The organism is Stutzerimonas stutzeri (assembly GCF_002890895.1).
GTDB classification, from domain to species: domain Bacteria; phylum Pseudomonadota; class Gammaproteobacteria; order Pseudomonadales; family Pseudomonadaceae; genus Stutzerimonas; species Stutzerimonas stutzeri_AB.
The window spans coordinates 169,289-396,845 of sequence record NZ_POUL01000001.1 but is presented as its reverse complement, the minus strand read 5'-3'; the positions used below and the strand labels follow the sequence as shown (position 1 = coordinate 396,845).

Annotated in this window: 203 protein-coding genes, 10 tRNA genes and 2 pseudogenes (2 of these 215 cut by a window edge); 135 read left to right on the top strand and 80 right to left on the bottom strand. The window is 59.4% G+C overall.

Annotated elements, in window-relative coordinates; all coding sequences use genetic code 11:
• Window positions 1-1,265, top strand: the 3' portion of a protein-coding gene (locus CXK96_RS01870) for an amino acid permease (protein WP_102834799.1). 139 nt of this gene lie to the left of the window's left edge; 1,265 of the gene's 1,404 nt are visible here — the last part of the coding sequence; its start codon lies beyond the left edge, outside the window; its stop codon occupies window positions 1,263-1,265.
• Between the two features lie 206 nt (window positions 1,266-1,471).
• On the opposite strand, the gene CXK96_RS01865 is transcribed toward CXK96_RS01870, so the two are convergent.
• Window positions 1,472-2,605: an aminotransferase class V-fold PLP-dependent enzyme gene (locus tag CXK96_RS01865; RefSeq protein WP_102834798.1), complete on the bottom strand. Its 1,134-nt coding sequence runs from the start codon at window positions 2,603-2,605 to the stop codon at window positions 1,472-1,474.
• 73 nt (window positions 2,606-2,678) lie between these two features.
• On the opposite strand from CXK96_RS01865, the gene CXK96_RS01860 reads away from it, so the two are divergent.
• From CXK96_RS01860 to CXK96_RS01845, 4 genes are all read left to right on the top strand, one after another.
• Window positions 2,679-3,299 (top strand): TetR/AcrR family transcriptional regulator, encoded by a 621-nt coding sequence (locus tag CXK96_RS01860; RefSeq protein ID WP_019342493.1) that lies wholly within the window; start codon window positions 2,679-2,681, stop codon window positions 3,297-3,299.
• Window positions 3,300-3,346: 47 nt separating this feature from the next.
• On the top strand, window positions 3,347-4,237 hold the full coding sequence (locus CXK96_RS01855; protein ID WP_102834797.1) for a radical SAM protein: 891 nt from the start codon (window positions 3,347-3,349) through the stop codon (window positions 4,235-4,237).
• 74 nt (window positions 4,238-4,311) lie between these two features.
• Complete coding sequence (locus tag CXK96_RS01850; RefSeq protein ID WP_102834796.1) at window positions 4,312-4,917, top strand: DUF4823 domain-containing protein; 606 nt, start codon at window positions 4,312-4,314, stop codon at window positions 4,915-4,917.
• A gap of 9 nt (window positions 4,918-4,926) precedes the next feature.
• Window positions 4,927-5,493, top strand: coding sequence for a DUF1285 domain-containing protein (locus CXK96_RS01845; protein WP_102834795.1), 567 nt, complete (start codon window positions 4,927-4,929; stop codon window positions 5,491-5,493).
• Between the two features lie 102 nt (window positions 5,494-5,595).
• On the opposite strand, the gene CXK96_RS01840 is transcribed toward CXK96_RS01845, so the two are convergent.
• The 3 genes from CXK96_RS01840 to dapE form a co-directional block, all read right to left on the bottom strand.
• Window positions 5,596-5,967: a hypothetical protein gene (locus CXK96_RS01840; RefSeq protein WP_102834794.1), complete on the bottom strand. Its 372-nt coding sequence runs from the start codon at window positions 5,965-5,967 to the stop codon at window positions 5,596-5,598.
• A 121-nt stretch (window positions 5,968-6,088) separates the two neighbouring features.
• A complete protein-coding gene (locus CXK96_RS01835; protein WP_102834793.1) occupies window positions 6,089-6,892 on the bottom strand; it encodes a putative RNA methyltransferase in 804 nt (267 codons plus the stop codon).
• Window positions 6,886-8,034, bottom strand: coding sequence for a succinyl-diaminopimelate desuccinylase (gene dapE, locus CXK96_RS01830; RefSeq protein ID WP_102834792.1), 1,149 nt, complete (start codon window positions 8,032-8,034; stop codon window positions 6,886-6,888). The genes CXK96_RS01835 and dapE overlap by 7 nt, the downstream gene beginning before the upstream one ends.
• 159 nt (window positions 8,035-8,193) lie before the next feature.
• Here dapE and tcdA point away from each other — a divergent pair, with 159 nt between their 5' ends.
• Window positions 8,194-9,000 carry a tRNA cyclic N6-threonylcarbamoyladenosine(37) synthase TcdA gene (gene tcdA / locus CXK96_RS01825; RefSeq protein ID WP_102834791.1) on the top strand — a complete coding sequence of 269 codons (807 nt, stop codon included), beginning with the start codon at window positions 8,194-8,196 and terminating at the stop codon, window positions 8,998-9,000.
• Between the two features lie 18 nt (window positions 9,001-9,018).
• Here the strand turns inward: tcdA and CXK96_RS01820 are convergent, their stop codons facing one another.
• From CXK96_RS01820 to CXK96_RS01805, 4 genes are all read right to left on the bottom strand, one after another.
• Complete coding sequence (locus tag CXK96_RS01820) at window positions 9,019-9,450, bottom strand: SufE family protein (RefSeq protein ID WP_102834790.1); 432 nt, start codon at window positions 9,448-9,450, stop codon at window positions 9,019-9,021.
• The gene (locus CXK96_RS01815) at window positions 9,447-10,652 is read right to left on the bottom strand and encodes an aminotransferase class V-fold PLP-dependent enzyme (protein WP_102834789.1); all 1,206 of its coding nucleotides are present in this window, start codon (window positions 10,650-10,652) and stop codon (window positions 9,447-9,449) included. Before CXK96_RS01815 ends, CXK96_RS01820 begins: the two co-directional genes overlap by 4 nt.
• Before the next feature lie 89 nt (window positions 10,653-10,741).
• Window positions 10,742-11,776, bottom strand: a complete 1,035-nt coding sequence (gene dapD / locus CXK96_RS01810) for a 2,3,4,5-tetrahydropyridine-2,6-dicarboxylate N-succinyltransferase (protein ID WP_102834788.1) — start codon at window positions 11,774-11,776, stop codon at window positions 10,742-10,744.
• 42 nt (window positions 11,777-11,818) lie between these two features.
• Window positions 11,819-12,190 carry an ArsC family reductase gene (locus CXK96_RS01805; protein WP_102834787.1) on the bottom strand — a complete coding sequence of 124 codons (372 nt, stop codon included), beginning with the start codon at window positions 12,188-12,190 and terminating at the stop codon, window positions 11,819-11,821.
• Window positions 12,191-12,378: 188 nt separating this feature from the next.
• On the opposite strand from CXK96_RS01805, the gene CXK96_RS01800 reads away from it, so the two are divergent.
• Window positions 12,379-12,624, top strand: coding sequence for a hypothetical protein (locus CXK96_RS01800; protein ID WP_102834786.1), 246 nt, complete (start codon window positions 12,379-12,381; stop codon window positions 12,622-12,624).
• Between the two features lie 11 nt (window positions 12,625-12,635).
• Entirely contained in the window at window positions 12,636-12,782 is a 147-nt protein-coding gene (locus CXK96_RS20690; RefSeq protein ID WP_159968678.1) for a hypothetical protein, read from the top strand.
• A 38-nt stretch (window positions 12,783-12,820) separates the two neighbouring features.
• Here the strand turns inward: CXK96_RS20690 and dapC are convergent, their stop codons facing one another.
• Genes dapC through purM form a run of 5 tightly spaced genes read right to left on the bottom strand, consistent with a single transcriptional unit; the run spans window position 12,821 to window position 17,214 of the window.
• The gene (gene dapC / locus CXK96_RS01795) at window positions 12,821-14,017 is read right to left on the bottom strand and encodes a succinyldiaminopimelate transaminase (protein WP_102835030.1); all 1,197 of its coding nucleotides are present in this window, start codon (window positions 14,015-14,017) and stop codon (window positions 12,821-12,823) included.
• A gap of 49 nt (window positions 14,018-14,066) precedes the next feature.
• Window positions 14,067-14,732 carry a COG3650 family protein gene (locus tag CXK96_RS01790; protein ID WP_102834785.1) on the bottom strand — a complete coding sequence of 222 codons (666 nt, stop codon included), beginning with the start codon at window positions 14,730-14,732 and terminating at the stop codon, window positions 14,067-14,069.
• A 57-nt stretch (window positions 14,733-14,789) separates the two neighbouring features.
• Window positions 14,790-15,500 (bottom strand): DUF3108 domain-containing protein, encoded by a 711-nt coding sequence (locus CXK96_RS01785; protein WP_102834784.1) that lies wholly within the window; start codon window positions 15,498-15,500, stop codon window positions 14,790-14,792.
• Between the two features lie 8 nt (window positions 15,501-15,508).
• The gene (purN, locus tag CXK96_RS01780) at window positions 15,509-16,156 is read right to left on the bottom strand and encodes a phosphoribosylglycinamide formyltransferase (protein ID WP_102834783.1); all 648 of its coding nucleotides are present in this window, start codon (window positions 16,154-16,156) and stop codon (window positions 15,509-15,511) included.
• Window positions 16,156-17,214 carry a phosphoribosylformylglycinamidine cyclo-ligase gene (gene purM, locus CXK96_RS01775; RefSeq protein WP_102834782.1) on the bottom strand — a complete coding sequence of 353 codons (1,059 nt, stop codon included), beginning with the start codon at window positions 17,212-17,214 and terminating at the stop codon, window positions 16,156-16,158. Before purM ends, purN begins: the two co-directional genes overlap by 1 nt.
• A 330-nt stretch (window positions 17,215-17,544) precedes the next feature.
• Here purM and CXK96_RS01770 point away from each other — a divergent pair, with 330 nt between their 5' ends.
• The 3 genes from CXK96_RS01770 (at window position 17,545) to hda (ending at window position 20,580) form a co-directional block, all read left to right on the top strand.
• On the top strand, window positions 17,545-18,678 hold the full coding sequence (locus CXK96_RS01770; protein WP_102834781.1) for a DUF2066 domain-containing protein: 1,134 nt from the start codon (window positions 17,545-17,547) through the stop codon (window positions 18,676-18,678).
• A 112-nt stretch (window positions 18,679-18,790) separates the two neighbouring features.
• The gene (locus CXK96_RS01765; RefSeq protein ID WP_102834780.1) at window positions 18,791-19,879 is read left to right on the top strand and encodes an AI-2E family transporter; all 1,089 of its coding nucleotides are present in this window, start codon (window positions 18,791-18,793) and stop codon (window positions 19,877-19,879) included.
• Window positions 19,876-20,580 carry a DnaA regulatory inactivator Hda gene (gene hda / locus CXK96_RS01760; protein ID WP_102834779.1) on the top strand — a complete coding sequence of 235 codons (705 nt, stop codon included), beginning with the start codon at window positions 19,876-19,878 and terminating at the stop codon, window positions 20,578-20,580. Before CXK96_RS01765 ends, hda begins: the two co-directional genes overlap by 4 nt.
• 179 nt (window positions 20,581-20,759) lie before the next feature.
• Here the strand turns inward: hda and CXK96_RS01755 are convergent, their stop codons facing one another.
• From CXK96_RS01755 to arsC, 3 genes are read right to left on the bottom strand one after another with little or no spacing between them, the layout of a single operon-like run.
• Window positions 20,760-21,170 (bottom strand): DUF2069 domain-containing protein, encoded by a 411-nt coding sequence (locus CXK96_RS01755; protein ID WP_102835029.1) that lies wholly within the window; start codon window positions 21,168-21,170, stop codon window positions 20,760-20,762.
• The gene (gene wrbA / locus CXK96_RS01750; RefSeq protein WP_102834778.1) at window positions 21,163-21,768 is read right to left on the bottom strand and encodes an NAD(P)H:quinone oxidoreductase; all 606 of its coding nucleotides are present in this window, start codon (window positions 21,766-21,768) and stop codon (window positions 21,163-21,165) included. Before wrbA ends, CXK96_RS01755 begins: the two co-directional genes overlap by 8 nt.
• Window positions 21,765-22,118, bottom strand: coding sequence for an arsenate reductase (glutaredoxin) (arsC, locus tag CXK96_RS01745; RefSeq protein WP_102834777.1), 354 nt, complete (start codon window positions 22,116-22,118; stop codon window positions 21,765-21,767). Before arsC ends, wrbA begins: the two co-directional genes overlap by 4 nt.
• Window positions 22,119-22,279: 161 nt before the next feature.
• On the opposite strand from arsC, the gene CXK96_RS01740 reads away from it, so the two are divergent.
• Both CXK96_RS01740 and CXK96_RS01735 read left to right on the top strand, forming a co-directional pair.
• Window positions 22,280-23,500: a virulence factor BrkB family protein gene (locus CXK96_RS01740; RefSeq protein WP_102834776.1), complete on the top strand. Its 1,221-nt coding sequence runs from the start codon at window positions 22,280-22,282 to the stop codon at window positions 23,498-23,500.
• A 34-nt stretch (window positions 23,501-23,534) separates the two neighbouring features.
• The gene (locus tag CXK96_RS01735; RefSeq protein WP_102834775.1) at window positions 23,535-23,996 is read left to right on the top strand and encodes a TlpA family protein disulfide reductase; all 462 of its coding nucleotides are present in this window, start codon (window positions 23,535-23,537) and stop codon (window positions 23,994-23,996) included.
• Between the two features lie 26 nt (window positions 23,997-24,022).
• Here CXK96_RS01735 and CXK96_RS01730 read toward each other — a convergent pair whose 3' ends face one another.
• The 4 genes from CXK96_RS01730 to CXK96_RS01715 form a co-directional block, all read right to left on the bottom strand.
• A complete protein-coding gene (locus tag CXK96_RS01730; RefSeq protein WP_102834774.1) occupies window positions 24,023-24,595 on the bottom strand; it encodes a lytic transglycosylase domain-containing protein in 573 nt (190 codons plus the stop codon).
• An 8-nt stretch (window positions 24,596-24,603) separates the two neighbouring features.
• The gene (locus CXK96_RS01725; protein WP_102834773.1) at window positions 24,604-25,551 is read right to left on the bottom strand and encodes a hypothetical protein; all 948 of its coding nucleotides are present in this window, start codon (window positions 25,549-25,551) and stop codon (window positions 24,604-24,606) included.
• A gap of 8 nt (window positions 25,552-25,559) precedes the next feature.
• Complete coding sequence (locus CXK96_RS01720) at window positions 25,560-27,275, bottom strand: proline--tRNA ligase (protein ID WP_102834772.1); 1,716 nt, start codon at window positions 27,273-27,275, stop codon at window positions 25,560-25,562.
• Between the two features lie 165 nt (window positions 27,276-27,440).
• On the bottom strand, window positions 27,441-28,754 hold the full coding sequence (locus CXK96_RS01715; RefSeq protein WP_102834771.1) for an OprD family porin: 1,314 nt from the start codon (window positions 28,752-28,754) through the stop codon (window positions 27,441-27,443).
• A gap of 458 nt (window positions 28,755-29,212) precedes the next feature.
• Here CXK96_RS01715 and CXK96_RS01710 point away from each other — a divergent pair, with 458 nt between their 5' ends.
• Window positions 29,213-29,641, top strand: a complete 429-nt coding sequence (locus CXK96_RS01710) for an HIT family protein (RefSeq protein WP_102834770.1) — start codon at window positions 29,213-29,215, stop codon at window positions 29,639-29,641.
• Complete coding sequence (locus CXK96_RS01705; protein ID WP_102834769.1) at window positions 29,641-29,847, top strand: SlyX family protein; 207 nt, start codon at window positions 29,641-29,643, stop codon at window positions 29,845-29,847. Before CXK96_RS01710 ends, CXK96_RS01705 begins: the two co-directional genes overlap by 1 nt.
• Window positions 29,848-29,898: 51 nt before the next feature.
• On the opposite strand, the gene CXK96_RS21085 is transcribed toward CXK96_RS01705, so the two are convergent.
• Entirely contained in the window at window positions 29,899-30,540 is a 642-nt protein-coding gene (locus tag CXK96_RS21085) for a cold-shock protein (RefSeq protein WP_102834768.1), read from the bottom strand.
• A gap of 294 nt (window positions 30,541-30,834) precedes the next feature.
• A complete protein-coding gene (locus CXK96_RS01695; protein ID WP_045428739.1) occupies window positions 30,835-31,305 on the bottom strand; it encodes a Dps family protein in 471 nt (156 codons plus the stop codon).
• A 371-nt stretch (window positions 31,306-31,676) separates the two neighbouring features.
• On the opposite strand from CXK96_RS01695, the gene aspS reads away from it, so the two are divergent.
• The 17 genes from aspS (at window position 31,677) to nadA (ending at window position 46,787) form a co-directional block, all read left to right on the top strand.
• Window positions 31,677-33,452: an aspartate--tRNA ligase gene (gene aspS / locus CXK96_RS01690; protein WP_102835028.1), complete on the top strand. Its 1,776-nt coding sequence runs from the start codon at window positions 31,677-31,679 to the stop codon at window positions 33,450-33,452.
• A gap of 75 nt (window positions 33,453-33,527) precedes the next feature.
• Window positions 33,528-34,274, top strand: coding sequence for a YebC/PmpR family DNA-binding transcriptional regulator (locus CXK96_RS01685; protein WP_102834767.1), 747 nt, complete (start codon window positions 33,528-33,530; stop codon window positions 34,272-34,274).
• A 149-nt stretch (window positions 34,275-34,423) separates the two neighbouring features.
• A complete protein-coding gene (gene ruvC / locus CXK96_RS01680) occupies window positions 34,424-34,948 on the top strand; it encodes a crossover junction endodeoxyribonuclease RuvC (RefSeq protein WP_102834766.1) in 525 nt (174 codons plus the stop codon).
• 84 nt (window positions 34,949-35,032) lie between these two features.
• The gene (ruvA, locus tag CXK96_RS01675; RefSeq protein ID WP_102834765.1) at window positions 35,033-35,638 is read left to right on the top strand and encodes a Holliday junction branch migration protein RuvA; all 606 of its coding nucleotides are present in this window, start codon (window positions 35,033-35,035) and stop codon (window positions 35,636-35,638) included.
• Window positions 35,639-35,785: 147 nt separating this feature from the next.
• Window positions 35,786-36,838 (top strand): Holliday junction branch migration DNA helicase RuvB, encoded by a 1,053-nt coding sequence (gene ruvB / locus CXK96_RS01670; RefSeq protein WP_102834764.1) that lies wholly within the window; start codon window positions 35,786-35,788, stop codon window positions 36,836-36,838.
• Window positions 36,839-36,889: 51 nt separating this feature from the next.
• Window positions 36,890-37,333, top strand: a complete 444-nt coding sequence (gene ybgC, locus CXK96_RS01665) for a tol-pal system-associated acyl-CoA thioesterase (protein WP_019342533.1) — start codon at window positions 36,890-36,892, stop codon at window positions 37,331-37,333.
• Between the two features lie 2 nt (window positions 37,334-37,335).
• Window positions 37,336-38,028 carry a protein TolQ gene (gene tolQ / locus CXK96_RS01660; RefSeq protein ID WP_073300710.1) on the top strand — a complete coding sequence of 231 codons (693 nt, stop codon included), beginning with the start codon at window positions 37,336-37,338 and terminating at the stop codon, window positions 38,026-38,028.
• An 11-nt stretch (window positions 38,029-38,039) separates the two neighbouring features.
• Window positions 38,040-38,492: a protein TolR gene (gene tolR / locus CXK96_RS01655; protein ID WP_102834763.1), complete on the top strand. Its 453-nt coding sequence runs from the start codon at window positions 38,040-38,042 to the stop codon at window positions 38,490-38,492.
• Window positions 38,492-39,496 (top strand): cell envelope integrity protein TolA, encoded by a 1,005-nt coding sequence (tolA, locus tag CXK96_RS01650; RefSeq protein ID WP_102834762.1) that lies wholly within the window; start codon window positions 38,492-38,494, stop codon window positions 39,494-39,496. The genes tolR (CXK96_RS01655) and tolA overlap by 1 nt, the downstream gene beginning before the upstream one ends.
• Window positions 39,493-40,794: a Tol-Pal system beta propeller repeat protein TolB gene (gene tolB / locus CXK96_RS01645; protein ID WP_102834761.1), complete on the top strand. Its 1,302-nt coding sequence runs from the start codon at window positions 39,493-39,495 to the stop codon at window positions 40,792-40,794. Before tolA ends, tolB begins: the two co-directional genes overlap by 4 nt.
• A 48-nt stretch (window positions 40,795-40,842) precedes the next feature.
• Window positions 40,843-41,346, top strand: a complete 504-nt coding sequence (gene pal / locus CXK96_RS01640; protein ID WP_102834760.1) for a peptidoglycan-associated lipoprotein Pal — start codon at window positions 40,843-40,845, stop codon at window positions 41,344-41,346.
• A 6-nt stretch (window positions 41,347-41,352) separates the two neighbouring features.
• On the top strand, window positions 41,353-42,180 hold the full coding sequence (gene ybgF, locus CXK96_RS01635; RefSeq protein ID WP_102834759.1) for a tol-pal system protein YbgF: 828 nt from the start codon (window positions 41,353-41,355) through the stop codon (window positions 42,178-42,180).
• A gap of 116 nt (window positions 42,181-42,296) precedes the next feature.
• Window positions 42,297-42,944, top strand: coding sequence for a 7-carboxy-7-deazaguanine synthase QueE (queE, locus tag CXK96_RS01630; RefSeq protein ID WP_102835027.1), 648 nt, complete (start codon window positions 42,297-42,299; stop codon window positions 42,942-42,944).
• A gap of 49 nt (window positions 42,945-42,993) precedes the next feature.
• The gene (queC, locus tag CXK96_RS01625) at window positions 42,994-43,668 is read left to right on the top strand and encodes a 7-cyano-7-deazaguanine synthase QueC (protein ID WP_102834758.1); all 675 of its coding nucleotides are present in this window, start codon (window positions 42,994-42,996) and stop codon (window positions 43,666-43,668) included.
• A gap of 52 nt (window positions 43,669-43,720) precedes the next feature.
• A tRNA-Lys gene (locus CXK96_RS01620) sits at window positions 43,721-43,796 on the top strand.
• Window positions 43,797-43,992: 196 nt separating this feature from the next.
• A complete protein-coding gene (locus tag CXK96_RS01615) occupies window positions 43,993-45,489 on the top strand; it encodes an acetyl-CoA hydrolase/transferase family protein (protein WP_102834757.1) in 1,497 nt (498 codons plus the stop codon).
• A 239-nt stretch (window positions 45,490-45,728) separates the two neighbouring features.
• The gene (gene nadA / locus CXK96_RS01610) at window positions 45,729-46,787 is read left to right on the top strand and encodes a quinolinate synthase NadA (RefSeq protein ID WP_102834756.1); all 1,059 of its coding nucleotides are present in this window, start codon (window positions 45,729-45,731) and stop codon (window positions 46,785-46,787) included.
• Window positions 46,788-46,848: 61 nt separating this feature from the next.
• Here nadA and CXK96_RS01605 read toward each other — a convergent pair whose 3' ends face one another.
• Complete coding sequence (locus tag CXK96_RS01605; protein WP_102834755.1) at window positions 46,849-48,279, bottom strand: M48 family metalloprotease; 1,431 nt, start codon at window positions 48,277-48,279, stop codon at window positions 46,849-46,851.
• 106 nt (window positions 48,280-48,385) lie between these two features.
• On the opposite strand from CXK96_RS01605, the gene CXK96_RS01600 reads away from it, so the two are divergent.
• Both CXK96_RS01600 and CXK96_RS01595 read left to right on the top strand, forming a co-directional pair.
• Window positions 48,386-48,637: a sulfurtransferase TusA family protein gene (locus tag CXK96_RS01600; protein WP_102834754.1), complete on the top strand. Its 252-nt coding sequence runs from the start codon at window positions 48,386-48,388 to the stop codon at window positions 48,635-48,637.
• A 19-nt stretch (window positions 48,638-48,656) separates the two neighbouring features.
• The gene (locus CXK96_RS01595; RefSeq protein ID WP_102834753.1) at window positions 48,657-49,736 is read left to right on the top strand and encodes an AI-2E family transporter; all 1,080 of its coding nucleotides are present in this window, start codon (window positions 48,657-48,659) and stop codon (window positions 49,734-49,736) included.
• 75 nt (window positions 49,737-49,811) lie between these two features.
• On the opposite strand, the gene CXK96_RS01590 is transcribed toward CXK96_RS01595, so the two are convergent.
• Both CXK96_RS01590 and CXK96_RS01585 read right to left on the bottom strand, forming a co-directional pair.
• Window positions 49,812-50,297 (bottom strand): peroxiredoxin, encoded by a 486-nt coding sequence (locus CXK96_RS01590; protein WP_102834752.1) that lies wholly within the window; start codon window positions 50,295-50,297, stop codon window positions 49,812-49,814.
• Between the two features lie 14 nt (window positions 50,298-50,311).
• Window positions 50,312-50,875, bottom strand: coding sequence for a glycine cleavage system protein R (locus tag CXK96_RS01585; RefSeq protein ID WP_102834751.1), 564 nt, complete (start codon window positions 50,873-50,875; stop codon window positions 50,312-50,314).
• 217 nt (window positions 50,876-51,092) lie between these two features.
• Here CXK96_RS01585 and dapA point away from each other — a divergent pair, with 217 nt between their 5' ends.
• The 4 genes from dapA to CXK96_RS01565 all read left to right on the top strand — a co-directional run bounded on the left by dapA (window position 51,093) and on the right by CXK96_RS01565 (window position 54,327).
• On the top strand, window positions 51,093-51,971 hold the full coding sequence (dapA, locus tag CXK96_RS01580) for a 4-hydroxy-tetrahydrodipicolinate synthase (protein ID WP_102834750.1): 879 nt from the start codon (window positions 51,093-51,095) through the stop codon (window positions 51,969-51,971).
• Window positions 51,972-52,009: 38 nt separating this feature from the next.
• Window positions 52,010-53,110, top strand: coding sequence for an outer membrane protein assembly factor BamC (bamC, locus tag CXK96_RS01575; RefSeq protein WP_102834749.1), 1,101 nt, complete (start codon window positions 52,010-52,012; stop codon window positions 53,108-53,110).
• A 135-nt stretch (window positions 53,111-53,245) separates the two neighbouring features.
• Complete coding sequence (locus CXK96_RS01570; RefSeq protein WP_102834748.1) at window positions 53,246-54,115, top strand: phosphoribosylaminoimidazolesuccinocarboxamide synthase; 870 nt, start codon at window positions 53,246-53,248, stop codon at window positions 54,113-54,115.
• Between the two features lie 122 nt (window positions 54,116-54,237).
• Window positions 54,238-54,327 (top strand) — tRNA-Ser (locus CXK96_RS01565).
• Window positions 54,328-54,628: 301 nt separating this feature from the next.
• On the opposite strand, the gene CXK96_RS01560 is transcribed toward CXK96_RS01565, so the two are convergent.
• Window positions 54,629-55,915 carry a tetratricopeptide repeat protein gene (locus CXK96_RS01560; RefSeq protein WP_102834747.1) on the bottom strand — a complete coding sequence of 429 codons (1,287 nt, stop codon included), beginning with the start codon at window positions 55,913-55,915 and terminating at the stop codon, window positions 54,629-54,631.
• Between the two features lie 100 nt (window positions 55,916-56,015).
• On the opposite strand from CXK96_RS01560, the gene CXK96_RS01555 reads away from it, so the two are divergent.
• On the top strand, window positions 56,016-56,990 hold the full coding sequence (locus CXK96_RS01555; protein ID WP_102834746.1) for a YadA-like family protein: 975 nt from the start codon (window positions 56,016-56,018) through the stop codon (window positions 56,988-56,990).
• A gap of 94 nt (window positions 56,991-57,084) precedes the next feature.
• Window positions 57,085-63,732: a VCBS domain-containing protein gene (locus CXK96_RS01550; RefSeq protein WP_102834745.1), complete on the top strand. Its 6,648-nt coding sequence runs from the start codon at window positions 57,085-57,087 to the stop codon at window positions 63,730-63,732.
• A 145-nt stretch (window positions 63,733-63,877) separates the two neighbouring features.
• Here CXK96_RS01550 and CXK96_RS01545 read toward each other — a convergent pair.
• A pseudogene (locus CXK96_RS01545) lies at window positions 63,878-64,030 on the bottom strand (Arc family DNA-binding protein); the annotation flags it as partial.
• Window positions 64,031-64,680: 650 nt separating this feature from the next.
• Between CXK96_RS01545 and CXK96_RS01540 the strand changes: the two are divergent.
• The 5 genes from CXK96_RS01540 (at window position 64,681) to CXK96_RS01520 (ending at window position 70,870) form a co-directional block, all read left to right on the top strand.
• On the top strand, window positions 64,681-66,387 hold the full coding sequence (locus CXK96_RS01540; protein ID WP_102834743.1) for a type I secretion system permease/ATPase: 1,707 nt from the start codon (window positions 64,681-64,683) through the stop codon (window positions 66,385-66,387).
• A gap of 10 nt (window positions 66,388-66,397) precedes the next feature.
• Entirely contained in the window at window positions 66,398-67,726 is a 1,329-nt protein-coding gene (locus CXK96_RS01535; RefSeq protein WP_180981480.1) for an HlyD family type I secretion periplasmic adaptor subunit, read from the top strand.
• Between the two features lie 2 nt (window positions 67,727-67,728).
• Window positions 67,729-69,135 (top strand): TolC family outer membrane protein, encoded by a 1,407-nt coding sequence (locus CXK96_RS01530; RefSeq protein WP_102834742.1) that lies wholly within the window; start codon window positions 67,729-67,731, stop codon window positions 69,133-69,135.
• 513 nt (window positions 69,136-69,648) lie between these two features.
• Window positions 69,649-70,080 (top strand): OsmC family protein, encoded by a 432-nt coding sequence (locus tag CXK96_RS01525; RefSeq protein WP_102834741.1) that lies wholly within the window; start codon window positions 69,649-69,651, stop codon window positions 70,078-70,080.
• 244 nt (window positions 70,081-70,324) lie between these two features.
• Window positions 70,325-70,870 carry a Tll0287-like domain-containing protein gene (locus CXK96_RS01520; protein WP_180981470.1) on the top strand — a complete coding sequence of 182 codons (546 nt, stop codon included), beginning with the start codon at window positions 70,325-70,327 and terminating at the stop codon, window positions 70,868-70,870.
• A 183-nt stretch (window positions 70,871-71,053) separates the two neighbouring features.
• Here the strand turns inward: CXK96_RS01520 and CXK96_RS01515 are convergent, their stop codons facing one another.
• Entirely contained in the window at window positions 71,054-71,314 is a 261-nt protein-coding gene (locus tag CXK96_RS01515; RefSeq protein ID WP_102834740.1) for a hypothetical protein, read from the bottom strand.
• 170 nt (window positions 71,315-71,484) lie between these two features.
• Between CXK96_RS01515 and CXK96_RS01510 the strand changes: the two genes are divergently transcribed.
• The 4 genes from CXK96_RS01510 to CXK96_RS01495 all read left to right on the top strand — a co-directional run bounded on the left by CXK96_RS01510 (window position 71,485) and on the right by CXK96_RS01495 (window position 75,332).
• Entirely contained in the window at window positions 71,485-72,132 is a 648-nt protein-coding gene (locus CXK96_RS01510; protein WP_102834739.1) for a hypothetical protein, read from the top strand.
• 197 nt (window positions 72,133-72,329) lie between these two features.
• A complete protein-coding gene (locus CXK96_RS01505; RefSeq protein WP_102834738.1) occupies window positions 72,330-73,781 on the top strand; it encodes a GMC oxidoreductase in 1,452 nt (483 codons plus the stop codon).
• Between the two features lie 9 nt (window positions 73,782-73,790).
• On the top strand, window positions 73,791-74,210 hold the full coding sequence (locus tag CXK96_RS01500) for a hypothetical protein (protein WP_102834737.1): 420 nt from the start codon (window positions 73,791-73,793) through the stop codon (window positions 74,208-74,210).
• Between the two features lie 120 nt (window positions 74,211-74,330).
• Window positions 74,331-75,332 carry a 2-hydroxyacid dehydrogenase gene (locus tag CXK96_RS01495; RefSeq protein ID WP_102834736.1) on the top strand — a complete coding sequence of 334 codons (1,002 nt, stop codon included), beginning with the start codon at window positions 74,331-74,333 and terminating at the stop codon, window positions 75,330-75,332.
• A gap of 53 nt (window positions 75,333-75,385) precedes the next feature.
• Here CXK96_RS01495 and CXK96_RS20680 read toward each other — a convergent pair whose 3' ends face one another.
• Window positions 75,386-75,553, bottom strand: a complete 168-nt coding sequence (locus CXK96_RS20680; protein ID WP_178114586.1) for a hypothetical protein — start codon at window positions 75,551-75,553, stop codon at window positions 75,386-75,388.
• A 207-nt stretch (window positions 75,554-75,760) separates the two neighbouring features.
• Between CXK96_RS20680 and CXK96_RS21135 the strand changes: the two genes are divergently transcribed.
• The gene (locus CXK96_RS21135; RefSeq protein ID WP_146030685.1) at window positions 75,761-75,928 is read left to right on the top strand and encodes a DUF2973 domain-containing protein; all 168 of its coding nucleotides are present in this window, start codon (window positions 75,761-75,763) and stop codon (window positions 75,926-75,928) included.
• A gap of 39 nt (window positions 75,929-75,967) precedes the next feature.
• On the opposite strand, the gene CXK96_RS01490 is transcribed toward CXK96_RS21135, so the two are convergent.
• Together CXK96_RS01490 and CXK96_RS01485 are read right to left on the bottom strand one after the other, a co-directional pair.
• Window positions 75,968-76,993, bottom strand: coding sequence for an AraC family transcriptional regulator (locus CXK96_RS01490; RefSeq protein ID WP_102834735.1), 1,026 nt, complete (start codon window positions 76,991-76,993; stop codon window positions 75,968-75,970).
• A 9-nt stretch (window positions 76,994-77,002) separates the two neighbouring features.
• A complete protein-coding gene (locus CXK96_RS01485; protein ID WP_102834734.1) occupies window positions 77,003-77,917 on the bottom strand; it encodes a GGDEF domain-containing protein in 915 nt (304 codons plus the stop codon).
• 952 nt (window positions 77,918-78,869) lie between these two features.
• On the opposite strand from CXK96_RS01485, the gene CXK96_RS01475 reads away from it, so the two are divergent.
• The 7 genes from CXK96_RS01475 (at window position 78,870) to CXK96_RS01445 (ending at window position 88,600) form a co-directional block, all read left to right on the top strand.
• Window positions 78,870-81,350 (top strand): TonB-dependent receptor, encoded by a 2,481-nt coding sequence (locus tag CXK96_RS01475; RefSeq protein ID WP_102834732.1) that lies wholly within the window; start codon window positions 78,870-78,872, stop codon window positions 81,348-81,350.
• Between the two features lie 95 nt (window positions 81,351-81,445).
• Complete coding sequence (locus CXK96_RS01470) at window positions 81,446-83,377, top strand: phytase (protein ID WP_102834731.1); 1,932 nt, start codon at window positions 81,446-81,448, stop codon at window positions 83,375-83,377.
• A gap of 94 nt (window positions 83,378-83,471) precedes the next feature.
• Entirely contained in the window at window positions 83,472-84,185 is a 714-nt protein-coding gene (tolQ, locus tag CXK96_RS01465) for a protein TolQ (RefSeq protein WP_102835024.1), read from the top strand.
• Between the two features lie 13 nt (window positions 84,186-84,198).
• Window positions 84,199-84,660, top strand: coding sequence for a protein TolR (gene tolR / locus CXK96_RS01460; RefSeq protein WP_102834730.1), 462 nt, complete (start codon window positions 84,199-84,201; stop codon window positions 84,658-84,660).
• Entirely contained in the window at window positions 84,657-85,487 is an 831-nt protein-coding gene (locus tag CXK96_RS01455; protein WP_102834729.1) for a TonB family protein, read from the top strand. The genes tolR (CXK96_RS01460) and CXK96_RS01455 overlap by 4 nt, the downstream gene beginning before the upstream one ends.
• A gap of 35 nt (window positions 85,488-85,522) precedes the next feature.
• Window positions 85,523-87,484 carry a PhoX family protein gene (locus tag CXK96_RS01450; RefSeq protein WP_102834728.1) on the top strand — a complete coding sequence of 654 codons (1,962 nt, stop codon included), beginning with the start codon at window positions 85,523-85,525 and terminating at the stop codon, window positions 87,482-87,484.
• Between the two features lie 132 nt (window positions 87,485-87,616).
• Complete coding sequence (locus CXK96_RS01445; protein WP_102834727.1) at window positions 87,617-88,600, top strand: lipid A deacylase LpxR family protein; 984 nt, start codon at window positions 87,617-87,619, stop codon at window positions 88,598-88,600.
• A gap of 45 nt (window positions 88,601-88,645) precedes the next feature.
• On the opposite strand, the gene CXK96_RS01440 is transcribed toward CXK96_RS01445, so the two are convergent.
• From CXK96_RS01440 to CXK96_RS01430, 3 genes are read right to left on the bottom strand one after another with little or no spacing between them, the layout of a single operon-like run.
• Window positions 88,646-88,990, bottom strand: coding sequence for a YdbL family protein (locus tag CXK96_RS01440; RefSeq protein ID WP_102834726.1), 345 nt, complete (start codon window positions 88,988-88,990; stop codon window positions 88,646-88,648).
• An 8-nt stretch (window positions 88,991-88,998) separates the two neighbouring features.
• On the bottom strand, window positions 88,999-89,190 hold the full coding sequence (locus CXK96_RS01435) for a YnbE family lipoprotein (protein ID WP_073300661.1): 192 nt from the start codon (window positions 89,188-89,190) through the stop codon (window positions 88,999-89,001).
• 37 nt (window positions 89,191-89,227) lie between these two features.
• Window positions 89,228-91,789, bottom strand: a complete 2,562-nt coding sequence (locus CXK96_RS01430) for a YdbH domain-containing protein (RefSeq protein WP_102834725.1) — start codon at window positions 91,787-91,789, stop codon at window positions 89,228-89,230.
• 558 nt (window positions 91,790-92,347) lie between these two features.
• Here CXK96_RS01430 and CXK96_RS01425 point away from each other — a divergent pair.
• Together CXK96_RS01425 and rmuC are read left to right on the top strand one after the other, a co-directional pair.
• Window positions 92,348-92,701 (top strand): tetratricopeptide repeat protein, encoded by a 354-nt coding sequence (locus CXK96_RS01425; protein ID WP_234484500.1) that lies wholly within the window; start codon window positions 92,348-92,350, stop codon window positions 92,699-92,701.
• Between the two features lie 79 nt (window positions 92,702-92,780).
• Entirely contained in the window at window positions 92,781-94,253 is a 1,473-nt protein-coding gene (gene rmuC, locus CXK96_RS01420; RefSeq protein WP_102834723.1) for a DNA recombination protein RmuC, read from the top strand.
• A gap of 12 nt (window positions 94,254-94,265) precedes the next feature.
• Here rmuC and CXK96_RS01415 read toward each other — a convergent pair whose 3' ends face one another.
• Both CXK96_RS01415 and CXK96_RS01410 read right to left on the bottom strand, forming a co-directional pair.
• Window positions 94,266-95,510 (bottom strand): MgtC/SapB family protein, encoded by a 1,245-nt coding sequence (locus CXK96_RS01415; protein ID WP_102834722.1) that lies wholly within the window; start codon window positions 95,508-95,510, stop codon window positions 94,266-94,268.
• 82 nt (window positions 95,511-95,592) lie between these two features.
• A complete protein-coding gene (locus CXK96_RS01410) occupies window positions 95,593-99,063 on the bottom strand; it encodes a hybrid sensor histidine kinase/response regulator (protein WP_102834721.1) in 3,471 nt (1,156 codons plus the stop codon).
• 518 nt (window positions 99,064-99,581) lie between these two features.
• Between CXK96_RS01410 and CXK96_RS01400 the strand changes: the two genes are divergently transcribed.
• From CXK96_RS01400 to CXK96_RS01380, 5 genes are all read left to right on the top strand, one after another.
• Window positions 99,582-100,148, top strand: coding sequence for a GNAT family N-acetyltransferase (locus CXK96_RS01400; protein ID WP_102834719.1), 567 nt, complete (start codon window positions 99,582-99,584; stop codon window positions 100,146-100,148).
• A 224-nt stretch (window positions 100,149-100,372) separates the two neighbouring features.
• Complete coding sequence (locus CXK96_RS01395; RefSeq protein WP_102834718.1) at window positions 100,373-101,086, top strand: AzlC family ABC transporter permease; 714 nt, start codon at window positions 100,373-100,375, stop codon at window positions 101,084-101,086.
• A complete protein-coding gene (locus tag CXK96_RS01390) occupies window positions 101,086-101,412 on the top strand; it encodes an AzlD domain-containing protein (protein WP_102834717.1) in 327 nt (108 codons plus the stop codon). Before CXK96_RS01395 ends, CXK96_RS01390 begins: the two co-directional genes overlap by 1 nt.
• Window positions 101,413-101,509: 97 nt before the next feature.
• The gene (locus CXK96_RS01385; RefSeq protein WP_102834716.1) at window positions 101,510-103,387 is read left to right on the top strand and encodes an MFS transporter; all 1,878 of its coding nucleotides are present in this window, start codon (window positions 101,510-101,512) and stop codon (window positions 103,385-103,387) included.
• Window positions 103,388-103,513: 126 nt separating this feature from the next.
• Window positions 103,514-103,840: a thioredoxin family protein gene (locus tag CXK96_RS01380; protein WP_102834715.1), complete on the top strand. Its 327-nt coding sequence runs from the start codon at window positions 103,514-103,516 to the stop codon at window positions 103,838-103,840.
• Window positions 103,841-103,925: 85 nt separating this feature from the next.
• On the opposite strand, the gene CXK96_RS01375 is transcribed toward CXK96_RS01380, so the two are convergent.
• The 3 genes from CXK96_RS01375 to rdgC form a co-directional block, all read right to left on the bottom strand.
• Window positions 103,926-105,203: a hypothetical protein gene (locus tag CXK96_RS01375; RefSeq protein WP_102834714.1), complete on the bottom strand. Its 1,278-nt coding sequence runs from the start codon at window positions 105,201-105,203 to the stop codon at window positions 103,926-103,928.
• A 426-nt stretch (window positions 105,204-105,629) separates the two neighbouring features.
• A complete protein-coding gene (gene sugE, locus CXK96_RS01370; RefSeq protein WP_102834713.1) occupies window positions 105,630-105,944 on the bottom strand; it encodes a quaternary ammonium compound efflux SMR transporter SugE in 315 nt (104 codons plus the stop codon).
• A 179-nt stretch (window positions 105,945-106,123) separates the two neighbouring features.
• Entirely contained in the window at window positions 106,124-107,044 is a 921-nt protein-coding gene (gene rdgC, locus CXK96_RS01365; RefSeq protein ID WP_102834712.1) for a recombination-associated protein RdgC, read from the bottom strand.
• A gap of 213 nt (window positions 107,045-107,257) precedes the next feature.
• Here rdgC and CXK96_RS01360 point away from each other — a divergent pair.
• The 3 genes from CXK96_RS01360 to CXK96_RS01350 all read left to right on the top strand — a co-directional run bounded on the left by CXK96_RS01360 (window position 107,258) and on the right by CXK96_RS01350 (window position 108,408).
• A tRNA-Val gene (locus CXK96_RS01360) sits at window positions 107,258-107,333 on the top strand.
• Window positions 107,334-107,346: 13 nt separating this feature from the next.
• Window positions 107,347-107,423, top strand: a tRNA-Asp gene (locus CXK96_RS01355).
• Between the two features lie 232 nt (window positions 107,424-107,655).
• Window positions 107,656-108,408, top strand: a complete 753-nt coding sequence (locus tag CXK96_RS01350; RefSeq protein WP_178114585.1) for an FKBP-type peptidyl-prolyl cis-trans isomerase — start codon at window positions 107,656-107,658, stop codon at window positions 108,406-108,408.
• A 685-nt stretch (window positions 108,409-109,093) separates the two neighbouring features.
• Here CXK96_RS01350 and CXK96_RS01345 read toward each other — a convergent pair.
• Together CXK96_RS01345 and CXK96_RS01340 are read right to left on the bottom strand one after the other, a co-directional pair.
• Window positions 109,094-109,169 (bottom strand) — tRNA-Asn (locus tag CXK96_RS01345).
• Between the two features lie 51 nt (window positions 109,170-109,220).
• Window positions 109,221-110,417 (bottom strand): amino acid aminotransferase, encoded by a 1,197-nt coding sequence (locus CXK96_RS01340; protein WP_102834711.1) that lies wholly within the window; start codon window positions 110,415-110,417, stop codon window positions 109,221-109,223.
• Between the two features lie 336 nt (window positions 110,418-110,753).
• Between CXK96_RS01340 and uvrB the strand changes: the two genes are divergently transcribed.
• Window positions 110,754-112,769, top strand: a complete 2,016-nt coding sequence (gene uvrB / locus CXK96_RS01335) for an excinuclease ABC subunit UvrB (RefSeq protein ID WP_102834710.1) — start codon at window positions 110,754-110,756, stop codon at window positions 112,767-112,769.
• 109 nt (window positions 112,770-112,878) lie between these two features.
• Here the strand turns inward: uvrB and CXK96_RS01330 are convergent, their stop codons facing one another.
• Both CXK96_RS01330 and CXK96_RS01325 read right to left on the bottom strand, forming a co-directional pair.
• Entirely contained in the window at window positions 112,879-114,441 is a 1,563-nt protein-coding gene (locus CXK96_RS01330; RefSeq protein WP_102834709.1) for an MDR family MFS transporter, read from the bottom strand.
• Window positions 114,431-115,465: an HlyD family secretion protein gene (locus CXK96_RS01325; protein ID WP_102834708.1), complete on the bottom strand. Its 1,035-nt coding sequence runs from the start codon at window positions 115,463-115,465 to the stop codon at window positions 114,431-114,433. The genes CXK96_RS01330 and CXK96_RS01325 overlap by 11 nt, the downstream gene beginning before the upstream one ends.
• A gap of 104 nt (window positions 115,466-115,569) precedes the next feature.
• On the opposite strand from CXK96_RS01325, the gene CXK96_RS01320 reads away from it, so the two are divergent.
• The 7 genes from CXK96_RS01320 (at window position 115,570) to CXK96_RS01290 (ending at window position 119,326) form a co-directional block, all read left to right on the top strand.
• A complete protein-coding gene (locus tag CXK96_RS01320) occupies window positions 115,570-116,499 on the top strand; it encodes a LysR family transcriptional regulator (protein WP_102834707.1) in 930 nt (309 codons plus the stop codon).
• 63 nt (window positions 116,500-116,562) lie between these two features.
• A complete protein-coding gene (gltX, locus tag CXK96_RS01315; protein WP_102834706.1) occupies window positions 116,563-118,044 on the top strand; it encodes a glutamate--tRNA ligase in 1,482 nt (493 codons plus the stop codon).
• Between the two features lie 168 nt (window positions 118,045-118,212).
• Window positions 118,213-118,288 (top strand) — tRNA-Ala (locus CXK96_RS01310).
• A gap of 49 nt (window positions 118,289-118,337) precedes the next feature.
• Window positions 118,338-118,413: transfer RNA gene (locus tag CXK96_RS01305), tRNA-Glu, on the top strand.
• A gap of 50 nt (window positions 118,414-118,463) precedes the next feature.
• A tRNA-Ala gene (locus tag CXK96_RS01300) sits at window positions 118,464-118,539 on the top strand.
• Window positions 118,540-118,586: 47 nt separating this feature from the next.
• Window positions 118,587-118,662, top strand: a tRNA-Glu gene (locus tag CXK96_RS01295).
• A 214-nt stretch (window positions 118,663-118,876) separates the two neighbouring features.
• Window positions 118,877-119,326, top strand: coding sequence for an acyl-CoA thioesterase (locus tag CXK96_RS01290; protein WP_102834705.1), 450 nt, complete (start codon window positions 118,877-118,879; stop codon window positions 119,324-119,326).
• Window positions 119,327-119,338: 12 nt separating this feature from the next.
• Here the strand turns inward: CXK96_RS01290 and CXK96_RS01285 are convergent, their stop codons facing one another.
• The gene (locus tag CXK96_RS01285) at window positions 119,339-119,614 is read right to left on the bottom strand and encodes a hypothetical protein (RefSeq protein WP_102834704.1); all 276 of its coding nucleotides are present in this window, start codon (window positions 119,612-119,614) and stop codon (window positions 119,339-119,341) included.
• Between the two features lie 398 nt (window positions 119,615-120,012).
• On the opposite strand from CXK96_RS01285, the gene dinB reads away from it, so the two are divergent.
• The 17 genes from dinB (at window position 120,013) to CXK96_RS01200 (ending at window position 139,189) form a co-directional block, all read left to right on the top strand.
• Window positions 120,013-121,053, top strand: a complete 1,041-nt coding sequence (gene dinB, locus CXK96_RS01280; RefSeq protein WP_102834703.1) for a DNA polymerase IV — start codon at window positions 120,013-120,015, stop codon at window positions 121,051-121,053.
• Between the two features lie 350 nt (window positions 121,054-121,403).
• The gene (locus CXK96_RS01275; protein WP_102834702.1) at window positions 121,404-122,324 is read left to right on the top strand and encodes an MSHA biogenesis protein MshI; all 921 of its coding nucleotides are present in this window, start codon (window positions 121,404-121,406) and stop codon (window positions 122,322-122,324) included.
• Window positions 122,324-122,929, top strand: coding sequence for a PilN domain-containing protein (locus tag CXK96_RS01270; protein ID WP_102834701.1), 606 nt, complete (start codon window positions 122,324-122,326; stop codon window positions 122,927-122,929). Before CXK96_RS01275 ends, CXK96_RS01270 begins: the two co-directional genes overlap by 1 nt.
• The gene (gene gspM, locus CXK96_RS01265; protein ID WP_102834700.1) at window positions 122,922-123,587 is read left to right on the top strand and encodes a type II secretion system protein GspM; all 666 of its coding nucleotides are present in this window, start codon (window positions 122,922-122,924) and stop codon (window positions 123,585-123,587) included. The genes CXK96_RS01270 and gspM overlap by 8 nt, the downstream gene beginning before the upstream one ends.
• Entirely contained in the window at window positions 123,580-123,912 is a 333-nt protein-coding gene (locus CXK96_RS01260; RefSeq protein ID WP_256061686.1) for a Type II secretory pathway component, read from the top strand. Before gspM ends, CXK96_RS01260 begins: the two co-directional genes overlap by 8 nt.
• Window positions 123,909-125,507, top strand: a complete 1,599-nt coding sequence (gene mshL, locus CXK96_RS01255) for a pilus (MSHA type) biogenesis protein MshL (RefSeq protein ID WP_102834699.1) — start codon at window positions 123,909-123,911, stop codon at window positions 125,505-125,507. The genes CXK96_RS01260 and mshL overlap by 4 nt, the downstream gene beginning before the upstream one ends.
• Window positions 125,508-125,515: 8 nt before the next feature.
• Entirely contained in the window at window positions 125,516-126,448 is a 933-nt protein-coding gene (locus CXK96_RS01250) for an ExeA family protein (protein WP_102834698.1), read from the top strand.
• On the top strand, window positions 126,445-127,851 hold the full coding sequence (locus CXK96_RS01245; RefSeq protein ID WP_102834697.1) for a tetratricopeptide repeat protein: 1,407 nt from the start codon (window positions 126,445-126,447) through the stop codon (window positions 127,849-127,851). Before CXK96_RS01250 ends, CXK96_RS01245 begins: the two co-directional genes overlap by 4 nt.
• On the top strand, window positions 127,848-129,572 hold the full coding sequence (locus tag CXK96_RS01240; RefSeq protein ID WP_102834696.1) for a GspE/PulE family protein: 1,725 nt from the start codon (window positions 127,848-127,850) through the stop codon (window positions 129,570-129,572). The genes CXK96_RS01245 and CXK96_RS01240 overlap by 4 nt, the downstream gene beginning before the upstream one ends.
• Before the next feature lie 313 nt (window positions 129,573-129,885).
• Entirely contained in the window at window positions 129,886-131,124 is a 1,239-nt protein-coding gene (locus CXK96_RS01235) for a type II secretion system F family protein (RefSeq protein WP_102834695.1), read from the top strand.
• A gap of 273 nt (window positions 131,125-131,397) precedes the next feature.
• Window positions 131,398-131,877 (top strand): type II secretion system protein, encoded by a 480-nt coding sequence (locus CXK96_RS21080; protein ID WP_102834694.1) that lies wholly within the window; start codon window positions 131,398-131,400, stop codon window positions 131,875-131,877.
• Between the two features lie 19 nt (window positions 131,878-131,896).
• Window positions 131,897-132,346, top strand: a complete 450-nt coding sequence (locus CXK96_RS21075) for a type II secretion system protein (RefSeq protein ID WP_102834693.1) — start codon at window positions 131,897-131,899, stop codon at window positions 132,344-132,346.
• A gap of 105 nt (window positions 132,347-132,451) precedes the next feature.
• Complete coding sequence (locus tag CXK96_RS01220) at window positions 132,452-132,895, top strand: pilus assembly FimT family protein (protein ID WP_102834692.1); 444 nt, start codon at window positions 132,452-132,454, stop codon at window positions 132,893-132,895.
• A complete protein-coding gene (locus CXK96_RS01215; RefSeq protein WP_102834691.1) occupies window positions 132,892-133,350 on the top strand; it encodes a prepilin-type N-terminal cleavage/methylation domain-containing protein in 459 nt (152 codons plus the stop codon). The genes CXK96_RS01220 and CXK96_RS01215 overlap by 4 nt, the downstream gene beginning before the upstream one ends.
• Window positions 133,350-134,315: a PulJ/GspJ family protein gene (locus CXK96_RS01210; RefSeq protein WP_256061685.1), complete on the top strand. Its 966-nt coding sequence runs from the start codon at window positions 133,350-133,352 to the stop codon at window positions 134,313-134,315. Before CXK96_RS01215 ends, CXK96_RS01210 begins: the two co-directional genes overlap by 1 nt.
• Window positions 134,316-134,439: 124 nt before the next feature.
• The gene (locus CXK96_RS01205; protein WP_256061684.1) at window positions 134,440-134,811 is read left to right on the top strand and encodes a hypothetical protein; all 372 of its coding nucleotides are present in this window, start codon (window positions 134,440-134,442) and stop codon (window positions 134,809-134,811) included.
• The gene (locus tag CXK96_RS01200; RefSeq protein ID WP_102834690.1) at window positions 134,747-139,189 is read left to right on the top strand and encodes a DUF6701 domain-containing protein; all 4,443 of its coding nucleotides are present in this window, start codon (window positions 134,747-134,749) and stop codon (window positions 139,187-139,189) included. Before CXK96_RS01205 ends, CXK96_RS01200 begins: the two co-directional genes overlap by 65 nt.
• A gap of 356 nt (window positions 139,190-139,545) precedes the next feature.
• Here the strand turns inward: CXK96_RS01200 and CXK96_RS01190 are convergent, their stop codons facing one another.
• The 8 genes from CXK96_RS01190 to CXK96_RS01155 all read right to left on the bottom strand — a co-directional run bounded on the left by CXK96_RS01190 (window position 139,546) and on the right by CXK96_RS01155 (window position 145,926).
• Window positions 139,546-139,947: an META domain-containing protein gene (locus CXK96_RS01190; RefSeq protein ID WP_102834688.1), complete on the bottom strand. Its 402-nt coding sequence runs from the start codon at window positions 139,945-139,947 to the stop codon at window positions 139,546-139,548.
• Window positions 139,944-140,381: a hypothetical protein gene (locus tag CXK96_RS01185; RefSeq protein WP_102834687.1), complete on the bottom strand. Its 438-nt coding sequence runs from the start codon at window positions 140,379-140,381 to the stop codon at window positions 139,944-139,946. The genes CXK96_RS01190 and CXK96_RS01185 overlap by 4 nt, the downstream gene beginning before the upstream one ends.
• Window positions 140,382-140,827: 446 nt before the next feature.
• A complete protein-coding gene (locus CXK96_RS01180; protein ID WP_102835019.1) occupies window positions 140,828-141,625 on the bottom strand; it encodes a dienelactone hydrolase family protein in 798 nt (265 codons plus the stop codon).
• A gap of 193 nt (window positions 141,626-141,818) precedes the next feature.
• Complete coding sequence (locus CXK96_RS01175; RefSeq protein WP_019341552.1) at window positions 141,819-142,415, bottom strand: cytochrome c3 family protein; 597 nt, start codon at window positions 142,413-142,415, stop codon at window positions 141,819-141,821.
• A gap of 10 nt (window positions 142,416-142,425) precedes the next feature.
• A complete protein-coding gene (locus tag CXK96_RS01170) occupies window positions 142,426-142,908 on the bottom strand; it encodes a nitrate reductase cytochrome c-type subunit (RefSeq protein ID WP_102834686.1) in 483 nt (160 codons plus the stop codon).
• A gap of 11 nt (window positions 142,909-142,919) precedes the next feature.
• On the bottom strand, window positions 142,920-145,424 hold the full coding sequence (gene napA / locus CXK96_RS01165; RefSeq protein ID WP_102834685.1) for a nitrate reductase catalytic subunit NapA: 2,505 nt from the start codon (window positions 145,422-145,424) through the stop codon (window positions 142,920-142,922).
• The gene (locus CXK96_RS01160; protein ID WP_102834684.1) at window positions 145,421-145,681 is read right to left on the bottom strand and encodes a chaperone NapD; all 261 of its coding nucleotides are present in this window, start codon (window positions 145,679-145,681) and stop codon (window positions 145,421-145,423) included. Before CXK96_RS01160 ends, napA begins: the two co-directional genes overlap by 4 nt.
• 74 nt (window positions 145,682-145,755) lie before the next feature.
• Complete coding sequence (locus CXK96_RS01155; protein ID WP_081262905.1) at window positions 145,756-145,926, bottom strand: nitrate reductase; 171 nt, start codon at window positions 145,924-145,926, stop codon at window positions 145,756-145,758.
• Window positions 145,927-146,212: 286 nt separating this feature from the next.
• Between CXK96_RS01155 and CXK96_RS01150 the strand changes: the two genes are divergently transcribed.
• Window positions 146,213-147,397 carry an MFS transporter gene (locus CXK96_RS01150; protein ID WP_102834683.1) on the top strand — a complete coding sequence of 395 codons (1,185 nt, stop codon included), beginning with the start codon at window positions 146,213-146,215 and terminating at the stop codon, window positions 147,395-147,397.
• A 12-nt stretch (window positions 147,398-147,409) separates the two neighbouring features.
• Here the strand turns inward: CXK96_RS01150 and CXK96_RS01145 are convergent, their stop codons facing one another.
• The 4 genes from CXK96_RS01145 to CXK96_RS01130 form a co-directional block, all read right to left on the bottom strand.
• Complete coding sequence (locus CXK96_RS01145) at window positions 147,410-147,904, bottom strand: SprT family zinc-dependent metalloprotease (RefSeq protein WP_102834682.1); 495 nt, start codon at window positions 147,902-147,904, stop codon at window positions 147,410-147,412.
• Between the two features lie 54 nt (window positions 147,905-147,958).
• Window positions 147,959-148,624, bottom strand: coding sequence for a Yip1 family protein (locus CXK96_RS01140; protein WP_102834681.1), 666 nt, complete (start codon window positions 148,622-148,624; stop codon window positions 147,959-147,961).
• A gap of 139 nt (window positions 148,625-148,763) precedes the next feature.
• Window positions 148,764-149,363: a Yip1 family protein gene (locus CXK96_RS01135; RefSeq protein WP_102834680.1), complete on the bottom strand. Its 600-nt coding sequence runs from the start codon at window positions 149,361-149,363 to the stop codon at window positions 148,764-148,766.
• A 138-nt stretch (window positions 149,364-149,501) separates the two neighbouring features.
• Window positions 149,502-150,131 (bottom strand): DNA-J related domain-containing protein, encoded by a 630-nt coding sequence (locus CXK96_RS01130; RefSeq protein WP_102834679.1) that lies wholly within the window; start codon window positions 150,129-150,131, stop codon window positions 149,502-149,504.
• A gap of 113 nt (window positions 150,132-150,244) precedes the next feature.
• Between CXK96_RS01130 and ttcA the strand changes: the two genes are divergently transcribed.
• Window positions 150,245-151,069, top strand: a complete 825-nt coding sequence (ttcA, locus tag CXK96_RS01125; protein WP_102834678.1) for a tRNA 2-thiocytidine(32) synthetase TtcA — start codon at window positions 150,245-150,247, stop codon at window positions 151,067-151,069.
• Between the two features lie 217 nt (window positions 151,070-151,286).
• Here ttcA and CXK96_RS01120 read toward each other — a convergent pair whose 3' ends face one another.
• A complete protein-coding gene (locus CXK96_RS01120; RefSeq protein WP_102834677.1) occupies window positions 151,287-152,636 on the bottom strand; it encodes a class II 3-deoxy-7-phosphoheptulonate synthase in 1,350 nt (449 codons plus the stop codon).
• 118 nt (window positions 152,637-152,754) lie between these two features.
• On the opposite strand from CXK96_RS01120, the gene CXK96_RS01115 reads away from it, so the two are divergent.
• The 17 genes and pseudogenes from CXK96_RS01115 (at window position 152,755) to CXK96_RS01035 (ending at window position 174,792) form a co-directional block, all read left to right on the top strand.
• Window positions 152,755-153,504 (top strand): spermidine synthase, encoded by a 750-nt coding sequence (locus CXK96_RS01115; RefSeq protein ID WP_102834676.1) that lies wholly within the window; start codon window positions 152,755-152,757, stop codon window positions 153,502-153,504.
• Window positions 153,505-153,962: 458 nt separating this feature from the next.
• Window positions 153,963-155,624, top strand: coding sequence for a DEAD/DEAH box helicase (locus CXK96_RS01110; RefSeq protein ID WP_102834675.1), 1,662 nt, complete (start codon window positions 153,963-153,965; stop codon window positions 155,622-155,624).
• Between the two features lie 267 nt (window positions 155,625-155,891).
• Window positions 155,892-156,176, top strand: coding sequence for an integration host factor subunit beta (gene ihfB / locus CXK96_RS01105; RefSeq protein WP_019340642.1), 285 nt, complete (start codon window positions 155,892-155,894; stop codon window positions 156,174-156,176).
• A 186-nt stretch (window positions 156,177-156,362) separates the two neighbouring features.
• A pseudogene (locus CXK96_RS01100) lies at window positions 156,363-157,911 on the top strand (MBL fold metallo-hydrolase RNA specificity domain-containing protein).
• A gap of 194 nt (window positions 157,912-158,105) precedes the next feature.
• The gene (locus CXK96_RS01095) at window positions 158,106-159,209 is read left to right on the top strand and encodes a glycosyltransferase family 2 protein (protein ID WP_336442429.1); all 1,104 of its coding nucleotides are present in this window, start codon (window positions 158,106-158,108) and stop codon (window positions 159,207-159,209) included.
• Between the two features lie 113 nt (window positions 159,210-159,322).
• Window positions 159,323-160,330, top strand: coding sequence for a glycosyltransferase (locus CXK96_RS01090; RefSeq protein WP_102834673.1), 1,008 nt, complete (start codon window positions 159,323-159,325; stop codon window positions 160,328-160,330).
• Window positions 160,330-161,469 (top strand): FAD-dependent oxidoreductase, encoded by a 1,140-nt coding sequence (locus tag CXK96_RS01085; RefSeq protein WP_102834672.1) that lies wholly within the window; start codon window positions 160,330-160,332, stop codon window positions 161,467-161,469. The genes CXK96_RS01090 and CXK96_RS01085 overlap by 1 nt, the downstream gene beginning before the upstream one ends.
• Window positions 161,470-161,486: 17 nt before the next feature.
• A complete protein-coding gene (locus tag CXK96_RS01080; RefSeq protein WP_102834671.1) occupies window positions 161,487-162,281 on the top strand; it encodes an NAD(P)-dependent oxidoreductase in 795 nt (264 codons plus the stop codon).
• The gene (locus CXK96_RS01075; RefSeq protein WP_102834670.1) at window positions 162,278-163,114 is read left to right on the top strand and encodes a sugar phosphate isomerase/epimerase family protein; all 837 of its coding nucleotides are present in this window, start codon (window positions 162,278-162,280) and stop codon (window positions 163,112-163,114) included. The genes CXK96_RS01080 and CXK96_RS01075 overlap by 4 nt, the downstream gene beginning before the upstream one ends.
• Complete coding sequence (locus CXK96_RS01070; protein WP_102834669.1) at window positions 163,111-163,467, top strand: DMT family transporter; 357 nt, start codon at window positions 163,111-163,113, stop codon at window positions 163,465-163,467. Before CXK96_RS01075 ends, CXK96_RS01070 begins: the two co-directional genes overlap by 4 nt.
• A gap of 11 nt (window positions 163,468-163,478) precedes the next feature.
• Entirely contained in the window at window positions 163,479-164,297 is an 819-nt protein-coding gene (locus CXK96_RS01065) for a glycosyltransferase family 2 protein (protein ID WP_256061683.1), read from the top strand.
• 86 nt (window positions 164,298-164,383) lie between these two features.
• A complete protein-coding gene (locus tag CXK96_RS01060) occupies window positions 164,384-167,257 on the top strand; it encodes a hypothetical protein (RefSeq protein WP_102834668.1) in 2,874 nt (957 codons plus the stop codon).
• A complete protein-coding gene (locus CXK96_RS01055; protein ID WP_102834667.1) occupies window positions 167,247-168,905 on the top strand; it encodes a hypothetical protein in 1,659 nt (552 codons plus the stop codon). Before CXK96_RS01060 ends, CXK96_RS01055 begins: the two co-directional genes overlap by 11 nt.
• Window positions 168,902-170,326, top strand: coding sequence for a flippase (locus CXK96_RS01050; protein ID WP_102834666.1), 1,425 nt, complete (start codon window positions 168,902-168,904; stop codon window positions 170,324-170,326). Before CXK96_RS01055 ends, CXK96_RS01050 begins: the two co-directional genes overlap by 4 nt.
• Window positions 170,327-170,909: 583 nt before the next feature.
• On the top strand, window positions 170,910-171,869 hold the full coding sequence (locus tag CXK96_RS01045) for a UDP-glucose 4-epimerase family protein (protein WP_102834665.1): 960 nt from the start codon (window positions 170,910-170,912) through the stop codon (window positions 171,867-171,869).
• Window positions 171,870-171,873: 4 nt separating this feature from the next.
• Window positions 171,874-172,422 (top strand): sugar transferase, encoded by a 549-nt coding sequence (locus CXK96_RS01040; protein WP_102834664.1) that lies wholly within the window; start codon window positions 171,874-171,876, stop codon window positions 172,420-172,422.
• Window positions 172,423-172,779: 357 nt separating this feature from the next.
• Window positions 172,780-174,792, top strand: a complete 2,013-nt coding sequence (locus CXK96_RS01035) for a polysaccharide biosynthesis protein (RefSeq protein ID WP_102834663.1) — start codon at window positions 172,780-172,782, stop codon at window positions 174,790-174,792.
• 305 nt (window positions 174,793-175,097) lie between these two features.
• Here CXK96_RS01035 and CXK96_RS01030 read toward each other — a convergent pair whose 3' ends face one another.
• A complete protein-coding gene (locus tag CXK96_RS01030) occupies window positions 175,098-176,300 on the bottom strand; it encodes a CaiB/BaiF CoA transferase family protein (RefSeq protein WP_102834662.1) in 1,203 nt (400 codons plus the stop codon).
• A 337-nt stretch (window positions 176,301-176,637) separates the two neighbouring features.
• On the opposite strand from CXK96_RS01030, the gene acs reads away from it, so the two are divergent.
• On the top strand, window positions 176,638-178,596 hold the full coding sequence (gene acs, locus CXK96_RS01025) for an acetate--CoA ligase (protein ID WP_102834661.1): 1,959 nt from the start codon (window positions 176,638-176,640) through the stop codon (window positions 178,594-178,596).
• A 48-nt stretch (window positions 178,597-178,644) separates the two neighbouring features.
• Here acs and CXK96_RS01020 read toward each other — a convergent pair whose 3' ends face one another.
• The 3 genes from CXK96_RS01020 to CXK96_RS01010 form a co-directional block, all read right to left on the bottom strand.
• Window positions 178,645-179,766: a mechanosensitive ion channel family protein gene (locus CXK96_RS01020; protein ID WP_102835017.1), complete on the bottom strand. Its 1,122-nt coding sequence runs from the start codon at window positions 179,764-179,766 to the stop codon at window positions 178,645-178,647.
• Window positions 179,767-179,899: 133 nt separating this feature from the next.
• Window positions 179,900-180,268: a rhodanese-like domain-containing protein gene (locus CXK96_RS01015; RefSeq protein ID WP_256061678.1), complete on the bottom strand. Its 369-nt coding sequence runs from the start codon at window positions 180,266-180,268 to the stop codon at window positions 179,900-179,902.
• Window positions 180,269-180,969: 701 nt separating this feature from the next.
• A tRNA-Ser gene (locus tag CXK96_RS01010) sits at window positions 180,970-181,059 on the bottom strand.
• A 225-nt stretch (window positions 181,060-181,284) separates the two neighbouring features.
• Here CXK96_RS01010 and CXK96_RS01005 point away from each other — a divergent pair.
• The 5 genes from CXK96_RS01005 (at window position 181,285) to CXK96_RS00985 (ending at window position 186,119) form a co-directional block, all read left to right on the top strand.
• The gene (locus tag CXK96_RS01005) at window positions 181,285-182,589 is read left to right on the top strand and encodes an HD-GYP domain-containing protein (RefSeq protein WP_102834659.1); all 1,305 of its coding nucleotides are present in this window, start codon (window positions 181,285-181,287) and stop codon (window positions 182,587-182,589) included.
• Between the two features lie 130 nt (window positions 182,590-182,719).
• Complete coding sequence (locus tag CXK96_RS01000) at window positions 182,720-183,415, top strand: crotonase/enoyl-CoA hydratase family protein (RefSeq protein WP_102834658.1); 696 nt, start codon at window positions 182,720-182,722, stop codon at window positions 183,413-183,415.
• A 118-nt stretch (window positions 183,416-183,533) separates the two neighbouring features.
• Window positions 183,534-184,754 carry an aspartate aminotransferase family protein gene (locus CXK96_RS00995; RefSeq protein ID WP_102834657.1) on the top strand — a complete coding sequence of 407 codons (1,221 nt, stop codon included), beginning with the start codon at window positions 183,534-183,536 and terminating at the stop codon, window positions 184,752-184,754.
• A 74-nt stretch (window positions 184,755-184,828) separates the two neighbouring features.
• The gene (locus tag CXK96_RS00990; protein WP_102834656.1) at window positions 184,829-185,116 is read left to right on the top strand and encodes a topoisomerase II; all 288 of its coding nucleotides are present in this window, start codon (window positions 184,829-184,831) and stop codon (window positions 185,114-185,116) included.
• Between the two features lie 10 nt (window positions 185,117-185,126).
• A complete protein-coding gene (locus tag CXK96_RS00985; RefSeq protein WP_102834655.1) occupies window positions 185,127-186,119 on the top strand; it encodes a succinylglutamate desuccinylase in 993 nt (330 codons plus the stop codon).
• A gap of 192 nt (window positions 186,120-186,311) precedes the next feature.
• On the opposite strand, the gene CXK96_RS00980 is transcribed toward CXK96_RS00985, so the two are convergent.
• Together CXK96_RS00980 and CXK96_RS00975 are read right to left on the bottom strand one after the other, a co-directional pair.
• Complete coding sequence (locus CXK96_RS00980) at window positions 186,312-186,674, bottom strand: YgaP-like transmembrane domain (RefSeq protein WP_102834654.1); 363 nt, start codon at window positions 186,672-186,674, stop codon at window positions 186,312-186,314.
• Window positions 186,675-186,800: 126 nt separating this feature from the next.
• Window positions 186,801-188,834, bottom strand: coding sequence for a S9 family peptidase (locus tag CXK96_RS00975; protein WP_102834653.1), 2,034 nt, complete (start codon window positions 188,832-188,834; stop codon window positions 186,801-186,803).
• A 455-nt stretch (window positions 188,835-189,289) separates the two neighbouring features.
• Here CXK96_RS00975 and fadB point away from each other — a divergent pair, with 455 nt between their 5' ends.
• The 5 genes from fadB (at window position 189,290) to CXK96_RS00945 (ending at window position 196,453) form a co-directional block, all read left to right on the top strand.
• Window positions 189,290-191,437 carry a fatty acid oxidation complex subunit alpha FadB gene (gene fadB, locus CXK96_RS00965; RefSeq protein WP_102834652.1) on the top strand — a complete coding sequence of 716 codons (2,148 nt, stop codon included), beginning with the start codon at window positions 189,290-189,292 and terminating at the stop codon, window positions 191,435-191,437.
• 17 nt (window positions 191,438-191,454) lie between these two features.
• The gene (gene fadA, locus CXK96_RS00960) at window positions 191,455-192,630 is read left to right on the top strand and encodes an acetyl-CoA C-acyltransferase FadA (RefSeq protein WP_102834651.1); all 1,176 of its coding nucleotides are present in this window, start codon (window positions 191,455-191,457) and stop codon (window positions 192,628-192,630) included.
• A gap of 79 nt (window positions 192,631-192,709) precedes the next feature.
• On the top strand, window positions 192,710-192,937 hold the full coding sequence (locus tag CXK96_RS00955) for a DUF1653 domain-containing protein (RefSeq protein WP_019340656.1): 228 nt from the start codon (window positions 192,710-192,712) through the stop codon (window positions 192,935-192,937).
• 309 nt (window positions 192,938-193,246) lie between these two features.
• Window positions 193,247-195,859, top strand: coding sequence for a type I DNA topoisomerase (gene topA / locus CXK96_RS00950; protein WP_102834650.1), 2,613 nt, complete (start codon window positions 193,247-193,249; stop codon window positions 195,857-195,859).
• Window positions 195,860-195,934: 75 nt separating this feature from the next.
• Window positions 195,935-196,453, top strand: coding sequence for a DUF6586 family protein (locus CXK96_RS00945; protein ID WP_102834649.1), 519 nt, complete (start codon window positions 195,935-195,937; stop codon window positions 196,451-196,453).
• A 37-nt stretch (window positions 196,454-196,490) separates the two neighbouring features.
• Here the strand turns inward: CXK96_RS00945 and CXK96_RS00940 are convergent, their stop codons facing one another.
• Window positions 196,491-197,330 carry a DMT family transporter gene (locus CXK96_RS00940; RefSeq protein ID WP_102835016.1) on the bottom strand — a complete coding sequence of 280 codons (840 nt, stop codon included), beginning with the start codon at window positions 197,328-197,330 and terminating at the stop codon, window positions 196,491-196,493.
• 178 nt (window positions 197,331-197,508) lie between these two features.
• Between CXK96_RS00940 and CXK96_RS00935 the strand changes: the two genes are divergently transcribed.
• Window positions 197,509-197,745, top strand: coding sequence for a hypothetical protein (locus CXK96_RS00935; RefSeq protein ID WP_102835015.1), 237 nt, complete (start codon window positions 197,509-197,511; stop codon window positions 197,743-197,745).
• 74 nt (window positions 197,746-197,819) lie between these two features.
• On the opposite strand, the gene sulA is transcribed toward CXK96_RS00935, so the two are convergent.
• Together sulA and lexA are read right to left on the bottom strand one after the other, a co-directional pair.
• A complete protein-coding gene (gene sulA, locus CXK96_RS00930; RefSeq protein ID WP_102834648.1) occupies window positions 197,820-198,299 on the bottom strand; it encodes an SOS-induced cell division inhibitor SulA in 480 nt (159 codons plus the stop codon).
• A 10-nt stretch (window positions 198,300-198,309) separates the two neighbouring features.
• Window positions 198,310-198,918 (bottom strand): transcriptional repressor LexA, encoded by a 609-nt coding sequence (lexA, locus tag CXK96_RS00925; RefSeq protein WP_102834647.1) that lies wholly within the window; start codon window positions 198,916-198,918, stop codon window positions 198,310-198,312.
• A gap of 196 nt (window positions 198,919-199,114) precedes the next feature.
• On the opposite strand from lexA, the gene CXK96_RS00920 reads away from it, so the two are divergent.
• The 8 genes from CXK96_RS00920 to CXK96_RS00885 all read left to right on the top strand — a co-directional run bounded on the left by CXK96_RS00920 (window position 199,115) and on the right by CXK96_RS00885 (window position 206,106).
• Window positions 199,115-199,822, top strand: coding sequence for a TetR/AcrR family transcriptional regulator (locus CXK96_RS00920; RefSeq protein ID WP_102834646.1), 708 nt, complete (start codon window positions 199,115-199,117; stop codon window positions 199,820-199,822).
• Between the two features lie 39 nt (window positions 199,823-199,861).
• Window positions 199,862-200,386: a L,D-transpeptidase gene (locus CXK96_RS00915; RefSeq protein WP_102834645.1), complete on the top strand. Its 525-nt coding sequence runs from the start codon at window positions 199,862-199,864 to the stop codon at window positions 200,384-200,386.
• A 16-nt stretch (window positions 200,387-200,402) separates the two neighbouring features.
• Window positions 200,403-201,401 (top strand): beta-N-acetylhexosaminidase, encoded by a 999-nt coding sequence (gene nagZ / locus CXK96_RS00910; protein ID WP_102834644.1) that lies wholly within the window; start codon window positions 200,403-200,405, stop codon window positions 201,399-201,401.
• Between the two features lie 13 nt (window positions 201,402-201,414).
• Window positions 201,415-202,152, top strand: coding sequence for an S-methyl-5'-thioinosine phosphorylase (locus tag CXK96_RS00905; protein WP_102834643.1), 738 nt, complete (start codon window positions 201,415-201,417; stop codon window positions 202,150-202,152).
• Window positions 202,153-202,332: 180 nt separating this feature from the next.
• Window positions 202,333-202,830, top strand: coding sequence for an LEA type 2 family protein (locus tag CXK96_RS00900; RefSeq protein WP_423835173.1), 498 nt, complete (start codon window positions 202,333-202,335; stop codon window positions 202,828-202,830).
• Window positions 202,831-202,838: 8 nt separating this feature from the next.
• The gene (locus CXK96_RS00895) at window positions 202,839-203,036 is read left to right on the top strand and encodes an SEC-C metal-binding domain-containing protein (protein ID WP_102834641.1); all 198 of its coding nucleotides are present in this window, start codon (window positions 202,839-202,841) and stop codon (window positions 203,034-203,036) included.
• Window positions 203,037-203,043: 7 nt separating this feature from the next.
• Entirely contained in the window at window positions 203,044-203,508 is a 465-nt protein-coding gene (locus CXK96_RS00890) for a DUF2489 domain-containing protein (RefSeq protein WP_102834640.1), read from the top strand.
• A 60-nt stretch (window positions 203,509-203,568) separates the two neighbouring features.
• Entirely contained in the window at window positions 203,569-206,106 is a 2,538-nt protein-coding gene (locus CXK96_RS00885) for a penicillin acylase family protein (RefSeq protein WP_102834639.1), read from the top strand.
• Between the two features lie 36 nt (window positions 206,107-206,142).
• On the opposite strand, the gene CXK96_RS00880 is transcribed toward CXK96_RS00885, so the two are convergent.
• Both CXK96_RS00880 and tsaA read right to left on the bottom strand, forming a co-directional pair.
• Window positions 206,143-206,742: a DJ-1/PfpI family protein gene (locus tag CXK96_RS00880; protein ID WP_102834638.1), complete on the bottom strand. Its 600-nt coding sequence runs from the start codon at window positions 206,740-206,742 to the stop codon at window positions 206,143-206,145.
• Between the two features lie 93 nt (window positions 206,743-206,835).
• On the bottom strand, window positions 206,836-207,534 hold the full coding sequence (tsaA, locus tag CXK96_RS00875) for a tRNA (N6-threonylcarbamoyladenosine(37)-N6)-methyltransferase TrmO (RefSeq protein ID WP_102834637.1): 699 nt from the start codon (window positions 207,532-207,534) through the stop codon (window positions 206,836-206,838).
• Between the two features lie 408 nt (window positions 207,535-207,942).
• On the opposite strand from tsaA, the gene betT reads away from it, so the two are divergent.
• The 3 genes from betT (at window position 207,943) to betA (ending at window position 213,311) form a co-directional block, all read left to right on the top strand.
• Window positions 207,943-210,009, top strand: a complete 2,067-nt coding sequence (gene betT, locus CXK96_RS00870; RefSeq protein WP_102834636.1) for a choline BCCT transporter BetT — start codon at window positions 207,943-207,945, stop codon at window positions 210,007-210,009.
• A 97-nt stretch (window positions 210,010-210,106) separates the two neighbouring features.
• A complete protein-coding gene (gene betB, locus CXK96_RS00865; protein ID WP_102834635.1) occupies window positions 210,107-211,579 on the top strand; it encodes a betaine-aldehyde dehydrogenase in 1,473 nt (490 codons plus the stop codon).
• 55 nt (window positions 211,580-211,634) lie between these two features.
• On the top strand, window positions 211,635-213,311 hold the full coding sequence (gene betA / locus CXK96_RS00860; protein WP_102834634.1) for a choline dehydrogenase: 1,677 nt from the start codon (window positions 211,635-211,637) through the stop codon (window positions 213,309-213,311).
• Between the two features lie 120 nt (window positions 213,312-213,431).
• Here betA and CXK96_RS00855 read toward each other — a convergent pair whose 3' ends face one another.
• From CXK96_RS00855 to CXK96_RS00845, 3 genes are all read right to left on the bottom strand, one after another.
• Window positions 213,432-214,406 (bottom strand): 2-oxoglutarate and iron-dependent oxygenase domain-containing protein, encoded by a 975-nt coding sequence (locus CXK96_RS00855; RefSeq protein WP_102834633.1) that lies wholly within the window; start codon window positions 214,404-214,406, stop codon window positions 213,432-213,434.
• 152 nt (window positions 214,407-214,558) lie between these two features.
• Window positions 214,559-215,650 carry a BMP family ABC transporter substrate-binding protein gene (locus CXK96_RS00850; protein ID WP_102834632.1) on the bottom strand — a complete coding sequence of 364 codons (1,092 nt, stop codon included), beginning with the start codon at window positions 215,648-215,650 and terminating at the stop codon, window positions 214,559-214,561.
• Window positions 215,651-215,909: 259 nt separating this feature from the next.
• Window positions 215,910-216,590 carry an SDR family oxidoreductase gene (locus CXK96_RS00845; RefSeq protein ID WP_102834631.1) on the bottom strand — a complete coding sequence of 227 codons (681 nt, stop codon included), beginning with the start codon at window positions 216,588-216,590 and terminating at the stop codon, window positions 215,910-215,912.
• 200 nt (window positions 216,591-216,790) lie between these two features.
• Here CXK96_RS00845 and CXK96_RS00840 point away from each other — a divergent pair, with 200 nt between their 5' ends.
• Window positions 216,791-219,505: a cation-transporting P-type ATPase gene (locus tag CXK96_RS00840; protein WP_102834630.1), complete on the top strand. Its 2,715-nt coding sequence runs from the start codon at window positions 216,791-216,793 to the stop codon at window positions 219,503-219,505.
• Between the two features lie 81 nt (window positions 219,506-219,586).
• On the opposite strand, the gene CXK96_RS00835 is transcribed toward CXK96_RS00840, so the two are convergent.
• From CXK96_RS00835 to CXK96_RS00795, 9 genes are all read right to left on the bottom strand, one after another.
• Complete coding sequence (locus CXK96_RS00835) at window positions 219,587-220,513, bottom strand: ABC transporter permease (protein WP_102834629.1); 927 nt, start codon at window positions 220,511-220,513, stop codon at window positions 219,587-219,589.
• A 55-nt stretch (window positions 220,514-220,568) separates the two neighbouring features.
• Entirely contained in the window at window positions 220,569-221,675 is a 1,107-nt protein-coding gene (locus CXK96_RS00830; RefSeq protein WP_102834628.1) for an ABC transporter permease, read from the bottom strand.
• A gap of 10 nt (window positions 221,676-221,685) precedes the next feature.
• Window positions 221,686-223,230: an ABC transporter ATP-binding protein gene (locus CXK96_RS00825; RefSeq protein ID WP_102834627.1), complete on the bottom strand. Its 1,545-nt coding sequence runs from the start codon at window positions 223,228-223,230 to the stop codon at window positions 221,686-221,688.
• 302 nt (window positions 223,231-223,532) lie between these two features.
• The gene (locus CXK96_RS00820) at window positions 223,533-224,270 is read right to left on the bottom strand and encodes an SDR family oxidoreductase (protein ID WP_102834626.1); all 738 of its coding nucleotides are present in this window, start codon (window positions 224,268-224,270) and stop codon (window positions 223,533-223,535) included.
• Between the two features lie 124 nt (window positions 224,271-224,394).
• Window positions 224,395-224,865, bottom strand: coding sequence for a nucleoside deaminase (locus CXK96_RS00815; RefSeq protein WP_102834625.1), 471 nt, complete (start codon window positions 224,863-224,865; stop codon window positions 224,395-224,397).
• 44 nt (window positions 224,866-224,909) lie between these two features.
• On the bottom strand, window positions 224,910-225,683 hold the full coding sequence (locus CXK96_RS00810; protein WP_102834624.1) for an ABC transporter permease: 774 nt from the start codon (window positions 225,681-225,683) through the stop codon (window positions 224,910-224,912).
• A complete protein-coding gene (locus CXK96_RS00805) occupies window positions 225,673-226,473 on the bottom strand; it encodes an ABC transporter ATP-binding protein (protein WP_102834623.1) in 801 nt (266 codons plus the stop codon). The genes CXK96_RS00810 and CXK96_RS00805 overlap by 11 nt, the downstream gene beginning before the upstream one ends.
• 4 nt (window positions 226,474-226,477) lie before the next feature.
• Window positions 226,478-227,458 (bottom strand): ABC transporter substrate-binding protein, encoded by a 981-nt coding sequence (locus CXK96_RS00800; protein ID WP_102834622.1) that lies wholly within the window; start codon window positions 227,456-227,458, stop codon window positions 226,478-226,480.
• Between the two features lie 40 nt (window positions 227,459-227,498).
• Window positions 227,499-227,557, bottom strand: the 3' end of a protein-coding gene (locus tag CXK96_RS00795) for an alpha/beta fold hydrolase (protein ID WP_102834621.1). Its footprint extends 703 nt past the window's final position; only the last 59 of its 762 coding nucleotides appear in the window; the start codon falls outside the window, past its right edge; its stop codon occupies window positions 227,499-227,501.

Sequence of the window (227,557 nt, the reverse complement as noted above, 5' to 3'; positions counted from 1 at the left end):
CGATGATTCTGGGTTATGCCATCGGCGGGATGATCGCGTTCCTTATCATGCGTCAGCTTGGTGAAATGATCGTCGAGGAGCCGGTTGCTGGGTCCTTCAGTCATTTCGCGCACAAATACTGGGCGCCCTATGCGGGCTTTCTGTCCGGTTGGAACTACTGGGTGCTTTATGTGCTTGTGGGAATGGCCGAGTTGACGGCGGTAGGCAAGTACGTTCAGTTCTGGTGGCCGGAGGTGCCGACTTGGGCCACCGCTGCAGTGTTTTTCGTGCTGATCAACCTGATCAATCTGGTCAATGTGAAGACCTTTGGTGAGACTGAGTTCTGGTTTGCCATCGTCAAGGTTGGCGCCATCGTTGGCATGATTGCGCTGGGCCTGTACTTGCTGCTGAGCGGCGCAGGTGGCGAGCAGGCCGGCTTCAGCAACCTCTGGAGCCACGGCGGATTCTTCCCCAACGGCATCAGCGGGATGGTCATGGCGCTGGCCATTATCATGTTTTCCTTCGGCGGCTTGGAGTTGGTGGGGATTACCGCAGCCGAAGCATCGGACCCGAGGACGGTCATTCCGAAAGCCATCAATCAGGTTGTTTACCGGATTCTGATTTTCTACATCGGCGCCCTCAGCGTTCTGCTGGCGCTTTATCCGTGGGACAGCTTGCTGGAAACGCTGGGCTCGGCCGGTGACCCTTACAGCGGCAGCCCTTTCGTGCAGATATTTTCACTGATCGGCAGCGACACTGCGGCGCACATCCTTAACTTCGTGGTGCTGACGGCTGCCCTCTCGGTCTATAACAGCGGCGTGTACTGCAACAGTCGCATGCTGTACGGGTTGGCAGAGCAGGGCGATGCGCCAAAGGTGCTGATGATGGTCAATCGCCGTGGCGTGCCGGTTCTGGCGATCGCACTTTCGGCGCTGGTCACCATGCTCTGCGTGCTGGTCAACTACCTGCTGCCGCAAACAGCACTCGAATTGCTCATGTCGCTGGTGGTTGCGGCGCTGTTGATCAACTGGGCAATGATCAGCCTTGCTCACCTGAAGTTTCGCAAGGCGATGAAAGCGCAGGGTATCGAGCCTTCCTTTAAGGCCTTCTGGTATCCGTTCAGCAACTACCTGTGCCTGGCGTTTGTGGCATTGATTGCCGCCATCATGCTGTCGATGCCAGGTCTGCGAACGTCCATCATAGCCATGCCGTTCTGGGTGCTGTTTATCTGGATGTGCTTCCGGTTGAGGCTTTCGAGCCGGCGCGCAGCGCATAGTGAAGCCTGAGACACAGGCAAAAAAAACCCGGCGTCACGAGGAGCCGGGTCAAGACCATTAGGAGTATGAGGTCACGTTCCTCGCTCCCTCAGCTGGCCGAGCATTGGGGGGATTGCGCGGCCAGTGATTGAAGTATTGGTCCGGATCGTTAACCCTGCTGGGCGAATACGGCCCTTTTTAAACGGATTTGGAATAGTCACGATCAGGCTGATCGCTCACTTCACGAGCAGCCGGTGAATGACTGCCAAAGTTTGTTCGATAACCTCTGCTCGCGTGTAGAAATGCGGTGACAGCCTGATCCCTCCGCCCCGAAGCGCACAGACGACCTGCTCCTGTTTGAGGCATTGAAAAAGCGTCGGGTTGTCCAGCCCCTCAATCCGGAACGTCAGGATGCCTGCCCGTCGGCCTGGATTGGTTGGGCTCAGCAGCGCGACTCCCGGCATGGCCTCCAGCTCGCGCTGAAGATGCTCAATGCGTTTGGCCAGCGCCTGGCCCACTGCGACCATTCCTACTTCTTCGAGCAGAGACAAGCTTGCGTCCAATGCCATGGCGCCAAGCAGATTTGGGCTGCCGCACTCGAAGCGCTGGGCGCTGGATGCTGGCTGCCAGTCGCTGCGGTCATAATCACCGGCGTGCTCGAGCATATGCCAGCCGTATTCGTGAAGCTTGAGCTGACCGCGCAAGTCGCTACGGCAATAGAACACCCCCAGGCCCTCCGGCCCCAATAGCCATTTGTGCCCGTCCGCCATGGCGAACGCGCATCGATACTGCTGAACATCGAATGGCAGCGCGCCCAGCTGTTGTATTGCATCGATGCACAGCAGTACCCCTCGTTGTTCGCAGCCTTGACCGAGTCGTGGTAGATCAAGCCTTAGCCCACTTGCGTACTGCACGGCACTGATCGCCAGCAGGCGCACATTCGGGCCACAGGCTGCTAGCAGATCGCCTTCGGGATCTTTGCCCTTGAGACTGACCTGGATGACCTCAACTCCTTGCGGTTGCAGCGCCTCCCAAACCACACGATTGGAGGGGAACTCCTCGTCGCTTATGACGACTTGGTCACCTGCTTTCCAATCCAGCCCAAAGGCCACGAAAGAAAGTGCTTCCGAGGTGTTCTTGACCAGCGCAATGTCCGCTGGGCTGGGTGCGTTGAGCAGTCTGGCCAGACGATCTCGCAAGCGGGTTTCGACCGCCAGCCATTGAGGATAATCGCGCGCGCCAACCGTGCTGTTCTGCTCGGCAAATTTGATTACCGCATCGCTCGCTCGACGTGGCCAGGGCGCCACAGCCGCGTGATTTAGGTACCGTAAGCCTTCGATTTGGGGAAATTCGTCATTCAATGTACTCATAGGCAATGTTCCGTGCATTTTCTGACTAAACAGGCATAATCATCTGCTTCGATTTTTCACTCCGCAGCCTCTTATGCAAAATGAATCCCGCAAGGTCCGCGAATTTCGCCGTCGCGAACAAGAGATTCTCGACACGGCGCTCCAGCTGTTCCTCGAACAAGGTGAAGACAGCGTCACTGTCGAGATGATCGCCGACAGGGTTGGCATCGGCAAAGGCACCATCTACAAGCACTTCAAATCGAAGGCTGAAATCTACCTTCGGCTGATGCTCGACTACGAGCGGGATCTGAATGAGCTGCTCCATTCGCCGAGTCTCGATCAGGACAAGGAAGCGCTGTCGCGCGCCTACTTCGAGTTTCGCATGGGCGACCCCCAGCGTTATCGCCTGTTTGACCGGCTCGAGGAAAAGGTAGTCAAGGGCAATCAGGTGCCGGACATGGTCGAGGAGCTTCATCGTATCCGTGCCTCCAACTTCGAGCACCTGACCCAGTTGATCAAAGGTCGCATCGCCGAAGGCAAGCTGGAAGATGTGCCGCCTTACTTCCACTATTGCGCAGCCTGGGCTCTGGTGCATGGAGCTGTTGCGCTGTATCACTCGCCATTCTGGAGCAATGTTCTCGAGGATCAGGAAGGTTTCTTCCAGTTCCTAATGGATATCGGCGTGCGTATGGGAAACAAGCGCAAGCGCGACTAGCAACTTGGACCAGCGGCAATGGCTAGCTGGCGAGGCGGGTACATCCGATGAGCACATTTCCCATCAGCTACATCGAGCCGGTGTTCCGGCCGCCAAGCGAAGCGCATTCGCTGATCTTGCCTGTTACCAATGGATGCTCCTGGAATCGCTGCACCTTCTGCGAGATGTATGTTCAGCCGCAGAAGAAATTCCGTGCTCGAGATGAAGAGCAGGTGCTCGAAGAGATCAGGCGATGTGGCGAACGACTGATCGTTCAGCGCGTGTTTTTAGCTGATGGAGATGCGCTGGTACTACCGACTCGCCGACTGCTGACTATTCTCAAGCAAATCCGGAAGCACATGCCCGATGTCGAGCGCGTGTCGAGCTACTGCCTGCCGCGTAACCTTCGCAAGAAGTCGGTCGACGAGCTCAAGGAGCTTGCCGATGCCGGTCTCAAAATGGCTTATATAGGCGCTGAGTCCGGGGACGACGAGGTGTTGGCGCGGGTCAATAAAGGTGAGACCTACGAGTCGACGCTTAGCGCATTGGATAAGTTGCGACAGGCTGGAATCACCCGCTCGGTGATGATCCTCAACGGCCTCGGCGGAAAGGCCCTCAGCGAGCAGCATGCATTGAATTCGGCCCGCTTGATGAACCAGGCGCAACCTGAGTACCTGTCTACGCTTGTCGTCAGCTTCCCCGGTGGCGAGGCGCGCTTTCGCGAAGGATTTGCGGATTTCCAAGCGCTTGACCGTCAGGCACTGTTTGGCGAGATCCAAACCCTGCTGCAGTCGCTGGAACTCGAGGACACCGTATTCCGCAGCGACCATGCTTCGAATTACCTGGTTCTCAAGGGCGTTCTCGGTCAGGACAAGCGCGCCCTGTTGGCTCAGGTCCGCCAGGCCATTGAATCACCGGAGCGTGCGCCGCTGCGCCAAGAGTGGCAGCGGGGGCTCTGAGACACATTCCTGCGAACTGGCGTGTTTGCTGCATTGCTTTGCCGAACGTCGGATTTCCGTCAGGACTGGTGCAAATGATGAAAGTGTTCAGCCTTATCGTGGCCGTGCTCATGCTGAGCGGCTGCATGAAAGTCAGCGATATGGCCGAGGAAACCCGCTTCCAACTGCGAGACGTTGGCATTCTCGACCATAGCGAGACGGTGAGGTCCGCCTCGTGGCGGCTGCAGCCGGATTCCTTCATCTACATTGCGCAGGGGCATTTCGTTCCCCCAGGCGGGGCCTATCCTCGACCGAACGTGGTGGCCGAAGAGGCGTTTGAGAGCTTCGTCCTTTACTTTCCGCTGGTCCGGCGCGCTCCAGAACCTGTAGGGCTGGAGGAAGCATTGAACCAGGCGGCGATCGCTGGTGCCCATTACTTGTTGTATTCGCGATTCGCCGCGGCCGATGACCGTATTGGCAGTTTTGACGAGCTCAACGATCAGCGCGCGCTTGATCGTGTAGGTGTCGATACCAGCGTGGTTCAGTTGATGCTGATCGAGACCGGAAATCGGTATCTGGTCGATACCGCCAGTATTCGCAGTCGCGGCGGTTTGCTAAACATTTATGACGCGACACCGCAGGTCTTGTTGGGGCCGCCCTTGCGTGATTACGCCCGGCGCCTGATAGGCCTGGGACGCTGAGGAGCCGACATGAGCGATACGGGAAAAGCTGCAAACCTGTTAAGTCAGATTCCCAAGGCCGAGAAAAAAGGCCTGCCACCGGTACACCTGTGGAACCCGCCGTTCTGCGGTGATCTGGATATGCGAATCGCGCGCGACGGGAGTTGGATCTACCAAGGTACGCCAATCGGGCGGCCAGCGATGGCGCGGCTGTTTTCCTCGGTTATTCGGCGAGACGGCGATGATTATTTCCTGGTGACCCCGGTCGAGAAGGTCGGCATCAAGGTGGATGACGCGCCTTTTGTGGCTATCGAGTTGGTGGTGGAAGGAAGTGGCGAAGGCCAGGTGCTGCGCTTTATCACCAATGTCGGCGACGAAACCGAAGCGGGAATCGAGCACCCTATACGGGTCGAGCTGGATCCGGATACGCAGGAGCCTGCGCCCTACGTTCATGTACGGGCAAACCTCGAGGCGCTGATTCATCGCAACGTGTTTTACCAGTTGGTGGAGCTGGCTGTTCCGCGAGATATCGATGGTGTCGCTTGGCTAGGTGTGTGGAGCCATGGCCAGTTTTTTCAGATTGGTCGCTCCGAGTAGCGCGTCAGAGCGGCTTGAGCCGCTCACTTTCCGCTCTCTGTAACCCTTTGCTGGCTTCGCGTCTCGTCACAGATGTATCGAGTGCGCTGCGCTGACTGAGGGTCAGTCGGTGCGCCAGACGATTTCAGCTTCACCACGCTCACTGACGCTGATCCAGCGGTCGGCGTCTTCCACCGATTCCTCTTCCTGCCAACCGCCCGGTGCGCAGCGAATCTCCACGCCGAGTGCCTGATAGGCATCGCGGGCGCAGGCTATGTCGTCTTCCCAGGGCGTGGCGTCGCTTTCAAGCAGCAGGCTGTGCCACTTGCCCACGGCCTTGGGCAGCCAGGTCACTGGAATGTCGCCGGCCCTGCACTTGAAGGTTTTACCCTTTGCTTGCCAGGGGGAGCAGGCTCCGACCGCCTGGGTCAGCCAGTCAGTGACGGCGTCCTGGCTGGCGTCCCTGAGGTAGATTTCGATATCCGGTTGACGCATGGAATGGCCTTGTCTGGCTGACGTTGCAGCCGGTTGGATGGAAAGTGTTGAGGCCTCAGAGGCCACATCAGACGCACTGGGTCGACTTTAGGTCGAGGTAGCGTTCGCTTGTTGGTTCTGATCAGTCTCGTTGAATCCAGTCATAGCGTATCGCAACCCGAACGTGCAATGGCGCCTCAATGACCGCTGCGCGGCGTGCGGCACTGGCGCGCCAGCCGTGCGGAGTCATCGCCAGCAGATCGGCGCGCGCCTGCGAGTCATCCAATTGCAGCTCGAAGGTTAGGGTCTCGCTGTGTGCGAGATGCATACCCTCAGGAATAAGCGACAGATGCTTCTGGTCGTCGTAATCACGGACCTCGTCGTACAGCAGCCCTCGCAGTTCCCATAAATGCTCCCGAGTCGGCCCCATGCGCAGCAGGCCGCCGCCGGGCGCTAGCAGGCGGCGTGCTTCGGTCCAATCTAACGGACTGAACACACTGGCCAACAGATTGCAGCTGGCATCGGCCAGCGGCACCCTGGCCATGCTTGCAACCAGCCAGTCGATCTGCGGCGCGCGCTTGCAGGCGCGCTTGACGGCTTCGCGGGAAATGTCCAGCGCATAGCCTTGCGCGCCGGGCAGCGCTTGAGCGATTTGCGCCGTGTAATAGCCTTCGCCACAGCCAATATCGAGCCAGCGACGCGGCGATCGCTCGGCCGCCAGTTGTGCCAGGCGTTTCGCCAGCGGCGCGTAGTGGCCGCCATCGAGAAAGCGCCGCCTCGCCTCGACCATAGCCTGGTTGTCGCCGGGATCGCGGCTGTTCTTGTGTTGCACCGGGAGCAGGTTCAGATAGCCCTGACGGGCCCGATCAAACCGATGATTGGCCGGGCAGGCAACGCCATTTTCCACCGCACCCAGCTCGCCGTGGCAGATAGGACAGATCAGCATGCGAGCAGGTTGACCAAGGTCTGGTAGTAGATCTCGGTGAGCAGATCGAGGTCGCTAGCGAGGATATGCTCGTCCACCTGATGAATCGTCGCGTTTACCGGCCCCAGCTCGACCACTTGGGTGCCCAGTGTGGCGATGAAGCGCCCATCCGAGGTGCCGCCGCTCGTAGAGGGCTTGGTCTCGCGGCCGGTGACGCTGCGGATCGCTGCAGCCACGCCATCAAGCAGATCACCTGGTTCGGTCAGAAAGGGCAGGCCTGAAAGCGCCCAGTCGACGTTCCAGTCCAGGCCGTGCTTGTCGAGAATCGCCGCGGTGCGTTGCTGCAATCCTTCGACCGTGGATTCGGTGGAAAAACGGAAATTGAACACGGCCTCCAGCGTTCCGGGGATGACGTTGGTCGCGCCGGTGCCTGAATTCAGATTGGAGATCTGGAAGCTGGTCGGCGGGAAGAACGGGTTGCCGTCATCCCAGTGTTCGGCGGCCAGCTCGGCCAGGGCCGGCGCAGCCAGATGGATCGGGTTTTTAGCAAGATGCGGGTAAGCCACATGGCCCTGTTGGCCGCGAACGGTAAGCGTGCCGCCGAGCGAGCCGCGGCGGCCGTTCTTGACCACATCACCGACAAGTGTGGTGCTCGATGGCTCGCCGACAATGCACCAATCCAGTCGCTGGCCCCGTTCCCGCAGACGTTCTACGACGGCCTTGGTGCCGTAGTGTGCAGGGCCTTCCTCGTCGCTGGTGATGAGGAAAGCGATCTGGCCATTGTGGTTCGGGTGCTTAGCGGTAAAGCGCTCTACAGCCACAATCATCGACGCCAGGCTGCCTTTCATGTCTGCTGCACCGCGGCCATGGAGCATGCCGTGCTCATCAATTCGCGCGGCGAACGGCGGGTTCTGCCACGCCTGTATCGGGCCGGTAGGGACCACATCGGTGTGGCCGGCGAAGCACAGGACCGGACCTTCGTTGCCGCGAATCGCCCAGAAGTTTTCGACGTCCTCGATGTGCATTGACTCGATGGCAAAGCCGCAGGCGGAGAGCCGCTCGGTCATCAGCTGCTGACAGCCCTCATCCAGCGGGGTGACCGATGGCCGATTGATCAGCTCGCAGGCAAGTTCGAGGGTCGGGGAGAGGGCGGCGGCGGTCATCACGGCTCCGGGGTAAGGCGGGGAAAGGGCGCCATATTAAATTAAAAAGCAGGGCAGCAGCGGGTCAGAACCAGCCTTGTTGAAAACGCCTCGGTATGCCTGGTTGGGACGGCGAGGGCTCGGGCCTATAATCCGCGAATGTCTTGTTTGAGGTATGCCATGTCTATCGACGATCAACGGTTCGGCGGCATCGCCCGTCTGTACGGCTCCGAGGGGCTGCAGCGGCTGGCGGCTGCGCATGTCGCGGTGGTCGGTATCGGCGGGGTCGGTTCCTGGGCGGCCGAGGCGCTGGCGCGCAGCGGCGTTGGTGAAATCAGCCTGTTCGATCTGGATGACGTCTGCATCACCAACACCAACCGGCAGGTGCATGCGCTTGAAGGGGCGGTGGGCAAGCCAAAGGTGGACGAGATGGCGGCCCGGATCAGGGCAATCAATCCGGCGTGCGTGGTTCACCCCGTGGCCGATTTCGTTACCCGCGAAACCATGGCCGACTACATTACCGAGCAGCTCGATTGCGTTGTCGACTGCATCGACAGCGTACCGGCTAAAGCCGCGCTCATCGCATGGTGCAAGCGGCGCAAGATCCAGATCATCGCGACCGGCGGGGCTGGCGGACAGGTCGATCCCACCCAGATCCAGGTCGCCGACCTGAACAAGACGTTCAACGACCCGCTGGCGGCGAAAGTGCGTTCGCTGTTACGGCGCGACTATAACTTCTCCCGCACGCCAGGTCGGACCTACAGCGTGCCCTGTGTGTTCTCTACCGAACAACTGCGCTACCCCAAACCGGACGGCGGCGTTTGCCAGAGCAAGAGTTTTGTCGGCGAGGGGGTAAAGCTCGACTGCGCCGGCGGGTTTGGAGCGTCAATGATGGTGACTGCCAGTTTCGGCTTGGTCGCTGCAGCGAGGGCGGTGGACAAGCTGGTCGCCGGGGCTCGGAGACCGGCGGAGCGTTCGAAGAGCTGAAACCGCCACACTTTGGCCTCAGCCTTTCGAGGCGGGTCCGGCAGCCGTCGCCAGCTCGCGCATTCTGCCGATAACGGCGTTCATCCCATTGGCGCGGGATGGCGAGAGCTGCCGAGAGAGGCCCAGTTGGCCGAACCAGTCCGCTACGTCCAGCCGCAGCAGTGCATCGGCATCCAGGCCATTAACCCGAGCCAGCAACACGGCAAGCAGCCCGCGCAACAGACGGGCCTCGCTGGTGCCGCGAAAGTGCCAGCTATCGCCTGGCTGATCGCCAACCAGCCAGAGTTTGCTGTCACAGCCGGCAACCAGGTTGAGCTCATTGCGCTCGGCGTCGCTCAGGGGCTCAAGCCGATCACCCCATTGCATCAACAACCGCGCACGTTGCTCCCAGCCTGCCGCCAGCTGAAAGGCCTGCAGCGTCTCCTCGGCTGCTTCGGGCAGCTCGGTCATCGCAGCATTTCCAATGCCTGATCCAGCGCATCGAAGAATCGCTGCAGATCGACACCATCATTGTACAGTCCGAGCGATACGCGAATCGCGCCTTCGACCCCCAGAGACTTCATCAGAGGTTGCGCGCAGTGGGTGCCACTGCGTATGGCAATGCCTTGTTCGGTCAGGATGTGGGCCAGATCACCGTGATGGATGTTGTCGACGGCAAAGCTTGCGAGCGCCAACTGAGGGTTGCCCAACAGCCTCACGCCTGGTCGTTGCGCCAAACCTCTTAACAGCTCGTTGTGCAGGGCCAGTTCATGGCGATCGACGGAATCGGCATCCAGCTTCGACAGATAGTCGAGTGTGGCGCCAAGCCCAATTACCCCGCCGATGGGTGGGGTGCCGGCTTCGAATCCAAGCGGTGCCGCATGAAAGTCGGCACTCTGGAAGTCAGCAACGCGGACCATTTCGCCGCCGAACTGCCAATGCCTGAGTTTGAGCAGCGATTCGCCCCGGCCGTAGAGCGCGCCGACGCCTTCCGGACCGTACAGCTTGTGGCTGGACAGTACATAGAAATCGCAGTCCAGCGCCTGCATGTCATGCCGACCATGGACTACGCCCTGAGAACCGTCGACTACGCTGAGCGCGCCCTGCGCTTTGGCCAGTGGCAGCAGTTCTGCAAGCGGCTGCCAAGCCCCGAGTACATTGGATAACTGGCTGACGGCAAGCAGGCGGGTGCGCGGGCCGATCAGGCTGGCTGCGGCTTCAATATCGATGATGCCGTGTGCGTTGAGCGGCAATACGACCAGCTTCGCGTCTTGGCGTCGGGCCAGCTGCTGCCAAGGCAGCAAGTTGGCGTGGTGCTCCAGGGCGCTGACGACGATTTCATCACCGGCTGTGATTAGGTGTTCCAGGCCGTAAGCCAGCAGATTCAGCGCTTCTGTGGCGCCGCGGGTGAAGACGATTTCGGTCGGACAGGCGGCGTTGAGCCAGCGCGCCACCTTGATCCGTGAGTCTTCGAAGGCGCGGGTTGCTCGCTCAGCCGGCTGGTGCTGCGCGCGATGGACGTTGGCGGTGCCACAGGTGTAATAGCCGGTCAGGGCGTCGATCAATGCCTGGGGCTTCTGCGATGTGGCCGCGCTGTCCAGGTAGGTCTGACCCTGGGACTCAAGGATAGCCAGGGCAGGGAAGTCGGCGCGCCAGGGGGATGTCAGCGGCATGGATACTCCTGAAAGCAGGACGGGACGCCTGATGGAGAACTGCGTAGACAGGCGGGCTGCAGCCGGCCCGTCTACGTCTGACGCTGCGCTTAGTTGTGCGCGTGCAACGCCTCGTTCAGCTCGATTGCAGACTTATGGGTCTTGCATTCGACCGCACCGCTCAACGAATTACGGCGGAACAGCAGGTCGGTCTGGCCGGCCAGTTCGCGCGCCTTGACCACCTTGACCAGCTCGCCTTGTTCATCGAGCAGGTTCACTTTGGTGCCGGCTGTGATGTACAGACCGGATTCCACGGTGTTGCGGTCGCCCAGCGGGATACCGATCCCTGCGTTTGCGCCGATCAGGCAGCCTTCGCCGACCGAGATGACGATGTTGCCGCCGCCGGAAAGGGTGCCCATGGTTGAGCAACCGCCACCCAGGTCCGAGCCCTTGCCCACGAACACGCCAGCCGAGACGCGACCTTCGATCATGCCCGGCCCTTCGGTGCCAGCGTTGAAGTTGATGAAGCCTTCGTGCATCACGGTAGTGCCTTCACCCACATAGGCACCGAGACGGATGCGTGCGCTGTCGGCGATACGGACGCCGGCCGGAACTACGTAGTCGGTCATCTTCGGGAATTTGTCGACCGAAACGACTTCCAGCAGGTAGCCCTTCAGACGCGCTTCCAGCTGACGTTCGGCAAGTTCGGCAAGGTCGACCGCGCCCTGGTTAGTCCAGGCGACATTGGGCAGCAGCGGGAAGATGCCAGTGAGGTTCAAGCCGTGCGGCTTGACCAGGCGATGCGAGATCAGATGCAGCTTGAGGTAGGCTTCCGGCGTGGAGGTCAGCGCGGCGTCTTCGGCGAGCAGCGTGACCACCAGCGGGCGCTGGCTTTCGGCGAGGCGGGTAAGCAACGCGTGCTGAATGGGATCAATCGTCTTGATTGCATCGGCCAGTAGTGCGGCCTGTGTGGTGCTGATAGTGATCGCCTGATTGCCGCCCTGGTAATTGAGCAGCGGTACAACCGCGTCGACCAGCTCGCCGGCTGGACGAAGCAGGGGTTGCGCATAGAAAACTTCGAGCCAGTTGCCCTGACGGTTTTGAGTGCCGACGCCAAACGCCAGGCTGAAGAGGGAGTTGCTCATGGTGGAATCCTTTATTAGTCGCGCTCGTCTTGGCGAGCGGTTTCAGTTCTTGGCTGCCAGCTCGGCAGCGTAAATGTCTGGCTTGAAGCCAACGAGTGTCTTGTCGCCCAGATCGAGAACCGGGCGTTTGATCATCGAAGGCTGGGCCAGCATCAATTCGATGGCTTTTGCCTGGTCAAGATCGGCTTTTTGCTCATCGTTCAGCTTGCGGAAAGTGGTGCCAGCACGGTTGAGTAAAGTCTGCCAACCATGTTCGTTGCACCAGGCTTCCAGGTGGGCGCGGTCGATACCGGCGCTCTTGTAATCATGAAACTCATAGCTTAGCCCCTGCTGGTCGAGCCAGGTACGGGCTTTTTTCATGGTGTCGCACGCCTTGATGCCGTATAGACAGCGTCCTTTGCTTTTATCGGGCATAGCAGCTCCGCTTTCTCCGGCCAAACTGGGCCGCGGATTATGCCATGACGAGACGAAGCCTGCCGTCCGCAGCGTGAAGCTGGCTCAACTTCACTGCTGCGTGCACTCGTCCACGCGAGTGAAAGAGGTTCGACCTTTTCGACCCTTCACGTTGTCCATTGATCACAATCGTAACGATGAGGTCCTGTATGGCACGCAAGCATTTCGAGAACCACGAAGCTATTTCGTCCGCCGTTCCTGCTGACGAGGGGTTCGAGGCTGTGATCGCCGTCAAGCGTCGCGGCACTGATGAGAATGCACACGTTTTCAAAGTCGCCAACGGTCGCCGTTACGACCTCGCGTCTGAAGCGGACGTGGCTGCCGAAGCTGCCTTGACCAAGGTCAGGGAGGTCAGCGACGAAGGCGAGCTGATCTGGGAAGAAAATGCGATCTGACGGAGGTTGTCATGAGCGAATCGGAAAAGCCGAGCACTGAAGAGCAGAGCAGGCAAGACGAAAACACCAAGGCTGATATTCCCGAGCATATGAAGCCGGAGAATCTTGAAAAGCTGCGTGACTATGGCAAGGACATGATTCCGCCAGGCGTTGCCTGAAATCGCCTAACCGGACGCCATCGCGTCCGGTTCCGGCATCAAAGCGTCTTGATGAATGCACGAATCCGCTCTGCGGCCTCGACGCAATCTTCCAGCGGTGCCACGAGCGCCATACGGACCCGGCCGGTACCTGGGCTGAATCCTTCGACTTCGCGAGACAGGTAAGAGCCCGGAACGACAGTGACATGCTCACGTGCATATAACTCGCGGGTGAAACGCTGGTCATCCACTGGCGTCTTGGGCCACAGATAGAAACCGCCGTCCGGCCGCTGCACATCCATCACGGGTGAAAGGATGTCCAGCATCGCGTCGAACTTCTCCCGGTACAGCTGCCGATTGGCCTGCACGTGAGCTTCATCGTTCCAGGCAGCAACGCTGGCCAATTGCGTCTGCACCGGCATGGCGCAGCCGTGGTAGGTGCGGTACAGCAGAAACGCCTTGAGAATACCGGCATCGCCTGCGACGAACCCTGAACGCAGCCCTGGCAGGTTCGAGCGTTTGGAGAGGCTGTGAAAGACCACGCAGCGCTTGAAGTCGTCGCGCCCGAGCGCTGTACAAGCGGTCAATAGCCCGGCAGGCGGCTGGTCTTCGTCGAAATACAACTCGCTATAGCACTCGTCTGCGGCGATGACGAAGTCGAACTCGTCCGCCAGGGCAATCAGCTTCTTCAGCGTTTCAAGCGGGACTAGAGCACCGGTCGGGTTGCCTGGCGAGCAGAGAAAGAGGATTTGCGTGCGCTGCCAAACATCTGCCGAAACCGCGTCGAAGTCTGGGTTGAAGCCATTTTCAGCGGTGCAAGGCAAATAATGTGGAGTGGCGCCGGCCAAAAGCGCCGCACCCTCGTAGATCTGATAGAAGGGATTGGGGCTGATAACCAGCGCACCCTGCTCACGATTGACTACGGCCTGGGTAAAAGCGAACAGTGCTTCGCGGGTGCCGTTGACTGGCAATACATGCCGTGTCGGATCGATGGCTCCCTGGGCTACGCCAAAGCGCCGCTCGCACCAGCGGGCAATCGATTCGCGTAACGCCGGGATGCCCTGCGTGGTGGGGTACACCGCAAGCTGGTCAAGGTTGTCGGCCAGCGTCTGAGCGACGAAATCGGGCGAGCGGTGCTTCGGCTCACCGATCGACAGCGCGATTGGGCGCTTGTCTGCTGGAGGCTGCGCACCGGCAAGCAGGCCGCGCAGTTTTTCGAAGGGATAGGGCTGCAGCAGGGTCAGGGCGTCATTCATGGTCGGGTCTTCGAAGCGTCGAGAGGCGCCAGGCTGCGCCTCGAAAAATTCAGTCTTGGCGGGCGCCGCCATAATAGGCGCAGCCGCGTAAGGTCTGGCCGTCCAGGCGTAGCTCGGCAGTCAGATGGTTGACTGCGCCGGTTGCGCTGTCCAGGCAGCGCTGCGGGGCCACCCACAGTTCGAGGCGCTGATCGTTGGCTTCGGTACTGAAGTTGGTCTGCCCGCCCGGCAGTTGCTCTTCCAGGTAGGGTAGCGCCAAGGCCTGTTGGTCGGGACGCTCCAGGAGCAAGCCGCCGTCGGTGATCTTTACGCTCCAGCCTGGCTCATGCCCCGTCGCGCGCAGGAGCAACTGGTTGAATGCCGCGTCGCTGCAGCCGGGTCCCTCTGCTTGCAGGCGATAGACCTGAGTCAGCTGAAGCTGGTCACTGTTGCCATCTTGATTGGTCAGACTGCCACGCAAGTCGGCAAACAAAGGCTGGTTGCTTCCGGCCTTCAGTGCTTGCACGTCATCGGGTAAACCTGTCGCGCCGCTGTCGACCAAGGCGAGGCTGCGTCGCCCCTGGCAGCTGCTGAATTGCAACCCGCCGTGCTCCTGAGTAATGGTACCTTGCAGGCGTTCGGTCGAGCGCAGCGGAGCCTCTTCGCTCCATTGCAGTGACTGGCAACCGGCAAAAACCGGTAGAAGGCTGAGCAGTAAAGCGCGGGGTGCGATCATGAACGGGCTCGAATTCAGGCGGGGCAGTGCTGCGCCAGTGGGGCTGGCGCAGTTGGATTAGCTACCTTTGACGGCTCGGCCGTCGACGGTGCCTTCTTCGAGCATGATCTGATACTCCTTGCCGTCTTTTTCCACCTGATGCAGGCGGACCAGCATGAAGTCCCAATTCTTGGCGAACCAGAGGATAGTTTGTCGCTTGCTCTGCGTCGGATCGCGCACGCGTTCGACCTTGATGGCGTCGACCTGACCGGCCTTCGTGCTGACCTTTTCCTCGCCCAGGACGCGGAAATCGTAGGTCTCGATCTCGTCACCATCTACTACTTGGTAGCTCATGCTCTTTTCGCCCGCTGCAACCGCGTGCTGAAGGGCGATCTGATAGGTTGATTTGTCCAGCAGGCCGCGATTCAGTGGAAGCTTAACCGGATCACCGCGGTCTTCTCCGACCACCTGTTTGGCTTGCCAGTCAAAATCGTGCTTGATGGACTTGCCTTTGCCCAGCCCGCTGCGCTTGAGTCGGTATTTCTGCGGCAGGAAGGTCTCGCCTTCGACCTGGAAAACGCTGCGCTCATTGAAACTGGCAACCAGCATCGAGGCTTCGAAGTCCAGCTCCCAGGTATTGTCATCGCGCTTTTCCAGGCTGCGCTGGGCTGTGCCGCTGACAGGGACCTGTTTCCAATCCGCGGTGTAGCTGGCGGAGAAAGGCTTCAGCTCAAGGGCCTGAACCGGCAGGGCCAGCACGGCGAGAGCGAGCAGCAAGGCGCGACGCATAATGTCTCCTAGATTTCTAATAAATGGCCAGCGGCCGGCAACAGCACGTTATCCAGCATCGCGCCTTGATCGGCAAGGCGCAAGCGGCCGTCGGCGAACCAGCGGACAGCCAGCGGATAGATGATATGCTCGGCCGCATGCACTCGATCGGTCAGTTGGTCGATGCTTTCGTTGGGTTCGATCTTCAGGCGAGCTTGTATGGCCACAGGGCCGCCGTCGAGCTCCTCGGTCACGAAGTGCACGCTGCAACCGTGCTCCTGGTCGCCTGCATCAAGTGCGCGGCGATGGGTATCCAGTCCCTTGTATTTCGGTAGCAGGGACGGATGGATGTTGAGCAGGCGACCCTGGTAATGGCGAACGAAGCCTGCGGAGAGGATGCGCATGAAGCCGGCTAGCACCACCAGTTGCGGCTGATAGGCGTCGATGATTTCAATCAGCGCCGCATCGAAGGCTTCACGATCAGCAAATCCCTTGTGCTGCAGGACATGCGTATCGATGTCCACCGCCTGCGCACGCTGCAGGCCATAGGCCTCTGCACGGTTTGAAACTACAGCGCGGATTCGCACGGGGCTGTCTTCACCGAGGCTGTCGATCAGGGCCTGGAGATTGCTTCCAGACCCTGAGATCAGCACGACGACATCACAGGGTGCGTGCATCAATGGCTTTTCAGGTTGTTCAGTAGTACGCGCTCGGCATCTTCGCCAGCGGAGCCGATTTCGCCGATAACCCAAGGGCTTTCGCCGGATGAGCGCAGATTGGCCAGTACGGTTTCGACCTGATCCTGGGCGACACAGATGACCATGCCGACACCACAGTTCAACACGCGGTGCATTTCGTGCTCATCGACATTGCCTTGCTGCTGCAGCCAATCAAACACAGCAGGGCGCTGCCAGCTGGCGACATCGATGACTGCCTGACTGCCTTCGGGCAGCACGCGCGGGATGTTGTCCAGCAGGCCGCCGCCAGTGATGTGCGCCATCGCCTTCACCGCGCCGGTCTCTTTGATCAACTTGAGCAATGGCTTCACATAAATACGTGTCGGCGCCATCAAGAGCTCAGTGAGCGGCTTGCCGTCGAGTTGGGTGTTTTCGATATCGGCGCCCGCCACTTCGATGATCTTGCGGATCAGCGAATAGCCGTTGGAATGCGGGCCGGAAGAGGGAAGGGCGATCAGTGCATCGCCAGCGGCTACTTTTGAGCCGTCGATGATTTCACTTTTCTCCACCACGCCTACGCAGAAGCCGGCCAGGTCGTAATCTTCGCCTTCGTACATGCCGGGCATCTCGGCGGTTTCGCCGCCCACCAGCGAGCAACCTGCCAGTTCACAGCCGGCGCCGATACCGGTCACTACCGTGGCGGCGATGTCGACGTTGAGCTTGCCAGTGGCGTAATAGTCAAGAAAGAACAGTGGTTCGGCGCCGCAGACAACCAGGTCGTTCACGCACATCGCAACCAGATCCTGGCCGATGCTGTCGTGCTGGTTGAGATTCAGCGCCAGGCGCAGCTTGGTGCCGACGCCATCGGTGCCGGAAACCAGAACGGGCTGCTTGTAGCCAGCCGGAATTTCACAGAGCGCGCCAAAGCCGCCCAGGCCACCCATGACCTCAGGACGAGCGGTGCGCTTGGCCACGCCTTTGATGCGTTCGACCAACGCTTCGCCTGCATCGATGTCGACACCGGCGTCCTTGTAGCTGATGGAGGGTTGCTTGCTCATAAGAATCCGGACCTGTGAAGGGGAGTGCGGGGCGACCGGGTCAGAATCAGGCTTCTGTCGCGACGCGGCGAGGGCGCCGGACCGGTCTGCGGAAAGCGCGCGATTTTATCAGGCTTGCCGCACAGCGACCATCCCGCGAACGGTGATGTCGAACAGGTGTGCCAGGAACAGACATGAGATTGCGCGGCTAGATGCGCAGCCTGTGACTGCTGCGGTTGCCGCGAGTTAGGGGCCTGTTTAAGGTATAACGCTTGATCACCGTAGCCGAACCCGATCGCCGCCACGCGACCGGCAGGATCCCATGACTGGCTAGCCAGCGAGTTTCTATATATGCGCGTATTTCCCCGTCTTCTGGCGCTCTGCTGCGCAGTTGTGTCTGCCCATAGCATGGCGGCTCCCCTTGCCGACCTCTACAAAGTGCGTGAGCCGGTTGCCAGTCAACAGCCAGCGGAGCGCGAAGAGGCGCTGCGCAAGGCTTTCGACACGCTGGTGCTGCGTCTGACAGGCGATTCCAGCACTGATCAGCAGGCCGTTGCGCCATTGCGCAGCGATCCGCAGCAATTGGTGAGCCGGTATGCCTATGAAGGGGACACCGTCGTCGTCAGCTTTGACCCGGTGACTACCGAGCGTGCGCTGCGTTCAGCGGGGCTTCCGCTGTGGGGTGCTGAGCGTCCGAGCATCCTGACCTGGTGGCTGGGAGAGACTGCTGACGGTTCGCAGCTCGTTGGTGATGCGCAGGAAGGTTCTTCCGACTTGCGTGCTGCCGCCCAGCACCGCGGCCTGCCGTTGCGCTTGCCGCTGGCCGATCTGAGCGAGCAGCTCGTCGCTACCTCCGACGCAATCACTGCAAAGGACCCCCAGGCGCTTCGCGATGTTTCGGAGCGGTACGATGCAGACGGGCTGCTCGCTGTCATGGCGAAACAGTCCGGCGAAAGCTGGGAAGCCGACTGGCGCCTCTGGATGGGTGACAAGCAGACGCAAGGCAAGGCGAGTGGCGACACCCGCGTTGCGCTGGCCGATGAGGTGATGCTCGCCGTGAGTACATTCCTGGCGCCGCAATACCGCGTCAAGCCCGGTGACAGATCGGAGATCACGCTTGAGGTGCTTGGGGCCGACGTGGAGCGTTTTGCCGAACTGGATCGCCTGCTCGAACCCTTCGGCGCACAGCTGCAGCAGGTCGCCAGTGATCGGCTGGTGTATCGCCTCAACGCCAGTCCAGAGCAGCTTCGGGCTCAACTGGCTTTGGCGCGGCTGCAGGAAGTCGCTGCCGATGAAATTGACCCGCAATCGATGGAGACCGCAGACGCTAATGGCGAGGTCGAGCCCACCGGCGAAGGCGAAGTGTCGGCTGGCAGTGCTGAAGCACAGTCAGACGATACCCAGACGCTTGAGGAGCCGGGCACGCCGGCAGCCGAGCAATCCCGGCCGGTAGATCAAGGCACCTTGCTGCGCTACCGCTGGTAGAGGCGATGCCGCTCACAAATCGCGCCTGCCATAACATTTATCGATTCATCGTTTCCCTTGCGCCTGCCGAAGCCATGCGGCCTTGGATCACCCCAGACAAGACGTTGAGAACATGACCATCACCCACAACAACCGCTGGCTATGGCTGGCGGCCCTGTTACTGATTGGCTGGCTGATTTATCAGCTGTCACCAATCCTTTCACCTTTTCTGGTCGGCATCCTGCTGGCCTATCTGGGCGACCCGCTGGTTGATCGGCTGGAGCGCTGGAAACTGTCCCGAACCTGGGGTGTGATTCTGGTTTTCTCGTTGTTCACGCTGTTGTGTCTGTTGCTGCTGCTGGTGTTGGTGCCGATGCTTGGCAAACAGCTGATGCACCTCTATCAACTAGCACCGCAGGGGCTGGACTGGCTGCAGCTGACGGCGTTGCCCTGGGTGCAGGCGCAGTTTGGCCTCGATGAGGATTTCTGGCGCGTCGATCAGCTCAAGAGTGCATTTTCAGCCAATCTCGGCAGCACCAAGGATGTGGTGGCGGTCATCCTCAGTCAGGCTACGGCGTCGAGCATCGCTTTGCTGGCATGGTTGGCGAACCTCCTGCTGGTGCCGGTGGTGTGTTTCTACCTGCTGCGGGATTGGGATCTGATCATGGCCAAACTGCGCACGCTGCTGCCACGGCGGCGCGAGGATGCTGTCATGGCGCTGATGCGCGAATGTCATGAAGTGATCGGCGCCTTTCTCCGCGGCCAGCTGCTGGTCATGTTGGCGCTGGCTGTGGTCTATTCGGCTGGGCTCATGTTGATCGGTGTCGAATTGGGGCTGTTGATTGGCGTGCTGGCTGGCCTCGCGAGCATCGTGCCGTACATGGGCTTCGTGGTGGGCATAGCCGCCGCAGTGATTGCCGTGCTGTTTCAGTCTGGTTTGGAGCTCTACCCGCTGCTGGGCGTCGCTGCGGTGTTCACAGTCGGACAGATGCTGGAAGGCATGCTGTTGACCCCGCTGCTAGTGGGAGACCGTATCGGCCTGCACCCGGTTGCGGTGATCTTCGCGGTGCTGGCGGGGGGGCAATTGTTCGGATTTACCGGCGTGCTTCTGGCATTGCCAGTTGCAGCGGTAATCATGGTTCTGCTGCGCCACGTGCATGATCTCTATAAACTCTCGGACCTCTACGCAGAACCGCCGGTCGAACCACCCCGCCAACCATGAAACCCACTCAGCTCCCCTTGGGCATTCGTCTTCGTGACGACGCCACCTTTGCCAACTTCTACCCGGGCGCCAATGCGGCCGCGCTTGGCTATGTAGAGCGCGTCTGTTCACCCGCAGCTGGCTGGTCCGATGAGTTGATCTATCTGTGGGGCGGTACCGGAGTGGGGCGCAGTCACCTGCTTCAGGCCGCCTGCTTGCGCGTCGAGCAGCGCGGTGAGCTGGCGGTATATCTGCCATTGGCGGAGGTGGCGGAGTACGGCCCGGCGCTTCTGGATAATCTGGAGCAGAGCGAGTTGGTCTGTCTGGATGATCTGGATGCGATAGCGGGCGATCCAGTCTGGGAAGAAGCCTTGTTCCATCTGTTCAATCGCCTTCGCGACAGCGGTCGACGGCTGTTGCTCGCCGCTGATGCCTCTCCTCGAGAAATCGCCGTGCAGCTTCCAGACCTCAAATCCCGGCTGAGTCTATCGCTGGTGTTTCAGCTGCGGGAGCTTTCGGATGAGGACAAGCTTCGTGCGCTGCAGCTGCGAGCGTCGCGCCGCGGTCTGAATCTGCCGGACGATGTCGGTCGTTTCATTCTCACGCGTGGAGCCCGCAGCATGAGCGCATTATTCGAGTTGCTCGATCGGCTCGATCAGGCCTCGCTTCAGGCGCAACGTAAGCTGACCATTCCGTTTCTCAAGGAAACGCTCGGCTGGTAGGAATGCCGGCTGCAGTCTGTTGAGCTCGGCCCGGCTTTGCAGGGCAACGCCGGCAGGCCGAGGCGTAACCTCGGCTGGCTCAGGCTAAATCAAGGTGAAACTGCTGGCGTAGGGTGGGCTTCAGCCCACCAACGCCGTTCAACGTTACCTCAGAATCTTGCGCCTCCCCCCGTCTCGTCTCAGTTCTCGCCTGCCGCTTTGCGGCCGTACTGATAAGCCCAGCGGGTATAGAGCAGGGCGCTTATGAAAAGCGTCAGGCTGATGATCGCTTCCAGCCAGCCGTAGACCATTCGCGCCGGGTTGATAGCGGCAAGTACGCCCTGAATAAAGTACAGATTGACGATAAAGCAGGTCCAGGCATGGGCTCGCGGGCTCCCTGAGATCATCCCTGGCGCCACCAGGAGGAGTGGAATCAGCTGAATGCTGACCACCACCCAGGTCCGCGCGCCGTGCAGGTCGGCAAACGCCAGATTCCAGACCACCAATAGCACGGCCAGTCCAATGAAACTGGCCAGGCTGATGGCGCGACTGAGTTTTACCCGTGGGGTCAGCCATTCGAGCGATGGCAGGGGTTTGGGCTTTCTAGCCACGGTCATTCTCCAAACGCTTGGCGGTCTGCGCGAGGCGTTGGCCCAGTGCGCGGCAAAGATCGATTTCATGCTCGTCCAGCAGCCGCTTTCCATCGGCTCCGGCATGGTGGCTGGGGCCATAGGGCGTGCCGCCGCCGCGAGTCTCAAGCAGGGCGTTTTCGCTGTAGGGCAAACCGAGCACCAGCATGCCGTGGTGAAGCAGGGGCAATAGCATCGACAGCAGAGTGGACTCCTGCCCGCCGTGCAGGCTGGAAGTCGAGGTGAACACGCCGGCTGGTTTGCCTACCAGCTCACCGGTCAGCCAGAGCCCGCTGGTGCCATCGAGAAAGTATTTCAGTGGGGCAGCCATGTTGCCGAAGCGGGTGGGGCTGCCCAACGCCAGACCGGAGCAATGTTTCAGGTCATCCAGCGTTGCGTAGATGGCGCCTTGCTGCGGGATAGCAGGCGCAACAGCCTCGCATTCCGCTGACACGGCCGGTACGGTGCGCAATCTTGCCTCAAGCCCTGCCTGTTCGACGCCACGGGCAATTTGCCGGGCCATTTCCGCAGTGGCGCCGTGGCGGCTGTAATACAGCACAAGGACGTAGGGTGCAGTCATGGCAGTATCTCCAGTACCTTCTCCGGGGGCCGACCAATCACCGCAGTATCGCCAACTACCAGGATCGGGCGTTCGATCAGTTTCGGATGCGCAACCATGGCATCGATGATCTGCTCGTCGGTGAGCGTTGGGTCTGTGAGGTTCAGGGTTTTGTATTCTTCCTCGCCGCTGCGCAGCAGCTGGCGCGGGCTGATGCCCAGTCGGGCAAGGATCTGCCTGAGCTCGTCGGCCGACGGCGGTGTTTCGAGATACCGGATCACGGAAGGGGTGAGGCCGCGTTGTTCGAGCAGCTCCAGGGCGTTTCGTGATTTCGAACAGCGTGGGTTGTGGTAAAGGATCAGGTCGGTCATTTAGGTTGCTTCGCGCCAGTTTAGGCGGCCATTCTAACCCTCAAAGCCGTGGGGCTTGAAACGGTGGTCGCGGAGGGCTGTCTGCCAAGGTAGGCTTTTGTTTGCTATCGGCCTGCGGGCAATCGGTTTTCGACGATCGCGACTGGCACCGAGGGGATTGAATGCATCAACGGATCAAGGATTTTCTGGAGTTCGGTCGTTTTCTGGTGCAGCGCTTCCTCGCGGATCGCGGCCCACACAGCGCTGCCGCATTGACCTATACCACTCTGTTCGCAGTGGTGCCGATGATGACCGTGACTTTCGCCATGCTGTCCGCCATTCCAGCGTTCCAGGGAATCGGTGAGCAGATCCAGGTGTACATCTTCAGCAATTTCATCCCCTCCACTGGTGCGACCATTCAGGACTATCTGGTCGCGTTCACTGACCAGGCGAGGCAGCTGACCTGGTTTGGCGTGGGTTTTCTGATGGCGACCGCATTAATGATGCTGCTGACCATCGAAAAGGCGTTCAACGTGATCTGGCGCGTGCGCCAACCGCGCCGTGGAATCTCAAGCTTCCTGCTGTACTGGGCAATCCTTAGCCTTGGGCCGCTGTTGCTGGGGGCGGGGTTCGCCATGAGCACCTATATCACCTCGTTGTCGCTGATATCGGGACCGCATGCTTTGATCGGTGCACGCACCGTTTTGAAAGCAATGCCGCTGCTGCTCAGTGTTGCGGCGTTCACGCTGATCTACGCGGCGGTGCCGAATACACGCGTGCCGCTGCGGCATGCATTGGTAGGTGGGACCTTTACCGCTGTGCTGTTCGAAACGGCTAAGCAATTGTTCGGCTTGTATGTCAGCTATTTCCCCAGCTACCAGTTGATCTACGGGGCTTTTGCCGCGGTGCCGCTGTTTCTGCTGTGGGTTTACCTTTCCTGGATGATCGTATTGTTCGGCGCCGAACTGGTCTGTGGGTTGTCATCATCGCAGCAGTGGCGGCGGCGTTCGGTACCGCGTCTGCTGGTCATGCTCGGCTTGTTGCGGGTGTTCTACGAAAGCCAAAAGGCCGGGCGTGAGGTTCGCTTGCGCGACGCGCACCGGAGCGGCTGGAGGCTACCCGAGGATGAGTGGGACGAGATCCTGGAATTCTTCGAACAGGAGCAGCTCGTCTGCCGAACCGGCTCGTCCGGTTGGGTGCTTTGTCGCAACCTCAATAGCTACAGCTTTGATCAGCTGTTGCGCTCCAACCCTTGGCCGCTCTCCGGTAAGCAGGCGTTACCGGAGCGTCTGGATGAGCCCTGGTATCCAACGCTGCGCCAATCCATGGAGCTGCTGCAGCGCGAGCAGGCCAACCTCTTTGGTGGTAGCGTCGCAGACTGGCTGCAGTCGCAGCGGGTCTGACGGGCCGATAATCAGCAGCATAAGGTGTACGAGGATGAACAGAGGACTCAGCGGAATGCTCGGTGCCTTCGCCTGTTTGATGCTGGTGGGCTGTAGTGAGGATTGGGGGGCGGACCAGCACGGCGCAGCTGTCACTGCGCAGCAGCTCGACGAGCAGTGGTTGCTGATCAATTACTGGGCCGAATGGTGCGGCCCCTGCCGTACCGAAATCCCGGAATTGAACGCATTGGATCAGTCGCGGAATGACATCACCGTGCTGGGGGTCAATTTTGACGGGCTGCAAGGCGACGAGCTGGCCGCAGCAGCCGAGCAGCTGAACATTGATTTCAGGGTGCTTAGCGTCGATCCGGCGGAGCGGTTGGGTCTTCCGCGCAGTGCAGTGCTGCCGGTGACCTATATCGTCGATTCTGCCGGTGAGGTGCGCGAGAGTCTGGTTGGTGAGCAAACGGCGGAAGGATTGCTGGCTCGGCTGGATAAGCTGCGCAGTGAAGGGTAGCGGCAATTCGCGGTACGCCCGGGGATTTACGGTTTTACGTACCAGAAGTCCTGCCAGAAGCCGATCACCTTTGCTGGGTAGTGATGTTTGCCAAGGCTTCCGTTATAGCGCGCCAGCGCTCGGTTGATATCACCGTTTTCCTTCTTCAGGTAGTAACTGAGGATGGTGCAGCCGTAGCGGAGGTTGGTAGCGTTGTCGGTCAGATTGTCTTGCGGTCGTCCCAGTTCGGCTTTCCAGAAGGGCATCACCTGCATCATGCCCTGCGCGCCGACGCTGGAAATGGCGAAACGGTCGAAGTGGCTTTCAGCATGGATCAGTGCCAGAACGATATCTGGTTTGAGCCCCGCCTTGCTGGCCTCCTGATGCACCAACCGGAGCAAAGTCAGACGCTCCTGCGGGTCACGAACGTAGCGCTTCAGGCGCGTTGACATATCGAGCAGCCAGACTTCGGCATCAAAGCGATCCTGGAAGCTCTCGGCTTCAGCGACGGTGCGCTGCATCAGTTCGCGAAGCTCTGGCTCCGGCGCCTGGCGAACAGTCGCAGAAACTGGCCAGGCAGCGAGCAGTATCAGCAGCCACAGGAGCGGGAGCGGCTTCATGGCGCAGCCTAGTCGCCTTCGCCGGTATCGTGAGCCTGACGACCTGCATCTTGCATCAGGGTCTGGAGAAACTCCTGCTGCAAGTCTGGGTCGTTGCGGGTCAGCTCAATCAAACTCTGTTCAAGCTCGCTGGCTTCCTCCTCCAGGCCAAGCTCTGAAAGCCGCTTGACGCGATGCACCCACTGATTGACATCGTCACCTTCGAGGTCATCGAAGATCAGATCGTGCGCTTCGAGCAGCTTGCCACGTAGTGCGCGGCTGACAAGAAGCGTGGCGTCAGCTCGGGTGCCGTCCTGCGAGTCTTCGACCTGCAACTGGAGTTTGCCTACCTGGCTGATGTCCTGGTCGGCAAAGGGGCCATCAAGCAGATTCAAGCGCAGCACACCGTTGCGGTCGGTGCTAAGTTCGTGCGTCTCGTTAGCTGCGACGACCTGCACCGGACGCTCAGCCCACGGCAGGCTGGAATACTCGAGCCGGGCGTCGCGTCGCTGCTCGTCGAGGCTGGCAAGGTTCTGCTGCGATCGTCCGTTGGACTCGGCATTGATGAAAGGATTGAGACCGGCAAAACCATAGCTGATCCAGTCGCGGGTAGCGCTTTCCGGTAGGTTGCCAAGCAACACCACATTGAGCACATTGGCGCCGACGCCTGCGACCACTGCTACAGCGCCCAGCGGGATTTCGTAGAGCTCGCGCCAGGGTTGGTAGGGCGTATAGCGGTCATAGCGCCGCGTCACCTCGAAGTCAGTCACCTCGAAGGTCTTCTGATCGAGTATGCGGATGCGCCGCTGGGGAAGCTCGAGCAATGGCGCGCCCACCTCTATACGCAGGCTGTGATCGAGCAGTTTGCGTTCGGTGCGGGCTTCTTGTTCGCTGCGTTGAGGCAGCTGATTGGCGCAGCCGCTCATAAAAAGCGCCATGCAAAGCATGACGCTGGTTGAAACACTTCGGTTGAGCATGATTTCCGTCAGCGGCTGGCGCGGGAATTGATGAATTCGAGAATGTCGGCAGCCGGGACGGCCTGGCTTTCGGCATCACGGCGATGCTTATATTCCAGTGTGCCATCGGCTAGACCGCGGTCGCCTACCACTATGCGATGCGGTATCCCTACCAACTCCATATCGGCGAATTTGACGCCTGGACTTGTCTTTTTGTCACGGTCGTCGAGGAGGACATCGTAGCCAGCTGCAGTGAGTTCTGCGTAGAGCTTATCGGTTGCTTCGCGGACGGCCTGGTTTTCATACTTCATCGGGACCAGCGCGATCTGGAACGGGGCGAGCGCCTCCGGCCAGAGGATGCCGCGGTCATCGTAGTTCTGTTCGATTGCGGCCGCGACGACACGAGACACGCCAATGCCGTAACAGCCCATGGTCAGGGTGACGGGCTTGCCGTTCTCGCCCATCACGGTGCAGTTCATCGCTTCGCTGTACTTGGTCCCCAGCTGGAAGATGTGGCCGACTTCGATGCCGCGCTTGATGATCAGCGTGCCGACGCCATCGGGGCTTGGGTCGCCTGCAACCACGTTGCGTAGATCCGCCACCTCAGGTAGCGGGAGGTCACGCTCCCAATTGACGCCGAAGTAGTGCTTGTCCTCCTGATTGGCTCCCGCCACGAAATCGCTCATCAGTGCCACAGAACGATCAATGACGCAGCTGATCGGCAAGTTCAGCGGGCCCAGCGAGCCAGGACCGGCACCCATGACGGCGCGGATTTCTGCTTCGGTCGCGAATACCAGCGGTTGTGCGACCTGAGGCAGATTCGCAGCCTTGATCTCGTTCAGTTCATGGTCACCACGAACGATCAGTGCAACCAGTTGGTCCTTGTCGACGCTCCGCACAAGCAGGGTTTTGATCGTTTTTTCAATAGGCAGTTGAAACTGCTCGACCAGTGCAGCAATCGTCTTACAGTTGGGGGTATCCACCAGACGGAGCTCTTCGGTCGCAGAGCCGCGCTCAGTCTCGCGGGGGATTGCCTCGGCCTTCTCGATGTTGGCTGCGTAATCGGAGCTGTCGCTGAATGCGATATCGTCTTCACCTGACTCGGCCAGTACATGAAACTCATGCGAGCCCGTGCCGCCAATAGAGCCGGTATCTGCCTGAACGGGACGGAAGTTCAATCCCAGACGCGTGAAAATCTTGCAGTACGCCTCATGCATCCGGTCATACGTTTCTTGCAGTGACTGTTGGTCAGCATGGAATGAATAAGCGTCCTTCATGATGAATTCGCGTCCGCGCATCAGGCCGAAGCGAGGACGGATTTCATCGCGAAACTTGGTCTGTATTTGGTAGAAGTTGATCGGCAGTTGCTTGTAGCTGTTCAGCTCATTGCGCGCCAGGTCGGTGATGATCTCTTCGTGAGTCGGGCCAACACAGAATTCGCGGTCATGACGGTCTTTCAGACGCAGCAGCTCAGGGCCGTACTGCTCCCAACGGCCGGTTTCCTGCCAGAGTTCGGCAGGCTGTATCCCAGGCATCAATACTTCCAGCGCGCCGGTCTTGTTCATTTCTTCGCGAACGATGGCCTCGGCCTTGCGTAGCGCGCGCAGCCCCATCGGCATCCAAGTATAGAGGCCGGACGCCAGCTTGCGGATCATCCCGGCACGCAGCATCAGCTGATGGCTGATGACAACAGCGTCGGATGGCGTTTCTTTTAGGGTCGAGAGCAGGAACTGACTGGTGCGCATGTGGGCCGTTGTGTCCTTGCAGAGCGGAGAATTTGGCTCGGCATTGTACGGTGGCGATACGGAGACGTACAGAATCGTTCCGATAGCATGCGCATGCATAAACGAAGAAGCCCGGCGCGGGGCCGGGCTTCTTTTTCAGCTCAAGCTACAGCTGATAGGCCTGTATTACAGGATGCTCAGCGGGTACTCGACGATCAGGCGGGTGTCGCTCAGATCGGTATTGCCGAGGGCGTCGTTAGACTGATAGAACGCCTGACGCACGCGTAGCGAAAGATCTTTCGCAGGGCCGCTCTGGAATACGTACTTACCTTCGATGTCCCATTCGCTTTCTTCGCCGTCCGAGCCAACAGGCATGTCAATATTGCTGCCAGAAACATAGCGGGTCATGAAGCTCAAACCATCAACACCGTATGTCGCCATGTCCAGATCGTAGCGAACCTGCCACGACTGCTCGTCCTTGTTGTTGTAATCGGAGTACTGTACCGAGTTGGCAAGCCAAACGGTGCCGCCACCGTCTACGCCGTAAGCGTAGCCAGTTTGGTAAAGGTCGCCATCGTCATTGACGCTGAAGTAACCACCATGGGACTTCTGGTAGGCCGCGGTGAACTTGTGCCCCGCCATGCCGTAAGTTGCGGCCAAGCTCCAGATCGTGTTGTCTTCATCGCTACCGTTGCCGGTGAATTCAGACTCGTACTCGGTCTGGTAGATGTTGAAGTCAAAGGCCAGTGACTGATCACCGCCCAATGCCATTGAGTAGTTCACGTTGCCGTAATACTTTTCAAACGCGTCTTCAACATCTGAATAATAGAGCGAGCTGCTAAGGCTGTCGCTGAGGGCGTACGTGCCGCCGACGAAATTGATTTCGTCTAAGCCTACGCTGTCGTGATACGTCTGATCTTGAGCGTTGAGTTGAGTGAACCGACCAGCGTTCAGCTCCAGTCCGCTAATCTCGCTGCTAGTAATGATTGCGCCTTGAGCTGTCTCTGGCAGCAGGCGGCTATCGTCAGTAGAGAACACAGGCAGTGCGACAAACTGAGTGCCGTATTTCAGCACTGTGTCTGAAGCGCGAAATTTAACTGCAGCGCCCGCTTCTGAATAGTCATCCTGAGCGCGGCTGTCTGAACCTGTAGGGAACAGGCCATTGCCGCGGCGACCACGACCAGTGTCCAGTTTCACGCCAAGTAGGCCAATAGCGTCAACGCCCACACCGATTGTGCCTTGGGTAAAGCCAGATTCGAAGGTGCCAATGAAGCCGTGGCCCCACTCCTCACGATAGCTTTGACGGTTGCCGTCTATGCCGTCGTCGCGGCTGAACCCATCGTCGCGAGCGTCACGGTTCATATACAGGTTACGGTTTAGGACGGTCAGGCTGCTGCCTTCCACAAAGCCTTCCGATTCGGACTGGCTGGATGCAAAAGCCATCTGCGACGTGCCGGCCGCAACGGCCATTGCAATAACGCTCCACTTCATCACTTGCATTGTGATTGCTCCTTTGGTTTCAAATTGGTGCTTGCTTTCCTGCGTGCGCCGGAAAGAGGCATCTTTATTTTCGGTATACAAGCTCAATTGAGTCCTTCGTTTGCCTAGCTGGTCGTGACCTGCAGCAAGCCTGGAATGTATTTCCGAGAATTACTGTGTAGCTGGGTAAACTGGCGCGAGCAAGCTTAACTCAGCTATCCGCGATTTTCTTCCCCCGTTCATGCAGCTTTTTTGTTCAAAGCAATAACCGTGCACAAAATTCATTCACTGATTTTTCGCGCCGATTCGAGCCGAGGCATGTTGCCGCTTGCGCTAAAGCAGGGCTGGTTCCTGACCTGATTGCACCTCGCCGGAGCACGTTGCCTTGCTGATCGCTTTCGGGTGCTGGAGTATCCTGCCGCAAACGACCAGACAAAGCTTAGCTGGCGCCGACATCAAATTAGGCAAAGGAGACGGTTATGTTCGTTCTCGATGAACGTTTGCAGCAGGACACGGTGACGCTGGGTGATTTTCCGTTATGCCGGTTGCTGTTAATGAATGATGCCAGTTATCCATGGTTCATCCTGGTGCCCCGTCGAGAGGCGGTCAGTGAGCTCTTTCAGCTGGATCCCGCCGATCAGCAACTGTTGTGGCGAGAGGCGACGGCCCTGGCGGAAATGCTCAAAGACACCTTTGGCGCGGACAAGATGAATGTGGCAACACTGGGCAATGTCGTGAGCCAATTGCATGTGCATGTGATTGCCCGGCGTCGGGACGACGCCGCTTGGCCGGCCCCGGTGTGGGGCTTCCAGTCGACCAAACCTTATAGTGAAGCGCAGCTGACGGGCATCAGGCAAAAGCTGAAGCTCGTCCTCGCTAATGGCTTTCAGTTCGAGGAGGACAGGTAATGGAATTGGAACAACGCATTGCCGACCTGGAAGCGCGCCTGGCTTTTCAGGACGACACTATCCAGACACTAAGCGATGTGCTGGTCGCACAGCAGCGTACGGTCGACCGGCTGCAGGCGCAATTGGGCTTGCTCGCAAGGCGGCAGGAAGACCTGCAAAGCAGGGTGGAGGGGGAGGGAGACGAAGCGCCCCCGCCCCATTATTGACAGGGCGGCGGCGTTATAACAGTAGAGAGCGCTGGCGCCCTGCCTGAGCAGTCAGTGGCTCGGCTGATCGGCGACTACGTCTTCAGCCTGAAGGCCTTTGTCGCGCATCATGATTGTGAATTCGACGCGTTGGCCTTCGACCAGTACCCGGTGGCCTTCGCCTCGAATTGCCCGGAAGTGGACAAAGACGTCGTCGCCACTGTCACGGGAAATGAAACCGAAACCCTTTGAAGTATTGAACCACTTGACGGTGCCAGTCTCGCGTCCTGCTGTCGGAGCAGTGGCGTGGCTGGGCTGGGCTTTGCGGATTTTGCCAGAGCCGCGGTTGGAGCTGCTCGCGCTTGGGGCCTTGGTTTGGCTTGTTGCCAATTGCAGCAGTACGGCGATAAAAGCGAGCATGAGACTGGCCAAGGTTGCCGGCTGGCCTGCGACGCTGGCGACTGGAATCAATACGATGGCAGTCTGGATGGCGACTGAAGCGATTAGCAGTGCGGATGCGCCGAATAAAAGCGGACGGGCATGACCGTTGGTGTTCAGTTGAGTTGAGGCGGCGAACTGCACGTTCAGCAGGCCCAGAAGCAGCAGGCACAACGCTGCAGGCTGAACCAGCAGAGGCATGGCGCCGGTCAAGCTGGGTACGAACGATAACAAAAGGGCGGCTACGCCCGTTAATACGTGAAGGATCTTAAGCATTCTTATGACTCGCAGTTAAATAGCACGACAGAAAACGGCAGGCTTTCGGGCAAGTGGAGACGCTGAGCGTAAGTGCGGCGATCGCTCATATTTGATGGTGCCCGGCCTACGGCGCGCGCGAATTTAACAGTAAAGAGTGGCGTCGCTCAATTCGATAAGGTTGAGGTTGGCGATTGAGCGAGGGTGAGATGGGTCGTGTTGAGCTTTCCAGCGTTCGGTTTGCTTTGGAGGGGTTTCGGCGGGATAACCGCTCATGCGGCTATCCCAGTTGCACGCGGGTACGCTTGCTAGCGGTCAGGCAGCCAGCAGGCTGCGCAGCATCCAAGCGGTTTTTTCGTGAATCTGCATGCGCTGAGTCAGTAGGTCAGCAGTAGGCTCGTCGCTTACCTTTTCCAGTAGCGGGAAAATGCCGCGTGCCGTGCGGACTACGGCCTCCTGGCCTTCAACCAGGAGTTTGATCATCTCTTCAGCTGCAGGGATGCCCTCTTGCTCCTTGATTGATGAAAGCTTCGAATAGGCCGCGTAAGTGCCCGGAGCAGGAAAGCCCAGCGCGCGGATCCGCTCAGCAATGTCATCCACAGCCAGTGCCAGTTCGGTGTACTGCGTCTCGAACATAGTGTGCAGGGTGTTGAACATCGGCCCTGTCACGTTCCAGTGGAAGTTGTGAGTCTTCAGGTACAGGGTGTAGGTGTCGGCCAGCAGGCGGGACAAGCCCTCCGCAATAGCGGCGCGATCCTGTTCGGCAATACCGATGTCGATTTCCATGGTTCTCTCCTGTTTGGTGAATTCGCGGACATTTATGCCAGAAAACGAGAGTCTTTGGTGAGGCGCTGTGCTGGCAGCGGCGATCTAGAGGTTGGAAGGGTGGTGACGGCTTCCGTTCAATACCGGTGGTTATGGGCTCGATTGCTTGACCCTATCGGCAGTCGGCTGCGTTGAAATGATTATGCAGATATAATCCCGCGCTTGTGTCGGGCGGCTGGTTTTGCCGTGCGAGGAAGTACTGAGGTGCTGGTGCTTGATCCCTCCATTGCCGACGATTGACATCTCAGGCAGCGCGCCGGTTGGCAGCCGTCTGCACAGTCGCGATTCGAGCGACCCAACGAATTTTCAAGATGCGAGAAGCGAACCTCACCATGATGCGCAGCCACTATTGCGGCCAGTTGAACGAAAGCCTGGACGGCCAGGAAATCACTCTTTGCGGCTGGGTTCACCGTCGCCGCGATCACGGCGGGGTCATTTTCCTCGATGTGCGTGACCGTGAGGGCCTGGCTCAGGTCGTGTTCGATCCCGACCGAGCCGAAACCTTCGCCGCCGCAGACAAGGTGCGCAGCGAGTACGTAATCAAGATTACCGGCAAGGTGCGCTTGCGCCCGGCCGGTGCGGTTAATCCGAACATGACCTCTGGCGCTATCGAAGTGCTGGGTTACGAGCTCGAAGTCCTCAACGAGGCGGAAACCCCACCGTTCCCCCTCAATGAGTACAGCGATGTGGGTGAGGAAACTCGTCTGCGTTATCGCTTCATTGATCTGCGCCGGCCGGAGATGGCCGAGAAGCTCAAGCTGCGCTCGAGAATCACTGCCAGCATTCGCCGCTACCTCGACGAGAATGGCTTTCTCGACGTGGAAACGCCCATTCTCGGGCGCCCGACTCCTGAGGGTGCGCGTGATTATCTGGTGCCTAGCCGGACTCATGCCGGTAACTTCTTCGCGTTGCCGCAGTCACCACAGCTGTTCAAGCAGCTGCTGATGGTTGCGGGTTTCGACCGCTACTACCAAATCGCCAAGTGCTTCCGCGATGAAGACCTGCGTGCAGACCGCCAGCCGGAATTCACCCAGATCGACATTGAAACCAGCTTCCTCGAAGAGTCCGACATCATCGGAATCACCGAAGGCATGGTGCGCAAGCTGTTCAAGGAAGTACTGGGCGTCGAGTTCGGCGAGTTTCCGCATATGCCGTTCGAAGAAGCCATGCGTCGCTATGGCTCTGACAAGCCGGATCTGCGTATTCCGCTGGAATTGGTTGATGTTGCCGATCAGCTGCAGCACGTTGAATTCAAGGTGTTCAGCGGTCCGGCAAATGATCCCAAGTGCCGCGTCGCCGCGCTGCGTGTCCCGGGCGGTGCGAGCATGCCGCGCAAACAGATCGACGACTACACCAAGTTCGTCGGCATTTACGGTGCTAAGGGGCTGGCGTACATCAAGGTCAACGAGCGGGTTAAAGGCGTCGAGGGACTGCAGTCTCCGATCGTGAAGAATATCCCGGAAGACAAGCTCAACGTGATACTCGACCGGGTTGGTGCTGTCGACGGCGACATCGTCTTCTTTGGTGCGGATAAGGCCAGGATCGTATCCGAGGCGCTCGGTGCGCTGCGCATCAAGCTTGGCCATGACCTGAAGCTGCTGACCTGCGAGTGGGCGCCGATGTGGGTGGTCGACTTCCCGATGTTCGAGGAGAACGATGACGGCTCGCTCAGTGCGCTGCATCACCCGTTCACAGCGCCGAAATGCACGCCAAAAGAACTCGAGGCCAACCCTGCAGGTGCGCTGTCGCGTGCTTATGACATGGTGCTCAATGGCACTGAGTTGGGTGGCGGTTCGATCCGTATTCACCGCAAAGAAATGCAGCAGACGGTATTCCGCATACTGGGCATCGATGAAGCAGAGCAGGACGAAAAGTTTGGCTTCCTGCTCGACGCGCTCAAGTTCGGTGCACCGCCGCATGGTGGGTTGGCGTTCGGCCTCGACCGTCTGGTGATGCTGATGACCGGCGCGCAATCGATTCGTGAAGTCATCGCCTTCCCGAAAACCCAGAGTGCCGCGGACGTCATGACACAGGCGCCAGGTGCGGTGGATGGCAAGGCGCTGCGTGAATTGCATATTCGCCTGCGTGAGCAGCCGAAAGCCGAATGACGGCACAAGAGCCCAGGGAAACCTGGGCTCTTGGTTTCAGCAAGATGAAAAGTTGATCGGAAAGGGGGGCAGTTAATGGCTGGTCATTCCAAATGGGCCAACATCAAGCACCGCAAAGGGCGTCAGGACGCCAAGCGCGGCAAGATCTTTACCAAGCTCATTCGCGAGCTGACGGTCGCCGCCAAGAGCGGGGCTATTCCAGCGGACAATCCCCGCCTGCGTTTGGCGGTCGATAAAGCGTTGGTTGCAAATATGTCGCGCGACGTGATTGACCGTGCCATTGCGCGCGGCGCGGGCAATAACGACGCCGATAACGTGGTCGAGCTGACCTACGAAGGCTACGCGCCTAGCGGTGTCGCCATCATTGTCGAGGCTATGACCGACAACCGTAACCGTACGGCCGCAGAAGTGCGTCATGCCTTCAGCAAGCACGGCGGCAATCTCGGTACGGATGGGTCGGTGGCCTACATGTTTGATCGCAAGGGGCAGATCAGCTTTGCGACGGGCGTAGAAGAGGACGCATTGATGGAGGCGGCGCTGGAAGCCGGCGCCGACGATGTGGAAATGGGCGAAGACGGCTCGGCTCTGGTGTCTACCAGCTTTACAGATTTTCACGCCGTCAATGAAGCGTTGGATGCGGCCGGGTTCAAGGGTGACGAGGCGGACATCGCCATGATCCCGTCGATCGCTGCGCCGGTCACTGATCTGGAAACTGCGCAGAAAGTGCTTCGCCTGATTGATGCGCTGGAAGATCTGGATGACGTACAGAACGTCTACCATAACGCCGAGATTCCGGATGAGGTTATGGAGCAGCTGGACTGACCCGTTGCGATAGACAAAGAACCGGAAGTCACCAAAGGTGCTTCCGGTTTTTTTTTTCGAGGAGTGTCTGCTGCCTCGTTATGTCTCTGGCCGTCGAGAAGGGGCGTCCTTATACTGGCGGCTGGATAAATAGACAGTATGGCGGTGTCATGACGCTAATTCTCGGGATAGACCCGGGCTCACGAATCACCGGCTACGGCGTGGTGCGGGATAACGGTCGCACCTGCGAGTATGTGGCGTCGGGCTGCATACGCACGGGCAGTGGTGAGCTTTCGTCACGCTTGCAGGCAGTATTCTGCGGTGTCAGCGAAGTCATTCGTCTGCATGGTCCGGTGACGATGGGCATCGAGCAGGTGTTCATGGCGCGTAACGCCGATTCGGCTTTAAAGCTGGGGCAGGCGAGGGGGGCTGCAATAGTCGCCGCTGCCGAGCAGGGCCTCGAGATCTCCGAATACACCGCCACGCAGGTGAAACAGGCGATTGCAGGAACCGGCGGGGCGGACAAGCAGCAGGTCCAAATGATGGTAATGCACCTGCTGAAATTGACCCAGAAACCGCAAATTGATGCCTCTGACGCTCTGGCAATTGCCTTGTGCCATGCACATCATCGTCAAAGTCTGATTCCGCATGGCCTTGCTGGTGCTAAGCGAAGAGCCGGACGCCTGCGCCTGTAGTCGACCGCTCCGGCGTTGATGCCCGAGGGCAGGTTATGAACAATCCGGATCGGTTGCGAATCGATCGAACGAGGACGTATCACAGTGATTGGACGCTTGCGCGGGACCCTGGCGGAGAAACAGCCGCCTCATCTGATTCTTGACGTCAATGGCATCGGTTATGAGCTTGAGGTGCCAATGACCACTCTTTATCGCCTGCCGACGGTGGGTGAGCAGGTCACGCTGCATACCCATCTGGTGGTGCGTGAAGACGCGCATCTGCTGTATGGCTTTGCTGAAAAGCGCGACCGAGAGCTATTCAGGGAGCTGATTCGGCTCAACGGTGTCGGGCCGAAGCTCGCCCTGGCGTTGATGTCTGGCCTTGAAGTGGATGAGCTGGTGCGCTGTGTTCAGGCGCAGGATACTTCGGTGCTGGTCAAGATCCCTGGGGTCGGCAAGAAGACCGCCGAGCGCCTGCTGGTCGAGCTGAAGGATCGTTTCAAGGCCTGGGAGACCATGCCGTCCATCGCCACGCTTGTAGTGGAACCTCGAGGTGCTGTGGCAGTCTCAAGCGCCGAGAGCGACGCAGTCAGCGCATTGATTTCCCTTGGCTTCAAACCGCAAGAGGCGAGCCGAGCCGTATCCGCCGTACAGGAAGAAGATTTGAGCAGTGAAGACCTGATCCGCCGTGCACTGAAGGGAATGGTCTAACGTGCGATATCAAATGTTCACCACGGCGTTGGTCACGAGGCGGATTTGTGTGTCTCTACTTTCCTCTGTTGCCGCGTCCGCGTTGCGCCAGGCATCGCTATTCGTGACAGATCTGCCTGAAGCGGAATTGGCGGAAGGTGGGTGCTCATGATCGAAGCTGATCGGCTCATCACGGCCACTGGCCGGGAACGCGAAGAACAGTTCGATCGTGCGATCCGGCCGCTGAGCCTGGCCGAATACATCGGTCAGCCGGTAGTACGCGAGCAGATGGACCTCTTCATCCGTGCAGCGCGTGGGCGCAAAGAATCGTTGGATCACACGCTGATCTTTGGTCCGCCGGGCCTGGGCAAGACCACGCTCGCCAACATCATCGCGCAGGAAATGGGCGTCTCGATCAAAAGCACCTCGGGGCCTGTGCTCGAGCGGCCGGGCGATCTGGCGGCGCTGCTGACGAACCTGGAAGAAGGTGATGTGCTGTTCGTCGACGAGATCCATCGGCTGTCGCCAATCGTGGAAGAAGTGCTTTATCCCGCAATGGAGGATTTTCAGCTCGATATCATGATTGGTGAAGGGCCCGCCGCACGTTCGATCAAGCTCGACCTGCCGCCGTTCACCCTGGTTGGCGCGACGACGCGGGCAGGCATGCTCACCAATCCGCTGCGCGACCGTTTCGGCATCGTCCAGCGTCTCGAGTTCTACTCGACGGCTGACCTAGCAACAATTGTCACTCGGTCAGCCGGAATTCTCGGTCTCCCCATCGAGGCGGAAGGGGCTGTCGAAATCGCCCGGCGCGCCCGCGGTACCCCGCGTATTGCCAATCGCCTGCTCCGTCGGGTGCGCGACTTCGCCGAAGTGCGCGGCAATGGCGAGATCAGCCGTAATACGGCAGACCTCGCGCTGAACATGCTCGATGTCGACGAGCGCGGCCTGGATCATCAGGATCGCCGGTTGCTGCTGACGCTGATCGAGAAGTTCGATGGCGGTCCGGTTGGTATCGACAGCCTGGCGGCTGCCATCAGCGAAGAGCGTCATACCATCGAGGATGTGCTTGAACCCTATCTGATCCAGCAGGGTTACATCATGCGTACCCCGAGGGGGCGCGTCGTCACGCGGCACGCCTATTTGCACTTTGGATTGAACCTGCCGAAACGTCTGGGAGATACACCGACTCCCGATCTTTTCAGTGGCGACACAGAGTGACGAAAATTTCTTTGTTTTACCCAATTGGCAATTGCAGGGCCTGGCACTAGTATGCGCGCGGAATCACAAGCTCAATTGTTCTCCCATCGTTGTCGCGTTTACTACGAAGATACCGATGCGGGCGGCATCGTTTATTACGTCAATTACCTCAAGTTCATGGAGCGGGCCCGTACCGAACGGTTGCGCAGCCTGGGTTTTGCCCAGTCGCAGCTGGTCGGTGAAGACCTGCTTTTTGTCGTGCATTCCAGTGAGGCGCGTTATCACGCGCCGGCGCGTCTGGACGACGAATTGCTGGTGACAGCCGAAGTGGTCGAAGTGAAGCGTGCAAGCCTGCGTTTCAAACAGCAGGTGCGGCGAGCTGATGATGATGTACTGCTCTGCGAGGGGCAGTTCGTGGTGGCGTGTGTGCGCACCGAGAGTTTGAAACCCCGTCCTATCCCAGAGCTGCTGCGTGCCGCTTTCGTCAGGTCGGGTCTACCCCCAGCAGGAGAGTAAGCGTGGAATCCAACGTCGATCATATGTCCATGTGGAGCCTGATCAGCAACGCCAGCTTTGTGGTTCAGCTGGTGATGCTGATTCTTGTAGGCGCCTCGGTGACCTCATGGATCTTGATATTTCAGCGCGGCAATATGATCCGCGCCGCCAAGCGTTCTCTGGATGCTTTCGAGGAGCGTTTCTGGTCGGGCATCGACCTGTCCAAACTTTATCGGCAGGCTGGAAGCAATCCGGACCCGGACTCGGGTGTCGAGCAGATCTTTCGTGCTGGTTTCAAGGAGTTTTCCCGCCTGCGTCAACAGCAGGGCGTCGACCCAGACGCGGTGATGGACGGCGTAAACCGTGCAATGCGAGTGGCCATCTCTCGCGAAGAAGAAAAGCTAGAGCAGGGCCTGCCGTTCCTGGCAACTGTGGGTTCCACCAGTCCCTATATCGGCCTGTTTGGTACTGTGTGGGGCATCATGAACTCTTTCCGCGGACTGGCTCAGGTTCAGCAAGCCACGCTGGCCACGGTTGCGCCAGGTATTGCTGAAGCGCTGATTGCCACAGCAATCGGTCTTTTTGCGGCAATTCCAGCGGTCATTGCTTACAACCGTTTCGCGGCGCGTGGCGAGATGCTCATCGGTCGTTACTACACCTTTGCCGACGAGTTCCAGGCGATCCTCCATCGCAAAGTTCACACCTCCGAAGATTGAGGCCGTAGGCCATGGCAAGAATTCGCAACAGACGCAAACCCGTCGCCGAGATGAACGTAGTGCCGTACATCGACGTGATGCTGGTCCTGCTGGTGATCTTCATGGTGACCGCTCCGATGCTCAACCAAGGCGTGAAAGTCGACTTGCCGAAAGTGAGCAGCGAGGTGCTGCCGCAGGATAATGATGCGCAGGTCCTGACAATCTCGATCAAGGCCGACAAGACTTACTACTGGAATATCGGTAGTGAGGTTGATACGGATACCGTCCAGGATAAGGCGCTGACACTCGACGAAATGACCAAGGCGGTCACCGCGATCATGAACCAGAACCGTAGTCAGGGTAAGCAGATCCAGGTCTTCGTGCGAGGCGATAAAGCCGTGGATTATGGTTCGGTAATGGCGGCTATGGGTGGGTTGCAGGAGGCGGGCGTAGGTAACGTCGGCCTGATTACCGAGGCGCCTTGATGCAGCAGCCGGATCGTTCGCGCTCTGAGAGCCTCTATTGGCCCACCATTCTGGCGGTGGGCCTGCATGTAATCATTTTTGCGACGCTGTTCGTCAGCTTTGCCATGACGCCAGAACTACCGCCGTCCAAGCCTATCGTCCAGGCCACCCTGTATCAGCTCAAGTCCCAGAGTCAGGCGAAGGTACAGACGAATCAGAAAATCGCCGGCGAAGCGCAGAAGACCGCAGCAAAGCAATATGAAGCCGAGCAGTTGGAGCAGCGCAAGGTAGAGCAACAAAAGCAGGCGGCCGCAAAAGCTGCGGAACAAAAAAAGGCTGACGAGGCTCGAAAGGCCGAGGCAGCGAAGGCTGATGCGGCAAAGAAAGCCTCCGAAGCCAAGAAAGCTGACGAGGCAAAGAAAGCCGAGCAACAGAAGCAGGCGGAGATCGCCAAGAAAAAAGCGGCCGAAGAAGCACAGAAGAAGAAAGCCGCTGAGGAAGCAAAGAAGAAGGCAGCAGCCGAAGCGGCGAAAAAGAAAGCTGCAGAAGATGCGAAGAAAAAAGCGGCCGCTGAGGCAGCAAAGAAGAAAGCCGCCGAGGAGGCAAAAAAGAAAGCTGCAACCGAGGCCGCCCGCAAAGCTGCTGAAGACAAGAAGGCACAGGCATTGGCCGAGCTGCTTTCCGATGATACGGAGCGACAGCAGGCGCTGGCTGATACCCAGGGCGATCAGACCTCCGGGAATTTCGACGATCTGATTCGCATGCGTGCCGCTGAAAACTGGACCCGGCCACCGTCGGCTCGAAACAACATGTCGGTTACGCTACGAGTCAACATGCTGCCGGACGGCACCATTACCGCTGCGACAGTTTCACGTTCAAGTGGTGATGCTCCGTTCGACAGTTCCGCGGTAGCGGCAGTAAAGAATATTGGTCGGCTGACCGAAATGCAGGGGCTCTCTGCTCAGGACTTTCAGCCGTATCGCTCGTTCACGATGACATTTACGCCTGAGGATCTAGCGTTGTGATCAATTACCTTCGAGGTTTCATCGTTCTTCTCCTGTTCGTATTGGGCAGTGCCGTCGCTCAGGAGAAAAACATCGTCGTTACCAGCGGTGCCGATCGCGCCATTCCTATCGCGGTGGTTCCGTTTGGCTGGCAGGGCGGTACCGTGCTGCCTGAAGACATGGCCGAGATAATCGGCAATGACATGCGCAATACTGGAATCTTTCAACCTATTCCCAAGCAGAACATGATCAGTCTGCCCACCCGCGGCTCAGAGATCATTTTTCGTGACTGGAAGGCTCTCGGCGCGCAATACGTCATGGTCGGAAACATCACGCCAGGCGCCGGCAAGCTGCAGATTCGCTATGAAGTGTTCAACGTAACTACCGAGCAGCAAGTTTTGACCGGCACCGTCGGTGGTGCTCAGGACCAACTGCGAGACATGGCGCATTACGCGTCCGATCAGGCTTTTGAAAAGCTCACAGGTATAAAAGGCGCGTTCTCGACTCGCCTTCTGTATGTCACCGTTGAGCGTCTTGGCGGTGCGAATACGCGCTATACCCTGCAGCGTTCCGATTATGACGGTGCTCGTGCAGTAACCTTGCTTCAGTCCCGCGAGCCGATTCTCTCTCCACGCTACTCGCCTGATGGACGCCGCATCGCCTACGTCTCGTTCGAGCAAAAACGCCCGCGGATTTTCATCCAGCATGTCGATACCGGCCGTCGCGAACAGATCACTAATTTTGAAGGGCTAAACGGGGCGCCAGCGTTTTCGCCGGATGGCAATCGCCTTGCATTCGTGTTGTCGAAGGACGGCAATCCCGAGATCTATGTGATGGACCTCGGCTCGCGTCAACTCCAGCGGCTTACCGATCATTATGCAATCGACACTGAGCCTTTCTGGGGCGCTGATGGCCAGACCATCTATTTCACCTCAGACCGTGCCGGCAAACCGCAGATCTACAAGCAGCGTCTGGGAACCAATAACGCCGAGCGCGTTACCTTTGTTGGCAACTACAACGCCAACCCGAAGCTGTCTGCAGATGAAAAGACGCTGGTCATGATTCACCGTCAGGAGGGCTACACGAACTTCAAGGTGGCGGCGCAAGACTTGCAGCGTGGGAATCTGCGCATTCTTTCCGAGACAAGTTTAGATGAGTCGCCCACTGTTGCGCCTAATGGCACCATGCTAATCTACGCGACCCGCCAGCAGGGCCGGGGAGTCTTGATGCTCGTATCAATCAATGGTCGAGTTAGGCTCCCGCTTCCTACTGCTCAAGGCGAAGTCCGTGAGCCATCGTGGTCCCCTTACCTGAACTGATGCGGTATCAACGCTTTACTAACCAAAACACACCTGGGGTTGTTACACATGGAAATGCTGAAATTCGGTAAGTTCGCTGCGCTGGCTCTGGCTATGGCCGTAGCTGTTGGTTGTTCGTCCAAGGGCGGCGACGACTCTGGCGAAGGCTCCACTGCCATTGATCCGAACGCTGGTTACGGTGCTGATAGCGGTGCCGTTGACGGCAGCATGAGCGAAGAAGCTGCTCTGCGCGCTATCACTACTTTCTACTTCGAATACGACAGCTCGGACCTGAAGCCGGAGGCCATGCGCGCTCTGGACGTTCATGCCAAGGATCTGAAGTCCGCTGGCAACCGCGTTGTTCTGGAAGGCCACACTGACGAGCGTGGTACTCGCGAGTACAACATGGCTCTGGGTGAGCGTCGTTCCAAAGCTGTTCAGCGTTACCTGGTTCTGCAGGGCGTATCGCCTGCACAGCTGGAGCTGGTTTCCTACGGTGAAGAGCGACCAGTTGCCATGGGCAACGACGAGCAGTCCTGGGCTCAGAACCGTCGCGTTGAACTGCGTAAGTAATAAGCCATGCTCAAGCACCGTTATGCTCTGACGCTTTTTGTACTTGGTCTGCCACTCTCTGTGGCAGCTCAGGTTCCGGTTGTTGACTATGACTCGCAAGCCCAAGGTGGTGCGGTCGGGTCGGGTTATTCAGCTGGGTCGGATACTGGCGGTGCCTATGTCGGAGGCGGGGCGTCAGCTCCGTCTTCGGCGCAGGGCATGCTCTTCGTGCAGTTGCAGCAAATGCAGGAAGAGATCGCGCAATTGCGCGGGATGTTGGAAGTGCAACAGAATGAAATTCAGCGCCTGAAACAAGAAGGGCTGGAACGCTACCAAGATCTAGATCGTCGCTTGTCGAACGCCTCCACGGGCGGATCGGCCAGTCAGAATTCTTCAGCTGCTGGTGTCATCGATGCCAGTGGTCCGGTACAGGCCCCAAACGGTGGCTCTGCGCCGCAAACGGCGGGCAGTCAATCGGCCGATCCTGAAAAGGAAAAGCTCTATTACGACGCCGCATTTGACCTTATCAAGGCAAAAGACTTCGATAAGGCCAGTCAGGCCTTTGCTGCTTTTCTCCGCAAGTATCCGAGCAGTCCTTATGCGGGTAACGCCCAGTATTGGTTGGGAGAAGTGAATCTCGCCAAGGGAGATTTGCAGGGTGCTGGACAGGCGTTCGCTAAGGTTAGTCAGGCGTACCCTCAGCACAACAAAGTTCCTGATTCGCTGTACAAACTCGCTGATGTTGAATTGCGTTTGGGTAACCGTGATAAGGCTAATGGAATTCTTCGTCAGGTCATTGCCGAATACCCGAATAGCTCGGCTGCGCAATTGGCTCAGCGTCAGTTGAATCGATAGAGCTAAACTTTGCTCCGCTTCAAACCCGCCTATTCGGCGGGTTTTTTCGTTAGAATCGCGCCCCCTTCCCGCAACGGAGGCGGATGGCCTGTTTAGCTGTCACGCCCGTGGCCGATATGCATCCAACTTTAAGAATCTCCGAAATTTTCTACTCGCTGCAGGGGGAGACGCGTACCAGTGGCTTGCCCACTGTATTCGTCCGCTTAACCGGCTGCCCCCTGCGCTGTCAGTACTGCGATACCGCTTACGCCTTCAATGGCGGTGAAGTCATGTCGCTCGACTCAATTGTGTCCCGCATCGCCGAGTATCGACCGCGTTATGTGTGCGTTACCGGTGGTGAGCCGCTGGCTCAGCCGAACTGCATCCCGCTGCTGGAACGTCTATGCGATGGCGGTTATGAAGTATCGCTGGAGACCAGTGGTGCGCTGGACATATCGATGACTGATGTGCGGGTGAGTCGGGTAGTGGACTTGAAAACCCCAGGTTCGGCAGAGGTGGCGCGTAATCACTACGAGAACATTGGTCATCTGACGTCGAATGACCAGATCAAGTTTGTGATCTGTTCTCGCGAAGATTACGACTGGGCAGTATCAAAGCTGATTGAGTACAGGCTGGATGCGCGGGTGGATGAGGTGCTGTTTTCGCCTAGTCACGGGCAGGTGGATGCGCGCGCGCTGGCCGACTGGATCGTCCGCGATAACCTTCCGGTGCGTCTGCAGCTGCAGCTGCACAAAATTCTCTGGAACGATGCCCCAGGGCACTGACCGCCGGTGCGTCCCTGCGGCTCGCAGCGGTATTCGACAGGTATTAATGATGACTGGCAAAAAAGCGGTGGTGCTTCTATCCGGCGGGCTCGATTCAGCGACCGTGGTGGCGATGGCTAAGGCTGATGGTTATGTCTGCTACAGCATGAGTTTCGATTATGGCCAGCGTCATCGCGCAGAGCTGCAGGCTGCGGAGCGGGTGGCGCAACATTTGGGCGTAGTTGAGCACAAGGTTATTGGTATGAATCTCAACGGGATCGGCGGATCGGCTTTGACCGATAGCCGTATCGCTGTGCCTGAAGAGCTAGGAGAAGGAATACCAGTCACCTACGTACCGGCACGCAACACCCTGTTTCTTTCGCTGGCCTTGGGTTGGGCCGAAGTGCTGGGTGCCCAAGATATTTTCATTGGTGTGAATGCAGTCGACTATTCAGGCTATCCGGATTGTCGTCCGGAGTTTGTCGAGGCCTTTGAGCGGCTCGCAAATCTGGCCACCAAGGCGGGCGTAGAAGGGCGCGGGTTTTCCATTCATGCCCCGCTGCAGGACCTGAGCAAAGGCGAGATTATCCAAGCTGGTGAGCGTTTAGGCGTCGACTACAGCATGACCGTTTCCTGCTATCAGGCTGACGAAGATGGGCGCGCATGCGGCAAGTGCGACAGCTGCCGATTGCGTGTAGCCGGCTTCGACGAAGCTGGTGTCGCTGACCCTACGCGCTACAAGTGATTCAAAAAAAACTTGATTTACTCAATCAAATCAGTATCATGCGCTCCGCATCGGGTCGTTAGCTCAGTTGGTAGAGCAGTTGGCTTTTAACCAATTGGTCGTAGGTTCGAATCCCACACGACCCACCAAATTCCCTTAGGGAACCAAAAAGCCGGAGGCCGAAAGGTCATCCGGCTTTTTTATATCCGCAGTTTATAAATTTATAAGAACGAGCGTGCGACACGGTTATTAAGGCCAATTCCTCTACGACCTTGGTATGTGACCCGGCCGTCTTTAAACGTACTAGACTGCGACCTTCCGATTTCACAGTGGTTCGAGGCTCAAATGTATTCTGATCGCATCCGCTTGTCCTCCCTGCATAGCAAGGTCATGAGCGCCGACGAGGCCGCTACCCATGTTCTCGACGGCATGACTGTCGGCATGAGCGGTTTTACCCGTGCCGGTGAGGCTAAGGCCGTTCCCATGGCGCTGATCAAGCGCGCCAAGGAAAACCCACTGAAAATCAGCCTGATCACAGGCGCCAGCCTTGGCAACGATCTCGACGGGCTGATGGCTGAGGCTGGCCTGCTGGCCCGCCGTATGCCGTTCCAGGCAGACGCAGCGCTGCGCAAGGCGATAAACGCGGGCGAGGTCATGTTCATCGACCAGCACCTGTCGCATACCGTCGAACAGATGCGTAACCATCAGATCAAGAAACCTGATCTCGCCATCATCGAGGCTGTTGCGATCACAGAAGATGGTCACATCGTGCCGACCACGTCGGTGGGTAACTCCGCCAACCTGGCTCTGTTTGCCGACAAGGTGATCATTGAGCTGAACATGGCGCACAACCCCAATCTGGAAGGTCTGCACGACATCTACATCCCGGGTGAGCGGCCGAATCGCCAGCCGATTCCACTGCTGAAAGTCGATGATCGCATCGGCACAGGCGCCATCCCGATCGATCCAGCCAAGATCGCTGCTATCGTCGTTACGGACCAGCCTGACTCCTATTCCACTGTCACGCCGCCGGACGACGAGACTCAGGCTATCGCCAACCATCTGATCCACTTCTTCAAGAAGGAAGTCGATGCAGGTCGTCTGAGCAACAGTCTCGGCCCGCTGCAGGCTGGTATCGGCAACATTGCCAACGCGGTGATGTGCGGTCTGATCGATTCGCCATTTGAAAATCTGGTGATGTACTCCGAGGTGCTGCAGGACTCCACCTTCGATCTGATCGATGCGGGCAAGATGGTTTTTGCTTCCGGCTGCTCCATTACCTTGTCCGAGCGCTGCAACAACCGCGTGTTCGGCAACCTGGAAAAGTACAAGGACAAGCTGGTACTGCGTCCGCAGGAAATTTCCAACCATCCAGAGCTGGTGCGCCGTATCGGCATCATTGGCATCAACACCGCACTCGAATTCGATATCTACGGCAACGTCAACTCGACCCACGTTGGCGGCACCAAGATGATGAATGGTATCGGCGGTTCGGGTGACTTTGCTCGTAACGCGCATATGGCCATTTTCGTCACCAAGTCGATCGCCAAGGGTGGCAACATCTCCAGCGTCGTCCCGATGGTCGCTCATGTCGACCACACCGAGCACGACGTCAGCATCCTGGTGACCGAGCAGGGGCTGGCTGACCTTCGTGGCCTGGCGCCGCGTGAACGTGCTCGAGCGATCATCGATAATTGCGTGCACCCGTCCTACCGTGATGCGTTGAACGCCTACTTCGACGCGGCTTGTAAGAAGGGTGGGCAGACGCCACACCTGCTGCACGAGGCAATGGATTGGCACACCAATCTCGAAGAGCGCGGACACATGCTCAAGGGTAAGTGATGCAGAGCCCGCCGATGTAAGTCGGCGGGCTTTTCAGTTCAGGCCAGTATTTTGTTGTTTCCCCATCCGCTTTCACTTTTCTGAAAGCTTCGGCTAGTATTCCGCCCCCTTGGTAACGGCAGGGGTGAAATGCTCGGTCTTTCCTCGCTTCACCTTTCCTTTCGCTACGTCCGTATTCTCGGCCTCGATGGCTATAATCGGCGGCTCGTACACCGCCGTGCTTGCAGGAACCAGCGAACATGACGCAAATACCCGAACGTATTCTTGTGCAGGCTCATCTGGCGGCCAAGCAGCCCAAGCCGCTGACGTCCGAGCAGGAGGCGCAGTTGCGCAGCGATATCGCCGCCGAGTTGAAGCGGCAGAATGCGGTGCTGGTTGCCCACTATTACACCGACCCGGTGATCCAGGCGTTAGCCGAAGAAACCGGCGGCTGCGTTTCGGATTCGCTGGAGATGGCAAGATTCGGCAATGAACATAGCGCGCAGACCGTGGTTGTTGCCGGCGTCAAGTTCATGGGCGAAACTGCAAAAATTCTGAATCCCGAGAAGCGCGTCCTGATGCCGACGCTGGAGGCCACCTGTTCTTTGGATCTGGGTTGCCCGGTCGAGGAGTTCTCGGCATTTTGCGACCAGCATCCAGAGCGTACCGTAGTTGTTTACGCCAACACGTCGGCCGCGGTGAAGGCGCGTGCCGATTGGGTCGTCACCTCCAGTTGCGCCCTTGAAATCGTCGAGAGCCTGATGGATAACGGTGAAAAGATCATTTGGGCCCCCGACAAGCACCTCGGAAACTATGTGCAGCGTGAAACTGGCGCCGACATGCTGTTATGGGACGGTGCCTGCATTGTCCACGAGGAGTTCAAGTCGAAGCAGCTGGAGGACATGAAAGCGCTGTACCCCGATGCGGCTGTACTGGTTCATCCCGAGTCGCCCGAATCGGTGATTGCTCTTGCTGACGCTGTAGGCTCGACGAGTCAGCTGATTAAGGCTGCTCAGACCCTGTCCAATCCGATGTTCATCGTCGCTACGGACCGGGGGATCTTTTACAAGATGCAGCAGCTTTGCCCTGACAAGCAATTCATTGAGGCGCCGACGGCTGGCAGTGGGGCGACCTGCCGGAGTTGCGCTCATTGCCCGTGGATGGCAATGAATACCCTTGAGCGCACGCTGGATTGCCTGCGCACTGGCCGTGACGAGATAACGGTTGATCCGGCATTGATTCCGCGAGCGATCAAGCCGCTCAAACGCATGCTGGAATTCACTCAGGCTGCGCGCATCCGGCAGGCTGGCAACGCCTGACGCAGCTCGCGGGGCCGGCTGTCGGTCTGAGTCGTGCCGCAGCGTTCAGCCGCTGCACGACTCAGCGCAACATGTCCTCCACCATTCGCTTTTCTTCGATCAGCTGCTTTTGCCGGGCATCGATTCGTGCCGCGCTCTGGAAGTTGTCCGAACGACGTTTGGCGAAGTCCAACTGTTCAATCGCCTGATCGTAGTCTCCGACGAGCGCAAAGTATTCCGCGCGAGCTTGATGCAGGCCGATTATGTTGCCGGTGAGCCCGCGGATTTCTGCAACCTGATACCAGATATCCGGGTCCTGCGGCCGGGCGTCCACAAGTGCGTTGAGTTGTTGCTCAGCATCCTGCAGTTTGGTTTCCTTGATCAGCAGATCGATGTTCGCCTGTCGTACCGGGTAATTTCCCGGGTAAAGGCCAAGCAAGGTCTGCATGCGCGCACGCGCAGCGGCGAGTCGGTTAGCGGTGATGTCCAGCTCGATCTGAGCCAGGTTGTAAGTGGCGTCGTCTGGCTCCTTTGCCAGCAGTGGCTCGAGATTCGTCGCGGCTTCCTGCAGCTGGCCACTTTTCATTTGCGCCAGCGCCAAGCCATAGCGCGCCGCGTCGAGGGTCGGGTCGTCGGCCAGCATCGCCCGGAAGCGCTTGGCGCTGACTCCTGGTGTGCTTTCGAACTTCAGCTCCACGCGCGCGCGCAGAAGCTGATAGCGCAGGCTGTCTTCAACTCCGGTGTCGGGGTATTGCTCAGCCCGGTTTTTGGTGTCGGCAATACGTGATTCGGTGACCGGGTGAGTAAGCAGGAACTCAGGCGGCTTCTGGTCGTAACGATACTGGCGCATCAGACGACCAAACATCTCAGGCATGGCGCGGGGGTCGTAACCAGCTCTTTCGAGGTTGATGATGCCTATCCGGTCGGCTTCCTGCTCGTTCTGTCTGGAGAAACGACGCTGAGACTGAATTGCTGCCGCTTGGGTCGAGATGATGGCGGCGATGCCAGCATCGCCCGCGCCAGCTGCAGCAGCAACGACACCAGCAAGCATGGCGGCCATTAGCGGCAGCTGCATACGTTTCTGCGCTTCCAATCCGCGAGCGAAGTGGCGTTGGGACAGGTGGGCCAGTTCGTGCGCGAGTACCGAGGCGTATTCGGCTTCAGTCTGGGCGTGGAGGAACAGTCCGCCATTGACGCCTATGATCCCACCCGGTGCGGCAAAGGCGTTTAGTTGCGGGCTGTCGAGTAGCACGAATTCCAGGCGACGGTCCTGTAGCTGACTGGTCTCGGCCAGGCGGTAGACGCTGCGTTCCAGATAATCCTTGAGCAGTGGATCGGAAAGCTGTGGAACCTGCCCGCGTAACAGGCTGAGCCAGGCTCTGCCCAGCTGGTGCTCCTGCTCTGGCGAGACAATGCCGGAGCTGGAGTCACCGAGCGAGGGTAGGTCATTTGCTATCACCGGCTGGCCGATCAGGCAGGCGAGTGTGAGCAGGGTGGGGCGCAGCAATTTCATCCAGACTGGCTCTTCAAGGCGGGAGCGCTACTGTAGCCTTGTGCTCGGGTCGCTGGCCAGAGCCGGGCGCAGCTCGGTATCCTGCAGCCCTTTCGAGGAGATGAACATGACTCAACAGGGTGCCCCTGGCATGGCCTGCGATGCCGAGCTGGATGCGGTCGGGCTGGACTGCCCGATGCCGTTGCTCAAGGCGAAACTGGAGCTCAATCGGTTGTCCAGCGGGCAAGTATTGAAAGTCACGGCAACAGACCCTGGGTCGCAACGCGATTTTCGTAGTTTCGCCAAGTTGGCTGGTCACACGCTGCTTCACGAAGAGGCGCAAGAAGGGCTCTATCGCTACTGGCTGCGCAAGGCCTGACGGTCGCTAAGGAAGGTATATGCTAAACGTGTTGCGGGGCTGGATTCATCGCTATTTCTCGGACGAGGAAGCGGTGGTCCTTGGGGTGTTGCTGGTGGTCGCCTTTGCGACAGTGCTGACCCTCGGTCACATGCTGGCCCCGGTGATCGCTGGGCTGGTGCTGGCGTACCTGATGCAAGGACTGGTCGGCGCGCTGGAGCGAATCAAGCTGCCGCATCTGGTAGCGGTATGGCTGGTTTTTCTTATGTTCATCGGCCTGCTGACCGTCTGCATTCTATTCCTGGCGCCGTTGATGTGGCAGCAGGTGTTGACGCTGTTCAACGAGTTGCCGCGGATGCTGGTCGAGTGGCAATCGCTGCTGCTTCTTCTGCCTGAGCGCTACCCTCAATTGCTCACCGAAGTGCAGGTATTGCGCGGTATCGATTTCATTCGAGGCGAGGTCGGTCGCTACGGCCAGATCATGCTCACCTCTTCGTTGTCGAGCCTGCCTCTGCTATTGAGCCTGATGATCTACCTGATCCTGGTGCCCATTCTGGTGTTCTTTTTTCTCAAGGATCGCCAGCAGATCAACGACTGGCTCAGTGGTTACCTGCCACACGAGCGTGGGTTGATCACCCAGGTGGCGCAGGAAATGAACGTACAGATTGCCAACTACATCCGCGGCAAGGCGATCGAGATCCTGATTTGCGGGGTGGTGTCGTATGCGGTTTTTGCCGCTCTGGAACTTAATTACGCGGCGTTACTGGCGATGCTCGTCGGGATCTCGGTCGTCGTGCCTTATATCGGTGCGACGGTCGTGACCATTCCCATCGCCTTGATCGGCTTGTTCCAGTGGGGGCTGGGCGACCAGTTCATCTATTTGATGGTGGCCTACGCCATCATCCAGGCACTGGATGGCAACGTTCTGGTACCGCTGTTGTTTTCCGAGGCGGTGAACCTACACCCTGTAGCGATCATTTGCGCTGTGTTGCTGTTCGGCGGCCTGTGGGGCTTCTGGGGCGTGTTTTTCGCGATCCCGCTAGCAACCCTGTTCAAGGCAGTGCTGTACGCGTGGCCGCGTCGGTCGGCTACGGTGCCCGTGGTGGATCACGTCGGGTAGCTGCTGGGCCGTCCGCGCCGGCGGCAATAAGCTGGCAAGTGAAGGCGGGCTCGCGTGTTGTAGCGTTGCTGCCTGCTACGCAGTTTTTTGGCGCTGCTGCAATGCCTGTGCGGCCTGCAGCACAGCTTCGACATGCCCTGGCACCTTCACCCCGCGCCATTCCTGCCGCAGCACGCTGTCAGCGTCGATGAGGAAGGTGCTCCGGTCTATGCCCAGATACTCCTTGCCGTAAAGCTTTTTCAGTTTTATCACGTCGAATAGCTGACAAAGCTGCTCGTCTTTGTCGCAGATCAGCTCGAAGGGAAAGCCCTGTTTGGCCTTGAAGTTTTCGTGGGTTTTGAGACTGTCTCGCGATACGCCGAACACGACCGTGTTGGCGGCGACGAAGGCATCGTGCTGGTCGCGAAAGCCCTGGCCTTGAGTGGTGCAACCCGGAGTGTTGTCCTTCGGGTAGAAATACAGGACCACCTGTTTGCCCTTCAACGCCTCGAGGCTGACCTGTGTATCGCTGGTGGCCTGTGCCTGGAAGGTTGGCACGGGTTGGTCAATGGCAACAGACATAGTGGTTTTCCTACTCAAGGGTTCTGAGGGCGCCAGGGCTCTATCAATGCATCCAGGTTCAAGGCATCGGCGAAATCGAGAAATTGGTCCCGCAGCCAGCTGATCTGCGTGCCAGCCGGCAGCGTCACGGTCATTGTCGCGTTGAGCATGGTGCCGCCCGTTTGCGGTGCCTCATAGGTGTCGCATGTGAGGGCTTCGAGCTCGACACGGTGATCAATAAAAAACTGGCACAACTCGTTGAGGATGTCGGGTCTATAGGCCGAGCTGACATACGCCACATAAGGCAGTGCTTGCGGTCGGGTTTCCAGCGCTTCGCTGCGCACTACATTAGTGGTGAACTCGTGCTTTTTGGCCAAGCCGGGTAGCGCTGTCTCCATTCGAGCAAGCGCGTCCCAGGTTCCGGTGATTTCCAGGACCAAGGCACAGCATTCGCCGTGTCGGGTCAGGCGCGTGCTTACCACGGCGCAGCGATTCTCGTTGCTGGCTCGGCAAAGCACGTTGGTGAGCGCCATCGGGCTACGGCCCATGGCGCTGATGACGAGAAATTGTTCTCGGGGTACTGGTGGGGGGGTGGACATGCAGATTCCTGGCGGTGATGAATCGGTCGGCCAGCCAAGCCGAAAACAGCTAAGGGTAGCGAAAAGCGTCGTCAGTGGGAATGCGTGAACTGGGGGCGACAATCGCCTGCCACTTCGACGCTCAGTCGTTCCGGCGGGTGATGCCTCCAGCGTGCTCGCAAAGCGCTCGGGAGCCTTGTACCATTACGCCTCTCTTTTTCCGGCAGGAGTGGGTTGCATGATTGCGGGCAGTATGGTGGCGTTGGTCACTCCCATGGACGCGCAAGGTGGCCTCGATTGGGATAGCCTGAGCAAGCTTGTCGACTTCCATCTTCAGGAAGGCACCAATGCAATCGTTGCAGTCGGTACCACTGGTGAGGCGTCTACGCTCGAAGTATCCGAGCACATTGAAGTCATCCGTCGCGTTGTTGATCAGGTCAACGGCCGCATTCCGGTAATCGCAGGCACAGGGGCCAACTCCACCCGCGAGGCGGTCGAACTGACTGAAAATGCCAAGCAGGCCGGCGCCGACGCCTGCCTTCTGGTGACGCCGTATTACAACAAGCCGACGCAGGAAGGGATGTATCTTCACTTCCGTCACATTGCCGAAGCTGTAGCGATTCCGCAGATCCTCTACAACGTCCCAGGACGTACCGCCTGTGACATGCTCCCTGAAACCATCGAGCGCTTGGCGAAAGTGCCAAACATCGTAGGCGTCAAGGAAGCAACCGGTGACCTCAAACGCGGTCAGGAGGTGCTTGATCGTGTGGCTAATGACTTCCTTGTCTACTCCGGCGACGACGCTACTGCCGTTGAGCTGATGTTGATGGGCGGCAAGGGCAACATCTCCGTTACCGCGAACGTTGCTCCGCGTGCGATGAGCGAGCTGTGTGCCGCTGCCATTGCTGGCGATGCAGAAAAGGCGCGCGCCATTAATGCGCTGTTGATGCCGCTGCACCAGACGCTGTTCCTCGAGGCCAATCCGATTCCGGTGAAGTGGGCACTGCATGAGATGGGCCTGATACCGGAGGGCATTCGCCTGCCGCTTACCTGGCTGAGCCAGCGTTGCCACGAGCCGCTTCGCGCTGCGATGCGTCAGTCAGGTGTGCTGGCCTGATAATTCAGGTGTACTGGTTTATTAATGAAGGAACATGCATGAAGCGATTGGCCGGCCTCTCGACCTTAGCCTTGATTATCTCTGGAACCAGCGGTTGTGGCTGGTTATGGGGTGAAGACGGATATTTCCGCGACCGTGGCAGCGACTACCTGCAGGCACAACAGGTGCCGCCAATGCAGGTGCCTGGCGATGTCGAGCTGCGCCCGATCGAGCCGCTGCTGCCGATCCCCCAGCAGGTAGCCGACAGCCGCGCGACAGGCGAGTACGAGGTGCCCCGTCCGCAACGTCTGGTCGCCGCCGAAGAGGTGAGCGAGTACAGCCTGCAGACTTCCGAAGATGCGCGTTGGCTTGTTGCAATGCGAGCGCCTTCGCAGGTATGGGCGTCAGCCCGTCAGTTCTTTACCGACAATGGCTTCCAGATTGCCGAAGAGCGACCGCAGACTGGTGAGTTTGTCACAGCCTGGCAGACCCGTGATCAGCTCGTGCCGGCGCTGGTTCGCAATCTTGGACTGGGTGAAGGCGAGACCCGCGTCCGGGTTCGCGTCGAGCCAGGTGTTCAGCGTGATACCAGTGAAATCTTCTTGGTCAGCGTTCAACGTCCCGCCGGCAGCAGTGCCGATGTTGCCTGGCCGGACGCGCCGGTGAATGCTGAGCGCGATCGAGTACTGCTCGATGAGCTGCAGGCAGGGCTGAACAGCAGCACTGTCGAAGGTGGCTCAGCCTCGCTGCTGGCTGAGCGCGAGTATGACGCGCCAAGCCGTGTGACGCTGAGTGAGGCCGGTAGCGGCGAGCCGGTGCTGCAGCTCGATACGGACTTCAACCGTGGTTGGTCGAGTATCGGTCGCGCGCTGGCGGCGAGCGATATTCTCGTCGAGGACCTTGATCGAAGCCTCGGCGTCTACTACATCAACCTGTCGGAAGGTGCGGCGAACCCGGATGAGAAACCTGGTTTCTTCTCCGGGCTCTTCGGCGGAGCGCCTGACCGCGAAGAGATCGAGGCCCGCGCCGAGCGCTATCAGGTACGCGTAACTGATGTGGGCGGCAAGGTTCAGGTCACCCTCGACAAGGACCTCGATACCGTTGCTCCGGCTGATGTGTCCCGACGCGTGCTGAGCATGCTCAAGGACAGCCTGGACTGATTCTACGAGACAGTCCGCCCCAATCCATTCAGGCGAAACCTCTCGGTTTCGCCTGTTTCGTTTGATGATTGATCCAGTCGTTGTGTCTGCGCTGTTGCGCAAGCCAGCACAGGTTCGGCAACCGCGAGAAAAGCCATGACCGCTCCCAGCTCCCTGAGCCTGAAAAAAATCTATTCTGGCAAGGTGCGTGATCTGTACGAAATCGACGACAAGCGCATGCTTATGGTCGCTACCGACCGGCTCTCCGCGTTTGACGTGATCCTTGCCGAGCCGATCCCCGAGAAGGGCAAGATTCTTACCGCAATTTCCAATTTCTGGTTCGACAAGCTCGCGCAGCTCGTCCCTAACCATTTCACTGGTGACAAGGTAGAGGACGTTGTGCCAGCCGAGGAGCTGCCCCTGGTTGAGGGGCGGGCGGTGGTGGCCAAGCGACTGAAGCCGGTTGCAGTGGAGGCCATCGTGCGTGGCTATATCGTTGGCTCAGGCTGGAAGGAGTATCAGCGGAGTGGAACCGTGTGCGGGATCCAGCTGCCAGCTGGCCTGAAAGAAGCGGCCAAGCTGCCGCAACCGATCTTCACGCCGTCTACCAAAGCGGCCGTGGGTGATCACGACGAGAACATCTCCTTCGAGCAGTGCGAAGCCATCATCGGTAAAGAGCTGGCGGCGAAGGTGCGCGACACCTCGATCGCGCTGTACAGCGCAGCTGTGGCATACGCTGCGACGCGAGGCATCATCATCGCTGATACCAAGTTCGAGTTCGGCCTCGATGAAAATGGGGTGCTGACGCTGATGGATGAAGTGCTTACGCCTGACTCCAGCCGCTTCTGGCCCGCAGACAGTTACGCTGAAGGCAGCAACCCGCCAAGCTTCGACAAGCAATTTGTCCGCGACTGGCTCGAGTCCACCGGCTGGAACAAGGAGCCGCCAGCCCCGCCAGTGCCGGCTGATGTTGCACAGAAGACTGCCGATAAATACCGTGAAGCACTGACGCGCTTGACCAGCTGATTGGCTGGCGACCAGCGGGGAGTTTGATGCGCTCAGCATCGCTGTCCTGCTACGGCATCGCTAAAAAATCTGCGCAGTTGGGGTTAGACAAAACACACTGAACTGCTATGATGCGCGCCGCTGGAGAGATGCCGGAGTGGCCGAACGGGACGGATTCGAAATCCGTTGAACTGGCAACAGTTCCTAGGGTTCAAATCCCTATCTCTCCGCCACTACATATAGCCTAAGCCCCCGAAACCTCTAAATTTTCGGGGGCTTTTGCGTTTCTGGGGTTTAGTTTTTCCGTCCCTGCCTTCACTGCTGCATCGACGGCCGGGCAATCGCTTACGCGGTAGGCGCCCCGCACTGCCAAAGTATAAATGGGCAGTTGTCGGGCGGTGAAAGCGTTGCGTGTTGGGCAATAGCTAGTGTTCTTATGTTTATAGGAATGCAGCTTCATTCTGTGATACAGACTGGTGGTCATCTGGAGGCCGCATTCAAGGTTCTGGCCTGTTGCGGCATAGCCTATTCAGCTTAAGGGTTAACCGCTGAGGCTTGAATGATGCGGCCATACAGTTGCTCGAGATTTTGCCAGGCAGTGGCTGTCTGAGCGCTTTGTGGACCCGTAAGGCTGTGTGTGACAGCCGCCGAGTGGCGCAGCAAGGCCAGCGCTTCGTTCAAGCGGCCTCTTTGCATTAGAAAAATGCCTAGGTTGGTGCAGCTCTCCGCGACGAGCAGATGGTTTGTCCCAAGCGCATTTTCACGCATGGTCAGCGCCTTGCGTAGCTCGCTCTCTGCAAACTCTAGATCGCCGGTTCGGCTGTAGAGCACGCCAAGACGGTTATGTATATCGGCAGCGCTGGCTGACTGCGGCCCTTGCAGCTGTTGCCTGATTTCCAGCAGCCGGAGTAGTTGGGTCTTTGCAGCCGCGTATTGCTGCTTCTCGGTGAGAACGGTGGCCAAATTGAGCAGCGGACCGGTCAATCTTACCTGGTCGTTAGGTGCGGTGCGCTCAAGCATCGATATGGCGCTTCGGTAGTAACTTGCTGCCTGATCGGGTTGGCCGTTGCGCTGACGCAGAATGCCCAGATTGTTGTAAGCGATGGCCGTTGCTGCTGAGCCCGCCGGATAGAGCCGCTCAAGTATGGTGATCTCCTCGCGGAACGAGCTTTCAGCTTTCGCAGCGTCTATCTGCGTATAGAGCATACCCAAAGCGTGGTGGACCTGCGCCGTAGCTTCGGCATGGGCCCCCAGGCTTTTTTGCCTTAGCTTCAGCGCCCGCAGCAGCAGCGGCTCCGCTTCAGCAAGCTTGTTCTGAAGTTTCAACGCATCAGCAAGCTGAAGCAGCGAAATGGCTTGCAGATGATGATCGCGCCCAAATGCCTTTTCACGCACCGTCAGGCTTGCTCTGTACTGCGCCTCGGCCTCTGCGTACTGCCGCCGCAGCATGTACAAGCTGCCCAGATTGTCATGCGCGCGTGCCAATGCTTCCAACTCCGTCCTTTGGCCGCCCTTGGCCGCCTTCTGCTGGCTACTCAACGCAGCGCTACAGACTGACTGAGCCTTGGCGAGATCCCGCTTACGTAAGAGCGATTGGCACTCAGTGCTCGTCGCGAAAGCGGAGCTGCAGCCCAGGCCCGCGACCGCTGCGAGTAAGACGGCCGCCAGACTACGGCGTGAGGGGAACCAGCTTACCTTTTTTTCCTTGGTCGACGGCTTGGCGGTCGCGCAGGCGCTGGCCGCGTTAACAGTTTGTTTTGGTAGAGAAAATCGCTGCATAAAGCTCTGCCTGGCAGTTTGATGGCGCAATGACATATTCATGGCGTCGTAATGATGTCTGTTAGATATTGAAATGCTGGCATTACGATGCCATATTGGCGACCGAAGCCATCATCTTTTTCTGTAGTCAAGGGACCAGTTCATGCAAAGGCAAGTTTGTAAAGGCAATTCGGAATGCACCCAACCTGTTGCGTATCGCCGCAAATCACTGCTGGCGTGCGCGCTGCTGGCGGTGTTGGCTGGGAATCAGGCGATGGCTGAGGTAATAGTCGGTGACGAAGCTGCTGTCGGTGGCAATGCGATTGAGGTCAGTGACGCCAGTGGTAATACTACCTTCATCGAATCAAGTTCAATTTTGATATTTGACTCTGTTGGTAATAACGTGGTGATTCGCCCAGGTGAAGGCATCTCAGTGTCTGGTGTGGAAGGCACTTCTGTTATTAAGTCCGATGGTACTGACAGCAATATCGCAGGCAATTTGACTGTCCAAGGTGACGTTGGCACGGTCGGTTCTCCGGTTGGTTCTGTTAACAGTACGAATATAAATAACTCGGGCGCTATAAATACTGGCTCGGTGAGCGCATCGGCTGTGAACGGTACTGCCGTGAATAGCGTAACGATCGTCAATAGTGGGGTCATTACTACGAGTACGCTTCAGGCTGACTCCGTCAATGCTACGACTATTAATGGTGGAGCCATCACTGGCTCGCTGAATGCTGCTGGAGAAAAGATTACAAATGTTGCAGCCGGTACTGATGGAACAGACGCAGTGAATTATGACCAGTTGCGTGCCGTACAGAACGGCTACGACAGCCAATACAACGAATTGGCTAACCAAACAAATGCGCGCTTCGACTACATGGAAAACCGTATAGACCGAGTCGAAGAGGTTGCGAACGCGGGTGTCGCGTCCGTCGCTGCCCTTGCTGCAATCCCAGCGCCGGCCCACGGCAAACGCTTCAGTGTAGGTGCCGGTCTTGGTAGCTACAGCAGTGAAAGCGCCGTAGCCGTTGGTTTCCGTGCCGCCATTACAGAGTCGACCTCTGTAACTGCTGGCCTCAGCCGCAATACCGCCTCGAAAACCGCTGCCAACCTAGGCGTCGGTTACAGCTGGTAAAAACCTGATATTAAGGGTGGCGTGTTCTGCGCCGCCCTCTACCTACTTTTAAAGAATAACGCTGGCTCCACTTGTTGGGGCGCTGGAGAACGACATGGCTGTTACGCTCACTACGATGAAACCGCTGGTAGGCGGAATTGAAGATCAGTATTACGCAATCACCTATGCCCGACTGTTGATGAATGGCAATGAGTCGAGCACCGCTGATGGTTTTCTTATTGAGGCCGGCACCTCAGGCTCCCTTTCATATATAGATATGTCTGGGGTTCGCCAGGTTATTGATTTCACAATCGAGCCTGAGCCTGAGGTAGTACTGCGCCTAAATGGTCTTTACATCAACAACGTCAAGGTAAGCGGCAGCGATTCAAAACTCTACTGGCTTAATAATGAAGGCTTTCAGGGCGGAGATGTTACCGCTCTGAACCTGCAAGCAGTCAACACGTTGACCCGTACTTGGGGCAATGGCGAGTTAGGCGGTATCGAAACAAGTGGTACATCCGTTCCAGCTTCGCTTGCCGTGGCAGCTGTCAATGACGCACCGACCACATCCAGTGTAGTACTCGCCCATATTGCAGAAGACAGCGGTGCTCGTCTGATCACTTCGCTTGAACTGCTGGCTGAGGCTGAAGATGCAGATGGGGATCTGCTGACGGTTAGCAACCTGCAAATCAGCTCCGGTGCTGGCCAGCTTGTTGATAACCACGACGGCACATGGATCTACACCCCAGCTCCGGATGACGATACGGCCGTCACCTTCAGCTATTCCGTCTCCGATGGCACCACTAGCGTCGCCGGCACGGCCACGCTTGACATTATTCCGGTCGACGATACTGCGCCTAATCAGCCACCAGTGGTGGCTGCGCCGTTATCCCTTGATGTAGTTGAAGATGGCGAACTTCTGGTCCTGGACCTGCTGCAAGGTGCTACAGACCCCAATGGTGACGCACTGGTAATTACCGCCGGCACCATTACCGTGAACGGGCAGCAAACCGAGACGCTACCACTAGGCTTTGCGCCGGTATCGGAAACGGTTTTAGGCTTCGACCCTTCTGCCTATGACTTCCTGGCGGAAGGTGAAGTATTCACCATCACGCTGAACTACACGATTGCTGACGGAAACGGCGGTTCGGTTAGTCAGGTTGCGACTATCACCGTGACCGGCACCAACGACGTCCCGGTGGCCCTGGCGGCTGTGAATGCCGTTGCCGAAGATGCAACCATTGAAGGCAGCGTTGCTGGCACCGACGCCGATGCAGGCGAAACCGCCACGCTGACCTACGCACTGGTCGGTGAAGCCCCGGCTGGTCTGACCTTCAACGCCGACGGTACCTACACCTTCGATGCGTCGAGCTACGACTCGCTGACTGCTGGCGAGCCGCTGGTGCTGACCATTCCGTTCACCGCGACTGACGCTCAAGAAGCGACCTCTGCGGCGGCGAACCTAGTCATCACCGTGACCGGCACCAACGACGTTCCGGTTGCCCAGGCTGCCGTGAATGCCGTTGCCGAAGATGCAACCATTGAAGGCAGCGTTGCTGGCACCGACGCCGATGCAGGCGAAACCGCCACGCTGACCTACGCACTGGTCGGTGAAGCCCCGGCTGGTCTGACCTTCAACGCCGACGGCACCTACACCTTCGATGCGTCGAGCTACGACTCGCTGACTGCTGGCGAGCCGCTGGTGCTGACCATTCCGTTCACCGCAACTGATATTCAAGAAGCGACCTCTGAAGCGGCGAACCTGGTCATCACCGTGACCGGAACCAACGACGTTCCGGTGGCCCTGGCGGCTGTGAATGCCGTTGCCGAAGATGCAACCATTGAAGGCAGCGTTGCCGGCACCGACGCCGATGCAGGCGAGACGACCACGCTGACCTACGCACTGGTCGGCGAAGCCCCGGCTGGTCTGACTTTCAATGCCGACGGTACCTACACCTTCGACGCCTCGAGCTACGACTCGCTGGCGGCTGGCGAGCCGTTGGTTCTGACCATTCCGTTCACCGCAACTGATATTCAAGAAGCGACCTCTGAAGCGGCGAACCTGGTCATCACCGTGACCGGAACCAATGACGTCCCGGTGGTTGAAAGTGCAATCAGCGAAGCTATATTCGACAATGCAGCCTCGGCACAGATTGACTTGCTGGCTGGCGTTACTGATGTCGACTCGCAATTCCTAGTTGCCAGAGACTTCACCTATAACGTGGATAGCCTTGGCGCAAGCGCTACCCAGCCAGCAGGCTTCTCCATCATTGGCAACACCCTAACCGTAAACCCCAACAGTTACCTGGATCTGGCGAGAGGTGAGTCGACTACGGTGGTCGTCAGCTACACCATAGACGATGCCGATGGAGCAACCGTCGCGCAGACAGCTACTATCACGATCACCGGGGCTAACGAAGCGCCGACGGTTACCGCCGCAATTACCAGCGAAGATGTTGAAGGTGAAACGGTTTACCTGCTGGATCTGCTCGACAACGCAACGGATGCCGAGGGCGATGCGCTGGCCGCCAGCAATATCACCTATACGGTAGATGGGGTTGCGACCGGCAACGAGGGTACTGATGCTCCAGCTGGCATCGTGAAGATTGGCAATGAGTTGCAGGTCGATCCAAGCAGCTCCGTATTCGACTATCTGCAAGCCGGTCAGAAACTGGTCATCGTTGCTTCCTACTCCGTCACTGACGGCTATGAAGGCCCATATGGCGCCGCAGGGTCTGTCCCGCAGACGGCGACAATCACCATCACTGGTACCAATGATGCACCGACTGTGTCGGGCGCAATCAGCAGCGCGGTTAACGAAGGCGCTGAAGCCTACGAGATCGACTTACTACAGGGCCTCATCGATCCGGATGCGGCTGATACGCACATTGTCCAGTCCTTGACCTTTAACGGTAGTGGGGTCGTCCCTGATGGACTGGTGCTCGCAGGAAGCACCCTGATCGTAGACCCGAACTCTTCCGCCTTTGATTACCTTGCCGCGGGTGACCCCCTCAACATCGTGGTGAATTACGTCATCAACGATGGTAACGGAGGTACTGTTGCCCAGACCGCCACCATCACCATCACCGGCACCAACGATGCTGCCGTGATTGACGGTGACGTGAGCCAGTCGGTAGCAGAAACCGATGCCCCGCTGACCCTCACTGGCACCCTGACCAGCACCGATGCCGACAACGTTGACAACAGCTTCACTGCTACCACCATCGTTCGCGGCAACGGCACCTTCAGCATCGATGCTGCTGGCGCCTGGTCGTTCGAGGCCAGCAGTGCGTTTGACGAGCTGAATGACGGTCAACAGGTGCAAGAAGCCTTCACCGTCACCAGCATCGACGGCACCGAGCAGGTTGTTACTGTCACCATCACCGGCACCAACGATGCTGCCGTGATTGACGGTGACGTGAGCCAGTCGGTAGCAGAAACCGATGCCCCGCTGACCCTCACTGGCACCCTGACCAGCACCGATGCCGACAACGTTGACAACAGCTTCACTGCTAACACCATCGTTCGCGGCAACGGCACCTTCAGCATCGATGCTGCTGGCGCCTGGTCGTTCGAGGCCAGCAGTGCGTTTGACGAGCTGAATGACGGTCAACAGGTGCAAGAAGCCTTCACCGTCACCAGCATCGACGGCACCGAGCAGGTTGTTACTGTCACCATCACCGGCACCAACGATGCTGCCGTGATTGACGGTGACACAACCGGCAGCGTAACCGAAGACACAACCACTCCGACCTTGACAGCTACCGGCACCCTGACCAGTACTGACGTCGATGGCACCCCTAATGCCTTCCAAACCGGCGCTGGCGTTGCAGTGGGCTCCACCCTCGGCAGCCTCAGTATTGACGCCAATGGCGCTTGGACCTACAGCGTGGCCAATAGCGCCGTGCAATACCTAGGTGCAAACGCGACCAAAATCGAGCAGTTCACGGTCAAGGCTGCTGACGGCACTGAGAAACTGATCGAGGTGACCATCAACGGCACCAACGATGTGCCTTCGGTTGGTGCGGCGCTGATTACCTCCGACTTTGAAGGCAATGGCGTTTACACCCTCAACCTGCTGCTTGGGACAAGCGATGTCGACACCAACGACACCCTCAGCGTCAGCAACGCCACCTATACAGTCGGCGGGGCTGCAACGGGTAATGGTGGTACTGACATTCCAACCGGTTTGAGCCTGGCGCCGAGCGGCGTGTTGAGCATCAACCCGAGCTCACCTGCCTTCGATTCCTTGGGTCAAGGCGAGAGCTTGGTAATAGTCGTTAACTACAAGGTCACCGATGGCATTGCCAGCCCAGCCAAAACCGCGACCATCACAATCAAAGGCACCAACGACCAGCCGACAGTGAGTGGCGCGATCACCAGCAGCAAAGTCGAAGGCGATGCGGCGTACACCATCAACTTGCTGAGCGGCGCGCACGATGTGGATGCCAATGACGTCCTGAGCATTGGGGGTGTGACTTACAAACTGGGCGATGGCGTAGCCAGCAGTTCTGTGCCGACGGGCTTCAGCCTTGCTGGTTCAACACTGACGGTGGACCCTGCCAATGTTGCCTTCGACGCCTTGGCCCACGGCGAGACGCTCAGCGTATTGGTTGCCTATACCGTGCTCGATGGCAAGGGAGGTAGCGTGGCGCAAACCGCGACCATCACGCTGACCGGCACCAACGATGCGCCGGAAATTACCGTGATCGGTAATCCGAACATCAGTGCAGCCAGTGCTAATGTCGTGTTCAACGGCACGCTGCTGGTGTCCGATGCGGATGCCAATGAGCAGCTGACGCTCAGCCTGACGGCTGTTGGCGGCACGCTTGACTTGAGCAACGACTCAGGCGTGACGGTCATCGAAGGCAGCGACAGTGCCGGTGAGTTGACCGTGTTGATTACCGGTACCGCGGCGCAGATAAATGCAGCGCTAAACGGCTTGACGTTCTCTGCAGACGACTCAGGAATAGACGCAGGCCTTTACGTCGAAGTAGTCGACGGCGGAGAAGATGGTGTGACCGGCGCTGCCCAGTACATTGAAATTCCGGTTGCCGGCCCTGACGTGGTGCCTGAGGCAGTCGACTTTGACGGCGGCGAACAGGTAACGGTAGTCAATTATGACCCGGCCACGGTGATTACCATCGCCGGAGTCTCGGCGGCATCAACCAGCGTATCCGTCAGCGGTGCCGGAACAACCATTACTGGTGGCAACGGCGGCGTTCTGTTGCTTGGCGGCTACAGCGGCAATCTGGACGGAAGTTCTATCCAGTTTGCTGATGGTAGCCTGCTCAAAACTGCAACAGCCAACGCATCGTCCGGCTCCACCCTGGTGGGCAGCTCGATTGCTGGCGGCGACTTGCTGATCGGCAGTGACTTCGCTGATGTGCTGCGCGGGCTGGCCGGTAACGACACGCTGCACGGCGGTGCGGGCAACGACACCATCTATGGTGGTAGCGGTGCCGATATCATCAAAGGCGGCGCGGGCAACGATGTGCTTTACGGCGGCGACAACTCTGCCGACGATGGCGCTCAAGATATGTTCGTCTACGACGCAGCGGGAAGCCAGGGCACTGACATCATCGTGGGCTTCAAGGATGGCCAGGACAAGATCGCATTCCAGGGTGCAATGCCTAGCAACATCGAGGTGTCCAGCATCGGCTCTACCGCTGTGGTGACATTGACCGACAACAACAACGCAAAAACGACGGTCAAGCTGTTGGGCATGGCCGGGCTGGTTGACGACAGTGACTTTGTGCTTCTTGGTACTTCCGGCAGCGATCTCCTTAATGGTAACTCGGGCAACAACACCATTATCGGTCTTGCCGGAAACGACACTATCGACGGTGGCGCGGGTGCCGACACCATCTACGGTGGCGCGGGTAACGACATGATTACCGGTCGCGCTGGCGATTCCCTGTACGGAGATGCCGGCAACGATCGGTTCAGCTTCGATGAAGGCGCCAATGTCACGGTGGCCTCGGCAGCCGTGGTGGATGGTGGCGAGGGCAGCGATACCGTATACGCTTGGAACGGCATCGGTGGCGGTAACGTCAGTTTGTCCGACAGTGCTTTCGCCAATGTAACAAACGTAGAAATGCTGACTATGGATGCGGGCGGTACTGCTTCCGTCACGCTCGGAACCAATGCAAACACTGCGTTTGCAGGCGGTATATCGGTGACGAATGGAGTAGCAACTGGGGCGCTGGTGGTGGATGGTTCCGCAGCGACCATCGCCATCAGTGCGATGGGGGGGAATAACAACGACACCCTAACGGGCGGCGCAGGAGATGACGTGCTGGTTGGTGGCGCAGGTAGTGATGAGCTCGTCGGCAATTCAGGAGACGATTTCATCACCGGCGGCCAAGGGGCAGATCAGCTAAATGGCGGTGCCGGCTCAGATACATTTGTGTATCGAGTAACTGGTGACTCTACCGAGAGCCAAATGGACAGCATCGTGGACTTCGAAGTAGGTTCTGACGTCATTGACCTGCAAGGTTTGGTCGTGGGCCATTCCTATTCGGTGTTCAATGGGGGAAGTTCTTTCGGAGGTTTCGCTGACGTTAAGGCTGCGGCTCAGGCGCAACTACAAAATGACAGCTGGCCATTCGTTGGCGGCGATGGAACAGACACCTGGGTGTTCTTCGATGACGGCCATAACAATAGTTTTGATGCTGGCGACACCGTGATCAAACTAGTTGGTATCTCCGATGCTAGCTCTATCAGTGCCGACAACTTCGACTGGGGGCAAACCCTGGTCTAATTTGGCATCTGCACGCCTCCCTCGCAGCATGTAAGGGAGGTTGCTTCAACTAAACCCTGCCCTACGGTGCAGGGTTTTTTATGCCCATTAATCGCGGCTGGAGGAAGGTCGCTTATTGAGAGTCTTCTTGCGAATCTTCTGGAGGCTCTGCCAAGGCATGCTCGAGAACGGAGATGATTTGGGAATTCATACTGCGATGGTTGGCTATCGCCACTTCGGCGAGGCGCTCTCTCATCGAGGCGGGCAGCCGTATTACCAGCTTGACCGCCGGTTCGCTGGACGCATTCGTATGTCTCATGTTCTACCTCTTCAAATCTCAAGGGCGATATTGCGTCAGCCCGTTCCCTTGGCACTGCAAATCTCCGTGTCCTTACGCAAAATCCATTAACTTGGCGTCGGAATAATGGCGGATTCTACTGATTGTTGACAGAAAGTATAGTCCTTCGCTGCGATGGGGGTCGCTTCGGCGGACGAAAGGAGGTGACGTTGCAGCTTTCTCCACGCTGCAAATACGAGGATCTGCCGGCTCGGCAATGACCGCAGGGGGGGCGGTAGCGGCTCGTGGAACGTCGCGATTACACGCTGCTCTATATAAGTTTCATGGAACAATATTGTGCCGAAAAGCCAGCATAATGCCGGTAAATACTATTATTCGGATAAGTTCAGTGATTATTTTCTCCTATTTGGCTCTCCGAAGTGCCTAGTTATTACGCCAAGCAACTCGGAGCTTTCTTGCGCCGTTGTGTCTATCTTGGCTACGTAACATGAGGCGGAATTGCACCGTTACGGTTTGTTTGTTTTTGCAATACTCGATGTAGGTAGTTGCCCACAATCATCGATCGAGAAGGCGCAGTGTTGCGCGCCGTGTGTCGGGATATTGGCATCATAATGATGCTGTTGTGATATCATCGTGGGCTGTTTTTGCTATCAAGCCTTCGAGGCCCGCGCATGAAGCCCCCCGCTCTTTCTGATCTGAAAGCCGCCCTGCTGGTATGTAGAGGTGGCTTCTTTTCCGTTGGTTTTTTCAGTCTGTTCATCAATTTTCTGATGCTGGTGCCCTCGTTCTACATGCTGCAGGTGTACGACCGGGTGGTTGCCACCGGTAGTCATTCGACGCTACTGATGCTGACGCTGATTCTGATCTTGCTGTTGTTTACGATGGGAGTGCTGGAGTGGGTGCGTTCACGCATCATGGTGCGCCTGAGTACGCGGCTGGATCTGATCCTGGGTCCGCGTCTCTACGATGCCAGCTTCAAGCAGGCCCTCGGCTCGGGTGGTACGCAGGCCTCGGCGCAGCCGCTGAGCGATCTGACCGGGTTGCGCCAGTTCATTACCGGTAACGGTCTGTTTGCCTTCTTCGATGCACCTTGGCTGCCGATCTATCTGGCCGTTATGTTTTTGTTCCACCCCTGGTTTGGCTGGTTTGCCTTGGGGTGTGCGCTGATATTGGTCGCCCTGGCCTACCTCAATGAGCGGCTGACCAACACTGCGTTACTTGAGGCCAACAAGCAGAACTTGGCGGCTACTGCCTTCACCCAGAAGAATCTGCGCAATGCCGAGGTAGTAGAGGCAATGGGTATGCTGGGCATGCTTCGTGAGCGCTGGCAGGCAATGAACCATCAGGTGCTGGTATTGCAGGGTGTGGCCAGTGATCGCGGTGGCAGTATCGCGGCATTCTCCAAGACATTTCGTCTGTTGGTTCAATCGCTCATTCTTGGCTTGGGCGCCTATCTGGCGATTGAGCAGGAAATCACTCCGGGATTGATGATTGCCGGTTCCATCCTCCTCGGTCGTGCGCTCGCGCCGATTGACCAGATGATTGGGGCCTGGAAAGGCTTTTCTGCTGCGCGCGGTCAATATGCGCGGCTCGATGAACTGCTGAAGCAGGTCGCAGCCGAGCCCGAGCGCATGTCGTTGCCAGCTCCGCGTGGTGAGATAACAGCGGAAAACCTGGCGGTGGTGCCACCCGGTGTGCAGAAGCCTGTCCTAGCAGGGCTGAGCTTTCATGTGACTGCCGGCGATGCGGTTGGCATCATCGGTCCGAGCGCTTCGGGGAAATCGACTCTGGCCCGCGCACTGTTGGGCATCTGGCCGGCAGCGCACGGCAAGGTGCGCCTTGATGGGGCCGATGTATTTGCCTGGAAGCGGGATGAGCTGGGTCAGCATGTTGGTTACCTGCCGCAGGATGTCGAGCTGTTCGAGGGATCGATCAGCGAGAACATTGCACGCTTCGGTCAGGTGGACCCGGCGGCGGTAGTCGAGGCCGCACGCTTGGCCGGCGTGCATGAACTGATTCTCAAGCTACCCCAGGGGTATGACACGGTGATCGGGGCGTCGGGGGGCGGGTTGTCCGGCGGGCAGCGTCAGCGTATCGGACTGGCACGCGCGGTGTATCGGCGCCCGCAGCTGGTCATCTTGGATGAGCCCAATTCTAATTTGGACGATGTGGGCGAGCGCGCTTTGTCCGACGCCATCATCAAACTCAAGCAGGCCGGTTGCACGCTGTTCGTGATTACTCACCGGACCAGTGTGCTCAACGCGCTGGACAAGCTGATGGTGCTGCGTGACGGCGCCCTGATGCTGTTCGGCCCGCGCGCGCAGGTTTTAGCGGAATTGACCAAGGCTCAGAAGCCCGTAGCGCTCGCCCAAGCGTAACCCCTTGAGGATGGAAAACGACGTGAGTAATGCTTCCACCGCAGGCCTTTTGCCTTCGCTACCTGTAAAGATCAATGATGTGCCAGCGAGGCGCATCGGCTACGCCGCCTTGTTCGTCACGTTCGGCCTGTTCGGCTCCTGGGCGACCTTCGCGCCGCTTGACAGTGCGGCTCTTGCGCCGGGTGTGGTTACGGTCAAGAGCTATCGCAAGACCGTGCAGCATCTTGAGGGCGGCATCGTCAGTGCTCTGCATGTTCACGACGGCGACCAGGTCCAGACCGGCGATGTCCTGGTAGAGCTGGATGGCACCCAGGTGTTCGCCGAGCTGGAAATGGTGCGTAGTCAATTGATCGCCGCTCAAGCGCTAGAGGCGCGGCTTGTGGCTGAGCGGGGCGGGGATGACGAAGTGAACTTCGGTGTGCCGGGAACCGACCCACGAGTTGGCGAGGCGCGCGCGAGTGAGCTGCAGATTTTCAATGCCAGGCGGGCGGCACGGCTTGGTGAGATCAGTGTGCTGCAAAAACGAGTGGTGCAGTTGAACGAGCAAATTCGCGGCTTTCACTCCGTCATTGACGGGAAAACGCAGGAGGCGGCGTTCTATGACGAAGAAGTGACCGATCTCACCGCGCTCCTGCAGGAAGGTTTCGTCGACAAGCAGCGCCTGCGAGAACAGCAGCGCAATGTTGTCCGGCTGCGCTCGGAAATAGCTGATCTCAAATCGTCGATCGCTCGCGCTCGTTTGCAGGCAGGGGAGACGGAGCTGCAGATCATGCAGCTGAACAAGGACTTCATTTCCGAAGTGGTGACTCAGCTTGCCGAGGTGCAGACAGCCATTTTCGATTTGACCGAGCGGATGGCCGCAGCGACCGATCGGGCGCAGCGTATCCAGATCCGCGCTCCGGAGTCGGGCATGGTCCTGGGTATGCAGGTTCATACCGTTGGCGGTGTGATCAGTCCCGGCACGCCTTTGCTGGATCTAGTCCCCGCAAGCGAGGATCTGGTCATTGATGTTGAGATCTCGCCGATGGATATCGACCGGGTAGGGCCGGGCAAGCTTGCCGACATCCGGTTCAGCGCATTCAAGAGCGCTACGACGCCTGTTATTGAAGGAGTTTTGACGCGGATATCGGCTGATCGGCTGGTCAATGAGCAGACCGGCATTCCTTATTACCTTGGTCGGGTAGAGCTGACGGACGCCGGGCGCAAGCAGCTGGAAAATCTGGTCCTCGTTCCTGGCATGCCTGCGGAAGTATTGATCAATACAGGTGAGCGCACGTTGCTCGAGTACCTGGTCCAGCCGGCATCCAATGCTTTTGCCCGCTCGCTGATCGAGGATTGAGAATGCGCTACTGGCTGGTTACGTTGTTATTGCTTGGATCATTGGCCGCGGGGTTGGCTTCTGCACAAAATCACCACTTGGAAAGTCTGTCACGGGCCGAGCCAGACGGTGACGTGAATACTGAAGCGCTAGTAGATCTGTGGCAGTTGTTTCAAGAGGCGGAGGCGAAGGATCCTCGTATCCTGATCGCCAAAGCACAGCGGGAGGGTGGCAAATGGCGAGAGCGAGAGGCGTTAGGACAACTTTTGCCCCAACTCAGCGCCAGCAGCGCCTTCAATCGGAGCCTGCAGGACAACGAGGTCACTCGCGATTTCTATAACGGCGAACGATACGCGCTGACATTCAGCCAGACGCTATACGATCCAGAGACGTGGCATAACTATCGGCGATATTCCGGTCTGGCTCAGCAACGGAAGGCCGAATATAAGGTCGCTCAGGAGGAGGCCACCATAGATCTGATTGAGCGCTACTTTTCATCGTTGGCGGCCGAGGACGAACTGGAGCTGGTTTCTGCCGAATTGCGGGCCACCGAGCGCAATCTAGATCGGGTGCAGTCGCTATACGCCCGGCAGCTGGCGCTGATCACGGACGTGCTGGAAATCTCCTCACGTGTCGACGTGCTTCGTGCTGCCGAGATCAGGGCGCGCAGTGATATCGACGTAAGCCGAGAGGCTCTCTCGGAACTGGTAGGGCGAACCATTAATGAGAGATTCAAGCGCATAGGGGACCAAACCCCCTTTGTCCTGCTAGATCAAGGGCGCGAATACTGGGTTGAGCACGCAATGGGTTCAAGTCCCGTATTACAGGCTCGCCGAAGTGCCGTAGATGCCGCGCAATCAGCTCTGAAAATGGCGCGCGGCGGCCATGCGCCGAAGGCATCGCTGAGTCTGAGCGGCCAGAGGAGCGACATCGGCTATGAAAATAGCAATCTTGCTAATAGTACCGACACATATGTAGCGAGCCTGGGGGTCCAGATGCCAATTTTTAGCGGCGGATCGGTCAGTGCCCGGGTGGAAGCCGGTCATGCGGAATTGATGGCCGCCGAGTACGAACTCGAGCAGGCGCGTCGGCAAGTAGTACGAGAGGTACGTTCGGCTTACTACGCTGCCGAGGCGGGTGTCAGCAAAATCGCAGCCTCACGCAAGGCACTGCTGTCTTCGCAAAAGGCTAGAGAGGCTGCTGAGCGTGCCTTTGGCTATGGTGTAATGAATGGGATTGATGTACTCAACGCCACCAAGGAAGAGTACGTGGCTCGTCGCGATCTCTTGAAAGCGCAGTACGATTTCGTCATGAGCACCATGGTATTGCGTCGATGGAGCGGGACGTTGATTAGAAACGATGTCCAAGAGGTCAATAAGTGGTTGGTGGCGCCAACCGTAGAGGGCGCCATCTCGCAGGCCGGTCTTTAATCGGGCCGGAGAGCGGTTATGGTCCTGATCCGCCTTTCGTCATTCGTTAGTGACATCTCGCTTAATGCTGATGATGCCCGACCTGATCTCAGGTACCGAAACCGGCAAGAGTGTTGATCGACTCAGCCCTAACACAGAGCCACCTGAGATAGCGTTTATCCGCGCGGCTCTCGGGTGCGGCTCCCGGTGCTTGAAAGGTTGCGGCCCTATTATCCCCCGCGCGACGATTCAACTCAGTCGGTAGAGTCACCGCGCTAACAGTCATCGCGGTGTCAGTTGCTGGCGCGAAGCTTGCGGAAGCTGTTCGGCTGGCGCTCGTTCTCACATCCCGACTGCCAATCAGGCCTTGCGGCTGAAGCCAAAAACATCCTTGAAACAATACATATAAAAATATAATGTAAGTCAGTAATGTGAAGGGCGATGCACTGTATCTGGCGATTCGGTTCAGCGTCAGGTCGCTAAGCGTCATCGGTGCACTGTGCATCGAAGGTTTTTAAAGGGACAAGACCGCACATGAAGACCATCAGTGTTCAAGGCAGTATGGGTGACGGCTTCGCAATCGAAGTGGATTGCGGCAATCACCGGGTGCTGATCGACCAGCCGCGTGCCGCGTTCGGTACTGATACCGGACCGAGTCCGCTGGAGTTGGTCTTGGCGGCGCTTGCGGGTTGCTTCGGAACGATCGGTCGTTTCCTCGCCCACCAGCGCAAGGTGGTGCTGCGTGGCATGCGCTTCGAAGTCGAGGCGGACTACGATCCGGCCGGGTTGCTAGGACGTGACATCAGCGTGCGGCCCGGCTTCGAGGAAGTGCGCCTGCGGGTCGAGATCGATGCTGACATGACGCTTGAGCAGAAACAGGAATTCCTCGCTGAGGTGGAACGCCGTTGCCCGCTGGCAGACAACCTGTTGCATGGCGCGCGGCTGCACAGTGCGTTGGCAGGTTGAGAGCTGAGGCCGAACACCCGCTAAAGCAAAAGGCCGCTGGGCGCTGAAGCGCTTCGGCGTAAGGGGTTGAACGGGTAAGTACATCTGCTTTTCGGCGCTGGCGTGCGCATCCCGGGCGGCGGCCCCTAGGAAGTCCGTCGCAGCGCCGAAGCTGCCTGGTCGCAGGACAGTTCGATGAACGCCGGCCCTGTTGAATTTGGATTCCATTCATCGCATTCGGCCGCGAGGCCAGCAAGGAGTTTTTATGCGCTATCTGTTGCCCTTGAGCTGTTTGGCGTTGAGCTTGTCCGCCGAGGCTGAGCCCCTGGATCCGTTGATCAAGGAGGGGATGTCGCTCATTCCTCCGTTTCAGCAGCAGCTGATGGCTACGGTGAAGTCGGCGGTGGAAAGTGGCGGGCCGCAACAGGCGGTGCAAGCCTGTCAGCAATTGGCGCCGCAGATCACTGCCGAGCATAGCGAGGCGCCGTGGCGGGTGGGTCGCACTGCATTGAAACTGCGCAACCAGAGCAATGCGCCCGATCCATGGGAGCGCGCCGTGCTCGAACAGTTTCAACAGCGCGCTGCGCAAGGTGAGCCGCTGCAGAGCATGTCGCATGCCGAGGTGGTGGACGGCGAGTTTCGACTGATGAAAGCCGTTCCCACTGGCGAGGCCTGCCTTGCCTGTCATGGAGAAGCGATCAAGCCCGAACTCGCGGCGTTGATTGACGAGTACTACCCGGAGGACGAGGCTCGTGGCTTCAAGGCCGGGGAGCTGCGGGGCGCTTTCACGCTCAGGCGCGCCGTCGATTAGCCGTGTGCTTTACTGACCTGCCGCAGCCGCCCGGCTGCGGCTCAAGCCTAATGTATTTCTGCACTCCGGCGGCGCGCTGCAGCATCCTGCTGCTTGGCTCGTACGCCGAGACGGCCCGCGCAGAGGGCCGTGATAGCAAGCTGATGGTGATCAACGACTGCCAATGGCGGCGCGTATCGCCGATCAGCGCTCCTGAGGGTCCTCTCCGCTGCTCATGTCCTCGTCGTCTCCATGAGCATTTTCGATCGTGTCTTCGGTCAGACGCGGTTGCGGGTCTTCGCCGGTAGGGTTCTGGTAGCCGTGCGCGCTTGCCTCGTTATCGAGGTCTTGCTGGGCCTGGCTGTTGCTGTCGGCCGGCTCATGCTCGGTCGGTTCCTGATTGCCCGACGCGGTCGTTGCTAGCAGGGCCAGTAACACTGACGAAGCGATGTTCAAGCTCTTCATTTGATTTCCCTCGACTGTTGGCGGGCTCCATGTTTCGGACCAGCAGCAGCTGGCGTTCGTTCGTGCCTGCTGCTGGACGGGCCCCGCATTGAGCGGCGCTCACCGAATGGGGTGGGGCACCCAGTCGGGTTTGGACTGTCTCAGCTGGGAATCACTTACCGAGGCCCTACATGATCGATTGGTTAATGAAGAACCAGCAGCTCGTTTCCTTGCTGATCTCCTTGAGCACGCTTCTAGTCTGGATGTTTTACGCGCATTTGCTCTTGCGAAACTTCAGACGGCAGCGTCAGCCGAGCCTGCTGATCAATCGAGGCGCTGGCAAGGGTCTCGGCTCGCTTTGCATCATTTCCAACATGAGTGCCGAGCCGATGTTCATCAATCAGCTCGTGGTCTCTGTGGTGACGTCACGTGGGCCGTTGGAAGTGGATATCACCGACATTCGCCAGAGCATGGAAGACGACGTGCCGCCGGATCTCGCCATCCACCAGACCACCCATCAGGGGCCGTTAAGCAGTGGTGATTTCATTCACGTAGGCACTTTTCAAGGCATGTTGCGGCGAGTCGCCGAGCTCAACGGCATCGAGCTTCAGGGCCATCAGCCAGTGGGTGACTGGCAGTTCCACTGCATGGAAATTCGCGCAGGGGCGTTTTACGGTCCAGAGCGCCACCCGCTGGGTGTGTTGCGCCGCTTCAAGCTGGGCGACCTCAGCAATCCGGAATGCCGTCTGGTGCCGGAGAGCCCGTTCACCCATCAGCTGACCTCCTGGCGTGACCGGCGTCGGGTACGAAAATGGCTATCGGAAGGGCTGAATGACTAGCCCATCGCGCGCAAGGACTTAAGCAGGCTGGAACTCCGCTTCGTTTCAAAGGTCACGTAGAACTGGCTTCCCAGAGCGTGTCTTAGCGATACGCCGGGTTTAAGCAGGTGACATGCGCTGCGCGGCGGGACATTGCTGACGTGTAAATGATTGGACAGCCTGTTTTCGATGAGGCTGCAGCAGTAAGGGAATCGGTCGTGGAGATCAACCGGGTAAGCGCAAAGGACATCAACAAAGAACACTATGAGCTCGTTGTAATCGGGTCTGGTTTTGGTTCGAGCTTCTTCCTCACCGAAGCCTTGAAGCACCTCACCGGGCGCGCATTGATTATTGAGTGGGGCGATTTCCACCCTTGGGATTGGCAGATTCAGACCCAGAGCAGTTCGGCTATCAAGCCCGAGTCCACCTACGACAATCGCGGCGAGAAGCCCTGGAACACCACCATCGCTCTCGGCGGCGGAATGAACTGCTGGTACTCGCAAACCCCCCGTCTGCACCCCAGCGATTTTGCCATCCGAACTCGATACGGCGTCGGTAACGATTGGCCGCTGAGCTATGCCGAGCTTGAGCCTTACTACTGCCAGGCCGAGCAGATCATGTCGATCGCCGGCGACCCCGACATGACTCGCGTGCTCCCTCGCAGTCAGCCATTCCCTCAACCGCCGCACAAAGGCTCCTCAATCGACATGCTGATGAAGGAGGCCATGCCCGACCATCATTTCATCATGCCGACCGGGCGCGCTCGGGTCGCGACCGGCACCCGTGGTGTCTGCTGTGCCAACGCCACCTGTAACCTCTGCCCGATGAATGCCAAGTTCACCGCGCAGAATGGTCTGGCAGAGCTGTATCGCCACCCCAAGGTGGATGTGTGTCTGAAGACCGAAGTACGTACGCTCGAATACCAGGGCAACACCATCAAGGGCGTGACGATCCGCTCTGAAGGGCAGGAATTCAAAGTCTTTGGTGACCTCTTCGTACTGGGCGCTAATGCCATTCAAAGCCCGGCGATTCTATTGCGTTCGGATATCAACTTCGGCGAAACCGGCATGGGCCTGCACGAGCAGGTTGGCGCCAACGTCGAGGTCTATCTCGATGGTCTGGGCAATTTTGACGGAAGCACTATCACCACCGGCCTTAATTACTCGCTGTACGACGGAGACTTCCGCAAGGACCACTCGGCGTGTCTGGTCTACTTCGAAAATCGCTGGCCGTATGGGCTGCGTCCGGAGATCGGCCGCTGGAATCAGACACTGCCGTTGATGCTCGTCAGCGAAGACCTGCCCAACGTGGAGAACCGGGTCGTCATCGACCCGCAGACCGGGCAGGCAATCATCGATTACCGCGGCGAGTCGGATTACGGCATGAAGGGGGTTCAGTACGGCCTGGACAGCCTGGAAAGACTGCTCGCGCCGCTGCCGGTGGAGTCGATCAACTTCAGGGAGTGGCGTCTTACCGAGTCGCATGTACAGGGCACGCTGCGCATGGGGCAGGCCGATGACGGTTCGGTAGTAGACGGGCATATGCTGCACCACAAGATGCGCAACCTTGTTGTCGTCGGTACCGCGACCTACCCGAGCTGCTCGCCGGCGAATCCCAGCCTGACGGCCGCCGCTTTGTCCATCCGTGCTGCCGACCTGCTTTACAGCTAAGGAATGCCCATGAAACGTCGTACGTTGTTGGTTTCATCCGCCGCCGCGCTCGGTCTGGTGGCGGTCGGGTCGGGTGCCTGGGTCTACGAGGACCGCCAGGTCTTTATCCCGCAGCTGCTGCAGCGCTTGGTGGGAACCTTTCAAATGGATCCGGAGGACCAGCGCAAGTTTGTCGATGCAATGGCTAACCACTACGGCTCGGAGAAGCTGACTGCATTGATGGGGTTGTACAAAATTCGTCAGGAAACCGGTGTAGGGACCGCCTACACTGATCTGCGAGTCGATAATTTCGAACGCCGGTTGCTAACGGACTTTATGGTTTCGACTGATTATCTGCGGCAGCAGAACAAGACCAATCCCAAGGTCAACTTTCTTGGCTACCGGTTGCCCTGCAGCAATCCTTATGCCCGGTTCGACGGGCTGGCGTGAGGTCATACAGGCCTTGCCTGTCTCGTTGAAACGGTAGGACGGTTGCCTTTTAGCTTCGTTCGGTAGATCAAGTGACGGGTACCGTCGCCCGCTTATCCCGTTTCGCGAGGAGGCCAGTCCATGCGCATCGCCGTCTTCAGTACCAAACTCTACGACCGCACTTTTCTCGATCAGGCCAACCAGGTGCACCAGCACCAACTGGTCTACCTGGACGCTCGGTTGACTGTTGAAACGGCAGCGTTGGCTTCAGGGTTCAGCGGTGTCTGTGTGTTCGTCAATGACAAGCTCGACCGCGAAGTACTGCAGCTCCTGCACGCCAACGGCACCAGGCTGATCGCCCTGCGCTCGGCCGGCTTCAACAACGTGGACCTTCCAGAGGCAGAGCGGCTAGAGATGACCGTGGTGCGCGTGCCGGCGTACTCGCCGCATGCGGTGGCCGAGCATGCGGTGGCGCTCATCCTGAGCCTCAACCGAATGACCTTTCGGGCCTATAACCGCGTCCGTGAGGGAAACTTTTCTCTCGATGGCCTGCTGGGCTTCGACCTGTACGGCAAGACAGTCGGAGTCATCGGCACCGGCAAGATCGGTCTTATCTTCGCTGACATCATGCGTGGTTTCGGCTGCAGGGTACTGGCCCATGATCCTTTCCCCAGCGCTGATGCAAAGGCGTTCGTCACTTACGTGCCGCTGGAGCAGCTGTTTGAGGAGGCGGACATCATTTCGCTGCACTGCCCACTGACACCCGAAACCCACCATCTGATCGATGACGCTGCAATCGCTCAGATGAAGCAGGGTGTGATGCTGGTCAACACTGGCAGGGGTCGCGTGGTCGATACGCGCGCGGTAATCGATGGCCTGAAGAGCGGAAAGATCGGTCGCCTGGGTCTGGATGTTTACGAAGAAGAGGAAAATCTGTTCTTTCAGGACCTGTCACAGCGGGTCATCAGTGACGACCAGTTCATGCGCCTGACGACCTTTCCCAACGTGTTGATCACGGGACATCAGGCGTTCTTCACGGCTGAAGCGCTGACCAATATTGCCGAGACAACACTGGCTAATATCAGCGCCTTCGAGCAGGGAAGCGGAACCCTGCACCGGGTGACCGTCGACAAGGTTGTGTGACCCACGGTTCTCTTTGGTAGCTGGGGTCGATGGCGATTACGGGTGTGGTTGTATCAGCGAGCGCTCTGCTCGCTGATCAGCATGCCGCAAGCGACTTGATAAACCTGATTCCCTCGTCTGATCGTCAGCGGCGCTCGTTCAGCAATCACTGCGCCGTTGTCGAGCATCCGTTCGATGTGGGTACGCAGTTGATGGTATTGCCTGGTGTATTCCCGATGCATCTGGATCGGCTCCCTCAGGTACGAGTTATTAAGCGTAACGATGCAGATACGACTCGCCAGATACCGGTTGGGTCCTACCGTTTGTCCGAGAATGCACCTGTGCCTTGATCATCAAGGGCCGCTGCGGCAATGGCATTCGCGCAAAATCGCCGGTAGTATCAAAACGCTATCGCGACCGCGACCCTTTACCAAGGATGAGCCAGACGCATGAATCAACAAGCCATACCGGTGCTAATCACTTTTCTCGCAGTTGCCGGCATCGCAGCGCTGTTGCTGCGTCGAGCGCTGACCACCTTGAGTCATCGGCGCGATGCGAATGAAGCACAGGCAACTCAAGCAAAGGTCGCACATCCCGAACTTCGAGCCGACCGATAGCGAGGCAACAGGCGAGGCGCGGCGACACGCCTGGCCGGCTCAGCTCTGGAAAAGCTGGCGCAGGCTGCTAGGCGCCAGACCGGTCCAGCGTTTGAATGAGCGGCGAAAATTGGTGGTGTCGTTGAAGCGCAGGTAACTGGCAACCTCATCGTTGCTGTAGCCCTTCATCTGGTACAGGTACAGCGCTACATGTTTGCGCACCTGATCCAGCTGCTCCTGAAAGCCCGTGCCGTGCTTGTGCAGCTTGCGCTTTAGCGAGGCGGGGCTCATCTCGAAAGCATGGGCGACGCGCTCCAGATTCAACGGCTCGCGAATGTTCCCATACAGATAGTCATACAGCTGATCGATAAAGCTGCCAGGCCAGCCAAGACTTTCCAGCTGCGCGCAACTCGCCTGATACGCGACCTGTCCGGCGGTGGCTGAGGCGCCAGGCCACGGCTTGTACAGATATTCCAGCGGCAGGCTCATCATGGTCATCTGACTGGCGAACGTCAGCTGCTCGCCCAGGTGCACCCAGTACTGCTCGACATGCCGCGGTTGCGGGTAGGCGAGGTGGAAGCGCCACGGCAGGCGCTCGCCGGATAGGCGTCTGCTCATTGCAACCACGGCTGTCAGGCTGGCCTCGGTGAGAAATCGCTGCTGATCACCGGAACCACAGCTGTCGGTCCAGTACAGGTATGCCTGCTGCTCGTCGAACACCACTCGGGGCGTCAGCAGCGGACTGAGCAGCGCGCGGAATCGCTGCAGTTGTTCCAGCGCCTGTTGCAACGTGCAGGCATGGGTCAGTGCGTGGCTCACCTCGCCGTAGTGGCCGGGCAGCAAACGCTGGCCCAACAGAAAGCTGCTGTCGTCCACCCCAAGCAAGCGCTGCGCGTTTCCAATCAGGGCCAGAAACTGCAGAGGACTGATCCGCGCCTGGCCGCCCACGACGTCTTCATAGAACAGCCCACTGCCGCGCAGTAATTGGTGGCTGTCGATGCCTCGTGACAACGCCAGATCAATCAGTACGGCTGGCTGGTGATGTGCCGCGATAAAGCGTGTATCGCAATCGTAACCGGGAGTCATGGCCCTTCCTCAGGCGCAGCGCGAAAGCTGCTGCTTGGTTTTGGCCAGGTTCAGGTTGAGGCGCTTGAGCAGCTGTTCGGCATCCTCGTTGAAGGCCATCACCGTGCCGGTGCTGGCATGCAGGTGTACCCGTTCGCCGTGCTGCGCGGTTTTGTGCGCCAGGCTGGCCACGGCCTGCTGCAGTTCATCCGCGATCACTCGGGCCTGGGTCTCGCCCGTGTTCGGCAACACCGCGACGAAGCGATCTCCGGCCAGGCGGCAGAGCAGGTCCTGGCGACGCAGGTTGAGTAACAGCAGCTGCGCCATGGCCTGCAGTACCGCATCGCCCTCGGCCTGGCCGTAGCGCTGGTTGATGGCGTTGAAATCGTCCAGGTCCACGACCACCAGCGACAGCGGCTGCTGTTCCGCCTGGGCGTGACCGAGCGCCTGCTGTACCTGCTGGCGCAGATATTCCGCAGCGCCTAATGGGGTGAGCTTGTCGAACAGGCGGTGCTCGCGGAAGCCTTTCTCGCGCTTGCTCATCTGCTGATTTATGGCGCGTTGTTCCTGATTGAGGTGGTAGATGCCTAGGGTCAGCAGCAGCAGGCCGACGGGCATCGGCGCGGTCTCCAGCCAGTTGTCCCAGATCGCCAGTTCCGGCAGCTGGATGAATTCGTCCAGAGTGTCCATCCACCAGGAGAAGAACACGCACGCCAGGCCCAGCGCCAGCAATCGGGTCACACGGCCGGCCGGGCGACTGTGCAGCAGCATGATCAGCCAGGCCAGCGCGAGCACGGCCGAGCCGCCTTCGCCGGCGACGTCCATCCAGTTGATGTCGGCCCAGGGCTTGATCTGGCCGGTCGCTAGGTAGACCTGCAGACCGAAATTGGCGGCGAAGGCGAGGCCGAGCAGGGTGAGGGTGTGGAGTTTGAGCAGGGATTTCATCGGGTCTCCGTGGCGAGGCGCGCGCCAGTGCGTGAGGGCACGGAAACAGATGAATGTGACGGTTGGATGAATGGGGTGGGGGTTGAATTGGCTCAGGGTTTTTAAGGATAGATTCAAAGGCGGCGCAGCTCAGGTTCAGCGTTAGGCTTATTGGTGAGTGGGCTGAGAGCTTGGTTTCGCCCTGCTGGGCGAGTCCCTTTTGGCAGTCGCCGGATGGCCGGCCCCGCCCAAACGAACCAAAAGGTCTTGCCCCTGCATCCGGGTCTCGCTTCGCTCGACTTCCCTCATTTCATCCGCGCTCCGGGGGGCCGGCGTAAAGGGCCATCCATGGCCCTTTACGCCTCTCGCGGCATCCATGCCGCTCGCTCCCCTCCGCGCGGATTCCATTCGGCCTCCTGAAAGGGGCGTTCGGCGGCGTCTGATGGCTCGCTTTGTCAGTAAAGAAGCAAAGCGTGGTTCTTTGGCTGTTTAAAAACTTTCAGACAACTCGGATCCGATTCCCCTTCAGGAGGCCGAGCGTAGGTGCTGCGCAGGGGGACGCGAGGCATGGATGCCGAGCGAGGAGTGATGGGACATGGATGTCCCTTCGCGACGACCCCCGGAGCAGCGCCGGAGGGAGGGAAGTTTTGCGTAGCAAAACCCGGATGTAGGGGTGGCCTTCTTTTTGGTTACTTTTTCTTGGCCACACAAGAAAAAGTGACTCGCCCAGCAGGGCGAAGTCAGCGTCCAGAACCGCGCGACAACGAGCAGCGGCACGAACCTCTACCTCACACACGCCTCACCCGACCCACCAAACCAGGTCATATCAGCTCAACTCCTCCCCAAAACCACCCCAATAAGCCCCCGCTGGCGCCCCAGCCCCACCCCCTGTCACAGAACTGCCATATCCTGACCCTACCGTCCGCTGCAGTTCCGGGATGGACCCGGTAATCAGCGTTCGGGGGATTTGTTCATGAGCACATACCGCAGCGGCATCCGCCATGCAGGGTTCCGCATCAGCCTGCTGGCCCTGGCCATCAGCGCCGGTTCGGCCTGGGCCGAGGAGCCGCTTGTCATGGAGCACGTCGAGGTGATCGGCCAAGCCGTCAGCCTCGACGAAGCATTGAAGGAACAACGCAACTCCGACAGCGTGAAGAGCGTGGTCCATGCCGACGGTATCGGCCAGTTGCCAGACGACAACGCCGCCGAAGCCTTGCAGCGCATCCCTGGGCTTTCGGTCGAGCGCGACCAGGGCGAAGGCCGCTTTGTCAGCGTACGCGGCATCGCGCCGGACCTGAACAGCGTCACTATCAACGGCACCCTGGTGCCCTCGCCAGAAAGCGGCCGTCGCGCCGTGGCGCTGGACGTGCTGCCCTCCGAACTCGTGCAGTCGCTCTCGGTGGTCAAGACGCTGACCCCGGACATGGACGCCAACTCCCTCGGCGGCACCATCGAGGTGGAAAGCCTGTCAGCGTTCGACCACGACGGATTGTTCTACAGCCTCAGCACCGAAGGCAGCTACGACGAGAACGTCGGCAAGACCAGTCCCAAGTTCTCCGGTGCGTTCAGCAACCGCTTCAGCCTCGGGGATGGCGTGGACAACTTCGGTGTCGCCGCCGCCCTGAGCTGGCAGGAGCGTGACTTCGGCTCCGACAACGTCGAAACCGGCGGTAAGTGGGATTTCGAGGACGGCGCCCGGTTGGAGGAGTTCGAGCAGCGCGACTACGAGATCACCCGCGAACGCGCCGGGGTCGGCCTGAACTTCGACTACCAGCCCGACGATTTCAGCAGCTACTACCTGCGCACCCTCTATAGCCGCTTCAAGGACACCGAAACCCGCAATGCCGCCGGGGTCGAGTTCGACGACGCGCAACTGGCCGGCGAGCTGGGCGATGCCGAGGGCTGGCGCGAGATCAAGTCCCGCGAGGAAACCCAGACCATCCAATCCTACGTGTTCGGCGGCGAACGGATGATGGGCCTGTGGACCCTTAGCGGACAGGCCGGCTACAGCGAGGCACGTGAGCGCAACCCGGGCGGCATTTCCAGCGCGACCTTCGAAGGCGACTTCGCTGACGTAGGTTTTTCCAGTACCACTAAGCCGCGTCTGACTGTCGATCCGACCTTCTACGATCCTGCCAGCTTCGAGCTCGACGAGGTGGAGTGGGAGGAGAGCGACGCTCGCGACAAGGAGAAGAACATCCGCCTGGATCTCGCCCGCGAGTACGACATCCAGGGCTACGCGTCGCAGTTCAAATTCGGCGGCAAGCTGAGCCGTCGTGACAAGACCAACGACGTCGATGTCTGGGCCTACGATGACTTCGATGACCTGACTCTGGCTGACTACCAGCACGGGACCGTCGACTACAGCCTCGATCGCTTCGGCCAGGGCATCAGCGCCGGTGCCCTTGAAGGTCTCATTGGTGGTCTGGACGCGAGCGCTTTCCGGGACGAAGAAGAGTCGCGCATCGGCGACTTCGACATGAACGAAGACATCAACGCCGCCTACTTCATGAACACTCTGGACCTGGACAAGTGGCGCATCATCGCCGGCTTGCGTTACGAGGGCACCGAGTTCAGCGCCAAGGGCACCGGCATACGCGAGGGCGAGTTCGAATCCATTTCCAGCGATAACCGCTACGACCATTGGCTACCCGGCCTGCACGCGCGCTATCAACTGACGGACGACACCCTTCTGCGCGCCGCCTGGACCAACACCGTGGTGCGTCCCACCTTCGAGCAGCTTGCGCCCGGTTTCATCATCGATGGCGACGAAGCGGAGTTCGGCAATCCCGACCTCAAGCCGCTGGAGTCGATGAACTACGACCTCGGCATCGAGCACTACATGGGCCGAGCGGGCGCTGTGTCGGCGTATCTGTTCTACAAGGACATCGATAATTTCATCTACAACACCGACGTGGCTGGCACGGGGCAGTGGGCCGGCTTTGACGAGGCGCTGAGCTACGAGAATGGCAGCAGCGCCAAGCTCTACGGTGTCGAGTTGTCCTACTCGCAGAAGCTCGATTGGCTGCCGGCGCCCTGGAACGGCGTGTTGCTCGGTGCCAACGCCACCCTCAGCAAGTCCGACGCGGATATCGAAGGGCAGGACAGCAGTCGCAGCATCGACCTGCCGAACCACTCCGATACGGTCGGCAACCTGATGGTTGGCTGGGAAAACGACGTCTTCAACATGCGGCTGGCAGCCAACTACAAGTCCGAATACCTGGCCGAGGTGTCCGGCATCGATGACGAGGCGCATGACCTCTACGCCGACGAGCAGCTGTTTCTCGACTTCAAAGCCGGCTACTTCATCACGCCGAACCTGCAGGTGACGTTCGAGGCGCTGAACCTCACCGACGAGTCCTACTTCGTCTACACCGGGCGCAGCAACTACAACGCCCAGTACGAAGAGTACGGCCCGACCTACAAGCTCGGCCTGACCCTGACGCATTTCTGATCGCGACCCTTACCGACTTCACTTTTACGCCGCCCCGGCACCGCTCCGTTCCCCTTCGGACCCGTGCCGGTCAGCGGCTGCTAAATGGAAAAACCATGGACGTAACTTCGTTTAAACCCTTGTGGCTGAGCCTTTGCGTTGCGCTGGCCGCCTGTCAGTCCGGAGCCGGTCAGCCAGCTGCCAACCAGGCCGCACTGCACCTGAGCACAGCGAGCGCCGCACCCTTGGATGCTGAAAGTGCCCAGCTGATCGGCACCGATAAGTTCTGGCCGGGCGCTTCGCAGCTGCTGGTTCGGCCGGATTCGCGCGGCGTGGAGCTGCTGGACGCCCAGGGAGCGCCACTTAGTGCGTTGAAAGGCCGCTTCGAGGGGCTGGATCATCGTGCTAGCGAGGAGGGCTTGCTGGTCGCCACGCTCGACCGCAAGCGTCAGCAGGCCGTGCTGCTCGGGCTCGATCGCCAGCATCGGTGGAGCCAGCCGCTGTACGTGCCGAAGACAGACTTCGCCATCGAGGGGTTGTGCCTGTATCGCGACGCCGGGCGCAATGGCTACCTGTTTCTGATCGGTGAGGATGGCATCGGCGAGCAATGGCTGGTGGCGGCAGGGCAGAAGTTGCTGGCGGCGCCGCAGCGCGTACGGGGCCTGAGCCTGCCACCGGAAAGCAGCTACTGCCAGGTCGATGACCAGACCGGCGAGTTGGTGGTGAACGAGGAAAACGTCGGCTTCTGGCGTTATGCCGCCGACGTCGAAGCGCCGTTGCTGCGCCAGCCCGTGGACATCGTGCAGCCGTTCGGCGGCATCGCCGAAGCCGCTGCCGGCATGGCGCTGGTGCCGGGCGGCATGCTGGCGCTGGATCCGGAGGTGGGTGCATTGCACCTGTATCGGCGCGATGGCGATGCCTGGCGCAGCCATCAGGTGATTGCGCTGGACGGGTTCGACGAACCGGAGCAGGTCAGTGCCCGCGTCACGCCGGCCGGCCTCGATCTTTTGTTGACTGATGAGCGTGGCGTGCATCGCTCGCAGCTGGATTGGCAACCCCAAGCGCCGGCCGCAACGCCGGTGATCCCGATGCTGCCTGCGATGGTGCAGACCGATCCGGTGCCGCATCTCGGCGATGCGGCGGATGATCCGGCGATCTGGGTCAATCCGACCGATTCGGCACGCAGCCGTGTGCTTGGCACCGACAAGAAAGGCGGGCTGGCTGTTTACGACCTGACCGGCAAGCAGCTGCAGTACTTGCCGGTAGGGCGGTTGAACAATGTCGATGTACGCTCCGGCTTCGCCCTCGGCGGCAATCGGGTCGATCTGGCGGTTGCGAGCAATCGTGATCACAACAGCCTGCACCTGTTCGCCATCGATCCGCGCAGTGGCGAGGTCAGCGGCATCGGTGAGACCGACACGCCGTTCAGTGAAATCTACGGCCTGTGCCTGTTCAAGGACCCTCAGGGCGTGATTCATGCCATCGCCAACGACAAGGACGGCACCTTCCGGCAGTACCGCCTCGACGGTTCCAGCGGCTCGCCGCGAGGGGTGCTGGTGCGGGAGTTCAAGGTCGCCAGCCAGCCCGAGGGTTGCGTGGCCAATGACCGCACTCAACGGCTTTTCGTGGGCGAGGAAGACGAGGCGGTCTGGACGCTGGATCTGCGCAGCGATGCGTCGGCGAAGCTGGAGAAGGTCATCGGTGTAGGCGGCCCGCTGCATGACGATGTTGAGGGGCTGGCGCTCTACCAGGGCGAGAAGGCCGATTACCTGGTGATCTCGAGCCAGGGCAACGACAGCTACCTGGTGCTCGATGCACAAGCACCCTATGGCGTGCGCGGCGCCTTCCGCGTCGGCCTGAATGCCGAGCGCGGCATCGACGGTGCCTCGGAGACCGATGGCCTGGAGGTTACTTCGGCCAATCTCGGCGGAGCCTGGAGTCGCGGCATGCTGGTGGTGCAAGACGGCCGCAAGCGAATGCCCGAGGGCGCCCAGAACTACAAGTACGTGCCGTGGACGGCGATCGCCGAAGCGCTGGGGCTGGACTGACCCTGGCGTGAACCTGTCGGGTTACGCCGCGATGTCATCGAAACGTAACCCCAATGCAATCCAATGAGCGCCGTTGCATGGGACGGCCGGAGGAATACAGATGCAAAGCGAACACATGTCGGTCTTGGGCCTGATCAGCGAAGCCAGCCTGGTGGTGCAGTTGGTGATGGCGACCCTAGTATTGGCGTCCGTCGCCAGCTGGTACCTGATCATCCAACGCGGCGCCGCGCTGCGCCGCACCGAACGGCTGCTGAAAAGCTTTCTGCAGCGCTTTCGCAGTGGCGGCGAACTCAGCCAGCTCTATCGCGAGGGCAATGAGCAGTCGCTCCCCCGCGAAGCGGCGTTGCAGCGCATTTTTCTCGCAGGCTACCAGGAGTTCAGCCAGTTGCAGCGCCAGCCGGGTATCGCCCCCGAAGCCGTGATCGAAGGCGTCGAGCGCAGTCTGTACGTGGCCATCGCCGAGCAGGAAGAGCGGCTGGAAAGCGGCCTGCAGTTCCTCGCCACGGTCGGCTCGGTCAGCCCTTACATCGGCCTGTTCGGCACCGTCTGGGGGATCATGAATTCCTTCCTCGGGCTGTCCATGGTGCAGCAGGCGACGCTGTCCACCGTCGCGCCGGGCATCGCCGAAGCATTGATCGCCACGGCCATCGGTTTGTTTGCCGCGATTCCGGCGGTGATGGCCTACAACCGCTTCTCCGCCCGTGGCCAGACGCTCAGTGCTCGTTACTACAGCTTCGCCAACGAACTGCAGGCGCGGCTGCATCGCCGGCTGCATGCCGGGTCGCCGAGCATCGCCGCAGCCGCCTGAAAGGAGCCTCGCTATGCTGGTTAAACCGCAGCGCAAAAACGGCCCGAAGGCCGAAATGAACGTGGTGCCCTACATCGATGTGATGCTGGTATTGCTGGTGATCTTCATGGTCACCGCGCCGATGCTGGTGCAGGGCGTGAAGATCGAGCTGCCCAAGGTCGCCGCCGAGGCGATGCCTACCGAGAACGAGCGGCAGATCCTCACGCTGTCGGTAAAGGCCGACGGCGGCTTCTACTGGAACCTGGGCAGCGAGTTGAACGCCGAGGACCAGACCGACAGCGCCATCGACCTTGAGGAAATGCGCGAGAAGGTCGCAGCGATCATCGCCGAGCGCGGCGACACCCAGGTCTACGTGCGCGCCGATGATGCCGCGGACTATGGCCGCGTGGTGGCTGGCATCGCCGAGCTGCAGCGCGGCGGGGTGGTCAATCTCGGCCTGATCACCGAGGCGCCACCCGGGCAGCCCGCACCATGAGCAGCTTGAGCATGCCGCTGCCAAGCAGCTTTCCGGTGGCTCGACCGCAATGGCGCAGCCATGCCAGCGCGGCGACGGTGACGATCGCGTTGCATGCCGCGGTGCTCGGTCTGTTGCTGCACGGCTGGACGCCCGAACTGACGCCGCCCGGCTCCACACAGGTGCTCAAGACCCAGCTGGTCAGCCTGCCCAAGCCGCAGCCGAAACTCGAGGCGCCAGTCGAACCTGGACCTGCGCCCGAGCCGGTCGAGGCAGCCATCGAGCCGGTGCTCGAGGAACCGCAGGTGGATCCACGAATCGAACAGCATCGGCTCGAACAGGCCGAGCTGGCATTCAAGCGGGCCGAGCAGAAAAAGCATGAAGAGGCGGCGCGCCTGGAGCAGCAACGTCTACGCGACGAGCAGCTCGAGCAAAAACGCCAGCGTGAGCGGCAGGAACGGCTCGAAGCTGAGCGCCGCGAGCAGCTGGTGCGCGAGGCGCAACAGCGCGAACAGGCTGCGCAGCAGGCCCAAGCGGCAGCGGAACGGGCGCGACAGGCTGAGGCCGCTGCGGCTGCAAGCCGCCAGTACCTGCCCATCGCCAAGGACGCACCCGACTACCCCTCGCGTGCGTTGGACAAGGGGATTGAAGGCACTTGCACCGTGAGCTATGCGGTTAACCCGCAGGGGCGGATCGAAAACCCGAGGGCCCTCGAGGATTGCCACCCGCTGTTTATCCGGCCATCGCTGACGGCGGCGAAAAGCTTTCGCTATCAGCCGCGTATTGTTGAGGGTCGTGCTGTGACCGTTCCCGAAGTAAAGAACACCTTTCATTACCGCATCCAGTGATGCGAAGCAGACCCATTTGCCAGACGAGCCAGTGAATGAAACAGGACTTTCAGAATTTCCACGCCAACCTTTCCGCCCTGGACGATCAGGCCATCAACCCCAGCGCGAATCCCTCGCTAGGGCAGCTGGTCGATCAGGGGCGGCGTAACCTGCTCAAGGGCGGCATGGGCCTCGCCGCGCTGGGTTTTCTCGGCGGCGCGCTGAGTGCCTGTCGTAGCGCCGGACAGTCGCATTCGCTGATCGGTTTCGCCGGGATTCCTACCCAGCTCGACCCAACATTCGACAGTGTGCAGGTCGCGCCGGGCTACAGCGCGCGCACCTTCTTTTCCTGGGGCGACGCCGTGCTGGCCGACGCGCCAGCGTGGAATCCGGATGCCAGCGATGACTGGCAGGCCCAGCTCAAACAGGCCGGCGACAACCATGACGGCATGCATTTCTTTCCGTTCCCCGATGCGCCTGACAGCCATGGCCTGCTGGTGATCAACCACGAATACGTCAACCCGCCGTTGCACCCCTACGGCATGACCTTCACCGACGGCAAGCGCCCGCTGGACGAGGTACGCAAGGAGCAGGCGGCCCACGGCCTGAGCATCATCGAGGTGAAGAAGGATGCCGAGGGCGAGTGGCAGCGGGTCATGCCGTCGCGCTACAACCGCCGGCTCTCGGCGATGACGCCCATGGCTGTTGGCGGTCCGTTGGCCGGCCACGAGGCGCTGAAGACCTTTGCCGACCCGAGCGGACGCGAGATCATCGGCACGGTCAACAATTGCTCCAGCGGCTTTACGCCCTGGGGCACCTACCTGATCTGCGAAGAGAACTGGCACAACTACTTCGTCAACCATGACGCGGCCGACCTGGCCAAGCGCAGGTCGCACAAGCGCTACGGCATCGCCGGCGAAGGCTTGAGCAAGCTCTACGGCTGGGAAACCGCCGACGAGCGCTTCAACGCCACCCCGGACCCGACGCAACCCCACGGCGGCTATGTGAATGAACCGAACCGCTTTGGTTGGGTGGTCGAGGTCGACCCGTTCGACCCGCAGAGCAAACCGGTCAAGCGCACCGCTTTTGGCCGCTACTGCCGCGAATGCTCGGTGCTCTCACTGGGTGAAGACGGCCGCATGGCGTTCTACTCAGGCGACGACACCAAGGGCGAGTACGTCTACAAGTTCGTCCCCGCCGGCCGCTACGTGCCGGGCGCCGATCAGGCCAACCGCCAGTTGCTCGACAGCGGCACGCTGTACGTGGCGCGCTTCAATGCCGATGGCAGCGGTGAATGGCTGGCGCTGGTCCACGGCCAGAACGGGCTCACCGTCGAGAATGGATTCACCGATCAGGCCGAGGTGCTGCTCAATGCGCGTGCCGCTGCTGACCAGGCGGGCGCGACGCCCATGGACCGACCCGAGTGGGTTGCAGTGCACCCGCGCAGCCGCGAGGTCTACGTGACGCTCACCAACAACGACAACCGTGGAGTCAAGTGGCCAACCGACAAGGCCAACCCAAGGCCAGTCAACCTGCACGGGCAGATTCTGCGTTGGAACGAGAAAGACGCCGACCCGACCGCCACCGCCTTTACCTGGGAAATCTTTCTACTGGCCGGCGAACAACCAGGCGCCAAGGATGCCAGCGGCCAGCCGGTGCCACCCAACCTCACCGGTACGATCAACGGCGACATCTTCTCCTCGCCGGATGGCCTGGCATTCGACGAAGCAGGGCGGCTGTGGATCGAAACCGACTACGGCGACGAAGAGGCCGCGATGCAGGCCATGGGCACCAACCAGCTGCTCTGTGCCGACCCGCATACGCGTGAAGTCAGACGCTTTCTGGTCGGCCCACGCGGTTGTGAAATCACGGGTATTACCTGGAGTCCGGATTACCGCGCCATGTGGATCAATATCCAACACCCCGAGCTGAGCTTCCCAGCCAGCGATGGCAAGACGCGCCCTCGTTCTTCCACGGTGCTCATCACCAAAAATGACGGGGGCGTCATCGGAACCTGATGCGCTCCTTTACAGGCGGCCATCCATGCCGTTGCGCATCTCGTGCACCGCGCTCACGCTGAACGTTTAACCTGCGGCCCGGCTCTAACAGGCTGATACATACCTGTTTGCATGTAACCAAGGAGCCGGGTCATGGCTATTTCGCAGCTGCGCACACGCGTGTCCCTCGCCGTCATTGTTTCTTGTACGCCGCTGGTGAGCCAGGCGGGCCTGTACTCGCTGAAAATCGAAAACGACATTTTTGCTTCTGACGATGGCCACTACACCAACGGCTTCGAACTGATGCGCTCGTTCAAGCCCGACGCCGATCACTGGTCGCGACGGTTCGCAGAGGCGATGCCAGGTTGGGAGGCAGAGGAGGTCGACAACATCGCCTATCGGCTTGGTCATCAACTCTATACGCCGGACAACATCAGGCGTGCGGAGCTGATCGAGGATGACCGTCCCTATGCTGCGCTGCTGTTTGCCGGCATGTCGATCTTCTCGGATGACCAACACGAGGGTTGGCGCGGCGCCAGTGGGTTGCATCTGGACATCGGTATCGTCGGCCCGGCGGCCGGTGGCGAGAAAATTCAGCGCCGGGTCCATGAAATCACCAATAGCGACGACCCGCGCGGCTGGGACAACCAGCTGCGCAACGAACCCTTCGTCAACCTCGCTTACCAGTACCGCTGGTGGCAGCAGCAACGCCTTGCCGGGCTGGAATTCGAATACGGCCCGAGTGCCGGTTTCGCGCTGGGCAATCTCTACACCTATGGTTCTGCCGGGTTCGGTTTGCGCATCGGGCAGCGGCTGGAGCGCAGCTTCAGCATTCCGGCCGTGGCGCCCGCCCAGAGTGGCAGTATGTTTTTTGATCAGGGCGGCGGCTTCGCCTGGAGCCTGTTCGCGGACGTCGAGGGGCGCTACATGGCGCAGAACATGTTGCTCGAAGGCAATACGTTCAAGGACAGCCACTCGGTAGACCCAAACGAGTGGGTCGGCGATGCCAAAGCAGGCGTCGCGCTGACCTGGAACAGTTGGCAATTGGCTTTCGCCAGGGTCTGGCGCACCCGTGAATTCAACGGGCAAGACGAGCACGATCAGTTCGGATCGCTGACGGTTTCGACCTGGTTCTAAAGTCGAAAAGAAACGGGGTGCGGATGCACCCCGCGGAGGCTTCGCTTACTTTTTGATCCAGTTGCCGTTCAGCTGAATGATCTGTCCAGCTGGGGTTTTCTCGATAGCCTTTTTGCCCGCAATGGCCTCGACGTCAGCGACACCGATGCCATTCTTCTGCGCCAGGCGATAGTACTCGGCGCGCCGCGCCTGGTTGATCTGGCTGGCGATTTCTTCAGCCTGGCCGCCACTCTGCACCACGCCCAGATAGCCGTCGGGCTTTTCGCCGAGCTGGCCGCTGGCCTTGGCTTGGCCGAGCGCGGACATGGCTTCGTTGAGTGTCATGGCCGCGGCCGGCAGGGCGAGGCACAGCGCCAGCAGCAGGGTTCCGAATTTCAGATAGGTCTTCATAACGCTCCTCAGAACAGGCCGCTGTCTTCATTGATGATCGAGTCGAGCTGCTTGTCGACCTTGATGTAGATCTCGTGCTCGATTTTCACGTTGAGGTTGATGTTGATTGGCTCGTTGGGCACGGCGAGCTCTACGCGTGGCGTACAGGCGCTGGCGAGGAGGGCGAGCAGTAAAATGCTGATCGGGTGGGGCAACCGCATGACGGCATCTCCAGGTCGAGGACGGCGTTACAGTGCCTTATCTGAGGCGTTCCTGCACGCGCCGTTGAATGGTTTCGCTGACCCGGTCGGATAACTGAAGGCTGGTCAGCAGCGCTGGAATGTCTTCCTCCAGATTGATCGAGAAGTTGATCGGGCGGCCGCCTTCCAGTGCTGGGTTTCTTCCATGCAGTTTCAGTCCCAGGTCCAGCTTTCCGTCAGCGGCGTAGTGTACGTCGCTGGCCAGAAGATCGTAGTGGAAGTCATCCAGTGCCTCGGTCACCAGGCGCATCGCCGGGTTGGCCTGCCCCAGGGCCTGGATCTTCGGCGAGCGGAATTGCAGCGCGCCTCCAGGTTCGCGCGCCTGCAGCGAGCCTTGCTCGATACTGATACCGGCTTCGCTGCGCTGCAGCTGCAGTTCTCCATCGATCACGCCAGTGCCGGTAAGTCCTTCGGCAGGATAGGCTTCGAGCAACAAAGGCAATTGCAGGCCGCGCAGATGGGCATGCAATTGTTGGGTACCTGCCGCGAGGTCGGCCGCGCCTGGTTCCAGCCATAGGCGGCCTCCGAGCAGCCGCACCTCGGCAGTACTCCAGGCCAGGCGCCCCTGAGCGAGCGTGTCGAGCGGGGCCGCGTATTCGCCGGCAAAGCGCAGGGGGCCAAAGGTAAAGCCAGGATTGGCTTCGCGCAGCGTCAGTTCTGACACGTCCAGCCGCAGCTGATTGCGCCGCAGGACGGCTGACAGCTCAGCATCGAGCCCACTGAGTTCGGTGCGGTCGTAAATACCCCCCAGCCCCTTTGCGCTGAGCTTGGCCGTTGCCGCAAGTGCGCCGCTGCCGGGCAGGTTGAGTTGCGCCTGACCTTGCATGCGGCCGTTGTTGAGTTCCAGCAGTGGCGGCCAGTCGGCGAGGGTCGCGGCCAGCGGGTTGCCAGCACGCAGGAACAGCTCCGGCAGGGTGACATTGAGTCGAGTCGCGCTGTCCACCCGGTTATGGGTCAGCTTCAACGGCAGGCTGATTCCGGCGTCGTTGCTCAGCGGGCCGTCGAGCGAGATCTCGGACGGGTCCGCATTGAGCGTGCCGCTCCAGCGCCAGCCCTGAGGACGCAAGGCGGGCTGCTTCACTTCACCGGCGGTTACGGCTGTTTTTCCAGTGACCGCCAAACTCTGAATCTGACCATCGCTGAAGCTTGCCTCAGCGCCGAGGCCCGCCAGCTCGATCATCAGCGTGCTGGCTGCTAGGTCTGAGGCGGCTGTCAGGCTGTTCAGCCGTAGCCTCGAACCTTTTGACAGGCGAACGGTGGCGTCTTGTTGTGAAACCCGTCCGCGTAGTCGCAGATCCGCTTCGAGGCCTTTCAAGCTGAAGTCCGCCCCTGTGATCGCCGGGCTGCGCAGCTTGACCTGGGTGCGGTCAAAGGCCGCTGTATAGGGCGCAGCGGTTTGCAGTACCAGATGCGTATCGAGCGTCATAGGCGAGGGACCGCTGGCAGCCAGCTGAACACTCAAGGGCAGCGTCTGGGGTGCCTGGTCATTCTGTGCCGGAACGATCTTGAGACTGACGGCCCGTGGGCGCAGTTGGTCCGGCAATCCGGCGAACAGATCGGCGACCGGCTGCAGGGTGAGATCGCCGTTCAGTTCGGTTGGTATCCAGAGGCCGTCATCGGCACGAACGCTGAGGTCCAACTGACCCTGTAACTGGCCCAGTCCGACCACGGGCCATGGCGCCGGCAAATTGGCCGACAACCGCAGTTCGCCGTTCAGCGCTTTCCAATCCTGCGGCAGAGCCTGCGTGTCGATCTGCAATGCCCAGCCTGCGCCGATCCGCATCTGCTCCGGCAGTGCCGGCAGCGCTGGCGGCGAATAAGCCACCCATTCACTCAGCCAATCCAGCAGCCAGGGCGCTTCCGGCAATTCGTTCATGGCCAATGTGCCGCGCCAGAGTGTCGAGTCGCTGTTTGCCGAAAGCTGGTTTTGCATGCTCAAGCGCTGCTGACCGTCGAGCTGGAGATCGAGATCCAGATGGGTGTCGCTGTCTTGCTCGTAGGCTTGCAGCTCCAGCGCCAGGCGGTGCGTCTGATGGTCCAGCTGCAGATCGAGCGTGGCGGGCAGGGGGGCGTGCTCGCCAAGCCTCCACAACAGTTGCCCTTGAGCCTGGCAGGTTCCGCTTGCGCAGGGCACGGTCAGGTCCAGCGAGTCGATCTGTGCTTGTCGCGGCAACCAGGCTGACCAGTCGACCAGTTGATTAAAGTCGGGCAAAGAGAAGGGCGCGTTGTCATCGTTGCTCGACAGGGGCTGCCACTGGGCGTCGAGGCGCTTGATGCGCAGTGACTGCAGCGGCAGCAATTGCCAACCGTCTGCAAAGTCGAGCCGTAGGTCATCGAGAAATACTGCGAGCCGTTCGTCGGCTGATGGCTGTCTGACAAGGACAATCTGTCGCACGGCAAGGTGGCTGAGTGTCAGGCGCGGTCCGCTCACTTCAAGCGTGACGATCCCCAGGTCACGCTTCAGCTGCTGCCAGCGAAAGCCTGCGTAAAACCCGAACCCAATGATGAGTAGAGTCAGGCCGGCAACCGCCCAGACGAGGATTGTCCGCCGCTTTGTCATGACCCGTTCCGCTGAAAATCGATGCTCTAGCATAGGCCGGTCATGGCGCGCTTGCGACCGGCGCCGATGCGTGTCGCGCGAGACTGATCTTCACTTGGAAAGTTCCCTGGAAACCAGCGGCAAGGCCAGGAACAGCGCTCTGGCGGGCGTTTGGAGAGGGCTGCGCCAAACTTGTGCACATCTGCCAGCATGCCTTGTCAAGCGCTTATGACAATCTGTCGCAAACCAAGCGGAAGCTTATATCTTCAATAACTAATTGAAATATAAGGATATTTTGCGTTGGCGAAAAAAACGCCAGTTTAACTCGAGCCCACTAACCATAGGCTCTAGGGGATTTTGTAACCTGTTTGCCCACAGACTTATCCACAGCTTCTGTGGATTAAAAAATTGTGTGAACCAGATCGTGTATTTCCGATTCTTTCAAGACTTTAACTCTGTGAAAAAAGGAGTAGAGTGCGCGCCCTTGTTCCCCCGAACCATTCGGTGACCATGAGAACGCGTACACTCGCCTCGAGCCCGCTCGAGAGCACATCATCTTCTCCACGCCTGCCGATGCGCATGGCGTTGTGGCTGCTGGACAGCCAGCGTCTAGGACAGACCAAGAGTGTTAAACGTATCGCGGGTCGGATGCTCAAGCAGCCGGCACTCGAAGGTGTAGTTGAAGCACAGAGCCGACTGGGACGCTTGCTCTGTCATGACTGCGACAGCCAGCGTGATCGCCGCATCGGTTTCGAACTGCTGCGCCAGGCAGCAAGAGCTGGCGACCGTCAGGCCCAGCTCGAGCTCGGTCAGCTTTACTGTCAGGGGCAGCACCGCGAGCTGTCCAAAGCGCGCCACTGGCTGGAACAGGCAGCGGCCCAAGGCTCGGCCGAAGCCTCGCGCATCCTTTTGCGGCTGCCGGCCAAGCGCTAGATTCGGCGTCGCAGACGGGCCGGCCTGACCTGTACGGGCTGGCTGGCTATACTGCCGGGCAGTTCAGCCGGAGCCGTACATGCCTCTCGATCCCCTCTATCTAGCAGCCGGTCTCGGTGCCCTCTGTTTATTACTCGCCGTCGTCACGTTGTCACTGCAACGGCGCCTGTCCCTGCAGCGGGCTGAGCTTTCGTTGCTGGACGAGCGGCTGAGTCAGGCGGTCATGGCGCAGGAAGGCCTCGGCGCGCAGCTGGAAACCAGTCGTCAGGAGCAGGCCGACCTGCATGAGGCCCGGGCGGCGCTGCAGGCGGAAGCCGCCGTGCTGCGGCGGGAAACCGAATGGCTGCAGGCTCAGCGCCTAGAAACCCGCGAAACCCTTGATGACCTGCAGGCCGAGCGCGATGCTCAGCAAGCCGAGCTACGCGCGCTTAGCGCCGCTCACGCCGGGGTTACAGCCGAATTGAGCGAACAGCAGAAAACCCATGAGCAGCGCCTGGAAGATCTTCAGGGTGCGCGCGATGAGTTGCGGGCGCAGTTTGCCGAGCTGGCGGGCAAGATCTTCGAGGCGCGCGAGCAGCGTTTTGCCGAGACCAGCCATGAGCGACTTGGGCAGCTGCTCGATCCGCTTAGAGAACGAATTCAGTCATTCGAGAAGCGCGTCGAGGAGAGCTACCAGAACGAGGCGCGTGAGCGCTTTTCCCTGGCCAAGGAGCTGGAGCGGTTGCAGCAGCTCAATCAGCGCCTCGGTGATGAAGCGACCAACCTGACTCGCGCGCTGCAGGGGCAGAAGACTCAGGGCAACTGGGGCGAGTTGATCCTTGAGCGGGTGCTCGAGCATGCCGGCCTCGAAAAAGGCCGCGAATACCATACTCAGGTCAGTCTCAAGAGCGCCGATGGCGAACGCTTTCAGCCCGACGTCCTGATTCAGCTGCCCGGCGACAAGCAGGTCGTGGTGGACGCCAAGGTCAGCCTGACCGCCTACCAGGCGATGATCAGTGCCGAGGATGAAGGCAGCCGTGTGCTGGCACTCAAGCAGCACGTGCTGTCCTTGCGCAACCATCTGAAGGGCTTGTCGCTCAAGGACTATCAGCGACTCGAGGGGCTGCAGAGTCTGAATTTCGTTCTGCTTTTCGTGCCGATCGAAGCTGCGTTCGCGGCGGCGTTGCAAGGCGACCCGGAGCTGTTTCAGGAGGCCTACAGCAAGCACATTGTGATCGTCAGCCCGACGACGTTGTTGGCGACGCTACGGGTTATCGACAGCCTCTGGCGCCAGGAGCGACAGAGCCAGAACGCCCGCGAAATCGCCGAGCGTGCCGGGGCGCTGTACGACAAGTTCGCGGCGTTCATTCAGGATCTGGACGAAATCGGCAGCCGCCTGCAGCAACTGGACAAGGCTTATCTCGGTGCGCGCAACAAGCTCACCGATGGGCGCGGCAATCTGGTGAGTCGCGCCGAACAGCTTAAGTTGCTGGGTGCACGGGCGAGCAAGCGCCTGCCGACCGACTGGCTCGAGCGCGCCGGGGCCGAGGCGCCGCTTGAGGCCGAGGAATAGCGCGCGTCTCTGTCACAGCAGCCACAATACCCCCAGGCCGGCCAGCAGACCGCTGAGCATGAACGGCAAGGTCAGCAGCGCTAGGGTACGCCCGCCGATAAAGACGATCAGGCCGCCCTTGACCAGGCTGTTGCTCAGCGCGGCGAGAAAGATTCCCTGCACCGCGACCTGCTCCGCCAAGTCGGTCCGGGCGCTGTTGGCCAGTGACAGGGTGATGGCATCCACATCAGTCAGCCCCGACAACAGGGAAACCAGATAGACCCCCGCATCGCCAAGCCCTCGTTGCGCGGCTTCGACGAGGAACAGGATGAGTACTAACAGGCCGGCAAAACGCAGCGCGGGCCCCAGTTCGAAAGGGTTCTTCAAGGGCGGCTCGGCGGTGTTGTCGTGCTGCTGACCGGCGCGCAAGTAGTAAAACAATGCACCGGCGGCGTAGATCAGACCGGCCGTCAGCATCGGCGCAAGCAATGCCGGTAGCAACGCCCGATTGACCACCCCGACTTCCAGCAGCACCCGCGGGAACATCAGCGCCGAGGTTGCCAGAAGACCGGCGGCCAGGGCATGGCGCATTTTCCCTGAGACCAGCCGGGCGAGGGTGATGGTCATCGCCGTGGATGAAACAATGCCGCCCAGCAGCGCCGTGACCATCAATCCGTGTCGGGTGCCCAGCAGACGGATGGCGACATAGGCGGCAAAGCCAATGCCGGCGATCAGCACCACCATCCACCAGGTGGTGTAGGGGTTGAAAGCCTGCCAGGGTCCATAACCCTGATTGGGTAGCGCTGGCAGCAGCACCACGGAAATGAACAGCAGTTTCAGCACGCCGCTCAGTTCGGCCTCGTTGAGCTTGTGCAGCGCGCCGTGTAGCCGCGCTTTCAGGCTCAACAGCAGCGCTACGACGATCGCCACGGAGGCGGCCAGCAAGCGACTCTCCGCTACCGCGAGGCTGCCCAGCAGGAAGGTCAGCAGCAGCGCCATCTCGGTGGTCATGCCGTGGTCGCTGTTGGTGCGGGATTCGATTACATAGCCGGCAATCGTCAACAGGGCCAGCACGACGAACATTGCAATCCACGCGGGCATACCGAAGTGACTGGCGCTCAGTGCAGCCAGGCCGCCGAACAGTCCCGCGAGGCCGAAAGTGCGAATGCCGGCCATCTCCTGGCCTTCCTGGTCACCGCCGCTCCAGCTTCGTTCCGTGCCGATCAGCAGGCCCACGCCGAGAGCGGTCGCCAGGTTCAACAGTAGTTCGAGGGTCATGGGCAAAGGCCGTCAGCAACTTCTGATGACATCAGTCTAGCCGTCTCGCTGCCGCGGCGGCTTGCGCTGGCGCAACGCGGCATCAATGCAGCGGAACGTGACGGCTCATCAGTGCGCGCAGCGCGGCAGGCTTGACCGGCTTGGGGAGAAAATCCAGTCCCGCCGCGTGGATCGCGGCGATCAGCTCCGGGCGCCCGTCTGCGCTGATCACCACTCCGGGCACCGGCTCGCCGAGGCGGGTACGCAGCCAGGCCATCAGCTCCGAACCTGTCTCACCGTGGTCCAGGTGGTAGTCGACCAGCACCAGTTGCGGACGCACATCCTCGCGCAGTAAGGCCTCGCATTCGGCCCGGTTACTGGCCGTCCAGACCTGGCAGCCCCAGCGTGACAGCAGGCTGTTCATCCCCACCAGAATGCTGTCTTCGTTGTCGATGCAGAGCACCTGAATGCCGGTCAGGGCGGTTTGCTGCGCTTCGCCTTTGCCGTTGCTGGTGGCCTGTCGCAGCACCTGGCTGGCGATTGGCACGGTCACGCTGAACACGCTGCCTTTGCCGGGCCAGGAGCGAACCGCCAGTGGATGATTGAGCACCTGGCAGAAGCCATCTGCGATGGCCAGACCTAGCCCAAGACCCTTCTCGGCGCGCGTCTGATGGCTGTCCAGCCGTTTGAATTCCTCGAAAATCACGCGCAGTTTGTCCTCGGCGATGCCCGGGCCGTGGTCCCACACCTCAAGACGTAACGAGGAGCCCTGGCGACGCACTCCCAGCACTACGCGGCCCTTGGCGTAACGGAAGGCGTTGGTGAGGAAGTTCTGCAGCACTCGGCGCAGCAGGCGGATGTCGCTGTCGACCCGCAAACGACTGCCATGCACCCTGAAGTCGACGCCCTGTTCGGCGGCAAGCATGGTGAACTCCGTGGACAGGGTGTCGAACAGGGTCGCCAGCGGGAAGGGGTTGCGGTCGGGTGTGATGCGACCGTTTTCCAGCCGCGAGATATCGAGCAGATCGGAGATCAGGTCCTCGGCGGAGCGTAGGGAGCTGTCCAGATGACGCACCAGGTCCCGCGCTTCTACCGGCAGGGCGTCGTGCTGGTGCGACAGCGCGGCGGAAAACAGCCGCGCCGCGTTCAGGGGCTGCATCAGGTCATGACTGACTGCGGCAAGGAAGCGTGTCTTCGACTGGCTGGCTGCCTCGGCCGCACTCTTGGCGGCCGTCAGCGCCTTGTTCAGTTTGGACAGTTCCTGCGTGCGTTCGCTGACGCGCTGTTCGAGGCCTTCATTGGCTTCTTTCAGGGCACGTTCGGCGTCACGGTAGGCGGTGATGTCGCTGAAGCTCATGACGAAGCCGCCACCGGGCATGGGGTTGCCGATCAGCTCGACCACCCGGCCGTTGGGGAAGGTGCGCTCCGAGGTGTGCGCACGGCCCTGACGCATCCAGTAAAGCCGCTTGGCTACGTGCGTATCGGCATCACCGGGACCGCAAAGGCCGCGTTCGGCGTTGTAGCGGATGATGTCGGCGATCGGGCGGCCGATGTAGACCAGCCCGTCCGGGTACTCGAACATTTCCAGATAGCGGTGGTTCCAGGCCACCAGCCGCAGCGACTGGTCGACCACGCTGATGCCCTGGGTAATGTTCTCGATTGCCCCTTGCAGCAGCGCACGGTTGAACTGCAGCACTTCGGAGGCTTCGCCAACGATGCGCACCACGTCATCGACCTGCATGTCCCGGCCTTCCAGCGCAGCCTTGACCACGGCGCGGGTGGACGAGGCGCCCAGTACCCCGGCCAGCAGTCGTTCGGTATGGGCGATCCATTGGCCGTCGGCCTGCTGCCGGGGCGAATAGTCGTGACCGTGACGCCGGGCGAAGCGCTGGAAGCTGAGTTCGGCGCGCTCGGCACCAACGAAGCGCGAGGCCAGCAAGAGCAGGTCCTCCACCTGCACGGCAAGCAGCCGGCGGGTGCTCGCGGTGGAGTGGATTTCCTGACCGATGAAACGGCTGGCCTGCCAGTGTTCGGCGACACGCGTCTGCGACAGGATGGACACCCAGAAGAACAGCGTCGCGTTGCCCACCAGCGACAGGGTGACGCCGAGCGTCAACGCGCTGGTGTTGAATGGCAGATCGGCTGTGTATATCCACTGCAGGCCGGGAAACATCTCCAGCGGCCAGCCGAGCAGCGGCAGGATCAGGGTGTAAATCCAGATCAATCCGCCCGCGGTAAGTCCGGCAAACACACCGCGGCGGTTTGCCTGCTTCCAGTACAAGGCGCCGACCATGGCAGGTGCCAACTGAGTGAGCGCGGCAAAGGCGATCTGGCCGATGGTCGCCAGACTCGCGTTGGAGCCCAGCAGGCGATAGCTGACATAGGCCAGCAGCAGGATCGCGACGATGCTGATCCTGCGCACCGAGAGCATCCAGTGGCGGAACACTTCAAAAGGCTGTTCGGCTTCCTTGCGACGCAGCAACCAGGGCAGCAGCATGTCGTTGGAGACCATGGTCGACAGCGCCACGCTGGCCACGATGACCATGCCGGTCGCCGCTGATGCCCCGCCAATGAAGGCGAGCAGGGCCAGGGCTGGATGCGACTCTGCCAGCGGCAGGCTGATTACGAAGGAGTCCGGGCTGACGCCGCTGGGCAACAGTAGCTGGCCAGCAAGGGCGATCGGGATGACGAACACGGCGGCCAGCACCAGATACAGCGGGAACACCCAGCGGGCCAGGCGGAAGTCACGCGGTTCGATGTTTTCCACCACTGTCACGTGAAACTGGCGAGGAAGGCAAACGATGGCCATCAGCGCGACGGTGGTTTGCACCATCATGGCTGGCCAGTTCACCGTCTCCTGCCAGAAGGCCGAGAGTTCGGGGGCGTCGTGGGCACGGTTGAACAAGTCGCCGAAACCATCGAACAGGCCAAAGGTGACGAAGGCGCCGATCGCGAGAAAGGCAAACAGCTTGACCAACGCCTCGAAAGCGATGGCGAGGACCATGCCGCGGTGGTGCTCGGTCACGTCCAGGTTGCGGGTGCCGAACAGAATGGTGAACAGCGCCAGCACCATCGACACGATCAGCGCGGTGTCCTGCGCACCGGAGCCGGCTGCGGCCTCGCCTTCATTGCCCACCAGCAGGTTCACGCCGAGGACGATGCCCTTGAGCTGCAGTGCGATGTAGGGCAGCACGCCGACCAGGCAGATAAGCGTCACCACCACCGCCAGCGGCTGCGACTTGCCGTAGCGCGCCGCAATAAAGTCGGCAATCGAAGTGATGTTTTCCTGCTTGCTGATCATGATCATCTTCTGGATGACCTGAGGCGCCAGCAGCATCAGCAGAATCGGGCCAAGGTAGATCGGCAAGAAGGCCCAGAGTTGTTCAGCCGCCTGGCCGACCGCGCCAAAAAACGTCCAGCTGGTGCAATAGACCGCCAGCGACAGGCTATAAACCCAGGCACGAACCCGCGGCGACAGCTGGCTGCGGTTGCGATCGCCGTAAAAGGCAATGGCAAACAGCACGGCCATATAAGTGAGGGCGACCAGCGCAATCAGCCCACCGGACAACGACATGCGAACTCCAGATACACATAAATCAAGCGGGCTTCAGCCTGGCCATTTCCGCAGGTTGGCCGAGCTATGCTGGGTCGGGCAGCGTTCACGTTTGCCGGTAGGCGGCCTGATCACTCGAGTTGCGCATCAGGCGTAGCCGATATAAGCGAGGTTACCGGGATAGTGCTTGGGTGCTGCTCAAGCTCAGCAGGTTTCGGATGGCCGGAGTTACCGCTCATTGATAGTTGAATGGGTAAAGTTTCGCAGTAAAACGGGGCGGCGTGTCGCGGCTGCGACCATGGTCGCATGGGCGCGGCAGGTATGGCTGGATCCAACGCAAAGCCTTGCGATAGACCTCCTGCTTGCTGATCGTGGCAATTTGCATAGTCAGCGCTGCGCGATTGCCGTTGAGCAGGAGCGAGCCACCGAGGTGCACGTCCGCTTGGTCGCGCCGCGCTGGTCATTCATGCCCGGCACACTTACCGTCGCCGCTGTGATAACAGCAGCGCCTCATTCCATCCATGTCAGGAGAAACCGCGATGTTCATGCCAGGGCCAGTCACCTTGCAGCGGGGAGCGCTGCGGTTGGAGCCGCTGGTGGACGCCGATATCCCGGCCCTGGTCGAACTGGCCAACCACAACCGCGACGAACTGATCTACCTGAGTGGGCCTTTGCGCCCCGACTGGTATCGCCTGGCGCTGGCCGATCAGGATCAGGGTCGTGCCGTGGTCTTCACCCTGCGCATGGCCGGACGCATTGTTGGCACCACCCGCTTTGCTGATTTCAATCCTTCGCTGCCAGCCGCAGAACTGGGTTGGACCTGGCTGGACAAGGCCGAGCATGGCAGCGGCCTCAATACTGCGATCAAATACCTGTTGCTCAAGCATGCCTTCGAGGACTGGCAGCTGGTGCGTCTGCAGCTGAAAACCGCGGTGAGCAATCTGCGCTCCCAGCGCGCCATCGAAAAACTCGGAGCCCAGCGGGAAGGCCTCTTGCGCAATCACCGACGCCTCGCCGATGGCCGCCTGGATGACACCGCCCTGTACAGCATCACCGACCGCGAGTGGCCGGCCGTCAAGCGTTTGCTGGAGACCGGCATGCGCTGAACCGTAGGTGGCCGACCGAGTTCGGTTCGACTTTTTGGATTTCGGCCGGTATCAACACCTCATGTGCCGGCCATCGCCCTCGGGCCTCGACTTGGGGTAATGTTGGGCCCCTCCAGAAGCGCTGCTTCAGCGTTCATCCGCCTGTCTTCAACCTTCCCTATGCTCCGGCCACGACGGCGGTGCGTAGCTCATCATCGTTTGCGGTGCATACCTAAGGAGCCCCGATGTCCCGCTCGCAAGAGTTCTTGCACGGTTGCCGCGATATTCTGCCGCTTATCGTCGGCGCGATTCCCTTCGGCATCATTTTCGGAACCCTGGCCATAGGTGCTGGGCTGTCCGGCTGGCAGGCCATGGGCATGTCTGCCCTGGTCTTCGCCGGCTCGGCGCAGTTCATTGCTATCACCTTGATCACCGGTGGCGTTGGGGCAGCGGTGGTGCTGCTCACGACCTTCGTCGTCAATCTGCGCCACGCGCTCTACAGCGCCTCGATGCAGCCCTTCGTTCGGCACCTTCCAGGCCGCTGGCGTGTGCCGCTGGCGTTCTGGCTGACCGATGAAGCGTTCGCCGTGATCCAGCATCGATATGCGCGCGATGACGCTTCGCCGCACAAGCACTGGTTCTTCTTCGGTGCTGCGCTGACCATGTACCTGAGCTGGCAGCTGGCGACACTGGCTGGTATCGCCTTTGGTCAAGCTGTGCCAAACGTTGCCAGTTGGGGCTTGGACTTCGCCATGATTGCCACCTTTATCGGCATCGCCGTACCCATGATGCGCACCCGCCCGCAGGTGGCATCAGCGCTGGTGGCAGCGGTCGTCGCGCTGTTGACCTGGGAACTGCCCTACAAGCTCGGTCTGATCGCCGCCGCGCTGGCCGGCATTGTCGTGGGTGTCTGGTTGGAGCGCCGGGCCGAGAGGCAGCTTCAAACGGAGGTGTGCTGATGCAGATCTGGCTACTTATTCTCGGAATGTTGGCGATCACCTTTCTGACTCGATTCAGCTTCTTCGCCTGGCCCAACCTGCGCTTTCCACGCCTGGTGGAGCAGGGGCTGCATTACGTGCCGGTCGCGGTGCTGACCGCCATCGTGGTGCCAGGAATGCTGATGCCAGCAGGCGAATGGTGGCTGGACTGGCGTAACGCCTATCTGCTGGCGGGCGTGCTGTCGATCCTGATCGCGGCCTTCAGCCGAAACCTGCTGGCAACTATCGCGGGCGGGTTGCTGGCCTTCTTTCTGTTGCGCTGGGCGTTCGGGCAGTTGCCGCTGTGACGTATCGCCCAGTCCGCGACACGCGCGTGGCAGTGCTGTGCTTTTGCCGGACCCTGGAGGCTCAAAGAACCAACATGTTTTCCATGGAAGCGGATCGATGACCAAGCCTCATTCCCAGTTCACTCTGTTCGGTAAGCGGCGCTTCTTGCCGTTCTTCCTGACGCAACTGTCAGGGGCCTTCAACGACAATCTGTTCAAGCAGGCGCTGATCCTGGCGATCCTCTACAAGATCGGCACGAATGCCGACAGCAGCCTGCTGATCAACCTGTGCGCGCTGTTGTTCATCCTGCCGTTCTTCCTGTTCTCGGCGCTGGGTGGCCAGCTTGGCGAGAAGTACGCCAAGGAGCGACTGATCCGGGCAATCAAAGCCGGTGAGATTTTCATCATGCTCGCTGGCGGCGCGGGCATGCTGCTCGGCAACCTGCCGTTGCTGCTGGCCGTACTGTTCTGCATGGGCACACAGTCCGCGCTGTTCGGGCCGGTCAAGTATTCCGTACTGCCCAAGCTGCTCGAGGATCACGAGCTGGTCGGTGGCAACGCGCTGGTAGAGATGGGCACTTTTCTGGCTATTCTTGCTGGCACCATCACGGCTGGGGTCATGATGGCCACCGACGGGTATGCGCAGCTGATAGCAGGCAGCGTGGTACTGGTAGCGGTTGCCGGCTATTTCGCCAGCCGAGCCGTGCCTGCGACCGGTGCGTCCTTACCGACACTCGAGATGGACTGGAATCTGTTTCGTCAGACCGGCGCGATCCTACGCATGGGCCTGGGGCAGCGCCTCTCGGTGTCGCGCTCGCTGATTGGTAACTCCTGGTTCTGGTTTCTCGGTGCGACCTATCTGACGCAGATCCCGGTGTATTCGAAGGATCTGCTGCACGGCGATGAAACCGTCGTCACGCTGATCCTGACGGTTTTCTCAGTGGGCATCGCCCTCGGTTCGCTGCTCTGCGAACGGCTCTCCGGCCACAAGGTTGAAATCGGTCTGGTGCCGTTCGGCTCCTTTGGCCTGACGCTGTTCGGTCTGCTGCTGTGGTGGTGTTCGGGCGACTTTCCGCAGGCCGCAGCGCCTCACGACTGGCTAGCGCTGCTGAGTTTCGGGCAGGCCTGGTGGATTCTCGCCTCGGTGCTGGGGATCGGTGTATTCGGCGGGTTTTATATTGTGCCGCTGTATGCGCTCATTCAGTCGCGCACCGCTGAGCACGAGCGGGCGCGGGTGGTGGCGGCAAACAATATTCTCAATGCGCTGCTGATGGTCATTTCTGCGATTGTGGCGATCTTGCTGCTGAGTGTCGTGGGACTGTCGATTCCGCAGCTGTTTCTCGTGGTGTCGCTGATGAACGTGGCCGTGAGCGCCTATATCTTCAGCATCGTGCCGGAATTCAGCATGCGCTTCCTGGTCTGGTTGCTCGGCCACTCCATGTATAGGGTGCGCCAGCAAGGACTTGATGCGATCCCGGATGAGGGGCCGGCGGTACTGGTCTGCAACCACGTGTCCTTCGTTGATGCGCTGTTGATTGCCGGAGCGGTGCGCCGACCCGTTCGCTTCGTCATGTACTACAAGATCTTCCGCATCCCGGTGTTGAACTTCATCTTTCGCACGGCAGGCGCAGTGCCCATCGCTGCGCGACACGAAGACGAGGCGATCTACACCCAGGCGTTCGAGCGCGTCAGCCGCTACCTCAGCGATGGCGAAGTGGTGTGCATCTTCCCCGAAGGCAAGCTCACCACCGACGGCGACATCAACGAGTTCAAGGCGGGAGTCGAGCGCATCCTCGAGGCCAATCCTGTGCCCGTGGTGCCGATGGCCCTGCGAGGGCTGTGGGGCAGCTTTTTCAGTCGCGATCCGGATAAAGGCTTCTTCCGGCGGATCTGGTCGCAGGTAGATCTAGTCGCCAGTTCGCCTGTCGTCGCCAGCGAAGCCAGTCGTGAGCAGCTACAGGCGCAAGTCAGTCTGTTACGTGGCGACCGGCGCTAGGCAGCAAGTGTCTGCATTCAGGGCACCAAGGGTTAAGGCGTCATGCATCTCAGCGTGCTCAAGCAAGGGCATGGATCGCTCGCGTCGAGTCGGGGTCGATTAAGAGAACAGGACCGGAGATGAAGCATGGCCGACTTATACAAGACAGAAACCATCACACGTTCCGAGGTCGATTCGCTGGACGGGATAACAGTGCTCGACTTTGGCACCAATTGGTGCGGCCATTGCCGTTCCGCGGAGCCGCATGTCGAGCGGGCTTTGGCTGATTTTCCGCAGATCAACCACATCAAGATCGAAGATGGCCAGGGGCGGCCGCTCGGGCGCAGCTACCGGGTCAAATTGTGGCCAACGCTGGTATTCGTCCGCCTTGGGCAGGAATTGTCGCGGGTGGTGCGACCGACCAGTGCCGATGCGGTAAGGGAAGCCGCAGCCAAGGCTGCCGATCAGAGTTGATCTGAACCGGCATGTTAGGCATGGCAGCGGTTGATGGCGTATTGAAGATGTATGGCAGCCGACCGGAGGCCGGCTGCCATACGCATTACTGCTGAGTCACGGTGGCCATGTTGCCCGAACCCATCTGCGACACGATTGCCGAGTCGCCCATGCCGCTCTGGGTCAGCATCGCGTGGTTGCCGGCACCGCCTTGCATGACTTGCGCGAGATTGGCTTCGCCAGTCTGTGTCAGGCTGACCTCGTTGTCTGAGCCGTAGATCTGCTGAATGTCGGCCACGTTGAGGTCGCCGCCCTGCAGTACATCCACACGGTTGTTGTCGCCGTAGCTGGAGCCGGTCAGCTCGTTGCCATTTCCGGTTTGGGTCACCGTGAGCAGGTTGTCGGTGCCGTCCTGGGCGAAATCGATCAGATGATCGGTGCCTTCCTGAGTGACATAGGCCTCGTTGTATTCACCTGCCTGTCGCAGCGAAGCGGTTTGCATGCTGCCGTCTTGATCGACGATGGCATAGTTGTTGTTCCCGGTTTGCTCGGTGCTGGCGGTGTTGCCATCGCCTACCTGGAAGATGTCGGCGCTGTTGGCGGTGCCGTCCTGGTAGATCGATGCGGTCTGCAGCGAGCCGCTCTGGTCGATGTAGGCTTCGTTCTGCAGTCCGTTGGACTCGATATCTGCGCTGTGATCGGTGCCTCCCTGCGTAACGGACGCGACCTGCAGATCACCTTGCTGGTCGATATCGGCGATGGAGTCCAAGACGTTCATCTGGTAGACGGTCGCTTCGTTGCCGTTGCCTTCCTGATTGACCACGCCATCATTGCGCGCGCCGCCTTCCTGCCAGACCAGCGAGACGTTGTCATTGCCGACCTGGCGCTGCTCCGAAACGCTCAGCTCTGTGCTGCTCTGAATGGACTCGGCAAAGTTGTCGCTGCCGTCCTGGTCGATCACGGCGGTGCTCAGGTCAGCGGCGGTCTGTTCGGTGTATGCCGTGTTGAAGCTGCCCTGCTGGTACTGGCGGGCGGTGGCGCCGAAGGAGTCGCTCTGAACGATGCTCGCGTCATGGTTCTCGCCGTCCTGCAGCTGGATCGCTTCGGTTTGCTCGGTCGTGGTCTGGACGATGTCAGCGAAGTTCTGGTTGCCAGTCTGGGTTTGCACGGCATCGGACATCGTGGCCCCGGTCTGGGTCACCATGCCATCGTTGCCTGCCCCTGTCTGGGCCTGATAAGAAAGGTTGTCCTGACCGCCAGTCTGGGTGACTTCCACAATGTTGTCCGCACCGGACTGATTCTGTTCTGCGCTGTTGTCTGCGGCGTGTGCCTGGGTGGCCAGAATCGCGATGATGGCGGCTGCGAGGGGCTTGCACTTGAACATTTAATCTCTCCATGGATTTTGTATGCGTGTCGCTCCTGACTGGGCGGCTGCGCAGGTCTGCTAGGCGGCAGCTACTGCGAATCAGTCCTGGAACTTCATCAATCCTAGAAGTTGGTCGTGACAGATAAATGTCGATTCGCTTGTTTATCGACGCTTTTATGACGAGCGGTATGGTTGGGAGCTCGTGCAGAGGCTTGTTCCTAAGCTCTCTGTGGTGGACGGCCTCTATGCTTGGGCATCTGCCTCGGTATTACGCGGCGGGGAGTGGGTTGCGATTCGCTAGCGGCAGCGTCATGTCGCAACGCTTCAGCCGCGGCATTGGGTGGCTGGGAAGCGGCCGTATTGACTGGCCCTGCCCGCGGGGGGCATATCCCGCCAGTGCTGTTTGTATCCGACCGGTCTCTGTCGCCAGTCGTCCTGGTGCATTCAATGACTGAGCTTCAGGCCAAGCAGGCCAATGCAGATCAGCAGCACGCTACCCAGGCGAAGCAGGCTCATCGATTCGCCGAACAGGATGATGCCGGCGATCACCGTTCCAACTGCGCCCACCCCGGTCCACACGGCATAGGCGGTGCCCAGTGGCAACGTTTTCATGGCGAGCCCGAGCAGGCCCAGACTAGCGGCCATTGCCGCAATGGTCAGCAGCGTGGGAAGGGGACGGGTGAAACCATCGGTGTATTTCAGCCCGACAGCCCAGCCGATTTCGAACAGGCCGGCAAGAAACAGAATGATCCAGGACATATGCACCTCGGCAGGACGGTGATTGGGTGGGGCCGTCCCCGGTGAGTGGTGCAGCCTGAGGTCGTCCTCAGCTGGCGCTATTGTCCACGATGCGAAGGTCCGGGCAATGGGCCCGGCCCGGTTCGGCATATCAACGTGCGTCTAAGCCGCCAGTCTCAACCGGCGGCGCACAAGGCCGATCAGATGCCCTGCGGAATCTCCTCACCACCCAGCGCTTCGAACAGCGCCGGGAGGAACTCCTTGAAGGTCAGCATCATCAGCAGGAAGCTGGCGTCCTGCTGGCCGAGGTCGTCGTCGCCACCGTCCTGTTCGGCCTGGTCCTGCAACAGCTCTTCGAAGCGCAGACGCTTGATCACCATCTTGTCATCCAGCACGAAGGACAACTTGTCCTGCCAGCCCAGCGACAGCTGCGTGACCTGCTTGCCGACTTCCAAGTGCTGTTGGATTTCATCGCTGGTCAGATCCTGACGCTTGCAGCGCACCACGCCGCCATCTTCATGGGTGTCGCGCAGCTCACACTCGTCGAGGACAAAAAAGTCGTCCGCGGCTTTCTGCGTCTTCACCCAATCGGTCATGGTGGCCGATGGGGCAATTTTCACGGTCAGCGGGCGAACCGGTAGCGAACCAATGGCTTCACGCAGCGTGGAAAGCAGATCTTCGGCGCGCTTCGGGCTGGAAGCATCCACCAGGATCAGACCTTGCTCCGGCGCGATGGCTGCGAAGGTACCGGACTTGCGAATGAATGCACGAGGCAGGAAGGCCTGGATGATGTCGTCCTTGAGCTGCTCGCGCTCTTTCTTGTAGACCTTGCGCATCTGCTCGTTTTCGATCTCGTCGACCTTTTCCTTCAGCGCGTCCTTGACCACGCTGCCGGGCAGGATGCGCTCTTCCTTGCGGGTGGAGATCAGCAGAAAGCCCTGGCTGGCATGCACCAGCGGTGCATCCTCACCTTTGCCGAAGGGCGCGACGAAACCGTAGGTACTGAGTTCCTGGCTGGCGCAGGGGCGGGCGGGCTTGGCGGCCAATGCGGTTTCAAGTGTCTCGACATCGAAAGGGATGTTTTGAGTGAGACGGTAGACGAGCAGGTTGCGAAACCACATGCGATGGAAACTCCGGTAAAAGCAAAGCGCGCATTATTCCCCTCTGGCGGACGCAGGCCAACCCTGCGCGGGAGCAATGCCGATGGAAACCACAAAAATGGCTCTTAAACAGAGTGTTTCCTAAGTCTTTGTAAGTTCTTCAATTTTTTTTTCAAAAGGGGGTTGCCAAGGTCAAGATCCATCTCTAGAATGCGCCCCACTTCGAGAGCAAACGGGTGATTAGCTCAGCTGGGAGAGCATCTGCCTTACAAGCAGAGGGTCGGCGGTTCGATCCCGTCATCACCCACCACTCGAGGTTTAGCGCAGCGGTAGTTCAGTCGGTTAGAATACCGGCCTGTCACGCCGGGGGTCGCGGGTTCGAGTCCCGTCCGCTGCGCCAAATTTGCCATCAAGGACCACTGAACGCCTTGATAGCTCGAAAAAAGCGACCTTAGGGTCGCTTTTTTTTGTCCTCGATTTTTCCCTTCATCTGTTTCGTCGTTTCGTGCGGCACTTCTGTGCTTTTCACTGTCTTTACCTATTAGCGCGGTGTGCTCGGTAGCCACTGCCCGAGCTCGCTGCTAAGCTCCGGCAATGTTTTTGCACCACTTCTTGGGTAATAAGGAAACAGAATGAGACCTCAACGTTTGGCGTCGGCGATAGCCCTGGTTGGCCTGGTCCTGGCGGGTTGTGATTCGGAAACCAGCGCTAAGCTGGAAACGCCGGCGCAGAAAGCCTCCTACGGCATCGGCCTGAATATGGGCAAGAGCCTGGCGCAGGAAGGCCTGGCTGATCTGGATTCGACAGCCGTCGCGCAAGGCATCGACGATGCCCTCGGCAAGAAAGACCAGCAGCTGACCGATGAAGAACTGATGGAAGCCTTCGCTTACCTGCAGACTCGTGCCGAAGAGCGCATGGTCGAGATGAACAAGGAGGCGGTTAGCGCCGGCAAGAAGTTCCTCGAAGAAAATGCCAAGCGTGAAGGCGTGAAGACCACTGAGTCTGGCCTGCAGTATGAAGTGATCAAAGAATCGGACGGCGCCCAGCCGGGTCCGGACGATGTCGTCACTGTTCACTACGAAGGCACCCTGACTGACGGTACGGTCTTCGACAGCTCCATCAAGCGTGGCACGCCGATCGATCTGCCTGTTGGTGGCGTGATTCCAGGTTGGGTCGAAGGACTGCAACTGATGCATGTGGGCGAGAAGTACAAGCTGTATATCCCGAGCGAACTTGCCTATGGCGAGCAGAGCCCGAGCCCGCTGATCCCGGCCAATTCCGTTCTGGTCTTCGATCTGGAGCTGCTGGGTATCAAAGACGAGAAGGCTGAGGCAACGCCTCCGCCGGAAGCGGTCGAAGAAGCTATCGAGGCGACCAAGGAGTAACTGCTCCGCGCCAACCAAACGCCCCGCAGATGCGGGGCGTTTTTGTTTTCAGAGTTGTCATGGTGTTCGAAATGGTTTGCGGGGCATGCCCTTTGTAGGGGCGAGCTTGCCCGCGATCAGTGTCTATGCGGTCGCGAAGCAAGCGTTGAGCTCGGTTTGCGAGTAAGTTGGCTCCTGTAGGCTGTTCTCGTACCGCATTACTTTCCTCTGAGGGCAAAATTCCCTGATGCTTTGAGGTCGACTCCGCGGCGTATATGGCCTGCCAGGAGAGCGCGCTTCGGCGCGGCTCCGTGAATGTGAGCGAAGCGAATAACCTGGGACAGCGTCCCTGGTGAGGGTGCAGCGGATACAAAAAAGCCCCAGACAATCGTCTGAGGCTTCGAAGTTGGCTCCGCGACCTGGACTCGACTGCGCAGCAGAACGCGCTTCGGCGCGGCTCCGTGAGGCTGAGCGAGCCGAATAGCCTGGGACAGCGTCCCTGGCGAGAGTCCGGGTGATACAAAAAAGCCCCAGACAATCGTCTGAGGCTTTGAAGTTGGCTCCGCGACCTGGACTCGACTGCGCAGCAGAACGCGCTTCAGCGCGGCCCCATAGGGGTGAGCGAAGCGAATAACCTGGGACAGCGTCCCTGGTGAGAGTCCGGCTAATACAAAAAAGCCCCAGACAATCGTCTGAGGCTTTGATTTGGCTCCGCGACCTGGACTCGAACCAGGGACCCAATGATTAACAGTCATTTGCTCTACCGACTGAGCTATCGCGGAACAGCGGTGCGTATCCTAATGATAACTAAGGGGAAGTCAACCCCTCGGCAGTTACAGGACCTGCACGATGGCGTCGGTTACATGGTCCAGATTGCCATGGTTCAGTGCTGCGGCGCAGATGCGGCCGGTGCCGATCGCGTATACGCCGAATTCGACGCGCAGGCGCTCGACCTGAGCGGCCGTGAGTCCTGAGTAAGAGAACATTCCGCGTTGTTTGGCGACAAAGCTGAAATCCTGCTTGGCGCCTTTTTCAGCCAGCTGGCGCACCATGGTCAGGCGCATGTCCTGGATTCGGGTGCGCATCTCGCCGAGTTCGGTCTCCCACATGGCCCGCAATTCCGGGCTGTTGAGCACGGCGGACACCACCGTGGCGCCATGGGTCGGCGGGTTGGAGTAGTTGGTGCGGATCACACGCTTGATCTGCGAGAGCACGCGGGCTGATTCGTCGCGGCTCTGAGTCACCATCGACAGCGCGCCGACGCGTTCTCCATACAGCGAGAACGACTTGGAGAAGGAGCTGGAGACGAAGAAGCTCATGCCTGATTCGGCGAACAGGCGCACTGCAGCAGCGTCCTCTTCGATATTGTCACCGAAGCCCTGATAGGCGATGTCGATAAAGGGTACATGGTCGTTGGCGCGGAGTACTTCGAGGATCTGCTTCCAGTCTTCCGGCTGCAGATCGACACCGGTCGGGTTGTGGCAGCAGGCATGCAGAACGACGATGGAGCGGGGCGGCAGGTTGTTCAGATCTTCGAGCATGCCGGCCCGGTCGATGCCATGGCTCGCCGCGTCGTAATAGCTGTAATTCTGCACAGGAAAGCCGGCGGCCTCGAACAGTGCGCGATGGTTTTCCCAGCTTGGGTTTGTGATGGCCACGACCGCATCGGGCAGCATGCGCTTGAGGAAGTCCGCGCCGATCTTGAGCGCGCCGGTGCCGCCCAGTGCCTGGGTGGTGACCACGCGGCCATCGGCAACCAACGCCGAGTCGGCACCGAACAACAGGCCTTGCACGGCCATGTCGTAGCTGGCGATACCTTCTATCGGCAGGTAGCCGCGTGGCGCGTTCAGCTCCAGCCGCGCCATCTCGGCGGCAGCGACAGCGCGCAGCAGGGGAATCCGACCTTCTTCGTTGTAGTAGACGCCCACCCCCAGGTTGACCTTGTTCTGCCGCGTGTCGGCATTGAAGGCTTCATTGAGGCCGAGGATCGGATCGCGCGGCGCCATTTCGACAGCGGAGAACAAACTCATGATGGGGAGGCTCGAAGAGAGGAGGTGACTGATGCAGCACCCTCGCTTCGCGCTGAGGGCGGTGCGCAAACGGGGCAAGAGTATAACGGGACTAGGCTTGCGTCGCGATATGCTAGGGCGGTTTTTCTGTCGGTTTAAGCCCGGCGGAGGCCGCGATTTTTCATGGCCTTGCCTGCTCGTCGCCCTAGCACTTGATATCGCTGGGCGAGCCCGCATTGAAAGGGGTTGTGGTTGCTGTGCGCCGCGTCGCCAGCAGCACGTTGCACGTCTGGAAACACCGTCCTAGCGGCTCGAATATTCATGTTTAGAGTCGTCTCGCTATCTGAAGAGGTCGATATGTCGCAGTTCGAATTGGTCACGCGCTTCAAGCCAGCCGGAGACCAGCCTGAAGCCATTCGGCAGATGATCGAAGGCATCGAGGCCGGCTTGTCGCACCAGACGTTGCTGGGTGTAACGGGGTCCGGCAAGACCTTCAGCATCGCCAACGTGATCGCCCACGTGCAGCGGCCAACACTGGTGCTTGCGCCAAACAAGACGTTGGCAGCCCAGCTCTATGGGGAGTTCAAGGCATTCTTCCCGAACAATGCGGTGGAGTATTTCGTCTCTTACTACGATTACTACCAGCCGGAAGCCTATGTACCGTCGTCCGATACCTTCATCGAGAAGGATGCGTCGATCAACGACCATATTGAGCAGATGCGTTTATCAGCGACCAAGGCGCTGCTGGAGCGGTCGGACGCGATCATTGTGACCACAGTGTCCTGCATCTACGGTCTGGGTAGCCCCGAAACCTACCTGAAAATGGTGCTCCACATCGATCGAGGCGATCGTCTGGATCAGCGTGAGCTGCTGCGCAGACTCACCGGTCTGCAGTACACCCGCAATGAAATGGATTTCGCCCGTGCGACCTTTCGCGTGCGCGGCGATGTGATTGATGTCTATCCGGCCGAATCGGATCTGGAAGCAGTGCGTATCGAGCTGTTCGACGATGAGGTGGAGAGCCTGTCTGCATTCGATCCGCTGACTGGCGAAGTCATCCGCAAGCTGCCGCGCTTCACCTTTTACCCCAAGAGCCACTACGTCACGCCGCGGGAAACGCTGCTAGACGCCATCGAGAACATCAAGGCGGAGCTGAAAGATCGCCTCGACTACCTGCGTAGCAACAACAAGCTGGTAGAGGCGCAGCGGCTGGAGCAGCGCACCCGTTTCGATCTGGAAATGATCATGGAACTGGGCTACTGCAACGGCATCGAGAACTACTCTCGCTATCTGTCGGGGCGAGCCTCTGGCGAAGCGCCACCGACCCTCTACGATTACCTGCCGGCCGATGCGTTGCTGGTGATCGACGAGTCCCACGTCAGCGTGCCGCAGGTCGGCGCCATGTACAAAGGCGACCGTTCGCGCAAGGAAACGCTGGTCGAGTACGGGTTTCGGTTGCCGTCGGCTCTTGATAATCGGCCGATGCGTTTCGATGAGTGGGAGGCAATAAGCCCGCAGACGATTTTCGTCTCCGCCACTCCGGGGCCCTATGAGGCGGAACACGCCGGTCGGGTGATCGAGCAGGTGGTGCGTCCTACGGGCCTGGTGGACCCGCAGATCGAGGTGCGGCCGGCCCTGACTCAGGTCGACGATCTGCTCTCGGAAATCAACAAGTGTGTGGTCAAGGAAGAGCGGGTGCTGGTCACGACGCTGACCAAGCGCATGGCTGAAGACCTCACTGACTACCTCGGCGACCACGGCGTGCGGGTGCGTTATCTGCACTCGGACATCGACACGGTGGAGCGGGTTGAGATCATCCGCGACCTGCGCCTGGGAGTGTTCGATGTGTTGGTGGGCATCAACCTGCTGCGCGAAGGTTTGGACATGCCCGAGGTGTCGCTGGTGGCGATCCTCGACGCCGACAAGGAAGGCTTCCTGCGGTCCGAGCGCTCGTTAATCCAGACCATCGGCCGAGCGGCCCGTAACCTCAACGGGCGCGCCATTCTTTATGCCGACAATATGACCGGCTCCATGGAGCGAGCCATTGGCGAAACCGAGCGCCGTCGCAACAAGCAGATCGCCTTCAACGAGGCCCACGGTATCGTGCCTCAGGGTGTGTTCAAGGATGTGAAGGACATCCTCGAAGGCGCCACTGTGCCAGGCTCGCGCAGTAAAAAACGCCGTGGCGAGGCGAAGGCAGCAGAGGAAGCGGCGCGCTACGAAAACGAGCTACGCTCGCCGAGCGAAATCACCAAGCGGATTCGCCAGCTGGAAGAAAAGATGCTCGCCTATGCGCGCGACCTGGAATTCGAGGCCGCCGCGCAGACCCGCGACGAAATCCACAAGCTGCGTGAGCGCTTGCTGCAGGTTTGATGGCTGGCGCTCAGCCATGTTCTGATGTGCCTAAGCCTGCGCCGCGGTGCGGGCTTGCAGTCCTGCTGCGCCAAGTCTATCTGCTCCTTTTCATGGCGCCCCCCCAAGGTCAGTGCGCGGCGCCACCCTTCATATTCTCGGGCAGATGACGCGTCAGCAGTACCGCGACCATGCTGACCGCCAAGGCAATACCGACGAAGTGGAAGGCATCGTTGTACGCCATGATCATGGCTTGCTGATGCACGATCTCGCTGATTCGTCCCAACGCCGCCTGCTCGCTCCCCAGCTGTTGGGTCAGTGCAGTCAGGCGTTCGGCTACCGCCGGGTTGTTGGGTACGATGGATTCTCGCAGGTAGTCGAAGTAAACCTTGCCGCGGCTGTCCAGCAGGGTGGCGAGCAGGGTGGCGAGCAGGGCGATGCCGATGGCGCCGCCGAGGTTGCGCAGGATGTTGAACAGACTGGAGGCGGAGCCGGCATCCTGCGGCTGGATGTAGGCGGTGGCGATCAGCGAGATGGTCACCATGATCATTGGCTGGCCGAGCGCGCGGACGATCTGGATCGGGTGGAACTGTTCGCCACCGAAGTCGGGGTTGAGCGCGCCGGAGGCAAAGCTGGAAATTCCGAAGAGGGCAAACCCCGCTGCGCAGAGCAGCTTCGGCGGGATGATCTTCATCAGCTTGGGCACCAGCGGAATCAGGAACAGCTGCGGAATGCCCATCCACATGATCACCTGGCCGATCTGCAGCGCGTTGTAGTTCTGAATCTGCGCCAGGTACAGCGGCAGCAGATAGATTGATCCGTAAAGCCCGAGTCCCATGCCCAGGCTGGCGATGCTGGTCAGGCCGAAGTTGCGCTCGCGCAGAATGCCGAGGTTGATCAGCGGGTTGGGGCGCGATAGCTGCAGGATCACAAAAAGGATCAGGCTGACCACGGCCACCGAGCCCAGTTGGACGATCAGGGTCGACTCCAGCCAGTCCTTGCGATGCCCTTCCTCGAGAAATACCTGCAGACAACCCAGCCCCATGGCCAGGGTGACGATGCCTGCGTAGTCCGTGCTCTTGAGCAACTCCCAGTGCGGTGGCTTCTTTTCCAGGCCGTACAGCAGGCCCGCGATCATCAGCAGGCCGGGCGGCACGTTGATGTAGAAGATGTATTCCCAGCCCCAGCTCTCGGTGAGCCAGCCTCCTAAAGTCGGGCCGATCGAGGGTGCAAATGTCGCCGTGATGGCGAACAGTGCCATGCCCTTGGCGCGGTGGTGGTCGGGCAGTTTGATCAGCGTCAGGGTAAAGGCCAGCGGAATCAGTGCGCCGCCGGTAAAGCCCTGCATCGCTCGAAACACGATCATGCTCTCAAGGTTCCAGGCGAAGGAGCAGAGCAGGGAGGAAATCAGAAAGCCAATCGACACCCATACTGCCAGCCGGCGTGCCGAGAGCAACTGCACCAGCCAGGCCGTCAGCGGAATCATGATGATTTCCGCGACCAGATAGGACGTCGAAATCCAGGAGCCTTCCTCCAGCGTGGCGGACAACGCGCCTTGAATGTCCTTCAGCGAAGAGTTGGTGATCTGGATATCCAGTACCGCCATGAACGCACCCAGCATGGCGCTCATCACGGCAATCCAGTCACGCCGGCTGGGCTCGCCAACCGGCCGGATCAGCGCATCAGCGGCCACGGATATCGATCTTCACATCCACCGACATGCCGGGGCGGATGCGGCCCTTGAGCGGGTTGTCGCTGGCGAAGGTCACTTTGACGGGGATGCGTTGAACCACTTTGGTGAAGTTACCGGTGGCGTTGTCAGGCGGCAGCAAGCTGAACTGAGCGCCGGATGCGGGAGACAAGCTTTCGACACGGCCTTCGATAGGCGTATTGGGATAGCTGTCGAAGGTCAGCTCTGCGCGCTGGCCTTCCTGCATGGGGCCAATCTGGGTTTCCTTGAAGTTGGCCTGCACCCAGATCTCCTCGTCGGGAACGATGGACATTAGGTACGCGCCGACAGGCACATACTGGCCGCTGCGCGCCGACCGCTGGCCGACGATGCCGCTGATGGGCGAGCGGATTTCCGTGCGGCTCAGGTTGAGCTCGGCTTGCTCGATTTCAGCTTGAGCGCTGGCGATCTGTGCTTGCAGACGCTTGACGTCGGCTTCCAAAGCTTCCACCTGCTGGCGCTGGGCGGCCAGATCCGCTTCAGCCTTTTGCCGCTGGGAGCGGGCGACCTTTGCATCGGCAGAGAGCGTAGTGACACGTTCCTCCGAGATGAAGCCGGGCTTACGTAGCGCTTCGACCCGCGACAGGTCCATCTGGCTCCGTTCGAGATTGGCCTGAGCCGCGCCGACCGCCGCCTGGCTGGAAGCAATCGTGCTGCTCTGCTGTGCCAGTCGGCTTCGCGCCTGGGCGAGTTCTGCCTCACGGATGGCGAGGTTGGCTCGGGCTTGCTCGAGTGCCAGGTGGAAATCGCCCGGTTCCAGCGTCACCAGCAGGTCTCCGGGTTTCACATGCTGATTGTCCTGAACGTGAACCTGTTCGATACGGGCAGGAAGCTGGCTGGAAACACGCGTGATCTCACCTTGCACATAGGCATTGTCGGTGTGCTCGTAGTAGCGGCCAACAAAGTACCAGTGAGCGAAAAAGGCAGCCGCCACCAGCAGGACCAGGGCGATGAAAATGAACAGTCGGCGTTTCAGCTTGGCGGGCATGTCGTCGCTCTTGGCCGGTAAGTGAGCCGGGCAATCTATCAGTGTTCCGGTTCTGTAATAAGCCGTTACAATCGCTAAACTTTGTTGCGTATAAGGAACAATGGATGGGCCTGGACGACGCATTGATTTTCACCCGGGTGGTGGAGTGCCACAGTTTCACTCAAGCGGCCACAAGCCTAGGAATGCAGAAGTCCACGGTGAGCCGGCGCATCGTCCAGCTCGAAGAGCGACTCGGTGTTCGGCTTATCCACCGCACCACAAGGCGTCTGCGCCTGACCGAAGTCGGCCAGGCCTGCTACGAACGCTGCCGGCAGATCATGCTCGACTTTGCCGAGGCCGAGCAGACGGTGATGCAGCTTCAGCAGGCACCGGCAGGTTTGCTGCGGATCACCGCGCCGATCGAGGTTGGGCAGTGGATTCTGGGACGGGTGCTGGGGGAATTCATGCGCCTGTATCCGGATATCAACGCCGAGGTCGAGTTGGCCTCAAGGCCGGTGGATCCGGTGGAAGAGGGCGTCGATATCGCCATATCGGTCGGACAACCGCAGGATTCAACGCTGATCGCCCGCAAGCTGTTCGAGACCCGGCGGCGATTTTGCGCAAGCCCGGCGTATCTGGCGCAACACGGTGTGCCGATGCAGGTAGAGGATCTGGTTCATCATCGTGCGATCACGCTGTCGCGAGACCCGGTTCGCTATTGGCCGATCACCGAGCAAAACATCAGCTGTCGACGCGTGTTGACCTGCAACAACATCACCTTTGCCCGTGAAGCGGCCTTGGCTGGCGCTGGTATCGCGGCATTGCCAACCATGATCACTGATCAGGAGGTGCGTGAGGGGCATCTGGTGGAGCTCTTGCCCAACGTCGTATTACCGACCGGAGAGGTCTATGCGGTGTACCCAGCGCGTCGATTCCAGGCGATGAAGGTCAAGGCCTTTCTCGACGTCCTGATGCAATCGCTGCCGGTTGTCGAGGGGCGTCTGGTGGAGCCGGTAGAGGCACGCCTGCTAACATCGCGCCTTTACACGCGCTGACTCAGCCGACCGAGCCGGTTATCGCAGCTGCCGTGTTTTCCTGCGCCTTGATTCGAGAACATCATGACCACCGTTCGCACCCGCATCGCACCATCTCCCACCGGCGATCCACACGTCGGCACCGCTTATATCGCTTTGTTCAATCTCTGCTTCGCACGCCAGCACGGCGGCCAGTTCATCCTGCGCATCGAAGACACCGACCAGTTGCGCTCCACGCGTGAGTCGGAACAACAGATCTATGACGCGCTGCGCTGGTTGGGTATTGAATGGGACGAGGGCCCGGACGTGGGCGGCCCGCACGGCCCCTATCGGCAGAGCGAGCGCGGCGAGATCTACAAGAAGTATTCGGACGAGCTGGTCGCCAAAGGACATGCGTTCCCGTGCTTCTGCAGTGCCGAGCGTTTGGATCAGGTTCGTGCCGAGCAGATGGCCAACAAGGAAACGCCGCGCTACGACGGCCACTGCATGAATATTTCGGCCGAGACCTCGCAACAGCGTATCGCGGCGGGCGAGTCGCACGTGATCCGCATGAAGGTCCCGAGCGAGGGCGTGTGCCAGGTCAATGACATGCTGCGCGGGACGGTCGAGATCGGCTGGGATCGCATGGACATGCAGGTGTTGATGAAGGCCGATGGCCTGCCGACCTACTTCCTGGCCAATGTCGTCGACGACCACCTGATGGGCATCACCCATGTGCTACGCGGCGAGGAGTGGCTGCCTTCGGCGCCGAAACTGATCAAGCTGTACGAGTATTTCGGTTGGGAACAGCCGCAGCTCTGCTATATGCCGCTGCTGCGCAACCCGGACAAGAGCAAGCTTTCCAAGCGCAAGAACCCGACTTCGGTGACCTTCTACGAGCGCATGGGCTTCATGCCCGAAGCGATGCTCAACTACCTGGGCCGCATGGGTTGGTCGATCCCGGACGAACGCGAAAAATTCACCCTGGCGGAAATGATCGAGCACTTCGACATCAACCGCGTCTCTCTGGGTGGGCCGATCTTCGACGTCGAGAAGCTGTCCTGGCTCAATGGTCAGTGGCTGCGCGAGCTGCCGGTCGAGCAGTTCGCAGCCGAGGTGCAGAAGTGGGCATTCAACCCTGAATACATGATGAAGATTGCGCCCCATGTGCAGCAGCGTGTCGAGACCTTCAGTCAGATCGCGCCACTGGCTGGGTTCTTTTTCTCCGGAGCACTGAATCTCGATCCGGCCTTGTTCGAGCACAAAAAGCTCGACGGCACCCAGGTCCGTCAGGTGCTGCAGCTGACGCTGTGGAAGCTGGAAGCGCTGCGTCAGTGGGACAAAGAGCGCATTACCGAGTGCATCCAGGCGGTTGGGGGGCATCTCGAATTGAAGCTGCGCGATGTCATGCCTTTGATGTTCGCCTCGATCACTGGCCAGGCCAGCTCCGTGTCGGTACTCGACGCCATGGAAATCATCGGGCCAGACCTGACCCGCTTCCGCCTGCGTCAGGCGCTGGAGCTGTTGGGAGGCGCCTCGAAGAAGGAAGTGAAGGAGTGGGAGAAGCTCTTCGCTGCGATGGGCTGACCCGCGATTGCTTCATGGGCGGCGGTTGGCGCTGCGCCGCAGTTGTCCGCCGCTTGCCACTCGTCGCCGGTAAGTATTTGTTCTGATGCCAAAAAATCTTCGGGGTCAGGCAAAAATATCGTTGACACTCCGAGAGGCCGCACCTAATATGCGCCCCGTCCTCGAGATGGGGCTATAGCTCAGCTGGGAGAGCGCTTGCATGGCATGCAAGAGGTCGACGGTTCGATCCCGTCTAGCTCCACCAATCTCGATTGCCACACCGGTTCACGCCGGTTGCCTTTGAAGGGCTTTGCGTCCCCTTCGTCTAGTGGCCTAGGACACCGCCCTTTCACGGCGGTAACAGGGGTTCGAGTCCCCTAGGGGACGCCATTATTAAAATCGCAATGCGAAAGCGAGGCGAGTCGAGAGACGTTAAATCCGGGGCTATAGCTCAGCTGGGAGAGCGCTTGCATGGCATGCAAGAGGTCGACGGTTCGATCCCGTCTAGCTCCACCAATCCACGACAGAACGTAGCGACTTACGGTCTGTTCATCGAAGGTTTCGTCCCCTTCGTCTAGTGGCCTAGGACACCGCCCTTTCACGGCGGTAACAGGGGTTCGAGTCCCCTAGGGGACGCCATTTTTTTGCCCGGTTTGGGCACCGAAGGGTCATTTCTTACGAAATGACCCTTTTTGTTTTGCCTGTAATTCAGCGCGGCATCATCAATCTGAAGTGAACCGTCATGCTGAATGGCTCGTCATAGATGTCCGCAGTACGCGTGACAATTATCCGTGCGTAGCTTCCAATAGGCGATACGGCCGCATAGGCGGCGCACGGCACAGCGAGGGTATGCATGATCTTGGACCAGGCGGACGCATTCGTCATCGACATTGAAGTGCAATCCGAGCACATCGACGAGCTCGGCCACGCTAACAATGCGGTGTATGTGACCTGGCTGGAAACATGCGCCTGGCGGCATTCACAGAACCTAGGGCTGGGGTTGGAAGATTATCGCCGTCTGGATCGCGCGATGGCCGTGCTGCGGCACGAGATCGACTATCTGGCTGCTGCGTATAAGGGCGATCAATTGCAGCTCGGCACCTGGATCGTGGACTCTGATCAGCGCCTGAAGATGAAGCGTAATTTCCAGTTGATCAGGACAGCAGACCAGGTGACGCTGCTGCGTGCGCAAACCACGTTCGTCTGCATCCAGCTGTCCACCGGCAAGCCCAAACGCATGCCGGGCGAATTCGTCGAGGGGTACGGCAAGGCGTTGGTTCAGCCTTATCCCCTCGAACTCTGATGCCTGTACCGATCAGCGCTGTTCTGGCTTGCTGACGTCTGCCTCACGACGTTCCTCGGCATCGCCGCGCCAGTCGTCCTGCACCTCGTTTTCCATTTTTTGCTCGAGGGTCTTGGGATCATTCTTGATGTTCGCCGTATCGGCGCGCTGATGGTTTTCGTTCATCGCGCTGCCCTGGGCTGTGCTGGATAAGCCAAGGTCGTCATCCTGCATGGCTTCCTGATTGGCCATGGCGCCGGTCGCAAGCAGGCTGGTGATAACGGCAGTGGCAATACTCAAGGTCTTCATCGGTCATCCTCCGGGTAGCTTGGAAGTGTTTGCTGCTCTACCTCTTAAAATCCGACTCGGTAGCCCGGAAATTGTTCGTGGATAGCCCTAGCCGCCGGGCGTGCAAGCGTTGGCGTAGCCTCTAGCGCAGCGCTTTCGTGCGTCTTACCTCTGGTCGGTTTGCCGTGTGAGTGGCTTGCTCAATTGGGTAAATACTCTGTTTGAAGGGCAAGCAGCTAATTTTTTCTGAACGCTTCTCAGGTTGACGCCTCGCTTATCCGCTCATCCCCGCCATATCCTCGTGGCCACCCGGATCGGCCATAATGTCGTGCGGCCCGCTTCGCTCTTGATGGTCTTGTGCAAGAGGCGCGGCGTTTCAGTCCACTCACGAGTTTCCTACCGTTAGCCCGTCCAGAAAAATCATCCATGTCGATTGCGATTGCTTCTATGCCGCAATCGAGATGCGCGACGATCCCAGCCTCGCCAATCGGCCCATTGCGGTTGGTGGCTTGGCTGATCGGCGCGGCGTGATTGCGACTTGCAACTACGAAGCTCGGGCATACGGCGTGCGCTCGGCGATGGCCTCCGGTCATGCGCTGAAGCTCTGTCCGGATCTGCTGATCGTGCGGCCGCGGATGGATGCCTATAAGGAAGCGTCACGCGAAATCCACGGGATCTTTCGAACCTACACCGATCTCATCGAACCCCTGTCGCTCGACGAGGCCTTTCTCGATGTGAGTGGCTGCGAGCATTTTGCCGGCAGTGCCACGCGTATCGCTCAGGACATCCGCCGGCGAGTCTGGCAGCAGCTGCGCATCACGGTGTCGGCAGGCGTCGCGCCCAACAAGTTTCTGGCGAAGATCGCCAGCGATTGGAACAAGCCGGACGGACTGTTCGTGATTACCCCGGATCAGGTGGACGACTTCGTACTCGCACTGCCGGTCACCAAACTCCATGGTGTCGGCCGAGTGACGGCGGAGAAGCTGAAGCGCATGGGTATTCACACCTGCGCTGACCTGCGCAGTTGGAGGCGCCTTGATCTGGTTCGGGATTTCGGCTCGTTCGGTGAGCGGCTCTGGGGGCTGGCGCATGGCGTCGACGAGCGCCTGGTTCAGGTCGAGAGCCGGCGCCAATCGGTCAGCGTCGAGAACACGTACGAGCGCGACTTGCCGGACCTCGCCGCCTGCCTTGAGTGCCTCCCAGAGCTGCTCGAGCAGCTCGCCGGCAGAATGGCCCGACTCGATAGTGGCTACCGGCCCGGGAAGCCTTTCGTGAAGCTGAAGTTCCATGACTTCACCCAGACGACCCTCGAACAGTCCGGTGCCGGACTGGAGCTTGAAGACTATTCCGATCTTCTGGCAGGCGCTTTCGCCCGTGGAAAGCGACCGGTGCGGCTGATTGGTGTCGGGGTTCGCCTGATTGACCTGCGTAGCGGCTTCGAGCAGTTGCGGTTGTTCTGAATCACCGCCCGTCGGTCGATCGTTTCTGTCAAAAATCATCCTGCTTTCTGGTACGCCTGTTGCTGCAGGCGTTGCGGCGTTGCCGAAAAGGTCACTTTTCCGGCGCGGCTTCATCCGAAGCGTGCACAGGTGAAGGTAGTTGTACTAGAGCGTAGCGGTTGCTGATAAGTCGCAAGTTTCATGACGCGCCTCCGCCGTGAGGAGGCGCCGGTGACGGTGATTGGACTGGGCAACGCATTTTGTTAGGCTTCCCGCGGCAAGGGTGGCAATCTGATATCAGACTGGGTGAGTGTGTTCCGTCTCGTGTTTACAGTTGTGCAAGTCGCGAAGCGGCAGGAGTGCCTTCCCTGATGGGGCTATTTTTCAAGCGTCGCAAAGCCGCTGCAGCCGGGCTGCTGGGCCTCGAATTCGCGCCGCAAGGCGTCGCGCTTGCGCAGGTCCAGCGCGCTGACGGCGAGGCACCACAGTTGCTGCGTTGCGACTACCTCGAAGGTCAGCCGGAGGCGCAAGCCGAGTTGCTCAGGCAGGTCGTTGCCGACCATGGCCTGAGCGGTATGCCGGTCAATCTCCTGCTGCACCCTTCGGCTTATCAGATGTTCCTGCTGGAAGCGCCAGAGGTTCCGGCCGAAGAGCTGCGTGACGCCATGCGCTGGCGCGTCAAGGATTTGCTCAGCGAACCGCTTGAAGACGTTGTCATCGATTGCTTCAGCCTTCCTGAGGATGCCTACCGTGGCCGCACGCGCATGGTCTATTGCGTGGTGCTGAAAAAGTCCCGGATGAACGAGTTTCGCTCGCTCGTTCAGCAGGCCGGCCTGACCCTGGCAAGCATCGATATCACCGAGATGGCCTTTCGCAACCTAGGGCTGCTGGCCGGCGCCGATGCCATCAATCTGGCGCTGTTGCGCCTGCGCACCAGCGAAGGCTTGATCAGTGTGCAGAATGGCGCCGATCTTTATATGGCGCGTCGCATTGAGCATGGCCTGGCGCGTGCCGAGCAGGACCTGTCCAGCATGACCCTGGAAATCCAGCGCTCGCTTGATTATTACGAAAGCCAACTGGGCAAAGGCTATATCAGCCGCCTGCTGCTGCTGCCGATGAAACAGGACGGTGAGCGGACCCACCAGGCGCTGGCGGCCGGGTTGGCAGTCAATCTGCAACGGATGGATCTGCGCGAGCTGTTCCCGGATCAACCGGCGGCCGAACTCTCCGAATCGAGCCAGGCCTTCTGTATCGGCGCGGTCGGCGCCGCCCTGCGTCAGGATGAAGTCTGATGCAGAACATCAACCTCTATCAACGCGAGCGCCGTAGCGGCGGCGGACCACGGCCCAGGCATATGCTGCTTGGCGCCATAACGGTTATCGCAGTGCTGGCGATCCATGGCGCATGGCAGGGTTGGCAGCTGCATGCCGCCGGCCAAGCGGCCGTAGCTGCCGAACAACAGGCCGCGCAGGCTGAGGCCCGGCTAGACGTGGTCAAAGCGGATTTCCGCGAGCCGACACTCGATCCGCGGCTTCCGCTGCAGCTGGCCGCGCGCGAAGCCGAGAACCGCGAACTGCAACGACTGGCCGACCACCTCAAAACGCTCGATGCGCAGCGCAGCAGCGGCTTCTCGGCGTTGCTGCAGGGTTTGGCTGATCGCCACCCGCCGCAGGGGCTGTGGCTGACAAAGATTCGCCTGCAGGCGGGCGGCGATGAGATGGCGCTGCTGGGGCTGACGCAGGATCAGGAACTTCTTCCGCTCTATTTGCAGAGTCTGGGCCAGAGCAGCGCGTTCAGCGGGCGGGCGTTTGCCCGGTTCGAGATTCAGCGCGACGACAGCGATCTGCTGCAATTCCGCTTGTCCTCGCAAGCCGTGACGGAGCAGGACGATGAATAAGCTCATCCAGCATTGGCAGGCCCTGGCGCCGCGTGAGCAATGGCTGACCTATGGCGTCGGGTTGGCACTGCTGATCATGCTCTACGTCCTGCTGATCGCCGAGCCGCTGGGCTTGCGCATCGCGGCCGAAGGCAATCGGCAGCAGGACGCGCATACCCGTCTCCTCGCGGCTGAAAACAGCCTGCTGGAAATCCAGGCCAAGCTCGCGGCCGATCCGAACCTGAGCTACCGCCAGGCCCTGGCGGCCGCTCAGACCAGCCACGACAACCTGTTGCAGCGCATCGATCTAGAAACCAGCACGCTGATATCGCCGGCACGGATGAAGGCGCTGCTGCAGGATCTCTTGCGCAACCAGGCCAAGTTGAAACTGGTCGCCCTGCAGAGTTCGAGCGGGCCCCTCGCTGTGCCTGCAGCGGTAACGGCTGATAACAAAGAACAGAAGACGCCGCCGGTGGTGTTCTACCGCCACGGCCTGCGCCTGACGCTGGAAGGTGGCTATTTCGATCTGCTGGCGTATCTCAACGCGATCCAGTCAAGTGGCTGGCGCTTGCATTGGGACAGCCTGAATTACGAAGTGGGCGAGGAGGGCGCCAGCCGGGCTCGCGTCATCCTCGACTTGCATACCTTGAGTCGCGATGCGGGGTGGGTTGGTGTTTAAGTCTGCAGTCAACTCGATCTGCCTGGCCGCGCTGTGTTTCACGGCGCCGGTCTTGGCTCTGGATCCTACCCAACCGCCGACCGGGCGGCTCGCTGCTGATGCGCCGGCAGAGGCTGCGGCCAGCTTGCATCTGCAGGCGATCCTGCGAGGTCCCGGGCGTGCCAGTGCCGTGATCAACGGAAACATCCTGCGGGTTGGAGATCGAGTGGGGGATGCCCGCATCCTCGCAGTCCACCGGCACGCCGTCGTCATCGATCGCGAGGGTCAGCAGCAAGAGCTGCACCTGAGCACCCCCATCATTCAAACGAGCCGTACCCAGCCATGATGCCGACCCAGATGTCTCGCTTCGGCGTGTTGAGCCTGTTCTGCCTGCTGTCTGCCTGCCAGACCTTTGAAGACGGCGACAAACGCCTGTACGAGCAGAGCAATCGTCTGTTCGAGGAAAGCCTGGAACAGAATCAGCTGAAGGTTGTTCCGCCGGCTTCGGTACAGGCCGGTTTGATACCGCCGCTGGCAGCCGACAACCTGGTCGTGTCGGGGCCTCGTTTCGATGTGGCCGTCAGCGACATGCCGGCCCGCGAATTTTTCCTGAGCCTGATGGAAAGCGCTGGGGAGAATCTGCTGGTGCATCCCGGGGTGACCGGTAACGTGACCTTCAGCCTGCGCAACGTCACCCTCGAAGAAACCCTGGCGGCGGTCCGAGATAGCTACGGCTACGATTACCGCCGCACTGCCTACGGCTATCAGATCCAGCCCAATGAGGCGATCACCCGCACCTACGATCTGGACTACCTGAACGTCCAGCGCCAGGGCATGACCGATACCCGAGTGAGTTCCGGTCAGGTCACCAGCAGCGACAGCACCGGCGTTAGCGCGGCCGGCACTACGACCAGCAGCACCTCCTCGACAGTGAACGCCAGCCAATTGCTGACCACCAGCAACGTGGATTTCTGGAGTGAAGTACGCGCGGTGATCGAAATGATGATTGGCGGCGAAGAGGGCAATCAGGTCGTGGTCAATCCGCAAAGCGGCTTGCTCGTGGTGCGCGCCTCCAGCGCAGACCAGCAGGCGGTGGAACGTTTTCTCGCGCTGGCGCAGCGCAACCTGCAGCGTCAGGTCATCCTCGAAACCAAGATTCTCGAAGTGAACCTGTCCGATGGCTTCCAGTCCGGGATCAACTGGGCGCAGCTCGGCAGCATGGGCAATGCCGATTTCAGCCTCGGCGTGCAAGGCGACACCCTGAGCGGACCGAACAGTGTTGGCGGTGTGTTCAGTGCCGCTGTGCAGGTCGGCGATTTCAGCGGTGTGCTGCAGCTATTGGAGACCCAGGGCGAAGTGCGGGTGCTGTCCAGTCCTCGGATTTCGACCCTGAACAACCAGAAGGCGGTGATCAAGGTCGGGACCGACGAGTTCTTCGTGACCGATGTCTCGACCACCACCACTTCCCTGGTGGGCGGCACCACCGCGCCGGATCTGGACATCACCCTGACTCCGTTCTTCTCCGGCATCTCGCTGGACGTTACCCCGCAGATCGATGAAAGCGGCCAGGTCACGCTGCATGTGCGGCCTACTGTCAGCCGCGTGCAGGACCAGAACAAGAGCATCCAGTTGGGCGGCTCGGACAACGTCTTCAATCTGCCGCTGGCACTCTCGACCACGCGTCAGTCCGACTCCATCGTGCGCGCTCGCAGCGGTCAGGTTGTGGTGATCGGCGGCCTCTTGGAAAACCGCAACACCAACACTGACGCGAACATTCCCTGGGCGTCGAAGCTGCCGATAGTCGGCACGCTGTTTCAGCAGCAGCGCAAAGCCTTGCTGCAGACCGAGCTGGTGATCCTCATGCGGCCGCAAGTAGTGGACGATCAGGTCTGGCTGGATGATCTGCGCAAATCCGCCGAATCCTTCCGGTCGACCAGGTAACGGCTGGTATGTACGAAGCATTTTTCGGCCTGCGCGAGAAGCCCTTCGCGCTGACGCCGAACACCGGCTTCATGGTCCAGCTGGCGCCCTACCAGGCCTGCCTCAATCTGCTGCGGGTGGCATTGGGCGAGGGCGAGGGCTTCATCAAGGTCACCGGTGAGGTGGGCACGGGCAAGACGCTACTGTGCCGCGCCCTGCTTAACGAACTCGACGCTGCCCAGTACCAGGTCGCCTGGCTGCCGAATCCGACGTTGACGCCGATGGCTTTGCGCCAGGCGCTGGCGCAAGAGCTACATATAGCCGGGGCGGCGGAGCTGGATAATCACGGCCTGCTCACCGCGCTCCATGCGCGCCTGATCCAGCTGGCCGGGCAGGGCAAGAGCACTGTGCTGCTGATCGACGAAGCCCAGGCGCTGCCGACAGCGACGCTGGAAGCCTTGCGCCTGCTGACCAACCTCGAGACCGAACAGCGCAAGCTGCTGCAAGTGGTGCTGTTCGGCCAGCCGGAACTGGACGCGACGCTGGCCCGTGAAGACTTCCGCCAGCTGCGTCAGCGCATCACCTTTTCCTACAGCCTGCGGCCGCTGGATGTCAGCGATGCTACTCGCTACCTGCAGGAGCGGCTGGCCGTGGCCGGCTACCGTGGCGAGCCGTTGTTCAAGGCTGCGGCGGTACGTTTGCTGGTGCGCGGCAGTGGCGGCATTCCACGCTTGCTCAACATTCTGGCGAACAAGTGCCTGATGGTGGCGTTCGGCGAAGGGTCTCGTCAGGTCCTGGCCCGCCATGTCCGCCGTGCGTTGCACGATACCGAAGGGGCAAAGCCGTTCTGGCGAAGCGCCTCAAGACTGCTGGGTTGGAAGATCGCTGCTGGCGGCTTGTCACTGGCGCTGATCCTCGGTGCGTGGCCCTGGCTAGCGCACCTCGCCGAGGTGCTGCCGTGAGCTTGGTCAACGACATGTTGCGGGATCTAGAGGCACGCCGCGCCGCGCCGGCCGAACGTGAGCAACTGGGCAGCCTCTACGCCGTGGACGAGGCCGCCGCGGCAAGGCGTGAGCGTCATGGGCGCATGCGTCGTGGCTTGCTAGTCGCCGCGGCCCTCGTGGTAGCGGCCGTTGGGCTGTTCCTGCTTTCAGAACGCCTGCAGCCGGTTGCCAAGCCACCTGTCGTCCCAGCCCCTGTTGTCCCGGCACTGATCGAAGAGCTTGCACCGCCGCCAGAGGTTGTCGCCACGACGCGACTGCTGGATGTGTTGCCACAGAACGACGGCCGACGTTTCGTCCTGCAACTGCTGCTTGATCGATCCGTCAGCTACCAGCGAGTCGATACGACCGGGTCGGTCAGCTTCCGGCTCAACGATGTGCAGTTCACAGGCGAGGCGCTGACCGGCCGCATCGAAAAACCGGGGCAGACCCTGTCGTGGCGCGTCGAGCCGCAGGGCGGTGATGTCAATGTGCTTATCATCGGTTTCGGCGACCAGCTGAACGTCGCTGATCGCCTCGAATCGATTGGCAATCGCTCGCAGCTCTGGCTCGATGTATCGCTTGGCAGCATCGCTGAAGCCGACCCGCAGACCCTATCGTTGCCAGTTGCCGAATCGCCGGATATGGACGAGGCGCAATTGCCGGACTGGGTGACCCGTGAAGTCGAGCCGGCTGAGACGCTCAACGAGCCGGCCCGCGCCAAGCCGTCACCTGAGCCCAAGGCCGTGCCCCGCGCTGCAGTTGCCGCAGAACCCGTCGCTCCCTCAGCGGAAGCAAATCTCACCATCGGTGCGCATCAGCCCGATCCCCTCGCGCAAGCCCGCAGCGCTCTGGATCGAGGTGATCATCTAGCGGCTATTCAGCAATTGCAGGCACTGCATCAGGCACAACCGGACAACCCGGAGATCAGCCGCTGGCTGGCTCGTGCTTACCTCAGTGCCGGCGACACCGCTGCATTGCTCAAGTGGCTGCCCGCTCAGCTGCAGGCGCGTCCGTTCGATGCCGAGCTGCGCGAGCTGCTCGCGCGCGGACAGCTACAGCTCGGGGATCAAGACGCAGCCATCGCGACGCTGCAGCAGAGCGCGCCGCCACTGCAGCGTCACACGGCGTATCACGCGCTGCTGGCTGCGCTCTACCAGCAGGTCAACGACTGGTCCGCAAGCGCTGCGACCTACCGCCGGCTGATCGCCGTTCAACCCGGACAGGGCGCTTGGCAGCTCGGCCTGGCTATCGCGCTGGAACAACTCGATCAGCCAGCGCAGGCCGGCCGGCACTACCGGCTCGCTCTTCAAGGGCAGGGGCTGGATGAAAGCGCGCGTCGGTTCGCCACCGAACGCGCCGGTTCACTTGGAGGCACGCAATGACTCAGGATATCCGCCAGCGCAAGATTCGCCTCGGCGATCTCCTGGTCCAGGCCGGGCTGATCAGTGACGCTCAGTTGCAGCTCGCGCTGCAGGACCAGAAGCGGACCGGCTCCAAGCTGGGGCGCACGGTGCTGGACCTTGGCTTTATCGATGAAGGGCGCCTGCTCAGGGCGCTGTCCGAGCAGTTGCAGATTCCCTTCGTCGAGCTCAAACACTACAAGTTCGATAATCAGCTGACGCAGAGCCTGCCGGAGGCGGTGGCGCGACGTTTCCGCGTGATCGTGCTGTCGCGCCAGGCAGAGGGCGTGCTGGTCGGCATGACCGATCCACTCGACCTGTTCGCTCAGGATGAGATGGAGCGCATGCTGGGCAAGCGGGTATTCCCGGCCGTAGTGCGTGAAAGCGAACTGCTCGGTGCGCTCGACCAGCTCTACCGTCGCACCAGTGAAATCGCCTCGTTGGCCGGTGAACTGGAAGGCGAACTGCAGGAAAGCGATTTCGACCTCTCGCGCCTTGGTGCCGAAAGCAACAGTGACGCACCCGTGGTGCGGCTGCTGCAGACGCTGTTCGAAGATGCGGTACAGATGAAGGCCTCGGATATCCATATCGAGCCCGACGAAGGCGTGGTGCGGATCCGTCAGCGTATCGACGGCGTGCTCAATGAGCAGGTGATGAAGGAGCACCGCGTCGCCTCGGCGCTGGTCATGCGCTTGAAGATCATGTCCGGTCTGGATATTTCCGAAAAGCGCCTGCCGCAGGACGGCCGCTTCAATATCCGGGTCAAGAACCGCAACCTCGATGTGCGGGTTTCGACCATGCCCGTGCAGTTCGGCGAGTCGGTGGTGATGCGCCTGCTCGACCAGAGCGGGGCAATGTTCCAGCTCGACGGCACCGGCATGCCGGCAGTGATGCTCGAACGCTTCCGTCGCCTGCTGCAGCGTCCCCACGGCATGGTGCTGGTCACCGGCCCGACCGGCTCGGGCAAGACCACCACGCTCTATGCAGGACTTTCGGAGCTGAATAGCCCGGAAAAGAAGATCATCACCGTGGAAGATCCGGTGGAATACCGCCTGCCACGAATCAACCAGGTGCAGGTCAACGCCAAGATCGAACTGACGTTTGCCCGCGTGTTGCGTGCCGCCCTGCGTCAGGACCCGGACATCGTCCTGGTCGGCGAGATCCGTGATCAGGAAACCGCCGAGATCGGCCTGCGCGCCGCGCTGACTGGCCACCTCGTGCTGTCGACGCTGCACACCAACGACGCCTTGACCTCTGCCATGCGCCTGATCGACATGGGCGTGGAGCCCTTCCTCGTCGCCACGGCGCTCAACGCGGTGCTGGCCCAGCGTTTGATACGCCGCGTCTGCGAGAACTGCCAGGAAGAACACCAGCCGGATCCGCGCCAGCTGGTTTGGCTGGAGACGCTGCATGGCGGCTCGCTGGCCGGCAAGCGTTTCCGTCGCGGCAGCGGCTGCCACCAGTGTCACAACAGTGGGTACAGCGGCCGGATTGGCGTCTACGAGCTGCTCGAACTCGACGAGCCAATGATCGCTGCGCTGCGCCGGGGTGATCCGCAAGGTTTTGCCGAAGCGGCACGCCAGCAACCGCACTACCGGCCGCTGGCCGAATGCGCGTTGGATTACGCCATCGCCGGCATCACCAGCGTCGATGAAGTGCTCAAGGTTTGCGCGACCCTAGCGGATGACGAGGTGATGGTGTGAACGCCCAGCATCGGTCTGATCACGCTGCTCTTGTAGGAGCCAGCTTGCTGGCGAACCAAGCGTGCAGGGCCAGCCTCCGGATAGCTTTCGTAGGAGTCAGCTTGCTGAAGAATGCGCAATGCACGCTGAACTGCATTCGCGAGCAAGCTCGCTCCCACAGACGCGTGGCTTCCTCGGAATACTTCAGGAAGCTTGATCATCACGTCCGCACCAACGCTCCCTCGCCCCTGCGGGGAGAGGGCTCGAGTGAGGGGACGTTTTTTGGTCGTGCACAGAGCCGACCCGGCCTGCGAACAGCTGGAGCACCCATCTAGTGCCTACGTTCCGCTACACCGGCCGCAACGCCCAAGGCGCCAAGATCAGCGGCGCACTCGAGGGCGCCAGCGCCGATTCCGTGGCGGGCGAACTGCTGTCACGGCAAATCACCCCGCTGACCATCGAGGCCAGCGAGAGCCAGACGGGCAGCGGCGATGCGTTGGCGATGCTGCGCGAAAAGCTGCGCCGCAAGCGCGTCGATCTGGATGAGCTGATCATCTTCAGTCGTCAGATGTACAGCCTGAGCAAGGCGGGCGTGCCGATCATCCGCGCTATCGGCGGTCTGGCAGAGTCGAACCGAAACCTGTTTTTCCGCCACATCCTGCAGGACGTGCGCGCCAGTCTGGAGAGTGGCCAGTCGATGGCGGTGGCCCTGAACGCTCACCCCAAGGTGTTCAACAACCTGTTCGTCAGCATGGTCAGCGTCGGTGAGAACACCGGCCAGCTCGATCAGGCCTTCAAGCAACTGGCGGCCTACCTCGAGCTGGAGCGCGAAACCCGCAAGCGCATCAAGCAAGCGACCCGCTACCCGATCTTCGTCATGGTCGCCATGGGCGTCGCGCTGGCGGTGATCAACCTCCTGGTGATCCCCGCGTTCGCCAAGGTGTTCGCCCAGTTTCACGCCCAGCTGCCCTGGGCCACCCGCGTGCTGATCGGTACCTCCAACTTCATGCGCGACTACTGGTGGCTGTTACTGCTGGGCATCGTTGGCGGACTTTACGCCTTCTTCAAATGGATCGAGACCGACCCAGGTCAACTCAAGTGGGACCGGATCAAGTTACGGTTGCCCATCGTCGGCGGCATCTTCGAACGCATCGCCCTGGCGCGCTTCACCCGTACCTTCGCAATGATGTACCGCGCCGGCGTGCCGTTGCTGCAGACGCTCTCGATCAACAGCGCCAGTGTCGGCAACCAGCATATCGGCCAGGCGATTCTCGGCATCCGCGAAAGCGTTGAGCGCGGCGAAGCGCTGACTCGCTCTGCCCATAACTCCGGCCTGTTCACCCCGTTGGTCCTGCAGATGATGGCCGTGGGTGAAGAAACCGGCGCACTGGACGACCTCTTTATCGAAGTCGCCGACTTCTACGAGCAGGAAGTCGACTATGACCTCAAGCAGTTGGCGGACGCGATTGAGCCGATTCTCATCGTGTGCATGGGCGTGATGGTGCTGGTGTTAGCGCTGGGCGTGTTTCTGCCGATGTGGGATCTCGCCTCGGCTGCAAAGGGTGGAGCGTGATTAGCGATACCAGTCAGTCGCGACGACTGCCGTTCCGTTTGGCCGGCTGTTTGCAACGCTGTGCTTTCAGTTAGGTAGTGCCAATTCCTTGGCACAGCTTGTCGGTCAGCGAGGCGGCCGCTGCTGAGGTGCATTGACGCACCAGCACCGCCGGCGGCCGATCAGGCTATACCAGGTTCATGAAGCGGGACGGATTCATGAACCTGAAACTTAAACCCGTCCCGGCCGAAGTACGGCCACGTGGATAGACGCAACCGAGGAGCGAGCAAGCCAATGAAAAAGCAGAACGGATTCACCCTGATCGAGCTGGTGGTAGTGATCGCCATCCTCGGCATCCTGGCGGCGGTTGCGCTGCCGCGGTTTATGAATGCAACGAAGGAAGCTCACAAAGCTGCGGTAGCTGGCACGGCTGGCGCGCTGGGTTCAGCCGTGGCGCTCGTTCGCGCACAGTGGGAGGTCAATCGCGCAAAGAGCGGCACAAGCCCCAACATCAATGTCACTGGATTTGGTAACAACACCGTCGACGTAAATACAGCCGGATGGCCGGTGAATATAGAGGGTACCGATCTGCATTGCTCCAACCTCTGGAGCAACGTGCTGCAGGGTTCAATCCCGACCATATCCGGAAGCGATCCGGACTACGTCCCGACCAAGACCACCACAATCTGCACCTTCACCTACCAACGTGACGGTGGCGATGACGCCATTACCTACGACAGCACGAACGGCCAAGTGGCCTACACCTTCGACTAACGCGTTCCGGAGAATGCACATGAAAGAGCAGCAAAGTGGTTTCACCATGATCGAGCTGATCATGGTTATTGTGATTTTGGGGATTTTGGCGGCGTTTGCTTTGCCTAGGTTTGCGGACTTCGGGAGAGACGCGCGTATCGCGGCGATCGAAGGTGTAGCCGGTTCAATGAAATCCGCTTCAGCAATTGTCCATTCGGCCTATCTTGCGGGTAAGAAACAAGCTGGTACAACAGATGGCACTACTGTAGTTACGCTTGAAGGGGAAGAAATCACTGTTAACGACGCTGGGTACGCTACAGCTGATGCAACTGGCATCATCGCGGCGGCTCAAGTTGACGGTGGGAACTTCAAAATTGACGCTGGCAAAGTTACTGACGAGACGGCAAAGACTAAGGCCACATGCTACGTGGAATATAAGTTGTCGACCACTGGGTTCCCGAGTTTCGAAATAAAAACGGAAGGATGTTAATAGCCGCCATTAGAGAGAACGCTCCGGCACAATAGTTTACTGCCTCGGTCGAAGGGATACTTAAAAAATAGCGGCCGATGCCCTTTTTTATCTGCTGAGACTGCCATGACACGTTGCCGCGGATTCACCCTCGTCGAGTTGATCATGACGCTCGTCATCATCGGCATCCTCGCCGCCGTGGTGGGGCCGCGCTTCTTTGATCGAGAGGTGTTCGACGAACGCCTTTTCTTTGAAGAGACGGTCTCGGCTGTGCGCTATGCACAGAAGCTGGCCTTGGCCGGCGGCTGTCTGACCGAGGTCAGCTTGGGGACTGGTGGCTACCATCTGCGCCGCGCCGCGAACTGTACCTCGGGCGCTTTTAGCGCCGAGGTGCAGGGGCCGGACGGCCAGACTCCCTTCGCCAATACCGAGGTGCCCACGGGCGTGTCGGTGTCGGCGACCAATTTTCCCGTGGTGTTCGACTCGCTGGGGCGTCCCTCCAGCGCCGCGAGTGCCACCATCGGTGCGTTCACCTTCAGCGTGACCGCCGAAACCGGGCTGGTGCAATGAAACGCCAGTGCGGCATGACGCTGGTCGAACTGGTGATCACCATCGTGATCATTGGTATCGCGGCCGCGGCGCTGTTCACTGCCATGGCCTCGATAACGGCACGCTCTGCCGATCCGTTGCTGCGTCAGCAGAGCCTGAGCCTTGCCGAAGCCTACCTTGAGGAAATTTTGCTGCAGGCATTTCTAGATCCGGCCACCGGTACAGCTTGTCCACCGCCACCGTCACAACGGGGCAACTTCGACAACGTTTGCGACTACGCCGGGCTTTCCGATGCTGGTGCGCGCAATGCGCGGGGGGAAGCCATCGCAGGTCTCGGCTCCTACACCGTTGCGGTAGACGTAGCGCCGCGGGCTTGGGGAGGGCTGCCAGCAAGTGATGTGTTCTATATCGAAGTGACCGTAACCGACCCGGCCGGCCAGGCGCTGGTGCTCGGCGGCTATCGGACGAGGTACTGATGGTGCGTCTTTCCGTCGACGGCGCAATCGGGCCGCAGGCTCCGTGGCCTCGGCATGGCTCAAGCGTCGGTGGTTTCACGCTGGTCGAGCTGGTTATGGTTATCGCACTGGCCGGGCTGGTAGCGGTCATGATCAGCGCTGTCCTTATGCGTCCGATGCAGGGGTTCGTTGACCAGAGTCGGCGTGCGGAGCTGGTCGATCTGGCAGCGACCGCCTTGAACAGAATGGCCCGGGATGTCCGGTTGGCCGTGCCGAACTCAGTGCGGGTATCGGTCGATGGCAATACTGTGGAGATGCTCTTGATCCAGACGAGCAAGACCAATCCGGACTTTTCTGGCGCGGCACGCTATCGGCCGAACCGTACGAGCAGCGAGACCCTGAAATTCGCCGACAGTGGGGCCGGCAGTTGCGACAGCACCGTCACTGGTGGTGCCTGCAACGTCGTTGAGTTGCTGGCTCCTGGTTTCGATCCATCGGGTGCGCAATGGATGGTGGTCTATAACATTGGCAGCCTGAGTGGCTCCAACCCTGTTGCCGGGGCCAATGTCTGGGCATCTGCCAACCCCGGCGTGATCACACCGACTGGTACGACCTTCAGCGCCACTGGTGGCGCCAGCGGCGTAACGCAAATTGCGCTCGATCTGCCAGGTGCGGCTGGTGAGTTTGACTTTGCCTTCGAATCACCGCAGCGGCGCGTCTATTTCGCCGAGTCGGTGGTCGGCTATCGCTGCGAGGGCGATCATCTGGTGCGTTACAGCTATGGCGATCTGCTCGCTGTCGTGCCCTCAAGTCCGCCGGCTGGTTCCAATCCGCGTGTGCTCGCCAACAGCGTTCGCGGCTGTACATTTCTCTATCAGCCAGGAACCACGGTGCGGGCAGGTTTGCTCAGCATGGTCCTTGAGCTCAATCAAGATGGGGAAGCCCTCCGCCTTTTGCAGCAGGTGCACGTCGACAATGCCCCCTGAGAAGAACCTTGCAGCGTTCAATGTCTGCCCTGCCGGGACGATCCGTACGGCTGCTCGGTACCGTCGCTCCAGCGCTCGTCAGACAGCGCGACCAGCTAGACGTGAGCAGGCAGGATTCGGCTTGGTGGCCGCCTTGTTTCTTATCGTGATCGTCATGCTCGTTGTCATGGCCATGGCACGGATGTCTCTGGTTCAGCATGGGATCAATAGTCTTTCAATCCAGCAGGCCCGCGCCTACCAGGCGGCGAGAGCGGGAATCGAGTGGGGCCTAAGTCGCGCAGTCAACGCTGACAGCTGTGCGTCTGGTTCGCTTGCCTTTGCCGGTAGCAACCTGGCCGAGTTCAGCGTCGTGGTGAGCTGTAGCCCTGACGGATACACAGATGTCGATGGCCAGCCGGTGACGCTCTACCGGTTCGAGTCCATTGCGCAAAATGGAGCGGCTGGATCGCGGCCCGACTATGCGTACCGCAGACTATCTGCGGTGGTGGAGCGCTGAAATGGAAAGGTGGCTAGCTAGGATTTTATTGTTGCTGATTGCGGTATGCGCTGAGCCTCTGTATGCGGCGGTTGGCAGCTGCAAGGCAAATTTCGAGAATGGTATTCAGAGTCACTTCACCGGCAATGCTGCCAATAAAGGTGTCATCGACTTTGGCACCGATGCCCAGTTGCTCAATGGATCGAGCCGTGTCTTGCAAGCCAATGCGGTTCGCAAAAATGGTGGTTCGAAGCTTGCCACCTGTGGTGATGCCGATTGCCGGGCCAGCTCTGCCCCGACCGCCGCACCTATGCAAGATCCAGGGCCCTTTCCTGCGACTTGGGAATATGCCAGTACTTTGACATTAGGGTCTTCGGAGCAACAAACGCTGACAGCGGATGATAGTCATGAATACGCCTCGGTCAGACTGGGTCACAAGGCCACGTTGACAGTCAACGGCGGCGGCATCGACTACCACATCGAATCCCTAACGATGGACTCAGAATCCGTTTTGCGGTTGGCTGCGGGCGATTATTGGGTCGGAGCACTGACGACCAACCATCTAGCTCGTATAGAGGTAATCGGGAGCGGTCAGGTGCGGCTATTCGTACGCGACACGCTCAACGTTGGTTCATCAGTACGCTTCAACTCTCCTAGTGTCGATACTGCAGGCGATGCCGATAAGTTATTCGTTTACGCCTACGAAGAAATCTCGTTGAACGACAGGGCGACTATATCGGGCTATCTGTATAGCGCTGTCAGCCGAGGCGCCAACGCCAGTGTGAACTTGGGAAGTGCAAGTTATGTTTTCGGGGCGATCACCGCAGAGAACGTCTTTCTGGGGACTAACTCGCGGGTGACGTATCAAGCGCCGTCCGGCAATTGCGGAGCGGCCGCTCGATTGGTGCTTAGCTGGTCGCTGGATGAGCGCAGTTGGTCGGGAACAGCTGGTGAGGTGCGTGACGGCTCTGGCAATGGATTGCACGGTCAGGCGGTGAATGGCGCCATTACCAATGGAGAGTCTCCGAAATGGCCTACCGTCGATGGCGAAGGCACCTGTCGTTATGGGCGGTTCGACCGTGCCTCTAGCCATTACCTCCAGGCCGCTCACAACGATTTGCTGACCCAGGAAGGGGACTTCACCGTCGGCTTGTGGATCAGGCCCCGCAGCTATCCATCCAGCGGATTGATGTCGATTCTGTCGAAGGACGAAAACTACGAGTTCCACTTGAAGCCGGATGGCACCATCAACTGGTGGTGGCAGACCACCTCAGGTGCAACGCAGGAGTTTGATAGCACGTCAAAGGTTGAACTCGGCCAATGGAGCCACGTGCTGATTCGCTATATGGCTACTGAACAGCACATCTACATCAACGGCAACCTCGCTGGAACGGCAAGCCTGGGTACACCGAGGGCCAACGCCGATCCACTACAGCTGGGCTGGGATCAGATCGCGGGACGGCACTTCGACGGCGATCTGGACGAACTTCGAATTTACAAGGGGGCGCTCGGGCAGGAGCAGATCACGGCCCTGGTGAACGAACGCCACCCCTGCGAAACCAATCTGCAATGCTTCAGCAACTTTCTCGAGCCCAGTACATTCGCTTCGAACTGGGCAGTGTCCAGCAGAGGATTGACCCACTTCGTTCCGAAGCTGGTGGACGGTCGCATGCGCCTGACCAGCAATGCTGGCAATGTGGCGACCGCCGCAGCCCTGCAACGCCTCTTTCCCGCCGAAGGGCAGTTCATTCAGGTTTCCTTCCGCCACTACGCCTACGACGGCAACGGCGCCGATGGCATTGCGCTGATCCTCTCCGATGCGTCGGTCACACCACAACCCGGCGGCTACGGTGGTTCGCTTGGTTATGCACAGCTCAACGGCCAGAGCGGGTTCGCAGGTGGCTGGTTAGGGGTCGCCATTGATGAATACGGCAACTTTTCCAACCCTACCGAAGGCCGGATTGGCGGGCCAGGGCTACGACGTGACACGGTGTCGGCGCGGGGTTCAGGCAGCGGCACCAGTGGTTATCGCTACATTGCCGGAACCGAGACAGCGCTTGAGCCAGAGATAGACAATCCCAGTAGTACACCGCCGGCGCCCGGCCATCTCTATCGAATCACCATAGATGGCCGTACTGCCGGCCAGGCGAGCATCACGGTGGAGCGCGACAGTGGCTCCGGCTTTCAAGTGTTGCGCAACCTGGACGGAATTGATGTTCTGAGTGCGAGCGGGCAGGCGACTCTACCGGAGAACCTCTACCTGTCTTTTACCGGGTCCACAGGCGGGCAGAACAATATTCACGAGATCGAAGAGCTGGAGGTGTGTGCGGCCGACATCCGCCCTTTGACAGCGCGCATCCATCATTTCGAGCTTAATTACGCGCCCACTGCGCTGACCTGTGTCCCGCATGCCGTGACGATTCGTGCATGCATGGACGAGGCTTGTTCGGCGACCTATCAGGAACCGGTGAGCGCGACACTGCAACCTGTGGGCGGCTGGACCGCAGGTAATCCAGTGAGATTTTCCGGTGGCAGCACTATCGTCCATCTCCGCTCGAGTAAACCAGGTACCGTGCAGCTCGGTGTGCTGGAGTCCACACCGCAAACTCAGTCGTTCAGCCAAACCGCCTGCTCGACTGCCAATTGCGAGGTGGTCTTCGCTGATAGCGGATTCGTCTTCGATGTGCCCAACCTGATCGCGGCACGCCCAGAGAGCGGAATCGCGTTGCAGGCGGTCATGAAGGACGACCGCACGCAGGCCTGCGTTCCAGGCTTCGACGATGGGGGCAAGCGCACACTGCAGTTCAGTTCGTCTTACGTGCATCCCGATACCGGGACGCGGCTAGTAGTGGTCAACGGCACACCGGTTGGCGCCAGCCCTACAGATATCGAACTGACGTTCGATAGCGAGGCGCGTGCTTCGTTGGAGGTCAGCTACGCCGATGCTGGCGTGATCGACCTGTTCGCTCGCTATGCGCCGGCCGCTGGTGAGGAAAAGGGCCTGGTAATGACCGGGACCGACCAATTCTCCGGCCGGCCTTATGGCCTATGTCTGCTAACCGAGGCTGATCAGGCGGATGGCGGCGCAGCTTGCGAATCGGACGATCTCGACTGTCCGGTGTTCCAGGCCGGCGGCGTACCGGTCCGGGCGGGTGATCCGTTCCGTCTGTTGGTGCGCCCGGTTGGTTGGGAGGCAAATGAGGAGCCGCTGACGGCCGAACAGTTATGCGACGGTAATCTCGACACGCCAAATTTCGAGATGGCCGGTATCGAATTGACCCGTGAGCTCTTCGCGCCGGAAAAGGGGGATCGCGGTGAGCTAGCGGTGACCCGTTTCGATCATCCCCGCGGGGGCGAGGCGGCCGTGCATGGGCAGGCTTATACCGAGGTTGGCATCATCCGGATCTCAGCCACGCCGAAAGGCAGCTATTTCGGAGAAACCGTTAGTGGAGGTGAGAGCAATCGTGTCGGCCGTTTCACGCCTGCTTACCTGGGAGCGTCGGGTGCGGCCAGCCTGCGGCCTTCCTGCGGTACGTTCAGCTATCAGGGGCAGCCGATGGAGTTCGCCGCTACTGGCGAGCCGACCTTGACGGTGTCCGGTTACAGCCGCGCTGGAGCGATCACTCGTAACTACGATCTTTCGCCGTTCTGGCGCTTACCGGAGCCGTCCGCTCCCGACTACCTTTCACAGACGGGGCGGGCAGGTATCGACGCGCGCCTGGAGGTGGTTGGCACGGCAAAGCCGGCGGTCTCGGGTGCTGACGACGGTGACGGCATACGAGGTTATCGCTGGACCGGTCAGCAGCTTCGCTATGCGCCCGCCTTAACTGCTTTGGTGGAGGACTTGCCATTTCCGGCAGAGGTCGACATGAGCTTCAGTGCAGCCAGCCTGACCGATGACGATGATGTCTGCATCGCTGGCGAAGCCGGCTGTCAGGGATATAAAAAGCGATTCGACAAGGCGCCGGGCAGCGAGGTCCGCCTGGGTCGTCTGCGTATCGAAAATGCCCACGGTTCGGAACTGCAGTCACTCCCGCTTCCGTTGCTTGTCGAGACCTGGCGTGACCTATCCGGCGCTCGCTTCGCCCCGGAGACCGAAGATGCTTGCACCACGCCTGTAGAGCTGGGCAGCGTTAACTTCATCAGCTACAGCGATGCGCTCAGCCCTGGCGATACCGCAGCGACAGTCGCTAGCTTCAGAGCTGGCGGCGGCCAACTGACGTTGAGTCCACCAGGCGCAGGCAACCACGGTTCAGCACGGCTCGATTTTCCCGCGCTAGCCGACTGGCTGAAGTATGGCTGGGAGGGGGCGGTACGCCGTTCGGCAGTAGGTGTGGGGACATTCGGAATCTACCAAGGCTCGAAGCCGCTGATATTCCGCCGCGAACTTTATCGCTAGACAAGCAAAAGGGCCGCAATTGGCGGCCCTTTTGGCGGGTGTAAAAGAGGGGAATCCCTGGCCTGCCTGTACCAGGGTCCCCAAAACTGGTTACCTAGGTTATTGCAGGGCGCGTGCCAATTCCGGCAGCCATGGCTGCGGTCGTGTCTGGTAGCTGTCAAAACGCAGCCCCAAGCTATCGGTGCGTGGCCTGGGCAGCAGTGGCTATGCGGGTTTCAGCGGCTTTTAATGGTGCTGATTACAGACGACCCGAGCGGTATGGCTGGTTGCTGGAGGCTTTGAATGCTCAGCGCCTCATCGGATTTACGCTTGCTCGAAGGGCACGCCACTGTCGGCATGCCCATCTTTGGCGCAGTTCAGTTCTGCTCTGGCCATACCCGCAGCGGAGCGCCTTCTGCGGGCCAGAAGCGCAGTTGATCGATCCTGGAAACGTCCCAGCGCTCTATCTGCGAGAGCAGTTCGAGGAAGTGCTGTTCCTGCTTCATGATGTGTTCAGGACACATCTTGCGCGTGCTTCCGATTTCGCTGAAGCGCAGCCTCTGACCGTCCAGCTGATAGCTGGCGAACCAGTGGTTGCAACCGGCGTTGCCGTAGGCGCGGTCTTCGCTAAAAGTCAGCGAGACAGGGTTACGGCCTACCACTGGATCGTCACCGATCCATTCGGCGATATAGGTGACTTCGTTCTGCAGGGTCAGGGGTTCAACCGAGCAGCCCGCTAGGGACAAGAAGGCCAAGCTGGCAAACAAGGCTTTGCTCACGGTTTCGCCCTCTGGCAGGCAGGGCACAGGTGACGGCCTGCGTCGTTTTTCCAGCCCAGTTCGGCGATCCGCGCTTCGGCCGCTGGGGCGCGAGCGGCTTCGCCTTTGGCGGCGTCCACGGCGAACTCGAAATCCAGCTGTTTGCCGCAGCCGTCACAGTCGACCTGCCAGTTGATGATCGCCAGTTCCTTGAAGACAGGCCCGTTCGCCACGGCCATCCACTGGCCTGGCGGATTGATCAGGTGGCGAACCTTGTCCACGGTCAGGCGCTGGTAGAGGTCACGGCTGCCCTTGAGGGTGACGATCAGGACGTCACCGGCGCGCACGTTGCCGCCGTTGCCTGTGACCTGGTAACGGCCCGGCGCCAGGGCGCGGCATTCGGTGAGGGTGTGTCCGGGATTGAGCAGGGTGTAGCGGAAATCGTGTTCGGCCATGACTCGCGATCAGTTCGAAAGGGGGAGGGGCGATGAGGTCGCAATGCTAGCACGGCATCGGCTCGGTGGGCTGTCGAGACAAGGTTTGGCGGCTCTAGTGGCGAGGTATATGTCGCGGATTCTTGGTGACCAGGTGGGTGCTGGGCGGCAGATCAGTACCGCGAATTGCAAGCAATGTAGTCGCAACCGAGACAGGTTGCGGGTGGGGCCATAGGCAACCGGTATTCGGCGACGCTAGCCCCGCACCCCAGCCCTCTCCCGAAGGGGAGAGGGGGCAGGCCGTGCAGTAGTTTCGGATGTATTGGAACTGCATCCACTAAGCCATCCTTGGCATTGGCTATCAGGAGTGGTCAATGCCTTCAGTACAACCAGAACGCTGAAGCAGAACGTTCAGCTATCCATCATCCAAGCCATTCGCAACGAGTGCCGGTGCAATCCCCGGTAAGTCATGGTCGGCTGCTATCGAATGTTTCGTCGAGAAACCGCTGCATGTCGTTCCACGAGCGTTCGGCTGCAGCTTTGTTATAGGCCACGTCGACGCCTTTTTCCTGAAACTTGTCAGCGCCTGGATTGGTGAAGCCGTGCTTGGCGCCGGGTAGGTTGACGAATTGGTAGTCGGCGCCGGCCTTGACCATTTCCGCGCTCAGGGCAGCGACGTCTTCGGCGCTGACCATGCTGTCAGCGCTGCCGTGCTCGACCAGTACACGCGCCTTGACGCTGCCCGGCGCTGCGCGGGTTTCGGTAGCCAGCGCGCCATGGAAACTGACTACACCCTCTAGCGGGACGCCCTGGCGGGCCATGTCCAGCACGACCTTGCCGCCGAAGCAGTAGCCAACGGCGGCGAGTTTGGCGCTGTCGGTCTGTTGTTGCTGTTTGAGCAGATCCAGGCCGGCGTTGAAGCGGGCTTTGGCGGCATCGGCATCGGCCAGCGCGGCTTTCATGAAGCTCATCGCGTCCTTTGGATGCTCGGTGTTCTTGCCCTCGCCGTACATGTCGATCGCCAGAGCGCTGTAACCAAGCCCGGCGAGGTCACGGGCACGGCTTTTGGCATAGTCGTTGAGGCCCCACCATTCATGGACGACCACGACCCCCGGGCGCTGGCCTTCGATTGCGTCGTCATAGGCGTAATAGCCGACCATCTTGGTGCCGTCGGCGGCGGTGTAGGGGATTTCCTGAGTTTGAATTTCAGCGTGAGCGAAGGCGCTGACAGCCATCAGGGCTGCACCGAACAGGTGATATCGCATGGTGGACTCCTTGTTGTCGTTGATGTCGAGACGATCCGATAGATAGCTGGAGTTCGACATAGCTGCAACAGGGTTGTTCAGTGCTTGAGAGAGGGCGGAACTAACTGGTTGGAAGGCCCGAGCCCGTCCCTGGGCTCAGGTTCATCGATGGCGATCCGGCGCTGTCGATGTAGATCAGCGCCGACTCTGTGGGTTACCAGCCAGGCACGCCATGCATATCCGGCAGGCGGTGGGCGATGCCCTTGTGGCAGTCGATACAGGTCGCTTCGCCTTTGCCTAGCGCTGTGGAGTGGAACTCGGCGGCGCGTTTGCTCTGGCGGGTGAAATCCATGAACTCGTAGTTGTGGCAGTTGCGGCACTCCAGCGAGTCATTGGCCTTCAGGCGACGCCATTCACGCTCGGCCATTTCCCGGCGCATGCCGAGGAATTTTTCGCGTGTGTTGATGGTGCCGAAGATCTTGCCCCAGACCTCCTTGGAGGCCTGCATCTTGCGCGCGATCTTGTCCGTCCATTCGTGCGGCACATGGCAATCCGGGCAGGTCGCACGCACGCCGGAACGGTTGGTGTAGTGGATGGTGTCCTTGATCTCCATGTACACGTTGTCTTCCATCTCGTGACAGGAAATGCAGAAGGCCTCGGTGTTGGTCGCCTCCAGTGCGGTATTGAAACCGCCCCAGAAGATGATGCCAGCTAGAAAACCCCCGAGCGTCAGGACGCCCAGGCTGTAGTGCACGCTTGGTCGGCGCAGGACGGTCCAGTAACGTTTGAGAAACGACAGTATCGACTTCATCCAGGCGTCCTCACTGTTCGTTCTGTTTGTTTTCGTGATAGAGCAGCTCGTCGATGTTCTCGAAGTTGTTCTGCACCAACGGTTTCACATCGTGCTGCACCACGTGGCACTGGGTGCAAAAGTAGCGACGAGGGGCGACGGCGCCCAGCGTCTGGCTATCGCGATCAGTAAAGTGCGTGATGCTGATCATCGGCGCCTGGGTACGCGCGCTGTTGGCGCGGCTGTGGCAGGACAGGCACTTGTTGCTGTTTTTGTCGACCTGATAGCCGCGAATGGTATGCGGAATGGTCGGTGGCTGCTCCGGATAGTTGCGCTCGCGCTTGAGGTCCTTGTTTTCCTCATCCTTGAGCGGCGGCGGGGTGAACTCCTGGGTGATGGTGCCGCCCGGCCGGCGGCCGTCCGGGGCAGGCGCATCCAGTGGGTAATCGGGCCCGGCTGCGACGGCCAGGCCAAACACCGCGAGGAGCATCAAAGGCAGTAATCGGTATTTCATGGTGACTCTCCTCAGGCGATGCTGACCACTTCGATCTTCACGGCACACTTCTTGAAGTCGGTTTGCTTGGAGATCGGGTCGGTAGCGTCGAGGGTGACCTTGTTGATCAGTTTGTTGGCATCGAAGAAAGGCACGAAGATCAGCCCCTTCGGTGGCTTGTTGCGACCACGGGTTTCGATGCGGGCCTGCATTTCACCGCGACGACTGATGACCTTGACCACACTGCCGCGACGGGCCTCGAGGTCACGCGCATCGTCGGGGTGCATGTACACCAGGGCATCGGGTACAGCCTGGTGTAGCTCATCGACACGCTGGGTCATGCTGCCGGTGTGCCAGTGCTCCAGGACGCGGCCGGTGCTGAGCCAGAACGGGTACTCTTCGTCCGGCATCTCTGCAGGTGCTTCATAAGGCAGTGCGAAGATGATCGCTTTCTTGTCCGGGTAGCCGTAGAACTGGACGCCTGAGCCTTTCTCGACGTAGGGGTCATGGCCTTCACGGTAGCGCCAGAGGGTTTCCTTGCCGTCTACGACGGGCCAGCGCAAGCCGCGCTCCTGGTGATAGCGGTCGAAGTCGGCGAGGTCATGACCGTGGCCACGGCCGAACTGGGCATATTCCTCGAACAGGCCTTTCTGCACGTAGAAACCGTAGTCCTCCGACTCTTGATTTCGATAGCCTTCCTGGATGTCCGACACCGGGAAATTGTCGACCTGACCGTTCTTGAACAGCACCTCGAACAGCGTTTTGCCCTTGAGGTCCGGTGTCTTGGCCAACAGCTCCGCCGGCCACACTTCCTCAGTGGTGAAGCGCTTGGAAAACTCCATCAATTGCCAAAGGTCGGAGCGCGCTTTGCCAGGCGGAGTGACTAGTTGATGCCACAGGTGCGTGCGACGCTCGGCGTTGCCGTAGGCGCCTTCCTTTTCCACCCACATCGCGGCGGGCAGGATCAGGTCTGCTGCCTGGGCAGATACGGTGGGGTAAACATCGGAAACGATCACGAAGGTTTCCGGGTTTCGCCAGCCCGGCAGCACCTCCTGCATGATGTTCGGCCCGGCCTGCATGTTGTTGGTGGCCTGGGTCCAGTAGACCTTGAGGTTGCCATCCTTCAGCTCGCGGCTTTGCTGCACGGCATGGAAACCGGGCTTTTCTGGGATGGTGCCTTCGGGCAGTTTCCAGATCTTTTCGGTAACGGCCCGATGCTTGGGATTGGTAACAACCATGTCCGCAGGCAAACGGTGCGAAAAGGTGCCGACTTCACGTGCCGTACCGCAGGCTGACGGCTGTCCGGTCAGCGAGAAGGGGCTGTTGCCGGGCTCGCTGATTTTCCCTGTCAGCAGATGAATGTTGTAGATCATGTTGTTCGCCCAGACCCCGCGGGTGTGCTGGTTGAAACCCATGGTCCAGAACGACATCACTTTCGTTTTCGGATCGGCATAGAGTTCGGCGAGCATCTTCAGCCGTTCTGCCGGAACACCCGATTCGCGAGCCGCACGCTCCAGCGTGTAGGGCTTGAGGAACTCGGCGTAATCTTCAAAGCTGATGTCGGTCCAACCGCCTGCGGCGGCAGCGTTCTCGGCCTTCATTTCCCGCGCATCGGTTGCGCGCAGGCCATAACCGATGTTGGTATTGCCTTTGGCGAATTTGGTGTGGTTCTTGATGAAGTCCTGATTGACTGCGCCACTCTCGATGATGTGGTTGGCGATGTAGTTGAGGATCACCAGGTCGGTCTGCGGCGTGAACACCATCGGAATATCCGCAAGATCGAAGCTGCGGTGCTCGAAGGTCGACATCACGGCGACTTTTACATGTGGCGCGCTCAGGCGTCGGTCGGTCACCCGGGTCCAGAGCACCGGGTGCATCTCGGCCATGTTCGAGCCCCAGAGCACGAACGCGTCGGCAGCTTCGATATCGTCATAGCAGCCCATGGGCTCGTCCATGCCGAAGGTACGCATGAAGCCCACGGCGGCGGAAGCCATGCAGTGACGTGCGTTCGGGTCGAGGTTGTTGGAACGGAAACCGGCCTTCATCAGCTTGCTGGCCGCATAGCCTTCCCAAACGGTCCACTGACCGGAGCCGAACATGCCGACGGCGGTGGGGCCGTGGTCCCGCAGCGCAGCCTTGTACTTCTCTTCCATGATGTCGAACGCGCGTTCCCAGCTCACTGGCTGGAATTCGCCTTGCTTGTCGTACTTGCCGTCCTTCATCCGCAACAACGGCTCAGTGAGGCGGTCGGCGCCGTACATGATCTTCGACAGGAAATAGCCTTTGACGCAGTTGATGCCGCGGTTGACCTCGGCCTTCACATCGCCATGCGTGGCGACGACGCGGTCGCCGCTGGTGGCGACCATCACGCCGCAGCCGGTGCCGCAGAACCGGCACGGCGCCTTGTGCCACTTGAGTGCCGTCGCTTGCGGATCAGTAACGAGATTGCTGGCGCTGGTAGCGATAGGCATGCCTGCCACGCTGGCGGCGATGGCCGCGGCGTTGGCTTTGGCGAATTGACGTCGTGTGAGGCTCATTCAGGCTCTCCTTCGGGGCTGAGGAGTTCGTGGTAAATCAGGGCAGCGTTGAGGACGCCGGGTAATTGTTGGATGTGGCTGATGGTGTCGAGAATGCGGCTTTCATGCTCCGCCTCGAGGACCACCACCACTTTTCCGGCGGCGCTTTCCTGATGCAGCTCTGTGCCAGGCAATAGCATCAGGTTCTGTTTCACTGCATCCATCAGCTCGGGGCGGCAGTGCACGAGCAGGCTCGCGATATGCAAGGCGTTGGTCATTTTTTGTTATGAAGCTCCGCCTGCCCGTAAACGAGCAAGCAAACATTGGAGGGAGGAGTTCAGGGCTGAGGCAATCAGCTCGGCGGGCCGGGCGGGCCAAAAAACAGCTGGCTTATCCAGACGATGAAGCCATAGCCGGATACGGTCAGGACGCTTAAAAGCGGAAATAGAAAGACCAGCAGAAAGACAAATAGCCGTGTTTCTTCCGGCTTTCCCACAGGTGCGGGATCGGTATGGTGCGGCACTACGTTCACCTTTAATCCGAGTGGCGTAGTGGGAGTCTAGTAAGCGTTCCCTGCTTAATCAAAGTCAGCTGTCTATTTGACTAAGGGCTATGGGGGCTAAAACCACTTATATTGATTTGGCGCAATGAACTGGCTCGTGCCGGAGGTGTTTCGTCCGTCGCGCTCGATCGCGATTTGCTGGATACGAGGCTCTGGGACGGTATGTAGGCAACTTGCTGATAGTAAGGTTGTGCTAGCTTGTTAGGCTTTTTTGGGCCCGTGTTGCCCGGGCGTAGAGATTGTTTTCATGTCCTGTGACTCGCTTAATTCCCACCTGAAACGCGGCACCGCAGCTTACCGTCGAGCGACCCTGGCGTTGTTCTGCGCCGGGTTCGCAACCTTTGCCATGCTCTATTGCGTGCAGCCACTGCTGCCGCTGCTGGCCTTGCATTTTTCAGTATCGGCCGCCACCAGCAGCCTGGCTCTGTCATTGACCACGCTGTCACTGGCGCTCTGCCTGTTGATTTCAGGCGGCTTGGCGGAAAGCTGGGGGCGCAAGCATGTCATGGGCGTGGCGCTCCTGTTGGCGGGCTTGCTTGGGCTTGCTTGCGCCCTGGTGGAGTCCTGGGCGCTGCTGCTTGTGTTGCGGACGTTACTGGGGCTCGCACTCAGCGGGCTACCGGCATTGGCGATGGCTTACGTGGGGGAGGAGTTCGATCCCGAATCGTTGCCAGCGGCAATGGGGCTGTATATCGGCGGAACTGCACTGGGTGGCCTCTTGGGCAGGCTCCTGTCGGGCCTGTTAAGCGATCTCGGCGGTTGGCAGCTGGCGCTTGGCGGAATTGCCGGCTTGGGTCTGGTGGCGCTGGGCGCCTTTGTCTGGCTGCTTCCCCCGTCTCGTCATTTCAAGGCTCAACCGCTGTCGCTGCGCGGGTTGCTGAGCAATTTTGCCGAGCACCTGAGCAATCCGACCCTGCGTAATCTCTTCCTTCAGGCTTTTCTGCTGATGGGCGGCTTCGTCGCCTTGTTCAACTACATTGGTTTCCGTCTGGCCGGGGCACCGTTCGGGCTTTCGTCGGCCGTTATCGGTCTGCTGTTCACCGTTTACCTGGCCGGAATATTCAGTGCCGGTTGGGCCGGGCGGCTGGTGCCACGCCTGGGTGCGAGAACGGTGCTGCAAGGCGGTGTTGGGCTGATGCTGCTGGGCGTGGGGTTGTGTTCGACACCCTGGCTGTTCGCGATTGTGGTCGGGCTGGCGCTGTTCACGCTCGGCTTCTTTGCCGCGCACGCCGTGGCCAGCGGACAGGTTGGCGTACATGCCAAGGGCGCCAAGGCGCAGGCCTCGGCGCTCTACCTGTGTGCCTATTATCTGGGCTCGAGTGTGGTGGGTTATGCGGCGGGCTATGTCTGGGAACATGCGGGATGGCTGCCGCTGATGGCGGTGCTGGCTACGCTGTTTCTGATTGCCGCCTGGCGCGCCAGGCGCCTGTAGCGCGCCGGTCGCTCAGTCGGTTCGCAGTTCGCCGCTGAAAGCCAGGGTGGCGCGGCAGCTGCGGCAGAAGTAGCGGCGCCCTTTGCGTACCAGGGCATGGCGCTGCGCTGTAAATGGAAAGTCCCGCTCGGGACAGGCGCAGCGGTAGATATAAGCGCTGGTCTGCCGACGGGTGATTGCGTAGCTATGGCAGCGATCAGGCGTGAGTTCGTACACGCCGCGCATGATCAATTGCCACTCTTCGCCATGTGGACGAATCCGGCCGCCGAACATTTGATGAGCGATCAGGTGGGCCACTTCGTGAGCCACGGTCTGCTTGAGGAAGTGCTCGCTATTTTCCTGATACAGCTGGGGATTGAATCGCAGCAAGTTGGTGTTCAGGTGCGCAACGCCGGCTTTCTGTCCACGCAGTTTGAAACTGACTTGTGGCCGCTCGAAGCGCTTGTTGAAAAAAGCTTCGGCCTGTTGGTAACAGGCTTCGACTCGCGCGTGTAGCTGATCGGGCATAGGGCCTCCGAGGAAGCCCTGAATTATGCCGCATTCCGCTTGGCTGACAACCACTCACAGCTTAGGGGGAACACGCTCTGGGAGATCATCCTGAGTTCCGTAGGCCTGGTCTTGCTGCACAGTTCGTTCATATGTGGGCGCTAGGGAGAGATTCCAGTACAGGATCGTGGTAACCATCACCGTTACTAGTGTCAGCAACGCTACCCCCCAGATTGAAGCGGCATAGAGGAAGCTCTGTGAGCTGCGTTGACGCATGAATGCAGGCAGTCCGGTAAACAGCAGGTAGGTCGAATAGATGCCGGCGATAAGCAGCACGATGGCGGCAAACCAGCGATTCGGATACAACCCGGTCAAACCGGCGAGCAAGAACGGCGTGATGACATAGGCAATGAAGCCGATGCACTGGTTGAGGTTAGGACGAACATCAAACGCACGTGCCATCCAGCGTACGAAGAAGCCCATGATCACGGTTCCGATAACGATAGCGAGATACAGCAACAGGCAGAGCTGTAAGGCGCTTGCGGTATCGAGCCGAACGCGCTCCTCATCTACCAGACTCCAGCCAACGATGGTGACGCCGATGAAAAGGCACACGGCCGGAACCAGGGCCAGCAGGAGCAGGTGCATCAGGTAGTGCAGCGAGTGAGCATCCTCCTTCTGGCGGATGGTTTCCCAGGCGCGGTCGGGCCGGGTGAACAAGCTGATGAATTCTGGGGTCATGAGGCCTCCGATGCTGACGCTTGAGCGGGTCTTGCTGGTTTAGACGCTCGAGCGCGGCAGGGATTCAACGCCATTCTGTCGCAGGCAAAAAAAACGGGCCGACGCGGAGGCCATCGCGTCGGCCCGTTTCCTGGTGACGTTAGCGTACGTAGATCGGGCCAACCCCCATGCCCCACATGATCACCGAGAGCGCCAGAATCGCGACCAGGACGACCAGTCCGACAGCCAACACTGAGCTGGAGAACAGGAAGCCCTCATCGGCGTGGATGTTCATGAAGGTCGGCAAGCCGACATAGAGCAGGTAGGTCGTATAGCAGATCGCAGCCGTACCCACGATCATGCCCAGCCAGATATGCGGGTAGAGCGCGGCCAGGCCACCGACGAACAGCGGCGTGGCGGTGTATGCGGCGAACACGATGCATTGAACGAGCGTCGGGCTGGCGTCGTAGGTGCGCGACATCCAATGGATGAAGCCGCCCATGACCGCGACCCCCGCCAGCATCGCCAGGTAAGAGAGGATGGTCAGTTGCAGTGCACTGCTTTCAGTGAGTTTGACTGCTTCGCCTCCGCCGATGCTCCAGCCAACCTGCGTTGTGCCGATGAACGCCGAGATGGCTGGAATCGCTGCCAGTACCGCCACTTCTCCAAGGTGCAGTCGGCCAACGGCGCGTTCTTCTCCGGTAATTTCCTGCCATTCCTGGCCAGGGTGAGCAAACAGTCCCCAAACGTGATTGATCATGCCAGCGTCTCCTCGGTTTTGGAGGGTCGCTTCGCCTGGCGTGCCGTCAGTTGGACGGGCGTGCGACCTTAAGTCGCAGTATAGGAAGAGGACGGTACGGCGCGCCGGGCCGGATTAGAGCATTTGGGAGCTATGAGCCTATCGGTAATAGCGTTGCAGTATTTCCATCGCCAAATTGATTGACTGCAGGCGTGTCGTACTGCCGCCCCGGTCCGGATGATGGATGCTGACCAGCTGGCGATAGCGCCGCTTGATGGTGTGCAAGCTCAATGGCGCAGCCTCCTGGTCCAGTTCGAACAGCTCCAGAGCAGCGCGCTTCTGATCTGGGTCCCAGCTTTCGTTGCACTCACCCAGATGATCGCCGCGCATGCGCGACCAGAAGCTCGCCAGCAAGCGCTCCACTTCAGCTTCATCGGTATCGCGAAGGTTGGTCATGTCGAGGTAGTAATCGCGCAGCGGATCGTTTTCGACAATGCCGCTGACCCCGGGTACGTAAGGTTGAAGCTGGACGCACAGCGGTGAGATCTGCACGGTATGGCTCGTCTCGCCCCAGAGCTGATTGCGCAAGCGATATAGCGCGTTGAACACCAGGAAATGGGTACGGAACAGCACGAGCTTGTCGAGCAGCGGAAGGTTGGGGATATGCGTGCTATGGCGGGCCTTGAGCTGTTGGATCAACTCATATTCGCTGCAGCCTTCCGGCTGTTCGCGCAGCAGCACGAGTATCTGCTCGGCCAAGTCCATTTCGGGATCGAGATCATCGTTCATGACGCAAAGCCTAGCACAAGGCCAGCGTTGCAAACGGCTGGATGGATGGGGTGGGGTACCGGTGCTTTTTGCGCGTAAAATGCGCGCCTTTCGCATCTCACCGGACTCCTGAAATGGGCAACCTCTCGGTCAACCAGAACAAACTGCAGAAGCGTCTGCGTCGCCTTGCCGGCGAGGCGGTCACTGATTTCAACATGATCGAGGAAGGCGACAAGGTGATGGTCTGCCTGTCCGGCGGCAAGGACAGCTACACCATGCTCGACGTGCTGCTGTACCTGCAAAAGGTCGCGCCGATCAAGTTCGAGATCGTGGCCGTCAACATGGACCAGAAGCAACCCGGCTTCCCCGAGCACGTGCTGCCCGAATACCTGAAGTCCATCGGCGTTGAGTACCACATCGTCGAGAAAGACACCTATTCGGTGGTCAAGGAGAAGATCCCGGAAGGCAAGACCACCTGCTCGCTGTGTTCGCGCCTGCGTCGCGGCACGCTCTACACCTTTGCTGACGAGATCGGTGCGACCAAGATGGCGCTCGGTCACCACCGTGACGACATCCTCGAGACGTTCTTCCTCAACATGTTCTATGGCGGCACGCTAAAAGCCATGCCACCCAAGCTACTTTCCGATGATGGCCGCAACGTGGTCATTCGCCCGTTGGCCTATTGCAGCGAGGCGGATATCGAAGCCTATTCCCAGATGAAAGAGTTCCCGATCATCCCGTGCAACCTATGCGGCTCGCAGGAAAACCTGCAGCGCCAGGTGGTCAAGGAGATGCTGCAGGAGTGGGAGCGCAAGTCGCCGGGCCGCGTCGAGATCATGTTCCGCGCCTTGCAGAACGTGGTGCCCTCGCAACTGGCCGATCGTAATCTGTTCGATTTCACCAGCCTGCGCATCGACAACGACGCCACGCCACGCTTCCTCGATGTGATGAGCTTGTAACGGCAGCCGCGGGCTTCAAGCCATAAGTCCCAAGCGAACGCTTGTAGGGTGGGCGGTGCACCGCTTCAGCCGACCACGGCAGTGGGGGCTTGGGAACGGTCGGATAGCGCTCCGCTGCAGTCTCGTACACCTGACTCCAGCGACTCGCGCGGTCCTTTGACGTGAGGACTGCGCCCAGCTCGCCAAACGAGCCGGGCGCACACCATCGCAGGTGATATCAGCTAGGCCGGACCTGCTTCAGCGTCTCAGCGATCATGAACGCCATTTCCAGCGACTGATCGGCGTTCAGCCTGGGGTCGCAATGGGTGTGGTAGCGGTCGGAGAGCCCGTCCTCGGTAATCGGGCGTGAGCCGCCGATGCACTCCGTGACGTTCTGCCCAGTCATTTCAATATGAATCCCGCCGGGGTAGCTGCCTTCGGCGCGGTGCACGTCGAAGAACTGCCTCACCTCGGCCAGCACTCGTGCAAAGTCCCGGGTCTTGTAGCCGCTGGAGGCCTTCATGGTGTTGCCATGCATCGGGTCGGAGCTCCACAGCACCTGACGACCTTCTTGCTGCACAGTCTGAATCAGGCGAGGCAAGCCTTCCTGAACCTTGTCTGCACCCATCCGCACGATAAGGTTCAGGCGGCCGGGATCATTCTCCGGATTGAGGATATCGATCAGGCGGATCAGTTCTTCGCTGGCCATGCTTGGCCCCACCTTCACCCCGATGGGGTTGCCCACGCCGCGGAGGAACTCCACATGGGCGCCGTCCAGCTGCCGCGTGCGGTCGCCAATCCAGAGCATGTGCGCAGAGCAGTCGTACCAACCACCGCTGAGGCTGTCCTGGCGCACGAACGCCTGCTCGTAGTTCAGCAGTAATGCCTCATGAGCAGTGAAGAAGCTGGTTTCGCGCAACTGGGGCGCATTGTCCATTCCACAGGCGCGCATGAACCTCAGCGCCTGATCAATCCGTGCGCCCAGGCGGTGATACTTCTCGGCCATCTGGGAGTTGGCGATGAAATCGAGATTCCACTGATGCACTTGGTGCAGGTCGGCGAAACCGCCTTGGGCGAAGGCGCGCAGCAGGTTCAGGCTGGACGTGGATTGGTGGTATGCCTGTAGCAGGCGCTCCGGGTCCGGCACGCGGCTTTTCTCATCGAAGCCGATACCGTTGACGATGTCGCCGCGGTACGCCGGGAGGGTCACGCCGTCGATAGTTTCGTCGCCGGAGGAACGCGGTTTGGCGAACTGGCCGGCCATGCGCCCGACCTTTACTACAGGACATCCAGCGGCGAAGGTCATCACGATTGCCATCTGCAGCAGCACTTTGAAGGTGTCGCGGATTTTTGGTGCGGAGAATTCGGCGAAGCTTTCCGCGCAATCACCACCCTGCAGCAGAAACGCGCGGCCTTGGGTGACCTCAGCGAATTGCCGGCGCAGCTCCCGTGCCTCGCCAGCGAACACCAGTGGCGGCAAACTCGCCAGCGTCCTCTCGACGCGCTGCAGATGCGCGGCGTCCGGGTATTCGGGCTGCTGCTGGATAGGTTTGGTTCTCCAGCTGGTGGGGCTCCAGGCGTGGCTCATGGAAATTGATTCCGTCCGCAAAAAGTGCCCAAATTTTACCTGATGCGACAGCTCAGCGCTGATAGCCCTTGCTAATCGGGCTGGTAAGATGCGCCGACCGGTTTGGGAGTGAGCGCAGGTGGACAAGCAGGAAGTGTTGCTGGCTGAAGTGCATGACGCGTTCGGCCTGATCCGTGTGCTGGAAGTGGGCGAGTACCGATTTCTAGAGTTCGGCGCGGCGGTCGAGCAGAGCTGCGTGTTTATCCAAGATCCGAGCTGGTTGGAGTACGACTATACGCGCGCCATGTTGATGGGCGGCTTGCTGCACGCTGCTCCGGAAACCGCGCTTTTTCTCGGGCTAGGCGCTGGCACCCTGACCCAGGCATGCCTCGAATTCCTGCCGCTGGAAGACGTCGAGGCCATCGAACTGCGGCCGGACGTGCCTGAGCTGGCGATGCGTTATATGGGCCTGCAGAACGATTCGCGGCTTTATATCCGCATTGGCGATGCAGTGGAGTTGCTGGATTCGGCCGAAGCCGCGGACCTGATATTTGTCGACCTTTATACAGACGTAGGCCCGGCGGCCGCGCACCTGGCGTGGCGTTTTCTCCAGAGCTGCCAGCAAAAGCTGAGCCCAGATGGCTGGCTGATCATCAACCAGTGGGGTACCGACGAGGACAAGCCGCTGGGTGCGGCGTTGCTTCGTGGCTTGTTTCATCGCCACTATTGGGAATGCCCGGTGAAGGAGGGCAACGTCATCCTGTTCGTGCCCGCCGATCTGGAACAGACGCTCGACGAGGCTGGCCTGCGTGAGCGCGCCGCAGCGCTGGCGCCGCGGCTGGGCTACACGCTGGATTCACTGATCGGCGCACTTAGGCCGGCGAGCTGAGCGCGCGATGAGTTACCAACCGATGCCATGCCCATGTATGGCTCACGTAAACAACAGTTCAGCACGGTGCTCTGGTAGGAGCGAGCTTGCTCGCGAAGACTAGCTCGAGCCCGTTCACTAGCCGCGCGCTCTAATAAGAGGACTTTAAGCGCATACGCTAGCGTGTTACGCGCGCGAAATCCGCTCACCGGAACCTAACTCCAAAGACAAATTACACGCACAGCTTCACAGAATTCCGGTATAGTACGCGCCGGCTGAAACCCAGCCTGCGTTCAGGTACTGCAACACACGAAGCGCTGCTTCGGCTGCTTTCCGCTTCTCGCGGCTGTCCTAGACGATTCATCATTCATTACGTTTTCGCAAACCCCGCCGACCAGGCTGCCAGGGTGACCTTCGGGTTTTGCATGGCATGCGCAGCTTCGGAACATGGGTCTTTGCGGAGCATCAGGAAAAGACCCATGACCCAGGAAATCGGCGGCTTTGCCGCACTCGGTATTCATCCCTCCGTACTCGCTGCTGTCATTGCAGTAGGTTACGAAGAGCCTTCGGCCATTCAGAGCCAGGCTATCCCGGTAATTCTCGGCGGCCACGACATGATCGGCCAGGCCCAGACCGGTACCGGTAAAACCGCAGCCTTCGCGCTGCCTATCCTCTCCAAGATCGATCCGGCCAAGCGTGAGCCACAAGCGCTGATTCTCGCACCAACTCGTGAACTGGCCCTGCAGGTTGCCACTGCGTTCGAAACGTACTCCAAGCAGATGCCAGGCGTTGGCGTCGTCGCCGTTTACGGTGGCGCTCCGATGGGGCCGCAGCTCAAGGCCATCCGCCAGGGCGCGCAGATCATCGTCGCCACCCCGGGTCGTCTGGTCGACCACCTGAGCCGTAACGGCACGCTGCTGTCGACCATCCAGTACCTCGTTCTCGACGAAGCTGACGAAATGCTCAAGCTTGGCTTCATGGACGACCTCGAAGTCATCTTCGAAGCCATGCCGGAAAGCCGTCAGACTGTGCTGTTCTCCGCGACCCTGCCGCATTCGATTCGCGCAATCGCCGAGAAGCACCTGCGCGAGCCGCAGCACATCAAGGTGGCTACCAAGACTCAGACCGTGACCGCCATCGAGCAGGCGCACCTGATGGTCCATGCTGATCAGAAGATTGCTGCCGTGCTGCGCCTGCTCGAAGTTGAAGACTTCGACGCACTGATCGCCTTCGTGCGCACCAAGCAGGCCACGCTGGATCTGGCCGCCGCGCTGGAAGCCAAGGGCTACAAAGCCGCCGCGCTGAACGGTGACATCGCCCAGAACCAGCGCGAGCGCGTGATCGAGTCGCTCAAGGATGGCCGTCTGGACATCGTTGTGGCGACAGACGTCGCTGCCCGTGGCCTCGACGTCTCGCGTATCACCCACGTATTCAACGTCGACATGCCTTACGACCCGGAATCCTACGTACACCGTATCGGCCGTACTGGTCGTGCCGGTCGTGAAGGCCGTGCCTTGCTGCTGGTCACTCCGCGTGAGCGTCGCATGCTGCAGGTCATCGAGCGCGTCACCAACCAGAAGGTGGCTGAAGCCCGTCTGCCGAATGCTCAGCAAGTGCTGGACGCGCGCATCAAGAAACTGACCAACAGTCTCGCGCCACTGGTAGCCGATGCAGAAGCCAGCCACGGCGAACTGCTCGACAAGCTGGTTGCCGATATCGGTTGCAGCCCGCGCGCCCTGGCCGCAGCTCTGTTGCGCAAGGCAACCAATGGCCAGGCGCTTACCCTGGCTGAAGTCGAGAAAGAGCAGCCGCTCGTTCCGACCAGCAGCCCGCGTGAGCGTTCGGATCGTCCTGAGCGTAGCGGTGACCGTGAGCGTCGTGCGCCGATCCCGTTGGCCGAAGGCCGTGCTCGTTGCCGCACCGCGCTGGGTGCCCGTGACGGCATCGCTGCCCGCAACCTGCTCGGCGCCATCCTCAACGAAGGCGGCCTGGCCCGTGAAGACATCGGTCGCATCCAGGTACGTGATAGCTTCAGCCTGGTCGAACTGCCGGAAGAAGGTCTCGAGCGCCTGCTGGGCAAGCTCAAGGACACCCGCGTCGGTGGCAAGCAACTCAAGCTGCGTCGCTATCGCGAAGATTGATGCCTGGATGTAGCGGCACGCGATGAGGCTGGTCCTCATCAGAAATAGAAAAGGGTGGACTTCGGTCCACCTTTTTTTTGCCCTCAAAGTCGTCGAAGCGGAGGCGGTTATCGCACCGGAACGCTTCTCCCACTCAGCACGCTTTAGTGTAGGAGTGCAACACAAGCGTGAATCGGTTCCCTTGGTCGGGCTGTTCAAACTCTAAACAACATGCTACAAACGAGCGCAACCCAAATGATCTAGCCGCTTGAAAACGAAGGGAAAACCATGACCAAGTCGGAGTTGATCGAGCGTATCGTCACCCAGCAAGGGCTGCTTTCGTCCAAGGATGTGGAGCTGGCAATCAAAACCATGCTCGAGCAGATGGCTCAGGCATTGGCCACCGGTGACCGCATCGAAATCCGCGGCTTCGGCAGTTTTTCCCTCCATTACCGCGCGCCCCGCGTCGGTCGTAACCCCAAAACCGGCCAATCCGTCCCGCTCGATGGCAAATTCGTCCCGCATTTCAAGCCAGGGAAAGAGTTGCGTGATCGAGTGAACGAAGACGAGTGAGCACATCGCCGCTGCCGGCAGGTGGCAGCGAGTTTCGCTAACTAGAGCCTAGTGCAGGCCTAAATTCGAAAAGTTCCCAAGCGCCGTAACATTTTTCTAGCCCGCACTTGGTGTGAGGTTAAGCGCATGGCAAAATGCGCCGCTTTTGCGAAGCCGCTCACATCGCTAGGTTAAGGGAACTAACCGATGTCGTATCCACAGATCGTCCATCATGGCGCCGTCAACGGCGTGACCGGCTCATGCCATGAATTGTATGCAGATCCCGCACACAGCTACTTGATCGACTGCGGCTTATTCCAAGGGGCCGATATTTCCAAAGATGGAAAATCGGGGCAGGGCAGCCTTGATATCGAATTCCCGCTGGATAGTGTCCGGGCACTAATCGCAACGCATGTGCACAATGACCACGTCGGCCGCATACCTTACTTGCTTGCCGCTGGTTTCGACGGTCCGATCCTTTGCAGCGAACCCTCAGCCAAGCTACTGCCCATCGTTCTTGAAGATGCTTTCAAACTTGGGGTCAGCCGCGACCAGAAACAGGTCGAGCGCTATATAGCGCTAGTTGAGCAACGCATCATCGCGCTGCCTTACAACACTTGGTTCACCTTGCGCGACGCGGACGATCTCGTATGCCGTATTCGCTTGCAGCGAGCAGGGCATATCCTCGGCTCTGCCTATGTCGAATTCGACCTCGCTTATCCAAAGACTGGCGAAAAGAAGCGGGTTGTGTTCTCCGGTGACCTCGGTGCACCACACGCTCCGTTATTACCAGCACCCAAGTCTCCGTACGGTGCGGACATTCGTGTCATCGAAACTACGTACGGTGATCGCCAGCACGAAGATCGCCGCACTCGCCGGCAGCGCCTCGAAGCTGTAATAGAAAAAGCGTTGAAGGACCAAGGTACGGTTCTAATCCCAGCCTTCAGCATCGGCCGCACCCAGGAATTGCTCTACGAGCTTGAAGCGATCATTCACCAGCAAGACCAAACAGCGTTCTGTTGTAGGAGCGAGCTTGCTCGCGAATAGCCCTGGTGATGCGACAAATACAGTGAACTGGCCCGAACTCCCCATCATCCTCGACTCGCCATTGGCCAGCCGCTTTACTGCAGCTTATCGAGAACTCCAGCCCTTCTGGAATCAGGAGGCGCTCAAGCGTGTACAATCCGGCCGCGGTCCACTGTGCTTCGAGCAACTAATAACTGTCGATAGCCACTGCGCCCATATGCGCATGGTCCAGCATCTTGCGCGTACCGCTCGTCCGGCCATTGTGATTGCCGGTAATGGCATGTGCTCCAGTGGCCGTATCGTCAAATACCTGAAAGCCATGCTGAGCAATGCAAGGCACAACGTGTTGTTGGTCGGTTACCAGGCAGCAGGCACGCCAGGGCGCGCAATTCAGGCTTATGGGCCTGCGGGCGGCTACGTCGATATCGACGGTGAGAGGCTAGACATAGAGGCCGGCATTGAGAGCATCGGAGGTTGTTCCGCCCATGCGGAACAGGATGGGTTGGTGCGATTTGTAACCGGGATGCGAAATAGGCCATCCCACATTCGCATCGTTCACGGTGAGGCGAAGGCTAAACAGGCTTTAGCAAAAAACTCATGCTCATTATCGAGCAGGCAGGTGAAACAGCCGAGATCGCTATTCCATGATGTCACGTGGCGGAAGACGCAGACAAAAAATAACGGAAAGTTCCAGCCACCACCGGCTCTGTCCTCCGAGGTCATGCTGTAACCCGCCTACGCAGCTTGCATTATGCAGAGGATTAGAAGAAATGAAATTCAACCTAGTAATATCAGTCGATAACCATGGCGGAGACCATACTCCGATGATCCAGCGTCTCGCGTGTAATGCTCGCCCGGGATTCGTGATTGCTGGTAATGCCAGCCAGGTTGCAGGTGCTGCTACTATGAACAGAGGGTTAATTCGTGATCTTTTTACGCGAAAATGCGCAGCCCGTTGCGCCGGACGGTAACTATTATTCGTCTGAATTACATTATTGTATTGATGCGTCTGCCCAGCTTGGGGGGAAAGTCTCCGTGCCCGTATATACTCCTGTTTTCTCTTCTACTGCCGCTCAAGATCAAAAGTATCCGCACTCAACTCGCAGTAGCCCGCATGTTGCAATACTGATGTGTAGCTACAATGGCGAACGTTTCTTGGCCGAGCAAATCGACTCGTTTGAGCGGCAAACGCATCGTAACTGGAGTCTGGTTGTTTCTGATGACGGGTCTCAAGATAGCACATTGAATATTTTGCAGGCTTACATCGATAGCTGGGGCCAAGAGCGAGTTAAAATTGTTCAAGGACCACAGAGAGGCTTCGTTAAAAATTTCCTTTCTCTGACATGCCGCACAGATATAAACGCAGAGTTCTTTGCTTGGGCAGATCAGGACGATATATGGTCCGAAAATAAACTACACGCAGCACTAGCCTGGTTACAGGCAGTCCCCAGGCATATTCCTGCACTTTATTGCAGTCGCACCAAGCTGATAGATGAGTCAGGCGCGCCGATTGGATACTCTCCAAGGTTTCGTTTGCCACCGAGCTTCTCCAATGCTTTAGTTCAAAATATCGGTGGCGGCAATACGATGGTTTTTAATAAGGCTGCATGTCATCTTATACAGGAGGCCGGCAATAACCTTGATATTCCCTCTCACGATTGGTGGGCATATCAGCTGATTTCGGGTGCAAGTGGGATAATCTACTACGACCCAGTTCCCAGAGTTCTTTACCGTCAGCACGATGGGAATCTGGTTGGCAGTAATTCCAGCTGGCGCGCGCGATGCCAGCGTTTAAGCATGGCCGTAAAAGGACGTTTCTACGAATGGAATTCCCAGAATATACATGCCCTTGAAACTATGTATCACCGTCTTGCAGGAGAGAGTCAGATGACGTTGAAACACTTTAAGACTGCTCGGAACAAAAGACTGTATCAAAGAATTTCAGGGGTTGTGCGTGCTCGTGTATATCGGCAGAGCTTCTTTGGGAATGTGGGGCTTATGCTGGCAACTTTAATAAAAAAAATATAGGTTCGTGAATGTAGCAGTTAGACAATTCCTATTGTATACGATGAGCTAGTGGCATCTAAGTGCGGGCGATTAAGCTTGGCAGCTACCGTATTTCAACTGTTAAGAAGGGCTTTATGGTGCCATTTTTATCTGTAGTTTTTGTTGTTAGAAACCAATCTAATATTATCGAGAATGTGCTGTCTGATGCGGCGGCTATAATTACCAGTCTCGTGAGCGACTACGAGCTGATTATAGTTGACAATGCGTCAGAAGACGACAGTATCTCCGTGATGAAATGTCTAACAGGCGAAGATGGTTTTGCTAATTTACAAGTCTATGCGCTCACCAAGGAAGTCGATACCGATACCGCTTCGTGGGTTGGGCTGGAAAATGCTTTAGGCGATTTTGTCGTGGTCATTGATCCTTTGGTGGACGACCTCAATTTCCTGCCAGAAATGCTCGATAAAGCTGTTAGAGGCTCCGACGTAGTATTTGCCAACAACGACCAGAAACCACCGCAAAGCCTGGCATACCGAAGCGCTTATGCGTTATTCCATGGGTTGTATAGCTGGTTCAACGGCGTCCACCTAGCCAAGGAAGCACCGCAGTACCGGATGCTGAGTAAGAGAGTGATCAACTTCATTCTTCAGCACCCGCAACCGGCGATCACCTATCGCCACTTGCCGGCAACCGGTGGTTTTGCCCGCTCTTACCTCACGTACAGCGCAACACCAAAAGCCACACGTCCTAAGCGCCTGGGAGAAAGCATTGATCGCGGCATGCGCCTGCTCGTTTCCACCACGCGTGCACCGATGCGTCTGGTCACAACGCTCTCGATGTTTGGGGCCATCGCCAATCTGATCTATTCCATCTACGTTGTCGCCATCGGTGTTCTTAAAGCCGACGTTGCACCCGGCTGGATCAGTTTTTCGCTGCAACAGTCAGGTATGTTCTTCCTGATATCGCTCGTGCTTCTCGTGCTGGGTGAATACATCCTGAACATGGCCAGTCTGTCCAATGAAGGACCGCTCTATCATGTTGGTCAGGAGTTTACGAGTGCTCGCATGACTCGCCGCGAAAAACTCAACATTGAACATGTTGCAGACGCTCCCATAACCGTTTCCACCCACAGGGCCTCCTAATGTCGGATCTTGAATCCAGCCAGGATGCGGTAGTCATTGGTGGTGGTTTCTATGGGGCGGCGATTGCCATTTATTTGGCCAAACAACGCGGCTTCAAACGGATAGTGCTAGTCGAGCGCGAAGCGGCCTTAATGCAGCGCGCGTCTTATAACAATCAGGCTCGCGTCCATAACGGTTATCACTATCCGCGCAGCTTTACCACGGCCTACCGAAGCAGGATCAACTTACCCAAGTTCCTCCAAGACTGGCCACAAGTTGTTCGCCAGGACTTTACCAAGCTCTACGCGATTGCACGTAGCAACTCGAAGGTAACCGCCAAACAGTTTGAACGATTCTGTCGGGAAATCGGTGCACAAACTCAGCCAGCTCCCTCTGCCTTGCGAGCGCTATTTGAGCCTCGACTGATCGAAGACGTCTTCTTAGTCCAAGAATACGCCTTTGATTCGACCAGGCTGGCGGGGTACATCGAGCATGAGCTCAAACAGCACTATGTAGAAATCCACCTCAACAAGCGAGTGATGAAAATCTCGCGAGGCGCACAGCATCCACTGCAGGTCGTGACTAAGTCCGAGAACGGGAAGGAAGAACTGATCTTGTGCCGTTATGTCTTCAACTGTACATATAGTGGACTCAATCAGTTCGATGGCGATTTCTCCGGCGTATGCTCCGGTCTCAAACAGGAAATTACTGAGATGGCATTGATGCACATGCCCGACTCCCTTAGAGAGCTGGGCGTCACTGTCATGGACGGGCCGTTCTTTTCGATAATGCCGTTTCCGGCTCGCGGCTTGCATACGTTGTCACATGTTCGCTACACACCGCATTTGAATTGGAAGGATGTGCGGGGGATCGATCCGTATGAAAGGCTCAAACAGTACCAGCACCAGAGTCGGGTCGATCGCATGGTCCGTGATGTCGGGCGATACATGCCGGCAGTACTTGAGGCCAAGCATGTCGATTCGCTGTTCGAAGTAAAAACCGTGCTGGTGAAAAATGAAGGTGACGACGGGCGCCCTATCCTGTTGGAACGACATAGCAATTTGCCAGGCTGTTACTCGGTGCTTGGCGGGAAAATAGACAATATTTACGATGTGCTTGAAACGCTCGATGCAGAACCCCTGTCTCCTGCTCCCTTCTAGAACACCCCGGAGATATAATGAACAACGCGCTTATCGGATTCACTGGCTTCGTTGGGGGGACACTCCTAAAACAAACTCAGTTCGAGTCGCTCTACCGCTCGACCAATATTTGCGACATTGACGGCCAGTCTTTTAGCACGGTTGTTTGCGCCGGCGCCCCTGCGCAAAAGTGGATTGCCAATCGTGATCCCGAAGCCGATCAAAGGAAAATCGATGAACTGATCGCGCACTTGGCAACCATCAAATGCCAGACGTTCGTTCTGATCAGCACTGTGGATGTATTCAAAACCGCGCTGGATGTGGACGAAGACACGCCCGTCGACGAGACTGACCTGCACGCGTATGGCCTCAATCGCCGCCGCCTGGAAAAGTTTGTCGAAGGTCATTTCTCCGAATATCTGATCGTTCGCCTGCCCGGCCTGGTCGGCCCAGGATTGCGCAAGAACGTGATTTTCGACTTCCTGAACAATAACAACCTGCACGCTATCGACAGCCGAGGGGTGTTCCAGTTCTATCCGATGGTCAACCTTTGGTTCGACATCGAAACAGCCCTGAAAGCCAACCTCAAGCTGATTCACTTGACCGCTGAACCCATCAGCGTGGCCGATATTTCCGCGCTGGGCTTCGGCAAAGCGTTTGATAACAGTCTTGCCAATACCGCGGCAACCTATGACATGCGAACCAAGCATGCCGCGCTGTTCGGTGCATCGAGCGCTTATCAATACAGTGCCCGTGAAACCGTTCTGGCGGTCAGAAGCTACGCGCAGTCAGACACCCCAACCGTGAAAGCTGCCGCAGGTGCCAAAGCATGAGGCTAGCTATCTCCAATATCGCCTGGGACACGGCAGAGGATGAGATCGTCTTTCGACTCTTGAAGCGTTTCGGTGTCGATGCGATAGATATCGCCCCCGGCAAATACTTCCCCGACCCTGCCAGTGCTTCGGTTCAGGAAATCACCTACGTGAAAGACTGGTGGGCAGAGCGCGGCATTGCCATCACTGGTATGCAGGCGCTGCTGTTTGGCACCTCGGGATTGAATCTTTTCGGTTCGCAAGATTCCCGAGCCGCCATGCTCAAACACCTGAGCGCCGTATGCCGCATTGGTGGAGGCCTGGGCGCAACTCGCCTGGTGTTTGGTTCTCCTAAGAATCGTGACAGAACCGGGCTGGACGACCAGCAGGCGCTGGACATGGCGGTGCCCTTTTTCAGAGAACTGGGAGGTATTGCGCAGTCATATGGAGTGATCATTTGCCTAGAACCTAACCCGACCTGCTACGGCGCCAACTTCATGACCAACAGCGCGCAAACCGCTGAGGTCGTGAGACAGGTTGCGCACCCGGCGATCAAAATGCAATTCGACACGGGCGCCTTGCAGATCAATGGCGAGGACCCTATGACTGTGCTGAAGAATTGCGTAGCATTGATCGGTCACGTTCACGCCAGCGAACCAGACTTGGTGACACTGGGTGATGGCGGGACTGATCATGGGCGCATGGTTACCGCGATCAAGCGCTTTTTAGTAGACCCGGTGGTATCGATCGAGATGCTGGGGACCAAAAACGAACTGCACCATGTCTCGATTGAACGGGCTCTGAGAGTGGCGACGCACCATTACCGTTTTCAACGCGCTGGAGCAGAACAATGAAATGGTTCATTTTAATTATTGGTATTCTTTCCAATGCCTCGGCTAGCGTTTTGATCAAGATGGCCATGATGGCTCCGCGTGAGTTTCCATCCCTTAGCGATCCGATGGCGGCCTTGAGCAACTGGCCGTTCTGGCTGGGGCTAGGTCTATATGGCGCGGCATTCCTGTTTTACGCCGCAGCCCTGGCGCGGCTTCCCCTGTATGTCGCTCACCCTGTTTTGACTGCAGGGGCGGTTGCAGCTGTAGCCATGTCCTCGATTTTGATTTTTCGTGAACCCTTCCACTGGACAACAGGGGCTGGGATCTTATTGGTAATTGCTGGCGTTGTACTGATTACAGCTCGCGTAGCTTGAAGGTATACACAATGATGTCCCCTGATATTGCACCCGCTTTGCGTGAATCCTGGCAAGTCCCGTCCTTCGAAACATCAATGTGGCTGGGTCGGCAACACCCTTGGTGCGTGGTGATTCCAGTTATCAACGAAGGTAACAGAATCAAAAATCTTCTGGCGAGAATGGCGGCGGTCCATGTCTCTGACATTGCTGACATCATTATTGCGGACGGTGGCAGTACGGACGGTTCGCTGGAGTTCGACGAACTGCAGCGTATAGGTGTTCGCGGCCTGGTGCTCAAGACCGCATCGGGGAAGCTCAGCGCTCAACTACGATGTGCATATGCCTTTGTACTCGATCAGGGCTATGAAGGTGTCGTTACCATCGACGGCAACGACAAGGATGACCCGGATGCGATCCTGGCGTTCATCGAAGCACTCAAGCGAGGCGCGGACTTTGTTCAGGCTTCTCGATTCGTAGCTGGGGGAATGGCTGAAAATACGCCGAAATCCAGGGATTTCGCTATCCGTTACATCCATGCTCCGATTCTGAGCATAGCTTCCGGCTTCGCTTGGACCGATACCACCCAAGGATTCCGTGCCTACAGCCGCAAGATGTTGATCGATCCTAAGGTCTCAATTTTCCGTGACGTCTTTTCGAACTATGAATTGCTGGCCTATCTTTCCTATCGTGCACCGCGCCTGGGCTTCAAATGCATCGAACTACCAACTGTTCGGCGCTACCCGAGGGGTGAGGTCCCAACAAAAATTAGTGCTTTTCGTGGAAACATCGAAGTTTTCATGACGCTGATCAAGGCGTGTATTGGCTCCTATAATCCTGAAAAATATTAGGGTAGAAGCGTACGCTTGAAATTCCTTGTTAATTCAAATGTGCAGTGGCTTATACAAATTCATCAGGATCTTTATTTGTACGCTTTATGAAATCTGATAGTCATCAATTAAAAAATCTACACACAATAGAGAAGGCTCTATGTTTTTCCATTTTTCTCTTGCTTTTGATCTTGTTGGTCATTTACACGCTGAAAAAGTCGACCTTCTTCACAAGCATCCCTATTGATGGCGCGTTCCAGCACATCAATCCCCTGCGTCGTATCGCAGCAGGCGAGCTTCCGGGAAGAGACTTTCAGGTTTTTCACGGGCTGGTGATTTCCTATTTTCACTATCCAATATATGCATTGTTTGGAAAGACGCTATTTGCTTCTGAAATTTCACGCTATCTCATTAACGGTCTATGCGCTTTCGCTGCTGTACTGGCCATTTTTGGTGGCTTGAGACGCCCCGTTGTGGCGCTGGGGCTTTCTGCCTTTTTTATTATCGCCACAAAGCTGGCAGGTATATTCTGGCTCACCGACCCTTTCGGCGACGCCTATTCTTCTCTTGCTGTCAGAACATTTGTACCTGCACTTTGTCTAGGTTACCTCTTTTACATTAACCGAAAGAAGAAACTATCCAGCGATCGGACTTTTTCGCAAATTGTTCTTCCTCTGATCGCTTTCTGCTCCGTGGCAATGATTATTGCGACGGAGCAGGGGATGGCGCTCTCTCTGGCGACCGCGAGTGCCCTGATACTGGTTCACCCAGGGCAACCCAAGTGGTATATCCGTGTACGTGACACAGTGCTGTTTTGCGTGATCACCCCGCCAGTGTATGTGGCAATCATCTATGTCATTACCTTTGGCCAACCAGGCCAGGCTATCAGTTTCTATTTGACTGACTTGCCGGCCGACCAGTTCTGGTACTTCGGTGCGTACCCAAATATCTTTCCAAAGGATTTTGCGTCTCTGTTTTTTGTGCCGGGAACCCGTCGTCCATTCTTAAACTACATTCTTATATTCATTGCTATTGTTCTAGTACTCTTTTCATTTTTTAGATCAGAAGACAAGATCAAAAAAAATGAATGCAGAATCTGGATGCTCGGACTGGCCTATGGCTGTGTGGCGCTCATTTCCAATTTAGGCATGATTTCCAGTCATTATTCGGAAGCAGTCACTCGCGTCGCTTGTGCGATCATTATTGTGTTTTCGTGGACCTTAATCGAACGTCGGCTGTCTTCGGAGAACGTCTCTCGCTTTAGAATCCTGTCGCTCTGCGGTATGCTGTTTTTTGTAATATTTTCACCGTATAGCCTGAAAGGCTTTGTCCCTTCCGCCTTCAGTTTCAATCAGGACTACAGTAGCGTAGCTATGGAGAAACGCTACTCAGGCGTTATCCCTGTGGGCGGAGAGTACAGAAACCTGTTCTCCATTGCGTCCACCGTTATTCCTCCGAAAACCTTACTGGGCGCTCAGGTCGGACAGACTGAAGCGCTTCTGCATAAACGTCAGACCTACCTAATCTTCCATAACCCTCCAGCGGTGCTGGTCGACTTGATCAGCGATGGAACAAAGATTGAGGTGAACGGAAAGCCGGAGAAAGTCGAGCAGGTTTCGCCTTCGCACTTGCTGTCCACGTATTCGGGGAAAGATAAGAGCTTTCACTATCGGTATGAAAATCCTAAATTGACCGCCCGGAGGGAATCTTCGACCCCGTTCTACTCAAAAAGGACAGGTATCTGGGTGAACGGTATTGCCAGCCTGCAGGTTGATAAGAGCAGCTGCTTGATGGTTGGCGAAGCCAAGCAATTGGCTAACGTCAGCAAATACCGCGTTGTTCAGTTTCCGAATGAAGCTTTCGAACGCCACGTCACCTCCATCTACAGCAACATCGCATGTGTTGATGGGCCTCCACTGGAACCTTACGTACACGGTTTCCCTCAGCAATTCATAGTTAAGTCGGCCATCGAGTTTTCGTCAGATGAGTTCATGCTGAAAAAAAGCACGGCCATCAAAAAAGTACCGAAACTGGCGGCTGAATGGCTGTACTTCAATGAACTAGGGTCGAAGTATCCAGGTATACATGAGCAAGATGAAGTTACCTCTGATTCCAATAGAAAGAACAGCAGGCCTTTCCCGCCAAAATCAGAGTACGGCCAGAAAGCTGGCGCAGGTAGGTATTTTGAAACCTGGTCTCCAGAGTCATGCCGTTACGATGAGCGCCCAACTCTCTGGTCTACCTACACCGGCTTTTTTGAATTGGAGTCGAATTCGGTTAACCAGGGGGGCGTTGATTACATCATTCATGCACTTGGACAAAAGAGAAGGGCTGATTACCTGAGTGCTTTTAAAATTTCCAAGCCGACCTTTGTTCATACATTGCGTCCGTCTTACACGGCGTATGAGCGCTGGATCCAGACGTCGACCTGGAAATTTTACGAAGAAATTCTTGCCAACTATGAGGTTGTCCGAAAGACCGATTACAGTTTGATCTGGCGCCGAAAAAGCGATCTCTCGAAAACCAGCAATTGGGTTGACAGTCCAGACCAGCTCTGCCAGTCGAAATTCGGCCCATGGATAGCACCCAAAACGTCTTGGGACGGTGAACTGGCTTTAGTGAAAGACTCCCACTCAATGGACTTGGAGCCGCTGGCAGTCAATCAGTTCGATCAGGATCAGGTGTACGTAGTTGAAGTGACATATTCGATTGAAAATCGCCTCGCGAAAGTTCCCATGTTCGGCAAGGTGGCGCGCTACTTTATCAAACCGATCGGGACAAACACGCCAATGCCCGTTTCTTTGCCACCCTATGAGAACAAGGTCGTTTTCCCTCTTGTCGTGTCGCCAGGTAAAACACCGACACTGCAGTTCGAAACAATATCCTTGTTCGGTCAGGCTGGTTTTTCTGTGAAGTCGATCAAGTACCGCAAAATCGTGAAGAATGGTGAGGCTTACAAGGAAGTAATACTTGACCACTGAGAATAGATACTGGGGCGTGGGGGATAATCTTTGCTTGACCACGGTCATCTGGATCGTAACGTATCTACTTGGTGTCGCCTTCATCTGTTTCCTTCCCCCTTGGGAGGGTTACGATGAGGTGGCACACTACTCTTACGCCCAGCAGCTAGCTGATACAGGAGAGGCGCCCTCTTTACAACAAGGCAGATTGGCAAAGGGGGTTGAATCCTACAAACGCTTGGCGCCAATGCCTTACAGCACAACGCTACCATTTGATGAAAATGGTGGCGTTACCTACCGTTCATGGTTTTCCCAGGGCGACGCTTCAAAAGCTCTTGCGCATGGGCAAAACGCCCACAAACGGTTTTTTTCTCCGGGCACGGCCAGTAACTGGCAGGCTCAGCATCCTGCACTTTATTACCGGTTGCTCGCGCCTTTGGTATCGATGACCGCCGATCTCTCGTGGGCTGCCCAGTTATTCATTCTGCGCCTGATGTCTTGGTCGCTGGCCTTTACCGGCTTGGTGATTTCGCTATGGTCCACGGCCAGAGCCATCAACGTCATACGCCCGGAACTTAATGGTGTGTATGCCAGGATTGCGCTGGCATGGCCTCTTTTATTTCCAGGCTTTTTTCCGGAGTTTGCACGTTTGGGTAATGATTCCCTGGTGCTGCTATTGCTTTCTATGGTGTGGGCGCTGTTGGTCCAATTTCTTATCACCCCGCTACGCCTTTACTGGTATCTCGGGCTGGGCGTGCTGCTCGGGCTGGGCGGACTGACCAAAGTGACATTCCTACCAATATCGGCTGCGATTTTCGGATGGCTGTTGTGGATGGGAGCTCTGGCGCCTGGCTGGAAACAACGCATACGAAGCTGGTCAGGTGCTCTGTTAGTCATTGCGATCTACTTCGTGTTTACCGGAGAAGGTTATTTGACCAATCTTGAACAACGTCGCTCTTTGAGCGGACTTGTTGAGTTATCTGGAAGCCAAGCGCCAAGTGCCTCTTTTTGGTTCGGAGCCTTCCAGCACCCTATTGAGGTGATCAAGGGTGTGCTTGGCATCGGTATGACATTTGTATGGGGCGGCACTGCCTCAAGTGCTTACCCGCCGGTCCTGTTCGTTCTACCTGCGGTGCTTTGGTTTGTCGCTCTGGTCGGATGTTCCGTGGACGTGCTCAAGGGCAGAAGCCGTGACTTGGCCATACTGGCTCTGTTGATCGTCGCCACCGTAACCGGCGGGCTTATCTACTATCTGTTAGTGCGTATCGCGGTGACTGGGGTCGGGGCGGGCGCCCCAGGCTGGTATCTGCACACACTGATAGCGCCAATGAGTCTTTTGTTGGCTGGCGGCTGGCACTTCATCCAAGCGCGCATTTCGTTCTCTCGGGCTATCTGGCGAATTTGGCTCATTTATATGGTGTGTTTCGGGCTTGGCATAGGGTGGCTGCAACTGACCTTGTTCACCGGTTGTTCATTCAAAACCGCCGACAGTCGAACCTATTCATTCAGCGACCCGGTCTGCCTGGTCGATGCTCCAAGACTGTACCAGCGCCTTGACATGCTGACATACCCGGCGCCAGGGTTTCTTCTATTAGGACTGGCACTCAGTCTCATCAGTTGGGTTGTCTGGTATTCGCGCAATGCCTCAGCGAACAAAGACACACGATGATCTTTCGCAACAGCTTTCTAAGCCTCGCCTCGCTGGCAATCCCTCTTTTAGTAGGCTTGCTAACCGTTCCATATATTATCAATGATTTGGGTCTTCAACGCTTTGGCGTGCTGACTCTGATATGGGCAGTCATTGGCTATGCCAGCCTCTTCGATCTTGGAATTTCTAGAGCGCTCACCAAACGTGTTGCAGCCTTGCAGGGACGAATGCCGAGGCTCCGCTCCGTGGTTCGTTCAGGCTTGTGCCTGATGGCGCTTTTCGGCGTAGTCATGGGGCTACTCACTCTAGTAGTGACACGCCAGTTCGATTACCAGCGCTTTGGTCTAGGTAAAGACGAGTTCGACCTAAGCGTGCTGCTACTGGCCGCGAGCATTCCGCTCGTGATCATTAGTGGCGGTCTTCGCGGGATACTGGAAGGGCTTCATCGATTTTCGGTGGTATCTACGGTGCGTCTCGGCTTTGGGCTCGTCACCTTTATCGCACCAGTTTTTGTTCTAGGGTCGGCGCCTAGAATTGACTACATTATAGCAATCATGCTTTGTGCGCGATTCGTTGGAATGCTAGTCATGGCATGGAGCTGCCGAACTTATCTTCCAAAAGGAAACGTGAGCCAATCAAGACGCAGGGTAGAGTTGCGCAATATGCTGACCTTTGGTGGCTGGATAACGGTGTCAAACCTGGCAAGTGCCTTGATGTTGTACATGGACAGATTTTTTCTAGCGTCGAGTTCCTTTGCGTCCTCTCTCGCACTTTATACCACTCCTTATGAGTTCGTCACCAAGCTATTCATTCTCCCTTCAGCCTTGAGCAGTGTGCTGTTTCCGTACATGGCTCGATGTACCAAGTTTGTTGGCATAAGTAACCAACTGTTAATCTTAGGTAGTGCCATCGTACTAGCGTCTGTCACTCCGGTTGTTGCTCTGATCATTCTGTTTGCACCAGAACTTCTAGGTTGGTGGGTTTCACCCGAGTTCAGCCGTGGGGCAGCACCGACGCTAAGAATTCTGGCGATCGGGGTGATGTTCAACTGCCTAGCCCAAATTTTCCAGACGTACCTTTTGGGGCGTGGTCATGCAGCCTGGATGGCAAAGATGCATCTCGTGGAACTCGTTTTGTTTTTGCCGCTGCTGTATGTCAGCATCCAGAGCTTCGGTATTGAAGGGGCCGCCTGGGCCTGGACGCTTCGGATCCTCGTCGACTCAATAGGCCTGGCCTCTATGTTGGAGAAACTGCGACTTCCGACAAGCCAGCATTGGTGGGCACTGGCGGCAAGCATCATGGCTTCGTGCCTGATCTTTGCCTGCTCAGCTATGGACGCTTACAGCAAAATGGTGCTGCTGGCGGTTTTGAGCATTCTGTGTTCTGCGGGTGGGCTCTGGGTCACTCGGCGTTTGCTTGCGATTGCCAGAACGACAATCTAAATCGCCCCGGTTTTGCGATTGTCTGGAACATCGGGTAATTAGGGCGCTCCGCGAATTAAGGCACAGCGCGCTTTTGTGCCAGCCATCAAGCGGCTGGCTCGCCAGGTCGGGAAATCTAAGCCAGGCTCCGACTGGCGGTTTGGTGGCGTTTACAGTTACGGTTGATGTAGAGCAGGTATCGCATGCACTGGCGTTTATTCGACAAAGCTGCATTGCCCCGGTGATAGAAAAGTCCGAACAGGCTTTGGCGAGAGCGTTTAGATACGCATCTGAGCAGCATAGCAAACACTGGATATTGCTATTCCAAGATATGGCGTAGCAGACAATCAGCGAAATGATGAGCGATAAGGCGAGCAGTTGTAGTGGTCGCTGAGTCTTGTGATACCAGCTCTAGACTTGTATCAAATTAAGGATTTTAACGAGTGAAGTTAATCTCTGTCATCTTATCGGGGGGACGCAGCAGCCTCTGGCCTGCCCTTCGTGAAACTCATCGCCAATCCCTTCACCATTCTGCCGGTTGGGCAGAACATAGTTCAAAAGGTCCTATATCGACCTTATCGCGAACTCGTGTAATGGGGGTGTCATGCGCGTACTGGTGACCGGTGCGTCAGGCTTTTTGGGTTCGGCATTGGTACCGGTGCTGAAGCAACAAGGACACGAAGTGGTCGCTACGACGAGACGTGCGGTATCTGCACCGGTCCAGGCGGTCGAATACCGTGTTGTCGGAGACCTGAACGGCGCCTCTGAATGGGATTCGCCATTACAGAACATCGACGTTGTGGTCCATACAGCCGCACGTGTTCATGTGATGGATGAGTATAGCCGTGACCCGTTAAGTGCCTTTCGCCAAGTCAACGTTTTCGCGACGCTAGGCTTAGCGCGCCAAGCCGCCCAAGCTGGTGTGCGGCGCTTCGTGTTTATCAGCTCTATCAAGGTATCGGGTGAACAGACCCGTCCGGGTACTCCGTTTCGCGCCGACGATATTCCTGGCCCCATTGATCCCTACGGAATATCAAAGTTGGAGGCGGAAGTCGGTCTATTGGCGCTAGCAGCTAGAACCGGTATGGAAGTGGTGATCGTCCGCCCGCCATTAATTTATGGCCCCGGAGTGAAGGGGAATTTTGCGAGCATGATCAAGTTGGTGGAGAAGGGGCTTCCGCTCCCGCTCGGTGCCATCCACAACAAGCGCTCCCTAGTGGGAATCGGTAATCTTGTCGATCTGATCACCCGCTGCCTCAACCATCCAGCCGCGGCCAATCAGATGTTTCTCGTAAGCGATGGCCAAGATCTTTCCACTACCGAGTTACTAAAGGGCGTGGCTGAGGCCATGGGTAAGCCAGCACGGTTGGTTCCGGTGCCGGCAGGCATGCTTCAGCTCGGCGCAACGTTGCTAGGCAAAAAGGCGATGGCCCAAAGGCTGCTCGGCTCGTTGCAGGTGGATATCAGCAAGACGCGCGAAATGCTGGACTGGACGCCTCCTTACCCAGTGGATGAAGGGCTCAAGTACTGCTTCGAGTCTTCCAATAGCTTAGCAACCAGGTGAACGTTTGATTCGTACTTTTGATTTGATCCTTTCGCTGCTGGGTTTGGTGGTGGGTTTTCCGGTGTTGCTGGCGTTGACGATAATTGGCCTGTTCGACACCGGCTCTCCTATTTTCCGGCAGGTGCGTGTCGGTCGTTATCAGCAACCCTTTACGCTGGTTAAGTTCAGGACCATGAGGGTCGATACCGCCTCGGTTGCTACGCATCTGGCGAGCCGCACGTCTATTACCCGTTTCGGCCATTTTCTTCGCAGGACCAAGCTGGATGAGTTGCCCCAGCTGTGGAACGTGATGAAAGGCGAGATGAGCCTGGTCGGGCCGCGGCCAGGGTTGTTCAATCAGCTTGAATTGACCGGCGAACGTGCCAAACGTGGAGTTTTCGAAGTTCGCCCGGGGATCACCGGGCTGGCGCAGGTGAGCGACATAGATATGTCCACACCGGCGTTGCTGGCTGAGACTGACCAGCGGATGATCCGCAGCCTTACGCTGTTGGCATATTTCAAGTACATCTTTATGACCGTGGCAGGCAACGGCGCGGGTGATCGAGTTCGGTAAGGTAGTAAACCGAAAGTCGTTAGCGGCGAGTCTGCAGCCCTTCCGGCGCATTCGTCGTGGACTATGCTTTCGGCTCGATTTTTCAAAATCCAGGGCGCACGATTTGCGATCGTAGCGAGGGCTTTCCGCCCATAGGACTTCTATAGATTGACAAGCTTTTGTAGATGGCCGCCCTTAGCACCTAAGATCTGTTCGCCAACTGGTAGTAGCTTCGGCTAAGTCGGGACAATTGCTCTATTTTCAGCGTTGCAGCCGGATATCACTCGCCAGTCTGTTGTCTGGATTCTGTCAATGAATCTTTATTGGTTTTCGTTGCTTGGTACCGGGCGGCTTCAGGCCGCTATCTGAGGCATAAATATGTTGAGGTTGGCTGAAAAGCTGCGTGCACATTTGGTGCGTTTGCCTAGGCGGCAGAAGCGTTTGGTTCAGGTTGCCACAGATGTGCTGTTGGTCTGGCTATCGCTATGGCTGGCGTTTTTCGTCCGGCTCGGTGAACCCGATTTCGTCGAGCCGCTAGGGCGGCACGCATGGTTGTTTGGCATTGCGCCATTGTTGTCATTGCCGTTTTTTATCCGTTTGGGGATGTACCGCGCGGTGATGCGCTATTTTGGCAATGACGCATTAGTGGCCATAGCCAAGGCCGTCACGCTATCGGCTTTGCTTCTGGCGCTGGCGATCTATTGGCGAACCGACGCGCCCAAGCTGATTCCCCGCTCGATGGTGTTTAACTATTGGTGGCTGAGTTTGGTTTTGATTGGGGGGTTGCGGCTCCTGATGCGCCAGTACTTCTTGGGCGACTGGTTCGCCGCCGGGCAAACGCTGGGTTTGAATCGTCGTGATACAGGGCTGACCAGAATTGCCATCTATGGTGCCGGGACAGCTGGCAATCAGTTGGCAGCGGCGTTGCGCCTCGGTCGGGTAATGAGGCCCGTCGCGTTCATTGATGACGATCCCAACCTGGCCAATCGAGTCATCGCAGGTATTAGGGTGTATTCGCCAAAGCACATTCAACAGATGATCGACGAGACTGGCAGTGACGAGATTTTGCTGGCCATTCCGTCAGCATCCCGTGCGCGGCGCCGGGAGATATTGGAGACGCTTGAGCACTATCCGCTTCACGTTCGCAGTGTCCCTAATTTCATGGATTTGGCAAGTGGACGGGTGAAGGTCGAGGACATCCAGGAGGTGGATATCGCCGACCTGCTGGGTCGCGATGCCGTGCCGCCGCAGCAAGCGTTGTTCGAAAAGTGCATTCTCGGCAAGGTTGTTATGGTGACTGGCGCGGGCGGCTCGATAGGTTCGGAGCTATGCCGGCAGATTCTTTCCAACAAGCCGAAGATGTTGCTGTTGTTCGAGCATAGTGAGTTCAATCTCTACAGCATTCATATCGAACTGGAACGAACGATTGAGCGCGCTTCGCTGCCGATCAGGCTGGTTCCGATTTTGGGTTCAATTCGAAATCCAGAGCGCCTGCTGGACGTGATGCGCACCTGGCAAGTGGAGACGATTTATCACGCGGCGGCCTATAAGCATGTGCCGATGGTGGAGCACAACGTCGCCGAAGGCGTTTTGAACAACGTGCTGGGCACCTTGAACACGGCCCAGGCCGCCGTGCAGACGGGTGTGGCCAACTTCGTGCTGATCTCCACTGACAAGGCGGTGCGACCTACCAACGTAATGGGCAGTACCAAGCGGGTAGCTGAGATGATCCTACAGGCGCTGAGCCGCGAGACGGCGCCGGTACTGTTCAATGCGGACGGCGCGGTGCATCACGTCAATAAGACACGGTTCACCATGGTTCGCTTCGGCAATGTGCTGGGTTCTTCAGGGTCAGTGATCCCTCGGTTCTATCAACAAATTCGCGGCGGCGGGCCGGTGACGGTGACCCACCCCAAGATCACCCGTTACTTCATGACCATTCCTGAGGCGGCGCAGCTTGTTATTCAAGCGGGCTCCATGGGGCAGGGTGGCGATGTGTTCGTGCTGGACATGGGGCAGCCAGTGATGATCGCTGAATTGGCTGAAAAATTGATTCATCTGTCCGGCCTTAGTGTACGTTCGGAAAAATGCGCGCACGGGGACATCGCGATCGAGTTCACCGGTTTGCGTCCAGGCGAGAAGCTGTATGAAGAACTGCTTATCGGCGATAACGTGAGCCCGACCGAGCACCCGATGATCATGCGGGCCGATGAGGAGTATTTCACCTGGGATGTGCTGCGCGGTGTGCTGGCCAAGCTGCTCAAGGCCGTAGAGCAGGATGATTATCCGCAGGTTCGGGTACTGCTGCGCGAGGTGGTGAGCGGCTATGTGCCTGAGGGTGAAATTGTTGACTTGATTTATCAGCAGCGCAGGGTAGGTCCGACTGAGTAGGCATATTGGCCTGGCTGTAAGCTGCCACCACCGCGGGCCTAGCTTCCCATAGGTTGTAAGAGCGTTGCCTTCCTCTGGTGTCATAGAGAGATGCCGCTTCGGCGTGAAGCTATTTCGGTTTGCTGGCGGCTTATCACGCGTACAGCTGATCCCGCGCATTGCATGTAGCGGGTTTTGGCCATGACGAAGTCATGTCACGCAGCGGATAGCTGCCGCCTCGTTGAGTGGGTGACGCTTCTCCATCAAACATTTAACGCTGTCACAGTGGATGAAAAAACGTCATCCACCCTACGAAGGTCCGCGTGTTAGGTGATGCCTCGTTCGCGCAGCCCTCGAACCTGTTCATCACTTAGCCCAAGCCCAGCTAATACGTCTTCGGTATGTTCACCTAGCTGCGGGCCACCTGTGCCGATGCGTCCGGGGGTGCGGCTGAGTTTGGGGAGTACGCCAGGGACCTTGAGCGGGCCGACTGAGGTTTGGACTTGCTCGATCATTCTGCGCGCGAGGTAATGCGGGTCCTGGACAATGTCTGCGGCGGTGTACGGGTAGCCGGCCGGAACGCGTGCCGCTTTCAACGCCTCGATCACTTCGTTACGTTTGTGTTTTATCGTCCATTCGCCGATGGCCGCGTCGATGAGTTCGGCCTGCTGAGCGCGGCCGTCGTTATGGGCGAAGCGCGGATCGTCGGCCAGATCCTGACGGCCAATTAGGTTCATCAAACGCTTGTAGATGCTGTCGCCGTTACCGGCGATCAGCACATAGGCGCCGTCGTTGCACGGGTAGGAGTTCGAGGGCGTGATGCCGGGCAGGGCGCTGCCGGCGGGCTCGCGAATGTAGCCAAAGGCATCGTATTCCGGCACCAGGCTTTCCATCATGCCGAATACCGACTCGTAGAGCGCCACGTCTATTTCCTGGCCTTTGCCGCTGCGGTTGCGCTCCTGCAGTGCGAGCAACACGCCGATCACGCCATATAGCGATGACAATGAGTCACCAATGCTCACCCCCACGCGCACGGGCGGTTGGCCTGGATAGCCGGACAGGTGGCGCAGGCCGCCCATAGCCTCACCAATCACGCCAAAGCCGGGCAGGTCGCGGTAGGGGCCGGTCTGGCCGTAGCCGGAGATGCGCAGCATGATCAGGCGTGGGTTGAGCCTGGATAGTTCATCCCACCCCAGACCCCATTCTTCGAGCGTACCGGGCCGAAAGTTCTCCACCACTACATCGGCTTCGGCGACTAGCTGACGGACGATGTCCTGGCCTTCGGCGGCTTTCAGATCCAGAGTCAAGGACTGTTTGTTGCGCGACTGTACGTGCCACCAGAGCGAGGTGCCGTCCTTGAGCTTGCGCCATTTACGCAGCGGATCACCAACGCCCGGTGGCTCGATCTTGATCACCTCGGCGCCGAACTCGCCAAGCATCTTGCTGGCGAAGGGGCCTGCAATCAGCTGGCCCATCTCGATGACCTTGAGGCCATGCAGGGGCAAGCTGTTCTCACTCTGTTCGTGCATATCAACACCTATGCCAGGCCGATTAATCTTCGAAGGATGACCGCGCATCATCCTGCAGGCAATGAGCGAATCGCTGGGGCTGGATGGTTGTGACGTTACGTTGGCTGGGTTTGTGCGTAGAGACATCCAGCCGAGAGGAGCGGCTGCGTGCGCTTCGACTGAAGCGTCTATGCTCTATCACAGCAGTGCGTTTCTGCAGGTTCAAGGCTTGCAGGGGCGCGGTAGCCCCACATGGATAAATGTGACGTCTGCCAGGCGCTTGGTGTGATTCGTAGGGTTCGCCTGTGAGACAGGGTTATTCGAGACGATAACAAGACCGACGAATGAGGTATTCGCCATGAGTGCTGCGTCCCTGTATCCGGTAAGTCCAGAGGCGGCGGCTCAGTCGCTGACCGACGAAGCCACTTACAAAGCCATGTATCAACAGTCAGTAGTCAACCCTGACGGCTTCTGGCGCGAGCAGGCCGAGCGCCTCGATTGGATCAAGCCGTTCACCCGAGTTAAACAGACCTCCTTCGATGACCATCATGTCGACATCAAGTGGTTTGCCGATGGCACGCTGAACGTATCAGCCAACTGCCTGGACCGGCATCTCGACACCCGGGGTGATGACATTGCGATCATCTGGGAGGGTGACGACCCGGCAGATCATCGTGAAATCACCTACCGCGAGCTGCATCACGAAGTCAGCAAGTTTGCCAACGCGCTACGTGGGCAGGATGTGCATCGGGGCGACGTGGTCACGATCTACATGCCGATGGTTCCAGAGGTGGCGGTTGCAATGCTGGCATGCGCGCGCATCGGCGCTATCCATTCGGTGGTCTTCGGTGGTTTCTCGCCGGAAGCCTTGGCCGGACGGATCATCGATGGCAAGTCCAAGGTGGTGATCACGGCTGATGAAGGGCTGCGCGGCGGCAAACACGTGCCGCTGAAGGCCAATGTGGACGAGGCCTTGACCAACCCGCAAACGCGCTGCGTGCAGAAAATCATCGTGGTGCGGCGCACCGGTGGCGACATCCGCTGGCACCCGCATCGCGACATCTGGTACGAGGATCTGATGCGCGTGGCTGGGGATGTATGTGCGCCAAAGGAGATGGGGGCGGAAGAACCGCTGTTCATCCTTTATACGTCCGGCTCTACCGGCAAGCCGAAGGGCGTGCTGCATACCTCCGGCGGTTATCTGCTATATGCGGCACTGACCCACGAGCGGGTGTTTGACTACCGGCCCGGCGAGGTCTACTGGTGTACCGCCGACGTCGGTTGGATCACCGGGCACAGCTATATTATTTATGGCCCACTGGCCAATGGCGCTACCACCCTGATCTATGAGGGCGTGCCCAACTATCCGGATGTCACGCGGATCGCCAGGATCATCGACAAGCATCAGGTGAATATCCTCTACACCGCGCCGACTGCGATTCGTTCGATGATGGCCGAAGGGCCCGCGGCGATGGAGGGCGCCGATGGTTCGAGTCTGCGTTTGCTCGGCACCGTGGGCGAACCGATCAATCCGGAGGCCTGGCATTGGTATTACAAGACGGTCGGCAAATCGCGTTGCCCGATCGTCGATACCTGGTGGCAAACCGAGACGGGCGGCATCCTGATCAGCCCCTTGCCTGGCGCGACTGCACTGAAGCCCGGGTCGGCGACGCGGCCTTTCTTCGGCGTGGTGCCCGGGTTGGTAGACAATCTCGGCAACCTTCTCGAAGGGGCTACCGAAGGCAATCTAGTTATCCTCGATTCCTGGCCTGGGCAGATGCGCAGCATTTATCGAGATCACGATCGCTTCGTCGACACCTATTTCAAGACCTTCCGCGGCATGTATTTCACGGGTGACGGTGCTCGGCGTGATGAGGACGGTTACTACTGGATCACCGGGCGAGTCGATGATGTGCTGAACGTGTCCGGGCATCGCATGGGCACCGCGGAAATCGAAAGTGCGATGGTCGCGCACCGCAAAGTGGCCGAAGCGGCGGTGGTTGGCGTACCGCATCCGCTCAAGGGGCAGGGGATTTACGTGTACGTGACGTTGGTGGCGGGCGAGGAGCCCTCCGATCAATTGCGCCAGGAGTTGCAGCAGTGGGTACGCAAGGAAATCGGGCCAATTGCTGTGCCGGATGTAATCCAATGGGCGCCGGGCTTACCCAAGACGCGTTCAGGCAAGATCATGCGTCGCATCCTGCGCAAGATCGCCACTGACGAACACGATGCGTTGGGTGATATCTCGACCCTTGCTGATCCAGGCGTGGTACCGCAGTTGATTGAAACGCACAACCAGATGCGCGCTATGAGTTGATAGGCAGTGACTCCCGGCCATCGGGCCGGGGGTCACCCGAACCTAAGCTCACCCGTTGGTCATCGCGTTTTGCGTCTCATGGTTGGCTGCTGGTTTGTCTTTCGGCACACCTGCTACGGTCAGCTCGGGAAATTTTCCGCCGACGAACTCGACACTGCGGGTCGGGAAGGCGAACTGCAAGCCCATCTCGCGTATGCCATCGAGCAGCTGCAGGTTGATCTCTTGCTGGGCGTCCATGTAGGCGTTGTAGTCCGAGACCTGCATGATGTACACGACTTCAAAGGTCAGCTGGCTATCATCGAAGGCCAGGAAATGCGCTCGGTCGAAGTTGGCGTTTTCCACGCCATCAACGATCCGCTTCACCAGCGCCGAGACTTCGCGCACCTTGTCGGACGGTGTGTTGTAGGTGATCCCAAACTTGAACACGATGCGGCGTGTGTTCATACGCTTGTAGTTGTGCAGGATCTGCTTGAGTAGATCTGCGTTGGCGCACACTACCTGCTCGCCGCTCAGGCTGCGAATGCGGGTGGTCTTCAGGCCGATATGTTCGATATTGCCCGCCACCTCACCAAACACGACGAAATCGCCGATCTCGAAAGGCTTGTCGATCCCGATCGAAAGCGAAGCGAAGATATCGCTGAGCAGAGTCTGCACTGCCAGGGCGATGGCAATACCGCCAACCCCCAGGCTGGCCACCATGGCTGTGATATCTACACCGAGATTGGCGAGGATCGACAGCAGCATCATCGTCCAGACAACGATGCGTACCATGATCCCGATGATTGTTGTGGTGACCGGATTACGCGTCTTGCCGTCGTGAGTCAGGCTCTCCATCCAGAGGCGGACGGCGGTGTCCATCCACAGTGCTATCTGGAACGCCAGCGCGATAAACCAGCCGTGCGACATCGCCGCTTCCCATCGCTCCGGCAGTTGAACGGCCTTCAGCGCGATCAGCAGTGACAGGGCGATCAGCAACAGGTGGCTGGTGCGGCTCAGCATCTCCGCGGCGATGCCAACGAAGCCGCTCCTGGAGCCCTTCGCCAGCTTGCGAAGACGGTTGGTGATGATCCGCAGGACGGTCTGCAGGATGAGATAGCTGGCAATCGTGATGCCAGCAATTATGGCGATGTTGATCCAAAGCTCTTCGTCCAACATCACATCCCAATTTATCAAGTCATTTCCTCCCGACATGCGCGACCAAGCGCTTAAGCAGTGGCTCCTGTTTCAGTAGCCACTGCAGCGCATTAGTTCCCACTAGAGAGGCCGGTGAAGCGAGGAAGGCCGGTGGTGAGGGCGTGTGCGATCAGCGAAGCGGTGCGAGTTCTTTCAGCTCCTGGTAACCGCCAGCATTGAAAACCTGGGTATAACCCAGCTCCTGTAGCAGATCCTGCGCGGCTGAGGCCCGGCGGCCGCTGCGGCAGTAGAGCACCACGGGAGCATCCTTGTCAGGGGCTACAGCGGCGATGCGCTCCGCAAGATCTTCCGTCTCGATACGCGTAGCGTCAGGCAACGCGCCTTCTGCGAACTCTTGTTCGGTGCGCACGTCGATCAAGACGCTGCTAGGGCGCTGCAACGCGTCCAGCGCGGCTGACTGATCGACTTGAGCGGCACTGGCGGCAGCGGTCGCAACCGTTGCAATGATTAAAGTAAGCAGGTGGGACAGGACTTTCATCGGAGGCCTCATTCTGGCGGTGTCAACTAATCAGCCGAGTGAGGTTCGGCAAGATCAGAATCACGGCGGTGGCGAACAGGATCATCGTAGCCTGTCTGACCTTTTTGTGTTTGAACATGATGGCGGCCTTTTAATTATTCTGGTTGTTCTGGCGGATCAGCAGCGCTGTTCCAGACCGATCTCGAGCTTGGAGGTTTTTACTCAAGCTTCGGCGTAAGGAAAGCAATATGTGGGCCACGCAAATGTAAGGGGCGATGCACCGAGGCCTGCTCTACCAAATGTCGCTCCGCTTGTAGGCGTGCTGGCGATCTGATTTTATCGCCGGGTAAGCCTTCCGCTAGAGCGCTTTGGTTTCGAACCGGGGTGCGGCTGGTCTTATCTTCAGTGAAGGCCCCAAGAAATGTGTTTGCTAGGGATGGAGCCTTTGCTTCATGGCTTGTCACTAGCCGCTTGGCATTTCTGAGTGCCGCATTGCCGGATCCAATGGCCTGATGGATCGTTTGGAAACGTCTAAATTTTCGCTGGCGGCAATTCGGGTGGAATCGAAACAACAAGGTAGCGGGGCGATGCAGCGCTGCCCTAATGCCTGAATCCTTGGCGGTGCATCGCCTTAGCGTACGAGCGCAACGAGCAACACCCTTTTGGAATTGCATGCTGCAGAAACGACAAAGCCCCGATAGACGGGGCTTTGTCGTTTGATCTGGCGGTGAGGGTGGGATTCGAACCCACGATACGATTTCTCGTATACACACTTTCCAGGCGTGCTCCTTCAACCGCTCGGACACCTCACCGGGTCTCAAAAGACGCGTTGTCCTTCGAGGCGCGCTAATGTAGCCGAAGAGCCTGCGGATGGCAAAAAGTTTTTTAGTTTTTTCATGCGCTTAAGGGGTTGTTGGGAATCCGGATAGGCGAGCGTGGCAATGAACCTATCGTTGCTCTAGGGTTCGAAGCTCAAAGAATTGCTGTGCCCGTGCGCAATCAAGCGTAATGAATATTGAGAGCCAGGAAAGGCTTTGATGAAGTTATTCAAAACAAAGCGTAAACGGCCCGAGGTGGTAGAAATTGCCACCAAGCGTCGTCTGCACGTCAGCCACTTGGAACTCGGGATGTATATCTGCGAGTTGGATCGACCGTGGCGGCAGACAGACTTTCTCTTTCAAGGCTTCCCCCTGCTTAAGCTTGAGCATATTCAAGCGGTGCGCGAGCGCTGCGATTATGTGTTCGTAGACGACACTCGCCGTGTGCCGGTCGATCAGGGGCAAATGATCGTACCTTCGGCGACGCCCCTGCGCGTGACGCGCAAGATGACGCGCATCCCGCTCTCCCTTGAGGTGCAGGAGGCACGAGAAGCCTATCTGAGCAGCACCCTGGTTCTGGATCAGGTACTACTGGATGTTCAGCAGGGGCGGGCGATCGATACCAAGGCCTGTCAAGCCTTGGTGAAGCGAAACCTCGAAAGCATGCTTCGTAATGAAAGCGCCATGCTGTGGTTGACGCGCCTGAAATCTCAGGATCTTTATACGAGCCTGCACTGCCTTTCTGTCTCCATCCTGGCAATGGGATTTGGAACGCACCTTGGGTTAGCCGACGATAAGATCGAGCTATTGGGTATTGCCGGTCTGTTGCATGACGTGGGCAAGATGAAGATCGATCCGGCGATCCTGAATAAGCCTGGCAAGCTGACCGAGGAGGAGTTCAAGCACATCAAGCTGCACCCAACGTTTGGTTTTCAGGCCCTGTGCACTCAGGAAGACATTCCTGCCGCTGCGATTCAGGCGGCGCACGGCCATCATGAGCGGCTGGATGGAAAGGGGTATCCGCAAGGGCTCGATCATTACCAGATCCCGTTCACGACCCGAGTAATCACCATCGTTGACGCCTTCGATGCGATTACTAGTCATCGTGCTTATGACAATGCGCGCCCGATCCAGGCGGCCTATGACGTGTTGCGCAGCAGTGCCGGCCAGCAGTTCGACGAAGCATTGGTACATGAATTCATTCGCTGGCTCGGCGTGTTCCCAGTCGGTACGTTGGTGGAACTGCACACTGGCGAGGTGGGGTTGGTGCTGGAGAAGCACGCCCACTTGCACCTCAGACCCAAGGTGATCGTGTTACGCGGCGCTAACAAGATGCCTTGTGAGCCGCGTTATCTGGACTTGTCCCAGCTGACAGTCGATGCCGATGGAACGCCCTACAGGATCAGTAGCGGAATTCCGGATGGGTCCTATGGCCTGTTCATTGCCGATCCGCAATTGCAGACCATTCTGCATCCCGAACTGCTTGCAGTCCTTGAGCTCGAGCCGGAGACGGTCGACGGCTAGGGCTCTTCTCTTTCCTTCCGTCGCCAGCCGAGCGCCGGTCGCAAACCATGACTTGTCGGTCAGTCACGATGCTTTACCTCTCGGGTTCTGCTGGGTAACGTCTGTGGACTTTTAACAAGGAATATTCGTCATGAGTGATCTGGTTTCCTACGAAATCGAAGACGGCATCGCCACGCTGACGCTGAATAACGGCAAGGTCAATGCACTGTCTCCGGCGATGTTCGACGCGCTCAACGCGGCTTTCGACCGCGCCGAGCAGGACCGCGCCGTGGTGATCCTTACTGGGCAGCCGGGCATTCTCTCCGGTGGCTATGATCTCAAGGTCATGACCTCGGGGCCGGAAAACGCCATTTCGCTGGTGACCACGGGCTCTAAGTTCACGCTGCGAATGCTCGCTCATCCTTTCCCGATCGTTGCGGCCTGTCCGGGCCATGCGATTGCCAAAGGCGCCTTCCTGCTGCTGTCGTCCGATTACCGCATCGGTGTCGACGGCGCGTTCAATATCGGTCTCAATGAAGTGCAGATCGGTATGACCATGCACCATTCGGGTATCGAGCTGGCTCGGGACCGTTTGACCAAGCCTGCTTTTCAGCGATCGGTAATCAATGGTGAGATCTTCAATCCACAAGCTGCAGTCGAGGCGGGATTCCTCGACAAGATAGTCCCGGCCAGTGAGCTGATGGATGCGGCCAAAGCGGCGGCGGCCCAGTTGAAGAAGATCAACATGACTGCGCACAAGAACACCAAGCTCAAGGCACGCAAAGCCTTGCTCGAAACCTTGGAGCGGGCCATTGAGCTCGACCAGCAGCATTCGATCGTGTCCTGAAGAGAATTTTCGCCGGTCCGCCCATTGCTGGCGGGCCTGCGTTTAAACTGCGCATGCAACGCCCCGCCATGGCGGGGCGTTTTATTTCCTATTCGTGTCGCCTCCCAGGAGATTCCTGATGTCCGCCCCGCACACCCCGGTAGAACGCGCTGATTTCGACCAGGTCATTGTTCCTACTTTCGCACCCGCCGCTTTCATTCCCGTGCGCGGGAAGGGTTCACGAGTCTGGGATCAGAGCGGGCGAGAGCTGATCGACTTTACTGGCGGCATTGCTGTCAACGTGCTCGGCCACGCCCACCCGGCGCTGGTGGCGGCGCTGACCGAGCAGGCTGGCAAGCTCTGGCACATTTCCAACATCTTTACCAATGAGCCGGCGTTGCGTCTGGCTAAAAAGCTCACCGCAGCAACCTTTGCCGACCGGGCGTTTTTCGCAAACTCCGGCGCCGAGGCCAACGAGGCGGCCTTCAAGCTGGCGCGCCGCTACGCGCATGACAACCACGGGCCGGAGAAATGCGAGATCATCTCCGCCGTTAACAGCTTCCACGGCCGGACGCTGTTTACCGTGACGGTAGGCGGCCAGCCGAAATATTCCGATGGATTCGGCCCAAAGATTCAGGGCATCAGCCACGTCCCGTATAACGATCTCGATGCGCTCGCCGCAACGATTTCGGACAAGACCTGTGCCGTGGTGCTAGAGCCGATCCAGGGTGAAAGTGGCGTTCTGCCCGCTGATCAGGCGTATCTGGAAGGGGCTCGCAAGCTGTGTGACCAGCACAACGCGCTGTTGATCTTCGATGAAGTCCAGACCGGTATGGGCCGTACCGGCGAGTTGTACGCCTACATGAACTATGGCGTCACACCGGACATCCTTACCAATGCCAAGAGCCTTGGCGGCGGCTTTCCAATTGGTTTGATGCTGACCACCGATGAGATCGCTGCGCATTTCAGCGTGGGTACTCATGGCACCACCTACGGCGGCAACCCGCTGGCGTGCGCTGTGGCCGAGGCGGTGGTCGATATCGTCAATACGCCTGAGGTGCTGAATGGCGTGAAGGAACGGCACGAGCGCTTCAAGCGGGGCCTGCTGGAGATCGGGCAGCGTCATGGCCTGTTCAGCCAGGTCCGGGGGATGGGCATGTTGATCGGCTGTGTACTTGAGGACGCCTGGAAAGGTCGCGCGCGCGAGATCTTCGACGCGGCTGAGCACGAAGCGCTGATGATTCTGCAGGCCGGCCCCGATGTAATCCGCCTGGCTCCGAGCTTGATCATCGAAGAGGCCGATATCGCCGAAGGGCTTGCCCGTCTTGAGCGTGCTGCAGCAAAACTGAGCCAGGCCTGAGGCGAGGCATGGCGTCTTTAAAACTAGCAGGGCAGTCATCTGCCCTGCCTCTTTCCCCTACCGAGATTCTGACGATGAGCGATAGCCTGCAATTGATCCTTGAAGACGTAGACGGCACCCAGTTGGAGACGTCTTGCACCCGTTTTGCTGTGATGTGGCAGGGGCGGGAGGTCTGGATTCAGCAAGTCGGCAACAACCAGCTGATGATCGGTGTCGATGTAGAAGACGGCGACACTGAATACGCCAACCTGCTGCTACGTCCATTGGCTACCAATCTGGTTAGCCTTGAACTTGAGATGGAGCCGGTTGAAGCCAGCGAGGATGATCACGTTCATGGTCCGGACTGTAACCACGACCACTGACTGCTCCGAAATGCCGACGCTGGGTCGGATGTTGGAGCTGACGATTGCCGGTAAGGTGCCGCCTAAAAGCGAGCAGTTCACCGCCGACGGTGCTCGGCTGCGATGGTTGGGCGAGGGAGCCTTGGAGGTCACCCCCGCGAGCGACCTGGATTCGGGGCTCGATCTGGTGCTGTCGGCGGGCGTGCATGGCTGTGAAGTCATTCCGATTGAACTGCTGGACCGCTTGATCAAGGCGGTCGCCTGTAACGAGATTCGCCCGCGTGCGCGGCTGTTGCTGTTGTTCTGCAATCCGCCCGCCATGAGGCAGGGCGTGCGTCGTTTGGGGCAGGATCTGAACCGGCTGTTCTGTGGCAAGCACGCGGCAAGCGAGCCAAGCGACGAGACGCGCCGCGCTGCGCAGCTGGAGGCGTGGGTTGCCGCGTATTTCCAAGAACCTGGCCGGCAGCGCTGGCATTACGACCTGCACTCGGCGATGCGTGAATCCGTGCTGCCGCAGTTTGCTGTCTGTCCTTGGGTAGAAGGACGCGAAGTCGCTCCGCAAAGCCTGACACGTCTTCAGCACGCTGCGGTTGATGCGGTGCTGTTGCAGGAGAAGCCTTCCGGAACCTTCAGTGCTCACACGGCGACTCGGCATGGAGCCGAGGCCTTTACGCTGGAAATGGCCGAAGCCCCGGGAAGCGTATGGCCACAATGTCTCCACCAATTCTTGCAGGCTGCGCGTAGCTGGATCGAAGCGGTAGATCCCGAAGTTCATGAGCCTCAGCGGCCGCCTTTACTGAAATTTCGGCTGGCGCGCGAAATCATCAAACAAAGCGATCAGTTCGCTCTTCGCCTCCCCGAGGATATACAGAACTTCACTCCGCTTGTGCCTGGCACCTTGCTGGCGGAGGACGAGAACGGCACGCGCTGGGTGGTAGAAGAGCAGCATGCGCGGATCTTGTTCCCGATTGCGGACGTCGCGATCGGCGGGCGTGCCGGGCTGATCGTCGTTCCCCGTGACTGAGCAGTAAGCAGTTTCGAACCGCTGATAGGCCATCGCCAAAAACAGGCGTTGCCGTAGGCAAGCTAGAGTCTTTTCGCGATAGTACGTTGCGTCTACACCGTGCCGCGGGGCCGATTCTTCTTTTGTGTTGCGGGCAAACCTTTCCACGCGAGCGGATTTGGAGCGGTTACCGCTCGCGCAGCTGTAGCCTGGTCAGACGCCCGCGCGCGGGTTCTCGAGCGAGTCGTTGCCGGTCACTGTCGCGGTGCCGGTGGCCGCCTGGGCATTGGTTCTCAGGCGCACGTCATCGGCCTCACTGCGTTCGAGCGGCATGCTTCGCGAGTTTCCCTCGGCCATTCTGGCCTGTTCGTTCACGTCGTCGAGCATGCGCTTGGCTTCGCACTGGCCGGAGATGCCTCGCGCCAGGGCCATTCCGCCGACCGCCACCTGTAGAACTCCGCCTACGCCGCCACGCCCAAGGCCTTTACCGAGGAAGTACAGGCCGCCGATGATCGATGCTGCGCGCTCCCAGCCGTGCACGTTCTGTGAGGCATGGTTTGAGGATGTACTGAACATGGGTAATCACTCCGAATTGATGGTGTGATAAGTGACCCCGTCGCTCTGGCACTGTTCCCACCGTGGGTCGGCAAACCTGGGCCCCACAGGCAAGGGGGCCGGCGGCACGCTTGGGGCCTCGATTTTCTAGCGAGGCGCCATGTTGAATACCTTAAGGACGAAGGCGTATTCCAGCGCGACGTCCTTCAGCGCCTGATAGCGCCCGCTCATGCCTCCATGCCCAGCGCCAAACTCTGTTTTCAGCAGCAGCAGGTTGTCGTCGGTCTTGTGCGCGCGCAGCTTGGCGACCCACTTGGCCGCTTCCCAGTATTGCACGCGGCTGTCGTTATACCCGGCTACCGCGAGAATGGCCGGGTAGGGCTGGCTGCGCACGTTCTCGTAGGGCGCGTAGGCCTTGATGCGTGCATGCACCTCAGGCTGATTCGGGTCTCCCCACTCGTCGTACTCGGTCACCGTCAGCGGCAGGTCGGCGTTAAGCATGGTGTTCAACACGTCGACGAAGGGCACCTCGGCGATGGCCGCACCGAAAAGGTCCGGCCGCAGATTGACTACGGCGCCAATCAGCAGGCCCCCGGCGCTGCCGCCGCTGACGGCGAGTCGAGCCGGTTCGGTATAACCATCTGCAACGAGTTTTTCAGCGCAGGCAACGAAATCGCTGAATGTGTTTGGCTTATGTTCCAGTTTGCCTCCGCGGTACCAGGCCTCGCCAAGATCGCCGCCGCCGCGTACATGCGCAATGGCGAAGACGAATCCGCGATCGAGCAGCGATAGCCGGGCATGGGAAAACCAGGGGTCCAGGCTGTGACCGTAAGCACCGTAGCCATAGAGATACAGAGGGGCTGGCTTACCGAAATGCTCACGGCGTCCAACCAGGCTGATAGGCACCTGAGTGCCATCGGCCGCAGTGGCCCAGATGCGTCGGCTCTCGTAGGCATCGGCATCGAACGGACCCTCGACCGGCGTCTCCTTGAGCACCTGCTGCTGGCCGTCGGCCAGGCTCAGTTGACGGATCTGAGCCGGGCGGTTCAGCGCTTCGTAGCGCAGCCGGATAACCGGGCTGTCGAATTCGAGCGTGTTGTGTATGTGTAGGCTGTAGGCGGCATCCGGCAGTTGCACACGGTAGGGCGCGGCAGCCGACGGTCGAACTTCGATGATGGGAAGTCCCGCCTCGCGCAAGCTCAGCGTGACCGCATTGGCGTTCAGGCTGACGTCTTCCAGCATCACCGAGTCGCTGTGGCCGATCAACTCATGCCAGTGCTCGCGTTGCGGGGTGCGCTCCGGTGCCTGATACAGGGCGAAATTGATACCGGCCTGGTTGCTGCGGATCAGCCAGCTCCATTGCCCGTCCAGCAGGCCGTGGTCAGGGTAGTACTCGTGATCATCCTGGCGTGGTGCCAGGCAAACCCAGTTTCCTTCGGGTTCATCCGCTGAGAGCGCCCAGGCTTCGCTGGTGGTCTTGCTGTTGGAAAGGATGACCAGCTGGCGCTCTGAGCTGGCTCGGTAGCAATGCACGAAATAACGCCCGTCCGGGTCGTGATACACCTCGGTGCGCTCGCTGTCGCCCAGCCTATGACGGTAGATCTTGTGGGGGCGGTGGGTGTCGTCGAGTTCGCCGAAGAACAGGGTTTGATTATCGTTGGCCCAGGTCATGCTGCCGTCGCAATCTTCGAAGGGGAGCGCGGTCACCTCGCCTGTTTGCAGGTCCTTGACGAACAGCTGGTAGATCTCGTCGCCTTGCGTGTCGAGGCTGTAAGCCAGCTTGCTGTGGTCCTGGCTGACACTGAACGCGCCCAGCGACAGGAAGCCTCCCGCTGCCAGCTCGTTGGGGTCGAGCAAGAGTTGCTCGCTAGCTTCATCCACGGCGAATGAGCCGTCCGCCGGGCGCGCGCAGCGGTAGTGGCGCGGATATTCATCGCCAGCCGTGGTGCGCTGGTAATAGAGCCAGGGTCCCCAGGGGGAGGGCAGCGAAAGGTCGGTCTCCCGGATACGGCCTTTGATCTCGAGAAACAACGATTCACGCAGTTGGTCTTGGTCAGCCAGCTGTTCTTCCAGATAGGCATTTTCCGCTTTCAGGTAATCGAGCACCTCGGGTGCGTCGCGGTTCTCCAGCCACTTGTATGGATCCTGGCCTATATCGACGCGGGCAATGGGTGCAGACATGCATGACTCCTGAAGCGTGGCTGTGCACTGGCGCAGCTGAACGAGATTTTGGGTGCAGGCGGTGAGTGTACAAGCAAGCCAGGCTGGTTGTGACGCTGGGCGTAAGAAGTGGTCCATCACTGATGGCGGGTGGGATCAGCTGCATGAATGCCCGCCCATGCGAGGAAAGATGTGCCTGCTCGTCGCGGGTTTGGCTGGCCTTGGCTAGGCTTGATGGTCTTGAAGCGGATGAAGTGCTCTTGCGGTTTGGCCAGTCGATTGACATTCGGATGCTTTTCAAAGAAGGTGTGCTCACCCAAATCAAACGGGCGTATGAATCGAGCGTTTGCCACGCAAATGCCGTCAGCCCGGTTTATCGTGTCGGTGGGTGTCGTTTCACTGTGTAGCAGTGACGGTCTTCGGGCCGATGACGTGCGACACGTAACGTTCAGCTTCCATACCGTGGAGATCAGTTGATGATTTACGAAGGTAAAGCCATCACGGTTAAGGCTCTTGAGAGCGGCATCGTCGAATTGAATTTCGACCTCAAGGGTGAGTCCGTCAACAAGTTCAATCGCCTCACCCTCAACGACCTGCGCCAGGCAGTCGACGCCATCAAGGCGGACGCTTCGGTCAAGGGCGTCATCGTTACCAGCGGCAAGGATGTTTTCATTGTCGGTGCGGACATCACCGAGTTCGTCGACAACTTCAAGATGTCCGATGAGGAGCTGGTCGCCGGTAACCTCGAAGCGAACAAGATCTTCAGCGATTTCGAAGACCTCGGTGTCCCGACCGTCGCGGCCATCAATGGCATCGCGTTGGGCGGTGGTTTCGAGATGTGCATGGCCGCTGACTACCGCGTCATGTCCACTGTTGCCAAGGTCGGCCTGCCAGAAGTGAAGCTGGGCATCTACCCAGGTTTCGGCGGTACCGTTCGACTGCCGCGTCTGATTGGCGTGGACAACGCTGTCGAGTGGATTGCGTCCGGCAAGGAAAACCGTGCTGAAGATGCGCTCAAGGTGCGTGCCGTCGATGCCGTGGTTGCTCCCCAGCAGCTTCAGGCCGCCGCGCTGGATCTGATCAAGCGCGCCATTTCTGGTGAGCTGGACTACAAAGCCAAGCGTCAACCAAAGCTGGACAAGCTCAAGCTCAACGCTATTGAGCAAATGATGGCGTTCGAAACCTCCAAGGGTTTTGTGGCTGGTCAGGCTGGCCCGAACTATCCGGCGCCGGTCGAAGCGATCAAGACCATTCAGAAAGCCGCCAATTTCGGCCGCGACAAAGCGATCGAAGTTGAGGCCGCTGGCTTCGTCAAACTGGCCAAGACTTCTGTTGCACAGAGCCTGGTTGGCCTGTTCCTGAGCGATCAGGAGCTGAAGAAGAAGGCCAAGGCGTATGACAAACAGGCCCGTGACGTGAAACTGGCTGCCGTTCTCGGCGCCGGCATCATGGGTGGCGGTATCGCCTATCAGTCGGCTGTCAAAGGCACGCCGATCCTGATGAAGGATATCCGCGAAGAAGGCATCCAGATGGGCTTGAACGAGGCTTCCAAGCTACTCGGCAAGCGTGTCGAGAAAGGTCGCCTGACGCCAGCCAAGATGGCTGAAGCCCTCAATGCTATTCGTCCAACCATGTCCTATGGCGACTTCGGTCACGTCGACATCGTGGTTGAGGCCGTTGTCGAAAACCCGAAGATCAAGCAGTCGGTGCTGGCCGAAGTGGAAGGCCTGGTGCGTGACGATGCCATCATCGCCTCGAACACCTCGACCATTTCCATCAGCCTGCTGGCCCAGGCGCTCAAGCGTCCGGAAAACTTCTGCGGCATGCACTTCTTCAATCCGGTGCACATGATGCCGCTGGTGGAAGTCATCCGTGGTGAGAAGACCAGCGAAACCGCAATTGCCACCACCGTTGCCTACGCCAAGAAAATGGGCAAGAGCCCGGTCGTGGTCAACGATTGCCCGGGCTTCCTGGTCAACCGCGTGCTGTTCCCGTACTTCGGCGGCTTTGCCCGCGCCATCGCCCATGGTGTGGACTTTGTCCGCGCTGACAAGGTGATGGAAAAGTTCGGCTGGCCGATGGGCCCGGCGTATCTGATGGACGTCGTCGGCATGGACACCGGCCACCACGGCCGTGACGTGATGGCTGAAGGCTTCCCGGATCGCATGAAGGACGACACCCGTACGGCCGTCGACGTCATGTATGACGCCAACCGTCTTGGCCAGAAGAATGGTAAGGGCTTCTATGCGTACGAGATGGACAAGAAGGGCAAGCCGAAGAAAGTGGTCGACCCGCAGTCCTACGAGCTCCTCAAGCCGGTGGTCAGCGAGACGCGCGAGCTCTCCGACGAAGACATCATCAACTACATGATGATTCCGCTGTGCCTGGAGACCGTTCGCTGCCTGGAAGACAACATCGTCGAAACCGCTGCCGAGGCCGATATGGGCTTGATCTACGGCATCGGCTTCCCACCTTTCCGTGGTGGTGCACTGCGCTACATCGACTCGATCGGTGTTGCCGAGTTCGTGGCACTGGCCGACAAGTACGCCGACCTGGGTCCGCTGTATCACCCGACTGCGAAGCTGCGTGAGATGGCCGCTAACGGCCAGAGCTTCTACGGTTAATCGAGGAATAGAGAGATATGAGCCTTAATCCGAGAGACGTCGTCATTGTCGACTTCGGCCGTACCCCGATGGGTCGTTCCAAGGGCGGCATGCACCGCAATACCCGCGCCGAGACCATGTCCGCGCAGCTGATCGATGGCTTGTTGGCACGCAACTCCAAAGTCGACCCGGCAGAAGTCGAGGACGTGATCTGGGGCTGCGTCAACCAGACCCTGGAGCAGGGCTGGAACATCGCCCGTATGGCTTCGTTGCTGACCCGTATCCCGCATACCAGCGCCGCGCAGACTGTCAGCCGCTTGTGCGGTTCGTCCATGAGCGCTTTGCACACCGCCGCTCAGGCGATCATGACCGGTAACGGTGATGTCTTCGTCGTGGGTGGTGTCGAGCACATGGGCCACGTCGGCATGATGCATGGCGTCGACCCGAACCCGCAGCTGTCGCTGCACGCTGCCAAGGCGTCCGGCATGATGGGTCTGACAGCCGAAATGCTGGGCAAGATGCATGGCATCACCCGCGAGCAGCAGGACGCCTTTGGTGAGCGTTCGCATCGTCTGGCGCACAAAGCGACCGTCGAAGGCCTGTTCAAGCATGAAATCATCCCGATGGAAGGCTACGACGAGAACGGTTTCCTCAAGGTCTTCGACTACGATGAAACCATTCGTCCGGAAACCACCCTGGAAAGCCTGGCGGCGCTGAAGCCTGCTTTCAACCCGAAGGGCGGCACCGTGACTGCAGGTACCTCATCGCAGATCACTGACGGTGCTTCCTGCATGATCGTCATGTCGGCACAGCGTGCTCAGGATCTTGGTATCCAGCCGATGGCAGTGATTCGCTCGATGGCGCTGGCCGGCGTCGATCCGGCAATCATGGGTTACGGTCCGGTGCCGGCGACTCAGAAAGCGCTCAAGCGTGCTGGTCTGACGATGGACGACATCGACTTCGTCGAGCTCAACGAAGCCTTTGCCGCTCAGGCATTGCCAGTTCTGAAGGACCTCAAGCTACTCGACAAGATGGAGCAGAAGGTCAACCTTCACGGTGGAGCCATTGCCTTGGGTCACCCGTTCGGTTGCTCAGGTGCGCGTATTTCCGGCACTCTGTTGAACGTGATGAAGCAGAACAGCGGTACGCTGGGCGTGTCCACAATGTGCATCGGCCTCGGTCAGGGCATCACCACGGTGTTCGAACGCGTCTAAGCTATTTGGCGGCACGGAAACCGGGGCCTTGTGCCCCGGTTTTCATTTTTGATGAGTGTTTTTTTCAGAGGCAGTCGAGATGCAAGTCACGCCAGGCCGTTACCGCCATTACAAAGGCCCCGAGTATCGCGTATACGCAGTTGCTCGGCATTCCGAAACGGAAGAGTCAGTGGTCTTCTATCAGGCGCTATACGGCGATTTCGGGCTGTGGGTTCGTCCGCTCTCGATGTTTACCGAGACGGTAGAGGTCGACGGCGAAACGCTTCCCCGTTTTGCCCTGATCGAAGCCGAGCCCACTCGTTTTTAGGCACTGTATGCACGAGCTGGCTTAACCCCTGCGCTTGACCTCAGCTCTATCGCCACTATATATAGCGGTGCTTTCAGACCGGGTGAAGATCATTCTCCCTCGGTTTAGGACGATAAGACCCAGCCGGGCAGCCAGGCTGCCAATGGATTTAGGCCATGGGTGCGGACGTTTTCCGGAGCAAATGATTGCTCTCGCAGGCTGGTTACGCTGCTTCGCTTCTAGGCTGGCAAGCCGGGTGACGTTTCGACGTCGGGCTGCCGCCGGTTCAACAATCTCAGTTCACCTCTCGATTCAGGAACTCTCCTCTCCATGGGTAAATCGCTGGTCATCGTGGAATCACCGGCCAAGGCCAAGACAATCAACAAGTATTTGGGCAACCAATACGTGGTGAAGTCGAGTATCGGCCACATCCGCGACCTTCCCACCAGCGGCTCTGCCAACAAGGAGCCGGTCAAGCGCGGCAAGGCTGCAGCGGCCGAAGCTCCAGCGCTTTCGCCGAAGGAGAAGGCCAAGCGTCAGCTGTTTACCCGCATGGGCATCGATCCCGAGCACGGCTGGAAGGCGAAGTACGAAATCCTGCCCGGCAAAGAGAAGGTCATCGATGAGCTTCGTCGCCTGGCCAAGGAAGCCGATACCATCTATCTCGCGACCGACTTGGACAGAGAGGGGGAGGCCATCGCCTGGCATCTGCGCGAATCCATAGGTGGCGATGATGGCCGCTACAAGCGCGTGGTGTTCAACGAGATCACCAAGAAGGCGATTCAAGAGGCGTTCTCCAAGCCGGGCGACCTCGACATCAATCGTGTCAATGCACAGCAAGCGCGACGGTTCCTCGACCGAGTCGTGGGCTACATGGTTTCACCGCTGCTCTGGTCCAAGATCGCCCGAGGGCTTTCCGCTGGCCGTGTTCAATCAGTTGCTGTGAAGCTGGTAGTGGAGCGTGAGCGCGAGATCCGGGCATTCGTGCCGGAAGAATATTGGGAAGTACACGCCGACCTTGGTACGAGCGGCAATGCCAAGGTTCGCTTCGAGGTCTCTCGCGAGAACGGCGAAGCCTTCAAACCCCTTAACGAAGCGCATGCCATGGCGGCGCTCGAGCAGCTCAAGGATTCCAGCTACAGCGTCACCAAGCGTGAGGACAAGCCGACCAGCAGCAAGCCGTCTGCGCCGTTCATCACCTCGACGTTGCAGCAGGCGGCGAGCAACCGTTTAGGGTTCGGCGTGAAGAAAACCATGATGATGGCGCAGCGTCTCTACGAGGCTGGCTACATCACCTACATGCGTACCGACTCGACCAATCTGTCGGCAGATGCGCTGACGATGGTTCGGGGGTTCATCGAAGACGAGTTTGGCGGCAAGTATCTGCCTGAAAAGCCCAACTTCTACTCCAGCAAGGAGGGTGCCCAGGAGGCTCACGAGGCGATTCGTCCGTCGGACGTCAATCTGCGCCCGGCGCAGCTGACGGGAATGGAACGAGACGCCGAGCGCCTCTATGACCTTATCTGGCGTCAATTCGTGGCGTGCCAGATGCCGCCTGCACAGTATCTGTCGACGAGCGTGACGGTCACTGCCGGCAATTTCGAGCTGCGCGCCAAGGGCCGCATTCTCAAATTTGACGGTTACACCAAGGTCATGCCGCAGCAAAGCAAAAGTGGCGAAGACGACGTATTGCCGGACATGAACAAGGGCGACGGGATGAAGCTGATCAAGCTCGACCCGAGCCAGCACTTCACCAAGCCGCCGGCGCGCTATTCGGAAGCGAGTCTGGTCAAGGAGATGGAAAAGCGTGGCATCGGCCGTCCATCGACCTATGCGGCGATCATCTCGACGATCCAGGATCGTGGCTACGTCTCGCTGCACAACCGCCGGTTCTATTCCGAGAAGATGGGCGACATCGTTACCGAGCGCCTGTCAGAAAGCTTCAATAACCTGATGGATTACGGTTTTACCGCTGGCATGGAGGAAAACCTCGACGACGTTGCCCAGGGCGAGCGCGAGTGGAAGCACGTTCTCGACGAGTTCTACGGCGATTTCAAGAAAAAGCTCGAGGTGGCCGAGGCCAGCGAGAACGGCATGCGTGCCAATCAGCCGACGCTGACTGACATTCCGTGCAAGGTTTGCGGTCGGCCGATGATGATCCGCACCGCGTCCACCGGTGTCTTCCTTGGTTGCTCCGGCTACAGCCTGCCGCCGAAAGAGCGCTGCAAGTCCACGGTCAACCTCATCCCTGGCGATGAGATTGCCGCTGATGACGAAGGTGAGTCCGAATCCCGAGTGCTGTTGGGCAAACATCGTTGCCCGATCTGCAGCACGGCGATGGATGCCTATCTGCTCGACGAAACCCATAAGCTGCATATCTGTGGCAACAACCCCGATTGCACCGGTTACGAAATCGAAGAGGGTCAGTACCGCATCAAGGGCTATGAGGGACCGAGCCTGGAATGCGACAAGTGCGGCAGTGAAATGCAGCTCAAGACAGGCCGCTTCGGTAAATTCTTCGGCTGCACCAATGCCGACTGCAAGAACACGCGTAAATTGCTCAGAAGCGGTGAGGCGGCTCCACCGAAGATGGATGCCGTGAAGATGCCTGAGCTTAAATGTGAAAAGGTCGACGACACCTATGTGTTGCGTGACGGCGCCTCCGGTTTGTTCCTGGCCGCCAGCCAGTTCCCCAAGAACCGTGAGACCCGTGCACCCCTGGTGCTGGAGCTGATCCCCCACAAGGATGAGATCGACCCTAAGTATCACTTTCTGCTGAGTGCGCCTCAGAAGGATTCGGAAGGGCGCGCGGCGGTGATCCGCTTTAGCCGCAAGACCAAGGAGCAATACGTTCAAACCGAGGTCAATGGAAAGCCGACCGGCTGGAAGGCATTCTTTGATGGCGGCAAGTGGAAGGTAGAGGACAAGAGCACCGGCAAGTAACTGACAGCCGCGAGTCGAAGCCGGCTTCCTGCAGGCTTCGACTCATTGCGTTTCAACTCTCGGGAGACCGTCGCCATGGCTCATGAGCTGTACACCCGCACCAATCAGAAAATCTACTTCGCCGGACTGGCCCTCGAAAACTGGCGGCGGGCCGAAGAGAAAGGCGCGATGAATGCGCCAGGTCTGATTCAGGCCGAGCGCGAGGCTAGCCTTTTTCATCTGTACGGCGCGTTGTTGGGCCTGTGTCATGAGATCGCCGGCTACTATCGCCTGCCCGAAGCCAGTGCGCCGCGTCCGGAGCTGTTGCTGGTGCCCTCAGTGCAAGGCGCTTCATCAAGCCCGGAGCTCGCTGAGCTGATAGAGCTGGCCGAGCATTCCGAAACCTGGTTAGCACAGCTGCTTAAAGCTTACTCGGTACTCTTCGAGCCGCCTCGTACGCCAACCAAAGCCAAGACCGATCCCACCATGCCGTTGATCGAGGCAGTTAGTGTCGATGAACAGGTGCCGGCGCTGGCACGGGAAGAGCTGGAGGTTTGGCGGCGCAGTTTGAAAGAGCTGGCCTTACGCTTTCGCGAGTCACTGACCGAGTGGTAAGCGAATAAGCGTGCAACGGCAGGGGGCTGCCGTTGCATCAGGTGCGCTGCTTGAACCTTAGGACTAGAGCAATGCCGCCTAGAATCGCAAAGCCGGCGACCAGCAATTTTCCGGTCAAGGGCTCCCCTAGCAACAGGCTTCCCGCCAGGGCTGTAAGAAGTGGCACGCTCAGCTGTACGGTGGCCGCCTGGATGGCCGCCAGGCCTGGGAGCGCTGCGTACCAGATAGCGTAGCCGATGCCGGAGGTCAAACCGCCAGACAGCAGCGCATAGATCACTCCTGTGCTGTCCCATTTCAGGCTATTCAGCGCCAGTAGGCATAACAGGATGGCAATTGGCAGGGTCCGAACGAAGTTACCCGCAGTAACAGCCAGTGCATCAGGCGTACCTTTGCCTAATATCGAATAGGCGCCCCACGCAGCGCCCGCCAGCACCATCAGCAGAGACGCCGATAGCGGCGGTGTGCTCGTGCCGGGCAGCAGAAGCGCTACTACGCCGCCGCCTGCCATAAGCATTCCGACACTCTGCCCCCAATGCAATCGCTCACCGTGAAGCATCCCCCAGGCGATCATGCTCAACTGCACAGCCCCGAACAGCAGCAGCGCGCCGGCGCCCGCGTCAAGGTTGAGGTAGGCATAGGAAAAGGAGGCTGCGTAGGCGAAGAGTGCAAAGGCGCCTCGCCAGCTACCGGAGGTCGACGAAGATCGTCTTCTCAGGCACAGCAAAAGCCACAACACCACTGCTCCGGCAAATAAACGCAGTGCAGTAAAACTGGCCGGATCGATCTGGCTGTCGCGAAGTGCCGCGCGACAAAGCAGTGAGTTGCCAGCGAATGCAAGCATGGCCAGGGCCGTCAATAGCAAGGTTTTGATGGTCATCCAGCGGTCCGGTCCACGGTAGACCGCCATCCTAATGGCTGGCCGCGTTGCTGCACATCTGCTTTCTGCCTGGGCGAGAGTGTCTGCAAATTCAGCAATGTGTCTCGGCAGCGAAACCCAAAAGCTGCCTGCAGGCTGGGTGGCTGTTACAATGCGCCGTTTGAACGGGAGCATGATCATGCCAACGTCTTTTCTGGAAATCGTCGAGCTACCCGACGGCAGCATTGTGCTGCGTCGCGCCGAGGACGAAGGCGTACTGGTCACGCTGGATTTTTCTGACGATGCCAAGGCGTTCCTGCAGGGTCAGCACGTCGAAATCGCCAAGGCAATGTTCAACATTGGCGTGCAAATGGCGGGGCGGGTGTCAGAAGGTGATTTCGAGCGGGAGGAAGAGGGCTCGCGGGTATTGCATTGAGAGGTGGAATGCTTGGACAGCTTTATGGCTGCGGGGGCTTTCGGCACATCCTTATGCCGAATGGCTGGGACGTATCAGCTACCCAGACGTATGTTCAAACTTTGCGCATTACCCTGAGCGGCCGCCACCCGAAGTTTCAGCCGGGACGCCTTGTCGAGGCGTGGGAACCAGGTAATCACCGTGTGGCTGCAGCCTGACACCAATGCCTTGCACGCCAGCTCAAGCGCAGTCTGACTTTCACGCGCCTGCAGCAACAGGATACGGTCACGATTCAGGCCGTTTTCTCGCAGCCAATTCTGTGAAAGTGATACCGGTGGAGCAATCAGTGTGAGCCAGCGCGTATCAGCCGCCTCACTGAGCTCGCGCAGCATTGGAGCCAGCAACTGGCGGCAGTGATCCCCGCTACCGGTAAGGGTCATTTCGCTAAGGCAGTCATCCGCGGGCTGCGGGGCGCGCGCTACCTCGCCGAAGGGCGTCAGGCGATGCGCGATCAGCCCTTCGAACAAGGAAAGCTGCGGTGGTTTGCCTGCGGTGGGTTGGGGATGGTACTGCATGAACCTCTCCTTAGCGGCGTATTACGCCGACGCTCAAACCTTCGATAACAAGCTCTTGCTGCTCGAGATCAACTTCAATAGGCGCAAACTCGGGGTTTTCAGCGAGCAGCCAGACCTTGCTGCCTTCGCGCTTGAAACGCTTAACGGTTACTTCGTCCTCGATTCTGGCCACGACAATCTGTCCGTTACGCGCTTCACGCGTGGTATGGACCGCCAACAGATCACCATCGAAGATGCCGACATCCTTCATGCTCATACCGTGTACACGCAGCAGGTAATCAGCCTTCGGCTGGAAAAATGAAGGATTGATCTGGCAAGATTCTTCGACATGCTGCTGTGCGAGAATTGGCGCCCCAGCGGCCACCCGGCCGATTACGGGCAGTCCGTTTTCCTCGGTAACCGGTTCGAACCCTGGAATACGTATCCCGCGGGAGGCGCCGGGCGTCATCTCAATGGCTCCTTTGCGAGCCAAGGCCTTAAGGTGCTCCTCTGCGGCATTGGGCGACTTGAAACCCAGCTCCTGAGCGATCTCGGCACGCGTCGGCGGATAGCCGTTGTCCTCAAGGCAGCGCTTGATGAAGGCGAGAATTTCCGACTGGCGTGGGGTCAGCTTGATCATCAAAGGGTCTCTGTTCTTTTATACAGTGACTGGGATTATATACAGTGCTGGATGCTTGGCAATGGTTGTTTGAAGCAGCCGCAGGCTATCTTTGAATGCGCTTTGAACCGGTCGCCAGAGTTATTTGGCGCTATGTCGGTTGACTTGAGGTAGGTTGAAACGTAAGTTTCAAACAGATGTTTGTCGGGGGAGAAGCATGGCGCAGTCTGAAACAGTCGAGCGTATTCTGGATGCGGCGGAGCAGCTATTCGCTGAGAAGGGGTTCGCCGAGACGTCGCTGCGTCTGATCACCAGCAAAGCCGGCGTCAACCTGGCCGCGGTGAATTATCACTTCGGCTCGAAAAAAGCCCTTATTCAAGCGGTTTTTTCACGTTTTCTGGGTCCGTTCTGCTTGAGCCTCGAACGTGAGCTCGACAGGCGTGAGGCCCAGTCCGACAGAAAAGAAAGTCTCGAGGAGCTGCTTGAGATTCTAGTTGAGCAGGCACTGGCGGTGACGCCACGCAGTGGCGACGACCTGTCCATTTTCATGCGCCTGCTGGGGCTTTCGTTCAGTCAGAGCCAGGGCCATCTGCGTCGTTATCTCGAAGACATGTACGGCAAGGTGTTCCGCCGCTATATGCATCGAGTCCACGAGGCCGCTCCGTCGATCCCACCCATTGAGTTGTTCTGGCGTGTGCACTTCATGCTTGGCGCTGCGGCATTCAGCATGTCCGGCATCAAGGCTCTACGGGCGATTGCCGAGAACGACTTTGGCGCTAGAACCTCAATCGAGCAGGTCATGCGCATGATGGTGCCGTTCCTCGCGGCCGGCATGCGGGCCGATTCCGGTGTGGCTGATCCTGGGCTGGCTCAGGCCCATCCGATTGCCCGGCGTAACGCGCTGGCGATGCCAGCCAAGGGCTAGGGTGCATCCTCGGGGCGCGATCAGCTAAGCTAGCCGCCCATGACTGACCTCGATTTTCTTCACGTCTCGATCGCTGACCAGATGCTTTACGGTTTTACCGGTTCCCGCTTGCGGCTCCGGTTGCCAGTTTCGACTGCGCTTAATGGGGCAGGCGAGCGTAATGGCTCGGGCTGTACGCCGCGGGGTCGCCACCGGGTGCGTGCGCGTATTGGTGAGGACCTGCCTTTGGGCGCCGTGTTGCGTGGACGACGCTGGACCGGAGAGATTTGGAATGCCGACCTGCATGACCAGTTTCCTGGCCGTGACTGGATTCTGACCCGAATTCTCTGGCTAAGCGGCTGCGAGCCTGGCTATAACCGAATGGGCTCGGTGGATACCTTCCGTCGCTATATCTATCTGCATGGCACGCCTGACTCTGAGCCAATGGGCATACCGCGCTCGCACGGCTGTATCAGAATGCGCAATGCCGACCTGCTTGATCTGTTTCCTCGTGTGCCCGCTGGTTGTGCCGTGCACATCGGCGAAGCGGCATGTCCGGAATGGTCGAGCGCAACGATCAATTAAGGATTCGCTGACTAACATGCAAGGCTCTTTGATGCTGGACGTCGCTGGTACCTGGCTCACTGCCGAGGATCGCCAGTTACTACGCCAGCCGGAAGTCGGGGGGCTAATTTTATTTGCCCGCAACATCGAAAATTCGCGTCAGGTCGAGGCTCTTTGCCGCGCCATTCGAGCGGTGCGACCTGACCTCTTGCTCGCAGTCGATCAGGAGGGCGGGCGTGTCCAGCGGCTGCGGCGTGATTTCGTCCGGCTGCCTGCGATGCGAGAGTTTGCCTCGCATGCCAATGCCGTTGAATTGGCAGAAGCCTGTGGCTGGATCATGGCGACCGAGGTGCTCGCCGTTGGACTCGATTTCAGTTTCGCGCCTGTGCTGGACCTTGATTATCAGCGCAGCGCGGTGGTGGGCTCGCGTGCTTTCGAGGGAGATCCGCTACGCGCCAGTGCGCTTGCAGATGCTTTCATCAACGGCATGCACAGTGCCGGGATGGCCGCCACTGGCAAGCACTTTCCCGGTCATGGCTGGGCCGAGGCAGATTCCCATGTGGCGATACCGGTCGACGAGCGCGGACTGGATGAGCTTCGCGGTCAGGATCTTGTTCCGTTCTACAGGTTGGCGGATAAGCTTGACGCTGTAATGCCGGCCCATGTGATCTATCCGCAGGTCGACGACAGGCCCGCTGGGTTTTCTCGGCGCTGGTTACAGGATGTCCTGCGCGGTGAGTTGGGTTTTCGCGGTGTGATCTTCAGTGATGACCTGTCGATGGCCGGGGCGCATGTGGCCGGTGATGCCGCGAGCCGGATCGAAGCAGCGCTGTCAGCGGGTTGCGACATGGGGCTGGTATGCAACGATCGAGGCGCCGCGGAGCTGGCGCTGTCGGCGCTGCAGCGGCTTGGAGTGCGGCCATCCGCGGCCTTAGGCAAGATGCGCAGCCGCGCGGCCGACTCGTCTGAGTATAAACAGGACCCACGCTGGCAGGCCGCCATTACTGCGCTCAGAGCCGCTGAGCTGATTGCTTGACCAAGGAACATAGATGACTGTCCATGCCATTATTGGCGGCACCGGGCTTACAGAGCTGCCGGGGCTGACCCTGCGTGAAGCTGTACCCGCCGAGACGCCGTACGGCCCGCCGTCGGCCAATATTCTGCGTGGCGACTATGCCGGTCATGAAGTGCTATTTCTCGCCCGGCACGGGCACCCTCACCGGGTTCCGCCACATCAGGTGAACTATCGCGCCAATCTGTGGGCTCTGAAGCGCGCGGGCGCCGAGTCGATCATCGCAGTGAACGCTGTTGGTGGCATTCATCCAGCCATGGGTGCCGGCCATCTCTGTGTGCCTCACCAGCTCATCGATTACACCTATGGCCGTGAGCACACATTCTTCGAGGGCGACATCGAGCATGTCACCCATGTCGATTTCAGCTATCCCTATGACGAACGCTTGCGTCAGCGCCTGATAGGCGGTCTGGCAGCTGAGAGTTATCTATTCAGCAGCCATGGCGTGTATGGCTGCACTCAGGGGCCGCGGCTAGAAACGGTGGCTGAAATTGACAGGATGGAGCGCGATGGTTGCGATATCGTCGGGATGACCGGTATGCCGGAAGCAGTATTGGCGCGTGAGCTGGAGCTTCCATATGCCTGTCTGGCACTGGTGGTTAATCCAGCTGCTGGAAAGGCCAGTGGGATAATCACCATGGCCGATATCGAGGCCGCGCTGGCTGAAGGGATTGTCAAGGTGCGTACGGTACTGGCACGCGCGCTGGTGGGTTGAGTACAAGGATGTGCGTGCTGCCTTGGCGAGCGAGTGGTGCGTAGGCTGAACTGGCGCGATGGGCTGGCGGACTCAAAAAGAACGGTAGTAAAGACGTAGCGTATCGCTGCTAATTTCGTCCAACACCCATTGCGGGCGATCCGCTGCTTGCTACACTTGGCCGTCCTTTGGAGTACCGGAATGCTTTGCCACGCACCCATAAGAAGAATATCCAGAACGGTGATGTTGTTGAGTCTGCTGGCCGGCCTTGCAGGCTGTTCAACTTGGTTCAGCAGTGATTTCCGGGATCCTCGCGTTCAACTCAAAAACGTTGAAATCATCAAGGCCAGGCTGCTCGAGCAGGAGTTCATGCTGCGCTTTCGCATCGACAATCCCAATGACCAAAGCCTTCCTGTTCGCGGCCTGGTCTATACAGTGCACCTCAACGACATCGAGCTGGCGAGCGGTGAGTCCAGTGGTTGGACAACCGTGCCTGGAAATGGCTTCGAGTATTACGAGGTGCCGATCCATACCAATCTCTGGCGGCACATGAAATACATTGTTCGCTTGCTGGAAAAGCCGGACCGTCCCATTGCCTATCGTCTGGATGGTGAGTTGAAAACGGGCCTGATGCTCGGGCGGCGCGTGCACATCTCCACCAATGGCGAGATAATCCCTGGCAACTTTATCCCGGAGTAGTAGTACCGATGAACCACGAAACCCACGTGCACGGTCCCGATTGCAATCACGACCACGACCATGCACACCACGATCATGGTCATGTTCACGGTCCGCATTGCAATCACAGCCACGACCCGGTGCGCAATCCGCTGAAGGATGTTGGTCGGAACGATCCTTGCCCCTGCGGTAGCGAAAAGAAGTTCAAGAAGTGCCACGGAGCCTGATCCGCGCATGACACCCATCACCACACTGTTGCTCATAGCTGGCCTGCTGCTGATTGCAGCCCTGGCGGGATACGCCCTGCATCTATGGCGCAAGGTGTGGCGTAGGGAGCAGCAGCTGGCGGAGATGCAGGCGCAGCAGCATGCAGCGCTTGCGGCGGATCTGCGCGTACTGGCCGGTAGCTTGCTTGACGAGCAGGTGCCGTTGATCGAAGGCGCGATCCGGATCAAGGTGCTGCTGGACAATTACGACTCCACGCTAGGCCAGGATCCGCGCTGCCAAGTTTTCCAGGTGCTCTTCGCTGAGACCGCGCAGGTGCCGACGCATGACGCCTGGAAAGCACTGGATCGCTCCGAGCGTCGCCATCATGAAGCCCGCTTCAGCGCGCTCGAACTGCAGCACAAGGCCGAGGCGCGCCGCTCCGCCCGCTGGTTGCTCGATGAAGCACTGCCGAAGAATCACCAAGCCGCCTGACCGCGACGGCTGATCACATCCTTTTCATACTCGTACTGCCCTGCCTGCAAGGAGCCGTTGATGCCATTGCGTCTGCCGTTTTCTCTGGTTCGCCTGTTCTTGGGCGCCGCACTTGTAGGTGGAGCCCTCAGCGGCTGCCAGGCCTATCTGGACAGTCGCTATAGCGACAGCTTGCCGCCTGCTAGTGGCGTCCAGGCGATTACCGGTCTGGACAAGAGTGTGAGCATCCGTCGCAATACGTTGGGAATGCCGTTGATCGAAACGGCGAACTTTCACGACGCGCTGTTCGGGTTGGGGTATGTGCATGCCACCGACCGCCTGAGTCAGATGGTCAGCATGCGGCTTATGGCCGAAGGGCGCTTGGCTGAAATGGCCGGCCCCGGCGTACTTGAAGTAGACCGCTTCATGCGTGCCGTGAATCTTCGGCAGAGCGCAGCGGTGCTGTATCGGGATAGCTCGCCTCGGATGAAGCGCTTCTTCGAGGTGTATGCCAGGGGCGTTAACGCCTACTTGTTCCGCCATCGCGACAAGTTGCCGATGGATCTGGCCGCCACGGGCTATACCCCCGAATACTGGAAGGCTGAAGATTCGGCGCTGGTGTTCTGTCTGTTGAACTTCGGCCTGGCGGTCAATCTTCAGGAAGAAATCGAATCGCTGGTCATGGCGCAGAAAGTCGGTGCAGATAAGGTCGCCTGGCTGCTGCCCACTTATCCAGACGAGGCGTTGCCATTCGAGGAAGTCGACAAGCTCAAAGGCTTGAAGCTCAGTGGCACTATCACTGGGCTTGCAGCGCTCGATAGCGCTGCCACTCAAGTGGCCTCGCTCAACATGCTGGGCGTTGCCGCTTCGAATAACTGGGCCGTTTCCGGCAGCAATACGCGCAGCGGCAAACCGATCCTGGCCAACGACACTCACCTGCCACTGTCGATGCCGTCGTACTGGAACTTCGTGCAGATCCGCTCGCCGAAATTTCAGGCTGCGGGCGTGACGATTGCCGGCGTGCCTGCGGTTGTCGCCGGCTTCAACGGCAAGCTGGGTTGGGGCATGACCATGGTCATGGGCGATACCCAGGATCTGTTTCTCGAGCAGGTGCGGCGTGAGGGCGGCCGCTTGCTCTATCTGGCCGATGGCAAGTGGGTGCCGGCGCGCGAGCGAAACGAGACCTTCTTTATCAAGGGCGCACGTCCAGTTCGTGAAACAATTTACGAGACGCGCAATGGCCCGCTGCTCAACAGCGCTCTAGGCGAGCGCAAGCACCCGTTGCAGCCGCTGCAGTTGAGCAGTGGCTACGGGCTGGCCCTGAAAACCAACCAGTTCGAAGCGGATCAGTCGCTGGACGCATTTTTCGACCTGACCCGTGCGCGATCCGTTGATCAGGCGTTCGAGGCGACTCGTGACATCCGTGCCATGGCGCTGAACATTGTGTTTGCTGACCAGCAAAGTACCGGCTGGCAGGTCACCGGGCGCTATCCCAACCGTCGCGAGGGCTTGGGCCTGGTCCCGTCGCCCGGTTGGGAAGGGCGTTATGACTGGGATGGTTATGCCGATCCGATGCTGCATCCCTACGACCAGGACCCGGTGCAGGGCTGGCTGGGTACTGCCAATCAGCGCACAGTACCCAAGGGCTATGGCATGCAGCTCTCCAATTCCTGGTACTACCCGGATCGTGCCGAGCGCATGGCCGAGCTGCTTGGGCAAGGCAAGCAGGACACTCGCAGCGTGATCGCGATGCAATACGATCAGACCACGACCTTTGCTGCCAAGCTGCAGACCATGCTGCAGGCACCGGGAATGGCAGAGCCGCTGAAAGCCTCCATCGACGCACTGGGCGAGCCGGATCGGCGCCGGGCACGTGAGGCGCTTTCGACACTTTTGCGCTTCGATGGCAGGCTGGCCGCCGGCTCGGCGGACGCCGCGCTGTATGAAGCGTTCCTGATGGAAACGGCGCGCCAGACTTTTCTCGACGAGCTAGGGCCAGACAGCAGTGCTGCATGGAAGGCGCTGGTCGAAACCGCAAACGCCTCCTATTCGGCGCAGGCAGATCATCTGCTCAGCCGCGACGACAGCCCTTTCTGGGACGACATCGGTACACCGGGCAAAGAAGACAAGCCTGCCATTCTGGCGCGTTCGCTTGCCGCTTCGGTCGTTCGCATGGAAGCTGCCCTTGGTACTGACCGGAATGCATGGCAATGGGGGCAGCTGCATACCTACACCTGGAAGACCGGCACTACGCAACTGGCGCCCTACATGTCGACCAGCCAGCGCGCCGGCATCAACGCGATCAGCGGCTATCTGGACCGTGGCCCGGCCCCGGCTGGTGGTGATCACAGCACATTGAACGTATCGGCCTACCGCTGGGGCGACAATTTCGATACCTGGCTGATTCCGGCAATGCGGATCATTGTCGACTTCGGCCGTGACGAGCCCATGATCGGCCTCAACAGTACGGGTCAGTCCGGCAACCCGGCCAGCCCCCACTACGCAGACGGCATCGAGGCCTGGTTGAAGGGCGGCTATATGAGCTTCCCGTTCAAATCCGAGAATCTGGACAAGGTCTACGGCACCCAGCGGCTGCTGCTTACGCCGTCGCCCAAGTAGTGTAAAGACCCGTGGACGATGTGGCGTCGCTGTGGGTCAGTTGTTTTTACGCCAATCGAAATCCATCTGCCGGGCGGTGGCTTCGGCCAGCTCTCGGCCAGCGATTCGCTCGACCAGATGCAGGCTCATGTCGATACCGGCAGAGATGCCGGCCGAGGTCACGTAGCGGCCGGTGTCCACCCAGCGACAGCCTTCGACCACCTTCAGCAACGGAAACATTGCTTTCAGCTCGCTGACGTCTTCCCAGTGCGTGGTCACCTTGTGCGCGTACAGCACGTTGGCTTTTGCCAGCATGAAGGCGCCGGTGCATACCGAGGCGGTGAGGCCGGCTTGCGCGGCGGCTTTCTCGATCCATCGCACCACCTCGGGGTTTTCCAGTTCGCTCGTAACCACGCCGCCCGGAATGATTAGCAGATCGATGGGCGGATGGTTGGCAAAGTTGTAGTTGGGTTGCACCACCAGCCCGGCCCTGGCGCGAACCAGGCCCTTGCGTGCAGCGATGGTCGAGGTCGAGAAGGGCGGTGGCTGACCGTCGCGCAACGCCAATCGCGTCGCGGTGCTGAACACCTCGTAGGGCCCGGTAAAGTCGAGCACCTCGACGTCGGGATAAATGTAGATACCGACGAATGTGGGCATGACGGTCACCTGTCGTGTGCGCCGAGCTGGAGAGCGGCTGCTCGAGCCGCTACGCAGGGCGTTCCTGAGCGGTTTTGCGCGGGTCCACTCAGCCTAGCTGGCCGCTTGTGTCACTTCCAATACAGTTATGCTCGACGGGTCGGGGTAATGCCAGCGAACTTCAACGTCCCAGAGACGAGTACCGTAACGGCGTTCCGGAGCCGGGGTCTGGTAGGCCGGTCTCGGGTCTTGCGCCAGGCATTGCTCGATCAGGGCTTGCAGAGGTTCGCCCAGCCTTGCCGCTTCGCTCTGCGCTTGCTGCAGGCTGGATTCGGTCCAGTGCACGGCGATGAGGTGGGGCGCGTCCGCGGCCAGGCCGTTGCGCGCATCGCTGACCACGTCGGCGTAGGGGACGTAAGGCTTTATGTCCAGTACGGGCGTCCCATCGAGCAGATCGATCCCTGATAGATGAAGGCGTCCTGGCTCGATTCGGTCGAGCTTTACCACCGACTGCCCGATGCCGTTGGGCCGGTGCGTCGCGCGTGTGGCGAAAACGCCAACCATCCGATTGCCGCCCAGACGTGGCGGTCGCACCCGTAGCCGGGGTTCAGCCTCCAGCGCCTGATGAAAAAGAAACAGTAGCCAGACATGGCTCACCTGTTCCAGCCCCTCCAGCGCGTGGGGCTGGTCGAAGGGTGCGACCAGCTCCAGCACGCCGCGAGCAGCCGGTGCCAACTGCGGCTGGCGCGGAATTGCGAACTTCTCCTTGAAACAGGAGTGCACGAAGCCGATTGGGGAAACGGAGTAGGACATGCTGACCATCCAGACGCGGAGCCTGCCATCTTACGCGTTGCGGTAACGGCTCGCGTCATGCACCCGGACTTCAACATCGATCCAATCAGCGCTAGACCCCGCAGATGCGTTCTTTAAGAGTCGAACTTCCCTCGCGCGGAGGCGCCGAGAAATGCGGCGTTTGGAGAAATCGTGTAGGATGCGCGCCCTTTTTCGAACATAGGCTAGGTTTGTTTTACGGCTCTACGCTTTACCCCTTTTCAGCGCCGTGCTCGCCAGAGCTATACGGCGGTTTTTGGCGCGTCGCCCCTGACGTCGCCCGCATAAGGCAGCAGCAGTGCAGCCGCTTTGGCAGTCGCGAAACGTGGCAGCCGCATTCGTCGCTTCGCGATGTCCTAAAAGCCAGAACAAGTTCCGGAGATAGAACTGATGAACGAGGCTGAGCTCTCACCCAATCACACCGACTCAACACGGGATCGCATCAACCCGGTCGTTTTCTACAGTTCGGCGGTAGCCATCGTAGTGTTTGCGATCTGGACGATGTTCTTCACAGAGCCATCCCTGACGGTCATCAATACCGTTTTAGGCTGGATTTCGAACACCTTTGGCTGGTTCTACTTCCTGGCCGTGCTGGTGTACTTACTGTTCGTAATCGTCATTGCGACCTCGCGTTACGGCAAGATCAGGCTCGGGCCTGACCATTCGAAACCGGAATTCAATGTCGTGACCTGGGCGGCGATGTTGTTCTCCGCCGGTATCGGCATCGACTTGCTGTTCTTCTGTATCGCTGAGCCCATCACCCAATATCTGGAGCCGCCGGTAGGCGTAGGCGGCACCGCGCAGGCAGCCCGGCACGCCATGGAGCTGACCTTCCTGCACTGGGGGCTGTCTGGTTGGGGCGTCTATACCCTTGTGGGCATGTCGCTGGCCTACTTCAGCTTCCGCCAAGGGCTTCCTCTTTCGATCCGCTCGTCGCTGTACCCCATCTTTGGCAAAGGCATTTACGGACCCATCGGGCATACAGTCGACACGGCCGCCGTGTTGGGCACGGTGTTTGGTATCGCCACGAGCCTGGGCATTGGCATCATTCAGCTCAATTTCGGCCTGAACTACATTTTCGGGGTGCCTGAAAGCACGCTGACTCAGGGGGTGCTGGTCGTCCTGATTGTCGTGTTTTCGGCGATATCGGCGGCGACCGGGGTGGAGCGGGGCATCCGCCGACTTTCCGAATTCAACATGCTGCTCGCGGTATTGCTGCTGCTGTTCGTGTTGTTCGCAGGAAAGACCACCTTCTTGCTCAACGCGCTGGTGATGAACATTGGCGACTACTTTTCCAACTTCATCAGCCTGTCGTTCGACACCTATGCCTACGACCAGCCGACCGACTGGCTGAATGCCTGGACGGTATTCTTCTGGGCCTGGTGGATCGCGTGGGGGCCGTTCGTAGGCCTGTTCCTGGCGCGCATTTCGCGAGGCCGTACCATCCGTGAATTCGTGGTTGGCACGTTGCTGCTGCCGCTGGCCTTCATGATGGCGTGGATGTCGATCATGGGTAACAGCGCCATCGACCTGGTCATGAACGGTGCCGTCGAATTTGGCGCGCAGGCTGTCAGCAATCCTGGCTCCTCGATCTACCTGTTTCTGCAGAGCTTGCCCTGGGCTGGTTTGACGACATCGGTCGCCACCGTGCTCGCGATTGTGTTCTTTGTGACCTCGGGGGACTCGGGTTCGCTGGTGCTGTCCAACTTCACCTCGATTCTCCGGGATGCGAACAGCGATGCGCCGGTCTGGATGCGCATACTCTGGGCCGCGATCATCGGTGTGCTGACCCTGGCGCTGCTGATTGCCGGCGGGCTGAGCGCATTGCAAGGGACCGTGGTGATCATGGGCCTGCCGTTCTCCATTGTGCTCTTGTTCATGATGGTCGGCCTGTTCAAGGCGCTGCACGTTGAAGGCGTGATGGCGGACAGTTACCAGAAGAGCCTCTCCGGCCAGCTGTCCGGCCGTGCGACGCTCGAGCATGCCCACATGAACTGGAGTCAGCGGCTCTCGCGGGCGATGAGCTTCCCGAGCCAGTCGCAAATTCGCCGCTACCTCAAGGAGACATGCCGTCCGGCCATGGAAGAAATCCAGAAGGCGCTCGGTGAAAAGGGCGTGCCGGTGGAGATCGTCGAAGGCGAGCCCGGCAACGAGCACCTGATCCTCAACGTGAATCTCGGCAGCGAGATGGACTTCACCTACCAGATCTGGCCCGTTCGCAGCTCCATGCCGTCGTTTGCGGTGCGCACCTCCAGCAGCAGTGCGCACTATTACCGGCTTGAGGTACACCTGCGTCAAGGCAGCCTGGGCTACGACCTGATGGGCTACTCGAAGCGTCAGCTGATCGAAGACATCCTCGATCACTACGAACACCACATGCAGTTCCTGCATCTGCAGCGCGAGAAAGGCAGCCTGGCGGACGGCTCGTCCGAACCCGGCACCACAAGCGCCACCTGACCGCGATCACGGCGAACCCACAGGTTCGTCGTGGGCATCTGAAACGTGGCAGCGGCTTATCCGGCCGCTGCCACTCGGACATTCGAAGAGGTAAATCATGGCCCGTTATCCACGGCAACAACTCTATATCGATGGCACCTATGTCGAGGCCAGCGGTGGACAGGTGTTCGAGAGCATCAATCCGGCCAACGGCGAAGTGCTTGCCGAAGTGGCCCAGGCATCGCGTGCTGACCTTGAGCGAGCGGTTGTCAGCGCGGAGAAAGGCCAAAAGGTCTGGGCCGCATTGACCGGCATGGAGCGCTCGCGGGTACTGCGCAAGGCGGTCGACATGCTGCGCGAGCGCAATGATGAGCTGGCGTTGCTGGAAACCCTCGACACCGGCAAGCCACTGATGGAAACCCGCAGCGTCGATATCGTCACCGGCGCCGATGTGCTCGAGTACTACGCAGGCCTGGCTCCAGCCATCGAAGGCGAGCAGATCCCGTTGCGCGATACCAGCTTCGTCTATACCCGCCGTGAGCCGCTGGGCGTGGTAGCAGGGATCGGCGCGTGGAACTACCCGATCCAGATCGCCTTGTGGAAGGCCGCTCCGGCACTGGCCGCGGGCAACGCGATGATCTTCAAGCCGAGCGAAGTCACTTCGCTGAGCGCGTTGAAACTCGCCGAAATCTTCACCGAAGCCGGCTTGCCCGCCGGTGTGTTCAACGTGCTGACCGGCACCGGTGCCGAAATCGGCGCCTTGCTCACCGAGCATCCGCGCATCGCCAAGGTGTCCTTTACCGGCGGTGTCGCGACTGGCAAGAAGGTCATGGCCAGCGCCGCCAGCTCTTCACTCAAAGACGTGACCATGGAGCTGGGCGGCAAGTCGCCGTTGATTGTCTGCGACGACGCCGATCTGGATCGCGCCGCGGATATCGCCGTCATGGCCAACTTCTTCAGCTCTGGTCAGGTCTGCACCAACGGCACCCGCGTTTTCGTGCCGCGCGCGCTGTTGAGCGAGTTCGAAGCGAAGCTGCTCGAGCGGGTCAAGCGCATCCGCATGGGCGACCCGCAGGACGAGCAGACCACATTCGGCCCCATGGTCAGCTTTGCCCACATGCAGAACGTGCTCGGCTATATCGCCAAGGGCCAGTCGCAAGGTGCGCGCCTGCTCTGTGGTGGTGAACGCGCCACCAGCGGCGATTTCGGTCGTGGCGCCTACATCGAGCCGACCATCTTCAGCGACTGCACCGATGACATGATCATCGCCCGTGAAGAGATCTTCGGCCCGGTGCTGAGCCTGCTGGCCTACGACGACGAAGACGAAGCCGTGCGTCGTGCCAACGACAGCGACTACGGTCTGGCCGCCGGTGTGGTCACGCGGGATCTGGTGCGCGCACATCGGATCATCCATCAGATGGAAGCCGGAATCTGCTGGATCAACACCTGGGGTGAGTCAGCCGCACAGATGCCCGTCGGCGGTTACAAGCAGTCCGGGATCGGCCGCGAAAACGGTATCTCCTCTTTGTCGCATTACACGCAATTGAAATCGGTACAGGTTGAACTGGGCGACTTCGCGTCGGTTTTCTAAGCGAGCAGGCCGAGACGAGCGCAGGGCGGTGCTCGCCAACGCGACAGGAGGATTCATGAAATACGACTACATCATCATTGGTGCCGGCTCTGCGGGTAATACCCTGGCTGCACGCCTGACCGAGGACGCGGATGTCAGCGTCCTGCTGCTGGAGGCGGGCGGGCCTGACTACCGCCTCGATTTCCGCACTCAGATGCCGGCAGCACTTGCTTATCCGCTGCAAGGCACGCGTTACAACTGGGCTTACAAGACTGACCCAGAACCCCACATGAATAACCGGCGCATGGATTGCGGGCGCGGCAAGGGGTTGGGCGGATCATCGTTGATCAACGGCATGTGCTACATCCGCGGCAACGCCCTGGACTACGACAACTGGGCGACCATGCCGGGTCTGGAGGACTGGTCCTATCTCGACTGCCTGCCGTACTTCCGCAAGGCTGAAACCCGCGACATCGGCGCCAACGACTACCACGGCGGCGACGGCCCGGTCAGTGTCACGACGCCCAAGGCCGGCAACAACGTCCTGTTCCAGGCGATGGTCGAGGCGGGCGTGCAGGCTGGCTATCCGCAGACCGAGGACCTCAACGGTTACCAGCAGGAAGGCTTCGGGCCCATGGACCGCACTGTCACGCCTAATGGCCGTCGCGCCAGTACGGCGCGTGGTTACCTTGACCAAGCCAAGGACCGCCCGAACCTGACCATCGTCACCCATGCCGTCACCGACCGTGTGCTCTTCGAGAACAAGCGCGCTGTAGGTGTGAAGTACCTGCGTGGCGGCGAACAAGCCACCGTCGCTCAGGCTCGTCGTGAAGTGTTGCTGTGCGGCGGGGCTATTGCTTCACCTCAAGTGCTGCAGCGATCCGGCGTTGGTCCGGCGTCGTTGCTCAAGGGGCTCGGTATCGAGGTGGTTCACGACTTGCCTGGCGTCGGCCAGAATCTGCAGGATCACCTGGAAATGTACCTGCAGTACGAGTGCAAGCAGCCGGTTTCGCTGTATCCCGCCCTCAAGTGGTGGAACCAGCCGGCCATTGGCGCCGAGTGGCTTTTTCTCGGCTCTGGTATCGGTGCCAGCAACCAGTTCGAAGCCGGGGGCTTCATTCGCAGTCGCGAGGCGTTCGAATGGCCGAACATCCAGTTCCACTTCCTGCCGGTGGCGGTCAGCTACAACGGCAGTAATGCCCACGACGGCCATAGCTTTCAGGCCCATGTGGGTTCGATGCGCTCACCGAGTCGCGGGCGGATTCAGATCCGTTCGACCGATCCTCACGTCGATCCAAGCATCCTCTTCAACTACATGGCTCATGATCAGGACTGGCAGGAGTTTCGCGATGGCATCCGCCTGACGCGCGAGATCATCAACCAGCCGGCGCTCGACCCCTTCCGTGGCAAGGAATTGAGCCCGGGCGTGGAAGCCCAGAGTGATGCGGATCTGGACGCTTTCGTCCGCGAGCATGCCGAGACCGCCTATCACCCATCCTGTTCCTGCAAGATGGGCACGGACGAGATGGCAGTGGTCGACGGTCAGGGGCGTGTCCACGGCGTGGAAGGCCTGCGCGTGGTGGATGCGTCGATCATGCCGCAGATCATCACCGGCAACCTCAACGCCACCACCATCATGATCGCCGAGAAGATCGCCGACCGGATTCGTGGACGTGAACCATTGCCGCGCAGCACGGCCGCCTATTACGTGGCCAATGGCGCGCCGGTTCGCAAGGCGCCTCTGCGCGGCTGAGTATGGTCAGGTCGGGGTTGAGCGGAGGGCGAGCGATTCGCCCTCCGTTCTCCCTGGTGCGCCTCTAGTACAGCGATGCTGACACGGACAGGGGCTTTCCGCCTCGGGCGTGTGAGCAACTCATGTCGCTGCGGCTGAGGCCTCGCGCCGATAGGCATAGGTCTCGGCAAAACGCGAAAGCATGTAGGCACTGCAGGTCGTGGCCGGGTATTTGGGTGGCTGGCCTTCGCTCTGGCAACCGGGCAGGCAACTGATGATCGTGTCGGGATTCGGCTCGGCGAAGAACGGCATGGAGTAGCGGTCGACGCCCAGTGGGCTGATCACCCGATGCGGTGTGGACTTGTACCGGTCGTTGCTCCAGCGCGCCATCATGTCGCCGATATTGACCACGAAGGTGCCTTCAATCGGCGGCGCATCTAGCCATTCGCCGCGCACATTCTGCACTTGCAGGCCGCCAGCCTGGTCCTGATAGAGCAGGGTGATGCAGCCGTAATCGGTATGCGCGCCGGCCCCTTGTTGCTCGGGTGCCGTTGCGGTCTGGCGTGGAGGATAGTGGATCATGCGGAACACGCTGATCGGCTCGACGAAGCGCTCATCGAAAAAGCCCGACTCGACGCCAAGCGCATTAGCCACTGCGCGCAGGAGGGTGCAAGCCAGCGCATGCATGTCTCGATAGTGCTGCTCGAACAGCGCTTCCCAGCCTTCCAGATCGGGATGGCGATTCGGCCCGCGCAGCGGCTTGCCTGCCAGGACGTCCGGATGATCGGCCGGCATGTGGAAACCCATGTCGAAGGTCTCCTTCAGATCGCTGGGCTTGCCGGGATCGAGTTGTTCGGTCGCGATCGCTCCGTAACCGCGGTGGTGTTTGCTTTTTGTGATGTCGATCTGCAGCTTTTGCTCGACCGGCAACGCAAAGAACTGTTCGGCCGCATCCTTCAGCTGGCCGATACGCTCAGCGCTGATCGGATGATTGCGGATATAGAAAAAGCCCCAGTCACGGCAGGCCGAGTCGATCTGTCGGGCGACCTCGTGCCAACCGTCCTCGTCCGAGGCATAGAGCGGCGCGATGTCGATAATGGGGAGTGGTGTGCTCATGGGTGACTCCGGGAATGATCGCTGCGGTCTTCTCGTACCGGCAGCCGTGTAGGGCTCAGCCCTCTGCCAGCGGTTCTCCGGGAGGAGGGACGGCACGGCAATTTCCGGGTGCCGCGCCTCTGAGGGCGCGGCTGATGCTGTGGCCTATCGTGTTACTTCGGCAGCTCGGCGCTGATGCCGTTTACGTAGTAATCCATCGATGCCAGATCACCGTTGCTGGCGGTGGCGCCTTCGGCAATGCGCACGGTGCCGGACTGATCCTTGATCGGGCCGGTGAACGGGTGGAACGCCCCGCTGCGGATACTGGCGATGATCTGTTCCGCCTCGGTTTTCACTTCAGCCGGCACCAGGTCGCTGATCGGCAGGCTGATGGTTTCTTCAGCCAACCCGCCCCAGAAATCCTGCGGCTTCCAGTTACCGTCGATGACCGCTTTAGCCGACTTGCTGTAGTGCGGGCCCCAGTCGTTGACGATGGACGTCAGCACCGCCTTCGGACCGAAGTGGGCCATGTCCGATGCGTAGCCGACCGAGTAGACGCCTCGGCGCTCGGCCGCCTGGATCGGTGCCGGGCTGTCGGTGTGCTGGAAGACCACATCCACGCCCTGGTCGATCAGTGCGTTGGCGGCATCGGCTTCCTTGCCCGGATCGAACCAGGAGTTCACCCACACCACCTTGATTTCGGTGCCGGGGTTGTACTTGTCCAGCGCCAGTTGGATGGCGTTGATGTCGCGGATGACTTCAGGAATCGGGAACGAGGCGATGTAGCCGATCTTCTTGCTCTTGGTCATCTTTGCCGCCAGGAAGCCGCCGACGTAACGGCCTTCATAAGAGCGCGACAGGTAAGTACCGAGGTTCTTGGCCTGCTTATAGCCGGTGGCGTGTTCGAAGGTCACCTTGGGGAATTGCTTGGCGACCTTGAGCGTCGGGTTCATGTAGCCGAAGGACGTGGTGAAGATCAGGTCATAGCCGCCCTTGGCCATGTTGCGGATCACCCGCTCGGAGTCGGCGCCCTCGGCCACGTTTTCCACGAAGGTGGTCTCGACCTGCTCGCCAAGCTCCTTTTCCAGATGCTGGCGGCCCATCTCGTGCTGGTAGGTCCAGCCATGGTCGCCGATCGGGCCGACGTACACGAAACCGACCTTCAGCGGATCGGCCGCGAGCGCTGCCCCGGCGGTCAATGCGGTGGTAAAGCCGATGGCGGCGGCAAGGCCGCGCAGCAAGGTGCTCCGTGATTTCTTATGCATAGGGATGACGCTCCTGTGTGTGCTGACGAGAGCCGTAGCGGCTGCCACTCCAATTGCAAAAAGCTGACCAGATGGACAGATCGGCGAAACGGCGGGCGCTAGGGGATCAAGTGCGGCAGACGGCGGGTACGGCAGGAGCGCAAGTGGTGCGTGAATGGAATGCGGTGCCCCAGGTCAGTGCGCCCAGGGCAGGGCTCAAGCGACGCCGAGCCCGCGGCCAGGGGTGCCGGTGCAGAGGGCAGCGTCGCGTCTGCTGGCCTTACCAGGGCAGCGGAGTTCCCTGATAGTCCAGATACCGATGGCCGCCACTGCCCAGCGCCTTGGTGACCTGCTCGACCATGCCGCGTGCACTGGTCTCGACGTCCAGCGGTGCCTGCTCACCGCCCATGTCGGTCTTAACCCAGCCGGGGTGCATGGATAGCACGGTCAGCCCGGTCTCGCCGAACTCCGCCACGAACGTGCGAGTCATGTGATTGAGCGCGGCCTTGCTTGCACCGTAGAGCGACATGCCCATGCCTGGACCGGTCTCGACGCTGCCGAGGATCGAGCTCATGAACACCACAACGCCCTGTTTGTCATCCACCCGTGGCAGCAGATGCTCGGCCAGGCGCAGCGGGGCGACGGCATTGGTGAAAAACAGCTGACCGACTTCCGCTTCGCTCGCCTGGGTGGCCGGCTTGTTCTGCGGGCCGGCGACGCCAGCGTTGACGAACAGCACATCCAGCCGTGCACCCTCCAACCGCTCGGCCAACGCTTCGATGCTGGCCGCATCGGTCATCTCCAGGGTTTCCACCCGCACCCGCGGAATCTGGCTGAGCGCGTCGGCCTGTTGCGAATTGCGAACCGTGGCAATGACCTGCCAGCCTTCGCTGGAAAATTGTTTGGCCAGTCCGAGGCCCAGACCGCGGGATGCGCCAACGATAAGCACGGTTTTCTGCATGAGAGCTCCTAAAGTAGAGGGCAAGGCAAGAAAGCATAGCGTGGCGCGGTTGCGCCGAGGGGCGCTGCTGCGGCATTTGACCGCTGCCTCTGTGTTGCAATGCATGTCCCTGCGATAGCTATGGTCATCGTTATTCGGCTCTCATGAAGCACCTGCGTTGCTGCATTCGGCACCAGCGAATCAAGACAAAGGGGGACCCCATGCCCGAACAGCAAACCCGAGCCAACTGCTGGCACGCCTGTCAGGCTGATGAGGCGTTGCGTGAGCTTGAAGCGTCGCCCGCAGGGCTGACTCACGATCAGGTGAAGGAACGGCTGTCCAGTTACGGGCCGAACCGTCTCGATGAAGCCAAGCCCGCGAGCGTCTTGCAACGGCTGCTGCGGCATCTGAACAACGTGCTGCTCTATGTATTGATTGCCGCCGCGCTGGTCACCGGATTGATGGGGCACTGGGTCGATACCTTCGTGATTCTGGTGGTGGTAGTGCTCAACGTCGCCATCGGTTTCGTGCAGGAGGGCAAGGCGGAAAAAGCACTTCAGGCGATCCGTCACCTGCTGGCGCCACATGCGGTGGTGCTGCGCGAGGGTCGTCAGCAGGACGTCGATGCCGCCGATCTGGTTCCCGGTGATGTCGTGCTGCTGGCCTCGGGCGACAGCCTGCCGGCGGACGTGCGACTGCTGCAGGCGCGCAACCTGCGCATCGACGAGGCGGCGCTCACCGGTGAATCCGTTCCGGTGGACAAACAGGTCGAGGCGGTGGCCGATGACGCGCCCATCGGTGATCGTCTCTGCATGGGTTACGCCGGTACGCTGGTGACGCAGGGGCAGGCCCGGGCCGTGGTCGTCGCCACCGGCGCGGCCACGGAAATCGGTCGCATCGGTCGCATGCTGGAGTCGGTCGAGCAGGGCACCACGCCGCTGCTGCGCAAGATGGAGGAGTTCGGCCGCATCCTGACGATGGTGATTCTCGCGACCAGCGCGCTGCTGTTCCTGTTCGGGACGCTGGTACGCGGCATGGGCGCCGGCGAAATGTTCATTGCGGCGGTGGGGCTCGCAGTGGCGGCAATCCCGGAAGGGCTGCCGGCGATCATGACCATCACCCTTGCCATTGGCGTGCAGCGAATGGCGACCCGCAATGCGGTGATTCGGCGACTGCCCGCAGTGGAAACGCTAGGTTCGGTGACGGTGATCTGCTCCGACAAGACCGGCACCCTCACACGTAACGAGATGACAGTGCAGGAGGTGATCTGCGCCGGCCAGTCACTGAAAGTCGATGGTGCCGGCTACGCGCCTGAAGGTGCGCTCCTGCTCGAAGGCGCGGCAGTCGAACCGGCCGCGTTGCTGGCGCGTTCTCCAGCCGTCAGCGCACTGATGCAAGCAGCTGCTCTTTGCAACGACGCCAGCCTGCACGAGAAAGACCAGCTGTGGACCCTGGCCGGTGATCCCACCGAGGGCGCCTTGCTGACCCTGGCGATGAAAGCAGGGCTGTCGCCGACCAATCTGCACGTCGATCGGCCGCGACTGGATGTGATCCCCTTCGAGTCCGAGCACCGTTTCATGGCGACGCTGCACGCGACTGATGGCGGCAGCGAGGTGCTGGTCAAGGGCGCACCGGAGCGCATTCTGGCCATGTGCGCCAATCAGATGATGGCCGATGGCGAGGAGCGGCCGCTGGAACTGGACCTGTGGCATGCGAAGGTCGAGGCGCAGGCGCAAGCCGGTCGCCGGGTCCTGGCGCTCGCTCGGCGCCAACTGCCCGCCGGAAAGGACATGCTCGAACACGCTGATGTCGCCAACGCGCTGACCCTGCTGGGGCTGGTCGCCATCATTGATCCACCGCGCGAGGAGGCGATACGCGCAGTTGCGCAGTGCCGCGCTGCCGGCATCCGGGTGGTGATGATCACCGGCGACCACGGCGTGACGGCCAGCGCCATTGCCAGACAGCTCGGCATGGGTGATGACATCAAGGCGATTACCGGACCTGAATTGGAGCATATGGACGAAGCGGCCATGCGCCAAGCTGTGGCCGAAGCCCGCGTGTTCGCCCGCGCCAGCCCGGAACACAAGCTGCGGCTGGTGCGTGCACTGCAGGCCAACGGCGAAGTGGTCTCGATGACCGGCGATGGCGTCAACGATGCGCCGGCGCTGAAGCAAGCCGATGTCGGTGTGGCGATGGGGATGAAGGGCACCGAGGCGGCCAAGCAGGCCGGTGCCATCGTGCTGGCGGACGACAACTTCGCTTCGATTGCGCATGCCGTGGAAGAAGGCCGTACCGTTTACGACAATCTGCGCAAGACCGTGACCTTCCTGCTGCCGATCAATGGCGGCGAGTCGCTTTCGTTGCTGTTGGCTGTGCTGCTCGGCATCGCCCTGCCGATCACTCCGGTACAGGTGTTGTGGGTCAACATGGTCAGCTCGGTGGCGCTGGCGATGGTGCTGGCCTTTGAGCCGACCGAGGCGGATGTGATGCAGCGTCCGCCACGACGGCCGGACGAACCGATGCTGTCGCGATTCGTCATCTGGCGAATCTTCTTCGTTTCCGCATTGTTCCTGGCCGGCATCTTCGGCATGTACCAGTGGATGCTCTCGCAGGGCGCGACGGTCGAGGCGGCGCGCACCGTGGCGGTCAACACGCTGGTTTGCATGGAAGTGTTCTATCTGTTCAGCGTGCGCTACCTGAAGGCGCCATCCTTCACCGTGCAGGGCGTAAAGGGCACGCCGCGGGTGCTGGTCGCGGTGTTTGGCGTATTCGCCTTGCAGCTGCTGTTCACCTACGCGCCGTTCATGCAGTCGCTGTTCGCCTCCGAGGCGTTATCGCTGTCCACGGGGATGGTGGTGGTACTGGCCGGGGTGGTGGTACTGGTCATCCTGGAAATCGAAAAGGCCTTGCTGCGGCGTCTGGGCCTCGGCCTATAGGGAGAGCTGTGGTGCAGGGGCTGGTGCCACGTATTAGCAATAGATGGAGAGCGGGCCCGTAGGACCCGCTCTCCACGCGGGTCAATGACCGGCTTTCCACGGTTGCCCCAGCGACACCGGCGCGTAGAGGCGGGTGCGGATGGCGTCACGCGACAGCAGCACCAGCACGATGATGGTTGCCACGTAGGGCAGCATTGCCAGCAGGTTGCCGGGAATCGACAAACCGATCCCCTGCGCGACCAGATGCAGGATGCTGGCAAGGCCGAACAGATAGGCGCCGAGCAGCACGCGACCCACCCGCCAGCTGGCGAAGACCACCAGCGCCAGGGCGATCCAGCCACGGCCTGCGGTCATGTTTTCCGCCCACATCGGCGTATAGGCGAGCGACAGGTAACCTCCCGCCAGCCCTGCCATGGCACCGCCGAACAGCACGGCCAGCGCACGCACCCGCAGCACCGGCAGGCCCATCGCACTGGCGGCATCGGGATTCTCGCCAACCGCCTGGATGATCAGCCCGACGCGGCTTTTCAGCAGCACCCAGGCGACCAGTGCGAACAGTGCGAATGACAGATAGACCAGCAAGTCCTGAGCGAACAGCATGCGCCCGATCAGCGGAATATCGCTGAGCAGCGGGATCGCGATCGGCTCGAAACCGGCCAGTGGTTTGCCGACCCAGCCCGCGCCAATGAATGAGGACAGGCCGACTCCAAAGATGGTCAGCGCCAGTCCGGTGGCCACCTGGTTGGCATTGAAGCCCAGCGCCACCAGTGCGAACAGCTGCGACAACAGCATCCCGCCAAGGCAGGCAAACACCACGCCTAGCCAGAGATTGCCGGTGGCGAAAGCGGCGATGAATCCGGCCACTGCGCCGAACAGCATCATGCCTTCCTGACCGAGATTGAGAACGCCGGACTTTTCACAGACCAGCTCGCCGAGCGCCACCAGCAGCAGCGGCGTGCCAGTCCGGATCATCGCGTAGAAGATGTTGGTGAGTAGATCGATATCCATCAAATCAAGCCTCGAGCTGCGAGCGGCAAACCATCGGAAGAGTGGGGAAGGCAGATCATGCGGCGGGCTCCGGTTCGAGCGCTGTTGGCTGCACCTTGCGGCTCCACCCCTTCAGGCGCGGGCGATAGAGAATCAGCACATCGCACGCCAGCAGAAAGAACAGCACCATGCCCTGAAACAGCTGAGTGATCGATTGCGGCAGGTTGGCCGCCATCTGGGCGTTCTCGCCACCGAGATAAAGCAGCGCCATCAGCAGGCTGGCAAAGACAATCCCGATGGGATTGAGTCGACCGAGAAAGGCCACGGTTATCGCGGCGTAGCCGTAGCCAGGCGACACCTGCGGCACCAGCTGGCCTATGGGGCCGACGACTTCCGATACACCCGCCAGGCCGGCCAGACCGCCACTGATCAGCAGCGCGATCCAGATCAGCCGCTTCTCGCGGAAGCCGACAAAGCCGGCAGCGCGTTTGTCGAGTCCCAGCACCTTGATCTGAAACCCGAGAAAGCTCTTCTGCAGCAGCACCCACACCACCACCAGCGCCAGCAATGCGAAATAGAAGCCACCGTGCACGCGCAGATCCTCGAACAGCTGCGGCAGTCGCGTGGCGTCGCCAAACATCGCCGACTCGGGAAAGTTGAAACCCTCCGGATCTTTAAGCGGGCCGTGCACGGCGAAGAGCAACAGGTTCAGCGCGATGTAATTGAGCATGATGCTGGTCAGGATCTCGTTGGCGTTGAACTGCGTGCGCAGCCAGGCACAGAGTCCCGCCCAGGCGGCACCGCCGAGCGTGCCCACGAGCAGGCTGAGCACCAGCGCCCAGCGCGAATCCCACTCGATGACATGCACCGCCACCGCGCTGCCTGCCAGTGCGCCAATCAGCAGCTGGCCTTCCGCGCCGATGTTCCAGATCCGCGCGTTGTAGACCACGGCCAGGCCCAGGGCACAGAGCAGGATCGGCAGTGCCTTGACCAGCAGTTCGGAGACGCCGTAGAGGTCGCTGACCGGGTCGATCAGCAGCACACGCAGGGTTTCCAGCGGCGGGTGACCGAGTGATGCAAACAACAGGGCACCGCTAGACAAGGTCAACAGCGCCGCCAGCACGGGCGAGAGCCAGAGCATCGGGCGCGATTCGTACCCGCGGGGTTCAAGGGATAACAACATGATGGAATTCTCAGGCGGCTGTGGTCGTGGGGTGATCGAACTGTCCCGCCATCCAGCGGCCGACGTCCGTGGCGCTGGTAGCAGCGGTGGGCTGCAGCGGCGACAACCGGCCATGGCTCAGCGCGCCGATGCGGTCGCTGATCTGGAACAGCTCTTCGAGGTCTTCAGAAATCACCAGAATGGCGGCGCCGGCGTCGCGCAGCTCGATCAGCGCGCGATGTATCGCAGCGGCCGCGCCGACATCCACGCCCCAGGTCGGGTGCGCGGCGATCAGCAGTTTCGGTTGCTGGAGGATTTCGCGGCCGAGGATGAATTTCTGCAGGTTGCCGCCGGAGAGGCTGCGCGCCGGGGTATGGGTGCCGGGGGTCTTTACCGCGAAGGTCTCGATGATGCGCCGGGCGAATGCCTCGACTCGGCTGTGCCGAATCAGTCCGTTGTTGACCATTCCCTCCTGTTGAAACGCGGTCAGCAGCCCGTTGTCAGCTAGGCTCATCGCCGGCACCGCACCATGACCGAGGCGCTCGGCCGGGACAAAGGTCATCCCCAGGCGACGCCGAGCATCCGGCGCCAGGTGCGCCACGGGAGCGTCGAGAAAGCGGATGCGTGCGCTTTGGTCCCGCGCCAGGCGCTGTTCGCCGCTGAGCAGTGCGAGCAGCTCGTCCTGGCCGTTGCCGGCGACACCGGCGATACCGACAATCTCCCCGGCGCGGACTTCGAGCATCACCTGTTCAAGTGACACGCCGAACGGATCGGCGTTGTGCCAGGACAGCGACTCGACTTGCAAAAAAGGCGCGCCGCCCACGGCTTTCGGATATTCCGCTTCAAGCCCCTCGGCGTCGCCGACCATCAGCCGTGCAAGGTCCAGATCGCTGCATTCGGCGGGTATGCAATCGCCGGAGACACGCCCGCCGCGCAGCACTGTTGCGGCCTCGCAAAGCGCTCGCACCTCGTTCAGCTTGTGGCTGATGAACAGGACGCTACAGCCTTCCGCCGCCAGCCGGCGCAACACGGCAAACAGGTCGTCGGCCTCCTGTGGAGTGAGTACAGAGGTCGGTTCGTCGAGAATCAGCAGTTTGATGTCCTGCATCAGGCAGCGAACGATTTCCACCCGCTGACGCTCACCGATGGAGAGGCTATGGACCAGGCGATTCGGCTCCAGTGGCATGCCATAACGCTGGGACACTTCACGGATCTTCGATTCCAGCTGTTTAGGCGTTCCGGCGGCTGCACCGAGGGCCAGCGCCACGTTCTCGGCGACGCTCAGGGTTTCGAACAGCGAGAAGTGCTGGAACACCATCCCGATGCCGCGCTCACGCGCCTGGGCTGGGTCGCGCATGACGACCGGTTGGCCTTCCCAGCGGATCTCCCCAGCGTCGGGTTGCGTGACGCCGTAGATGATCTTCATCAGCGTGCTTTTGCCAGCACCGTTCTCGCCGAGCAGCGCGTGTATTTCGCCGGCATTGATGATGAGATCGATGCGGTCATTGGCCAGACAGCCTGGATATTGCTTGGTGATGCCGTTCAGCTGCAGGCGGGGTTGGGATGTATCGGGCATGGGAACGTCCGCTGGAAGTCATGACCGAGTGAATAGCAAAAAGCTGGCCAGGCAGTCAGGATTCCGCAGCGGGGCCAAAAACGGGGTGGCTGGCTGTCGGCACAGGATAACAGCGAGCCTTATCAGTGCTTCGAATTGGTGCCAGGAAGGGCATTGCCGCCCCAGGGTGCACCGGGGTGGGGCGGGCGAAGAGGGCGCTTGTTGAGATCCCGGCTCAGACCGGCTCGCATCGGGCAACATCGAGGACCGCGAGCCGAGCAGCCCAATGCGGGCTGCCGGTAAGCAGAACCATGATGGTGTCGCTAGTAGGGGCTAGCAGTCGGGCGGACCACCAGTTCGCTCACATCCACATCGGCTGGCTGCTCGACGGCATAAGCGATGGCGCGTGCGATGGCTTCGGCTGGAATGGCAATGCGACGGAAATCGTCCATAGCCGCCCGTGCACCCTCATCGGAGATGCTCTCGGCCAGTTCCGATTCGGTGACACCGGGTGAAACCAGGGTGACGCGAATGTCGCCGCCGACCTCCTGACGCAACCCTTCGGTGATGGCGCGAACTGCGTACTTGGTCGCGCAGTAGACCGCTGCAGTGGGGCTGACGGCGTAGGCACCTATCGAGGCGATGTTGATGAACTGGCCTGAGCGCTGACGCTGCATCAGCGGTAGCGCGGCGGCGATGCCGTGCAGCACGCCGCGGATGTTCACGTCGATCATCCGGTCCCACTCATCGACTTTCAGGGCATCGAGGCGTGATAGCGGCATCACCCCGGCATTGTTGATGATCACCTCGACCCGGCCAAAGCGCTGTTCGGCAAAATCGACGAAGGCCTGGGTGTCCCCGCGGCTGGTGACATCCAATGCGCGGCAGGCCGCTACACCACCGGCTCTGGTGATGCTGGCGCCAAGCTGTTCCAACCGCTCCACGCGGCGGGCGCCGAGTACAACCGTAGCGCCGCGTGAGGCCAGCAGGCGCGCCGTGGCTTCGCCGATGCCACTGCTGGCGCCGGTAATGAGTACGACTTTTCCGTTGATGTTCGACATGCGCAGATCCTCGCTCGGTCATTCGGCAGCGCGGATGCGCCGTTAGATGAATGCTAAGCAGCGGACGGTACGCGGCGTTATGTCGATCCTGCCAAGGGCTTGCCTGATTCTGGCTGAGTGAGCCTTACCAGATGCCGTCGTGCAGGGCGGCCGCTTCATCTTCAAGCAGCGGCCCGACGACCTCGACCTTTCGCTGGCCCGCTTCGAAGACCACGCGACAGGGCAGGTCCAACGTCGGGTTTTCCGGATGGTTGCCGGTGATGGTCTTCAGGCTGCGCTCGGAAAGGCCATACACCACCCGCCCCAGACCCACCCAGTACGCGGCGCCGGCGCACATCGCGCAGGGCTCGGCAGAGGTGTACATGGTGCAGCGCGAGAGGAATTCCGGCGTATAGCGGGTCGAGGCACGGGTCATCAGTACACGTTCAGCGTGGCCGGTCATGTCATGGTCCGGCATGTAGGCGTTGCCCTGTTCGAGCAGGGTCTCGCCATCCGGGCCGACCAGAATGGCGCCGAAGGGGTGCGTACCCTCGGCCAGCGCGCGGCGCGCCACGTCGAAGCTTTTACGCAGCAAGGCTGTGTCGTCTAGGGGCATGGTGAGATGTCCATTAAGAGTTTGGATCTGCTGGCAGGCAGGGCTCAGCTTTCGCCTTTCGGCAGGCTCCAGGTGAAGAACAGGCGTTGCGCGAGGCCGACCAGCTGAAATAGTGCCAGGCTGATGACGACCAGCATCATCAAGGCCGCGAAAGCTTGTGGGACCTGGAACATCGAGGTCGAAAAATTGATGAAGTAGCCCAGGCCCTTGTCCGCCGCGACAAACTCGGCGACCACCGCACCGATCACCGCCAGGGTGATGGAGATGCGCAGCGCTGAGAACAGGTGAGGAATCGCGTAGGGCAGACGGATGTTGCGAAACTCGCGGGTTCGCGAGGCGCCCAGCGAACGCGACAATTCGATCAGCTCAGGTGGCGTCGCCAGCAGGCCGGTCACCGTCGACACCACAATGGGGAAAAAGGCGATCAGAAAGGTGATGAACACGCGCGGCAGGTCACCGGCACCCATCACCACCACGATGATCGGCGCCACCGCGACAATGGGCGTTGACTGCACGATGACCAGCAGCGGATAGAGTGTGCGTGACAGCAGCCTGGACGATGCCAGCGCGATCGCCAGCGGAATCCCGATCAGAATCGAAAGCCCATAGCCAAGCAGGGTAACGCGCAGCGTGGCGAAGATGTGCTCGGCCCAGATCGTCGGGTCGAGTTTCCAGGTAGCGGCAAGGATGGCGCTCGGGGAGGGCAGGACAAATGCCGGCAGGCTCAACAGGCGGCAGGCTGCTTCCCAGAGCAACAACAGGCCGAGCAGTGCCAGTCCCGGGGCGAAACGCTCGCCCAATGCGCTTTTAGAGACCATGACGGCTGAAGACCTTGCGACGGATATGGTTGGCGAGCTCGTTGAAACGGGGCTCCGTGAGGGTGTCCAGCGACCGTGGTCGAGGTATATCGACATCGATGATCTCGGTCACCCGGCCCGGGCGCGCCGACATCACCAGGATGCGGTCGGCCAGCAGCAGCGCTTCAGGAATCGAGTGGGTGATGAACAGAACGGTCTTCGGCCGCTGGGTCCAGATGTTCAGCAGCTCGAGGCTGAGTTCGTCGCGGGTCAGGGCGTCCAGCGCCGAGAACGGCTCGTCCATCAGCAGGATCTCCGGGTCATGCAACAGCGCGCGGGCAATGCCTGCGCGCTGTTGCATGCCGCCGGACAGCTCATCCGGACGCTTGCCGCCGAATTCCTGAAGGCCCACCAGCTGGAGCAGCTCTTCACCACGCTCGCGCTCCTGTTGGGTGACCCGCCCGTATTTGTGCTTCATCGGAAAGGTCAGGTTGTCGCGGATCGTCAGCCAAGGCAGCAGCGTCGGTTTCTGAAACACGATGCCGACCTCATCACGCGGGCCGTCCAGCTTCTTGCCGTAAATGCTGACCTGACCGCTGGTGGGCCGAATCAGACCGGCAAGAATGCGCAGCAACGTCGACTTGCCGCAGCCTGACGGGCCGATCACGGCGATGAACTCGTGGCGATCGATGGCGAAGCTGGTGTCGTCGAGGGCCACCACTTCGCTGCCATCCGAGGAGGTGAACACCTGCCGGACCTGCTCGAGGGTGATGCTCGGCCGCAGGGCCGAGCGGGTTTCGGTCTGATTCATGCGATTACTCGACGAAGCCGTTGGCAATGACCTGTTTCGGGTCGAGGCTGTCGCTTGGCAGATTCTGCGCGCGGGCGACCCATTGCCATGTGGTTTCCAGGCGCTCGGCGTCGAATTGGGCGGTGCCTTCGGCTTCGCTGACCTCGTTCTGCATCAGTGGGACTGACGCCGTGAACTGTTCGACTGCCTGCTGCTCATCGACTTCTGGAACGATTTTCTTCAGCGCAGCCGCGGCTGCGGCGGGATCAGCAATGGCCATGTCCTGGGCTTGGCGGTAGGCCTTGATGAATTTCTTCGCAACCTCGGGGTTGTCCTTCAGGAAGCGTTCAGAGGCAATCAGTGACAGACCATAGCCGTCGAAGCCGTAGTCCGACCACGGGATGACCTTGAGTTGCTTGCCGGCTTCCTGCATGGAGCGGGCGAAGCCGGGTGCCACGGTGACCCAATTGATGGTCGCATCGACCTTGCCGGTGGCCAGCATGGGCGCCAGTGCGCCCGGGTCGAGCTTGAGCAGCTTCACTCCGTCGCGGTCGATGCCGTTGGCTTCGAGCACCAGCGGGAACACCACATTGGAGGCGGAGAAGGTCGGGGTCGCGACCGTCTTGCCGGCGATGTCTTTGAACGCTTCGATGCCTGAGCCTTCTGCGGTAAAGAAGGCGTCTGGCTGCTTGTTGTAGATCGGTGCCACGGCGACCACCGGCACAGGTCCCTGTGCCCGCGCCTGCAGGACCGAGGCCAGGCCGGCGCTGCCAAAGTCGGCGCTGGCAGTGGCCAGTTTGGTCACCACGTCGCTGCCGCCGCGAGCGCTGGCGATCTCCACCTCGATGCCCTGGTCGGCAAACAAGCCTTTGTCGACGCCTAGATAGATCACTGCCTTGTCGCCGGCGGGCAGCCAGTCATTCAGCCAGCGCACGGTATCGGCCGCCAGCGCAGCTTGGGAGAACAGGACCAGCAGTGAACTGGCGATCAGGGTTTTCTTGAACATGGGGCGTCGCTCCTTGATTGGCGTCACGAGAGGGTGTCGATCAGAAAACGGGGTCGGGATGGCGTGAGAAAAAGGGCAGCAAGCTGGCGAGCAACTTGT

What these genes read in the sequence shown, in the direction of transcription:
- CXK96_RS01595 (WP_102834753.1), top strand. Translation starts at nt 48,657, where the DNA reads ATGCTAAACGTGTTGCGGGGCTGGATTCATCGCTATTTCTCGGACGAG.
- CXK96_RS01210 (WP_256061685.1), top strand. Translation starts at nt 133,350, where the DNA reads ATGGTGCGTCTTTCCGTCGACGGCGCAATCGGGCCGCAGGCTCCGTGG.
- CXK96_RS21085 (WP_102834768.1), bottom strand. Translation starts at nt 30,540, where the DNA reads ATGCTTAAGATCCTTCACGTATTAACGGGCGTAGCCGCCCTTTTGTTA.
- CXK96_RS01865 (WP_102834798.1), bottom strand. Translation starts at nt 2,605, where the DNA reads ATGAGTACATTGAATGACGAATTTCCCCAAATCGAAGGCTTACGGTAC.
- CXK96_RS01470 (WP_102834731.1), top strand. Translation starts at nt 81,446, where the DNA reads ATGGACGTAACTTCGTTTAAACCCTTGTGGCTGAGCCTTTGCGTTGCG.
- CXK96_RS01735 (WP_102834775.1), top strand. Translation starts at nt 23,535, where the DNA reads ATGAACAGAGGACTCAGCGGAATGCTCGGTGCCTTCGCCTGTTTGATG.
- CXK96_RS00935 (WP_102835015.1), top strand. Translation starts at nt 197,509, where the DNA reads ATGCCAACGTCTTTTCTGGAAATCGTCGAGCTACCCGACGGCAGCATT.
- hda (WP_102834779.1), top strand. Translation starts at nt 19,876, where the DNA reads ATGAAACCCACTCAGCTCCCCTTGGGCATTCGTCTTCGTGACGACGCC.
- CXK96_RS00915 (WP_102834645.1), top strand. Translation starts at nt 199,862, where the DNA reads ATGACTGACCTCGATTTTCTTCACGTCTCGATCGCTGACCAGATGCTT.
- CXK96_RS01605 (WP_102834755.1), bottom strand. Translation starts at nt 48,279, where the DNA reads ATGAAATTGCTGCGCCCCACCCTGCTCACACTCGCCTGCCTGATCGGC.
- CXK96_RS01445 (WP_102834727.1), top strand. Translation starts at nt 87,617, where the DNA reads ATGGCTATTTCGCAGCTGCGCACACGCGTGTCCCTCGCCGTCATTGTT.
- betB (WP_102834635.1), top strand. Translation starts at nt 210,107, where the DNA reads ATGGCCCGTTATCCACGGCAACAACTCTATATCGATGGCACCTATGTC.
- CXK96_RS01220 (WP_102834692.1), top strand. Translation starts at nt 132,452, where the DNA reads ATGACACGTTGCCGCGGATTCACCCTCGTCGAGTTGATCATGACGCTC.
- CXK96_RS01855 (WP_102834797.1), top strand. Translation starts at nt 3,347, where the DNA reads ATGAGCACATTTCCCATCAGCTACATCGAGCCGGTGTTCCGGCCGCCA.
- ihfB (WP_019340642.1), top strand. Translation starts at nt 155,892, where the DNA reads ATGACCAAGTCGGAGTTGATCGAGCGTATCGTCACCCAGCAAGGGCTG.
- CXK96_RS01050 (WP_102834666.1), top strand. Translation starts at nt 168,902, where the DNA reads ATGATCTTTCGCAACAGCTTTCTAAGCCTCGCCTCGCTGGCAATCCCT.
- CXK96_RS00880 (WP_102834638.1), bottom strand. Translation starts at nt 206,742, where the DNA reads ATGCCCACATTCGTCGGTATCTACATTTATCCCGACGTCGAGGTGCTC.
- ttcA (WP_102834678.1), top strand. Translation starts at nt 150,245, where the DNA reads ATGGGCAACCTCTCGGTCAACCAGAACAAACTGCAGAAGCGTCTGCGT.
- CXK96_RS00900 (WP_423835173.1), top strand. Translation starts at nt 202,333, where the DNA reads ATGCTTTGCCACGCACCCATAAGAAGAATATCCAGAACGGTGATGTTG.
- CXK96_RS01530 (WP_102834742.1), top strand. Translation starts at nt 67,729, where the DNA reads ATGCGCTACTGGCTGGTTACGTTGTTATTGCTTGGATCATTGGCCGCG.
- napA (WP_102834685.1), bottom strand. Translation starts at nt 145,424, where the DNA reads ATGAGCCTCACACGACGTCAATTCGCCAAAGCCAACGCCGCGGCCATC.
- purN (WP_102834783.1), bottom strand. Translation starts at nt 16,156, where the DNA reads ATGCACGCACCCTGTGATGTCGTCGTGCTGATCTCAGGGTCTGGAAGC.
- lexA (WP_102834647.1), bottom strand. Translation starts at nt 198,918, where the DNA reads ATGATCAAGCTGACCCCACGCCAGTCGGAAATTCTCGCCTTCATCAAG.
- CXK96_RS00810 (WP_102834624.1), bottom strand. Translation starts at nt 225,683, where the DNA reads ATGGTCTCTAAAAGCGCATTGGGCGAGCGTTTCGCCCCGGGACTGGCA.
- CXK96_RS01375 (WP_102834714.1), bottom strand. Translation starts at nt 105,203, where the DNA reads ATGTTCAAGTGCAAGCCCCTCGCAGCCGCCATCATCGCGATTCTGGCC.
- CXK96_RS01320 (WP_102834707.1), top strand. Translation starts at nt 115,570, where the DNA reads ATGGGCCTGGACGACGCATTGATTTTCACCCGGGTGGTGGAGTGCCAC.
- ruvB (WP_102834764.1), top strand. Translation starts at nt 35,786, where the DNA reads ATGATCGAAGCTGATCGGCTCATCACGGCCACTGGCCGGGAACGCGAA.
- CXK96_RS01835 (WP_102834793.1), bottom strand. Translation starts at nt 6,892, where the DNA reads ATGCTGATCTGTCCTATCTGCCACGGCGAGCTGGGTGCGGTGGAAAAT.
- CXK96_RS01000 (WP_102834658.1), top strand. Translation starts at nt 182,720, where the DNA reads ATGAGTGATCTGGTTTCCTACGAAATCGAAGACGGCATCGCCACGCTG.
- CXK96_RS00985 (WP_102834655.1), top strand. Translation starts at nt 185,127, where the DNA reads ATGCCGACGCTGGGTCGGATGTTGGAGCTGACGATTGCCGGTAAGGTG.
- CXK96_RS01520 (WP_180981470.1), top strand. Translation starts at nt 70,325, where the DNA reads ATGCGCTATCTGTTGCCCTTGAGCTGTTTGGCGTTGAGCTTGTCCGCC.
- nagZ (WP_102834644.1), top strand. Translation starts at nt 200,403, where the DNA reads ATGCAAGGCTCTTTGATGCTGGACGTCGCTGGTACCTGGCTCACTGCC.
- CXK96_RS00815 (WP_102834625.1), bottom strand. Translation starts at nt 224,865, where the DNA reads ATGCCCCTAGACGACACAGCCTTGCTGCGTAAAAGCTTCGACGTGGCG.
- CXK96_RS01180 (WP_102835019.1), bottom strand. Translation starts at nt 141,625, where the DNA reads ATGCGATATCACCTGTTCGGTGCAGCCCTGATGGCTGTCAGCGCCTTC.
- CXK96_RS01340 (WP_102834711.1), bottom strand. Translation starts at nt 110,417, where the DNA reads ATGAGTTTGTTCTCCGCTGTCGAAATGGCGCCGCGCGATCCGATCCTC.
- CXK96_RS01475 (WP_102834732.1), top strand. Translation starts at nt 78,870, where the DNA reads ATGAGCACATACCGCAGCGGCATCCGCCATGCAGGGTTCCGCATCAGC.
- CXK96_RS01440 (WP_102834726.1), bottom strand. Translation starts at nt 88,990, where the DNA reads ATGAAGACCTATCTGAAATTCGGAACCCTGCTGCTGGCGCTGTGCCTC.
- CXK96_RS01380 (WP_102834715.1), top strand. Translation starts at nt 103,514, where the DNA reads ATGGCCGACTTATACAAGACAGAAACCATCACACGTTCCGAGGTCGAT.
- CXK96_RS01555 (WP_102834746.1), top strand. Translation starts at nt 56,016, where the DNA reads ATGCAAAGGCAAGTTTGTAAAGGCAATTCGGAATGCACCCAACCTGTT.
- CXK96_RS01015 (WP_256061678.1), bottom strand. Translation starts at nt 180,268, where the DNA reads ATGAAAGTCCTGTCCCACCTGCTTACTTTAATCATTGCAACGGTTGCG.
- CXK96_RS01250 (WP_102834698.1), top strand. Translation starts at nt 125,516, where the DNA reads ATGTACGAAGCATTTTTCGGCCTGCGCGAGAAGCCCTTCGCGCTGACG.
- CXK96_RS01510 (WP_102834739.1), top strand. Translation starts at nt 71,485, where the DNA reads ATGATCGATTGGTTAATGAAGAACCAGCAGCTCGTTTCCTTGCTGATC.
- CXK96_RS01765 (WP_102834780.1), top strand. Translation starts at nt 18,791, where the DNA reads ATGACCATCACCCACAACAACCGCTGGCTATGGCTGGCGGCCCTGTTA.
- CXK96_RS01805 (WP_102834787.1), bottom strand. Translation starts at nt 12,190, where the DNA reads ATGCCCGATAAAAGCAAAGGACGCTGTCTATACGGCATCAAGGCGTGC.
- CXK96_RS01730 (WP_102834774.1), bottom strand. Translation starts at nt 24,595, where the DNA reads ATGAAGCCGCTCCCGCTCCTGTGGCTGCTGATACTGCTCGCTGCCTGG.
- CXK96_RS01145 (WP_102834682.1), bottom strand. Translation starts at nt 147,904, where the DNA reads ATGCCCGATCAGCTACACGCGCGAGTCGAAGCCTGTTACCAACAGGCC.
- gspM (WP_102834700.1), top strand. Translation starts at nt 122,922, where the DNA reads ATGAATAAGCTCATCCAGCATTGGCAGGCCCTGGCGCCGCGTGAGCAA.
- uvrB (WP_102834710.1), top strand. Translation starts at nt 110,754, where the DNA reads ATGTCGCAGTTCGAATTGGTCACGCGCTTCAAGCCAGCCGGAGACCAG.
- CXK96_RS01560 (WP_102834747.1), bottom strand. Translation starts at nt 55,915, where the DNA reads ATGAATATGTCATTGCGCCATCAAACTGCCAGGCAGAGCTTTATGCAG.
- topA (WP_102834650.1), top strand. Translation starts at nt 193,247, where the DNA reads ATGGGTAAATCGCTGGTCATCGTGGAATCACCGGCCAAGGCCAAGACA.
- CXK96_RS01770 (WP_102834781.1), top strand. Translation starts at nt 17,545, where the DNA reads ATGCGCGTATTTCCCCGTCTTCTGGCGCTCTGCTGCGCAGTTGTGTCT.
- tolR (WP_102834730.1), top strand. Translation starts at nt 84,199, where the DNA reads ATGCTGGTTAAACCGCAGCGCAAAAACGGCCCGAAGGCCGAAATGAAC.
- CXK96_RS20680 (WP_178114586.1), bottom strand. Translation starts at nt 75,553, where the DNA reads ATGCATCGGGAATACACCAGGCAATACCATCAACTGCGTACCCACATC.
- CXK96_RS01820 (WP_102834790.1), bottom strand. Translation starts at nt 9,450, where the DNA reads ATGACCGAGCTGCCCGAAGCAGCCGAGGAGACGCTGCAGGCCTTTCAG.
- queC (WP_102834758.1), top strand. Translation starts at nt 42,994, where the DNA reads ATGACTGGCAAAAAAGCGGTGGTGCTTCTATCCGGCGGGCTCGATTCA.
- CXK96_RS01415 (WP_102834722.1), bottom strand. Translation starts at nt 95,510, where the DNA reads ATGACCCTCGAACTACTGTTGAACCTGGCGACCGCTCTCGGCGTGGGC.
- CXK96_RS01140 (WP_102834681.1), bottom strand. Translation starts at nt 148,624, where the DNA reads ATGACCCCAGAATTCATCAGCTTGTTCACCCGGCCCGACCGCGCCTGG.
- CXK96_RS00995 (WP_102834657.1), top strand. Translation starts at nt 183,534, where the DNA reads ATGTCCGCCCCGCACACCCCGGTAGAACGCGCTGATTTCGACCAGGTC.
- CXK96_RS01130 (WP_102834679.1), bottom strand. Translation starts at nt 150,131, where the DNA reads ATGAACGATGATCTCGATCCCGAAATGGACTTGGCCGAGCAGATACTC.
- CXK96_RS01150 (WP_102834683.1), top strand. Translation starts at nt 146,213, where the DNA reads ATGTCCTGTGACTCGCTTAATTCCCACCTGAAACGCGGCACCGCAGCT.
- CXK96_RS01695 (WP_045428739.1), bottom strand. Translation starts at nt 31,305, where the DNA reads ATGGAAATCGACATCGGTATTGCCGAACAGGATCGCGCCGCTATTGCG.
- CXK96_RS01090 (WP_102834673.1), top strand. Translation starts at nt 159,323, where the DNA reads ATGGTGCCATTTTTATCTGTAGTTTTTGTTGTTAGAAACCAATCTAAT.
- tolA (WP_102834762.1), top strand. Translation starts at nt 38,492, where the DNA reads ATGCAGCAGCCGGATCGTTCGCGCTCTGAGAGCCTCTATTGGCCCACC.
- purM (WP_102834782.1), bottom strand. Translation starts at nt 17,214, where the DNA reads ATGAGCAAGCAACCCTCCATCAGCTACAAGGACGCCGGTGTCGACATC.
- CXK96_RS00825 (WP_102834627.1), bottom strand. Translation starts at nt 223,230, where the DNA reads ATGCCCGATACATCCCAACCCCGCCTGCAGCTGAACGGCATCACCAAG.
- sulA (WP_102834648.1), bottom strand. Translation starts at nt 198,299, where the DNA reads ATGCAGTACCATCCCCAACCCACCGCAGGCAAACCACCGCAGCTTTCC.
- CXK96_RS01065 (WP_256061683.1), top strand. Translation starts at nt 163,479, where the DNA reads ATGATGTCCCCTGATATTGCACCCGCTTTGCGTGAATCCTGGCAAGTC.
- CXK96_RS01390 (WP_102834717.1), top strand. Translation starts at nt 101,086, where the DNA reads ATGCAGATCTGGCTACTTATTCTCGGAATGTTGGCGATCACCTTTCTG.
- betA (WP_102834634.1), top strand. Translation starts at nt 211,635, where the DNA reads ATGAAATACGACTACATCATCATTGGTGCCGGCTCTGCGGGTAATACC.
- rmuC (WP_102834723.1), top strand. Translation starts at nt 92,781, where the DNA reads ATGCCTCTCGATCCCCTCTATCTAGCAGCCGGTCTCGGTGCCCTCTGT.
- CXK96_RS00905 (WP_102834643.1), top strand. Translation starts at nt 201,415, where the DNA reads ATGACTGTCCATGCCATTATTGGCGGCACCGGGCTTACAGAGCTGCCG.
- CXK96_RS01080 (WP_102834671.1), top strand. Translation starts at nt 161,487, where the DNA reads ATGAACAACGCGCTTATCGGATTCACTGGCTTCGTTGGGGGGACACTC.
- CXK96_RS01685 (WP_102834767.1), top strand. Translation starts at nt 33,528, where the DNA reads ATGGCTGGTCATTCCAAATGGGCCAACATCAAGCACCGCAAAGGGCGT.
- CXK96_RS00955 (WP_019340656.1), top strand. Translation starts at nt 192,710, where the DNA reads ATGCAAGTCACGCCAGGCCGTTACCGCCATTACAAAGGCCCCGAGTAT.
- CXK96_RS01160 (WP_102834684.1), bottom strand. Translation starts at nt 145,681, where the DNA reads ATGACCAACGCCTTGCATATCGCGAGCCTGCTCGTGCACTGCCGCCCC.
- CXK96_RS00890 (WP_102834640.1), top strand. Translation starts at nt 203,044, where the DNA reads ATGACACCCATCACCACACTGTTGCTCATAGCTGGCCTGCTGCTGATT.
- ybgF (WP_102834759.1), top strand. Translation starts at nt 41,353, where the DNA reads ATGCTCAAGCACCGTTATGCTCTGACGCTTTTTGTACTTGGTCTGCCA.
- CXK96_RS01410 (WP_102834721.1), bottom strand. Translation starts at nt 99,063, where the DNA reads ATGTCGTTGTCCGGTGGGCTGATTGCGCTGGTCGCCCTCACTTATATG.
- CXK96_RS01815 (WP_102834789.1), bottom strand. Translation starts at nt 10,652, where the DNA reads ATGCCGCTGACATCCCCCTGGCGCGCCGACTTCCCTGCCCTGGCTATC.
- CXK96_RS01550 (WP_102834745.1), top strand. Translation starts at nt 57,085, where the DNA reads ATGGCTGTTACGCTCACTACGATGAAACCGCTGGTAGGCGGAATTGAA.
- CXK96_RS01490 (WP_102834735.1), bottom strand. Translation starts at nt 76,993, where the DNA reads ATGACTCCCGGTTACGATTGCGATACACGCTTTATCGCGGCACATCAC.
- CXK96_RS01525 (WP_102834741.1), top strand. Translation starts at nt 69,649, where the DNA reads ATGAAGACCATCAGTGTTCAAGGCAGTATGGGTGACGGCTTCGCAATC.
- pal (WP_102834760.1), top strand. Translation starts at nt 40,843, where the DNA reads ATGGAAATGCTGAAATTCGGTAAGTTCGCTGCGCTGGCTCTGGCTATG.
- CXK96_RS01070 (WP_102834669.1), top strand. Translation starts at nt 163,111, where the DNA reads ATGAAATGGTTCATTTTAATTATTGGTATTCTTTCCAATGCCTCGGCT.
- CXK96_RS00830 (WP_102834628.1), bottom strand. Translation starts at nt 221,675, where the DNA reads ATGTTGTTATCCCTTGAACCCCGCGGGTACGAATCGCGCCCGATGCTC.
- CXK96_RS01500 (WP_102834737.1), top strand. Translation starts at nt 73,791, where the DNA reads ATGAAACGTCGTACGTTGTTGGTTTCATCCGCCGCCGCGCTCGGTCTG.
- CXK96_RS00845 (WP_102834631.1), bottom strand. Translation starts at nt 216,590, where the DNA reads ATGCAGAAAACCGTGCTTATCGTTGGCGCATCCCGCGGTCTGGGCCTC.
- CXK96_RS01850 (WP_102834796.1), top strand. Translation starts at nt 4,312, where the DNA reads ATGATGAAAGTGTTCAGCCTTATCGTGGCCGTGCTCATGCTGAGCGGC.
- ybgC (WP_019342533.1), top strand. Translation starts at nt 36,890, where the DNA reads ATGCGCGCGGAATCACAAGCTCAATTGTTCTCCCATCGTTGTCGCGTT.
- CXK96_RS01840 (WP_102834794.1), bottom strand. Translation starts at nt 5,967, where the DNA reads ATGCGTCAACCGGATATCGAAATCTACCTCAGGGACGCCAGCCAGGAC.
- CXK96_RS01570 (WP_102834748.1), top strand. Translation starts at nt 53,246, where the DNA reads ATGACCGCTCCCAGCTCCCTGAGCCTGAAAAAAATCTATTCTGGCAAG.
- dapC (WP_102835030.1), bottom strand. Translation starts at nt 14,017, where the DNA reads ATGAATGACGCCCTGACCCTGCTGCAGCCCTATCCCTTCGAAAAACTG.
- CXK96_RS00895 (WP_102834641.1), top strand. Translation starts at nt 202,839, where the DNA reads ATGAACCACGAAACCCACGTGCACGGTCCCGATTGCAATCACGACCAC.
- CXK96_RS01450 (WP_102834728.1), top strand. Translation starts at nt 85,523, where the DNA reads ATGAAACAGGACTTTCAGAATTTCCACGCCAACCTTTCCGCCCTGGAC.
- arsC (WP_102834777.1), bottom strand. Translation starts at nt 22,118, where the DNA reads ATGACCGACCTGATCCTTTACCACAACCCACGCTGTTCGAAATCACGA.
- tcdA (WP_102834791.1), top strand. Translation starts at nt 8,194, where the DNA reads ATGTCTATCGACGATCAACGGTTCGGCGGCATCGCCCGTCTGTACGGC.
- CXK96_RS00920 (WP_102834646.1), top strand. Translation starts at nt 199,115, where the DNA reads ATGGCGCAGTCTGAAACAGTCGAGCGTATTCTGGATGCGGCGGAGCAG.
- CXK96_RS01725 (WP_102834773.1), bottom strand. Translation starts at nt 25,551, where the DNA reads ATGCTCAACCGAAGTGTTTCAACCAGCGTCATGCTTTGCATGGCGCTT.
- CXK96_RS01710 (WP_102834770.1), top strand. Translation starts at nt 29,213, where the DNA reads ATGTTCGTTCTCGATGAACGTTTGCAGCAGGACACGGTGACGCTGGGT.
- CXK96_RS01495 (WP_102834736.1), top strand. Translation starts at nt 74,331, where the DNA reads ATGCGCATCGCCGTCTTCAGTACCAAACTCTACGACCGCACTTTTCTC.
- CXK96_RS01385 (WP_102834716.1), top strand. Translation starts at nt 101,510, where the DNA reads ATGACCAAGCCTCATTCCCAGTTCACTCTGTTCGGTAAGCGGCGCTTC.
- CXK96_RS00940 (WP_102835016.1), bottom strand. Translation starts at nt 197,330, where the DNA reads ATGACCATCAAAACCTTGCTATTGACGGCCCTGGCCATGCTTGCATTC.
- aspS (WP_102835028.1), top strand. Translation starts at nt 31,677, where the DNA reads ATGATGCGCAGCCACTATTGCGGCCAGTTGAACGAAAGCCTGGACGGC.
- sugE (WP_102834713.1), bottom strand. Translation starts at nt 105,944, where the DNA reads ATGTCCTGGATCATTCTGTTTCTTGCCGGCCTGTTCGAAATCGGCTGG.
- CXK96_RS01290 (WP_102834705.1), top strand. Translation starts at nt 118,877, where the DNA reads ATGATCTTGGACCAGGCGGACGCATTCGTCATCGACATTGAAGTGCAA.
- CXK96_RS01075 (WP_102834670.1), top strand. Translation starts at nt 162,278, where the DNA reads ATGAGGCTAGCTATCTCCAATATCGCCTGGGACACGGCAGAGGATGAG.
- CXK96_RS01535 (WP_180981480.1), top strand. Translation starts at nt 66,398, where the DNA reads ATGGAAAACGACGTGAGTAATGCTTCCACCGCAGGCCTTTTGCCTTCG.
- CXK96_RS21080 (WP_102834694.1), top strand. Translation starts at nt 131,398, where the DNA reads ATGAAAAAGCAGAACGGATTCACCCTGATCGAGCTGGTGGTAGTGATC.
- CXK96_RS00885 (WP_102834639.1), top strand. Translation starts at nt 203,569, where the DNA reads ATGCCATTGCGTCTGCCGTTTTCTCTGGTTCGCCTGTTCTTGGGCGCC.
- CXK96_RS00805 (WP_102834623.1), bottom strand. Translation starts at nt 226,473, where the DNA reads ATGAATCAGACCGAAACCCGCTCGGCCCTGCGGCCGAGCATCACCCTC.
- CXK96_RS01035 (WP_102834663.1), top strand. Translation starts at nt 172,780, where the DNA reads ATGTTGAGGTTGGCTGAAAAGCTGCGTGCACATTTGGTGCGTTTGCCT.
- fadB (WP_102834652.1), top strand. Translation starts at nt 189,290, where the DNA reads ATGATTTACGAAGGTAAAGCCATCACGGTTAAGGCTCTTGAGAGCGGC.
- CXK96_RS01395 (WP_102834718.1), top strand. Translation starts at nt 100,373, where the DNA reads ATGTCCCGCTCGCAAGAGTTCTTGCACGGTTGCCGCGATATTCTGCCG.
- CXK96_RS00850 (WP_102834632.1), bottom strand. Translation starts at nt 215,650, where the DNA reads ATGCATAAGAAATCACGGAGCACCTTGCTGCGCGGCCTTGCCGCCGCC.
- CXK96_RS01705 (WP_102834769.1), top strand. Translation starts at nt 29,641, where the DNA reads ATGGAATTGGAACAACGCATTGCCGACCTGGAAGCGCGCCTGGCTTTT.
- mshL (WP_102834699.1), top strand. Translation starts at nt 123,909, where the DNA reads ATGATGCCGACCCAGATGTCTCGCTTCGGCGTGTTGAGCCTGTTCTGC.
- CXK96_RS01200 (WP_102834690.1), top strand. Translation starts at nt 134,747, where the DNA reads ATGGAGCGGCTGGATCGCGGCCCGACTATGCGTACCGCAGACTATCTG.
- CXK96_RS01285 (WP_102834704.1), bottom strand. Translation starts at nt 119,614, where the DNA reads ATGAAGACCTTGAGTATTGCCACTGCCGTTATCACCAGCCTGCTTGCG.
- CXK96_RS01110 (WP_102834675.1), top strand. Translation starts at nt 153,963, where the DNA reads ATGACCCAGGAAATCGGCGGCTTTGCCGCACTCGGTATTCATCCCTCC.
- CXK96_RS21135 (WP_146030685.1), top strand. Translation starts at nt 75,761, where the DNA reads ATGAATCAACAAGCCATACCGGTGCTAATCACTTTTCTCGCAGTTGCC.
- CXK96_RS01325 (WP_102834708.1), bottom strand. Translation starts at nt 115,465, where the DNA reads ATGCCCGCCAAGCTGAAACGCCGACTGTTCATTTTCATCGCCCTGGTC.
- CXK96_RS01135 (WP_102834680.1), bottom strand. Translation starts at nt 149,363, where the DNA reads ATGATCAATCACGTTTGGGGACTGTTTGCTCACCCTGGCCAGGAATGG.
- CXK96_RS01600 (WP_102834754.1), top strand. Translation starts at nt 48,386, where the DNA reads ATGACTCAACAGGGTGCCCCTGGCATGGCCTGCGATGCCGAGCTGGAT.
- CXK96_RS01185 (WP_102834687.1), bottom strand. Translation starts at nt 140,381, where the DNA reads ATGGCCGAACACGATTTCCGCTACACCCTGCTCAATCCCGGACACACC.
- acs (WP_102834661.1), top strand. Translation starts at nt 176,638, where the DNA reads ATGAGTGCTGCGTCCCTGTATCCGGTAAGTCCAGAGGCGGCGGCTCAG.
- CXK96_RS01800 (WP_102834786.1), top strand. Translation starts at nt 12,379, where the DNA reads ATGGCACGCAAGCATTTCGAGAACCACGAAGCTATTTCGTCCGCCGTT.
- ruvC (WP_102834766.1), top strand. Translation starts at nt 34,424, where the DNA reads ATGACGCTAATTCTCGGGATAGACCCGGGCTCACGAATCACCGGCTAC.
- CXK96_RS00855 (WP_102834633.1), bottom strand. Translation starts at nt 214,406, where the DNA reads ATGAGCACACCACTCCCCATTATCGACATCGCGCCGCTCTATGCCTCG.
- tolR (WP_102834763.1), top strand. Translation starts at nt 38,040, where the DNA reads ATGGCAAGAATTCGCAACAGACGCAAACCCGTCGCCGAGATGAACGTA.
- CXK96_RS00820 (WP_102834626.1), bottom strand. Translation starts at nt 224,270, where the DNA reads ATGTCGAACATCAACGGAAAAGTCGTACTCATTACCGGCGCCAGCAGT.
- CXK96_RS01435 (WP_073300661.1), bottom strand. Translation starts at nt 89,190, where the DNA reads ATGCGGTTGCCCCACCCGATCAGCATTTTACTGCTCGCCCTCCTCGCC.
- CXK96_RS01785 (WP_102834784.1), bottom strand. Translation starts at nt 15,500, where the DNA reads ATGCGTCGCGCCTTGCTGCTCGCTCTCGCCGTGCTGGCCCTGCCGGTT.
- CXK96_RS01430 (WP_102834725.1), bottom strand. Translation starts at nt 91,789, where the DNA reads ATGACAAAGCGGCGGACAATCCTCGTCTGGGCGGTTGCCGGCCTGACT.
- CXK96_RS01715 (WP_102834771.1), bottom strand. Translation starts at nt 28,754, where the DNA reads ATGCAAGTGATGAAGTGGAGCGTTATTGCAATGGCCGTTGCGGCCGGC.
- CXK96_RS01590 (WP_102834752.1), bottom strand. Translation starts at nt 50,297, where the DNA reads ATGTCTGTTGCCATTGACCAACCCGTGCCAACCTTCCAGGCACAGGCC.
- CXK96_RS01860 (WP_019342493.1), top strand. Translation starts at nt 2,679, where the DNA reads ATGCAAAATGAATCCCGCAAGGTCCGCGAATTTCGCCGTCGCGAACAA.
- bamC (WP_102834749.1), top strand. Translation starts at nt 52,010, where the DNA reads ATGAAGCGATTGGCCGGCCTCTCGACCTTAGCCTTGATTATCTCTGGA.
- CXK96_RS01720 (WP_102834772.1), bottom strand. Translation starts at nt 27,275, where the DNA reads ATGCGCACCAGTCAGTTCCTGCTCTCGACCCTAAAAGAAACGCCATCC.
- dapA (WP_102834750.1), top strand. Translation starts at nt 51,093, where the DNA reads ATGATTGCGGGCAGTATGGTGGCGTTGGTCACTCCCATGGACGCGCAA.
- CXK96_RS01175 (WP_019341552.1), bottom strand. Translation starts at nt 142,415, where the DNA reads ATGAAGTCGATACTGTCGTTTCTCAAACGTTACTGGACCGTCCTGCGC.
- CXK96_RS00800 (WP_102834622.1), bottom strand. Translation starts at nt 227,458, where the DNA reads ATGTTCAAGAAAACCCTGATCGCCAGTTCACTGCTGGTCCTGTTCTCC.
- CXK96_RS01740 (WP_102834776.1), top strand. Translation starts at nt 22,280, where the DNA reads ATGCATCAACGGATCAAGGATTTTCTGGAGTTCGGTCGTTTTCTGGTG.
- queE (WP_102835027.1), top strand. Translation starts at nt 42,297, where the DNA reads ATGCATCCAACTTTAAGAATCTCCGAAATTTTCTACTCGCTGCAGGGG.
- CXK96_RS01030 (WP_102834662.1), bottom strand. Translation starts at nt 176,300, where the DNA reads ATGCACGAACAGAGTGAGAACAGCTTGCCCCTGCATGGCCTCAAGGTC.
- CXK96_RS01045 (WP_102834665.1), top strand. Translation starts at nt 170,910, where the DNA reads ATGCGCGTACTGGTGACCGGTGCGTCAGGCTTTTTGGGTTCGGCATTG.
- CXK96_RS01400 (WP_102834719.1), top strand. Translation starts at nt 99,582, where the DNA reads ATGTTCATGCCAGGGCCAGTCACCTTGCAGCGGGGAGCGCTGCGGTTG.
- nadA (WP_102834756.1), top strand. Translation starts at nt 45,729, where the DNA reads ATGACGCAAATACCCGAACGTATTCTTGTGCAGGCTCATCTGGCGGCC.
- CXK96_RS01240 (WP_102834696.1), top strand. Translation starts at nt 127,848, where the DNA reads ATGACTCAGGATATCCGCCAGCGCAAGATTCGCCTCGGCGATCTCCTG.
- CXK96_RS00945 (WP_102834649.1), top strand. Translation starts at nt 195,935, where the DNA reads ATGGCTCATGAGCTGTACACCCGCACCAATCAGAAAATCTACTTCGCC.
- CXK96_RS00840 (WP_102834630.1), top strand. Translation starts at nt 216,791, where the DNA reads ATGCCCGAACAGCAAACCCGAGCCAACTGCTGGCACGCCTGTCAGGCT.
- fadA (WP_102834651.1), top strand. Translation starts at nt 191,455, where the DNA reads ATGAGCCTTAATCCGAGAGACGTCGTCATTGTCGACTTCGGCCGTACC.
- CXK96_RS00990 (WP_102834656.1), top strand. Translation starts at nt 184,829, where the DNA reads ATGAGCGATAGCCTGCAATTGATCCTTGAAGACGTAGACGGCACCCAG.
- rdgC (WP_102834712.1), bottom strand. Translation starts at nt 107,044, where the DNA reads ATGTGGTTTCGCAACCTGCTCGTCTACCGTCTCACTCAAAACATCCCT.
- CXK96_RS01350 (WP_178114585.1), top strand. Translation starts at nt 107,656, where the DNA reads ATGAGACCTCAACGTTTGGCGTCGGCGATAGCCCTGGTTGGCCTGGTC.
- dapE (WP_102834792.1), bottom strand. Translation starts at nt 8,034, where the DNA reads ATGACCGCCGCCGCCCTCTCCCCGACCCTCGAACTTGCCTGCGAGCTG.
- gltX (WP_102834706.1), top strand. Translation starts at nt 116,563, where the DNA reads ATGACCACCGTTCGCACCCGCATCGCACCATCTCCCACCGGCGATCCA.
- CXK96_RS01515 (WP_102834740.1), bottom strand. Translation starts at nt 71,314, where the DNA reads ATGAAGAGCTTGAACATCGCTTCGTCAGTGTTACTGGCCCTGCTAGCA.
- CXK96_RS01215 (WP_102834691.1), top strand. Translation starts at nt 132,892, where the DNA reads ATGAAACGCCAGTGCGGCATGACGCTGGTCGAACTGGTGATCACCATC.
- CXK96_RS01085 (WP_102834672.1), top strand. Translation starts at nt 160,330, where the DNA reads ATGTCGGATCTTGAATCCAGCCAGGATGCGGTAGTCATTGGTGGTGGT.
- dapD (WP_102834788.1), bottom strand. Translation starts at nt 11,776, where the DNA reads ATGAGCAACTCCCTCTTCAGCCTGGCGTTTGGCGTCGGCACTCAAAAC.
- CXK96_RS01455 (WP_102834729.1), top strand. Translation starts at nt 84,657, where the DNA reads ATGAGCAGCTTGAGCATGCCGCTGCCAAGCAGCTTTCCGGTGGCTCGA.
- CXK96_RS01585 (WP_102834751.1), bottom strand. Translation starts at nt 50,875, where the DNA reads ATGTCCACCCCCCCACCAGTACCCCGAGAACAATTTCTCGTCATCAGC.
- CXK96_RS01485 (WP_102834734.1), bottom strand. Translation starts at nt 77,917, where the DNA reads ATGAAATCCCTGCTCAAACTCCACACCCTCACCCTGCTCGGCCTCGCC.
- CXK96_RS01540 (WP_102834743.1), top strand. Translation starts at nt 64,681, where the DNA reads ATGAAGCCCCCCGCTCTTTCTGATCTGAAAGCCGCCCTGCTGGTATGT.
- CXK96_RS01120 (WP_102834677.1), bottom strand. Translation starts at nt 152,636, where the DNA reads ATGAGCCACGCCTGGAGCCCCACCAGCTGGAGAACCAAACCTATCCAG.
- CXK96_RS00975 (WP_102834653.1), bottom strand. Translation starts at nt 188,834, where the DNA reads ATGTCTGCACCCATTGCCCGCGTCGATATAGGCCAGGATCCATACAAG.
- CXK96_RS01615 (WP_102834757.1), top strand. Translation starts at nt 43,993, where the DNA reads ATGTATTCTGATCGCATCCGCTTGTCCTCCCTGCATAGCAAGGTCATG.
- CXK96_RS01060 (WP_102834668.1), top strand. Translation starts at nt 164,384, where the DNA reads ATGAAATCTGATAGTCATCAATTAAAAAATCTACACACAATAGAGAAG.
- CXK96_RS00835 (WP_102834629.1), bottom strand. Translation starts at nt 220,513, where the DNA reads ATGGATATCGATCTACTCACCAACATCTTCTACGCGATGATCCGGACT.
- CXK96_RS01425 (WP_234484500.1), top strand. Translation starts at nt 92,348, where the DNA reads ATGGCGTTGTGGCTGCTGGACAGCCAGCGTCTAGGACAGACCAAGAGT.
- betT (WP_102834636.1), top strand. Translation starts at nt 207,943, where the DNA reads ATGAACGAGGCTGAGCTCTCACCCAATCACACCGACTCAACACGGGAT.
- CXK96_RS01845 (WP_102834795.1), top strand. Translation starts at nt 4,927, where the DNA reads ATGAGCGATACGGGAAAAGCTGCAAACCTGTTAAGTCAGATTCCCAAG.
- CXK96_RS21075 (WP_102834693.1), top strand. Translation starts at nt 131,897, where the DNA reads ATGAAAGAGCAGCAAAGTGGTTTCACCATGATCGAGCTGATCATGGTT.
- tsaA (WP_102834637.1), bottom strand. Translation starts at nt 207,534, where the DNA reads ATGTCCTACTCCGTTTCCCCAATCGGCTTCGTGCACTCCTGTTTCAAG.
- CXK96_RS01170 (WP_102834686.1), bottom strand. Translation starts at nt 142,908, where the DNA reads ATGAAATACCGATTACTGCCTTTGATGCTCCTCGCGGTGTTTGGCCTG.
- CXK96_RS01005 (WP_102834659.1), top strand. Translation starts at nt 181,285, where the DNA reads ATGAAGTTATTCAAAACAAAGCGTAAACGGCCCGAGGTGGTAGAAATT.
- CXK96_RS01275 (WP_102834702.1), top strand. Translation starts at nt 121,404, where the DNA reads ATGGGGCTATTTTTCAAGCGTCGCAAAGCCGCTGCAGCCGGGCTGCTG.
- CXK96_RS20690 (WP_159968678.1), top strand. Translation starts at nt 12,636, where the DNA reads ATGAGCGAATCGGAAAAGCCGAGCACTGAAGAGCAGAGCAGGCAAGAC.
- wrbA (WP_102834778.1), bottom strand. Translation starts at nt 21,768, where the DNA reads ATGACTGCACCCTACGTCCTTGTGCTGTATTACAGCCGCCACGGCGCC.
- CXK96_RS01790 (WP_102834785.1), bottom strand. Translation starts at nt 14,732, where the DNA reads ATGATCGCACCCCGCGCTTTACTGCTCAGCCTTCTACCGGTTTTTGCC.
- CXK96_RS01270 (WP_102834701.1), top strand. Translation starts at nt 122,324, where the DNA reads ATGCAGAACATCAACCTCTATCAACGCGAGCGCCGTAGCGGCGGCGGA.
- CXK96_RS00980 (WP_102834654.1), bottom strand. Translation starts at nt 186,674, where the DNA reads ATGTTCAGTACATCCTCAAACCATGCCTCACAGAACGTGCACGGCTGG.